We start from the raw sequence: 230,686 nt of genomic DNA, 5'->3' as shown, positions 1-230,686 counted from the left end.
GCCGACCTGCTGGCGGGCCCGATCACCTACGAGGAGGCGTTCACGGTGCAGCCGTTCGCCAACAACCTCGTCACGCTGGACCTCACCGGCGCCCAGCTCGACTGCGTGCTGGAGCAGCAGTACGCCCGCGCCGGCAACCCGGTCGTCCTGCAGCCGTCCTCGACCCTGCGTTACACCGTCTCCACCGGCGGGACCGCCGGCCCGGCCGCCGACCCGTGCTCCGGGCAGAAGGTGGGCGGGCTGACGATCGACGGCGTCGCCGTCGTCCCGACGCAGACCTACCGGATCACGGTGAACAACTTCCTGGCCGGGGGCGGTGACGGCTTCACCCAGCTCCGCACCGGGACGAACGCCGTGACCGGCTCGATCGACCTGGACGCCTTCACCGCGTACCTCGGCGCCAACCGCCCGGTCAGCGCCCCGGCGACCGACCGGATCACCACGGTCGCCTGACCCCGCACCACCCCGTCGCCGGCGGCGGTCCTCTCCGGAGGGCCGCCGCCGGCGCGCGTCCGGGGCCGTCCTACGTCCAGGGCCGTCCTACGTCCGGGTCCGGACCGGCACCGGGTCGGACCCGCCGTCGCCCGGTCCGCAGCGCCGCAGCCGCCGCACCGTGAGCAGCCCGCCGCGCAGCAGCCCGTGGGTGCGCAGCGCCTGCAGGCCGTAGGTGGAGCAGGTCGGGGTGAACCGGCAGCACGGCGGGCGGGCCGGGCTGACCCGCTCCCGGTAGGCGACGACGAGCCGCGCCGGCCAGCGCGCCGCCCACGGCGTGCCGGCCGGGGCCGGGGTGACCAGGGCCGCGGGCAGCGCCAGCCACAGCAGCGAGAACAGGCCGATGGCGTCGCAGCCGTTCTCGCACCCGTCGCACCCGTCGCATCCGTCGGACACGTTCTTCCTGCGTCGCGAGCGGCGGTTCCGGCGGCGGCACCCGGGGAGGCTGGTCACGGGGCGGCATCGTGCAGGGCGGCCGCCGTCCGCGGAAGGGCCGCGCGCGCGGGTCGGGACGGCAACGGTTCGTCACCGCCGCCCCACGGGTGCACCGCCGTCCCACCGGTGGTCGGGTGCCGCCTGCCGGCTGCCGACTCCTCTCCCACGACCCGAGGCCCGTGGGCCCGTCCGAGGGAGCACCCGATGTCGTCGTCGCCCCAGCCCAGCCGCCGGCTCACCGAGCTGCGCGCCGGCATGTCCGTGCTCACGAGCGCGGCCGCCGACCTGCAGGTGGGCGCCCAGCCCGAGGTGCGGGTGCTGTCCGACGGCCGGCTGTGGCTGGCCGAGCTCGGCGTCGCCGTCACCGCCGCCGACGTCTACCAGGCCGCCCGCGGGCTGGTCGCGGCGCAGCTGCACGCCATCGCGCAGGTCTCCGGCCAGCCGGTCGAGGACCACGCGCTCGCGTGGCTGGTGACCCTGCAGACCAACGAGGTGATGGTCGGCATCGCGGACGCCCCCGTCCTGGAGGACGACGCCGCCTGACCCCGGCCCCCGGGCGCGCGGCTCAGGCGCGCGGCTCGGGCGGGACGGCCTCGGCCGGCGTCCCCTGCCCGCCGTGCGGCGCGAGCTGGTCGGTCGCCGGGGAGGGCGTGCGGTGCAGCCGGTCGTCGTCGTGCCGCCCGTACTGGCCGGTCCGCACGAGCGGCGGCGAGTAGGCGTGGATGGTGACCGTCGGTCCGGCTCCGGGCTCGGCGCGCATCCGGTGGATGGCCGTCTCGTCGAAGGAGAAGCCCTCGCCGGCGGGCACCGCGGAGCCGACCGGACGGTCGCCCATCCGCAGGTGCTCGTGCCGGATGACGCCCTCGGCGACGTGCACCGCCCCGCGGGAGGCGTCGTGGTCGTGGAAGCCGGTGTCGTGGTCGTCGGCCATACAGGAGATCGCCCACACGCCGAGGTGCTCGGGGGTGTGGACCTCGCTGTAGGTGCGCCGGCGGCGGTCGCGGTCGAGGCCGTCGCGCCAGAGGTCGGGACGGCCTGCCACCGCGGCGGCGATGCGGGACAGGTCGGCGGGGCCGAGGGGGCCGCGCGGGAGCTCGAAGGGGAGGGGGTCGGGCACGACCCCGGGAGTTCCCCGGGAGTGCCGCCGTCACCCCCGGGACCGGCGTGTCACCCGGCCGCGGACACCGTCGGCCGCAGCACCCGCCCGAGGACGAGGGTGACGACGCCGGCCAGCACCACGCCGAGCAGGCCCACCCGCAGGCTCGTCGCGTCGGCCACCGCACCCACCAGCGGCGGCGAGGCGAGGAAGCCGATCCGCAGCAGCCAGTTGACCACCGTCAGGCCGACGCCGTGCCGCAGGCCGGGCAGTTCGTCGGCGGCGGCGTAGACGGCCGGCACGAGGGTGGCCACGCCGAGCCCGGCCAGCGCGAACCCGACGAGCGTCGTCGCCAACGACGGCAGCGCGAGGGCCAGGCCCATGCCGACGGCGATCAGCACGCCGCCGCCGCGGGCCACCCGGCGCTGGCCGAAGCGGTCCACGACGCGGTCGCCGGTCAGCCGGCCGACGGTCATGGCCACCGACAGCGCGACGAAGCCCAGCCCCGCCGTGGCGACCCCGGTGCCCACCTCGCCGCGCAGGTACAGCGCGGCCCACGACGAGCCGGCGTCCTCGACGAACGCCCCGCAGGTGGCCAGCACGCCGAGCGCCGCCATCGCGCCGAGGGACGCCCGCATCCCCGCCCGTCCGGCCGACGGGGCGCCGTCGTCGTCGACGGGCTCCTCGTGGTCGGGCCCGGGAAGCATGCGGCGGTACGCCACCAGGGCGACGACGGCGAACACCGCCGCCACCACGCCGAGGTGCACGGCCAGCGGCACCCGCAGGCCCGCCGCGGCCGAGCCGAGCAGCCCGCCGGCCACCGCGCCGACGCTCCAGAGCCCGTGGAAGGCGTTGAGGATCGACCGGTCGTAGGCCCGCTGTACCCGCAGCCCGTGCGCGTTCTGCGCGACGTCGACGACGGCGTCCAGCGCGCCGGCGACGAACAGCGCGGCGGCCAGCAGCCACCACGACGGCGACACCGCCGCGCCCCAGATGGCTCCCGCCAGCGCGACGAGCCCCCACGAGGCCACCCGCGCCGACCCGAAGCGGCGCATGAGTGCGGCCGAGGCCAGTGCGCTGACCAGGGCACCGAGGGGGAGTGCGGCGATCGCGGCACCGAGGGCGGCGTTGCTCAGGTCGAGGCGGTCCTTCACCTCGGGCAGCCGCGGCACGAGGTTGGCGTAGAGCACCGCGTTGACGAAGAAGCAGGTGGCGACGGCGGCGCGGGCGGCGCGCAGGTGCGCGGGGACCGCGAGGGTGTCCGACACGGGTGTCCTGTCCGGGAGGGTCAGCGCGCGAAGCGGGCGAAGGCCGCGCGGATCTGGTCGGGTGTCATGGGGTCGGTCGACAGGGCGCTGTGCAGCACCAGGCCCTCGACCATCGCGTCGATCTCCCGTGCGGTGACCGGGTCGAAGTGGAGCTCCAGGCTCCGGCGGCTGCGCTGCATCCAGTCCTGGGTGACCGCGCGCAGCGCCGGCCGCCGGGCGGCCGCGGCGTAGAGCTCGACCATCAGCACGAAGTCGCGGTGGGAGACGAGCAGGTCGTCGGTGAGGTGGGCGACCAGCACCTCGAGCGCGGCGCCCGCGCCGTCCGCCGCCCGCATGCGTTCCTCGAAGCGGGGTGCCACCTCGTCGACGTGCCGGGTGAAGGCCGCGGTGTGCAGCGCGTCGAGGGAGGCGAAGTGGTAGGTCAGCGACCCGAGTGGCACGTCGGCGGCGCGGGCGATGGCCCGGTGCGTGGCGCCGACGACGCCCACCTCGGCGATGACGTCGACGGTGGTGGCCACCAGCCGGTCGCGCCGTCCGGGATCGTGCCGCCGCGCTCGCCGCACGGGGGCCCGGGTCACGACCGCTCCAGCGTGCGGACCACCCGTGCGGGGTTGCCGACGGCGACCACCCCGGCCGGCAGGTCGCGGGTGACCACCGACCCCGCGCCGACGACGGTGTCCGCGCCGATCGTGACGCCGGGCAGCACGACGACGCCGCCGCCGAGCCAGACGTTGTCGCCGATGGTGATCGGCTCCGCGGCCTCCCACTTCTCCCGCCGCGGCCCCGGCTCCACCGGGTGGGTGGGGGTGAGCAGCTGGACGTTCGGCCCGATCTGGACGTCGTCGCCGATGGTGATGGCCGCGACGTCGAGGGCGACCAGCCCGAAGTTGGCGAAGCAGCGGGCGCCGACGCGGATCGAGGTGCCGTAGTCGACGTGCAGCGGCGGGCGGATCTCGGTGTCCTCGCCGACGGCGCCGAGCAGCTGCTCGAGCAGCCGGCGGCGCAGCGGGCGCTGCCGGGCGGTGGTGGCGTTGTAGGCCGCCGCGAGGTCCTGGGCCGCCGCGCTCGCCTCGGCCAGCTCGGGGTCGTCGGCGATGTAGAGCTCGCCGGCGAGCATGCGCTCGCGCATGGTCCGGGAGTCGTCGGGAGCGACCATGCGGACGACCGTACACATGCTAGGAACGTCCGTACACACCGCCGCGCCGGTCAGCCGAGCGCCCGCGCCACCGCCTCCTCGGCCCGGCGCCGCGCGGAGCCGTCGCCCTCGACCAGCGCCGAGACGGTCGACCCGTCGACCAGCGCCACGAGCGTGGCGACGTCGGCCCCGGTCCGGCCGCACCGGTCGAGGAGGTCGGCCAGTGCGGCGTCGATCGCCTGCCGCGCCGCGCGCAGGACCGGCCGCAGCGCGGGGTGCCGCCCGCACGCGAGGAACCGCGCGTAGAGGGCCAGCAGCTCGTCGTCGCGGGTGCGACCGGCCCCGTGGACGACGTCGACGACCAGGCGCGCGGTGGCCGCGGCCGAGCGGGCCCGGCGGGGCACCGCGGCGACCAGGTCCTCGGCCGCCGCCCGCTCCTGCGCGGTGAGCGCCTCCACCGCCGCGGCCCGCAGGTCGTCGATGCTCGCGAAGTAGTAGGTGGTGGCGGCCAGCGGGACGCCCGACGCCGCGACGACGGCCCGGTGGGTGAGGGCGTCCGGCCCCGCCTCGGCCAGCAGGCGCGCGGCCGCCTCGACGATGGCCGCCCGGCGGGCCTCGCCCTTGCCGGTCAGGCGGGTCATCAGTGGGCAGCCGACGGCGCGAGCTGCAGCATCAGCACGCCGCCGAGGATCAGCAGGATCGCGACGATGCGCATCGTGGTGGCCGGGTCGCCCAGGACGGCCATGCCCACGATCGCCGTGCCGCCGGCACCGATCCCGGTCCAGACGGCGTAGGCGGTGCCGACCGGCAGCGTGCGCAGCGCGGACGACAGCAGCACGAAGCTCGCGGCGGCGCAGACGACGAACGCCACCGACCACCACAGGCGCGTGAAGTTCTCCGACTGCTTGAGCGAGACGGCGAAGGCGGTCTCGAACAGTCCGGCGGTGACGAGCAGGGCCCAGGCCACGATGCGCTCCCTAGAAGTGGTACGGCGGTACCAGTCAAACGGTACACGAGTACCGGACCGGGTCGAGATCGTGAGGTGCCGCACAGGCGGGATGGACCGGGCGCGCGGCGGCATTGACCTCCTCGTGCAGGACCTCTGGGGACTCACGCGCCGCCGCGCGCTCGACTACGGCCGGGTGACGACCGCCGCCTGTCGCCGCGGCGCCTGACACCGGTCCCGACGTCCTCCTCCCCTCGAAAGGCACACCTCCGTGCTCGCACGTCTCCGCCGCGTCCCCTTCGCGGCGCAGGTCCTCCTCGCGCTCGTCGTCGGCGTGGCCCTCGGCCTGGTCGCCCGCGAGATGGGCCCCGTCGCCGACGGGACCCCGAACTGGCTCACCAGCACCCTGCAGACCATCGGCGGCACCTTCGTCACGCTGCTCAAGGCGCTGGTCCCGCCGCTCATCGTCACCGCGGTGATCGTCAGCATCGCCAACCTCCGGCAGGTCTCCAACGCCGCCCGGCTCGCCGCGCAGACCCTGCTGTGGTTCGGCATCACCGCGCTGATCGCCGTCAGCATCGGCATCGGTCTGGGCCTGCTCACCGAGCCCGGCCGCAACAGCTCCGTCGACGCGGCCGCCGCCACCGACCCCGGGACCACCGGCGGCTGGTGGGACTTCCTCACCGGCCTGGTGCCCGGCAACATCCTGGGCCTGCAGGCCTCCGCGGGCGACGACGGCTCGATCGGCCTGTCCTTCAACGTCCTGCAGCTGATCGTCATCTCGGTCGCGGTCGGCGTCGCCGTCCTCAAGGTCGGCGAGCCCGCCGAGCCCTTCCTGCGGCTGGTCCGCTCCGCGCTGGCGATCGTCCAGAAGGTGCTGTGGTGGGTCATCCTGCTGGCCCCGATCGGCACCGTCGGCCTGATCGGCAACGCCGTCGCCAGCTACGGCTGGGACTCCCTCGGCAGCCTCGGCGTCTTCGCCGGATCCGTCTACGCCGGTCTCGCGCTGGTGCTGTTCGTCGTCTACCCGGTGCTGCTCCGGCTGCACGGCCTGTCGCCGCTGCGCTGGTTCGCCGGCGCCTGGCCGGCCATCCAGCTGGCCTTCGTCTCGCGCTCGTCGATCGGCACCCTGCCGGTGACCGAGCGGGTGACCGAGCAGAACCTGGGCGTCCCGCGGTCCTACGCCTCCTTCGCCGTGCCGCTGGGCGCGACGACGAAGATGGACGGCTGCGCGGCGATCTACCCGGCGCTCGCGGCGATCTTCGTGGCGCAGTTCTTCGGCGTGGACCTGTCGATCACCGACTACCTGCTGATCGCGCTGGTCTCCGTCGTCGGCTCGGCCGCCACGGCCGGCGTCACCGGCGCGGTGGTCATGCTGACCCTGACGCTGTCCACCCTGGGCCTGCCGCTCGCCGGCGTCGGCCTGCTGCTGGCGATCGACCCGATCCTCGACATGGGCCGCACCGCGGTGAACGTCGCCGGCCAGGCGCTCGTGCCGACCATCGTGGCCAAGCGCGAGGGCATTCTCGACGTCGAGCGGTTCCGCACCGGTGGCACCTTCAGCGAGGCCGCCCCGGCGGTCGAGCCGACCGGCGGGGTCGACGCCGACCTGCGCCAGCCCGCCACCGCCTGACCGGCACGGCCTGACGCGCACCGCCTGATACTGCACCGCCCGACGGGCCGGTGACCTCCCCGGAGGTCACCGGCCCGTCGTCGTCCCCGGGGACCCCTCAGCCGCCGTCGGGGGCCAGTGCCCGGATCCGCCACCGCGCCACGTGCCGGTCGCCCGGCTCGAGCGGGACGACGCCCTCGCCGCTGCGGAACGCGTCCGGCGGGCACGTCATGGGCTCGACCGCGAGCCCCGCCCGGTGCAGCCCGGGCTCCGGACGGTCGGCCGTGTGCAGCTGCACCCACGGCAGCGCCCGCGGGTCCCACTCGAGCGCGACCCCGCTGCCGTCGGCGGTCCGGACCTCCGCGCGCGCGGTCCCGTCGTCATCCGGCGCGACGGCCGTGACGGCGTGGTCGACGGCGACGCCCGCGAGGGGCGTGCGGCCGGCGCGGAAGTCGAGCGGGGTGCCGTCGACCGGCCGGCGGCCGGTCGGCAGGAGGCGCTCCGCGTCGATCTCGAGGTACTCGGCGGCACGCAGGCGCAGGGTCCAGTCGTCGACCCGCCCGGGGCCGGCCACGAGGTACGGGTGCACCGAGCAGCCGTAGGGCGCCGCGGTGGTGCCGGTGTTCTCGGCCTCCACCGCCCACGACAGCCCGTCCTCGTGCACCCGGTAGGTGACGACGACGTCGAGCTGGTGCGGGTAGCCGGGCTGCGGGACCACGCGGGCGCCCAGCGCCACGGCGTCCGGGGAGGCGTCGCGCACCTCCCACCGGGTCCAGCACAGCAGTCCGTGCAGCGCCGTCCGCCGGTCGGGCTCGGTCAGGGCGAGCTGCTCGTCCCGGCCGGCCCAGCGGTAGCGGCCGTCGCCCACGCGGTTGGGCCACGGCACCAGCACCGAGCCGCGGAAGACCGGCCGGGCGACGTCGGCGTCGAAGCCCGCGACCAGGTCGCGCCCGCCCGTCCGCAGCCGGCGCAGGCCGCCCCCGACCTCGGTCACCACGGCGCTGACCGGGCCCGCGCGCAGAGTGACCTGCCGCCCGGTCGGCGGAGTTGCCGAGACCATGACTGGGAACGTTAACAGACTGTGACCCGCGTCCCATGGGGCGCCCAGGACGGCCGTGGATACGGGGACAGATCGGCGGCGCGGACCCCTTGACGGCCGGATATGTTTGCGTTCGCAGTGTCCCGCATCACGCCCAGCAGCGTCGCCGGGCCCGCAGGACGAGCCGCCTGAGAGCGCGTCCCCGGGACCAGACAGCGGTGGTCGCTCCGGGGAGCACCACGGGACCGGACCCGACGGGCCGGCAGGAACTCACAGGAGGCAGACGTTGATCAGGAACAAGCTCCTCGCCGCCGTCACGGCGTCGGTCGCGGTCCTCGGGCTGGCCGCCTGCGGCGGCTCGGCGGAGGGCAGCGGCGGCGGTGGCGGTGGTGGCGGGGACGACACCATCACGATGGGCTTCGCCCAGGTCGGCGCCGAGAGCGGCTGGCGCACCGCCAACACCCAGTCCATCCAGGAGTCGGCCGAGGCCGCCGGCATCGAGCTGCAGTTCTCCGACGCGCAGGGCGAGCAGGAGAACCAGATCTCCGCGATCCGCTCCTTCATCCAGCAGCGGGTCGACGTCATCGCCTTCAGCCCGGTGGTGGAGACCGGCTGGGACGCGGTCCTCCTCGAGGCCAAGCGCGCCGACATCCCGGTGATCCTCACCGACCGCTCGGTCGAGACGGAGCAGGAGGACCTCTTCGTCACCTTCCTCGGCTCGGACTTCATCGAGGAGGGCCGCAAGGCCGGCGAGTGGGCCGTGGAGAACTGGGCCTCGACCGGGGCGCAGTGGAACATCGCCGAGCTGCAGGGCACCACCGGTGCCGCCCCGGCGATCGACCGCCAGGAGGGCTTCGCGGAGGCCATCGCCGACAGCCCGAACCTGACGATCGTGGCCTCCCAGTCGGGTGACTTCACCCGCACCGGCGGCCGCGAGGTCATGGAGGCGATGCTGAACTCCAACCCCGACATCAACGCCGTGTACGCGCACAACGACGACATGGCCCTCGGCGCCATCGAGGCCATCGAGGCGGCCGGCAAGGTCCCGGGCCAGGACATCCAGATCATCTCCGTCGACGCGGTCCGCGACGGCATGCAGGCGCTCGCCGACGGCAAGATCAACTTCATCGTCGAGTGCAACCCGCTGCTCGGTGAGCAGCTGATGGAGCTCGCCCAGCAGGTGCTCGACGGCGAGGAGGTCCCCGAGCGGGTCGTCACCGAGGAGACGACCTTCACCCAGGAGCAGGCCGCGGAGGTCCTCCCGGACCGGAAGTACTGATCCCGTCCGGGGAGCCGGTCCCGGCTCCCGCGCCCCCGCCCGCCCGGGCGTCCACCCCCGGGCGGGCGGCGGGTACCACCTCCCGAGAGGACTCCCGTGTCCCCAGCTCCCGCCGAGGTGCCGGCCGCCCCGGTCCCGCCCCCGCTCCCCGAGCCGGTCGTCGCGATGACCGGCATCACGATCCAGTTCCCGGGCGTCAAGGCCCTCGACGACGTCTCGCTGCGGCTGTTCCCCGGCGAGGTGCACGCCCTGATGGGCGAGAACGGCGCCGGCAAGTCCACGCTGATCAAGGCGCTCACCGGCGTCTACCCCTACGACGCCGGCACGGTGACCCTCGGCGGGGTGGAGCAGCGGTTCACGACCCCCGCCGACGCCCAGGCGGCCGGGATCAGCACCGTCTACCAGGAGGTCAACCTCTGCCCGAACCTCACGGTCACCGAGAACATCGTCCTCGGCCGTGAGCCCCGCCGCCGCGGGTCGATCGACAAGCGGGCGTCCCGCGAGCGGGCCCGTCGGGTGCTGCGCGAGCTGCACCTCGACATCGACCCGCGGTCGGTCCTCGGGTCGCACCCGATCGCCGTCCAGCAGCTCGTGGCGATCGCCCGCGCCGTCGACACCGACGCCCGGGTGCTCGTCCTCGACGAGCCGACGTCCAGCCTCGACGCCGGTGAGGTCGCCGAGCTGTTCCGGGTGGTGCGGTCGCTGCGCGAGCGCGGCGTGGCGATCCTGTTCGTCTCCCACTTCCTCGAGCAGGTCTACGAGATCAGCGACCGGATGACCGTCCTGCGCAACGGCCGGCTGGTGGGGGAGCACCGCACCGCCGACCTCCCGCGCACCGACCTGGTCCGGGCGATGATCGGCCGCGAGCTCGCGACCCTGGAGGACCTCGAGCACGCCGCGCCCCGGCCGGTCGAGGACGGCGCGGTGCCGCGGCTGGCGGCGACGGGCCTGGGGCGCCGGGGGGCGATCGAGCCCGCCGACGTGCGGGTGCACGCCGGGCGGGTCGTCGGGCTGGCCGGCCTGCTCGGGTCGGGCCGCACCGAGCTCACCCGGCTGCTGTTCGGCGCCGACCGGGCCAGCACCGGGCGGGTGGAGGTCGACGGCCGGCCGGTCCGCCTGCGGTCACCGCGCAGCGCCATCGCCCAGGGCATCGCCTTCCTCTCCGAGGACCGCAAGGGCGAGGGCGTCGTCGGGGACCTCACCGTCCGGGACAACCTCCTGCTCGCCCTGCAGGCCCGGCGCGGCTGGCTGCGGCCGATCCCGCGGCGGGCCGGCGACGAGATGGTGGCCCGCTACATCCGCGCCCTCGACGTCCGGCCGGCCGACCCGGAGGCGCTGCTGCGCAACCTCTCCGGCGGCAACCAGCAGAAGGTCCTGCTCGCCCGCTGGCTGCTCACCGAGCCGCGGCTGCTGCTGCTCGACGAGCCCACCCGCGGCATCGACATCGGCGCCAAGGCCCAGATCCAGGAGCTGGTCGCCCAGCTCGCCGCCGAGGGGATGTCCGTGGTCTTCGTGTCCGCGGAGCTCGAGGAGGTGCTGCGGATCTGCGACTCCGTCGTCGTCCTGCGCGACCGCCAGGTGGTCGCCGACCTCGACGCCTCCGACACCTCGCTCGACGGCGTCGTCGACCTCATCGCCCGGGGGAACGCCCGTGACTGACCGATCCGCCGCCGCGCCGGGCCGTCCCGTCGACGGCCTGCTCGCCCGCGCCCGCCGGTCCCCGGTCCTGTGGGCCGTCGCCGCGCTCGCGGTCCTGCTGCTGTTCAACCTCGTGGCCAACCCGGGCTTCTTCAGCCTGCGCATCCAGGACGGCCACCTCTTCGGCAACCTCGTCAACGTCGTCAAGAACGTCGCGCCGGTGCTGCTGATCGCCGTCGGGATGACGCTGGTCATCGCCACCCGGGGCATCGACCTGTCGGTGGGCGCGGTCCTGGCCATCTCCGGGTCGGTCGCCTTCACGGTCGTCGAGGGGGCCGCCGACCCCACCTCCGGCGGCACCGCCGCGCTGGCCATCGGGCTCGCGGTCGCCGCCGGGCTGGTCCTCGGGGCGTGGAACGGGTTCCTCGTCTCCGTGGTCGGTATCCAGCCGATCATCGCGACGCTGGTGCTCATGACCGCCGGCCGCGGCATCGCCATGCTGGTCACCGACGGCAACATCGTCACCGCGGAGAACCCCGTCTTCGACTGGCTCGGCGGCGGCTTCGTGCTCGGCCTGCCGGTCCAGGTGGTCATCACGGCGCTGGTCCTGCTGGCCGTCGGGCTGTTCACCCGGCGCACCGCGCTCGGCGTGCTCATCGAGGCCGTCGGGGTCAACCCGGCCGCCGCGCGCCTGGCCGGCGTCCGCGCGCGCAGCATCACCTTCACCGTCTACGTCTTCGTCGCCCTGGTCGCGGCCGTGGCCGGTCTCATGGTCACGGCCAACGTCAGCGCGGCCGACGCCAACCGGGCCGGGTTGTTCATCGAGCTCGACGCGATCCTCGCCGTCGTCATCGGCGGGACGTCGCTGGCCGGCGGGCGGTACTCCCTGACCGGCACGGTCGTGGGCGCGCTGATCCTGCAGACGCTGACGACCACGGTGCTCACCATGGGCCTGCCGGACGAGTACATCCGGCTGTTCAAGGCCGTCGTGATCATCATGGTGTTCCTGCTGCAGGCGCCCCCGGTGCGCGCGGCCCTCCGCCGCCGCCGGCGTCCCGCCGCCCCTGCCGGTGGTGCCGCGGGGACCCCCGCGGACGCCGGTCCCGTCCCGCCGGACCCCGTCCGGCCGTCCGTCCCGGAGCCGGCCGCCGGCACCGGGTCCGTCCCCGGCCGCCCGGCCGAGCAGGGGGTCCTCCGATGACCGTCTCCGACACGCGGCTCCCCGAGGCCCCCGGCTCCCCGCCGGCCCCGCCGGCCCGTCCGGGGTGGCAGGAGGCGGCGCGCCGCTGGCTGCGCAGCACCTCGACCGGGTCGAGCACCGTCTCGGTGCTCATGACCGCGGTCCTGCTGGTGGTGCTCTTCGGCGCGGGCTCGATCCGCTACGAGAACTTCGGCTACCCGCAGGTGGCGCTGAACCTGCTGGTCGACAACGCCTACCTGATCGTCCTCGCGGTCGGGATGACGTTCGTGATCCTGACCGGCGGCATCGACCTCTCCTCGGGGGCAGTGGTCGCGCTCGGCACGGTGATGGCCGCGAGCCTGCTGCAGGCCGGCTGGCCGGCGCCGCTGGTGATCGTCGCCGTGCTGGCCACCGGGTCGCTGCTCGGATGGCTGATGGGACTGGCCATCCACGGCCTGCAGCTGCAGCCGTTCATCGTGACCCTGGCCGGGATGTTCCTGGCCCGCGGCATCTGCTTCGCCATCAGCGGGCCCTCCATCCCGATCCAGGACGACCTGTTCACCGCCGTCGCGATCAACGTGGTCGAGCTGCCGGGCGGGACGTTCCTGTCCTACGGCGCGGTCCTCGCCCTGGTCGTGGTCGCGGTGGCGGCCTACGTGCTGCACCGGACCCGCTTCGGGCGGACCGTCTACGCCATCGGCGGCAGCGAGTCCTCCGCCGCGCTGATGGGGCTCGCCGTCGGCCGGACCAAGGTCGGCGTCTACGTGATCAGCGGCTTCTGCTCGGCGCTCGGCGGCCTGCTGTTCAGCGTCTACATCCTCTCCGGCTGGAGCCTGCACGGGATCGGCCTGGAGCTCGACGCGATCGCGGCGGTGGTCATCGGCGGGACGCTCCTGGTGGGCGGGCGCGGCCTGGTGGTCGGGTCGCTGCTGGGGGTCCTGGTCCTCGGCACGATCAAGGCGCTCATCGACTTCGACGGCGGCCTGAACTCCTGGTGGACGAAGATCACCATCGGGGTCCTGCTGCTGGTCTTCGTCGTCCTGCAGCGGCTGACCGCCCGGCGCGCCGGGTCGGCGTCGTGACCGCCCTGGGCAGCCCGGCCCGGGGCGGCGCCACGGGCCGCGGGACGCACCGCGGCCTGACAGGATCGACGGCGATGGGCGCGCGACCGAGGACCCAGGCGGCCGGCAGCCGTCCCGCGGTCATGACCGACGTCGCCCGGCTGGCCGGCGTCTCGGCGCAGACGGTGTCCCGCGTCCTCAACGACCACCCGCACGTGGCCGAGGAGACCCGCACCCGGGTGCTCGCGGCCATGGACAAGCTGGGCTACCGCCGCAACCTCACCGCCCGGGCCCTGGTGACCCGCCGCACCGACACCATCGGCGTCGTCGCCTTCGACACCGGCCTCTACGGCCCGGCGAGCACCCTGTTCAGTCTCGAGCAGGCGGCCCGCGAGCGCGGCTACCACGTGCACGTCGCCACGGTGCCCGACCTCTCGGAGGAGGGGTTCACCGAGGCGGTCGAGCGGCTGCGCGAGCACTCGGTGTCCGGCGTCGTCGTGCTCGCACCCCAGCGCGCGGCGGTCCGGGTGATGGCCGGGCTGCCGGCCGACCTCCCGGCGGTCGCCGTCGAGGGCGGGGCCGCCCCCGGCATCACGTCCGTGGTCATCGACCAGGCCGGCGGCGCGGTGCAGGCCACCCGGCACCTGGTCGACCTCGGGCACCGCCGGATCGGGCACGTCACCGGGCGCGAGGACTGGATCGAGTCCGCCGCCCGGCTGCACGGCTGGCAGCAGACGATGGCCGCCGCCGGCCTGCCCGCCGACGTCGTGCTCCCCGGCGACTGGGGTGCGCGGTCGGGCTACGAGGCCGGCCTCGCGCTGCTGGCGGCGGGCGTCCCGGTCACCGGGGTCTTCGTCGCGAACGACCACATGGCGCTGGGGATGATCCGGGCGCTGGCCGAGGGCGGCGTCCGGATCCCCGAGGACGTCAGCGTGGTCGGCTTCGACGACATCGCCGAGGCCGAGTACCTCCGGCCGCCGCTGACCACCGTCCGGCAGGACTTCGCCGAGGTGGGCCGGCGCTGCGTGGACCTGCTGCTGCAGCGGATCGAGGACCCGGGCTGGTCCTCGGCCGACGACGCCGTCGTCGTCCCCGCGGCCCTCGTCGTCCGCGCGTCGACCGCACCCCCGCCCGGCGCCTGAGACCCGCCGTTCTCCGCGCCCCTCACCGGGGCGCTCCTCCCGTCGCGTCCGCGACGGGCCCCAGCACACCCGTTGACCCCGGGCGCGGCCTCCGCGACCCCGTCCCGACGGCGGCCGACCGGCGGCCGCAGAGCAGGAGGACCGATGTCGGAGAACGCCGGCGCAGTGATCACCGGCGGTCGCACGGCCCTGGGCATCGAACTGGGGTCGACACGGATCAAGGCGGTGCTGATCGGGCCGGACCACGTCCCGCTCGGGGTCGGCTGCTCCGACTGGGAGAACCAGCTCGTCGACCGGCTGTGGACGTACTCACTGGACGACGTCTGGACCGGGGTGCAGCAGAGCTTCGCGGCCCTGGCCGAGGACGTGCGGCGGCGCCACGGGGTCGACCTGTCGACGGTCGGGGTCCTGGGCGTGTCGGCGATGATGCACGGCTACCTCGCGTTCGACGCCGCGGGTGACCTGCTCACCCCGTTCCGCACGTGGCGCAACACGAACACCGGACGGGCGGCGGAGCGCCTCAGCGCGGAGTTCGGCGTCAACGTCCCGCACCGGTGGAGCGTCGCGCACCTCTACCAGGCGATCCTGGACGGCGAGGAGCACGTCGGGCGCCTGGACTCCCTGACGACCCTGGCCGGCTACGTGCACTGGAGGCTCACCGGCGAGAGGGTCCTCGGCATCGGCGACGCCAGCGGCATGTTCCCGATCGACGACGGCACCCGCGGTTACGACGCCGGGATGCTGACCCGGTTCGACCAGCTGGCCGCCGAGGCCGGGGTCGACCTGACCCTCGCCGACCTGCTCCCCCGGATCGAGGTCGCGGGCCGCCGGGCCGGTGAGCTCACCGGGGCGGGCGCGGCACTGCTCGACCCGACCGGGCGGCTGCGCCCCGGCATCCCGCTGTGCCCTCCGGAGGGCGACGCCGGCACCGGGATGGTCGCCACCAACGCGGTCGCCCCGCGCACCGGCAACGTCTCCGCCGGCACCAGCGTCTTCGCCATGGTCGTGCTGGAGCACGAGCTCGCCGGGGTGCACCGCGAGCTGGACCTGGTCACCACCCCGGCCGGCGACCCGGTGGCGATGGTGCACTGCAACAACGGGGCCAGCGAGCTGGAGGCCTGGGTCGGGCTGTTCACCGAGTTCGCCCGGGCCCTGGGGGCCCCGGCGGACCCGTCGGCGGTCTTCGAGGTCCTGTTCACCGCGGCCCTCGACGGCGCCCGCGACGGCGGCGGGATGCTGGCCTACAACTATCTCGCCGGGGAGCCCATCACCGGGCTCGGGGAGGGCCGGCCGCTGTTCCTGCGGTCGCCGGACACCCGGCTCGACCTCGGCACCTTCGTCCGGACCCACCTCTACTCGTCCCTGGCCACCCTCCGGATCGGCATGGACGTCCTGCAACGGGCCGAGGGCGTCCGGCTCGACCGGATGTTCGCGCACGGCGGCCTGTTCAAGACCGAGGGGGTCGCCCAGCGCTTCCTGGCCGCCGCCATCGACACCCCGGTCTCCGTCGGCGACGTCGCCGGCGAGGGAGGCGCCTGGGGCATGGCCGTCCTGGCCGCCTTCGCCGGCAGCGGCCCTCCGGACCGGAGCCTGGCGGACCACCTGGAGACCACGGTCTTCCCCGGCGCGGACGTGCGGACGGCGCAGCCGGACCCGGCCGACGTCGCCGGGTTCGACGCCTTCGTGCAGCGCTACGTCGCCGCGCTCCCGGTCGAGCGCGCCGCCGTCGACCACGTCAGCCCCGCCCAGCGAGGAGAACCCCGATGACCGCCACCCTGACCGAGCGCGGCACCCACCGGGCGCAGCGCGACTCCGTGGCCCGCCTGCACGGCGAGCTCACCCGCAACGGCCTGGTCACCTGGACCTCGGGCAACGTGTCCGAGCGCGTGCCCGGCGAGGACCTCTTCGTCATCAAGGGCAGCGGCGTCCCCTACGACGGGCTGTCCTGGGAGGGCATCACCGTCTGCGACCTCGACGGCGGCGTGGTCGACGGCGTGCGCCGGCCCTCCAGCGACACCGACGCGCACGCCTACGTCTACCGGCACATGCCGGAGGTGCGCGGGCAGGTGCACACCCACAGCCCGTACGCCACCGCCTGGGCGGCGCGCGCGGAGGAGATCCCCTGCGTGCTGACGGCGATGGCCGACGAGTTCGGCGGTGCCATCCCGGTCGGCCCGTTCGCGCTCATCGGCGACGACTCGATCGGGCGGGGGATCGTCGCCACCCTGCGCGGGTCCCGCTCGCCGGCGGTGCTGATGCGCAACCACGGCGTCTTCACCGTCGGCGCCTCGGCGCGGGACGCGGTCAAGGCCGCCGTCATGACCGAGGACGTCGCCCGCACCGTGCACCTGTCCCGCCAGCTCGGTGAGCCGCTGCCGATCAGCCCGGGGCACGTCGACGCGCTGTACGCGCGCTACCAGAACGTCTACGGACAGTGAGGAGGAACGCCGCCGTGGTCGCAGACCCGTTCGCCGCGCACGAGGTGTGGTTCCTGACCGGCAGCCAGGGGCTGTACGGCGAGGACACGCTGCTGCAGGTCGCCGAGCAGTCGCAGCGGGTGGCCAAGGCACTCGACGAGACCGCCGAGGTGCCGGTGCGGGTCGTGTGGAAGCCGGTGCTCACCGACGCCGGCGCCATCCGCCGCACGATGGGGGAGGCCAACGAGGACCCCTCCTGCGTCGGCGTGGTCACCTGGATGCACACGTTCAGCCCGGCGAAGATGTGGATCTCCGGCCTCGACGCGCTGCGCAAGCCGCTGCTGCACCTGCACACCCAGGCCGACGCCGCCCTGCCGTGGGCGACGATCGACATGGACTTCATGAACCTCAACCAGGCCGCCCACGGCGACCGCGAGTACGGGTTCGTGCTCACCCGGCTGCGCATGCCGCGGACGACGGTCGCCGGTCACGTGGGGAACCCACGGGTGCGGGCGAGGGTCGGCTCGTGGGCCCGCGCGGCCGCCGCGGCCACGGCCGTGCGGTCGCTGAAGCTGGCCCGCTTCGGCGACAACATGCGTGACGTCGCCGTCACCGAGGGGGACAAGGTCGAGGCCGAGATCCGCTTCGGCGTCTCGGTGAACACCTGGGGCGTGAACGACCTCGTCGCCGTGGTCGAGGCGGTGGAGGAGAAGGCGGTCGACGACCTCGTCGGGGAGTACGGCGACCTCTACGCCTTCGCCGACGACTGCCGCCCGGGCGGCGACCGGCACGACGCCGTGCGCTACCAGGCCCGCGTCGAGGCGGCGCTGCGGACCTTCCTCGACGACGGCGGCTTCGGCGCCTTCACCACGAACTTCGAGGACCTCGGCGGCCTGCGCCAGCTCCCCGGGCTCGCCGTCCAGCGGCTCATGGCCGACGGCTACGGGTTCGGCGGGGAGGGGGACTGGAAGACCGCCGTCCTGCTCCGGACGCTCAAGGTCGCCGCGGCCGGGCTGCCCGGCGGGACGTCGTTCATGGAGGACTACACCTACGACCTCACCGGGACGCCGCGGATCCTGGGCGCGCACATGCTCGAGGTGTGCCCCACGATCGCCGGCGGCCGGCCGCGGGTGGAGGTGCACCCGCTGTCGATCGGCGGCCGCGAGGACCCGGCGCGGCTGGTGTTCACCGCCGCACCCGGCGAGGGCGTCGTCGTCGGGTGGTGCGACCTGGGCGACCGGTTCCGGTGGGTGGCCAACGAGATCGACGTCGTCGACCCCGGTGAGGCGCTGCCGAACCTGCCGGTGGCGCACGCCGTCTGGCGGCCGCGGCCGGACTTCGAGACGGCCACGGAGGGCTGGCTGACCGCAGGCGGGCCGCACCACACGGTGCTGTCGACGGCGCTGGGCGCCGACGAGCTCACCGACCTCGCCGAGGTCTTCGGCACCGAGCTGGTGCTCATCGACGACGCGACCACCCGCCGCTCGCTGGCCAAGGAGCTGCGCTGGAGCGCGGCCTACCACCGCCTCGCCGGGGGGCTCTGACCGCGGCCGGCCGGTGACCCCCGCGGGTCACCGGCCGGCGCGCTGCCCGGCGAAGTCGGCGGGCCGGAACTGGCCCTCCGACAGCTTGTGCTCGATCTGTTCCAGGCTGCGGCCGGTCAGCTCGGGCATGCGCAGGTAGAGGAAGACGAAGGCGGCCACGTTGAAGCCGGCGTAGAGCCAGAAGGTCTGGCCGGTGCCGATCGTGTCGATGATGGTCAGCAGCGTCAGCGTGATGAGCAGGTTGGTGCCCCACAGCGACGCCGACTGCGCCGCCGCGCCCGCCTCGCGGGTGGCCAGCGGGTAGATCTCGGAGCCGGTGAGCCAGCCCATGAGCTGGATGCCGCCCGCGGTGAAGGCCATGAAGGCGATCAGCGTGGCGATGATCCAGGGCACCTGCGCCTCGCCGTCGTTGCCGGTGACGAAGAAGGTGCCCAGGACGATGAGCGCCAGCGCCGCCCCGGGCAGCGTCAGCAGGGTGAGGCGTCGCCGGCCGACGCGGTCGATGATCGCCAGCCCGATCAGCTGGGTGACGAGGTAGGTGGCCCCGAGGGCGACGGAGACCCGCAGGGCGGCGGTGTCGGAGAAGCCGTTGTCGGTGAGGATCGTCGGGGAGTAGTAGACGATCATCTCGATGCCCGACAGCTGGGTGGCGATCGCGAGCCCGCAGCCCACCACGAGCGCCGGCCGCACCCAGGGCTCCCGCAGGCCGCGCCAGCCGCTGGTCCTCGCCGTCCGCTCGGCCTCCACCAGCTCGTCGATGTCCGACAGCTCGCCGGACACGTCGGTCCCCGCCGGGCGGACGCGCTCGAGCGCCTGCCGCGCGTCGTCGTCCCGCCCGTGCTTGACCAGCCAGCGCGGGCTGTCGGGCAGGCGCAGCATCAGGCCGAGCATGATCGCGCTGGGCACCACGGCCGCGCCGATCGCGATGCGCCCGTCGACGGCCTCCGTGGCACCCACGATCGTGGCGACGAGGATGCCGACGCCGATGGCGATCTGGAAGAACAGCACCAGCCGGCCGCGGTAGCGGCTGGGCGCCAGCTCGGCGACGTAGACCGGGGCGGTCTGGGTGGCGCCGCCGACGGCGAAGCCGAGCACCACCCGCGCGACCGACAGCGTGAGCGGGTCCGGCGCCAGCGAGGCACCGAGCGAGCCGAGGACGAAGACACCGGCGACGATGAGCAGGGTCCCGCGCCGGCCGCGCCGCTCGGACAGGCGGCTGCACACGAGCGCGCCGATGACGGCACCGGCGAGGATCGAGGCGGCGATCACCTGCTCCCAGCCGCTGCCGATGCCGAACTCGTCGCTGATCTGCAGCAGCGCGCCGGAGATGATGCCGGTGTCGTAGCCGTAGAGCAGGCCGGAGATCGCCGACACCAGCGCCACGACGACGACGGCGCCGGTGAGGCCCCCGCCGTCGTCCGCTCCTGGCCGGCTCCCGACGGTGCCGGATCCGGACGTGCGGGCGCCGTGGCCCTCGGACGTGGCCATGCGGTCCTCTCCCCTGGAAGGTGGAGCGCGGTGTCCCGTCCCTGAGGCATCGACCGGAACGCTACGGGGCCGTTGGCGACGCCGCCTGCCAGGCGGAGCTACGCGGTGCCCTGCTCGGCGATGAGGTCGGCGACCTCCTCGGGCCGCTCGGAGCAGTCGTCGTCGGAGGGCGGCTGGTCCTGGGCCAGGCCCTCGACGCCGGCGTCCTCGACCGGCCCGAAGCCCTGCGCCTCGATGTGCCGCGGCACCCGGTTCTGCGCGTTGATGACGTGCGAGCGCGACAGCCAGCCGAGGCCGTCCTCGACGTCGTAGTCCAGCCCGCCGCCGGGTGCCCGCTGCACGTGACCGGGGGAGGGGAGCAGCCCGACCAGCTGCACGGCCTGGTCGACGGTCAGCGTGGACGGCGGGGTGTCGAAGTAGTACCAGCTGGCCGAGCAGATGCCGTACAGCTGCGGGCCCAGCTGCGCGTAGTTGACGTAGAGCTCGAGCATCCGCCGGTCGTCGACGACCAGCGCCATCTCCGCCGAGAGCCCGGCCTCCAGCGCCTTCCGCCAGACGCTCATGCTCTGGTTGAGGAAGATGTTCTTGGCCACCTGCTGCGGGATGGTCGACCCCGAGGGGTCCTCCTCGCCGCGCAGCCGGGCCTCGGCGCGGCCGGAGAGCTCGTCCCAGGTGAAGGCGCCGTCGCGGTAGGGGAGCTGCTGGTCCTCGTGCGCGATGACGGCGGCGAGGAAGTTGCGCGACACGTGCTCGACCGGCACCGACTGCTGGATCGCGCCGAGGTCGTTGGCCGCCATGAACGCCGTCGTCGGCGGGTCCACCCAGCGCAGCGACACCATGACCAGCGCCTGTACGACGAAGACGACGCCGAGCACGAGCCCGATCCGGCGCAGGACGCGCCGGCGGCGCGGCCGGCGCGGCTGCGGTCCCTCGTCGCGGCGCCGGCCCCAACCCCGCCGCGGCGGCGGACCGGGCGGCGGGGGCGGGGGTGCCCCGCCGCCGGGCGGCCGCGCGCCGCGGCCCTGCGGCGTACCGGGCGCCGACGGGGGAGGAGGAGACCAGGGCTCGCCGTACGGCCCGGACCCGTCGTACGGGCCGGACCCCTCGTACGGCCCGGGGCCCTCGTACGGCCAGGGGTCGCCGTACGGGCCGGACCCGGCGGGCCCGGCGACCGGCCGCGGCGTCCGCCGGGTACGGACGCGGTCGGTCCGGCGCGGCTCGGGCGGGGGCTCGCCGGACGAGCGGCGGCGCGGCGCGAAGGGCATGCGGTGCTGTCCTCCCGTGGACCGACGGACCGGTCCTCCAGGGTACGGGCGGGGCCTGCGCGGCAAGCGCCGTCGCGGGCGGCGGGTCGCCCTCCCCGGCCCGCCCCGGCAGGGCCCCAGGGCTCTGTCCGGCGGCCGCTCGCCCGAGCACGCTGTGGCGCGTCCCCAGCCATCCGCGAACCCAGGGAGGCAGCCGTGTACTTCGGAGTCGTGCACACCATCCGCGACGGCGAGCGGTGGGAGCAGATGATGGCGAACGCGGACCTCGGCGCCCTGCCGCCGGGCGTCGAGCTGTTGTCCACCTGCACCGCAGCCGACGACAGCCGGGCCCTGTGCCTGTGGCGGGTGCAGGACCGGGAGACGCTCGACGGCGTCCTCGACCAGCTGGTCGGCGACAACGCCGTCAATGACGTGTTCGAGGTCAGCGAGCGCTCGGTGATCGTCGCCGGCCAGCCCGCCGCCGTCTGACGACCGGCGCCCGGCCCGTCCGAATGCGCTGCGGCCCCCGCCGGGAAGGCCGGCGGGGGCCGCGGACGCGTCAGGGGCGGGGCCGCCGCAGCACTTGCCGGGGGCGACGGTCGCCTCGTTGCGCCCGGATCAGGACGTCAGAGACCGACCTGGTCCGCGGCGTAGGTCGCCTGCTCGAGCGTGTACTGGTCGCCGTACGACGAGGAGAGCTGCTCGATCAATCCGGACCGGGAGAAGCCGGTCATCTCCAGGTAGGACTGCGCGGACTCGACGGCCTCGGCGTTCCAGTCGACCGTGACGTGGTCGACGGCGTAGGTCGCGTCCTCCACCGAGTAGCCGTCGCCGTACTGCGAGGACAGCTGGTCGATGAGGCCGGTCCGGGAGAAGCCGGTCAGGTCCAGGTAGGACTCGGCCGACCGGATGGCGCTCTGCTGCGCGACGGTGGCACTCGGCGCCTCCGGCGTCACGGGGGCCGGCGCGGGCGGAGGAGTGACCGGCTGAGGCGCAGGGGCGACCGCCTGCGACGTCGGCGCGCCGGCGCTGCTCGGCGTGTCCACCGCCTGCGAAGCGTCCGACGCCGCGGACGTCGACTTCGGCTCGGAGTCGCCGCCGCCGGCCGAGGTGGCGACGCCGATGGCAACGAGGACGCCGGCGGTGCCGAGAAGGACCTTCTTCTTGCTCATCTCACACTCCGTGGGATTCGGTTGGCCCGATGCGGGGCCGGACGCCTGACGCGTCGCCAGGCGAAGTGCTCACCCGAGCGGCGGTGCACTGAGGGTGTGCCTCGAGCGGCTCGGTCGCTGGTGCCCAACGCCGGCCATCGCCCGTTGAGCATCCGGTGACTCGGGCCACGAGCCGGGAGGCGCTGGGACGGAAACGAGCCGCCGGGGTATCGGTGACAAGTGAGGCGGTTTGTGACCGGCCTGCCATCGGCGGTCCGATCGCGATGGTCTCGTCGTGAACGACGTTGTCCCCGTTCCTCGGTCGTTGAGGGCACGTCTTTCCGCGCCTGCCTGCCGACCTCACACCTGTCTGTCGGATCAGTGCGATGACCGGCAGGTGACGCCGCTGGCCGCAGCCCATGCGACGCCCTACTCCCGCTCACTCAAACGGCGCGAGACTGCTGTCGATCGTGCGTCGCTGGTCTTGTCGTACTGCGACCTCACCGCCAGTTCGGTCCGCCGGCCCGACGATCGCCGTCAACTGACGGGGTGCAAGTGGACGTCCACGAGTGTGCGGGCGAAGCGTGGCGCAGGGAGCGGCACGGCTGCACGCAGTGGTGCGGACGATCCGAGTCTCACAAGGTGCGCGCGTGGCGCCTGTCAGATCACTCCGCGTTCTCGGCGCCGGACGCAGCGCGGCCCCCGCCAGGAATCCGGGGAACCTGGCGGGGGCCGTGCGAACCGGCAACGCAGGGGCGGGGGCGCCCCGGATGACTCAGATGTCGTAGTACATCGCGAACTCTCCAGCGTGACTTGTGGTCGATGGTCTTCGACGGAATACGCCGCTGACCTGCGCTTATAGTGTTGGAAGGGATTGGTCCATCGGGGGCTCGATTGGAAATCGTGCGGACTGTGTGCGGACTGGCGACGGCCTCCGTGCCTTCGATGCCAAGTGCGCCGTGCTCGATCGCCCTGGTGGACGCCGGCCGAGCCGCCCCAGCGGTAAGCGACGCAGGCGACCCGAGCCGGACCAGTTCGACGCCGAGCCGATCCTGGCGGTGCTCGAACGCCACGGCGTCGCCTATGTGAGCGTCGGCGGCTACGCCGCCGTATGCACAGGTCGGCGCGGCCCCACCCGCGATGTCGACGTCACCCCGGCCACAATCCGAGAGAACCTGGACCGGCTGGCCGCTGTGCTGCGGGAGGTCGACGCGCGCATCCACACCGATGCCGTCCCCGAGGGGCTGCCCCGCAAGACCTCGGGGGAGGCCCTGGTCGGGCACCGAATGCTCAACCTGCAGGAGGACAGGAGAAGCCGATCCAACGCGGTGCTGCAAGGGAGAAGCGTGCTTGCCAATCTCCGGTTTTCCTCCCGTACCGGCGATGCCGCCCCCGCAGCCGGCCGAGGATGCCGGCTTCGGCGGCCCGCCGGAAGGGCGCTGCGCGTCCCTGCGGGATGGGCCTGCGGCCCACCCTTCCCCCGGATCCGCCGCAGCCAGAAGAGGCCGGTTGCGCGGGAGCGGCCAGGAATGTGGGCGAACACCCTCAGCGCCTCATCGCCACCGGCTGACCGGGGAGTCGCGGTTGAGGCGGGGGGCGGCGCCGATCAGGGGCTCCGTCGGCCGCTTGGCGACCGAGCCGGTTATCCCTACACTGGAGTGGCCTGTTGCGCTGAGCTTCAGGAAGTGGGCCCGGCTCCTCTCCGGACGGTGAGCAGCCGGGCTCCGCGGTTTCTAGCGGCCGGTCACGTCCTGGGCAGTGGTGATCGAGGCGATGCGTTGTCGCCACGCGCCTCCGGCCGAGTGACTCCAGGCCACTGCATCGGCGACCCAGAGGAGCGGGTCGCCGCTCGGCGGCAGGTGGACATACTGCAGCACGGGGCCGCCCAAACGATGAAGCTCCTCGACCAGGATCTGCCGGTCACGCTGGTCACGGCCCTGCCGGGATTCGATGACCAGTCGGTGCACGCCACGGTCGACCAGTGCAGCGGCCATCCGGCGGAAGCTCTCGGCGCGTAGATCGTCCTCGCGACCCTTGCCGGAGAACGCCAACGCCGAGACCTGTCCGCTGTCGATCAACGCGTCGAGGATCTGCCGGCGGCGGCTGTCGCGTTCGGTGACGAAGTGCCACCGCCGCTGACCGGGCAGGCAGAAGGAACGGACGAGGCGGCGCAGCGCGTCGACGTCCCCGTCGAGAACAACCGCGACGCACACGTGGTACCGCGATCCGCGGGCGGACTCGTCGACGAAGGCCTGGGCGCTCAACTCGCGTCCGAGAGGTCCGCGCGGATTCGTCCTTCGCCCCGGTGCCAGGGGTATGACGCCACCGGCGCGGTCATCTGTCGCACGAGCAGCATCCTGAACGACCCCCTCATGAGGTGCGGTCTCGGGTGGGGCGCCGCCGCTCGCACGGTGGAGAACGAGGTGCCACACGAGCGGATCGGCAAGCAGGCCTTGGCGCTGACCGCGGACCCGCGGGGCGGGCGACGTTCGATGGTCTCCCGCAGGACGGCGCTGCTCGGAGACACAGGAGCAAGACGGCAGGAGCAACCGGAGGAGGACCGAGCTTCACGGGAGAAGTTCTGGAGAAGTTGGCTGTGAGCTGTCACCAAGGACCGTGAGATCGCGCCTTCTACGAGTGAACCCGTAAACGACCTGCCCCGCCTGGAGTCAGCCATGCCCGAGCACACCGTCGACCAGCAGCCCGACCTGCTCACGATCGGCGAGGCCGCCGCACTGCTGCGCGCTCCCGTCGCCACGCTGCGGTACTGGCGTCACCTCGGTACCGGACCGCGCAGCTTCCGCCTTGGCCGCCGGGTCCTCTACCGGCGGGAGGACCTCTACGCGTGGGTCGACGCTCGCCGCTAGACCTGGTGGCCGCCCGTCCGTAGCCACGTACCTCGGCGCCGTTCCTCCGTCGTCCTCCAGTTTCCAGGCGCCGGCGATGTCAGTTTCGCGCGACCGGAGCCGACCGGGGGAGGCTGCGCAGTCTTCGGCGACGGTCGCCGGGAACCGCCGCAGTGGAGTGCTGTCCATAGCCCTCTGCGGCGTCCCCAGATTCCGGCACGCGGCGTCTCGGCTGGGCGAGGTCGGTCGACGCTGACCGAGACGAGACCAGCACAACCAGCTTGCGGTGACGACGCGGTACGAGGCAGCAGGAGGAGCAGCGATGGGATGGATGGGCCCGGTCGTGGGCGACCAGCAGCACGAGGGTTGGGTGGTGCCGGTCTTCGCCGACGGCGCGCAAGGCGCTGGGAGCACCAGCGCCCGCGGCGTGCTGGTGGCCCGCCGACCCGACGACGGGCCGCGCAACGGCGACCGGGTGCGGCTGACGTACCGCGACGGCTGCACTGTCGAGGGCATCTGGCAAGACGGCGCGGTCATCGGCGGCGACGGGATCGTGCATCACACCGGCGGCCAGGTCCGTCGGGAGGTCATCGACGAAGCGGAGGAGTGGCGCCCGGATGCTGCGGTGGTCGGCTGGGTCGCCGGCTGCACCTGCGGCTGGCGCGGAACCCCCTGGACCCGGGTGCCCGCACCGGAGCTGGCCGACCCGGCATCGCGGCGGCTGGCGGTCACCGGCCCGTGGGTCGATCTGGCGGCCGCCGACGAGAAGCGGGTCATGCTGGAGTGGCGCCGCCACATCGAGCCCTGGCAGACCCTTGAAGACGTCGAGCAGGCCGCGGTCCGGCAGGCAGCCGCTGCCTGCGTCCTAGACGAGGCGGTGTACGCCGCGCGGGCGGCCGGGGCCTCGTGGACCGCCATCGGCCGGGCCACCGGTGTGACCGGCCGGTCGGCCATCGAGCGGTGGTCCGCCGGTGGCTGAGCGCGCAGCCGGTCAGCCGGCACCGGCCGGGGGAGCGGCGGCGGGGCAGCGGACTGTGCTGGTCGTCGACCTCGACGGTGAGCTGCTCGTGCCACTGCGCGCGGTGGAAGAGGTGCTGCTGTGCCTGGGTCTGTGGGAGTACGAGGAACGACAGGACCCGGCCGCCGACGCCGAGCCGCTGCGGCTGCCGGCACCACTGGCCGACCGGGTCGCCCTCGCCGCCGTGCAGCGCCTACTCACCGCCCTGGCGCCGACGCAGTCCCTCGGAGCTGGGCGGGGCCGATTGCTCGCTCCGGATGGCCGCTACGAGCACGCGCCGCTGACCGCGCTGACCCTGCCGGCCGTCGACATCGACCTGCTGTCGGCCACAGCGGCCGCCCTCGGCCATCCCGGTCTCGACGCTGACATCGCCGACGTGGTCGACGCCCACGCGGGGCAGCTCGGCGACACCTACCGCTGCCCCGGCCGCGCCAGCTTCGTCTCGCTGCTCGCCCGACTGGCCGGCCTGCTCGACCTCGCCCCGACAGACGACACCCGCATGCTGACCGCCCGAATGCGGGCCACCCCACCCGGAACGGACTGCACGCTGAGTGAGGCCGACGAAGCCGCCTACACCCGCACCGCCGACCGGATGAACCGCATGTGGGCCCTCGGCTCCGGCATCGACCGCTACCTCTATTGAAGGATCAGGCTGGCGGCCCATCACTGGCCCCTCCTGGTGTCCCACAGGGGGTCGCTGAGCGGTTCCGTCAGCGTTCTCCTGGATCGGACCGAGCCTGTCCGGGTCTCAGGTCACCGTCCGACCCACCCGGGCTGCGTCAGTGGCGCTGGAGCTCAGCGGGCGGCTCGAGCGCCAGGTCCAGGTCGTCGAGGTCGAACCACTGGCCGGATGGTGGTTGGTCAGCCATCGGGTCGGTCCAGCGCAGCCGGACACGGTCCGGGTGGACCTCCATCAGCCTGGCCTCCTGCCACTCGTGCTCGCCGAGGGGGCACACCCACCACGGTTCGGCCAGACAGGACAGGCCGAGTGCGCGCACGGTCTCCAGCGCCTCGTCGTGGCTGCTGACGTCGCCGAGAGGGGCACCGAAGGTGGTCACGGCCTGCCAGCCGCCGGAGGTGGGGACGACGCGACCGAGCAGCTCGCCGTCCTCGTCGCGGCGGACATCCTCGGGGGTGGGGATGCCGGGCCACGTCTCCTGGATGGCCTCGACGATCTTGGTGGTGGAGTCGCGGAGCCAGATGACCCCCTCCCGCTCGGCCGGGCTGCCCGCGTACGCCTCAGGTTCGACCTCACGCCCGAGGACCCACACCTGCCGCAGCCGTTGGGTGGCGGTGATGTCGGCGGTGGGATCGCCGTTGAGGAGGGCCAGGTCGGCCCGCGCCCCGGCGACGAGTCGACCGCGGTCGGCCAGGCCGAACACGTCGGCCGGGGCCGAGGTTGCCGCGGTCAGCGCGTCGGTCGGTCGCAGGCCGGCTCGGACCAGGTGCTGCAGTTCCCGGTGCAGGCTCGCGCCGTGCACCAGGCCGGGGTTGGGTGCATCGGTGCCGGCGAGCACGCGCACTCCCCACTCGAACAGGGCCAGGGTGTTCTCTCGCGCCGCGGTGCCGTCGGGCGCCTGCGGCGGCATCCACCGCCGGGACTGACCGTCCAGGACCCGGCGCCACCGCGGGGTCAGCCGGGAGGCCAGTTCCGGCTGGGTGAGCAGCGGCATCATCCCGTCCGGGCCGGGGAAGCCGTCGATGATGGACAGCGTCGCGATCAGCGCGACACCCGCGCGCGCGACGTCGCGGACCTCGGCGTCGGTCATCCGGTCGAACGGCGCGTGGGCGAGCACGTCGACTCCGCAGTGGGCGACGGTGACCGCGCCGCGGGCGGTCGAGACGTGTGCCACCACGGGCAGGCCGTGGCGGTGCGCCTCGGCGACCAGGGCCTCGATCGTGGCCGCCTCCAGGGAGGGGATGTCGAGCATGGCGCCGGAGCCGTCGTCGTAGATGACCTTCAGGTGGGTGGCGCCCTCGGCGAGCCGGTCCTCGACGAACGGCAGCGCGTCGGCGGGACCGGTGACGTAAGGGAGGGGCGAGTAGGCGATGGTGGGGTGACCGCCCGGGGCCGTGGCGCCGATGCTGGAGGTGCGCAGGTCCGCCCGCACGGGCCCCTGCCCGGCGTCGGCGGCGGCTACCGCGGCCCGTTCGGGGTCGATGACCTCGGGCTTGCTGAACTGGTCCACCACCGTTGTCACGCCGAACGTCGCCGCCAGCTGGGTGCACCCCGGGAGCAGGTGTACGTGGGCGTCGATCAGTCCCGGCAGCAGGGTCCCGCCGCCCCCGTCGATGACCGCGTCACCCGACGCGGCGATGGATGGTGTTCCAATCGCGTCGATGCGGCCGCCGACGACGCGCAGAGAGGTGGCCTCGAGCGGGTGCACCCCGTCGAAGATCCGGACATCGCGGATGGTGAAGGGCTGGTGAACGGGCATACGCGGACGCTAGAAGTTTACGTAGCGAGAAGGTCCAGCGTTTACCGTCGTGACCGTGGAGCACTCGATCAGTCAGGTCGCCCGGATGGCCGGGATCTCTGCCCGCACCTTGCGGCACTACGACGACATCGGACTGCTCACCCCGTCGCGGATCTCCGCCAACGGCTACCGCTGGTACGCACGCCGCGAGCTGCTGCGCCTGCAGCGCATCCTGCTCCTCAGGGAGCTCGGCGTTCCACTCTCGGGCATCCGCGAGGTCGTCGACGGCGAGGCCGACGAACTGACCGCACTGCGACAGCACCGCGAGCAGCTGATCGGTGAACGGAACCGGCTGGACCGCATCGTCGCCACCATCGACCGCACGATCGCCGACCTGACCGGGGACCGGACGATGAGCGACGAGGAGTTCTTCGCCGGCTTCGCCGCGGACAAGGAGCGCCTGCGTGAGGAGCTCGTCGGCCGCTACGGCGAAGCCGTGCGGGACCACTTCGACGCAGCCGAGCAGGTCACGGCCGACTGGAGCCGCGAGGACCACGAGCGCGCCGCCGCCGACGGGCGCCGCCTGCTGGCCCAGATGTCAGATGCCCGCACCCGCGGCGTCGCGCCGGACGACGATGAAGCGCTCGACCTCCTCGCCGAGCACCACCGAGGGGTGACCGCGTTGTGGCCGGCCGACGCGGCGGCGTACCACGGCCTCGGCGACCTCGTGATCGACGACCCCCAGCAGCGCGCCATGGTCGAGGTCGTGGACCCCCAGCTCCCGTCCTGGCTCTCCGCAGCGATCAAGGCATATGCCGTGCACCGACTTGAGCATGACCCGCGCTCGAGCTTTTCGCCTCCGGCGACCCGCTGACCGGTCCCGGAAGCCGAACCCCAACCGGGAACACCGCAGGACAGAGCAGGTGCCCCTCGTCCGCCGTCCCGTAAGACCCGCCCGGTGAACCTTCCCGCACGGGGAGGACAACCGGGACACCCTGCCGGACGGTCGCAGCCTCGTCGTCCGGCAGCCGCTCAACATCCACGCCGCCGTGTCGCAGGGGGCCGCGTGACGCGAGCCGGTACATCGCGGAGCCGATCGCCATCAGCACCTATAGCCGGGAAGAACGCGACCTGCTCTCAGTCGGCAATCGCCGTAAACGGCCAACGCCATGGCGCCCGCGACGACTCTACGCCCGCCACTCCAGCCTTTCCCGGGCAAGCTCAGGCCTTCGCCAAAGAACGGCACGAATGCTACCTTCGGTGAACGTTCGGGCCCCGCTTCGCGAGGCCTTTCGCCGTTTCTAGGGGTGACGTGTTGGCCATTGTCGGGCGGTGTTGACAATGCGCGGCGGGATCAAGGTGTATGCCGGCTCGCCGGCCGCGGCCCGCTGCTACCTGGATGCGGACCGGGGGCGGGCGGACGACTACTACCTGGCCGAGGGCATCGGGCTGGCCCGCCGCTACGCCACCGGCCCTGACAGCCGGGTGCAGGAGCTGGCGCCGCTGGCCGGGGGCGGCTACGAAGCCTGGGTGGCCGGCCAGGACCCGGACACCGGTGAGTCGCGTGGGTGGCTGCGCAGCGACGAACGGGCGGTCCGGTTCGTCGAGGTGGTGGTCAACGGGCCGAAGTCGTGGTCGTTGGCCTCGGCGCTGCACCCGGATGTCGCCGCCGCCTACGACGCGGCGCAGGACCGCGCCGCCGCTCAGCTCATCGGCTGGCTCGCCGAGCACGCCACCACCCGGGTCGGCCCGCGGGGCGGCCAGGTGCAGGTGCCGGTCGAGGTGCTGGAGGCGGTGACCGTGCGGCACTACACCTCCCGCGCCGGTGATCCGCACCGGCATCTGCATCTGCAGGTCAACGCGCGAGTGTTCGCAACGGAGAAATGGCGTGGGCTGCACACCGTCGCCGTGCGCGACTTTCTCGCGGCGATAAACGGGATCGGACACGCCGCGGTCGCCTGCGACCCGCAATTCCGCGGCGCGCTCGCCTCGCACGGATACACGTCGGACAGCGACGGTGAAATACGGCAGATGTCGGACGTCGTCGGGCCGTTCAGCGCCCGCGCGACACAGATCGCTCGGAATGTGGATCGCTACGAATCCAGATGGACCGCGGCGCACCCCGGCGAAACGCCGGGACCGGCGCTGCGCCGTGCCTGGGACGCCCGCGCCTGGGCCGACGGCCGCCCCGACAAGGTCACCCCTCAGCCCGGCGAGGACCTCACCGCCCGGTGGATGGGCGAGCTGACCGCCCTCGGGTATCGCGACCGCGACCGGCCGGTGGACCTGGCACCCACGCCGGTCGGCGCGCTGGACCGCGACGGGGCGGTCGGCCGGGTGCTGGCACGGCTAGCCGCCGGCCGCTCGGCGTGGAACGCCGCCGATGTCCGGGGCGAGGTCGAGCAGCTGATCGCTGCTGCCGGGGTAGTGGCAGAGTCGGCGGTGCGCATCGAGCTGGCCGAGGACCTCACCGCCCGCGCTCTGGTCCGGTGCGTTCCGCTGCTGGACCGCGACGGCGTGCCGGAGCACATCCGGGCGTTGACATGCCGGCAGGTGCTCGATGTCGAGGCCGAGCTGACTGTCCGGCTGGCCGACCGCGCCACCGGGCTTGGGGTCGACCTGACCGACGCCGACCTGTCACGGCTTCGGGACGAGCCCATCCCGCCCGGTAGGGGGCCGACCTCAGCTTCCGAGTCGTTGGCCCAGGTGCATCAGCTGGATGCCGGACAGGCCGCCGCGGTCGCGGCGCTGGCCGGCGACCGGCAGCTGGTGGTGGTCGAGGGCGCCGCCGGCGCCGGCAAGACCACCACCCTGACCGCCACCCGCACCCTCCTCGATGAGCAAGGGCAACGGCTCACGGTGGTGGCCCCGACGCTCAAGGCCGCCCAGGTCGTGCAGCAAGAGGTCGGCGCCGACGCAGGCTCGGTGGCATGGCTGGTGCACCAGCACGGCTGGCGCTGGACCGACGAGGGCGCCTGGACCCGCCTCGCCGCCGGCCAGACCGACCCAGTCACCGGCAGCGTCCACACCGGCCCCGAGGAGGAGGCGCGGCTGCGCGCCGGGGATCTGCTGGTGGTCGATGTGGCGGGGATGCTCGACCAGGACACCGCCCGCGCCCTGCTCACCGTCGCTGACGAGTGCCGAGTGCGGGTGGCGTTGCTGGGTGACCGGCGGCAGCTGACCGCGGTCGGCCGCGGCGGCGTACTGGAACTGGCCGTCCGTGCCGTCGACCCGACCGCGGTGCTCACCCTGGACCGGGTGCACCGCTTCATCCGCACCGACGGTGGGTTCACCGTCGCGGACACGGAGTACGCCGAGCTGACGCTGGCCATGCGCGCCGGCACCGACCCCGGAACGGTGTTCGACGCACTCGCCGCACGCGGCCAGGTCCGGCTGCATCCCGACGCGGCGGCGATGCGGGAGGAGCTGGCCGACACCGCGACTCGCTCCTCCGCGGAGGGTGAGCCGGTGGCGGTGGTGGTGGACACCCGGGAGCAGGCCGCCGCCCTCAACGCCGCCGTCCGCGAGCGGCTGGTCGCCGACCGCCGGGTCGAGGACACCCGGGTCGTCGTCACCGCGGCGGGTCAGCGGATCGGCGTCGGCGACCGGGTCGCCACCCGCCGCAACGACCGCGACCTGGGCGTGGCTAACCGCGACACCTGGACGGTCACGACCGTCGACGGCGGTGGCGGGCTGGTTGTCACCCCCGCCGCCCGCGCCGGGGGGAACGTCACCTCCGCCGGTGTCACCCCCGCCGGGTCGCGGCAGCGGACGTTGCCCGCCGACTACGTCACCGCCCATGTGGAGCTGGCCTACGCCAGCACCGCGCATGGCGTCCAGGGCGACACCGTTCCCGCCGCCCACCTGGTCATCGGCGAGTCCACCGGCGCCGCCGGCGCCTACGTGGGGATGACTCGCGGCCGGCAGGCCCACATCGCCCATCTCGTGGCCGCCGACGCCGACGAGGCGCGGGAGCAGTGGATCGCGGTGTTCGCCCGCGACCGGGCCGACCTGGGCCCCGCGCACGCCGCGGAGCAGGCTGCCGCCGAGGCAGCCTCCTACGCCAGCCCCCGTCCACTGGAGCAGGTGCTGGCCGAGCTGCACCAGGCGTGGTCGGTCGAGCAGCGCTGCGCCGACCAACTGGCCCTGCTGGAGCCGTGGCGCGACACCCTGCGCCAAGTCGTCGCACAAGAGGCCGGTCACGCCGGCGAGCTCACCCGACTCGACGCCGAGTGGCGGCAGACAGCGCTTGTCGCCGAGCGGGCGAAGCAGACGGCCCAGGCCAGTACGAGGGCGGTCGCCGCCAAGGCCGACCGCATCCGCGACAGCCTGCTCACCGCCTGGGACGGCGAACGCCCGGCCGCGCGCGTCGCGGCCCGGGTCGTGCTCGACGGGCCCGGCCGGCTGCAACTGCGCCGGGCCGCCGTCGCCCGCGCCAGCCAGCAGCTGACCGGCTGGGCCGACCGATGGCGCCCACATCGGCCCGACCTGCCCACCGACCCGACCCAGCTCGCCCAGGAGGCCGACGGATACGACGACCGCGCCGCGCTGTGGCAGGCGTTCGATACCGCCGCCCGCCGCCCGCCGCCCGCCGCACCGCCGAGCACCGCCATCCGGAGCAGGCGCAGCTGCATGCGGTTGCCGATACCGCCCGGCACACCGCCGAGGAGGCGCGGCGTGCCCTGGCCGAGGCCCGTCACCGGCGCGACGAGCGACTGACCCCGCTGGGACCGCTCGCTTTCGCCTCGGACCCCGTAGCGCTGCTGACGAACCTTGAGCGCGAGGTCGTCGACAGGTTCCAGCAGCTGACCAACGCCCGCACCCACATCACCGCGCTGACCGCCGAACCGGCCGTGCGCGCCCTGCCGCCCCACCGGCTTGCCCGCGAGCACGACACCTGGGGCGCCGGCCGCGACGCAGACCGCGCCGCCGCACGGAGGGCCGAGAGCCGCAACATCGTGTCGCCCGGGGCCGGGCATGTCACGCGATCCGAGGACGTGCCCTCCCTCTCTCGCCGGCGTGCCCCGGACCGGAGCGTTCCGCGATGAGCAGAACTTTCGAGTCACGGCGCAGACCGACCTGGCGGCACCTCGGCACCGGACCGCAAAGTTTCGGCGTCGGTCGCCGCATCTTCCACCGCATCGACGATCTGCACGACCGGATCGACGTCCAGCACGGCTACGGGCGCCGGTCGACTTTGGCAAAGGTGTTGTGTCGGCACCTGAGTGCACCGTCGCTCGGACACCCGCATCCGTCGTCGACGTCCAGCGGCGCCCGCAACAGCAGGAGGATTGAACGATGGCCGTAGTGATCGACCGCTGGCGCAGGATGGACCGCGCGACCGGGAAGCTCGTTCCCACTGCGCGCGACGGCAAGGGGTTGCGCTACCTGTCGCACTTCCGCGATAACTCTGGATGTGAGGTCACCGAGGCCTTCGCGCTGAAGCGAGACGCGCAGCGGTGGCTCGACGAGCAGACGGCCGAGATGGTCCGGGGCACGTACGTGCACCCCACCGCGGTCAAGACGACGGTCGGGGAGTGGTGCGAGACATGGCTGTCCGGCTACGCCAGCAGACGTCCCAGAACCGTCCGACAAGCGCGGGTGCACATCGCGCAGATCACGACCGCCTTCGGCAACCGTCCTCTGGCTGCGGTGCGCCCGTCGGATGTGAAGTCATGGACGGCCAGGCTCAAGGCTGACGGCCTTGCTGACAGCTACGTCTACGCGCTCCACAACCGGCTGTCGCAGCTGATGAGCGACGCCGTCCATGACGGCATCCTGGCGCGTAGCCCTTGTTCCCGGCGCACGACTCCGGGCGCCGGCAAGCCCCGCCCCTACGTCGCCACCACCGAGCAGGTGTGGGCTCTGCACGATGCCGTCGGCGAGCACCTGCGACCAGCGATCCTGCTCGGTGCCTTCGTCGGTCTGCGGACCGCCGAGGCCGTCGGCCTGCGGGTGGCCGACGTCGACTTCATGCGCGGCATCGTCAGGCCGGTGCAGCAGCGGGACGGCGAGCCGTTGAAGTCCGAAACCAGCCGGACGCCGCTGCCGATACCGTCCGAGCTGGCGCTCGAGCTTTCCGCTGCGGTGGCCAGGTGGGGCGGCGACTACGTCGTCACGGACGGCGCTGGGCGGCAGTCCTCGACCTGGGCCATCGAACGCGCGATGCGAGCGGCCCGGCCGAAGGTCGACGGGCTACCGGAGGAGTTCCGCTTCCACGACCTCCGGCATTACCTGGCTTCGCTGCTGATCGGCAGCGGCCTCGACGTCAAGGTCGTCCAACACCGGCTCCGACACGGCTCGGCCAAGACGACCTTGGACACCTACGGCCACCTGTGGCCGGACAGCGACGAGTCCGCACGAGCCGCCGTGGGAGCAGTGCTGGCGGCTCGTGCGGACTGTGTGCGGACTGGCGGTGCGTGACCCAGCAAAACCGCAGGTCAGCGCCTAGACAACATCAGATGTCGTAGTACATCGCGAACTCGTGCGGGTGCGGGCGGAGGCGGATCGGGTCGATCTCGTTCTCCCGCTTGTACTCGATCCACGTCTCGATCAGGTCGGGCGTGAAGACGCCGCCGTCGATCAGGTAGTCGTGGTCGACCTCGAGCCGGTCGAGGACGGCGTCCAGCGACGCGGGCACCTTCTCGATGCCCAGGGCCTCCTCGGGCGGCAGCTCGTAGAGGTCCTTGTCCACCGGCGCCGGCGGCTCGATCTTGTTCTTGATGCCGTCGAGGCCGGCCATGAGCATCGCCGAGAAGGCGAGGTAGGGGTTGGCCGACGGGTCGGGCACGCGGAACTCGATGCGCTTGGCCTTGGGGTTGTCGCCCGAGATCGGGATGCGGCAGCAGGCCGAGCGGTTGCGCGCGGAGTACACGAGGTTGATCGGGGCCTCGTAGCCGGGCACCAGGCGGTGGTAGCTGTTGACGGTCGGGTTGGTGAAGGCCAGCAGCGACGGCGCGTGGGCCAGCAGTCCGCCGATGTAGTGGCGGGCGGTGTCGGACAGGCCCGCGTAGCCGGTCTCGGCGTGGAAGAGCGGCTCGCCGTCCTTCCAGAGGCTCTGGTGGCAGTGCATGCCCGAGCCGTTGTCACCGAACAGCGGCTTGGGCATGAAGGTGACGGTCTTGCCCGCCTGCCAGGCCGTGTTCTTGATGACGTACTTGAACAGCATCAGGCTGTCGGCCGACCGCAGCAGCGTGTCGAACTTGTAGTTGATCTCCGCCTGGCCGGCGGTGCCCACCTCGTGGTGGCCGCGCTCGAGCTCGAGGCCCACGCCGGTCAGGTTGCGCATCATGTCGGCGCGCAGGTCGCTGTAGTGGTCGTAGGGCTCGACCGGGAAGTAGCCGCCCTTGGCGCGGGTCTTGTAGCCCAGGTTCGGGCCGACGCCGTTGACGCCGGTCGCCGAGCCCGAGTTCCACGAGCCCTCGACCGAGTCGATGTGGTAGTAGCCCTCGTTGATCCCGGTGTCGTGGCGGATCGAGTCGAAGATGTAGAACTCCGCCTCGGGGCCGAAGTAGGCGGTGTCGGCGATCCCGCTGCTGGCGAGGTAGGCCTCGGCCTTCTTCGCGACGTTGCGCGGGTCGCGGCTGTAGGCCTCGCGCGTGATCGGGTCGTGGATGAAGAAGTTCACGTTGAGCGTCTTGCTCTTGCGGAACGGGTCCACGTAGGCGCTGTTGGCGTCGGGCAGCAGCAGCATGTCCGACTCGTTGATGGCCTGGAAGCCGCGGATCGAGGACCCGTCGAAGCCGAGGCCGTCGGAGAAGGTGTCCTCGCCGAACGTCGATGCCGGGATGGTGAAGTGCTGCATGACGCCGGGCAGGTCGCAGAAACGCACGTCGACGAACTCGACGTCGTTGTCGCGGATGTAGCCGGCGACCTCGTCGGGACTGGTGAACATCGATCCTCCGGTATCGGGTGGACAGCCGTCCGCACGCTATGGCCGGGGAGTTGCCCGCCGGTGTCCCGTCTGTTTCGGGGCGGTAACAACGAGCCCGGCGTGTCGGGGAGGGCACTCCCCGCGGCGGGCGGGCCGACGGCTGTCGGGTCCTACGCTGGGAGCATGGTCAGGGACGCGCAGCCACCCTCTCAGGAGCGACGGCGGGGCGCCTCCCTGGGCCTCCCCGCCGAGGGGCCCGGGTCCCTGGCCGGCTTCGGCACCCGGGTGCTCGCCTTCCTCGTCGACGCGTTCCTCTCCGCCGTCGTCGCCGGGTTCTTCACCGCGCCGGACCTGCCGGGCAACTGGAGCCTGCTGTCCCTGGCCGTGGTGTACGTCGTCTTCCTCGTCGCGATCGGCCAGACGCCGGGCATGCGGCTGCTCGGGCTGCGCCTGGCCCACCCCCGGCCGGCGTCGCGGCTGGCCCCATGGCGGGCGGTCGTGCGCACCGGGCTGCTGTTCCTGCTCGTGCCGGCGCTCGTCGTCGACGCCGACGGCCGCGGCCTGCACGACCGGCTCACCGACACCGCCGTCGTCCGCGACAGGTGATCGTCCGCCGCGAGCGGCCGGCCGACTCCGAGGCCGTCGCGGCCGCGCACCGGGCGGCCTTCCCGACCGACGTCGAGGCGCGGCTCACCGACGAGCTGCGCGAGGACGTGGGCTCCCTGCCGCACCTGTCGCTGGTCGCGGTCGACGGCGACGACGTGGTGGGGCACGTGATCGCCACCCGCGGGTGGGTCGAGCCGCACGGCGCCCCGGCGCTCGGGCTCGGCCCGCTCGGCGTGCGGCCGGAGGCGCAGGGCCGCGGCGTCGGGACGGTGCTCGTGCACGCCCTGGTCGCGGTGGCCGAGGCGGCGGGGGAGCGCCTGGTCGCGCTGCTCGGCGACCCGGCCTACTACGCCCGGATGGGCTTCGTCCCCGCCGCGGACCTCGGGGTGGCGGCGCCGGACCCCGCGTGGGGCGCGCACTTCCAGGCACGCGCGCTCACCGACCCGTGGCCGCGCGGGACCTTCCGCTACGCCGCCCCCTTCGACCGCCTCTGACCTCCTCCACCGGACGCCGGCGGAGCGGTATCGGCGGCCCCGGCGGCGCTAGCGTCCCGCCATGGCGCAGGGGAGCGGCCGGGTCGGGCAGGCCGCGGCCGCCTTCGCCGCCAACGCGCGCAACCCCGCCCTGCGCCGGGCGCAGCTGAGCTTCCTCGGGGCCTGGACCGCCGAGTGGGCGTTCACCGTGGGGCTCGGGATCGTGGCCTACCGCGACGGCGGGGCGACGGCGGTCGGGCTGGTCGGCCTGCTGCGGATGGTGCCCTCCGCCGTCCTGACGCCGCTGCTCGCGCCGGTGGCCGACCGCGGCCGCCGGCAGCGGGTGCTGGTCCTGGTGTCGACGGTGCGCGGCGCGGCCACCGCGGGGGCCGCCGTCGTCGTCGGGACGGGCGGCCCGTCGGCGGTCGTCTACGCGCTGGCCGTGGTGTCCACGGTGGCGGCCACGCTGTACCGGCCGGCGCACTCGGCGCTGCTGCCGTCGCTGTGCCGCACCGGGCACGGAACTGGCCGGCGCGAACGTGGTGCGCGGCCTGCTCGACTCGCTGGCCACCCTGCTCGGCCCGCTGCTGGCCGCGGTGCTGCTCGGCTGGGCCGGGGTGACGGTCGTGTTCGCCGTCTCGGCCGCCGCCTCCGGCTGGGCGGCGCTCCTGCTGGTGCGGCTGCGCTACGAGGCCCCACCGCGACCGCCCGCCCCGGCCGGGGTGCACCTCGTCGGTGAGGCGCTCGCGGGGATCCGGGCCGTCGCCGGCAACGGCGACCTCGCGCTCGTCGTCGGGCTGGCGGCGGCGCAGACCCTCACCCGCGGCGCGCTGACCGTGCTCACCGTGGTGGTCGCCATCGACCTGCTCGGCACCGGGGAGCCCGGCGCCGGGGCGCTCACCGCCGCCATCGGCGCCGGGGCGGTGCTCGGCTCGCTCGCCGCGTCGCTGCTGGTCGGCACCCGCGCGCTGGGCGCCTGGTTCGCTCTCGGCGTCACCCTGTGGGGGCTGCCGGTGACGCTGATCGGCGTGGTCCCCGCGGAGACGACGGCGCTGCTGCTGCTCGCCTGCGTCGGGGTGGGCAACGCGCTCATCGACGTCGGCGGCTTCACCCTGCTCGGCCGGACCGCGCCGGACGACGTGCTGGCGCGGGTCTTCGGCGTCCTGGAGGGCCTGGTCGCGCTGGCCATGGGGACCGGCGCGATCGTCGCGGCGCTCGTCGCCGACCGGGCCGGGGTGCGCACCGCCCTGGTCACCATCGGCCTGGTCTGCCCGCTCGCGGCGGCGGCCGCGTGGCGCCGGCTGCGGCGGCTGGACCGCTCGATCGGCGTCCGCGACCGCGACATCGGCCTCCTGCGGTCCGTGGACCTGCTCGGCGTCCTGCCACTGCCCGCCGTCGAGCAGCTGGCCCGCCACCTGGAGCCGGTGGCCGTCCCCGCCGGCGAGGTCGTCGTCGCGGAGGGCGACGCGGGCGACCGGTACTACGTCATCGAGTCGGGGACGGCCGCGGTCACCGGGGACGGGCGCACCCTGGCGACGCTCGGCCCGGGGCAGGGCTTCGGCGAGATCGCGCTGCTGCACAGCACCCGGCGCACGGCCACCGTCCGCGCTCTCAGCGACCTGCGGCTGCAGACGCTGCGCCCGGAGCGCTTCGTCGCGGTCGTCCTCGGCTACCCGCCGAGCGCCCGGCAGGCGGGGACGGCGGTGGACTCGATGCTGCACCGGTACGCACCGTCGGACACGACCGGCCGCGGGCCGGTGCCGCCACGAGCGAGGCCGGGCGCGGACCCGTCCGGCCCGCCCGCGGGCCGCTAGCGTGCCGCATGGCCTCCACCCGGGCGCTGCTGCTGATCGCCGACATCGGTAGCTACACCGAGTACATGAGCACCCACCGGATGAGCCTCGCGCACGCCGAGGTCAACACCGCGCGGCTGCTGGACCGGGTGGTCGACGCCGCCCGGGGCTTCGACCTGGTCGAGATCGAGGGGGACGCCGCCTTCCTCTCGCGCCGCGCCGACGGCCCCGGCGGCGGCCCGCTGGACGCCACCACGCGCGCCGTCGTCGCCATGCACCGCGCGTTCCACGCGGAGCGACGCCACGTCGCGGCGGTGCTGTGCCCGTGCCGGGGGTGCGCCCAGGCGGAGGCGCTGACGCTGAAGTTCGTCGCGCACGTCGGGGAGGTGGCCACCCAGACGATCCGGCAGCGCCGCAAGCTCGTGGGCATCGACGTCATCCAGGTGCACCGGATGCTCAAGAACCCCGTCGACGTCCCGGAGTACGTGCTGCTGTCCGAGGAGCTCTACCGCAGCGGGGACGGCCTGCCGGACGACGCCCACGAGATCGCCCAGGACCTCGAGGGGATCGGCCCGGTGCGCTCGTGGTTCGTCGACGTCGGCGACCTCGCCGGCCCGCCGCCTGAGCTGCCGGCCCCGCCGCTGCGGGCGCGGCTGGGCCGGACGGCCGCCGTCGCGGGGGCCGGGCTGCCGTACATGCTGGGCCTCCGGCGGCGCCGTCCGGCCCTCGCCGCGTGACCATCGCGGTCTGACGGCCGCCGTCGGACGCGCCCCCGACACGACGGGAGCCCCGCACCGGGCGGTGCGGGGCTCCCTGTCGGACCGGGGGTCAGCGGCGGCGGACCTGCCGCTGGCTGACGGTCATCTGCCGGCCGCCGGGCAGCGGCCCGCCGGGCACCGGCATGCGCGCGCCGCCGAGGGCGGCCAGCCGCCGGCCGAGCGTGTTGACCTCACCGGCGGACAGGTTGCGCGGCAGCTTCATCACGTGGGTGGAGAGCTTGCGCAGCGGGACCTGGCCCTCCTCGTCGCCCACGGTGATGTCGTAGATCGGGGTGTCGCCGACGACGCGGGCGATCTTCTTCTTCTCCTGCGCGATGAGCCCGCGGACCCGGGTGGGGGAGCCCTCGCCGACGAGGATCACGCCGGGACGGCCGAGCACCCGGTGCACGGAGTCCAGCTGCGCGGTGCCGGCGACGCCGGAGGAGACCCGCCAGTCGCCGCGCATGCCCTCGAGCACCCACGCGGCCGCGCCGGGCTGGCCCTCCACCTGGCGGTAGGCCGAGCCCTGCGCCCGCCGGCCGAAGACGATCATCGCGGCGAGCAGGCCCAGGACGATCGCGATCGGCAGGAACAGGAACGGCGCGCCGAACAGGATCGCGACCAGCTCGATGAGGCCGGCCACCACCACGAAGGCGATGAGCATGAACCAGGGGAGCTTCGGGTCGTTCTTCGCCGTCAGCGAGTAGGCCTGCTTGATCATGCGGGCCTGGTTGCCGAACCGCTTGAGCCGGCCGACCTTGGGCTGCCCGTCCTTGCCGAGCTTCGGGGCCTTGGGCTTGCCGGCCTTGGGGGCCTTGCCGGTCCCGGCCGCGCCGACGGCGCCGGCCGCGGTGGCACCGCCCGTCGTCCGGCCGCGGGAGCCGGGACCGGTCGCGGCCTTGCCGCGCCCGGACGGCGCGGTGGAGTCTGTGGGCTTGCTGCGTGCCATGTCCCCAGGATAGGGGCGCGCACGCGCGTCCCTGGTCGGGCGCGGGCGGGGGACCGCGGGATTCAGCCCCGAGGGGTCAGACCGCGGGCCTCCACGGCCTGCTGGTAGAGCCGGCCGGCCCGGTAGGAGCTGCGCACGAGCGGCCCGGCGAGCACGCCCGGGAAGCCGATCTCCTCCGCCTGCTGCTGGAAGCCGACGAACTCGTCGGGCTTGACCCAGCGGACGACGGGGTGGTGCCGGGGCGAGGGGCGCAGGTACTGGGTGATGGTCAGCAGGTCGCAGCCGGCCTCGTGCAGCGCGCGCATGGTCTCGACGACCTCGTGCGGCTCCTCGCCCATGCCGAGGATGAGGTTGGACTTGGTGACCAGGCCGGCCTCGCGCGCGGCGGTGATCACGGCGAGCGAGCGCTCGAACCGGAAGCCGGGGCGGATGCGCTTGAAGATCCGCGGCACCGTCTCGACGTTGTGCGCGAGCACCTCCGGACGGGAGGAGAACACCTCGGCCAGCTGGGCGGGGTCGGCGTTGAAGTCGGGGATGAGCAGCTCGACGCCGCAGCCCGGGACCGCGGCGTGGATCTGCCGCACCGTCTCGGCGTAGAGCCACGCGCCGCCGTCGGGCAGGTCGTCGCGGGCGACGCCGGTGACGGTGGCGTAGCGGAGCTGCATGGCGGCGACGCTCTCGGCCACGCGGCGGGGCTCGTCGGCGTCGAAGTCGGCGGGCTTGCCGGTGTCGATCTGGCAGAAGTCGCAGCGCCGGGTGCACTGGTCGCCGCCGATGAGGAAGGTGGCCTCCCGGTCCTCCCAGCACTCGTAGATGTTGGGGCAGCCGGCCTCTTCGCAGACGGTGTGCAGGCCCTCGCGGCGGACCAGCGACTTGAGCTCGGTGTACTCCGGGCCGGTCTTGAGCCGGGTCTTGATCCACTCGGGCTTGCGCTCGATGGGCACCTGGCTGTTGCGCACCTCCAGGCGCAGCAGCTTGCGGCCGGCGGGACCGAGGGGGGACGAGTCGGGGGTGCTGGTCGTCGCCGTCTCGCTCATGATCCCCACGGTACCCCCGGACGCACACCGCCCCCGCGGCCTCGGAGGCGGCGGGGGCGGTGCGCGGAGCGGGTGCCGCGGCGGGTGCCGCGGCGGGTGCGGTCAGGCCATGCCCGGCCCGGCGGGACCGGCGGTCGGCCCCTCCTGCGCGTTGCCGCCGCCGGTGAACGGCTCGGGCGCCGTCTCGGTCGGGTCGGTGGCGCCGGCGTCGTCGTCGCCAGCCACGTTCTGGGCGTCGCGGATGCCCATGTCCGACTCGGGCGGGGCCGAGTCGCCCGCCTCCCACTGGGCGGAGGAGACGGTCTTGCCGGACTGGTCGTTGCTCGGTGCGCTGGGCACGGGGTCCTCTCGGTAGCTCGGCACGGGCCCGTCACCGGCCGGGGCCGGCGTCCACGGGTCCTGCTTCCTGCGGCGCAGGAAGGAGAACGTCGCCGCACCGACGGCGAGGGCCAGGAGCACCCACGGCCAGCGGCGCGACCCCCTGTCACTACCCGCGGATCGCTTCGCCTGCGCGACCTTCCTCGCGGACTTCTTCTTCGTCTTCCTCGCGGCCTTCGCCGTGCCGCCGACGAGCTCGGCGCGCCGCTGGTCGAGCTCGCCCAGCGCGGTGCCCACCCCGGCGACGACGGTGTCGCGGGCGCTGCCCAGCGCGGGGACGACGGTGTCGCGCGCGGCGGCCACGCGGGGCGCCACCTCGGCGGCCAGCGCGGTGCGGGTGGCGGACTGTGCGGCCTCGAGCCGGGGCCCGAGGTCGGCGGCGGCCTTCGCGGCGGCGGCGCCCGCGGCGGCCAGCGCCGAGGTGACCGCCGGGCCGGCCGACTCGCGGGCGGCCACGACGCGCGGGGTGAGCGCGTCGACGGCGGCGTCGACCCGCTCGCGCGCGAGCTCCAGAGCGGGGGTCGCCGCGTCGCGGGCGGCCTCCACGCGGGGGGTCAGCGCGTCGACGAGCGCGTCGACGGCGGGGGTGGCGGCGGCGACGGCCGCGGCCACCTTTGGGGCGACGGCCTCACGGGCGGCGTCGAGGACGGGGCCGGTGGCCTCGCGGGCGGCCTCCACGCGGGGGCCCAGCTGCTCCGCGGCGGCCCGGCCGGCCTCGGACACGGCGGCGCCGAGGTGGCTCAGGCTCTCCTGCAGCTCGGCCCCGATGACCTGGCCGTGGGACTGGGAGCGGAACACGGATCGCACCTCCGGGTTGATCGACTCCGGCCATCCTGCACGCTCGGCCGGATCGGCACACCCCGGGGCGGTGCCGCTCAGGGGGCCGCGGTGAGCGGCGCCCGGTCGGCGGCGAGCCAGACCAGCAGGTCCCCGACGGGCATCGGCCGGGCGACGGCGTAGCCCTGTGCGACGTCGCAGCCCAGCGCCGCCAGCCGCCGGGCGGTGGCGCCGTCCTCGACGCCCTCGGCGACCAGCGTCAGGCCGAGGTCGTGGGCCAGGGCGACGGTGTGCCGCACGATCGCCGCGGCGCGCTCGTCGACGTCGACGTCGGAGGTGAGGCTGCGGTCGAGCTTGAGTTCGTCGGCCGGCAGCCGGCGCAGGTAGGCCAGCGAGCTGTAGCCGGTGCCGTAGTCGTCGATCGAGGTGCGCACACCGAGGCGGCGCAGCTCGCCGAGCACGGTGCGGCCGCGCTCGGGGTCGGCCATGAGGGTGTCCTCGACCAGCTCGAGGGTGAGCGCGGTCGGCGGCAGCCCGCGGCGGGCCAGCTTGGCCGCGACCTTGCCGGGCAGGTCGAGGTCGGCGACGTTGGCCGCCGACAGGTTCACCGACACCGGCACGTGGTGCTCGCCCCACCAGCGGGCGACCGCGTCGAGGGAGCGCTCGAGCACGGTGTCGGTGAGCGGGCGCATGAGGCCCGCCTGCTCGGCGGCCGGCAGCACCACGCCGGGGCCGACCAGGCCGCGCTCGGGGTGGTGCCAGCGCAGCAGGGCCTCGACGCCGACCACCCGGCCGTCGTCCATGGCCACCTGTGGCTGCAGGTGGACGTCGAGCTGGTCCTCGACCAGCGCGGTGCGCAGCTCCTCCATCGTTCGCAGCCGCTCGCCGGAGCCGCTGTGCGGGTCGGGCACGTAGACGTGCACGCCGGTGCGCTCGGTCTTCGCCGCGTACATGGCGACGTCGGCGCAGCGCAGCAGCTCCTGGACGTCGTCGGCGGGCACGGGGGCGGTGGAGACGCCGACGCTGACGCCGACGTGCAGCCGGATCCCGTCGACGACGAACGGCTGGCGCAGCAGGTCGTGCACGATGCCGGCCCGCTCGGCGGCGCCGTCGAGGTCGGTGGCGGGCAGCAGGACGGCGAACTCGTCGCCGCCGAGGCGGGCGAGCACGTCGCCGGGGCGCAGGGCCGGGGTCAGCCGCGGGCCGACCTGGCAGAGCAGCTGGTCGCCGGCGCCGTGGCCGAGGCTGTCGTTGACCTCCTTGAAGCCGTCGAGGTCGAGCAGCAGCAGCGCGGCCGGGGAGGCGGTGGTGGCGCCGGCGACGACGGTGCGCGCGGTCTCCAGCAGCGCCCGGCGGTTGGGCAGGCCGGTCAGCTCGTCGGTGCGGGCCTCCTGGCGGGCGACGGCGAAGGAGCGGACCTCCCGGAAGGTGACCGCCGTCCGGCCGAGGACGGCGAGCACGCAGCCGACGGCCAGCCAGCCGGCGCTGGAGGGCAGGTGGTCGCCGTAGCCGGCGGCGAGCACGGTGAGGGCGGCCAGCGCCCCGGCCAGCGGCAGCGCGACCAGCCGCCAGGAGATCCGGACGCCGGCGCCCTCCTCGCGCGGCTCGGGGTCGCCGGTGGTGCGCTGGGCGGCGACGCCGGCGCAGAGCACGCCGGCCAGCCAGACCAGCTCGAGCGGCCCGCCGTCGGAGTAGCGGCCGGCGACGCTGAGCAGGAACAGCCCGACGTCGGCGACGCAGATGAGGGCGACGGACGCGCTGACCAGCAGCAGCGTGCGGTCCAGGTGCACGCCGAGGATGGCGCCGACCCCGGCGAGCAGGGCCAGCAGCAGCACGTCGGCGGCGGGCCAGGCCAGCTGCAGGTAGGAGACCGTGCCGGCGCCGGTGAGGTAGGGGCCGAGCAGGAAGCCGATGCCGACGGCGCCAGTGCCGAGGGCGCCGATGACGCCGTCGAGCCACATGCTCGGCAGGAACCGGCTCACGCGGGCGCGGATGAAGACGAACAGCGCCACGTAGAGGAAGGCGTAGGCCACCGTCACGCAGGTGTCGCCGACCACCGACGGCGTCGTCCCGGCCTGGCCGGTCTCGATGATGCGGGCGATGTTGCCGACGCTGGCCAGCAGCAGCGTGGTGCCGATGGCACGCCAGCCGAGGGCCTCACGGGGGGCGCGGGGGGCGGTCAGCCAGCAGGCGATGCCCGCGGCGACCCAGGCCACGTGGTAGAGCACGACGTCGTAGACGACGTCCCACACCGCTCCGCCCGGCCGCGGGCCGACGCCGGTGGAGAACGCGGTCACGCCGAGGGCCGCGACCACCAGCAGGAGGTCACGGGGATCGGTCCCGGCACGCCGGGGGGAGACCGCGTCAGGGCGCACGAGGACTCCATCGGCGGGTACCGCGCCGACATGCACCCGGACGCCGCCGGTCCGACCCCTCCGGGTGAGTCGCGGCGTCGCGCTAGGCTGGGGGAGTGACCGGCGGGCGCCTGCTTCTCCGGCCGTGCTGACCTGAAGCACCAGTCAGCACGGCGACCCCTCCTGCGTGAGGGGTTTTTTCATGTCCGCCGACGGATGACCCCGGGAGCACCGCGATGAGCCAGACGGCGAGCCAGCCCACCACCGAGCCTGCGGACGAGGGCGTCCCGCCGCACCGCTACACGCCCGCGCTGGCGCAGCGGATCGAGCTGGAGTGGCAGGACAGGTGGGAGCGCGAGGGCACCTTCCACACGCCCAACCCGACGGGCCGGCTGTCCGAGGGCTTCGACCGCGTCGCCGACCGGCCCAAGACCTTCATCATGGACATGTTCCCGTACCCCTCGGGCGCGGGCCTGCACGTCGGGCACCCCCTGGGCTACCTGGGCACCGACGTCACCAGCCGGTTCCGCCGCATGGACGGCGACAACGTGCTGCACCCGATGGGGTACGACGCCTTCGGCCTGCCCGCCGAGCAGTACGCCGTGCAGACCGGGCAGCACCCGCGGATCACCACCGAGGCCAACATCGCGGCGATCCGGGCGCAGCTGCGCCGGCTGGGCGTCGACCACGACGAGCGCCGCACCTTCGCGACGATCGACCCGGGCTACTACCGGTGGACGCAGTGGATCTTCCTGAAGATCTTCGGCGCCTGGTTCGACGAGGAGGCCGGCCGCGCCCGCCCGGTGGAGGAGCTGGTGGCCGAGCTGGACGCCGGCACCCGCTCGCCCGCCCCGGGCACCAACCCGTCGGGCCGGCCCTGGGCGGAGCTGTCCGACGTCGAGAAGCGGCAGGTCGTCGACGCGCACCGGCTGGCCTACCGGCACGAGGCGCCGGTGAACTGGTGCCCCGGCCTGGGCACGGTGCTGTCCAACGAGGAGGTCACGCCCGACGGGCGCTCCGAGCGCGGCAACTTCCCGGTGTTCCGGCGCCCGCTGACCCAGTGGATGATGCGGATCACCGCCTACGCCGAGCGGCTGCTGGCCGACCTGGACCGGCTGGACTGGTCGGACTCGGTCAAGCAGATGCAGCGCAACTGGATCGGCCGGTCGACCGGTGCGCGGATCCGCTTCGCCGTCGGGGCGGCGGGGCGGGCGGACGACCCAGCCGAGACGATCGAGGTGTTCACCACCCGTCCCGACACGCTGTTCGGGGCCACGTACATGGTGCTGGCGCCCGAGCACCCGCTGGTCGAGACGCTCACCGCGCAGGCGTGGCCCGACGGCACCGACCCGCGCTGGACCGGTGGCGCGGCCACCCCGGCCGAGGCGGTGCGGGAGTACCAGCGGCAGGCCTCGCGACGCTCGGAGCTGGACCGGCAGAACGAGAGCCGGGAGAAGACCGGCGTCTGGCTGGGCGTCACCGCCGTCAACCCGGTCACCGGCCGCGAGCTGCCCGTCTTCATCGCCGACTACGTCCTGACCGGCTACGGCACCGGTGCGATCATGGCCGTGCCGGGCGAGGACACCCGGGACTGGGAGTTCGCCGAGGCATTCGGCCTGCCCGTCGTCCGCACCGTGCAGCCGCCCGCCGACTTCGACGGCGGCGCGTACACCGGCAGCGGGCCGATGATCAACTCGTCGAACGAGCAGGTCTCGCTGGACGGGCTGACCGACAAGGCAGACGCCATCGCCCGGATGACCGCGTGGCTGGTGTCCGCCGGGCACGGCGAGGCGACGACCACCTACAAGCTGCGCGACTGGCTGTTCAGCCGGCAGCGCTACTGGGGCGAGCCGTTCCCGGTCGTCTACGACGCCGACGGCCTGCCGCGGGCGGTGCCGGAGTCGCTGCTGCCGGTGCTGCTGCCCGAGGTCGACGACTACTCGCCGAAGACCTTCGCCGACGACGACGCCGACTCCGCGCCCGAGCCCCCGCTGTCGCGGGTGGGCGAGTGGACGACCGTCGAGCTGGACCTGGGCGACGGCCTGAAGCCCTACCGCCGCGAGACCAACACGATGCCCAACTGGGCCGGCTCGTGCTGGTACTACCTGCGCTACATCGACCCGGGCGACGACACCCAGATGGTCGACCCGGAGCTGGAGCGCTACTGGATGGGCCCGCGGACGCCCGGCGACGTCGGCGGCGTGGACCTCTACGTCGGCGGCATGGAGCACGCGGTGCTGCACCTGCTGTACGCGCGGTTCTGGCACAAGGTGCTGCACGACCTGGGCTACGTCTCCAGCGAGGAGCCGTTCCGCCGGCTGGTCAACCAGGGCTACATCTCCGCCTACGCCTACACCGACGAGCGCGGCTTCTACGTGCCCGCCGCCGACGTCGTCGAGCAGGACGGGCGCTTCCTCTACGAGGGCAGGCCGGTCAACCGCGAGTACGGCAAGATCGGCAAGTCGCTGAAGAACATGGTCACGCCCGACGAGATGATCGGGGCCTACGGGGCCGACACCTTCCGGGTGTACGAGATGTCCACCGGCCCGCTGGAGCAGTCGCGTCCGTGGGACACCAAGGCCGTCGTCGGCTCGCAGCGGCTGCTGCAGCGGATCTGGCGGGTCGTCGTCGACGAGCAGACCGGCGCCGTCCGGGCCGCCGACACCACCCCCGGCGACGACGAGCTGCGGGCGCTGCACAGGGCGATCGCCGGCGTGCGCGACGGCATGGCCACGCTGCGGTTCAACGTCGCCATCGCCCGGGTCGCGGAGCTGACCAACGCGCTGACCGCGGCCTACGGCGCCGACTCGCCGGTGCCTCGGGAGGTGGCCGAGCCGCTGGTGCTGCTGGTGGCGCCGCTGGCCCCGCACCTGGCCGAGGAGCTGTGGGCCCGGCTGGGGCACGCCGACTCGGTCGCGTGGGCGCCGTTCCCGGTCGCCGACGAGCGCTGGCTGGCCGAGGACACCGTGCAGGTGGCCGTGCAGGTCAACGGCAAGGTGCGTGCGCAGGTCGACGTGCCGGCCGACGCCGACGCCGCGGCGCTCGAGGCGGCCGCGCGGGCCGACGAGCGGGTGGCCGCGCAGCTGGCGGACAAGACGGTGCGGCGCGTGATCGCCGTCCCGGGCCGGCTGGTCAACTTCGTCGTCGGCTGACCGCCCGTCCCGCCCGGGCTCCGGCCCGGGCGGGACGGGGCCGGCAGTCCCCGGCTCAGGCGGGGCGGACGCGGATCATCGCGTGCCGCTCGGTGCCGGGTCGGGTGACCCGCTGCCAGAGCTTCGAGCTGGCGTAGGAGACCCTCCACTGCCAGCCGTAGCGCCGGGCCAGGGCGGCCCGCGCCTGCCGCCACTCGTGCGGCTCGAGCAGGACGGCGGTGGCCTCGACGGGCTCGCCGGTGGTGCGGCCGCGGACGTCGCACGGCGCCACGGTGACCCGGGCGGTGTGCCGCAGCCGCTTGACCTTGCCGGAGTCGGCGCGGGTCCAGACGACGAGCCCGTCGCCGTCGGGCGCGGCCCACACCGGGGTGGGGACGGCCTCGCCGGTGCGGCGGAACGTGGTGAGGCTGACGTAGGTGCTGCTCTGCGGCAGGCCGGCCACGGCGGTCAGACGGCCGGGGCGAGGGTGAGCACGCGGCGCATCGCGTCCTCGACGGCGTCGACGACCTCGGCGACGGGGACGTCGCGGCCGAGCTCCGCGGTGAGCGACGTGACGCCGGCGTCGGCGATGCCGCACGGGACGATGGCGCCGAACGCGCCCAGGTCGGGGTCGCAGTTGAGCGCGAACCCGTGCATGGTCACGCCGCGCGCCACGCGCACGCCGATCGCGGCGATCTTGCGCTCGGGGCGGTGCCGGCTGTCCGGGCCGGGCTGGTCGGCGGCCATCCAGACGCCGCTGCGTCCCTCGACGCGCTGCGTGCTCACGCCGAGGCCGGCGCAGACCTCCATCAGCGCGTTCTCGAGGCGCCGCACGTGCGCGACGACGTCGACCGGGTCGGGCAGGGCGACGATCGGGTAGCCGACCAGCTGGCCGGGCCCGTGCCAGGTGATCTTGCCGCCGCGGTCGACGTCGACGACCGGGGTGCCGTCGAGCGGGCGCTCGTGCGGCTCGGTGCGCCGGCCGGCGGTGTAGACCGACGGGTGCTCGAGCAGCAGCAGCGTGTCGGGGCCCTCCCCGGCCACGCGCGCGGCGTGGATCTCGCGCTGGCGTGCCCACGCCTCCTCGTAGGGGACGGTGCCGGCCCGGACGACGCGCAGTTCGGTCACGCCACCCAGCCTATGCCCGCGCTCACCGCAGCCGGCGCGGCTCGACCCGGCTCTCGACGGCACCGCCGTCGGACCCCCGCTCCACCCGGTAGGCGGCCTTCCCCGGCCGGTCGGCCACCGCCTCCACCAGGTCGGTGCCCCGGTAGACCAGGCCGACGCCGTCGTCGGTGGCGTGCCCCGCCGGCAGCGTGCCGTCGGCGACCAGCCGGTGGTACAGCGGGCGGCGCTGCTCCTCGGAGTCGTGGTGGACGCCGTTGGAGGTGGGGATGAGCCCCAGCCCGTTCGTCACCGGGCGCAGGTCGGGGCCGAAGGAGTCGGTGGTGCCGCCGACGTGCCAGCACAGCGACCCCGCCGACACACCGCCCAGCACGACGCCCGCCTCCCACACCTCGCGGAACACCTGGTCGAGCCCGTGCACCCGCCACACCGCGAGCAGGTTCGCGACGCTGCCGCCGCCCACCCAGACGACGTCCTGAGCCAGCAGGTGCGCCCGCACGTCGGCGACCGTGGGCATCGGGAACAGACTCAGGTGGCTGACCTGCACCCGGCTGCCCGCGAAGGCGCCGTACACGCCGGCCAGCCGCGCCGGGTCGTCGCCGGTGGCGGTGCCGAGCCAGCACAGTCGCAGCCGCTCCGGCGCCCCGGCGAGCTCGGCGGCGAGGTCGAAGACGGGACCGGGCGCCCAGTCGGAGGGACCGCGGCCGCGGGAGTCGAAGCCGATGCTCGTGGCCAGGATCGTGGGCGCGGTGGCGGGCATCAGGCGGCTCCGGCGGTGCCCGGCCGCAGCGCGCGCAGGACAGCGGCGGCGGTGCGGCGGCCGCTGGCCATGGCGCCCTGGATGGACGGGGTGTCGCGGTGGTCGCCGCACACGTACAGCCCGCCGCCGAGGTCGACCGGGCGGAGGTGACGCAACGGTGGCAGGGCGGCGGGCTGGGCGCCGGTCACCGTCACGGTGGTCAGGTGCGCCAGGTCGGCGGCGGCGACGTCGTGCAGCCGGGCCACCTCGTCGCGCACGTGGGCCTCGCGGGTGGGGGCGAGGCTGCTGCTCGCGACGAGCGCGCGCCCGTCGGGGGAGTAGGCGGGCTGCGCGTCGCTGAGCACGACGCTGTTGACCAGCCGCCCGCCCGGGGTGCCCAGGACGATGAGCGGCTCCGTCCAGGGCGAGGACGGCAGCACGTGGTAGTGCGTGGTGACCTGCCGCGGCGCCGACGCCTCGACCGCGGGGACCAGCCCGGCGGCGGTGCCGGGGTCGGTGGCCACGACGACGGCGTCGGCCCGCACGGGACCGGCGTCGCTGGTGACGCCGTCCCCGGTGACCGCCGCCACCCGGACGCCGGTGTGCACCCGGCCGCTGCCGACCCGGCCGGCGAGCTGCTCACCGATCGCCTGGATGCCCGCGGCGGGCAGCCCGGTGGCGCCGCGGGCGAAGCTCCGCCACAGCAGGTCGAGGTAGCGGCTGGAGGTCTCCAGCCGGTCCTCGAGCAGCACACCGGCGAGGAACGGGCCGAAGAAGCGCTCGAGCGCCGCGGTGCCCACCCCGGCCTGCCGCAGGTGCTCGGCCGCCGAGGTCTCCCGGGCGCCGAGCAGCCGCCGGACCGGCCAGTACCCGGCCCGGGCGGAGAACGCGGCGACGGCCGCCTTCTGCGGCAGTGACCCGATCGGCGCGCGCAGGGTGTCGAGCGTCGCGCCCGGCCGGCGCCGCGGGTCGGCGACCCGGTGCGCCGCGCCGTCGACGCGGACCACCGCGCCGGGCACGAAGTACCCGAGGTCCAGGGCGAGCAGGTCGAGGTCGGCGGCCCGCGGGTAGCCGGTGTTGAACACCTGGAACCCGCGGTCGACCACGAACCCGTCGACCCGCTCGGTGGCCAGCCGCCCCCCGACGTGCGCGGCGGCCTCGAGCACGTGGACGTCGACCCCGGCGGCGGCCAGCCGGGTGGCCACCGACAGGCCGGCCAGGCCCGCGCCGACCACGACGACCTCGGCACGAGCAGGGAGCGGCATGGCCCGAACCTAGGCGCAGGACGGCCGCGGCACCCGTCGGCCCGGCGGGCTGTGGACGACATCCCGGCCTGTGGACGGCCGGAGCGGGCGGGGCGCCGCGGGACCTACCGTCCCGCCCGTGTCCGCGCCTCCCGATGACGAGTGCCCGCTGCCACCCGTCGTGCCCGGCTACCTGCTCGACCGCCTGCTCGGACGGGGCGGCTCGGGTGAGGTCTGGCGCGCCCGGCCGCGCGGCGGCGGCCCGCCGGTGGCGGTCAAGGTCCTCGTCGCGGGTGACGCCGCCCGGCAGGCGCGCGAGGCCGCCCTGCTCGGCGCGCTGGACCACCCGCATCTGGTCCGGCTGCACGAGGTGGTGCACCAGCCGCGGCGGGGCGGACCGGCCCGGGTGGCACTCGTCCTCGACCTGCTGGAGGGCGGCAGCCTGGCCGCGCTGCTCGCCCGCCGCGGGCGGTTGCGGCCCGGGGAGGTCGTCACCGCGCTGGCGCCGGTCGCCGCGGCGCTCGCCCGCGCGCACGAGGACGGGGTGGTGCACGGCGACCTCTCGCCGGGCAACGTCGTCTTCACCGCGGAGGGGCGGCCGGTGCTCACCGACCTCGGCGTGGCCCGGGTGCTCGGCGAGGAGGCGGCCGGGGAGGTCACGCCGGCCTACGTCGACCCTGCGGTCGCCCGCGGGGGTGCCCCCGGCCCGGCGTCCGACGTCTTCGGCGTGGCGGCGGCGGCCTTCCACGCCCTCACCGGGGTGCCGCCGTGGAACGCCGCCACACCGGCCGACACCCTCGACGTCGCGGCGGCGGGGGAGCTGCCCGACCTCGCCGCCCTGGCGCCCGGCTGCCCGCCCGCGCTCCTCGAGGTGGTCGCCCGCGGGCTGTCGGCCGACCCGCACGCCCGGGGCTCGGCCGCCGCGTTCGCCCTCGACCTGCGGCACGCCTGCCGGCCCGAGCCCGTCCGGCTGCCCGCGGCCGGCGTCCCGGACGCCGACCTCGCCGATGCCGGCACGGGGCCGCGCACGGAGCTCACCCACCAGGTGCCCGGCCGGCACCGGCGCCCTGCGCCACGGGAGGTGCCGCCGCCGGCGCGTGGTCGGCGCCGACCCTCGGCGGCGGTGCTCCGCCGCGCCGCGGCCGCCGTCGGCACGGCGCTGCTCGTCGGCGTCGCCGTCTGGGGCGGCCTGCTGTGGTCGCGGTCCGGACCGGGCGCGGCACCGCTCCCGGCGGAGGCGGCAGCGACCGCCACGGCCAGCGCACCGGCGACCGCGACGGCGACGGCGACGGCCGCCCCGGAGCCCGCACCGGACACGGGTCTCCCGACCCCCGCGCCGGTCTTCCCCGAGCCGGTCCTCCCGGACCCGGAGCCCACTCCGGAGCCCACCCCGGAGCCCTCCCCGGCGCCCGAGGCGACGGACTGGACGGCGGTGCTCGCCGCCCTGTACGACCGCCGCGCGGAGGCCTTCGCCACCGGCGACGCGGCCCTGCTCGACGGCGTCTACACCGCCGACAGCCCGCTCCTCGCCGCCGACCGCGCCTCCCTCGCCACGCTGGTCGCGGCCGGCGAGGCGCTGCGCGGCTTCGAGCCGGCCGTCACCGGCGTGGAGGTCACCGGGCCGCCTGCAGCGGACGGGACGGTGCGGGTGGGCCTCGTCGACTCCTGGCCGACCTACACCGTCGTGCCCGCGGCCGACCCCGGCGGTCCGGTCCTGCGCACCGAGCCGGGGCGGGCGCCGGTGGAGGTCGCGATGGTGCTGGTGCCCGGCCCGGAGGGCTGGCGGATCGGCTCGGCGGGGCGGCTGGCGTGAGCGCGTCAGCGCCGGGCGACCGCCTGCTGCAGGGCGGAGGACAGCGTGGCGTGCGTGAAGCGGTACCCGGCGGCCTGCAGCGCGGCCGGGACCGCCCGCTGGCCCGCGAGCACGCTCGAGCGGCCGAACTCGCCCAGGCCGGCGCGGATGGCGAACGCCGGCACCGGCAGGACGGCGGGCCGGTGCACGGCGGCCGCCAGTTCCCGGACGAACTCGGCGTTGGGCACCGGCTCGGGCCCGGTCAGGTTCACCGGCCCGCGGACGCCGTCGGCGGTGAGCAGGAACCGGACGGCGCCGATCTCGTCGGCGAGACCAACCCAGGGCCAGTACTGCCGGCCCGACCCCATCCGGCCGCCCAGGCCGAGGCGGAAGACGGTCCCGAGGATCCGCACGAGCATCGCGCCGCGGTCGATGACCAGGCCCGTCCGTAGGGTCACCACCCGCACGCCGGCGTCCGCGGCCGGGCGGGTGGCGGCCTCCCACTCGACGCAGACGCGGGCGAGGAAGTCGTCCCCGGGCGGCGCCTGCTCGTCGGTGACGCGGTCACCGGTGTCGCCGTAGTAGCCGACCGCCGACGCCGACAGCAGCACCCGCGGCCGCGAGGGGTCCGCGGCGGCCGCGGTGGCCAGCGCCTCGCTGATGGTGGTGGTGCTGTCGACCCGGCTGGCGAGCAGGTCCCGCTTGTAGGACGCGGTGAACGGGCGCGGCCGGATCGGGGTGCCGGCCAGGTTGACCACGGCGTCGACGTCGGCAAGGACCGCCGCGTCGATGCGCCGGTGCTGGGGGTCCCAGCGGTGCTCGTCGGCCGTGCGCGGGGTGCGCCGGACCAGCCGGATGACCTCGTGGCCGTCCTCGCGCAGGGCGGGGACCAGCGCCGAGCCGATGAGGCCCGAGGCCCCGGTGACAGCGATCTTCATGACGCTCCTCGTCCCCCCTGGCGCGGAAGCGGTCGGGCCCCGGCGCGTGCGCCGGGGCCCGACCGGGGGACATCAGGCGAGGCCGAGCTCGCCCTCGAACTGGCCGGCCTCCAGGCGCTCCTTGACGGTGCCCAGGAACCGGGCGGCGTCGGCGCCGTCGACGATCCGGTGGTCGTAGGTGAGGGCCAGGTAGACCATCGACCGGACCGCGATCACCTCGCCGAGGTCGGGGTCCTGGACGACGACCGGGCGCTTGACCACCGAGCCGGTGCCCAGGATCGCCACCTGCGGCTGGTTGATGATCGGGGTGTCGAACAGGGCGCCGCGGCTGCCGGTGTTGGTCAGCGTGAAGGTGCCGCCGCCGAGCTCGTCGGGCGTGACCTTGTTGATCCGGGTCCGCTCGGCCAGGTCGGCGATCTTACGGGCCAGGCCGCCGATGCTCAGGTCGCCGGCGCCGTGGATGACCGGCACCAGCAAACCGCGCTCGGTGTCCACCGCGACACCGAGGTTCTCGGTGTCGTGGTAGGTGACCGTGCCGGCCTCCATGTCCACCGAGGAGTTTACGGCCGGGTGGGCCTTGAGCGCCTCGACGGCCGCCTTGGCGAAGAACGGCAGGAACGAGAGCTTGGCGCCCTCGCGGGTCTCGAAGTCCCGCTTGGCACGGTCGCGCAGCTTGGCGATCCGGGTGACGTCGACCTCGACGACCGTGGTCAGCTGCGCGCTGATCGCGAGCGACTCGACCATCCGGCGGGCGATGACGCCGCGCAGGCGCGACATCTTCTCCGTGCGGCCGCGCAGCGCCGGGTCCGGCTGGGCGGCCGGGGACGGGGCGGCGGGACGACCGGCGGCGGCCGGGGCCGACGGCGCGGCGGGAGCGGCGGCCGGAGCCGGAGCCGCGGCCGCCTCCGCGGCGGCCAGGACGTCCTGCTTGCGGATGCGGCCACCGACGCCGGTGCCGGTCACCGAGGTCAGGTCCACGCCGTGCTCGGCGGCCAGGCGCCGGACCAGCGGGGTGACGTAGGTGCCGCTGCCGTCAGCCGGGGCCGACGCGGACGGCTGCGCCGGCGCCTGCTGCTGAGCCGAGGCCTGCGGCTGGGCCGGGGCCTGCTGCTGGGCCGGCGCGGGAGCGGGCTGGGTGGGCGGCGTCTGCTGCTGCTCGGCGACGGTCTCGGCCGCACCGGAGCCGTAGTCGGCGCCCGCGGGGACCGACGGCGGGGGGCCGGGGGGCGCCTCGGCGGGCGGCTCCTGACGAGGTGCCGCGGGCTGGGTGACCGGGGTGTCCTGCTGGGCCGGGGCCTGCTCCTGGGCCGGGGCCTGCTGGGCCGGCGCGGGGGCGCCACCGCCGGACGAGGCGCTGCCGATCACCGCGAGCTGCGCGCCGACGTCGACGGTCTCGTCCTCGTTGACGGTGATCTCCAGCAGCGTGCCGGAGACCGGAGCCGGGATCTCGGTGTCGACCTTGTCGGTGGAGACCTCGAGCAGCGGCTCGTCCGCGGTGACCTCGTCGCCGACGGCCTTGAGCCAGCGGGTGACGGTGCCCTCGGTGACGCTCTCGCCGAGCGCCGGCATGGTGACCGGCGTCCCCTCGCCACCACCCTGGCCGCCCTGGCTCCCGCCCTGGCCGGCGTCGGGGGCGGGCGCCTCGGCGGCCGGAGCCTCGGACGGGCCGGGGCCCGCGTCCTCGACCTGCTCGTCGGGGGTCTGCGGCGTCGAGTCGGCGTCCTCGGCCGACGCCGGCCCACCTGCGCCGCCGCCGTCGCCCTCCCCGCCGATGACGGCGAGTTCCGCGCCCACGTCCACGGTCTCGTCCTCCGCCACCAGGATCTTGGTGAGGACGCCCGCCGCGGGGGACGGGATCTCGGTGTCGACCTTGTCGGTGGAGACCTCGAGGAGGGGCTCGTCGACCTCGACCTGCTCACCCTCCTGCTTGAGCCAGCGGGTGACCGTGCCCTCGGTGACGCTCTCGCCCAGGGCGGGCATGGTGACGGAGGTCGGCATCGGGAGAGGGCTCCTTCGGGGTGGCGCGGGTGGGGGAGAGGTCGGGCGGCGGCGCTGGGTGCGGCGTCAGCTGTGGGCGTGCAGCGGCTTGCCGGCGAGGGCCAGGTGGGCCTCGCCGATGGCCTCGCTCTGCGTCGGGTGCGGGTGGATGAGGGAGGCGACCTCGTCGGGCAGGGCCTCCCAGTTGAAGATGAGCTGCGCCTCGGCGACCAGCTCGCCGACGCGGCTGCCGACCATGTGGACGCCCACGACCGGGCCGTCCTTCTGGCGGATCAGCTTGACGGCGCCCTGGGTCTTGAGGATCTGGCTGCGGCCGTTGCCGCCGAGGTCGTAGACGAGGGTCTCGACGTCGCCGTACTTCTCGCGCGCCTGCACCTCGGTGAGGCCGACGGAGGCGACCTCGGGGTCGGAGTAGGTGACCCGGGGGACTCCGGCGTAGTCGATCGGCACGACCGGGAGGCCGGCGAGGCGCTCGGCGACGAGGATGCCCTCGCCGAAGCCGACGTGCGCCAGCTGCAGGGTGGGGATCAGGTCGCCGACGGCGGAGATGGTCGGGACGTTGGTCTGGCAGTAGCCGTCGACGAGGACGTAGCCGCGCTCCATGGCGACGCCGGCCTCCTCGTAGCCGAGGCCCTGGCTGACCGGCCCGCGGCCGATGGCCACGAGGACGATCTCGGCCTCGAACTCCTTGCCGTTCTGCAGGCTGACCTTGACGCCGTTCTCGGTGGACTGCACCGAGGACACCATGTTGCCGAGCTCGAAGTTGATCTTCCGGCGGCGGAAGGCGCGCTCGAGCAGCTTCGAGGAGCTCTCGTCCTCGAGCGGGACGAGGTGCTTGAGGCCCTCGATGATCGTGACGTCGACGCCGAAGGACTTCCAGGCGCTGGCGAACTCGCAGCCGATGACGCCGCCGCCGAGGATGATCGCCGAGGTCGGGACGCGGTCGAGGCCGAGCGCCTGCTCGCTGTCGATGACGCGGACGCCGTCGAGCTCGACGCCGGGGATGGTGCGGGAGTAGGAGCCGGTGGCCAGCAGGACGTGGCGGCCCTCGTAGGTCTGCCCGTTCACCGACACCGCGGTGGGGGAGACCAGCCGGCCCTCGCCCTCGACGTAGGTGATCTTCCGGCTCTTGATCAGGCCCTGCAGACCCTTGTAGAGGCGGGAGACGACGCCGTCCTTGTAGGAGTTGACGCCGTCCATGTCGATGCCGGCCAGGGAGGTCTTGACGCCGAACTGCTCGCCCTCGCGGGCCAGGTCGGCGACCTCGCCGGCGTGCAGCAGCGCCTTGGTCGGGATGCAGCCGCGGTGCAGGCAGGTGCCGCCGACCTTGTCCTTCTCGATCAGGACGACCGACAGGCCCAGCTCCGCCGCCCGCAGCGCGGCGGCGTAGCCACCCGAGCCACCGCCGAGGATGACCAGGTCGGCAGGGGTGGTGGGTGCGCTCACGACGTGCTCCTCGAGGTTCTCGGGTTCCCCCGCTCGAGTGGGTGGGGGATGGTCCGGATCCATCCTGCCACTCCGTGCGGCGCCGCAGTCCGAGGGCGGGGCGGTCCCGGACGCGCCGTGGGGGCCGGCCGGGGACCCGGCCGGCCCGGGTCAGCCGGCGACGAGGTCCTCGATCGCGGCCAGGAGCGTGCGGACCGGGACGCCGGTGCCGCCCTTGGGCGTGTAGCCCCAGGGCGCGCCGGTGTTGTAGCTCGGCCCGGCGATGTCGATGTGCGCCCACGGCAGCCCGGCCGGGACGAACTCGGCGAGGAAGTGGGCGCCCACGAGCATGCCGCCCATGCGGTCGGCGTTGGCGTTGACGAAGTCGGCGACGGGGGAGTCGATGCCCCGGCGGAGCTCCTCCGGCATCGGCATCGGCCACATCGGCTCGCCGCTGCGCCGGCTGGCGGCCACGACGGCGTCGCGCAGGTCGTCGCTGCCCATCACGCCGGCCGTGCGGGACCCGAGCGCGACCAGCTGGGCGCCGGTGAGCGTGGAGGTCTCGAACAGCACGTCGGGGGAGTCCTCGGCGGCGCGGGCGATGGCGTCGGCGAGCACGACGCGGCCCTCGGCGTCGGTGTTGGTGATCTCGGCCTTCTTGCCGTTGCGGAAGGTCACGACGTCGGCCGGGCGGTAGGCGCTGCCGCCGGGCAGGTTCTCCGCGATCGGCACGGTGGCCGTGACGTCGACCGGGAGGCCCAGCTGCGCGACCAGGCAGACGGTGGCGATCACGGCGGCCGCGCCGGCCATGTCGCTGGTCATGTGGTGCATGTTGGCGGCGGGCTTGATCGACAGGCCGCCGCTGTCGAAGGTGATGCCCTTGCCGACCAGGGCGACCTTCTTGCGGGCCTTCTTGCCGGTGTAGGTCAGCCGCAGCAGGCGCGGGCCGCGGGCGGAGCCCCCGCCGACCGCCAGCACGCCGCCGTAGCCGCCGGCGGCCAGCTGCGCCTCGTCGAGCACCTCCACCGACAGGCCCGCGGCCTTGCCCGCGGCCGCGCCGCGGGCGGCGAGCTCGGCGGGGTAGAGGTCGTTGGGCGGGGTGTTCACCAGGTCACGGACCAGGGCGACCGCGTCGGCGACCGCCCGCACCCGCGCGAGCGGGGCCTTGGCCGCGCCGGCGTCGGGGACGACAACGGTGAACTCGCGCGGCGGCGCCGGCCGGTCGGCGGGGAGGTCGGAGCGGTAGGCGGTGAACTCGTAGGCGCCGAGCAGCGAGCCCTCGCCCACCGCGTGCAGGCGCTCGGCGTCCGGGGTGCCCCCGACGGCGGCGAGCAGCGTGACCACCGAGGATCGCCCGGTCAGCGCCCGGCTGGCGGCACCGGCCGCACGGCGCAGCGCCTCGGGCGACCAGCCACCGCCGGGCTGCGGGGCCCCGAGGCCCACGGCCGCCACGACGGGGAAGGGGCCCTGGCCGAGGCTCGCGACCTTCGTGACCTCGTCCTCGCCCCCGCGGGCGCCGAGGTCGGCCAGCGCGGGCAGCAGCCGGCCGCCCAGCAGCCGGTCGACGGCCTCCGCGCCGGGTGTGGGCAGCAGCCCCGAGCTGCCCTTCCCGACGCCGACGACGACGGCGTCGGCGGGCGTCTTCTCGAGCGGGCGGTCGGTGGCGGTGATCGTCGGCGGCACCCGACGATCGTAGGGCCCGCCCGCGCCGCGGTCCTGAGGACTGCGAAGGAGCGGCCGGGCCGGCGTCGCTACGGTTCCGGGCGTGAGCCCCCGGACCTCGCCCCTGCACGACCGGCACGTCGCGGCCGGCGCCAAGCTGGCCGACTTCGGCGGCTGGTCGATGCCCATCGAGTACGCCGGCGGCGGCGTCCTCGCCGAGCACGCGGCGGTGCGCGAGGCGGCCGGGCTCTTCGACGTCTCCCACCTGGGCACCGGCACGGTCCGCGGGCCGGGCGCCGCCGCACTCGTTGACGCCTGCCTGACCAACGACCTCTCCCGCATCGGGCCGGGCCAGGCCCAGTACACGCTGTGCTGCGTCCCCGACGGCGAGGCCGACGCCGGCGGCGTGGTCGACGACCTGATCGTCTACCTGCACGGCGCGGACGACGTGCTGCTGGTCCCCAACGCCGCCAACGCACAGGAGGTGCTGGCGCGGCTCGCCGACGCCGCCCCCTCCGGGGTGACCGTCACCGACCGGCACGAGGAGGTCGCCGTCCTCGCCGTCCAGGGGCCGCGCTCTCCGGCCGTCCTGGCCGCCGCGGGGCTGGCCGCGGACCTCTCCTACATGGCGTTCGCCGGCGGCGAGGGGCAGGAGGTCACGGTCTGCCGGACCGGCTACACCGGCGAGCACGGCTACGAGCTGTTGGTGGCCGCCGAGCGGGCCGGGGAGCTGTGGGACCGGCTGCTGGAGGCCGGCGCCGCCCAGGGCATCCGCCCCTGCGGGCTGGGCGCGCGCGACACCCTGCGCACCGAGATGGGCTACCCGCTGCACGGTCACGAGCTGTCGCGGTCGATCACCCCCGTGCAGGCGCGCAGCGGCTGGGCCGTGGGCTGGCGCAAGCCCGCGTTCTGGGGCCGCGAGGCGCTGCTGGCCGAGCGGGAGGCCGGTCCCGCCCGCCTGCTGTGGGGCCTGCGGGCCCCGGGCCGCGGCATCCCGCGCCCGGGCATGGCGGTCCTCGACACCGACGGCGCGCGGGTCGGCGAGGTCACCAGCGGGACCTTCTCACCGAGCCTGCGCACCGGCATCGCCCTCGCCCTGCTCGACACCGCGGCCTCCCCGGTCGAGGGCGCCGCGCTCGCCGTCGACGTGCGCGGGCGCCCCCAGCCGGTCGAGGTCGTCAGGCCGCCGTTCGTGCCCTCGCACGTCCGGTAGTCGCGACCGCCCCGGGTCGAGCCGGGTCGGCGCTCAGGCCTTCTGCTTCGACTCCTTGGTCGGCTCCGGCGGGTCGGGCAGCTCGTCGGCCATCGTGGCGTTGCGCTCGCCCATCGGCACCGGCGGGCCCTGCGTGGTGTCCTCCGCCGTCTGGTGCTCGGCCTCGGAGTTGATCTCCGCGCCGAGCAGCACCAGGTAGCAGGTGAGGTACAGCCACAGCATCAGGACGATGACGCCGGCGATCGTGCCGTAGGTCTTGTCGTAGGACCCGAAGTTGTTGACGTAGAAGCTGAAGCCCAGGCTCACCAGCGCCCAGATGACCGTCACGACGATCGCGCCGAGGCTCACCCACTTCAGCTGCGGGGCGTCGCGGTCGGGCGCGACGCGGTACAGCACCGCGAGCGAGCCCGCGAAGACGCCGAGCAGCAGCACCCACCGCAGCACCTGCGCCAGCACCGTCCCGACCACGCCGAGCGGCAGCGCGTCGAGCACGGCCGGGACGACGGCGACCAGCGTGAAGGTGACCAGCACGAACACGATCGCACCGAGCGTGAGCCCGAGGGCCAGCGCCTTGCGCTTGACGAAGGAGCGGGTCTCGACCTCGTCGTAGGCGATGTTGACCGCCGAGACGACGTTGCCGGTACCGCCCGACGCCGACCACAGCGCGCCGAGCACGGAGATCGCCAGCCCGATCGACAGCGCGCCGCCGCTGTTCTGCGTGATGGACGTGAGCTGGTCGCCGATCAGGCTGGCCGCGCTGTCCGGGAGCTGCGCGGAGAGGTCCTCGACCTGGCGCGCGACGGTCTCGGGGGAGGCGACGAGCCCGTAGATCGAGATCGTCGCGATCAGCGCCGGGAAGATCGCCAGGAAGGCGAAGAACGCGACACCGCCGGCGATGATCGGCATGTTGTCGGCGTTGTGCTCGGCCCAGGCCCGCTTGACGACCTGCTTCCAGCCGCGCGCCGGGATCTGCGTGGGCGAGTCGGCGTGGACGCCGGGCAGCCGCTCGGCGGAGGGGCCGCCCGGCGGGACGGCGCCGGGGTCCCCCTTCTGCTCGCCGCGGGCGGCGCGCTCCTCCGCCGCGCGTGCGGCCGCCCGCCGGGCCGCCTTCTCCTCGACCCGCTCCCGGATCCGGTCGACGGCGCTGTCGCGCTGCCTGGTCCCGGCCATCTCGCCGCCCCCTCTGCTCGGTGGTGCCTGCGTCAGTCGCCCGGCCAGTTGCCGGTCAGCTTGGTGAAGCCGCGCGCGCCCGCGCGGTCGATCGCGGCCTTGGTGGCGGCGAACAGCGCGCCCTGGATGGCGGCGGCGAGGACCACCTCCCGCATCCGGTACTCGCTCTGCAGGGCACTGGGCGCGTCCTCCTCGCCGGACACCCGCTTCCACACCTGCTTGAAGATGGTGCCGCTGATGAGGCCGGCCAGCACACCGCCGGCCAGGCCCACGGGGCGGTAGACCAGCTTCGCGCCCTTGCTGCTCACGTCCGTGCCCTCCTCGCCGTCCTCCGCGCCGTGCGCTTGGTCCGCTTCGTGCTCCGTGCGATCGCCTTGCGGGCCCGCGCGGCCTCGCGGTCGGCCCGCCGGCGTGCCCGGCGGGTCTCGGCGCGGGCCTCGGCGAGCGCGGCGGAGGTGCCGGTCGAGGCGGCCGCGGCCCGGCGCCGCTTGCGCCGGCGGCGCCACACGACCAGCCCGACGAGACCGGCGAGCGCCGCACCGGCGCCTGCCACGGCCGGCGGGCTCTCCCGGTAGGTCTCGACGGCGGTGTCGCGGGCGCGGGCGGCGCCCTCCTTGGCGCGGGCCGGCACGTCGAGCCGGTGGCTGAGCTCGTCGACCGTGCGGCCGAGCTGCTCGCGGGTGGCCTCGATCTCGGCCTTGATGGCGTCGGGGTCGGACGGGCCGGACGCGGCGGGGTCGGACCCGCCGGCACCGGACCCGCCGGCACCGGACCTGCTGGCATCGCTGGGGGTGCTCATCGCCGCGCGTTCTCCTTCACGGTCGCGATGTCGGCCTTGGTGCTGGCGATCGCCTCGGTCGGCACCGGCGGGGTGCCCTGCTGCACGTCCTTCTTGCCGATCAGCGCCAGCACGCCGGCCACGGCGAACAGGACGACGGCGACGATCAGCGCGGCCAGCCACGCGGGCAGCACGACGTCGAGGGCCAGGACGGCCGTGGCGACGAGCACGCACAGCCCGAGGAAGCCGAAGAGCCCGGCGCCGCCGAACAGTCCGGCGCCGACGCCGAGCCGCTTGGCCTTCTGCGTCATCTCGGCCTGGGCGAGCCGTGCTTCGTCGCGCACGAGGCGCGAAACCTGCTCGGTCAGCTGGCTGATCAGCTGGCCGGTCGAGGCGTCCTCGGTCGGAGGGGGCGGTGGGGTGGCGCGCGAGGCGCCCCCCGCGGTCGGGGCGGTCATCGGTCCTCCGTGGGACGGGATCGGTCCTCGCCCCCATGCCCCCGCCGTCGGGCGCGTAACCCGCGCACCGGTCACACCCCGGACACGACCGGCGTGCCGTCACTAGCCTGGCCGCATGAGCTGGACCTGGCGGCTGGAGGGCCGCGACGGCGCGACGCTGGACCCGGCCGCGCTCGGCGTCGAGGTGCCCCCGTCGGACAACCAGGGCGACGCCGAGTCGTGGCTGGGGGAGAACTGGCGCGACCTGCTCGGCCGGGGCGTCGTCGCGGTGAGCCTGTTCGACGGCGACACCCGGGCCTACGGACCGATGGGCCTCGAGCCGGCCTGAACGGGGGAGGCCGGGCCTGGACCTCGACCTGAGGTCGAGGTCCAGGCCTGCCGGTCAGCCGCGGGCGGTCTTGGCCGGGTCGCGCTCGACGACATCGCCGAGCACCTCGTCGATGCGCGCCAGGACGTCGGCCTCGAGCCGCACGCCGGCCGCCTCCACGTTGTCGTGCACCTGCTCCGGGCGGGTGGCGCCGATGATCGCGGCGGCGACGTTCTCGTTCTGCAGCACCCACGCCACCGCGAGCTGGGCCATGGACAGGCCGAGGTCGTCGGCGACCGGGCGCAGGCCCTGCACCCGGGTGAGCACCTCGTCGGTCATGAACTGCTTGAGGAAGCGCCCGGCCTCGGGGTCGGTCGCGCGGCTGCCGGCCGGCGGCTCCTCGCCGGGCCGGTACTTGCCGGTGAGCACGCCCTGCGCCAGCGGCGACCAGACGATCTGCGAGACGCCCTCGCGCTGCGACGTCGGTACGACCTCGTCCTCGATGACCCGCCACAGCATCGAGTACTGCGGCTGGCTGCTGATGAGCTGGACGCCGAGGTCGCGGGCGAGGGCGGCGCCGGCGGCGATCTCCTCGGCCCGCCACTCCGAGACGCCGAGGTAGAGGACCTTGCCCGCCCGCACCAGGTCGGCGAAGGCGGTCATCGTCTCCTCGAGCGGGACCGTCGCGTCGTAGCGGTGGGCCTGGTAGAGGTCGATGTGGTCGGTCTGCAGGCGCCGCAGCGACGCCTCGCAGCTCTCGGTGATGTGCTTGCGGCCCAGCCCGCGGTCGTTCGGGCCGGGGCCGGTCGGCCAGTAGACCTTGGTGAAGATCTCCAGGCCCTCGCGCCGCTGGCCGGCGAGGGCCCGGCCGAGGACCGCCTCGGCGCGGGTGCCGGCGTAGACGTCGGCGGTGTCGAAGGTCGTGATGCCGGCGTCGAGGGCCGCGTGCACGCAGGCCTGCGCGGCGTCCTCCTCGACCTGGCCACCGTGGGTGAGCCAGTTGCCGTAGGCGATCTCGGAGATGGTCAGGCCGGAACGGCCGAGGCGTCGGTACTCCACGTGCCCCGACGCTAGGCCGCGCCGGCCGACCTCACACCTCGGCGCCGACCGCGACCTCCGGCTTGGGGAACCGCCAGCGGCGGACCATCGTGGCGCGGCTGACGCCGTACCAGACCAGCCCCTTCATCCGCTGCGGCTGCCCGGGGAAGCGGGCCGCCACCGTCTTCTTGATCTTCCGGCCGAGGAACACCGAGTCGACGATGATCACCAGGAAGAACAGGAACCAGACGAAGACGGTGTAGTTCTGCACCGCCGGGTTCGGGATGAAGTAGCCCACCAGGACCAGCGCGGCGACCGGCAGGAAGAAGCTCCCGGCGTTGCGGCGGGAGTCGACGAGGTCGCGCACCAGCCGCCGGACCGGGCCGCGGTCGCGCGCGGGCAGGTAGTCGTCGTCGCCGCGGGCCATGCCGGCGCGGGTCTCCGCCCGGCGCTGCGCCTGCTGCTGGCGCGTGCGGGCGTAGGCCTCCTTGCGGGTGGTCGGAGGCGGCGGCGGGGGACCGGGACGGCGGCCCTGCGCCTCGTGGCGCTTGGGCGTGGGGCGGCCCTTGCCGCCGGCCTTGACCAGCTGCCCGGTCAGGTCGGCGGAGGTGTCCGGGGCGGTCTCGGCGGCGCGGTCCCGGCGCCCGGGCAGGCGGAGCTTCACGGCAGACGAGTCTACGTGCGTCCGCTCACGGCACTGGTCCTCGCGGCCGCGCGCCGTACAGTGGGAAGACGACCCGCCACGGCGGTGTTGGTCCGCTGCAGGGAGTGCCGCAACGGACGCCCTCGGATGTGGGAGGACAGAACATGACGGTGCAGGACACCGAGACCGCCGGCAGCACCGGCGTGCTGCTCAGCGACCCGGCCGCCTCGAAGGTCAAGGCGCTGCTGGACCAGGAGGGCCGCGACGACCTGCGTCTGCGCATCGCCGTCCAGCCCGGCGGCTGCTCCGGCCTGCGCTACCAGCTCTTCTTCGACGAGCGGTTCCTCGACGGCGACCAGACGTACGAGTTCGGCGGCGTCGAGGTCATCGTCGACCGGATGAGCGGCCCGTACCTGGGCGGCGCGGTGATCGACTTCGTCGACACCATCGAGAAGCAGGGCTTCACGATCGACAACCCCAACGCGCAGGGCTCCTGCGCGTGCGGTGACTCCTTCTCCTGAGCACCCACGCTTGAACACGACAGCGGCGCCCGTCCCCGGCTGGGGACGGGCGCCGCTGTCGTTCCTCAGAGCTTGACGGGGTAGACCGTCTCCGGGACGTCGACGACGATCCGCTCCTCGACGAAGATCCCGTGCCACACCATGAAGACCAGCACCGACCACAGCTGGCGGGCGACCCGCTTGCTCGGCACCTCCTCGACGCGAAGCCGGTCGAGCAGGCCGAGGACGACGTCGCGGTCGAGCCACTGCTGGGTCTGGCTGCTCGTCACGACGTCACGGGCCCAGTCGTGCAGCGGGCCGGCGAGGAACTCCGCCGTCGGGACGGGGAAGCCGAGCTTGCGCCGGTTCATGATCCGCGGCGGCACGATCTGCCGCATCGCCTGGCGCAGCGCGTACTTGGTGGCGTCCCCGCGCCGGGGCACCCGCTGCTCGACCGGGATGGAGCTCGCCACGGCGAACACCTCGGGGTCGAGGAAGGGCACCCGCAGCTCCAGCGAGTTGGCCATCGTCATCTTGTCGGCCTTGACCAGGATGTCGCCGCGCAGCCAGGTGAACAGGTCGACGTACTGCATCGCCGTCACGTCGTCGTAGCCGGCCTCGCGGGTGCGCCGGTAGAGGTCCTCGGTGACCGCGACGTGCGACAGGTCGGGGTCACGCCCGGGCAGCAGGGCGGCGAGCTCGTCGTCGCGCATGTTGCGGGCGTTGCCGTAGTACCGCTGCTCCAGCGGCGTGGCGGCGCGGCGCAGCAGGTCCTGGCCGCGCACGCCCTCGGGCAGCAGGCCGGCGATGCGGGCCATGGCGCGGCGGGCGGCCGGCGGCAGCCCCGACGCCCAGGCCAGGCTGATCGGCTCGCGGTAGATGGTGTAGCCGCCGAACAGCTCGTCGGCGCCCTCACCGGACAGCACGACCTTGACGTGCTTGCGGGCCTCGCGGGCCACGAAGTACAGCGGCACGAGCGCGGGGTCGGCCACCGGGTCGTCGAGGTACCAGACCACCTCGGGGATGGCGTCGGCGAACTGCTGGGCGCTCACCTCGACCGGCACGTGCTTCACGCCGAGGATCGACGCCGACTCCGCGGCGATCTCGATCTCCGACTGCGCCTGCCGCTGGAAGCCGACCGTGAAGGTCAGCAAGTCGGGGTTGTAGCGGTGGGCGAGCGCGGCGATGGCCGTGGAGTCGATGCCGCTGGAGAGGAACGACCCGACGGTGACGTCGGCGCGCATGTGCTTGGCCACCGACTCGTCGAGGACGTCGGCGATGCGGTCGTAGAGGTCCTGCTCACGGCCGGCGGGCACCGGCTGCGGCGTCCACGCCGGGTGGAAGTAACGCGCGGTGGCCAGCTCGCCGTCCACGACGGTGAAGCTGGTGCCGCTCTCGATGCGGCGGATCCCGCGGTGCAGCGTCGCGGGCTCGGGCACGTACTGCAGCGTCAGGTAGTGCTGCAGCGACGCCAGGTCGACGCCGCCGGCCGCCGCGCTGCCGCCGAGCAGCTGGAGCAGCGCCTTCTTCTCGGAGCTGAAGACCAGCCCGCCGTCGGCCAGGCGCGCGGTGAACAGCGGCTTGATGCCGAACGGGTCGCGGGCGCCGAAGGCGGTGCGGGTCTGGGTGTCCCAGATGACGAAGGAGAACATCCCGCGCAGCCGCCGGACGACGTCCTGGCCCCACAGGTGGTAGCCCGCGACGATCGTCTCGGTGTCGCCGTGGGTGGCCAGCTGCGCGCCGGCCGCCTGCAGCTCCTCGCGCAGCTCGACGTAGTTGTAGATCTCGCCGTTGAACAGGATCCGGTAGCGGTCCGCGGCGTAGGGGAGGGGCTGGGGGCTGCCCTCGACGTCGATGATCGACAGCCGGTTGAAGCCGAGGACCACGTTCTGGTCGGACCAGACGGCGGTGTCGTCGGGGCCGCGGTGGTGCAGGCAGTGCAGCGCCTCGCGGACGTCGTCGACGTGGGTCTCGGCGACCCGGGGGGCATCGGTGGACAGGTAGGCCAGCAGGCCGCACATGAGGCGCAGGTCTCCGGGGTCGGCTCGAGCCCGGCCAGAGGGGGCCGGGACGGGGTCAGACGCGCTCGCCGGCGCGGGTCTTGCGGGTCGCGATCCGCTCGGCCACGAAGGACAGCACGGGCACGGTGCCCGCGAGCAGGACCAGGACGGTGCCCTTGAGCGTCCAGCGGGCGCGCAGGGCGAGGTCGCAGGCGGTCACGAAGAAGATGGCGTACAGCCAGCCGTGAGCGGTGCCGATGACGGCGACCGGCTCGTCGATCCCGGCCAGGTACTTGACCGGCACGGCGACCAGGATCAGCGCGACGAGCAGGACGCCGACGATCCAGGCCATGACCCGGTAGCGCAGCAGCGCGGCGGGGACGCCCTGCCCGACGCGGCGGGCGAGCGCCCGGGGCAGCCGGTCGGGGGCGACGGTGGGCTCAGCGGCCACGGGAGCTCTCCTGGCCCAGGGCGCGCTCGTTGAGCTCGGCCAGGTAGGCGTTGTAGGCCGCGAGCTCCGGGTCGCCGGTGGTGTCGATCCGCGGCCGCTGGTAGAGCACCAGCGAGTTGCCGGGAGCGTCCTCGTCGGGGTCGCGGCGCAGCTCCTCGCGCACCATGCGCACGTAGAACCACAGGCCCATGAAGCCGTAGAGCGGCCACTGCAGCGCGTAACTCCAGTTGACCGCGCCGCCCCCGTTCTCGGCCTTGGTCAGCTGCCAGTAGCCGAGGAAGAAGGTGGCCACGAACAGGACGGCGACCAGCAGGTGCAGCAGCACCCACCGGGGGGTCAGCAGCCGCGTCCACACGCATCCGACTCTAACCGCCACCGCGCGCGGGGCGGCGGCGCGGGCGGGCTCCCGGGCGCGACCCTGGTCACCGCCGTCCCGGACGTCCCGGGCGACCCGCCGGTACCCGCTCTCCGGTCGTCGGCCGCCTCGCGCGGTCGGCTAGTCTCGGCCCAGACTGGGGTCTGGCGCACCGGCCTCGGCGGGAACCGTCCGAGGCCGCGCCGACAGAGCCGTCCGGTTCCACGGACGGAGGACGAGGAGGCAGCGAGCAGTGGCTCGACGCAGCAGGCTCGCGCGGGTCGCCGCGCTCGGTCTCCTGGGGGTGCTGACCCTCACCGGGTGCGACCTGAACAACGAGTTCTGGCGCTTCGGTTTCCCCGAGGGGGTGACCGAGGAGGCCACCGTGGTCCGCGAGCTGTGGACCGGCTCGGTGATCGCGGCGCTCATCATCGGGTTCCTCGTGTGGGGCCTGATCATCTGGTCGGTGATCGTCCACCGGAAGAAGGGCGACGAGCTGCCGCGGCAGACGGCCTACAACCTGCCGCTGGAGATCGCGTACTCGATCGTCCCGTTCCTCATCATCGCCGGCCTCTTCTTCTTCACGGTCGTCGTGCAGAACGACGTCCAGGAGCGCAGCGACGACCCCGACACCACGATCGCGGTCAACGCGTTCAAGTGGAACTGGCAGTTCGTCTACCCGGAGACCACCGGTGCCGACGGCGAGCCGGTGAACACCGTCGGTTCCACCGACGAGATCCCGATCCTCGTGATGCCGGTCGACCAGGACGTGCGCTTCGAGGTCGCCTCCGCCGACGTCATCCACTCGTTCTGGGTGCCGGAGTTCCTCTTCAAGCTCGACGTCATCCCGGGTAACGAGAACGGCCGGGACAACGTCTTCGAGGTGCACGCCAACGAGACCGGCTCCTACGTCGGCCGGTGCGCCGAGCTGTGCGGCAGCTACCACGCGTACATGAACTTCGAGGTCCGCGTCGTCAGCGCCGAGGACTACGAGGCGTACCTCGCCGCGCGCGAGGAGGGCCAGACCACCTACGAGGCGCTGGAGACCATCGGCCAGGAGGGCGAGGCCACCACGACCCGCCCGTTCCGGGTGGGCGACGGCTACTACCAGCAGGCCAATGACTGACCCGGCCGCCGGCCGCACCCACGTCGCGCAGGGAGGACGACCGTGAAGGTCGAAGCGCTCATCTTCAACCTCATCGCGGTCTTCTGCGTCGTCGCGGCCGCCGTGTACGGCTTCTGGTCGCGGGAGCCGATCGGCACCACCGCGCTGGTGCTGTCGGCAGGCCTGACCGGCCTGATCGGCGGGTTCTTCTGGTTCGTCTCGCGCCGCATCGACGCCCGTCCCGAGGACCGCAAAGACGCCGAGATCGCCGAGGGCGCCGGTGAGCTGGGCTTCTTCAGCCCGGCGAGCTACTGGCCCTTCGCCATCGCGGTCGGTGCCGCGCTCACCGGCCTGGGCCTGGCGTTCTGGTACTTCTGGCTCATCGCCATCGGCGGGATCGCCATCCTGATCACCGTCGGCGGCCTGCTGTTCGAGTACTACGTGGGGCAGAACGCGTAGTCCAGCTGAGCGTCCGCCTCGCCGAGGGCCCCCTCCCGCACCGCGGGAGGGGGCCCTCGTGCGTTCCCGGGTGCCTGCCGGGTCCCCGGACGGCGGGGAGGTCCTGACGCGGTCCCGGGCGGGCTGACGGCGATCCGGTACGGCCTCCGCGATGCGGTGCCGTGGAGGCCGAGCGCGGAGGACGGCGGCCGTCGACCGGTGCGCGGGCTGCCGCCTGTGTCCGAGCCGGGAGCGGCCGTGCCGGCGCCGCCGGTCGCGGTCCCGCCACCGCGCTGACGGCCCGGGCATCGGCGGGCAGGCGCGCCGCGGTGCCGGGCCACCACCGGGCCCGCGCACGGTCTGTGGGCCCTTCGGCGGGCTCGTTGCGCTGGTCCCGGCGCGGTGCCGTCAGGCGGGCGCTGGGGCCGTGGGCGGCCGCCCTCCCGCCCACGCCCGCGCTCCGTCCCGGGCTCGTCGCACCTGGGACTCCGCGCGGGAGCCGCCACGGCGGCGCAGCCCCCGGCGCGGTCGCGCGGGGAGTCCCGACGTGGGCGGCCCGAGCCTCCGGTCGCCAGGTGCCGGGTGCCGGGTGCCGGGTGCCGGGTGCCGGGTGCCGGGTGCCGGGTGCCGGGTGCCGGGTGCCGGGTGGAGCGTCGACCGGCCGGTGAGTGCGGGAGCGGGCGCGCCGGCGGTGGGGGAGGGCTTCCCGGGCACCGTTCGCCGGCCGCGTGCCCCCGCTCCTGGCGTCCCTGGTCCCGGCGTCCTGCCCCCGACATGCAGCAGGGCCCCGGTGGAGATCCACCGGGGCCCTGCTGTTCGTGCTGGTGCGACTAGTCGCGCGGCTCCTGCGGCCGGCCACCCTCGGACGGGCGACCGCCCTCGGAGGGGCGGCCACCCTCGGAGGGGCGACCGCTGGAGGTCAGCTCGCGGTGCGGGTCGGCGGGAGCGAGGCCCCGCTCCTCACCGCGCTGCTCGAGCTCGACCGCGCGCGGCTCCTCGATCGGCGAGAAGAACCCGCGGATGGCGCGGCGGGCGCCACCGACCTGGTTCATCTTCTTGGGCACCGGAGCGCCGCCGTAGGCCAGCTGGCCGTGGCCGTGCTCGTCGACCGGGCCGAGCGGCTGGTGCACCTCGATGAACTCACCGTGGGGCAGCCGGCGGATGACACCGGTCTCGATGCCGTGCTCGAGGACCTCGCGGTCGTGCTGCTGCAGACCGAGGCAGATCCGGTAGGTCAGCACGTACGCGATGGGCGGCAGGATGATCAGGCCGATGCGGCCGATCCAGGTCATCGCGTTCAGGCTGATGTCGAACTTGTCGGCGATGACGTCGTTGGCACCCGAGAGCAGCAGCACCACGTAGAAGGTGATGGCCATCAGGCCCAGCGAGGTGCGCACGGGCACGTCGCGGGGACGCTGCAGCAGGTGGTGCGACGCGGTGTCGCCGGTCAGCTTCCGCTCGAGCATGGGGTAGGCCAGCAGGAGCGTGAAGATGATGCCGGGCAGCACCACGGTCGGCCAGAACAGTGCCGGGATGTTGTAGTTCCCCGGGAGGTAGATGTCCCAGGCGGGGAACAGACGCGTCGAGCCGTCGAGGAACATCACGTACCAGTCGGGCTGGGACGCCGAGGACACCTGGGCCGGGTTGTACGGGCCCCACAGCCACAGCGGGTTGATCTGCACCAGACCGCCGAGGCCGGCGCAGACGCCGAAGACGACGAGCAGCAGGCCGGTGGCCTTCCCGGCGAAGGTCGGGAAGAGGCGGTTGCCGACCACGTTGTGCTCGGTGCGGCCCGGGCCGGGGAACTGCGTGTGCTTCTGCTTGACCAGGATCAGCAGGTGCACCGCGATCAGGCCCAGGATGATCGCCGGGATGATCAGCACGTGGGCGATGTAGAGCCGCCCGACGATCAGGTCGCCGACGTAGTCGCCGCCGAAGACCGCCCAGTGGGCCCAGGTCCCGATGACGGGGATCGACAGGATGATCGCCGACATGATCCGCAGGCCGGTGCCCGAGAGCAGGTCGTCGGGCATCGAGTAGCCGGCGAAGCCCTCGAAGATGCCGAGGATCAGCAGCGCGACACCGATGAGCCAGTTGGTCTCGCGCGGCCGGCGGAAGGCGCCGGTGAAGAAGATCCGCAGCATGTGGCAGACGATCGACGCCATGAACAGCAGCGCTGCCCAGTGGTGGATCTGCCGGATGAGCAGACCACCGCGGACGTCGAAGGAGATGTCGAGCGTCGACGCGTAGGCGATCGACATCTCGACACCGCGCAGGGGCGCGTACGAGCCGTCGTAGACGACCTCGGTCATCGAGGCCTGGAAGAAGAACGTCAGGTACGTGCCGGTCAGCAGCAGGATGATGAACGAGTAGAGCGCGATCTCCCCGAGCAGGAACGACCAGTGGTCGGGGAAGACCTTGTTCAGCGTCCTGCGCAGCGGACCGGCGACGATGAGCCGGTCGTCGACCTCGAGAGCGGCCCTGCCCGCGAGCGTCTTGGGCGCTCCCGGTGCGGTGGCGGTGCGAGCCATCAGATGCGCTCCCGGTTCCAGTAAGTGGGACCCACGGCCTCAATGTAGTCGCTGCGCGCCACGAAGAAGCCCTCGTCGTCGACAGCGATGGGCAGCTGCGGCAGCGACCGGGTGGCGGGCCCGAACACGGGCTTCGCGCCCTGCGTGACGTCGAACTGCGACTGGTGGCAGGGGCACAGGATCCGGCTGGTCTCCTGCTCGTAGAGCGAGACCGGGCAGCCGGCGTGCGTGCAGATCTTCGAGTAGGCGACGTAGTCGCCGTAGCCGAAGTCCTCCTGGCCGGCGCGGAAGCTGGCATCGGCCTGCTGCGACGGGCGGAGGCGGATGAGCATGGTCGCCGCGTCGGTCTGCCGGTTGCCGCCGGGGACGGCCGGGAAGACGGTCTCCAGCGAGCCGGGCTCCTGGTCGCCGGGGCGGATCGGGGTGCCGTCGTCGCGGACCAGGCGCACGCCCTCGGCCCACGACGTCGTCCCCAGGGGGTTGCCGCGGTTCGGGTTCTTGATGAGACCGCCGAGCGGGGCCAGCAGCATCAGGCCGAGGCCACCGCCCATGAAGACGAGGCTGCGGGTGATCAGCTTGCGCCGCTTGAGGCCCGAGTTGTGCAGGCCGCCCACCAGCGTGGCGCCGGTGGTCACGCGGTCGAAGTGCGAGCCGTCGTGCTTGTCCTGCACCGCGGTCTCGTGCGGCAGCAGCTTCTTCGTGTAGAGCACCAGGCCCACGCCGAAGAAGGTGAAGGCCAGCGCCATCGTCAGGCCCAGGAGCGGGGTGTAGAGCACGCTCCAGGTGCTGCTGCCGAGCTGCCACTCCCAGTTGGGGAGGAACCAGCCGGCGCCGGCGTAGACGACGACGAAGGCGAACGCCGAGAGGCCGGCCAGGGCGAACATGGTGCCGACCTGGCGGACGGCGCGCTTCTCCAGAGCCGAGCCCGGCTCGGGGCCGGGCTCGACGTGCAGGATCTCGACGCCGTCGTAGCGCGCGCCGAGGCGGTCGAGCTCCTCGCGGGGGAGCGCGGCGAGCTGCTCCGGGGTGTAGTCGTCGTCCGGGCCGCCGTGCAGCGGGCCGGGGACGTCCGCGCCGCCCGTGGTGCCGGGGCGGGTGTTGCTGGCGGTCACGCCTTGCTCCCCATCCAGAAGATCCCGAACAGCAGGGCCGCGACGCCGACGACCCAGATGACCAGGCCCTCGCTGACCGGGCCGATGCGGCCGATGCCCGCGCCACCCGGGTCCGGCATGTCGGTGATCGTCTGCACGTAGTTGATGATCGAGCGCTTCTCCTCGGGGGTGAGCTGGTTGTCCCCGAAGACCGGCATGTTCTCCGGCCCGCTCAGCATCGCGGTGTAGATCTCGAGGTCGTTGGCGTCCTCGAGGCTCGGCGCGTACTTGCCCGAGGACAGCGCGCCGCCCTCACCGACGAAGTTGTGGCACTGGGCGCAGTTGAGGCGGAACAGCTCGCCACCGGCGGCCAGGTCGCCGTCGCGCAGGTCGCCCGACGGGAGGGTCGGGCCGCCGCCGTTGGCCTGGACGTAGGCCATCAGCTGGTCGATCTCCTCGTCGGAGAAGATCGCCGGCTTGTCGGGGGCCTGGGCCTCCTGGCGGATCAGCGGCATGCGGCCGGTGTGCACCTGGAAGTAGACGGCGGCCTCGCCGACACCGATGAGCGAGGGCCCGCGGTTGGGCACGCCCTCGAGGTTCTCACCGTGGCAGCTGATGCAGCTGCGCTCGTACAGCTCGCGGCCGGCGGCCTCGGCGCTGGACTCGCTGCCCTCGTCGGCCGCCTGGGCGCCGGGGGCGAGGGTCGAGTAGACGGCGCCGGTGAGGACCAGCGCGGCCATCAGGCCCGCGACGTTGGCCAGCCGGCGGCGCTGCTTGGAGCGGCGCCGGGCGCGGGCGGCCGCGGCCGGGGTGCCCTCGGCGGGGCGCCGGCGCGACCAGCGGGACCGCGGCGCGACCTCGTCGGCCTGGGTCTCGGACTGGGGGTTCGTGGTGGACACCGGTTCCCTAGCGGATCAGGTAGATCGTGGCGAAGAGCCCGACCCACACGACGTCGACGAAGTGCCAGTAGTAGGAGACCACGATCGCCGAGGTCGCCTGTGCCGGCGTGAACCGGCCCATGGTGGACCGGATGAGCACGTACACGAAGGCCACGAGGCCACCGATGACGTGCAGCGCGTGGAAGCCGGTCGTCAGGTAGAAGACCGACCCGTAGGTGGAGCTGGAGATCGTCGTGCCGTGCTCGGTGACGAGCACGCGGTACTCGTTGGCCTGGGCGAGGACGAAGACCAGGCCCATGACGAAGGTGATCGTGAACCACCGGCGCAGGCCGTAGACGTTGCCGCTCTCCGCCGCGAACACGCCGATCTGGCAGGTGACCGAGGAGGCCACCAGGATCAGGGTGAAGAACAGCGCGTACGGGAGGTTCAGCTCCGTCGGCTCCGGGGGCCAGCCGTCGGTCGCGCGCGCCCGCGCGGTGAAGTACATGGCGAACAGCCCGGCGAAGAACATCAGCTCGCTGGAGAGCCAGATGATCGTGCCGACGCTGACCATGTTCGGTCGGGTCAGGGAGTGCACCCGCGAGGTGTCGAAGGTGCTGCTCGCCACGGGGGCCGTTGTCACGCTGCCCATCATGGCATCGGCCGGCGACACGGGCCGACCGTGGGTGGCACGGCGTGCCCGGGCCGTGACCGGTCCGAGACCGTCCCCCGGACGGGGTCGCGTCCCCCCGGGCGGGACGGCCGTGGGCACTAGGCTGCCGGGTGTGAGCGATGGCATCAGCGCTGGGCCGGCGACCGTCCTGGTCTACAGCTCGCGGCCGGAGGTCCGCGAGGCCGTCCGCACCGCCGTCGGGCGCCGCCCGGCACCCGACGTCGGGCCGCTGACCTGGATCGAGTGCGCCACCGGCGAGGACGTCGTCGAGACCGTCGACGGCGGCGGGGTGGACCTCTGCGTCCTCGACGGGGAGGCGCAGCCGACCGGCGGCCTGGCGCTGTCGCGGCAGCTGACCGTCGAGGTCGCCGACCGTCCCGCGCTGTGCGTGCTCATCGCCCGCCAGCCCGACCGCTGGCTGGCGCACTGGTCGCGCGCCGACGCGACGCTGGCCCTGCCGGTGGACCCGCTGACCGCGCCGCAGGTCGTCGCCGGGCTGCTGCGCGAGCGGGCGGCCCGGCCGCCGCTGCGCCGTCCCGCCCGCCGGTGAGCGCCCGCACCGCTGCCGGACCCACGTGGCCCGGCCTGCTGACGCGCCTGCTGGCCGGTGAGGACCTCGGCGCCGACGACACCGCCTGGGCGATGCGCGAGGTCATGACCGGGGAGGCGACGGCCGCCCAGATCGCGGGCTTCGCCGTGGCGCTGCGGGCCAAGGGCGAGGCGCCGGCCGAGGTCGCGGGGCTCGCCGCCACGATGCTGGAGCGGGCGACGCCGGTGGACCTGCCGGTGGCCACCGTCGACATCGTCGGCACCGGCGGCGACGGGGCGCACACCGTCAACATCTCGACGATGGCCGCCGTGGTCACCGCCGCCGCCGGGGTGCCGGTGGCCAAGCACGGCAACCGGGCGGCGTCGTCGTCGTCCGGGGCGGCCGACGTGCTCGAGGCGCTCGGCGTCGTCATCGACCTGCCGGCCCCCGCGGTGGCCCGCTGCGTGCGGGAGGCCGGCATCGGTTTCTTCTTCGCGCCGGTCTTCCACCCCGGCTACCGGCACACCGCCGCGCCGCGCCGGGAGATGGGCATCGGCACGGTCTTCAACTTCCTCGGCCCGCTGACCAACCCGGCCCGGCCGGTGGCCGCGGCGATCGGCTGCGCCGACGCCCGGATGGCCCCGGTGCTGGCGCAGGTGGTGGCCGACCGGGGTGCCCGCGCGCTGGTCTTCCGCGGCGACGACGGCCTCGACGAGCTCACCACCGCGACGACGTCGCGGGTCTGGGTGGCCCGCGACGGCGCGGTGACGGCGGGGACGGTCGACCCGGCCGCCCTCGGCATCGCGCCGGCCGGCCCGGACGCGCTGCGCGGCGGGGACCCGGCGCACAACGCCGACGTGTTCCGCCGGGTGCTCGACGGCGAGCGGGGGCCGGTGCGCGACGCGGTGCTGCTCAACGCGGCCGCGGCGCTGGCCGCCTTCGACGAGCGCGGCGGAGAGCTGCCCGACGTGCTGGCGGCCGGCCTCGAGCGGGCCGCGGCCGCCGTCGACGACGGCCGGGCGGCGGCGCTGCTGGCGCGCTGGGTGGACGTGAGCCGGGCGGCCGCCGGCGCCTGACGCCGGCTCAGTCGGCGTTCTCGAGCCCCACGGAGAACGCGGCCTCCAGGTCGTGCCGGGAGTAGGCGCGGAAGGCGATGTGCGTCTCGGTCTCGAGGACGCCGGGGACCTTGTTGATCCGCCCGGCGATCACCTCGGCGACCTGTTCGAACTCGCGGACCCGCACGATCGCGATCAGGTCGACCTCGCCGGCGGTCGAGTAGACCTCGCTGACGCCGTCGAGGTCGGCGATCGCGGCCGCCACCTCGGGGATCGCGTCGGTGGCGGCGTCGACCATCACGATGGCGGTGATCACGCTGCCGGACTCTAGCCGCGGGGGCGCCGCCCCGCGGGCGCTCAGGCGACGACGACGCGGTCGGGCCGGGACCGGGTGCCGAGCTGGCGGCCGTCGGCGAACGGGTCGCGCAGCGCCCGCCCGGCCTCGACGCGGGCCAGGAAGCCGCTGAAGCCGCCCGTGCCCGGTGCCGCGCACGCCAGTGTGCCGTCGACCTCGACCAGGCGGGTGCCCGGCTTCTCCATCCAGCGCAGCACCAGCTCGGTCTCGTCGACGGAGGCGGCCAGCTCGCCGTCCGGGCCCGGCACGGTCTCCGCGGTGGCCCGCAGCAGCGCCAGCGCGTCGCGCACCGACGTCGCCCGCGGTGCGCCGCCGGCCGCGACCAGCCGGCCGCGGCGCACCACCGTCAGGTGCCAGCCGCCGGCGCCGTCGGAACGGGCCAGCACGAACTCCGGGACGGCGGCCAGCGTCTCCAGCCGCTGCCGGCGGCGGACGGCGCGCACCAGCACGGCGACCCGGTCGCGCAGCACGGCGGCGTCCTCGTAGCGCTCCTCGTCGGCCAGCCGGTCGACCCGCTCGAGCAGCGGCCCGACGAGCGCCCCCGGGTCACCGGCGACGGCGGCGCGCAGCACCTCGGCGACGAGGGCGTACTCCGCGACCGACTGCGCGCCCGTGCACGGCCCGCCGCAGCGGCCCATCCCGAACAGCGCGCAGGCGCTGGTGGTCACCCGGGGCGAGAGCCGGGAGGTGCACTGCCGCAGCGGCAGCGCCTCGTGAACGGCGGCCATGGCCATGTCGGCGGCGCGCCGGTCGGCGAACGGGCCGAGGAAGACCCCGGCGCCCGGCCGCGTCCGGCGGACGGCCGACAGCCGGGGGAAGGGCTCCTCGGTGAGCCGCAGCCACAGCGCCCGCTCGGGGAAGCGGGACCGGCGGTTGTAGCGCGGCTTGTGCTCGGCGATCAGCCGCAGCTCGCGGACGGCGGCCTCCAGGTCGTGCGCGCACGGGACGGCGTCGACGCGGGTGGCGAGGGCGACCATCTCGGTCATCCGGCTGCGTTGCTCGCTGGAGTTGAAGTAGCTGCGCACGCGGGTGCGCAGGTCGTTGCTCGTGCCGACGTAGAGCGGCTCGTCGCGCGGGCCGCGGAAGACGTAGACGCCGGGGCCGTGCGGGACGGTCTCGGCGAGGTGGCGCTTGCGGCGGCGCGCCGGGTCGACCTGCCGGGTCAGCCCGGTCAGCTCCTCCAGCGACGTCACCCCGAGCGGGCCGAGTCGTTCGAACAGGCCGTGGAGGACGTCGACGGTCGCGCGGGCGTCGTCGAGCGCCCGGTGGCACGGCGAGGTGGTGGCGGAGAAGAACGGCGCGAGGGTGACCAGCTTGCAGTTGGGCACCTCGTCGCGGCTGAGCAGCCGGCGCGCCAGGACGGCGGTGTCGACCGAGGCGGCCGCGGGCCAGGCGGTGCCGGTCTGCTCGCAGGCGGCCCTGAGGAAACCGAGGTCGAAGGGGGCGTTGTGCGCGACGAGGACGGCGCCGCGGGCGAACTCGAGGAAGGCCGGCAGGACCGCGTCGATGCGCGGCGCGGTGGCCACCATCGCCGTCGTGATCCCGGTGAGCACGCTGATGTAGGGCGGCACCTCGCAGCCCGGGTCGACCAGCGTCTGGAACTCCCCGAGCACCTGCCCGCCGCGCACCTTCACCGCGCCGATCTCGGTGATCGCGCAGTCCTTCGGGGACCCGCCGGTGGTCTCGAGGTCGACCACCACGAAGGTGACGCCGGCCAGCGGCGTCCCGAGCTCGTCGATCGTCGCCTGCACGTAGGGCAGCGGCTCGTGCGGGACCGGCCGGGTGCGGGGGAGCGGGCGGTCGCCGTGGGCGGGTGCCTGCTCGTGTCGCGGCGGCCGGGAACCGGCCCCGCTGGCGGGGAAGAGCACGGCGGGACGGTAGGCCGGGGGTCGGACAGTCCCGGGGAGGCGGCCCCGGTGGTGCTGCCGGAGGCGGTCCCCGAGGCGGTCCCGGAGCGGCTCCCGGGAGGGGGTCCTGACGGGCTCCCCGACGCGGCGCCCGGCGTGTCCTCGCCCGGGCGGGGGAGGCGCGCCCGCACCGGTTGCGGCACGGACGCGGCCCGGACGACGATCGCCCGGCGGGCCAGGGGGGTCCGGTCCAGTGAGGGTGGTCCGATGCGTGCGCGGTCCCGGCGCGGCGCGACGTCGCTCGGCGTCGCCGCCCTCGCCGCGGTCCTGGCGGTCGCGCTCGCCGGCCCCGCCGCCGCGGCGCCCAGCGACCAGCCCGGCGGCACCAGCGGCACCCTCGACAGCGCGGCACTGGACCGGCTGCAGCAGCGCGCCGCCGAGGTGCAGGCCGACCTGCGGCAGCGGCAGGCCGAGGTGACCGCGGCGCAGCAGGCGCTGGCCGCCGCGCAGGCCGACGCCGACACCGCCCGTGCCGACGTCACCGCCGCGGAGGGCGAGCTGGCGCGGTACCAGGCCGTCGTCGCCCGCTACGCCTCGGCGGCCTACCGGGACGGCGGTGCGCTGACGCCGCTGTCGGTCCTGCTCAGCGGTGCCGACCCGGGCGACGTCGTCGCCGCCCTCGGCTACCTCGAGGCCGTCGACGACCACACCGCCGCCACCGTGACCGCCGCCGAGCAGCAGCGCCGGGCGGCGGTGACCGACCGGACGGCGGCCGAGGCCGCGCTGGCCGAGGCGCAGCAGCGGGCCGACCGGCTGTCCGGCCAGGTGGCCGAGCTGCAGGCGAGCGCGGAGGCGGTCACCGACGAGCTCGACGTGGCCCTCGGCGACGTCGACCGGCAGCTGTCGGACCTGCAGCGCCAGCAGGCCGACGTCAACCGCCAGACGGCCGCCAACTGGCGTGCGTACCTCGACCAGCTCGCGGCGGCCGGGGTCGCGGCCCCGCCGGCGTCGGTGCTGCTCGACCCCGCGGCCGGGCTGCCCGGCGGGCTGCTGCCGGTCGGCGCCGCGGCCGGCGGCGCCCAGCGCGGGGCGGCGCAGTCCCCCCGGGAGCCCACGTCGCTGCTGGTGCTCCCGGCCGAGACGCTGGCCGCCGTCACCGCCGCGATGGACGCCCTCGGCCGGCCGTACGCGCCCGGGACGGCGGGGCCCGACTCCTGGGACTGCGGGTCGCTGGTGTCGACGGTCTACCGCGACGCCGGGATCGACCTGCCCGGCGACCAGGCGGGGCTGTTCGCGGTGACGACCCCGGTCGACCTCGCCGACGTGCTGCCGGGCGACCTGGTGTTCCTCGGCACGCCGGAGTCGGGACTCGGGCACGTGGGCATCGCCCTCGACGGGCAGACGATGCTGGCCGCCGACGGGCGGGCCGGCGCGGTCGTCGTCCGCCGGCTGCCGGCCGACCAGGTGCTGCACGTCGGCCGGCCGAGCCTCGGCCGGCGCGCGGAGGTGGCCCCGCCGGGCCCGACCGGCGGCGCGCTGCGCGTGGAGTGCGGCAACACGGTCTACCCGCCGAGCTCCGTCGAGGGGCGCTCGTGGGGCGGTTACCCCAACGGCCTGATCCCGCCCAGCGCGCTGTGCCCGATCGGCGTCGGGTCGCACGCGCTGCGCTGCGACGCCGCGGCGGCCTGGCGGGCGATGAGCGCCGCCTACGCGACGGCGTTCGGCGGGCCGGTCTGCATCACCGACTCCTACCGCACCTACGCCTCGCAGGTGCGGCTCTACGGGGAGAAGCCGGCGCTCGCGGCGGTGCCCGGCACCAGCAACCACGGCTGGGGCCTGGCCGTGGACCTGTGCGGTGGCATCGACACCTTCGGCACCCCGCAGTACGCGTGGATGGTCGCCAACGCCGGCCGCTTCGGCTGGCTGCACCCCACGTGGGCCGACCCGGGCAACGGCCGCGAGGAGCCCTGGCACTGGGAGTACGCGGGCAGCTGAGCCGGGACTGTCGGTGGCCGTCCCTAGCGTGCCGGCCAACCGACAGGGAGACCCGTCCCGTCCGCCGCCCGGTCTCCCGGGCGCGCGGCGGGGCACCGGAGGGACACCGCCATGCTCATCGACTGCGACTCGTGCACCGTGCGCGGCACCGGCTGCGCCGACTGCGTCGTCACCGTGCTGCTCGGCGCGCCGCCGGCGGAGCTGGGCACCGAGCCCGTGCTGCTGCCGGTGCCGCCGGTCCCGGCCGCCACCGCCCGCGCCACGGACGACGCCGCCGCGCCCCTCGCGGGCGTGGTGGTCGACCTCGACGACGTGGAGCGCCGCGCCGTGCGCGCCCTGGCCGACGGCGGCCTGGTGCCTCCGCTGCGTCACCGGCCGGCGGGGGAGGCCCGTCCGGGTGGGCGCCGCCGCACCGGCTGAGACGCAGGTGACGGCCCGGGCAGGCGCGCACCGGAGTGGCGCGACTGCTCACCGTGTGTGTTCTCACAGTTCCCGGGGTCCGCGTTTGTCACATCTGCATCACGTCCGTACTGTGGCCGCGTCCGGCCGGGTGGTCGTCACCCACTGCGAGGTGACCTCGGCCGGTCACCGCCGAGTCACCGGACGCCGCCCCCGGGTGTGCGCCAGGTGAGCCGGGGACCCACCGCAGCACTGGGGTGAGTTCTCACGGGCACCGGTCCGCCGGGGTCCAGAGATAGGGCACGTCTTCCCAGCCCGAACCCGTCAGCTAACTCGGTAGGCGGTAGCTGAGGAAGAACGGAGAGCCGCCGCCCGTGGCGACCCCCCGCCCCTCCCTGGGGCATGCCCGTGAACAGTCCGCGTCCCGCAGCACCGCCCGTGTCGCGGGGGCGCACCGCCCCTCCCGCCGCCGTCTCCTCGGCCGCGTCGCGCTGGTCGGCACCACCGCCGCGCTGACCGTGACGCTCCTGCCCGGCACCGCCGTGGCCGACCCGGAGCGGGCCACCACGCCGGAGCAGGCCGCCGAGCTCGCCGCCGACGCCGGCCGCCGCCTGGAGGCCGTCTCCGAGCAGGTGAACGAGGCCCGCGAGACCGTCCTGCAGCAGCAGGCCGCCGCCGCGGCCGCCGACCAGGCGCTCGCCGACGCGCAGGCCCAGCTGCAGGCCCTCGACGGGCAGATCCGCGAGGTCGCCCGCACCGCGTGGACCGGCGGCAACGACACCTTCGCCGGCCTCGAGCTGCTGATGACCAGCGACTCCGCCGACGACTTCGTCAACTCGCTGGCCACCCTCGACCAGATCGCCGGGCACACCACCGACGTGCTCGCCGAGGTCGGTGAGGCTGCCGCGGCCGCCCAGCAGGCGCAGTCCGACGCCGACGCCGCCGAGGCCGACGCGCAGCGCACCCTCGACGACCTCAGCGCCCAGGAGGCGCGGCTCGAGGAGGACATCGCCGACTACCAGGCGCAGTTCGCCGCGCTGACCGCCGCCCAGCAGGCGGCCGCCCTGGCCGCCCAGCAGGCCGGCGAGGCCGAGGAGGCCGCGGCCCCCGCGGCGGCCGGCGGCAGCACCGGCGAGAGCGCCCCGGTCGCGCAGGCCGCCGGTCAGGCCGCGGCGGCCCAGCCCGCCCCGGTGGCGGCGGCCGGTGGCGGCAGCGGCGCCGCGCAGGCCGCCGTGCAGACCGCGCTGGCGCAGGTCGGCGACCCCTACGTGTGGGGCGCCGGCGGGCCGAACGCCTTCGACTGCTCGGGCCTGACCCAGTACGCCTACGCGGCGGCCGGGATCAGCCTCCCGCACTCGAGCCGCATGCAGTCGCAGATGGGCACCGCGGTCACGCGGTCGCAGCTGCAGCCGGGCGACCTGATCTTCTACTACAGCCCGGTCAGCCACGTCTCGATGTACATCGGCAACGGCCAGATGGTGCACGCCTCCACCTCCGGTGTGCCGGTGAAGGTCGTGTCCGTGGACTCGATGGGCGGCATCACCGCGATGCGCCGCATCGCCTGACGAAGGACCCCTTCCTCCCCACGCCTCGCGAGCTCGGCGCGGGACCCGGGAGGGGGCCGTTCCAGCACCTCACCGGTGAGGGCCGGGGACCCAGCACGGGTCCCCGGCCCTCGCCGCGTCCGGGGCACGGGCCGTCCGTCCCGGCGCCCGCCTAGGATCGGCCGGGTGGGCTGGGCGGCGGCGTGAGCAGGGCCCGCCAGGAGGACCGCACCGGCCCCGCGCCGGCCCGCACCTGGACCGCCCGCCGCGCCGCCCTCGTCGTCGCCGCGGTGCTCGGGGCGGCGTTCGTCGTCGTGGTGGCCGTCCGGACGCCGTGGACCGTGCTGCCTCCCCCGCCCGGCGGGGCCGCACCGGTCAGCGACGACGCCGGGCTGCCCGCCGAGGTGGTGCGCCGCGCCGAGGCACTGGCCGGCGACCTGCGTCCCGCCTCGCTGGCCAACCTCCTGCTCGGCCTGGCCGTCTCCGCCCTGTTCGGCCTGACCCGCCTCGGCAGCCGGCTGGTCGGCGCGCTCGGCCGGGCCGACGGCCGCCGGTGGCCGCTGACCGTCCTGGCCGCCACGGTGGTCCTGCTGCTCGCCGGGCGGCTGGCCACGCTGCCGATCAGCGCGTACGGCGAGGTGGTCCGGCACCGCTACGGCCTGTCCACCCGGTCGTGGGGGCTGTGGCTGCGCGACGTGGCCGTGAACACCGCCATCGACGCCGGCCTCACCGCGCTCGGGCTGCTCGCCCTCGTGGCCCTGGCCCGGCGGGCGCCGCGCACCTGGTGGGCGTGGGCGTCGGCGGGCGCCGCCGCGCTCGTGGTCACCGGCTCCTTCCTCTACCCGGTGGTGATCGAGCCGGCGTTCAACAGCTTCGCGTCGCTCCCGGCCGGGCAGCTGCGCACCCACGTCCTGGAGCTCGCCGAGGAGAGCGGCACGCCGGTCGAGGACGTCCTCGTGGCCGACGCCTCCCGCCGGACGACGTCGCTCAACGCGTACGTGTCCGGGTTCGGCTCCACGCGCCGCGTCGTCCTCTACGACACGCTGCTCGCCGACGTGCCCGACGACGAGATCGAGTCGATCGTGGCCCACGAGCTCGGACACGTGGCCACCGACGACGTCCTCACCGGCACGCTGATGGGCGCCCTCGGCGCGGCGGGAGCGGTGGCGCTGCTCGGCTGGCTGCTGTCGTGGCCGCCCCTGCTCCGGCGGGCGGGCGCGGGGTCGGCCGGCGACCCGCGGGTCGTGCCGCTGGTGCTGCTGCTCAGCGCCGTCGGCACGCTGGCGGCCACCCCGGTGCAGAACCTCGTCTCGCGGCACGTGGAGGCCCGCGCCGACCTGCACGCCCTCGACCTCACCGGCGACGCCGCGGCGTTCGTGGCGATGCAGCAGCGGCTGGGGGAGACCAACCTCTCCGACCCCAGCCCGCCCGCGGCCTGGCAGTGGTTCTTCGGCTCGCACCCGACGACGGCCCAGCGGGTGGCGATGGCGGAGGACTGGCTCGGACCGGGCGGCCGGTGAGCCGCACGCTCGTCGTCACCAACGACTTCCCGCCGCGGCAGGGCGGCATCCAGACCTTCGTCGCCGCGCTGCTCGAGCGCCGCCCGCCGGGGTCGCTGGTGGTGCTCGCCTCGCGCTCGCCCGGCTGGGAGGCGTACGACGCGCAGCTGCCCTACCCGGTCGTCCGGCAGCGGACGTCGATGCTCCTCCCCACCCCGGCCACCGCCCGGGCCGCGGCGGCGCTCGTCCGCGAGCACGGCTGCGACACCGTCCTGTTCGGGGCGGCCGCCCCGCTCGGGCTGCTCGCCCCGGGCCTGCGCGCCGCCGGGGCGCGGCGCCTGGTGGGCGTCACGCACGGGCACGAGACCGGCTGGGTCGCCCTGCCCGTCGCCCGGCAGCTGGTGCAGCGGATCGCCGGGGGCCTCGACGTCGTCACCTACATCAGTGGGTACACCCGCGGCCGCCTGGCTCCGGCGCTCGAGGGGCGGACGCGGCTCGCGCAGCTGTCGCCCGGTGTCGACGTCGACCGGTTCACCCCGGCCGCCGACGGGACGGCGGTCCGCCGCCGGTACGGGCTGGGGGACGCGCCGGTGGTCGTGTGCGTCTCCCGCCTGGTGCCGCGCAAGGGCCAGGACGTGCTGGTGGCCGCCTGGCCGCGGGTGCTCGCCCGTCACCCCGGCGCCCGGCTGCTGCTGGTCGGCGGCGGTCCCGACGAGGCCCGGCTGCGGCGCGCGGCCCGCGGGCTCGGGGACGCGGTGGTGCTGACCGGCGCGGTGCCGCCCGCGCAGCTGCCCGAGCACTACGCCGCGGGCGACGTGTTCGCCATGCCCTGCCGCACCCGCCGCGGCGGCCTCGACGTCGAGGGCCTGGGGATGGTGTACCTGGAGGCCGCCGCGTGCGGCCTGCCGGTGGTGGCCGGCACGTCCGGCGGGGCGCCGGAGGCGGTGCTCGACGGCGAGTCGGGCACCGTGGTGCGCGCCCCGCGGTCCCCGGAGGCGGTGGCCGCCGCGGTGACCGCGCTGCTCGACGACCCGGCGCGGGCCCGGGCGATGGGCGCCGCCGGGCGCGCGTGGGTGGAGCGGCGCTGGTCGTGGACGACGATCGCCGCCGACCTCGCCGCCCTGCTCGAGCCCTGACCGGCACCGCTCCGGAACGGCACGGGCCCCGAAGAGCCCGGGGCCTGGAACGGCGCGAGCCCCCTCCCGCGGTGCGGGAGGGGGCTCGCGGCGGGCGGGGTCAGCGGCTGTAGAGCGCCTCGACCTCGGCGTCGAACTCCTTGACCACCACGGAGCGCTTCAGCTTGAGGCTCGGGGTGAGCATCCCGTTCTCCTCGGTGAAGTCGGTGGCCAGCACCCGGTACCTCTTGATCGCCTCCGCCTGGGAGACGGCCCGGTTGGCGTCGGCGACGGCGGCGTCGAGCTCGGCCTTGACGTCGGGGTCGTCGGCCAGCGCCGCGACCGGGGTGTCGGCGGGCTTGCCCTTCGACTCCAGCCACAGCGGCAGCGCCTCGGCGTCGAGGGTGACCAGCGCGGCGATGAACGGCCGCTGGTCGCCGACGACGATGCACTGGCTGACCAGACGGTGCGCGCGCAGCCGGTCCTCGAGGACGGCGGGGGCGACGTTCTTGCCGCCCGCGGTCACCAGGATCTCCTTCTTGCGCCCGGTGATCTTCGTGAACCCGTCGGCGTCGATCTCGCCGATGTCGCCGGTGTGGAACCAGCCCTCGGCGTCCATGGCCTCGGCGGTGGCCTGCTCGTTCTTCCAGTAGCCGCGCATGACGACGCCGCCGCGGATGAGGATCTCGCCGTCCTCCGCGATCCGGAACGAGACGCCGGGCAGCGGCCGGCCGACCGTGCCGATGCGCAGCGCCTTCTCGTGGTTGACCGACGCGGCGGCGGTGGTCTCGGTGAGGCCGTAGCCCTCGAAGACGGTGACGCCGATGCCGCGGAAGAAGTGGCCCAGCCGCTCGCCGAGCGGGGCGCCGCCGGAGATGGCGCCCAGGCACCGGCCGCCGAGCGCGGCGCGCAGCTTGCCGTAGACCAGCCGGTCGAACAGCGCGTGCTGCAGCCGCAGGCCGAGGCCCGCGCCGCCGGTGTCCTGCGCCCGCGACCAGGCGATGGCGACGGCGGCGGCGCGGTCGAAGATCTTCCCCTTGCCGTCGGCCTCCGCCTTGGCCTTCGCGGAGTTGAAGACCTTCTCGAACACGCGCGGCACCGCGAGGACGAACGACGGCTTGAAGGCGCCGAGGTCCTCGAGCAGGTTCTTCACGTCCGGCGTGTGGCCGGTGATCGTGCGGGTCTTCACCGCGCCGACCTGCAGGACGCGGGCCAGCACGTGCGCGAGGGGGATGAACAGCAGCAGCGACTCGTCCTCGCCGAGGAACCGGTCCAGCAGCGTGATGCCGTTGTCGATCTCGAACAGGAAGTTGCCGTGGGTGAGCTCGCAGCCCTTCGGCCGGCCCGTGGTGCCCGAGGTGTAGATGAGCGTGGCCAGGCTGTCCGCGTTCAGCGTGGCGCGGCGGGCGGCCAGCTCGCTGTCGGGCACGTCGGCGCCGGCGGCGGTGAGGGTGGCGACGGCGTCGTCGTCGATGACGTACAGCGGCCCGAGGTCGGGCGCCTGGTCCCGCACGGAGTCGACGGCCGAGGCGTGCTCGGCGCGCTCGACGACGGCGGCGACGGCGCCGGAGTCGGCGAGGATCCAGGCCACCTGGTCGGGGCTGGAGGTCTCGTAGACCGGCACCGTGACCGCGCCCGCCGTCCAGATGGCGAAGTCGAACAGCGGCCACTCGTAGCGGGTCTTGGCCTGCAGGGCGACCCGGTCGCCGGGCTGCACGCCGGCGGCGATCAGGCCCTTGGCCACGCCGGTCACCTGCTCGCCGAACTGGCGCCAGGTGACGTCCTCCCACCGCCCGCCGCGCTGGATGCGGAGGCCGACCTCGTCGCCGTGCTTCTCGACGTTCTCGGTCAGCATGTCGGTCAGGGCCGCGTCCGGGCCCACCTCGCTCGTCGCGGGGACGCTGTACTCGCGCACGCTCGGTCCTCTCTCCCCGCTCGGCCGGGGCGCCGGTGCCCGCGGTCCCGCGGCGGGACACGTCCCGACGAATCTACCGGCTGCGCCTACCGGTGAGTAGCCGCAGCCGGGCGGCCCGGCCCGCGGGCGGGAGCGGAGCGGCTAGCCTCAGGCCATGGCCGAGCAGTCGACCCAGTCGATCGTCGTCGCCGCCCCGGCGGCCGACGTGATGGCGGTGATCGCCGACTTCCCGGCCTATCCGCAGTGGGTGAAGGCGGCCCGCACCGTCGAGGTGCAGGAGACGGGGCCCGACGGCCGCGCCCGCCGGGTGCGCTTCGTCATCGACGCCACCGTCCTCACCGACGAGTACGTCCTCGACTACACCTGGGACGGCGACCGGCAGGTCTCCTGGACCCTCGTGCAGAGCAAGATCATGAAGCGGCAGGACGGCTCCTACACGCTCCGCGAGACCGGCGGCGGCACCGAGGTCACCTACCGGCTCACCGTCGACATGGCGGTGCCGATGATCGGGATGCTCAAGCGCCGCGCCGAGAAGGTCATCCTCGACACCGCGCTCAAGGAGCTCAAGAAGCGCGTCGAGGGCTGAGCCGCCCGTGCGCACCCTGCTGTTCACCGGTCCCGGCGGGGCCGGCACGACCACCGTCGCGGCGGCCGCCGCGGTCCGCGCCGCGGGCGCCGGGCGGCGGGTGGCGCTCGTGACCGCGCAGGAGCCGCCGGCCGGCGTCGCGGACTCGGGCGTCGAGGTCGTCCGCGCCGATCCGCGCGCGGGGCTCGAGCGGCTGTGGGAGCGGTGGGGCGCCGAGCTGACGGCCGCCGTCCCCGACCTGGCGCTGCCGCCCGCCACGTCGGTGGTCCCGCTGCCCGGGGCGCGGGAGGTGACGCTGCTGGCTGCGCTCGCGCGCGCCGGCGACGCCGACCTGGTCGTCCTCGACGCCGGCCCGCTGGAGACGGCGGCCGGGCTCGTCGCGCTGCCCGGGGCGCTGCGCTGGTGGCTGGAGCAGGCGCTGCCCACGCGGCTGCGGATGCTGGGGGCGGTCCGCACCGCCGCCGTCCGCGCGGGCACGGTCCGCCGCGGCGCGGTCGACGTCGCGCTCGCCGCCGTCCCGGAGCTGGAGTCCTGGCTGGGCGCCCAGGCCCTCACCGACCCGTCGGCCACCGCCGTCCGGCTGGTCGCCGTGCCCAGGCCGGGCGCGGCCGCCGCCCTGCGCCACGCCACCACGGCGCTGGCCGTGCACGGCCAGACCCCGACCGGGGTGCTCGCCCGGGTGCTGCCCGACGCGGCCGCCGGCGGCTGGTGGGCCGCGCGCCGCGCGGAGCAGGAGGAGTCGCTGGCCGCGCTGGCCGAGGTGGCGGAGGTCGTGCAGGTGCCGGAGTCCGCGGCCGCGCCGCGGGGCGCCGCCGCGCTGGCCGCGCTGCTGCCCGACCTGCCCGGGCCCGCCGGGGAGCCGGCCCCGGCGCCCGCGCCCGAGCGGGTCGACGGCGGCTGGCGGCTGGTGCTGCCGCTGCCCTTCGCCGAGCGGGCCGACGTCGGCCTGACCCGCTGGGAGGACGACCTCGTGCTCACCGCCGCGGGCACCCGCCGGTCGCTGCGGCTGGACGCGCTGCTGCGGCGGTGCGTGGTCACCTCGGGCAGCCTGGCCGACGCCGGCACCGCCCGCGCGCGGCTGCAGGTCGGGTTCGCGGCGGACCCGCAGCAGTGGCCGGCCGACCTGCTGGCCGCCCAGCAGCCGGAGCCGGGCCGGGACGAGGGGGGAACGCGGTGAGCGAGGCGACCGACTGGGTCGAGCAGGCCCGCCGGCTGGTCGCGGGCCTGGGCCTGCAGGGACTCGACCTCCAGGGGCTGGGTCTCCAGGGGCCGGGCCTGCAGGGACCCGGCCTCCAGGGCCGGCCGGACGGGGACGGGCACGTGCCCGGCGGGGACTGCCGCTGGTGCCCGGTGTGCCAGGTCGCCGCCGTCGTGCGCCGCCCGGAGGTGAGCGAGGCGCTGGCCGACGCGCTCACCAGCGCCGCGACCGCCCTGCGCGCGATGGCCGCCGCGGCCGCCGCTGCCGAGGAGGAGCGGCGGGCCGCGCCGGAGCAGCCCGAGCAGCCCGCGCCCGCACCACCCCCGCCGGCGCCGCCGGTGCAGCACATCGAGATCGCCTAGTGGACGCGGCCGCGCTGCCGGCGCTGGGCGTCGACGTCGGCGGCACCAAGGTCGCCGGCGGCGTCGTCGCCCCCGACGGCACGGTCCTGGCCACCGCCCGCCGGTCCACGCCCACCGCGACGGTGGGTGAGACCGAGACGGCGATCGCCGCGGTGGTCGAGGAGCTCGCCGCCGCGCACGGGGGAGAGCTCGCCGCGGTCGGCGTCGGCGCGGCCGGGTGGTTCGACCGCACCGGCGACGTCGTGCTGTTCAGCCCGCACCTCGCCTGGCGGCACAGTTCGCTGCGCCGTGACCTGGCCGCCCGGCTGCGGCGGCCGCTGTGGGTGGGCAACGACGCCGACGCCGCCGCCTGGGCCGAGTACCGCTTCGGCGCCGCCCGGGGCGCCGACCTCGCGCTGTGCGTCACGCTCGGCACCGGCATCGGCGGCGGGATCGTCGCCGGCGGCCGGCTGCAGCGCGGCGCGCACGGCGTCGCGGGGGAGTGGGGCCACATGCGCGTGGTACCCGACGGCCGGCTGTGCCCGTGCGGCAACCGCGGCTGCTGGGAGCAGTACGCCAGCGGGAGCGCACTGGCCACCACCGCCCGCGAGGTGGCCACCCGCTCACCGGCGGCGGCCGCCCGGCTGCTCGACCGCGTCGACGGCGACCCCACGCGGCTCACCGGCGAGGACGTCGCGCGCGCCGCGGCCGACGGCGACCCGGTGGCGCTGGCGCTGGTCACCGACGTCGGCGAGTGGCTCGGCCAGGGCATCGCCGACCTCGCCGCGGTGCTCGACCCCGACGTCGTCGTCATCGGCGGCGGGGTCAGCGTGCTCGGCGAGATGGTGCTGCGGCCGGCCCGCGAGCGGCTGGACCGGGTGCTGCCCGGCCGCGGGTTCCGGCCCGGGCCGGAGGTCGTCGCCGCCACGCTGGGCGCGCAGGCCGGCCTGGTGGGTGCCGCCGACCTCGCGCGGGCCACCGTCTGCGCGCAGGAGACCGGCGGCTGACCCGTCAGACGACGGCGCCGTCGTCGCCGTCGTCGGTGGAGCGCTCGCGCATCCGGGACAGGAACAGCCCGGCGCTGCCGACCAGCGCCGCGACCCCCAGCACCAGGCCGGTGTCGGTGGTCAGGCCCAGCACCCGCGGGGCGCCGACCAGCACGACGCCGGCCGCGGCCAGCAGCACGGCGTAGAGCGTCGACGGCGAGGGCACGGGCACCGGCGGGGCGGGCGGCGGCTCGTAGTGCTCCTCGTCCGCGTCGTCGTCGGCGTCCCCGGCGGTGTCCCGGACGGTGTCCCGGGCGGTGTGCCGCGTCGTGTCCTCGGCCGGGGCGGGGGCCGGCGGAGGGGCGGGCCGCGACTCCTCGACGACGGTCCGCCCGTGCTCGGCCTCGTAGGCGGCCACGATGCGCCGCCACTCGGCGTCCTCGTCGAGGTCGGGGCGGGTGGAGCGGCGCTCGGCGGCGGGGCCCGCGGCCGGGACGTGGTCGTCGGCGTGCCGCTCGACCAGCGAGCGGCCCTCGCGCAGCCGCGCCCGGTCGACGAAGAGCCGGTCGGCCGGCGGGCTCGGGAGGAACACGGTGCGGGTGTAGGGGCCGACGTCGGCGGCGGGCTCGAGGTAGGCCGCGATCCCGGCCTCGCGCAGCACGTCGAGGAGGTGCTCGCCGACCCGCGGGTCGACGTCGCGCAGCGGGGCCCACAGGGGCGCGTCGAGACCGTTGTCCCGGCGGCCGCGGCCGCGTCGCGGGGTCGTCACGACGGCGACCCCTGCGCGGGCGGGGACGGCGCTGCAGCCACGGGGTCCTCCTCGGCGGACGGCGGTCGGGCCGGTGCGGACGCGCGCGACCGGGGGGTCGATTGTCGCCGGGACGCCCGGCTCCCTAGTCTGGCAGTTCCACAGGGAGGCGTGTTGTTCTACTGGTTCCTCAAGTTCGTCGCGATCGGCCCCGCCGTGAGGCTGGTCTTCCGGCCGCGGGCCGAGGGGCGGGAGCACGTCCCCGCCGACGGCGCGGCGATCCTCGCGAGCAACCACCTGTCGGCCGCCGACTGGATCTTCATGCCGCTGTCGCTGCGGCGGCGGGTCACCTTCCTGGCCAAGGCCGAGTACTTCACCGGCCGCGGCGTGAAGGGGCGCCTGCAGCGGGCGTTCTTCTCCGGCGCGGGCCAGGTGCCGATCGACCGGTCGAGCGCCACCGCCGCCGAGGGCGCGATCCGCACCGGCATCGGCATCCTCGAGCAGGGCAAGCTGCTCGGCATCTACCCCGAGGGCACCCGCTCGCCCGACGGCCGGCTCTACCGCGGCAAGACCGGCGTCGCCCGCATGACGCTGGAGACCGGCGCCCCCGTCGTCCCGGTGGCCATGACCTACACGCCGCGGCGGATGCCGTTCGGGTCGCGGCTGCCGCGGGTCTGCGTGCGCTTCGGCGAGCCGCTCGACTTCTCCCGCTACGAGGGCCTGGCCGGTGACCGCTTCGTCGAGCGGTCGATCACCGACGAGATCATGTACGAGGTCATGACGCTGTCGGGCCAGGAGTACGTCGACGTCTACGGCGCCTCGGTGAAGAAGGCGCAGGCCGCCGGCGGGCGGCCCGGCGTGCTGCCGCCCCCGGCCGGCGAGGCCGGCGACCGCGCGCCCGACACCCTCGCCGGCTAGCGGTCCAGCAGGCGTCCCAGGACGTCGGTGAGCAGCGCGAGCAGGTCCTCGCGGCTGGTCGCGGGCTCGCGCACCCACTGGTGCACCAGGTCCTCGGTGAAGGCGAACCAGGAGCGCACCAGCTGCCGGCGCAGCGGGTCCTCGGGGCCGCCGAGCGCGTCCATGCCGAGCGCCCCCATGCCGAGGTCGACCAGCGCCTCGCGCGTCTCCTCGTAGACCTCGGCCACCCACGGGTCGCCACCGGTCGCGCCGCGGACGAACGCCAGGTGGGTCTCGCGGTAGGTCTCCACCCAGCCGACGTAGCGGTCGAGCATCCACGCGGGACGCTCCGCCGCCGGGACGCCGTCCGGCGGGGTGAGGTGGGTGCGCAGCAGGTCGGCCGCCGCCCGGGTCACCGCCCGGTAGTAGTCCCGCTTGGACGGGAAGTAGTGGAACAGCAGGCTGCGGCTGATGCCCGCCCGCCGGGCCACCTCGTCGATGGTCAGCTCCTGCACCGGCGTGGTGGGCAGCAGCTGCAGGCCGATGCCGACCAGCTGCTCCCGCCGGTCGGCGGCCGACCGGCGGGAGCGCGGGGGAGGGACAGGGGCGGTCACGGCCGGCTCAGGCGGCGGCCCGGGCGGCCGCGGCCTCGGTGAGCAGCCGGGCGATCGAGGCGGCGACCAGGGAGGGCCGCTCGTCGGGGAGCATGTGTCCGGTGCGCGGCACCACCTGCAGCCGCGCGTCGGGCAGCGCCTGCGCCAGCTGCCGGCTGTGCCGCACCGGGGTCAGCCTGTCGCCGTCGCCGACGAGCACCTCCACCGGCACCCGGGTGAGCGCGGCGAGCTCGGTGCGCACGTCGTGGGCGCCCAGCGCCGGCAGGAACGCCGTGAACGCCCGCACCGTGGTGGCGTGCATGATCTCGGCGCCCGCCCGCACCATGGCGTCGGTCGCGTCGTCGCCGTAGAGCAGGTCGCGCACGACCGCCCGGTGCCGCGGGTGCTCCGGCGGCACGAGGCGGCGCAGCCGCTCGACCACGCGCGCGCCGGCCACTGCCAGCGTGAGCGCGCCGGGGGTGAGCCGCTGCCGGACCCGCTCGGCGCGGGTGCGCGGGGCGGGCTGCAGGTCACCGGCCGACGTCGAGACGAGCGCGACGCCGCGGACGCGGTCGCCGAACAGCTCGGGACGGGCGGCGGCCAGGCACATGATCGTCATGCCGCCCATCGAGTGGCCGCCGAGCACGACCGGCCCGGTGGGGACGAGCGCGTCGAGGACGGTGCCGAGGTCGGCGCCGAGCCGGTCGATGGAGACGTCGGCGGTGCCCCAGCTCGAGCGGCCGTGGCCGCGCTGGTCGTAGCGCACCAGCCGCAGCCGGCCGTCGGCGACCTGGCCGCCCAGCAGCGCGGCGACGTCGTCCCAGGCGGCCTGCGACAGGGTCCAGCCGTGCGCGAGGACGAGGGTGACGGGGGCGTCGTCGCGGCCGTCGACGGTGGCGTGCAGCAGGGCGCCGTCGTCGGTGGCGACGGCGGCCGTGCGGCGCAGGCGGAGGGGCGGTGGCGTGCTCACGCGGCGGCCTCCGGGGTGCCGACGTAGTTCTCCCGGTCCAGCCGCCGGGTCAGCCTGCGGAACCGGAAGGTGAAGTCCGGCCAGAGCGTGGTGTTGTGGCCGTGCCGGTCGAGGTACCAGCTGGCGCAGCCGCCGGCGAGCCACACCGTGCCGCGGGAGCGGCGGGCGACGAGCTCGCGGTAGGCCTCCTGCGCCTCCGGCGTCGTCTCCAGGACCGCCAGGCCCTCGGCGGCCATGGTCCGCAGCGCGTCGTCGACGTAGGCCACCTGCGACTCGATCATGTAGACCATCGACGTGTGGCCGACGCCGACGTTCGGCCCGACCAGCAGGAACAGGTTGGGGAAGCCGGCCACGGTGCTGCCGCGGTTGGTGACCATGCCCTCGGACCACACGTCGGCGAGGGTGCGGCCGTCGCGGCCGGTGATCCGCCGCGCGATCGGCAGGTCGGTGACGGCGAACCCGGTGGCCAGCACGATCGTGTCGGTGGGCCGCTCGACGCCGTCGACGGTCACCACCGAGTGCGGGCGGACCTCGGCGATGCCCGCGGTGACCAGCTCCGCGTTGGGCGCCGAGACCGCCGGGTAGTAGTCGTTGCTGATCAGGATGCGCTTGCAGCCGATCGTGTAGTCCGGCGTCAGCGCCCGCCGCAGCCGCGGGTCGCGCACCTGCCGCTGCAGGTGGGCCCGCGCCACCCGGCCCACGGGCCGCAGGAACCGGCGGTCCTTCGCCAGGCCGACGACGAGGAACTCGCGCACGAGGTAGAGGACCGCGCGCACCAGCCGCTGCAGGCCGGGCACCCAGCGGTAGAGCCGCTGCACCCGCGGGGACACCGGGTGGTCGGTGCGCGGCACGATCCACGGCGCCGTCCGCTGGTAGACGGCGAGGCTGCCCACCCGCGGCCGGATCGCCGGGACGATCTGGACGGCCGAGGCGCCGGTGCCGACGACGGCGACGCGCTCGCCGGTGAGGTCGTGGCCCTCGTCCCAGCGCGCGGAGTGCATGACGGTGCCGGCGAAGGACGCGAGCCCCGGGATGTCGGGGTACACCGGGTCGGCCAGCGCGCCGGCGGCCGAGACGAGCGCCCGGGCGCGGAACCGGCCGGCCGTCGTCTCGATCTCCCAGCGCCGCGCGGCGTCGTCCCAGCGGGCGGCGGTGACCTCGGCGCCGAAGACGCAGTGCCGCCGGACGTCGAAGCGGTCGGCGGTGGCCTGCAGGTAGGCCTGGATCTCCGGCTGCTCGGAGTAGGAGCGCGGCCAGTCCGGGTTGGGCGCGAAGGAGAAGGAGTACAGGTTGGACTGCACGTCGCAGGCGGCCCCCGGGTAGGCGTTGTCGCGCCACGTGCCGCCGACGTCGCGCGCCCGCTCGAGCAGCACCAGGTCGGTCTCGCCGCGCCGCCGGAGGGCGATGGCCATCCCGAGGCCGGCGAACCCCGACCCGATGATCGCGACGCCCACCTCGCGGGTGCGCTCCGCGCCCGGGGCGGGCCTGTCCAGCGTGCTCGTCACCAGGGAGCTCCTTCGGTCGACCGGCTTGCTGAGCAACGGTCAGCAGGCTACAACGGCTCTTGAGCAGTGCTCAACGAGGAGCGCGCCGACCGAGGGAGTCGCCATGGCGCCGTGGTCCCGCAGGAGCCGCACCCCGCTCTCCGGGAAGGTCGTGCTGGTCACCGGCGCGGCCCGGGGGATCGGCGCGGAGCCGGCCCGGCGGGCCGCGCGCCGCGGCGCCCGCGTGGCGCTGGCCGGCCTGGAGCCCGAGCTGCTCGCGCAGGTGGCGGCCGAGCTCGGTCCCGAGCACCTGTGGGTGGAGTGCGACGTCACCGACGCCGAGGCGCTGCGCACCGCCGTCGCGCGGACCGTGGACACCTTCGGCGGCCTCGACGTCGTCGTCGCCAACGCCGGCATCGCGCCGCTGACCACGGTGATGACCGGCTCGGCGCACGCGCTGTCGCGGACGATCGAGGTCAACCTGACCGGGGCGGTGCTCACCGCGCACGCCGCGCTGCCGGCCATCGCGGAGCGGCGCGGGCACGTGCTGCTGGTGAGCTCCGCGGCGGCCTTCACCGTGCTGCCGGGGATGAGCGCCTACTGCGCGGCCAAGGCGGGCCTGGAGCGCTTCGGTGACGCGCTGCGGCTGGAGGTGGCGCACCGCGGCGTGACCGTGGCCAGCGCGCACCCGACGTGGATCGACACCGACATGGTGCGCGACACCGAGGAGGCGCTGCCCACCTTCGCCGAGACCCGGCGGTCGCTGCCGGGGCCCCTGGGCGCCTACACGTCGGTGGAGGACTGCGCCGAGGCGCTGGTGGAGAACCTGGAGACCCGCGGGCGGCGGGTGTTCGTGCCCCGCTCGGTCGGCGTCGTCTCGGCGCTGCGCCAGGCGGTCACCGGCGCCGTGGCGGAGAGGTTCGTGCTGAGGCTGTCGGCCGCCCGGGTGCCGCAGCTCGAGCGCGACATCGCGGCGCTGCAGGGCCGCGAGTTCGGCCGCTCCTCCCTGGGCGGGCGCCGGGCGGGCTGACGCCGGGTGGGCCCGCCTACGGTGGGCGGCGTGCGGCGGTACTTCTACGACACCGAGTTCATCGAGGACGGGACGACGATCGACCTCGTCTCCATCGGCGTCGTCGACGAGACCGGGCGCGAGTTCTACGCGGTGAGCACCGAGTTCGACGAGCGCCGCGCCATCCCGTGGGTGCGCCGCAACGTGCTCGACCAGCTGCCGCCGCCGTCGGACCGCGCCTGGCGCGACCGCCGGCGCATCCGCGACGACCTGCTCGCCTTCCTCACCGGACCGGGGGAGGAGGTGGAGCTGTGGGCGTGGTTCGCCGCCTACGACCACGTGGCGCTCGCCCAGCTGTGGGGCCCGATGACGGCGCTGCCGCGCGCGGTCCCGCGGTTCACCCGCGAGCTGCGGCAGCGCTGGGACGACGCCGGGCAGCCCGCGCTCCCGCCGAAGCCGGCCGGCACGCACGACGCGCTCGTCGACGCCCGCTACAACCTCGCCCGCTGGAACGCGATCGAGGCCGCCCGGGCCCGCTGAGCGGCGGGCCGGACGGCCTCGATCGGGACGCCTCCGGGGGAGGCGCGCGGTCAGACGGTGAAGACGGCGAGCAGGCGGGTGAGCTCCTGCGACAGGCCGTCGAGCTCGACCGCCGCGGCGTGCGCCCGGTCGACGTCGACCGCGCTGTCGCGGGCGTCGGTGCTCACCACGGTGAGGGTCGAGGACACCGAGCCCGCGCCGTCGGCCGCCGCGGCGACGCTGCGGGTCAGCTCGCGGGTGGTCGCCGACTGCTCCTCCACCGCGCTGGCGATCGTGAGCTGGTGGTCGTTCATGGCGTGCACGACCTCGGCGATGCGGGTGATCGAGCCGACCGCGGTGCCGGTGTCGGCCTGGATGGCCTCCACCCGGCGGGCGATGTCGTCGCTGGCGCGGGCCGCCTCCTGGGCGAGCTCCTTGACCTCGTTGGCCACCACGGCGAAGCCCTTGCCGGCCTCGCCGGCGCGCGCGGCCTCGATGGTCGCGTTGAGCGCGAGCAGGTTGGTCTGCTCGGCGACAGCGGCGATGACCCGCACGACCTCGCCGATCTCGGCCGAGCTGGTGCCGAGCGCGGCGATGGCGCCCTCGGTCTGGCGGGCCAGCTCGGCGGCCTGCCGGCCCACCTCGGCGGCCTCGCCGGCGCTGCGGGCGATGTCGGAGATCGACAGCCCCATCTCCTCCGCGCCCGCGGCCGCCGCCGACACCCCGGCGCTGATGTCGCTGGCCGCGGTCTGCGCCGCCTGCGCCTGGTCGCGGCTGCGCGCGGCCCGGCCGGCCAGCCCGTCGGCCACGGAGGCGACCCCGGAGGCCGACGCGGCCACCTGGCGGGCGCACCCGCCGATGTCGCGGATGGTGCCGGCGACCTTGTCGACGAAGCGGTTGAACGCCGCGGACAGCTGGCCGACCTCGTCGTCGCCGGTGACCGGCATCCGCTGGGTCAGGTCGCCCTCGCCGTCGGCGATCTCGGCCATCCGGGCGCGCAGCTGCTCCAGCGGCGCGGTGAGGCGGCGGCCGAGCTGCCAGGCCACGACCCCGCCGAGCAGGGCGACGAGGACGGCGGCCAGCACCAGGGCGGTGACCATCGCGCTGCGGCCGTCGTCGAGCCGGTCGACCGGGCCGGTGAAGTCGGCGTCGCGGGCGATCGTGACGAGCACCCAGTCCCACGGCGCGTAGTAGGTGACGGTGGCGGTGCTCGGGCCGGCCTCGGGGTCGGTGAAGGCCACGGTCGCCTGCGCGCCGTCCTCCAGCGCCACGGCGGCGTCGACGATCTCGCGCACCCACGGGCGGCCGTCGGCGTCGGTGGCGTCGATGAGCTGCTCGCCGTCGCGCTCGCCGCCGGGGCTGACCAGTACGGTGCCCGCCCGGTCGCCGGTGCCGCCCCAGACCTCGACGTGCCCGTTGTCGCCGACGCCGGTGGCCTCGAGGCTCTCGCGCAGCGCCGGGATCGACTGCTGCTTCTCGCCCACGTAGAGCATGCCGACCAGCTGGCCGGCCCGGTCGAGCAGCGGCGTGTAGGCCGAGACGTACCAGGAGTCGACGACGAAGGCGTTGCCCCGGTAGGTCTGCCCGGCGGTGACGGCCGAGACGACCGGGTTCGGTGCACCGTCGGGGTTGGTGGCGGGGATGTAGGTGCCGATCGCGCGGGTGCCGGTCGCCGAGACGACGTTGGTCGCCACGCGCAGCATGTCGCCCGACGGCGTCCGCTGGAAGACCGTGGCGGTGCCGCCGACCAGCGCCTTGATCTGGTCGACGACGGCGGTGGGCACGGCGGGGTCGGCGTTCTGGCCGAGCCACGCGCCGCCGACGGCCACCCGCGGCAGGTCCATCGGGGTGACCTCGCCGGAGAGCTGGTTCTTGGCCTCCCAGCGCACGGGTCCGCCGGGGCCGCCCACGGTCAGGCCGCCGGAGCGGGCGAGCACGTCGAGGGCGACGGCGAGCTGGCTGTCGACCACCGCGGCGGTCGACTGGCCCTGGGTGGCGACGACGTCGTGCACGCCGGCCGCGGTCCGGGCGACGCTGTCGTCGACCAGCTCGGTGACCGAGTCGTGGGTCGTGTCGGCGAAGCGCGCGCTCTGCCAGGCGCTCACCCCCGCCATGGCGCCGCCGGTGACGGCCACGCTCACGACCGCGAGCGCCACCACCTTCGTCCTGATGCCCCACTGGCCGATCCCCGGCACACGCATCTCGTCCCCCTGTTCCCGGGCCGGGGGTCCTCCCGGCACCGCCGGTCGGTTCGGCAGGCAGCGGCTGCGGATGTACCGGAACGGGCGCGTCTGTGACGGGTGGGGCAGACGGTGAGGACCGCGACCGGCGTGCGATCAGGCGGGGCCGAGGACCGCCTGGGTCTGCGTGACGGAGGCGACCGGCCGGCCGTCGTCGTCGGTCACCTCGGTGAGGACGACGATCGTCGAGCGGCCGACGTGCAGCGGGCGGGCGGTGGCGTGCGCGGCGCCGCCCCGGACGGCGCGCAGCAGCGAGGTGGCCGAGGCGAGCGTCGACGTCGTCGCCCCCGGCGGCAGGTTGAGGAAGGCGCAGACGGCGCCGACGGTGTCGGCCAGCGTCATGAGCGCGCCGCCGTGCAGCACCCCGCCCGCGGTGCAGCGCTCCGGCGCCCACGGCAGCCGGCCGGTGACCTCGGCGGGGGAGGCGGAGACGAGCTCCACCCCGGCGGTGACGGCGAAGGGCATCCGGGCGAGCAGCGCGGCGGGGTCCACGCGCCGATCCTGCCCGGTCCGACCCCTCCTCGGCGGGCCCGATCTGCGGCAGGATCGCGCCCGGACCTGCGGTTGCACCCCGGGAGCACGCATGCGCATCGGCATCCTGACCGGCGGCGGCGACTGCCCCGGCCTCAACGCGGTCATCCGCGCCGTCGTCCGGAAGGCGACGGCGGCCGGCGACGAGGTGGTCGGCTTCCGCGACGGCTGGCGCGGCCTGCTGGACGACGACGCCGTGCCGCTCGACGTGGCCGCCGTCCGGGGGCTGCTGCCGCGCGGGGGCACCGTGCTCGGCACCTCGCGCACCAACCCCTACGGCTCGCCCGACGGGCCGGCGCGGGTGCTCGCCACGCTGCAGCGGCACCGTGTCGACGCGCTGGTGCCGGTGGGCGGGGAGGACACCCTCGGGGTGGCGGCGAAGCTGGCCGCCGAGGGCGTGCGGGTGGTCGGCGTGCCCAAGACGATCGACAACGACCTCGACGGCACCGACTACACGTTCGGCTTCGACACCGCGGTCGGCGTGGCCATGGAGGCCATCGACCGGCTGCACACCACCGGCGACAGCCACCACCGCACGCTCGTCGTCGAGGTGATGGGCCGGCACGCGGGCTGGATCGCGCTGCACGCGGGGATGGCCGGGGGCGCCACCGTGGTGCTGGTGCCCGAGCGGCCCTTCGACGTCGACGCGGTGGTGGCGCACTGCCTGCACCGCTTCGACTCCGGCTTCTCGCCGATCGTCGTCGTCTCGGAGGGCGCGCGGCCGGCCGACGGCGACCTGGTCACCTCCACGGGGCAGACCGACGCCTTCGGCCACGTGCGCCTCGGGGGGATCGGCGCCGCGCTGGCCGCCGTCCTGGAGGAGCGGACCGGGCGGGAGTCGCGGGCGGTGGTGCTCGGGCACGTGCAGCGCGGGGGCACCCCGTCGGCGTTCGACCGGGTGCTCGCCACCCGGTTCGGGCTGGCCGCCGTCGACGCGCTCGCCGCCGGCCTGTCCGGGGTGATGGTGGCGCTGCGCGGCACCGACGTCGTGCCGGTGCCGATCGCCGAGGCCACCGCGCGGCTCAAGGTCGTGCCGCTGGAGCGCTACGCCGAGGCGGAGGTGTTCTTCGGCTGACCTGCGGGGCCGCCGTACCCTCGCAGGCGTGAACCTGCCGCAGTCCGCGACCGCCGCCGACCGGTGGCGGGAGCTGCCCGCCGCCCAGCAGCCGACCTGGCCCGACCGCGCGGCCCTGGACTCCGTCCTGACGACGCTGTCGACCGTGCCGCCGATCGTGGCGCCCAGCGAGGTCGACGAGCTGCGCGGCCGCCTGGCCGAGGTGGCGCAGGGCCGCGCCTTCCTGCTGCAGGGCGGGGACTGCGCGGAGACCTTCGACCTCAACACCGACGCGCACCTGCAGAGCACCACCCGCACGCTGCTGCAGATGGCCGTCGTCCTCACCTACGGCGCGAGCGTGCCGGTGGTGAAGGTCGGGCGCGTGGCCGGCCAGTACGCCAAGCCGCGCTCCTCCGAGCTCGACGCCCTCGGCCTGCCGTCCTACCGCGGGGACATGATCAACTCGCTGGAGCCGGTGGCCGAGAAGCGGGTGCACGACCCGAACCGGCTGGTGCGCGCCTACGCCAACTCCGCCGCGGCGATGAACATGATCCGCGCCTACGCCCGCGGCGGCCTGGCCGACCTGCACGCCGTGCACGACTGGAACAAGGACTTCGTCGCGAGCTCGCCGGCCGGCGTCCGCTACGAGGTCATCGCCCGCGAGATCGACCGGGCCCTGGCCTTCATGAAGGCCTGCGGCGTCGACGACACCGCGCTGCGCGGCGTGGAGCTCTACAGCAGCCACGAGGCGCTGGTGCTCGACTACGAGGCCGCGCTCCTGCGGCACCACGAGGGCCGGCCCTTCGCGGCGTCGGCGCACTTCGTGTGGATCGGCGAGCGCACCCGCCAGCTCGACGGCGCGCACGTGGAGTTCATGTCGCGGATCGCCAACCCGATCGGCGTCAAGATCGGCCCGACGACGACCCCGGAGCAGGCCACCGAGCTCGTCGAGCGCCTGGACCCCGACGGCGTCCCCGGCCGGCTCACGCTGATCAGCCGGATGGGCAACGGCAAGATCCGCGACGTCCTCCCGGCGATCGTGGAGAAGGTCACCGCCAGCGGCCACCAGGTCGTCTGGCAGTGCGACCCGATGCACGGCAACACCCACGAGTCCTCGACCGGCTACAAGACCCGGCACTTCGACCGGGTCGTCGACGAGGTGCTCGGCTTCTTCGACGTGCACCGGGCGCTCGGCACCTGGCCCGGCGGCATCCACGTCGAGCTCACCGGCGAGGACGTCACCGAGTGCCTCGGCGGCGCCATGGAGATCAGCGACGAGGACCTCAACAGCCGGTACGAGACGGCCTGCGACCCGCGGCTGAACACCGGGCAGTCCCTGGAGCTGGCCTTCCTCGTGGCGGAGATGCTGCGTGGCTGAGGCCGTGTCCCCCGGGCTGATCGACCTCCGCTCCGACACCGTCACCCGGCCCACCCCGGCGATGCGCCGGGTGATGGCCGAGGCCGAGGTGGGCGACGACGTCTACGGCGAGGACCCGGCCATCCGGGCGCTCGAGGAGCGGGTCGCGGACCTGTTCGGCCACGAGGCCGCGCTCTTCGTGCCCTCCGGGACGATGGGCAACCAGATCGGCATGCGGCTGGTCTGCGAGCCCGGCCAGGAGGTGCTCTGCGACGCCGACGCGCACGTGGTCACCTACGAGATGGGTGCCGCGGCCGCGGTGTTCGGCATCTCCACCCGCACGGTCGTCTCCGCCGGCGGGCTGCTCGACGCGGACGCGCTGATCGACCAGGTGCGCCCGCGCGGCGACTGGCACCTGACCGCCACCGCCGCCGTCGCCGTGGAGAACACGCACAACCGCGGCGGTGGGCGGGTGCAGCCGCTGGCGGAGCTGCAGCGGCTGTGGGACTGGTCCCGCGGCGCCGGCGTCGCCGTGCACCTCGACGGCGCCCGGATCTGGAACGCCTCCGTCGCCGCCGGCGTCGAGCTCGCCACCTACGGCCGGCTGGCCGACACCGCGTCGGTGTGCCTGTCCAAGGGGCTGGGCGCGCCGGTCGGGTCGGTGCTGGTGGCCTCCGCCGAGCGGATCGCCGTCGGCCGGCTGTGGCGCAAGCGCCTCGGTGGCGGCATGCGGCAGGCCGGGGTGCTCGCCGCGGCCGGGTCGTACGCCCTGAACCACCACTTCGCCCGGCTGGCCGAGGACCACGAGCACGCGCGGCTGCTGGCCAAGCGCCTGGGCGTCGACCCGGCGACGGTCGAGACGAACATGGTCGTCGTCGACGACGTGCCCGCGCCCGTGGTGGCCGAGGCGGCCAAGGCGCAGGGCGTCCTGGTGTCGCAGGTGAGCCCGCGCCGCGTCCGGCTGGTCACGCACCTCGACGTCGACCGGACCGCCGTCGAGCGCGCCGGCGACGTGCTCGCCGCCCTCCTCGACCGGTAGGCCCTCGCCCCGTGCGCTCAGGCGGCGGAGGTCTCCAGCGGGCGGCCGTCGCGGAGGGCGCAGAGCAGGGCGATGTCGCGGGCGTGGCCGCGGTCGGCACTGGGCGTCTCCACCACCACCGGGACGCCGGACATCGACGGGTGGGCCAGCAGCTCGCCGAACGCCGCGGCGCCGATCGAGCCCTCGCCGATGGTGGTGTGCCGGTCGCGCTTCGAGCCGCGCTCGTCGAGGGAGTCGTTGGCGTGCACCAGCCCGAGCCGCCCGGGGCCGACGGCGGCCTCCAGCGCGTCGAGCGTCGCCGTCGCCCCGCCCGGGGTGGCCAGGTCGTGCCCGGCCGCCCACGCGTGGCAGGTGTCCAGGCAGACCCCCACCTTCGGGTGCATGTCGAGTGCCGCGAGGTAGGGGCCGAGGTCCTCGACGGTGGCCGCGAGCGAGCGCCCGCCGCCGGCCGTGGGCTCGACCAGCAGCCGCGGGCCGTCGTCGGGCAGCGCGTCGAGCACCGGCAGCAGCCGCTCGCGCAACTGGCGCAGCGCGGCCTCGTAGCGGTCCTCGTCGACGGCGGAGCCCGCGTGCACCACGACGCCGCGGACGCCGAGCTGCACGCCGCGGGCGAGGTCGGCGGCGATGGTCTCGACGGAGCGGTCGACGGTGGCCGCGGTGGGGGAGCCGACGTTGACCAGGAACGGCGTGTGCACGAACGACGGGATGCCGCGCTCGGCGAGGCCCTCGACAAAGGCGGCGTCCTGCGCGGGGTCGCCGGCGCTGCGCTTCCAGCCCCGCGGGTTGCCCACGAACACCTGCACGGCCCGGGCGCCGACGTCGTCGGTGTAGCGCAGTCCTCCGGTGGCCAGGCCGCCGGCGACCTGGATGTGCGCCCCGATCGGGGGCGGGGTCACCCGAAGCTGAGCAGCAGGCTGACCTCGCTGCCCTGGTCGACGACGGTGCCCGGGGCGGGGCTCTGCCGGTAGACGCGGTCGCCGGTGATGAACGTCGACGTCGTCACCCGCAGGCCCGCGGCCTCCAGGGCGGCGACGGCGTCGGCGGCGCGCTCCCCGCCGACGTCGGGGACGGTCACCTGCGGCACGCCCAGCGACACCTGGATGGTGATCGTGCTGCCGTAGGGCGCCTCGGTGCCCGGGCCCGGGTCGACGGCCATGACGGCGCCGGTGGAGACGTCAGCGCTGCGGCCCTCGGTGCGCGTGACGGTGAAGCCCAGCGACTCGAGGTTCTCCTCGGCGGCGTCGGCGCTCTGCCCGATGACGTTGGGGACGTCGACCGGCGCCCGGCCCTGGCTGACGAAGACGGTGACCGGCTGGTTGCGGGTGAGCTGCGTGCCGGCCTCGGGCTCGAAGCGGGTGACCGAGCCGGCCGGGACGTCGTCGCTGTAGTCCGGCTGCTCGGTGAGGGCGATCGGCGTCTCGCGCAGCTGGTCGCGCACCGCCTCGATCGGGTCCCCGACGAGATCGGTGGGCACCACGAAGCGCTCCGGGCCCTTGGACACGACCAGCTCGACGTCGCTGTTGCGGATCGCCTCGCCGCCCTCGGGGTCGGCGGAGATGACGATGCCCTCGGGCACGGTCTCGCTGAACTCGTCCTCGGCGAACACCGGGTCGAGGTCCGCGCCCTGCAGCAGGTCGACGGCGGCCGCGCGGTCGCTGCCGACGACGGCCGGCACCTGCGTCCAGCGCCCCGAGCCCATCCACCAACCGACGGCGCCGATGGTGACCGCCAGCAGCAGCACGACGGCGACGGCGAGGCGCATCCGCCGCTTGCGCACGTGCGGCGAGAGCCCCGGCCGGGTCGCGGGGGCCGGGCGGCGGCCGCCGACGTCGGTGGTGGGGCCCGCGCCCATGCCCGGCAGCATCGAGGTGCGGCCGCCGCGCGAGGAGCGCCCGGCGCCGAGCACCTCGGTGCCGGGCTCCGAGTCGCGTCCGGGCTCCCGGCCGTCGCGGCCGGGCTCGGACGGGTGCCGGCGCGAGGGCCGGTTGGTCGGGCGGATGGTGCCGGGGCCGGCCGAGCTGCGCCCGGTGGGCACCGGCACGCGGGCCAGGCCCAGGTCGGTGCGCACGTCCTCGAGGTCGGCGAGGAACGCGCCCGCGTCCAGCGGCCGGACGGCCGGGTCGCGGCGGGTGGTGCGCTTGACCAGCTCGTCGACCTGCCACGGGACGCCGGGCACCTCGGAGGAGGGCTCGGGCACGTCGTGGTGCACGTGCTGGTAGGCGACGGCGAGCGGGGTGTCGCCGCCGTAGGGCGGGTGGCCGGTGAGCATCTCGAACAGCACGAGGCCGGCGGCGTACACGTCGCTGCGGGCGTCGGCGCGGCCGCGCTCGAGCTGCTCGGGGGAGAGGTAGGCGACGGTGCCGATGAGCACGCCGCCGGTGTGGCTGGTCTGCCCGGTGCCGGTGAGCGCGCGGGCCAGCCCGAAGTCGGCGACCTTGACCGTCCCGTCGACGCCGATGAGCACGTTCTCCGGCTTGACGTCGCGGTGCACGATCCCGGCGCGGTGCGCGGCGGTGAGGCCGGCGAGCACCGGCTCGAGGACGGCGAACGCCTCGCCGACGGTGAGCCGGCCGCGGGCCTGCAGCAGGTCGCGCAGCGTGCGGCCGCGGACGAGCTCCATGACCAGGAACACCAGGCCCTGGTCGCTGCCCTGGTCGCTGACGCCGACGACGTTCGGGTGGCTGAGCATCGCCGCGGCGCGCGCCTCGCGGATGAACCGGTCGACGAACGTCGCGTCGTGGGCGAGGTGCTCGGCCATCACCTTGACCGCGACCGTGCGGTGCAGCCGCAGGTCGGTGGCGGCGTAGACCGTGGACATGCCGCCGCGCGCCACCCGCTCCTCGAGGCGGTAGCGCCCCTCGAGGACGAGGCCGACCACGGGGTCGGTCACGGCGGTGTCCACGCGACGAGTCTAGGAGCGCCCGGCGCGGGAACGGCGGACACACGCGCAGGCGGCGGACCGGCGCACCCTCCCGTCACACCGGTCACGGGAGGGTGCGCCGGACCGGCTACAGCTCCAGGCCGGGGTAGAGCGGGTGGGCGGCGACGAGCTCGGCGGCCGCGGCGCGGGTCTTGTCGGCCAGGCCGCCGTCGACGGCGTACTTCGCCTTGGACGGCGACCCGTCCCGCGTGGTGGTCGGCGTCGTGTTGCGGAGGACGTCGACGATGAGCTCGGCGGTGCGGTCGAACTCGGCGGCGCCGAACCCGCGGGTGGTCAGCGCCGGGGTGCCCAGCCGGACGCCGGAGGTGTACCAGGCGCCGTTGGGGTCGGCCGGCACGGAGTTGCGGTTGGTGACGATGCCGGCGTCGAGGAGCGCGGACTCCGCCTGGCGGCCGGTCAGGCCGAAGCCGGAGACGTCGAGCAGCACGATGTGGTTCTCGGTGCCGCCGGTGACGAGCGTCGCGCCGCGGCGGGACAGGCCCTCGGCGAGGGCGACGGCGTTGTCGACGACGGTCTGCGCGTAGGTGGCGAACTGCGGGCGACGCGCCTCGGCGAAGGCGACGGCCTTGGCGGCCATGACGTGCGGCAGCGGCCCGCCGAGCACCATCGGGCAGCCGCGGTCGACGGCGTCGGCGTACTCGGGCTGGGCGAGCACGAACCCGCCGCGCGGGCCGCGCAGCGACTTGTGGCTGGTGCTGGTGACGACGTGCGCGTGGGGCACCGGGTCGAAGTCGCCGGTGAACACCTTCCCGGCGACCAGGCCGGCGAAGTGGCTCATGTCGACGATCAGCGTGGCGCCGACCTCGTCGGCGATCTCGCGCATCCTCGCGAAGTCGACCTTGCGCGGGTAGGCGGAGTAGCCGGCCATCAGGATCAGCGGGCGGAACTCGCGGGCGCGGGCGCGGACGGCGTCGTAGTCCAGCAGCCCGGTCTCCGGGTCGGTGCCGTAGGAGGACTGGGCGAACATCTTGCCGCTGATGTTCGGGCGGAAGCCGTGGGTGAGGTGGCCGCCGGCGTCGAGGCTCATGCCGAGCATCCGCTGGTCGCCGAGGGCGTGCCGGAGCGTGGCCCAGTCCTCGTCGGTGAGGTCGTTGACGTGCCGGACGCCGGCCCGCTCGAGCGCGGGGGACTCGATGCGCTGGGCGAGCACGGCCCAGAAGGCGACGAGGTTGGCGTCGATCCCGGAGTGCGGCTGGACGTAGGCGTGCGGGGCGCCGAACAGCTCGCGGGCGTGCTCGGCGGCCAGCGCCTCGACGGTGTCGACGTTCTGGCAGCCGGCGTAGAAGCGGTGCCCGACCGTGCCCTCGGCGTACTTGTCGCTGAACCAGTTGCCCATGGTCAGCAGCACGGCGGGGGAGGCGTAGTTCTCGCTCGCGATGAGCTTGAGCGAGCCGCGCTGGTCGGCGAGCTCGGCGCCGATCGCGTCGGCCACGCGCGGCTCGACCTCGGCGATGACCGACAGCGCGCTGCGGTAGGCCGTGGACGCGGCGGCGTCGTCGAAGGAGGGGGTCACGTCGCTCATGGGGGCTCCTGGCGGGTGTCGTCGTCAGCGGTGCCCAGGCGCCCGGCGGGGAGGTGCAGGCCGCTCCCCGGTGGTGCCCCACCTCGATGCGCCAGTCACGGCCCGCCGCCGATGGTAGCCGGGTCCGGGGCCCGTCCTAGGCTCGGACCGTGCAGTCCGACGAGATGCAGACCCTCACGCCGGCCGAGGTCGCCGCCGCGCTCGGGGTCTCGCCGAACAAGGTCCGGCAGCTGGTCCGCGAGGGCAAGCTCATGGCCGTCCCGGGCAGCGGGAACAGCCGCATCCCGGCCGACTTCCTCCAGGACGGCGCGGTGCTGCGCCACCTCCCGGGGCTGATCACCGTCCTCCGCGACGGCGGCTTCTCCGACACCGAGGTGTTCGAGTGGCTGTTCCGCGAGGACGAGTCGCTGCCGGGCACGCCGGTGGCGGCGCTGCGCGGCGACCGGCACACCGAGGTGACGCGGCGGGCGCAGGCCCTCGCGTTCTGACGAGGGGGAGGCATAGGAACCAATCCCCACGTGTCGGGCTCCGATACGTGGGGATTGCTTCCTATGCCCTACGGGTGCGGGACCGCAGGCGGACGGCCTGGGCGCTCGCGAGGCGGCGGGCGAAGATGCCGAGCCGCCGCGGCTTCGACACCGTCACCCGGCGGTCGAGCACGCGGAAGTCGGCGCGCTCGATCTCGGTGAGGATGCCGCCGTAGAGCGCCGTCGCGGCCCGCACGCAGTCGCGGGACTCCGGCGCGAGCATCGGCGTCCCGGGGGCGGCGTCGTCGTAGCGGCGGCGGACGATCGCCACCATCTCCTGCATCAGGGCGCGGAACCGGGCGTCGTACCGCTTGGCCTCGAGCTGCTCGCGGGTCACGCCGTGGGCGGCCATGACGTCGGCCGGCAGGTAGACCCGGCCCCGGTCGGCGTCCTCGGCCACGTCGCGCAGGAAGTTGGTGAGCTGGAACGCCTCGCCGAGCGCGATGGCGTGCGGCGCGGCCTCCTCGCGGGTGACGCCGGGCGCGGTCCCGAGCACCGGCAGCACCTGCAGGCCGATGACCGATGCCGAGCCCCACATGTACCGGTCGAGCGCGGCGATGTCGGCGTAGCCGGTGACGGTGAGGTCGCTGGTCATCGCGGCGAGGAAGTCGACGAGGTGCTCGACCGGGATCCGGTACCGCCGGTAGGTGTGCACCGTCGCCAGGCGCACCGGGTCGTCGGACCACCCGGCCTCGAGCTCGTCGAGCAGCGCCCGCGACCAGTCGGCGAGGTCGCGCTCGGGGTCGGCGCCCGGGTGATCGACGAGGTCGTCGGCGGTGCGCGCGGCGGCGTAGAGCGCGTGGACGGCCGGTCGGCGGTCGGCGGTGAGCAGCCGGGTGGCCAGGTGGTAGCTCTTGCCGTGCTCGGCGTTGACCGCCGCGCAGTACCGGTAGGCGGCGTCGAGGCGCTCCTGCCGCTCGGCCGTGGTCAGCGGCCGCTCGGTCGCCGTCATCGGACCGGCCCGGTGATGCGCTCGGCGGCCAGCCGGCCGGAGATGACCACCATCGGCACCCCGACGCCGGGCTGCACCGAGGAGCCGGCCAGCACCACGTTCTCGGGGCCGCGGCGGGGCAGCGTCGGCGTCCGGAACGGGCCGGTCTGGCCGAAGGTGTGCGCCAGGGCGAACGGCGTGCCGGCCGCCATGCCCTGCCGTGCCCAGGTCAGCGGGGTGTCCACGTGCTCCACCTCGATCGCGTCGGTGATCCCGGTCCAGCCGCGGGCCTCCAGCGTGGCCAGCACCTCCTCGCGGTAGCGCGGGGTGAGGGCGTCCCAGTCGATGCCGGGGTTCCCGCCGGAGCGCGGGTCGAGGTTCGGCGCGGGCGCCACGACGCTCAGCACCTGCCCGCCGTCGGGGGCCAGCGACCGGTCGGTGCGCGAGGGCATGCTCACCAGCAGGCTCGGGTCGCTCATCGGCCGCCCGTCGCGGGTCAGCTCGTCGAACACCTGCTGCCAGGCGGCGCCGAAGCTGATCGTGTGGTGCGCCTGCCCGGGCAGCTCGCTGCGCACGCCGAGGTGCAGGGTCACGCAGGACGGCGAGTGGGTGGGCCGCCGCAGGCGGGAGAAGCCGGGCACCAGCCGCTCGGGGACGTCGGTGGTGACGACGACGGCGTCGGCGGGCAGCCGCTCGCCGCCCTCGAGGCAGACGCCGGTGACCCGCCGGCCGCGCAGGTCGAGCCGCTCGACGGTCGCGCCGTACCGGAAGACCACGCCGGCGTCGGCCGCGGCGGCGGCCATCGCCCGCGGCACCGCGCCGATCCCGCCGACCGGGTGCCAGACGCCGGCGCCGATGTCGAGCTGGGCGATGACGGCGTAGGCGGCGATCGCGCGGAACGGCGACACCCCGGCGTAGAGCGCCTGGAAGCTGAACAGCCGCCGCAGCCGGTCGTCGTCGAAGAACCGGGCCACGTGCGAGGACAGCCGGCCGAAGCCGCCGCGCCGGACCAGCGCCCACAGCTCGGGGCCGAGCAGGTCCAGCGGGGTGTCGAGGTTGCGGTCGATGAAGGTGTCCAGCTGCAGCCGGTAGAGCTCGGCGAGGTCGGCGAGGTAGCGGCGCAGGGCGGCGGCCTCGGCCGGTCCGGCCAGGGCCTCGACCTCGGCGGCGAACCGGTCGACGTCGGCGTGCACGTCGAGGTGCGAGCCGTCGGCGAACTGCGCGCGGTAGGTGGTCTCCAGCGGGACCAGCTCCAGGCGGTCCTCCAGCTTCTCGCCGACCGCGGCGAGGGTGTCGGCGACCAGCTCCGGCGCGGTGAACACCGACGGGCCGGTGTCGAGGACGTAGCCGTCGCGCCGCACCACGCCGGCCCGGCCGCCCGGGCCGTCGCCGCGCTCGACGACGGTCACCTCGCGGCCCGCGCCGCGCAGCCGCAGGGCGGTGGCCAGGCCCGCGAGACCCGCGCCGACGACGACCACCCGGTCGGTGGCCCCGGGGACGGTGCGCACGCTCACGCGGTCCGGGTGGTGGCGGCGACGGCGAGCGCGTCGAGGGCGGCGCGGGCCTCCGCGGCGATCGGCGCGTCGGCGATCGCGGCGCGTGCGGTGGCGGTGCGCTCGGCGATCCGCTCCTCGACCCGGGCCCGGGCGCCGGTGCCCTCGATGAGCGCCCGCAGGGCGGCGAACTGCTCCTCGCCGGCGTCGGGATCGCCCAGGGACTCGCGCAGCAGCCGGCGGCCCGCGTCGTCGGCCGCCTCCTCGGCGAGGGCCACCAGCAGCGTCTGCTTGCCCTCGCGCAGGTCGTCGTCCGCGGACTTGCCGGTGACCGCCGGGTCGCCGAACACGCCGAGGACGTCGTCGCGCAGCTGGAACGCCTCGCCGAGCGGCAGGCCGATGGAGGTGTAGACGTCGGCGGCGCGCGGTCCGGCGCCGGCGATCGCGGCGCCGAGCTGCAGCGGGCGCTGCACGGTGTAGCCGGCGCTCTTGTACCGGGCGACGGTCAGCGCGCCCTGGGCGCCGGGCAGGCCGCCGGCGGCGCGCAGCAGGTCGAGGTACTGCCCGGCGGTCACCTCGGTGCGCATCGTGTCCCACACCGAGCGGGCGCGGGCGAGGGCCGGCGCCGAGATGCCGGAGCGGCGCAGCAGCTCGTCGGACCACACGAGGGCGAGGTCGCCGACGAGGATCGCCGCGCCGACGCCGAAGGCCGTGCCGTCGCCGGACAGGCCGTCGTCGCCGTGCCGGGAGGCGAAGCCGACGTGGGTGGCCGGGCGGCCGCGGCGGGTCAGCGCGCCGTCCATGACGTCGTCGTGGACGAGGGCGCTGGCGTGCACGAACTCCAGGGCGGCGACGGCGCGCAGCACCGCGGCGTCGTCCTCGGCGGGGCCGCTCACGTCCTCGGTGACCCCGCGCCAGCCCCAGTAGGCGAACAGCGGGCGCAGCCGCTTGCCGCCGTCGGCCAGCGCGCAGACCTCGTCGACGAGGGGAGTCAGCGACGGGTCCATCGCCGACAGCGTGGCCCGCTGCTCCTCCAGGAAACCGGTCAGCGCGGCCGACACGGCGCCGCGGATGCGGGTCAGGTCGGCAGCGGTCAGGGGCGTCGGCAGCGCCCGGACGACGGATCCGTGCTGCTCAGCCGCGCCGGTGATCACCCGGCCAGTATCGCCCCATGTAGTCGTGCGCGTCCCGTCCAGGGGCCGATGGGCCTTGCTCACGGGGCTCTCCTCGCCGTCGCGCCGTCGCCGTCGGGGGTCCTTCTGCCCGGACCGGGCGGGCGGATGCACGGCCGCCGACCGTCCCGCACGTACCCTCGGATCCCGTGAGCGCAAGCGTCCGAGAGCTGCTGGCCTCCTCGCGGCCGACCTGGTCGTTCGAGTTCTTCCCCGCGAAGACGCCCGAGGGCGAGGCCCAGCTGTGGACCGCCCTGCGGCAGCTGGAGCGGCTGCAGCCGTCGTTCGTCTCGGTCACCTACGGCGCGGGTGGCTCCACCCGCGAGGGCACCGTCGCGGTCACCGAGCGGATCGCCGCCGAGACGACGATGACGCCGCTGGCGCACCTGACCGCCGTCGACCACTCCGTCGCCGAGCTCCGGCACGTCGTCAGCCGGCTGGCCGCCGCGGGCGTGCGCAACGTGCTGGCGCTGCGCGGCGACCCGCCGGGCGCCGACCCGCAGGCCCACTGGGTCAAGCACCCCGAGGGCCTCGAGTACGCCGCCGAGCTCGTCGAGCTCATCCGCTCCATGGGCGACTTCTCCGTCGGCGTCGCGGCCTTCCCCGAGCGGCACCCGCGCTCGCCGGACCTGGACACCGACGTCGAGATGTTCGTCCGCAAGTGCCGGGCGGGTGCCGACTTCGCCATCACGCAGATGTTCTTCCGCGTCGAGGACTACCTGCGGCTGCGCGACCGGGTGGCGGCCGAGGGCTGCGACGTCCCGGTGATCGCGGGCGTCATGCCGGTGACCAACGCCCGGCAGATCACCCGGATCGTCCAGCTGTCGGGGCAGGCCTTCCCCGAGGAGCTGGCCGCCCGCTTCGCCGAGCTCGACGGCGACTCGCCGCGGCACAAGGCGGCGGTGCGCGCCTACGGCGTCGAGGTGGCGACGGCGATGTGCCGGCGGCTGCTGGACGAGGGCGTGCCCGGCATCCACTTCATCACCATGAACCGGTCGACGGCGACGCGTGAGGTCTTCCTCAACCTCACCGACCCGGCCACCGGCACCTCGGTGCCCTCGACGCTGGCCGGCGTCTCCTGAGCTGCTGGACCGGCAGCCGCTAGACCGTCACGGGGCGCGCGGGGCCGAGCAGGTCGGCGGTCATCCGCGCCGCCTTGCGCAGGGCCTCGCGTTCCGCGGCGTACCCGCCGAGGACGCCGACGACGGGCAGGTTGGCCAGCGCCCGCGCGCCCAGCCGCCCCTTCGGGCGGGCGTCGAGCGCCTCGTCGATGCGGCCGAGCAGCCGGGCGGCCCGCCAGACGGTGCGCGCCGCCCCGGACAGGCCCACGCGCTCCTCCCGCGCGCCGAACGCGGTCTCGGTGTAGGCGCCGCGCACCCGCTCGAGCAGCGGGCGCACCCGGTCGGCCGACAGGTCGCGCGCGAGCAGCACCCGCGAGAGCAGCGACACCCGCTCGGCCGGGTCGGTGACGCCGTGCTCGCCGGCGACCCCGAGGACCACCAGCGACTGCACGGCGGTGCCCACGGTGTTCTGCAGCGGCAGGACGTCGGCGAGCCGCCCGGCCAACCGCGGCAGGCCGCTCGCGGCGGCGGCCACCCGCGAGGCCCGGTCGGCCCACCAGTCGTCGCGCTCGGCGGCCGGCAGCTGCGGCGGGCGACCCAGCCGGGTGACCAGCGGCGCGGTGAGCCGGTCGAGGCGGCGCAGGACGTCGACGACGACGGCATCGCTGAGGGGAGGGGCCATGACGGGCGCATACCCGCCGGTGCGCCGCGCTCACGTCCGCGCTGCGCGACGGTCCGGGCGGCCGGGTTGCGGGCCGCTCGTAGCGTGGCGCGCATGTCGGGGCACGGCCGGGGCCGCCGGTGGGCGGTGGTCGCCGCGCTCGTCGCCGTCCTGTGCGCGCTGCCGGCGGTCGTGGCGGCGCTGCCGGCCGACGGCGCCGACGTCGCGGCGGCCGACCTCCGCGACGCCGTGCTGGCCAGCGCCGGCGTCGGGTTCTCCGGCTACGCGGTCTCGGCCGGCGGGCTGACCCTGCCGGTGAGCGACCAGCTGCCCGCCGTCGCCGATCTGCTCAGCGACCGCGTGCAGCTGCGTGTCTGGTGGCGCGGCGAGGACGAGCACCGGGTCGACGTCGTGGGCGCGGCGGGGGAGACCGGCGTGCACACCGACCCGGCGGGCACCTGGACCTGGGAGTACGAGTCGGCCACCGCCGAGCGCACCGGCCCCGCGCCGCTCACCCTGCCCGCGCCGCCGGACCTGGTCCCCGCGAGCCTGGGCCGGCGGCTGCTGTCGGAGGCCGGCGACGACGAGCTGGCGCGGATCGGCGCCCGCCGGGTGGCCGGCCGCGACGCCCTCGGCCTGCGCCTGGTCCCGGCCGCGGCGGCGTCGTCGGTGGCCCGGGTGGACGTCTGGGCCGACGCCGCCACCGGGCTCCCGCTGGCCGTGGAGGTCCTCGCCGAGGGCGCGACGACGCCGGCGCTGGACACCCGCTTCCTCGACCTCGACCTCGCGGTGCCCCCGGCCGGCGTCGTCGCCTTCGACCCGCCACCGGGCGCCCGCGTCCGGCAGGGCGCGGACCCCGGCGGGCTGCTCCGGGAGGCCGCCGACCGGGCGCTGTCCCCGGGCCGGCTGCCCGCCGAGCTGGCCGGGCTGCCGCGGCGCACGCTCGAGGGGGCGCCGGAGGCGGTGGGCCTCTACGGCCGGGGCGTCACCCTGCTGGCCGTCGCGCCGGTGCCGGGCCGGCTGGCCGCGGGCGTGCGCTCCGCGCTGGCCGCCGCGCCCGACGCCGTCCGCGACGAGCGCGGCACCCGGATCGCCGCCGGCCCGCTCGGGCTGATGCTCGTCGACGCCCCGGGCGCGGGCACCTTCCTGCTCACCGGCACCGTCGACCTCGACGCCCTCGCCGACGCCGCCGCCGCGCTCACCGGGGCGCCGTCGTGAGCTCGGTCGTCGTCACCCGCGGGCTGGTCAAGCAGTACGGCCGGGTCCGCGCCGTCGACGGGATCGACCTCGACGTGCGCGCCGGCGACGTCTACGGCTTCCTGGGCGCCAACGGCTCGGGCAAGACGACGACGGTGCGCATGCTGCTGGGCCTGGTGCTGCCCACCCGCGGGGAGGTGGACCTGCTCGGCGAGCGGATGCCGCGGGCCGGACGGCGGGTGCTGCCGCGGGTCGGTGCGCTCATCGAGGGCCCGGCGCACCACCGGCACCTGTCCGGCGCGGCCAACCTGGCGCTGCTCGACGCCGCCGGGCCGGGCGGGTCCCGCCGCACGCGGAGGCGGCGGGTCGCCGAGGTGCTCGACCAGGTCGGCCTCGGCGGGGTGGGGCGCCGGAAGGTCGGTGCCTACTCGCTCGGCATGCGCCAGCGGCTCGGCCTCGCCGGCGCGCTGCTGCGCCGTCCCGAGCTGCTGGTCCTCGACGAGCCCACCAACGGCCTGGACCCGCAGGGCATCTCCGAGGTCCGCGAGCTGCTGCTGGACCTGCACCGCGGCGGGACGACGGTGTTCCTGTCCAGCCACCTGCTCGCCGAGGTGGAGCAGCTGTGCAGCCGGGTCGGCGTGCTCGACCGCGGCCGGCTGGTGCTCCAGGACGAGATGGCGCACCTCACCGCGCCGACCGGCGCCACCGTCGTCGACACCCCGGCGCCCGAGCGGGTGCGCGCGGTGCTCGACGGCCGGGTGCTGTCCGCCGACGGCGGGCGGGTGGTCGTGCGCGGCGCCGACCCGGCGGAGGTCAACGCGCTGCTCGTGGGCGCGGGTGTGCCGGTGCGCGGGCTGGCCCTGCAGCGGCCCACGCTCGAGGAGGTGGTGCTCGCCGCCGCGGGCACCAGCGCCGACCGGGTGGAGCGGGCGTGATCGGCGTCGAGCTGCGCAAGACCTTCGGGCGGCCGCGGACGTGGGTGACCATCGCCGTCCTCAACGCCCTGCCGGTGCTCGTCGCGGTGCTGCTGCGGGTCACCGACCTGGCGCCGCGGCCGGGGGAGGGCCCGCCGTTCCTGTCGGCCGTGCTCACCAACGGCCAGCTCTACCCGCTGGCCGCGCTGGCGATCGTGCTGCCGCTGTTCCTGCCGATCGCCGTCGCGGTGGTCAGCGGGGACGCCGTCGCGGGGGAGGCGCAGGCCGGGACGCTGCGCTACCTGCTCGCCCGCCCCGCCGGGCGCACCCGGCTGCTGGTGGCCAAGCTGGTGGCGGTGCTGGCGTTCGTCGTCGTCACGGTCGTGGTGGTCGCCGCCGTCGGCTACCTGGTGGGCACGCTGCTGTTCGACGCGCGGCCGGTCGCCGGCGGCACGTCGGTGTCGGGCACCTCGCTGACGCCGGAGGAGCTGGCGGTGCGGACGCTGATGGCGATCGGCTACGTGGCGGTGTCGATGCTCGGCGTCGCCGCGTTCGGGCTGTTCTTCTCCACGCTCACCGACTCGCCGCTGGCCGCGGCGCTCGGGGCGCTGGCGGTGCTGGTGACCTCGTCGCTGCTGTTCACCCTCGACGCCGCCTCGCCGATCGCGCCGTACCTGCCCACGCGGTACTGGCTGGCGTTCGTCGACCTGTTCCGCGACCCCGTCCTGTGGCGCGACGTGGTGCGCGGGCTCGCGCTGCAGGGCGTCTACGTCGGCGTGCTGCTCGCCGCGGCGTGGGCCAACTTCACGACCAAGGACGTCACCTCGTAGGAGCCGGCATCTCCCACGGCGCCGCGGGCAGCACCTCGCCGGTCTCCAGCAGCGACTTGAGGTTGGCGAGCACCGCGGGCCACCCCTGCGAGACGTCGCGCAGCCCCTGCTCGTCGGGCAGGTCCTCGTGGGTGACGGTGAGCCGGACGATGCCCTCGCCCTGCTCGACGAGGAACGTGACGCGCGAGTCGCTCGGCGCCTCCTCGGGCCCGCCGAAGGTCATCACCAGCCGGTGCGGGGGATCGGTCTCCAGCACGCGGCCGCCGGCGTCGGCGACCCCCGAGCCGTCGGTGCGGCGGTGCTCCCAGCGGCTGCCCGGCTGCCAGTCCGACACGTTGGCGTGCCCCCAGTAGCGGGCGGTGAGGTCGGCGTCGGTGAGCGCCTGCCAGACCTGCTCGGCGGTGGCGCGGACGTAGGTCACGTAGACGTAGGTGGGGACCGCTGCGGACATGGCGAGCTCCTCTGCTCGGGACCGGATGGCGGAGAGGGCCTCGAGGCGAGGCCGGTCGAAGGCGGAGATCCAGCGCTCCGCGATGTCGTACAGGGGCACCGCGTTGAGGAAGTGCAGGCGCTCGCGGCCGCGGCGGACGACGGTGACCAGGCCGGCGCGGACGAGGACGTCGAGGTGCTGGGTGGCCGACTGCCGGGCCATGCCGAGCCGTGCGCACAGCTCGCCGAGGGTCTGCCCGTCCTGCTCGCGCAGCCGGTCGAGGAACGACCGCCGGGTGGGGTCGGCGAGGGCCCGGAAGACCGCGTCGACGTCCCGTCCGTCGTCCACGCCCGAATCATGCAGGTATCTGCCTGCATGAGTCAACGCCGCCTCGTCCTCCCCCAGCGCAGCGCCTCCTCCCTCGCGGTGGGACACGAGGGAGGAGGCGCTCCGATCAGGTCACCTGCTCCCCGCCGCGCCGGCTCAGCCGCCCAGGCGGGCGCAGTCGCCGGGGCCCAGGGGGACCGGGGCGCCGGCCGCGAGCTCGGCCAGCACCATCGCCTGCACGAGCGGGTCGCGGGGGAGCTGCCCGTGGCCCACCTGCGCCTGCGCGCACACCGACTGCACCTCGAGCTCCAGCGCGCCCTCGAGGCGGGCGGACTCCGGCGGCGTCACCGTCTGGTCCTGCGCCGTCCAGATCGACACCCAGGTGGGGCCCGCCGGCGTCTCGTCGTCCTCGTTCAGTCCGGCCAGCAGGTCGCTGCCGGTGGCCAGCTGGCGGCACGCCTCCGGGCACTGCTCCGGCGCGACGGAGAGGGCCAGGTCGGCCAGCCGCGTGCCGTGGTGCGGCGACCCGAGCGTCACGATCCGCCGCGCCCGTTCCGCGCCGCCGTCGGCCGCCCACAGCCGCGCCACCACCCCGCCGGCGGAGTAGCCGACGACGTCGACGCTGCGGGCGCCGGTCCGCGCCAGGGCGTCCTCGACGGCGGCGTCGAGCGCGTCGGCCGCGGCGGCCAGGTCGCCGGTGCCCCCGTCCGGCAGCGCGACGACGGTGGCGTCGCGGCCCTCGGCGGTCAGCCGTCCGGCCAGCGACGCCAGCGAGCCGGTGGACCCGCCGTAGCCGGGGACCAGCAGCACCGGGCCGGGCTCGTCCTGGGACACCGGCTCGGCGGGCGCGGCGTCGTCGTCCCGCCCGGTCAGCAGCACCGCGGCGACGGCGACCACCGCCACGACGACGAGCGCGAGCAGGGCCAGCAGCAGGCGGCGGCGGGCGGGGGCGAGGCCGGCGAGCACCGCTCCACTGTCCCCGGTCCCGGCCGGACGGTGGCCGGGCCGGGGCGGGCCGCGGTCCCTCCCCGCGCCGCTGCGGGAGACTGCGCCCGTGCTGAGCCGCGACGAGTACCTCGCCGAGTGGTCGCGGTGGCACGGCGGCACCGACCCGGCCGCCAGCCGCCTGGTGCACGGCTGGCTGTCGCTGGCCTACGCGCTGGCCCGGGCCCTGTCCTGGCTGCCGCCGCTCGCCGCGACGGCGCTCGGCCTGCTCGTCGCGCTGGCCGCGGTCGGGCCGGCGGTGGCCGGCGGCGCGTGGCTGATCGCCGGCGGGCTGCTGGTCGGGCTGTCGGGCCTGCTCGACTCCCTCGACGGGGCGCTGGCGCTCGCGGGCGGGCGGGCCTCGCGCCGCGGCTACGTCCTGGACTCCGCCGTCGACCGGCTCACCGAGGCCGCCTACGCGCTGGCGCTGTGGGCCGCGGGGGCGCCGGGCTGGCTGGCCGCCGTCTTCGGGGCGCTGTGCTGGCTGCCGGACTACCTGCGCGCCCGCGCCGGGCAGGCCGGGGTGGCCGAGACCGGGTCGATCTCGGTCTGGGAGCGGCCCACCCGGGTGGCGATGACCGGCTTCACCGTGGGCGGGGCGGGCATCGTGGCCGCGACCGGGCTGGACGCGGCGGCCGGGGTCGAGGGCGGCCCGGCGCTCGTGGTCACCGCCGGGGCCGCCGTCGGCGCCCTGCTCGGCCTGGTCGGCACCGCGCAGCTCGGCGTCTCGCTGCGCCGGGCGCTGGGCGACTAGTCGTTCTCCTCCGCGTGCTCGGTCAGCCGCTCCAGGGCCGAGTCGCGGTCGGGCTCGGCGTCGCTGCGCCAGCCGCAGGCGCAGACCGCGACGTGGTCGCCGGGGCCGCCCCCGCCGCGCGCGGGGTCCAGCTCCTCCATCGTGGCGAGCGTGTGGTCGGTCATGGCACGGGCCTACCCGTCCCGCCCGCACCCCACGCCGCGCGGCGGTCCCCCGGGAGCGCCTCTTAGGGTGGGCGGGTTCCGCCGTCCCGTCCCGAGGAGCCCCCGTGCCCGTCGTCGTCACCGGCTCCATCGCCACCGACCACCTGATGACCTTCCCCGGCCGCTTCACCGAGCAGTTCGTGGAGGGGCAGATGGAGAACGTCTCCCTGTCGTTCCTGGTCGACGACCTCATCCAGCACCGCGGCGGCGCCGGTGCCAACATGGCCTACGGCATGGCCCTGCTCGGCCTCGCGCCCGTGCTGGTCGGCTCGGTGGGCAACGACTTCGCCGACTACGACGCCTGGCTGACCCGCCACGGCGTGGACACCCGCGACGTCCGCTGGTCCGAGCTCAAGCACACGGCGCGCTTCGTGTGCACCACCGACGCGGTGAACAACCAGATCGCCTCCTTCTACTCGGGCGCGATGAGCGAGGCCGGGCAGATCGAGCTGGCCCCGGTGTGCGACCGCGTCGGCGCGCCCGACCTCGTCGTCATCGGCCCCAACGACCCGACGGCCATGGCCCGGCACACCCAGGAGTGCCGCGACCGCGGCTACCCCTTCGCCGCCGACCCCAGCCAGCAGCTGGCCTGGGCCGACGGCGACCTGATCCGTGACCTCGTCGACGGCGCCGACCTGCTGTTCACCAACGAGTACGAGTCGGCGCTGCTCATGCAGAAGACCGGCTGGGACGCCGCCGAGATCCTCGGCCGCGTGAGCACCTGGGTGACCACCCGCGCCGCCCAGGGCGTGCTCGTCCGGCAGCGCGACGCCGACCCGATCGAGGTCATCGCCGTCCCGGAGACCAAGCCGGTCGAGCCCACCGGCGGCGGCGACGCCCTGCGCGCCGGCTTCATCGCCGGCCGCACCTGGGGACTGTCGCTGGAGCGGGCCACCCAGCTCGGCTCCGCCGTGGCCACCGAGGCCGTCGAGGTGGTCGGCACCCAGGAGTACGAGCTGCGCCGGGAGCCGTTCCTCGAGCGGTTCGCCGACGCGTTCGGCGCCGACGCCGCCGCCGAGGTGGCCGCGCACCTGCCGTGACACGGCATTGGAGGCTTTTCCCACGTCCTGCGGCGCAGAACGTGGGAAAAGCCTCCAATGCCTCAGCCGCCGCGGACCTGCTCGCCGATCGAGGGGTCCTCGGCCCACGTCGCGTAGGGGATCCGCGGGATCGTGCGGATGTCGCCGACGGTGCACCACTCGTTGCCGCCCAGGCGCGCCAGGGGCCGCAGCTCCTCGATGCGGGGCCGGCCGTCGCGGACGGCGTCGCTCACCACGGTCACCCACTCCACGCGGCCGAAGACGACGGTGCTGTCGCCCAGCCGCAGCGTGGAGTGCAGCGTGCACTCGATGCTCACCGGCGACTGCGCCACCCGCAGCGCGCCCACCTTCTCGCTCGGCTCGAGCCGGATGCCGGCGGCCTCGGCCTCGCTCTGGTCGGGCGGGAAGTCGGTGCCGGTGGCGTTGGCCTGCTCGAACAGCTCCTCGGGCACCAGGTTCACGGTGAACTCGCCGGTGGCCTCGATGTTGGTCAGCGAGTCCTTGCGGCCCACCGAGGTGAACTGCACGACCGGCGGCTGCACGCACGCCACCGTGTAGAAGGAGTGCGGCGCCAGGTTGTGCACGCCGTCGGCCGAACGGGACAGCACCCACGCGATCGGCCGCGGCACGACGATGGAGTTCATCACCCGGTAGAAGTCCGACGGGCGCATCTGCCCCGGGTCGAAGGGCGTGCGGGGGCGGCTGGTCGCGGGTGGGTCCACGGGCGAGGTCACGCCCCATCCTCACCCCGGGTCAGCGCAGCGCGCGCCCGCGCCAGGTGAGCGTGCCCCGGCGCCGCCCCGCCAGCGACCCCGCCAGCAGCACGTCGAGCGCCAGCAGCGAGACCGGGTGCGCCAGCGCGTCGGGCCACACCCGCCCGCCGGTGACCGCCGCGGCCACCGCCCGTCCGGCCACCCCGGCCGCCCAGCCGAGCAGCCCGGCCCGTGAGCCGCGCAGCGCCGCCAGCGGGGGGACGAGGCCGACGGCGGTGAGCACCGCGGCCGCCGCCACCGACGCCGCCGGCGAGCCGCCGACCGACGCCCACAGCGACTTGCCGTAGCCCTCGCGCATCGCCGCCCAGCCGTCGTACATCCGGCACTCGGCCAGTGCCGCGCCGCTCGCCGGGACCGCGCGTCCGCCCGAGCGCTTGACCGCCCGGGCCAGCGCGACGTCCTCCACCACCTCGTCGCGCACCGCCGCGTGCCCGCGGGCGCGCAGGTACCCGCGCCGGGTGAGCGCGAGGAACTGGCCGTTGGCGGCGGTCAGCGACGGCCGCGGCGAGCGCTCGGCGGCCCGCAGCGGCAGCGTCGTCATCCACAGCCACGGCGACAGCGGCTGCACCAGGCGCTCGGCGAGCGTGCCGGCCACCGGCCGCGGCCACGGCGAGACCAGGTCGAGGTCGTGCGCGTCGAGCAGCGCCACGGCGGCGGCGACGGCGTCGGGGGCGAGTCGCACGTCGGCGTCGACGAAGACGAGGTAGCCGTCCTCGCGCATCGTCTGCGCGCCCACCCAGCAGGCGTGCGGCTTGCCCAGCCACCCGGCGGGGAGGTCGCCCGCCGGCACGAGCTCGACCCGGGGGTCGCCGACCTCGCGCACCCGGGCGGCCGTGCCGTCGGTGGAGCCGTCGTCGACCACCACCACCCGCAGGCCGGGCACCCCGCGCGAGGCCAGCACCGCGGCCAGGCAGGCGCCGACCTGCGCCTCCTCGTCGCGCACCGGCACGACGACGGTGACCGGCCGGGTCACCTCCGGCGGGCGGGCCGGCGCGCGCCGCAGCAGGACGGCGTTCACGGCCGCGTGCGCGGCGCCGGCGACGGCCAGGCCGGACAGCGCCCGGACGGCCGCGCCGCTCACCGCCGGCGGGCCTGCACGGCGAGGACGGCGGCGACGACCGCCGTCAGCCCCGCGCCCCAGGCCGCCGACCCGGGCAGGTCCAGCCACAGCGCGTGGGCGAGCGCCCCGCCGGCGACCATCCAGCCGATCACCAGCAGCGGGGCGGCGTCCGCGCGCGCCCCGCCGGGGGCCGCGGTGCGCGCGACCACCAGCTCCAGCACGGCCATGAGCACCAGCCCTGCGAGCAGCCAGCCGCCGAGGTTGGTCAGCGGCACCGTGTCGATGCCGGGCAGCCCGGGGGTGGGCTCCGCCCAGGTCCAGTAGCCGGCCTGCACCAGCTGCGGGTCGAGCACCACGTCCCACCCGGCGAACACCGCCGCTGCGACGGCGACCCGCGCGGCCCGCCGCCGGCCCGGGCGCACCCGGCGGGTGAGCAGCTCGGCGAGCACCCGGCTCGGCCAGGCCATCATCAGCCAGGCCAGCGGCACGAGGAACGGGACGCCGAGCAGCGTCGGGCCCAGGACGTCGCTGTAGGTGTAGGGCCCGTAGGGGTACCCGGTTGCCAGCCCGACGGCCTCGAAGGCGACCGAGGTGAGCGCGACCAGGACGAGGACCGCGGCCCCGGTGCGGGCGCCGTGCGCGACGGCGGCTGCGGTGACCGAGACGCCCGAGCCGAGCAGCACGATCGTCCAGGACACCGCGTCGCGGGCGGTGCCGTCGGTGAGCGGGTAGGCGATCGCGGCCAGCACCAGCAGGACGGCGAGGACCAGCGGCACCCGCGCCGGGGCGCCGGCCCGCCGCACGGCCGCCGTCGCGGCGCTCACCGCACCGCCCGCAGCAGCCGGCCGGCCGCTCCCTGCACGCGGGCGCGGGTGCGGGTGAGGAGGCCGCGGTCGGCGAGCACCGCGCGCGCCGCCGTCCGGCCGGAGTTGCCCGACACCCCGCCGCCGGGGTGCGTGGAGGCGCCGGCCAGGTAGAGGCCGGCCAGGCCGGGGACGCGGTAGCCCGACAGCGCCGGCGTCGGCCGGAAGGCGAACATGCTGGCCAGGCCCATCTCCACGTGCATGACGTTGCCCCGCAGCAGGGACAGCTCGCGCTCCAGCAACAGCGGCGTCTGCACGTACACGTCCTGCACGGAGGCGGCGAAGCCGGGCGCGAACCGGTCGACGGCGTCGACCAGCCGCTGTGCCTCTCCCGCGGCGAGGGCGTCCCAGTCGCCGCCGTCGGCGAGGTCGTAGGGGTACCACTGCCCCCAGATCGTGACGACGTGCCGCCCGGGCGGGGCGAGGGTCCCGTCGCTCGCGGAGAACGACATCGCCAGCGGCACCGGCTCGCGCGGCAGCCGGCCGGCCAGCCAGTCGCCGTGCGCGGCGGCGAGCTGCGCGCGGTCGGTGCACAGCAGCTGCAGGCCCTGCGCGGACACCGCCGGGTCGACGCCGGGGTAGTGCGGGACCGCGTCGGTGAGACAGCGCAGCACCAGACCGAAGCCGTTGCCCACCGGCGGGGCGGCGTCGGCCAGCGCCGGAGGTGCGGAGTCCCCGGCGAGGTCGCGGGTGGCCAGCACGTGGCAGGCGGCGACGACGACCGGCGCCTCGATCCGCCGCCCGGACACCGTCTCGACGCCGGTCACCCGGTCGCCGTCGACCAGCAGCCGCGCGGCGCCGTCGCCGAGGGTGACCCGCCCGCCGTCGGACTCCAGCCGGGCGCGCAGCGCCGCCGTCAGCCCGCCCGAGCCGCCCACCGGGTGGCCCGGCGGGGTGTCGTGCAGCAGCGCCACCCAGGCGACCATCGCCGCGGTGCCGGGCTCGCTCATCGGCGGGCCGGACTGCGCGCCGAACCAGGCCAGCGCCGCCTTGAGCCGTTCGCTGCCGAACCAGCGGTCGAGCAGGGCGTCGCCGGAGCCGAGGAAGTCGACGGCGAGGTCGCCGCCGGGGGTGCGCGGGTTGCCGCCGGTGGGCGCCCCGAGCGGCCAGAACGCGCGGGCCAGGCCCAGCGGGGTGGGACGGCGGCCGAAGGAGTCGACGACGGCGCGGCTGCGCGGCCCCCACACCCCGACGAAGCGGCGGTAGGCGTCGGCGTCGGCCTGCCCGCAGGCGGCGGCGATCGAGGCGCAGGTGGCGTCGAGGTCGACGGAGAACACGAGCGGCCGGCCGTCGGGGCCCGGGTCGCCGGGGGAGGGCGCGGGCGCGAAGCCCCACGGGTCGCAGTCGACGTAGGTCAGCCCGTGGGCGGCGAGGTCGAGCTCCTCGACGACCCCGCTGTGCCGGACGATCACGTGCGCGCTGGAGCCGCGGTCGACCCGCACCCCCGGCCAGCGCTCGACGGTGGACACCGCGCCGCCGAGGACGTCGTCGCGCTCGACGACCTCGACGGTCAGCCCCTCGCGGGCCAGGTAGCAGGCGGCGACGAGCCCGTTGTGGCCCGCGCCGACGACGACGGCGTCGACCCCGCGGCCGGCGGCCCGGCCGGCGGCCCGGTCGGGTCCCGGCACGCTCAGCGGCGCGCCGGCTGCAGCGGCAGCCGGGCGCCGAGGATGGCGAAGGGCCGCGCGTCGCCGGGGAAGTGGTGGCCGCGGGCGAGGTCGACGAAGCCGTCGGCGTGGTACAGCCGGAAGGCCTTGGTGTCGGCGTCGGGCGTGGACAGCAGCGCGGCCGGCGCGTCGACGCCCTCGACCAGCGCGTGCAGCAGCCGCCGGCCCAGGCCCCGGCTCTGCGTCTCGGGGTGCACGTGCAGCTCGCAGACCTCGAAGGCGCCCGGCAGCCAGCGCTTGGCGGTGCGCCGGTCGAGCGCCGCGCGCACCTGGTCGTGCCACCACTGGCCCGGGGCGACGAGGTAGCCGTAGCCGAAGCCGACGAGCTGCTCGCCGTCGGGCGTGGGCGCGAACCCGCCGACGGCGCGGAAGCCCGGGCGCTCGGTGTGCTGGACGGCGTACCCGTAGCGGCCGGCCACCACCGAGGCGTCGTAGCCCATGGCCGCGCCGTAGATGGCCAGCGCCTCGTGCATGTGGTCGCGCAGCCAGCCGGCGGGCAGCTCGGTCACCCGGGCGGCGGGCGTCGTGCCGGTCACGGTCTCTCCTCGCTCACTGACCCACCGCGCCCGCGGGGGTCTGCAGGGTCTCCTGCGGGCCGTCGCCGACCTCGGCGGCGGTGCCGCCCGTCAGGCGCAGCAGCTCGTCGTAGGTGGTGGGGAAGACCGCCGACGGGTGTCCCGCGGCGGCCCAGACGCGCTCGTGCCGGGCCAGCTCGACGTCGACGAGCGTGCCGATCGGCTCGGGGTGGCCGATCGGGGCGACCCCGCCGATGGGCTGGCCGGTGTGCGCGCGGACGAAGTCGGCCGACGCGCGCTCGACGCGGGGCACGCCGAGCAGGGTGGCCACCTTCGCCGTGTCGACCCGGTGGGCGCCGCTGGTGAGCACGAGCAGCGGCAGGCCGCCGACGTCGAACACGAGGCTGCTGGCGATCGCCCCGACCGGCACGCCCAGCCCGGCGGCGGCGTCGGCCGCGGTGCGCGCCCCGGCGGGGACCTCGCGCACCTCCCCGGCGGCGCCGGCCGCGGCGAGCAGCCCGGCGATCGCTGCCACCCGGGGGTGGGCGGCGGGTCGGGTCATGGCGGCGATCCTGCCACCGCTGTCACACCCCCGCCGTACCGTCCGGCGCGCGGACGGGGAGTCCCCCGGCCGGGCGCGTCCGGCTTGACGCGACCGGCGGGGTCGGGTCTACTCGAACTGTTCGAACAGACGTTCGAACGGGTCGAGCACCGCCCCGGGACTTCCCCGCCCGGGCGGGAGGCAGGCCGTCAGCGGCGCGGGGTGGGGAGTCGTCATGAGCCGGGTGCTGGGTGACGTCGGCGAGCAGGTCGGCGAGGAGGTGCGGGTCGAGCGCGGGCCGCTCGGGCCGGCGCAGTTCTGGCGCGGGCAGGGCCGCTACGTCGTCGGCGAGCTGCTCGACTCGTGGGTGGAGACCGCGCCCTGGTGGCAGCGGACCGCCGCCGGCGGCGCCTCGGCCGACCTCGTCGCCCCGCGCGAGGTGTACCGGGTCGAGGCGGTGCGGGCCGGGCGCTCGCGGATGAGCTTCGCCGGCGTCTACGACCTGTGCTGGGACGCGGCGGACAACCGCTGGTCGCTCGTGCGGGTGCACGACTGATGGGCGCCGCGCACGCCATGACCTACGACGGGACCGGCCAGCTGCCCCTCCCGCCGCCGCTGCCCGCGGCGACGGCGCAGCTGCTCGACCAGGCCACCCGGGCCCTGGCGGAGGCCTCCCGCGCCGCCGACGCGCGGGACCGCTACGCCACCGCCCACCTCGCCGCGCTGCGCGCCGCCGCCGCGGTGCTCTCGGCCCGCACCCGGCCCGAGAGCGGCCGCCGCCGGCCGCGCAGCGCCTGGGTGCTGCTCGAGCAGGTCGCCCCCGAGCTGGGGGAGTGGGCCACCTTCTTCGCCGCCGGCGCGGCCAAGCGGGCCGCGGCCGAGGCCGGGCTGTCCCGCGCGGTCACCGAGCGCGAGGCCGACGACCTGGTCCGCGACTCCGGCGCCTTCCTCGCCGTGGTCGAGGAGGTGCTGGCCCGCACGCCGGAGCCGGCGCCCCGGCCCCGGCTGGTCGGCGGCACCGCCCACCGTCCCGCGCGCGGGCGGTGAGCGGCGACCCCTTCGTCCACCTGCACGTCGCCTCCGGGTACTCCCTGCGCCACGGGGCCAACCACCCCGCCGACCTCGTGGCCCGCGCCGCCGAGCACGGCATGGGTGCGCTGGCCCTGACCGACCGCGACGGCCTCTACGGGGCGGTCAAGTTCGCGCAGGCCTGCCGGTCGGCGGGGGTGCGCCCGCTGTTCGGGGTCGACCTCGCGGTCGCCCCGGCGGTGGACACCACGGTGCCGCCGGCGCTGGCGCGCGTGCTGGGTGAGGACGACGAGCTGGCGGCCCGGCGCGCGGGTGGACGTGGTGCGGGCGCGGGTGGGCGCGGTACGGGTGGGGTGGCGCCGGTGCGGCGCAGCCCGGTGCGCGGCGGGGCGAGCGTCGACCCGCGGCTGCCGCGGGTCACCTTCCTCGCCCGCGACGGCGCGGGCTGGCGGTCGCTGTGCCGGCTGACCAGCGCCACGCACCTGCGCGGCACCCGCGGCGAGCCGGTCGCCTCGCTGGCGCTGGCCGCCGAGCACGCGCCCGGCCTGGTCGCGGTGCTCGGTCCCGACTCGCCGGTGGGCCGCGCGCTGGCGGCCGGGCGGGCCGACGTCGCCTCCGCGCGGCTGGACGCCTGGCGGTCGGTGTTCGGCCCCGGGTCGCTGGTGGTCGAGCTGGTGCACCACCGCGGCCGCGGCGACCGGCTGCGCGCCCAGCGGCTGATGCGCTTCGCCGCCGAGGAGGGCGTGCCGGTGGTGCTGAGCAACGCCGTCCGCTACGTCGACGCCATCGACGCGCCCACCGCCGACGTCCTCGACGCCTCCCGGCGGCTGGTCGCGCTCGACGCCCGGCACGTCGACCGGCGCACCGCCGAGGGCTACCTCAAGTCGGGCAAGGAGATGGCCGAGGTCGCCGAGGAGATCGCCGGACCCGACCGCGACGCGGCGCTGCGGCTGCTCGAGCGCACCGCCCGGCTGGCCGAGCAGTGCGCCGTCGACGTCCGCGAGGACCTCGGCATCGGCACCGTGCGCTACCCCGAGCTCGACGTCGTCACGTCCCCCGCGGAGCGGGGGATGGGCCCCTCGCAGGTGCTGCGGGCCCGCTGCGAGGCGGGGCTGGGCCGGCGCGGGATGGCGCGCAGCGAGAAGGTGCTGGTGCGGCTGGAGGAGGAGCTCGCCGTCATCGACGCCCTGGGCTACCCCTCCTACTTCCTCACCGTCGCCGACGTGGTCGACCTCATCAAGGGCCTGCGGGTCCGGGCGGCGGCGCGGGGGTCGGGCGCGGGCAGCCTGGTCACCTACCTGCTCGGCATCTCCGACGTCGACCCGATCCGCTACGGCCTGCTCATGGAGCGGTTCCTCTCCCCGCTGCGCCACCAGCTGCCCGACATCGACATCGACGTGGAGTCCGCCCGGCGGATGGAGGTCTACGACGCGGTCCTCGCCCGCTTCGGCGCCCACCGGGTCAGCTGCATCTCGATGATGGACACCTACCGGGTGCGGCACGCCATCCGCGACGTGGGCGCCGCGCTCGGCCTGCCGCCGGGCGAGGTCGACGCCGTCGCCAAGGCCTTCCCGCACATCCGGGCCAACCAGGTGCACGCGGCGCTGCGCGACCTGCCCGAGCTGCGGGCCAGCCGGCTGGGCTCCCAGCGCGGCGGCGGCACCGGCGACCTCGACCTGCTGTTCGACCTCGTCGCCCGGCTCGACGGCCTGCCCCGGCACATCGCGCTGCACCCGTGCGGGGTGCTGCTGTCCGACGCCACGCTGCTCGACCGCACGCCGGTGGAGAGCAGCTACCTCGGCTACCCGATGAGCCAGTTCGACAAGGACGACGTCGAGGAGCTCGGGCTGCTCAAGCTCGACCTGCTCGGCATCCGGATGCAGTCGGCGATCGCGCACGCCATCGACGAGGTGGCCCGGGTCGACGGGGAGACCGTCGACATCGACGCCGTCCCGCGCGACGACCCGACCACCTTCGAGCTGATCCGCTCGACCCGGACCCTCGGCATGTTCCAGATCGAGTCGCCGGGGCAGCGCGAGCTGGTCGGCAAGTTCGGGCCGGAGACGTTCGAGGACATCGTCATCGACATCTCGCTGTTCCGGCCCGGGCCGGTGAAGAGCGACATGGTGACGCCGTTCCTGCTGGCCCGGAACGGCTGGCGCGACCCGGTCTACCCGCACCCCGACCTCGCGCCGTACCTGCGGGAGACCGCCGGCGTCGTCGTCTTCCACGAGCAGGTGCTGCAGATCGTGGCGCAGATGACCGGCTGCGACCTCGCCCAGGCCGACGAGGCCCGCCGCGCGCTCGGCGACAAGGAGCTGCACCCGGAGGTGCGGGCCTGGTTCATGCCGGAGGCGCTGCAGCGCTACCCGGTCGAGGTCGTGGAGAAGGTGTGGGAGGTGCTGGTCGCCTTCGGCTCCTTCGGGTTCTGCAAGGCCCACGCGGCGGCGTTCGCGCTGCCCACCTACCAGTCGGCGTGGCTCAAGACCCACCACCCGGCGGCCTTCCTCGCCGGGGTGCTCACCCACGACCCGGGCATGTACCCGAAGCGGCTGATCCTCGACGACGCCCGCAACTTCGGCATCCGGGTGCTCGGCCTCGACGTCAACGCCTCGGACGCCGCGTACCGGGTGGAGCGGACGGCCGTCCCCGAGGACGGGGAGGACCGCCCGGAGGAGCCGCCGCGCCGGCCGGAGTGGATGCCCGCGGCGATGGCCGACCCGTCGACCCACGGCATCCGGCTGTCCCTCGCCGACGTCAAGGGCATCTCCGACGACGAGGTGGCCCGGATCGTCGCCGGGCAGCCCTACCGCTCGCTGCCCGACTTCTGGAACCGGGCGTCGGTGTCGCGGCCGGTGGTGGAGCGGCTGGTGCTCGCCGGCGGGTTCGACTCGCTCTACGGGTTCGGCGTGCGCGACCGCGAGGCCGGCCGGCCCACCCGCTCCCGGCAGTCGGTGACCCGCCGCGACCTGCTGCTGCAGATCAGCGAGCTCGACCGGTGGAGCCGCAGCGGGAAGCGGGCCGGCTCGGTGGGGCAGCTCAGCCTCGACCTGCTCGGGCTCGACACCGGGGACGACGCCGGGGAGGGGATGCAGGAGTCGGGCGGCGCCGGGTGGGCCGGGTCGGAGGCGGCGGGCTCCGGACTGCCGGAGTTCACCGACGCCGAGCTGGTGCGCGCCGAGCTCGAGGTGCTGGGCCTGGACGCCAGCCGGCACGTCGTCGACTTCTACCGGCCGTTCCTGTCCGCGGTCGGCGCGGTGCCGGCCGGCGAGCTGCTCGGCTGCCGCAGCGGCGCGGAGGTGCTGGTGGCCGGGGTCAAGGTGGCCACCCAGACGCCGCCGATCCGGTCGGGCCGGCGGGTGGTGTTCGTGACCCTCGACGACGGCACCGGCTGCACCGACTCCACCTTCTTCGAGGACGTGCAGGGCCCCTACGCGGCCACGGTGTTCCACTCCTGGCTGCTGGTCATCCGCGGGGTGCTGCGCCGCACCGGCCCGCGCGGGGTGTCGATCCGGGCCACCGGGGCCTGGGAGCTGCCGGCGCTGTACGAGGCGTGGGAAACCGGCGGCCTGGCCGGGGTGTCGGAGCTGATGGCCGCGCCGGGGGAGTACACCGAGCAGGCCATCGCCGGGGCGGCGGCCTCGCACGGGTCGCGGCCGGTGGTGGTCAAGCCGGTGCTGGTGCACCCGACCGGCTTCCGGATGTCGCCCTACGCCGACATCAAGCCCGCCGGCGACGACGCCGGGACCGCGGTGCGCAAGGCCGCGGCGCAGCGGAGCGCGGCCCCGCGCAAGCTCTGGCACTCCAGCCCCGGCAGCTCCGGTCACTGAGCCGTCCCGCCACGGTGGTGCGCACCCGGGCGCGCGTCCCGGGCCGGGACCGCGCCCCGGGTGCGCGTCGCCTCCGCGCGGCCGCCGACGGCGTCCCCGTCCGGACCGCCCGGTGGCGGGGCAGCGGCGGCACTAGGGTCGGTCGGGTGCCGCCGACTGCCCCCGACCCGTCCTCCGGCGAGCAGCTGCCCGTCCGGACCGCCGCGGTGTGGGCCGCGCTCGACCCCCTGGTCGGCGCCGGCGGCGCGCTGCGGGTGCTCGACGTCGGCGGCGGCAGCGGCGGCTTCGCCGTCCCCCTGGCCCGCCTCGGCCACGAGGTCACCGTCGTCGACCCCAGCGCCGACGCGCTCGCCACCCTCGAGCGCCGCGCCCAGAACGCCGGCGTCGGGGCGCGCGTCCGCGGGCTGCAGGGCGACGGCGACCAGCTGCACGAGCTGCCCCTGGGCGGCACCGGCGACGGCGGCGGCTACGACCTGGCGCTGTGCCACGCCGTCCTCGAGGTGGTCGACGACCCGGCCACCACGCTGCGCGAGATCACCCGCGCGCTGCGGCCGGGCGGGCAGGTCAGCGTGGCGACGGCGAACCGCGCCGGCGCCGTCCTCGCCCGCGCGCTGTCCGGGCACCCCAAGGAGGCGCTCGCGCTCCTGGAGGACCGCGACCCCGCGCCCGGCCGCACCCGCCCCGCCCGCCGCCGGTTCGGCCCCGCCGACCTGCTCGCGCTGGTCGAGGGCGCCGGGCTGACGCCGGGGGAGTGGCGCGGCGTCGCCGTCGTCGCCGACCTGCTCGACGCGAGCTCCGGCGCCGACCCGGCCGCCGTCCGCCGGCTCGAGCTGGCCCTGGCCGCCGCCTCGCCCTACCGCGACGTCGCCACCGGCCTGCACGTGCTGGCCACCCGCCCGTGACCGTGCTCCCCGACGGGTTGGTCCGCCCCGCCTACGGCGACCGCACCCTCGCCGACGTGCTGCCCGGCGTCGCCACCGCCCTCGGGGTCGCCGTCGACCGCGCCGGCCTGCCGCCGGACCCGCTCGGCCTCACCACCGCGCTCGGCGGGGCCCGCCGCGTCGCCGTCCTGCTCGTCGACGGCCTCGGCGCGCAGCTGCTGCGCGACCACGCGCACCTCGCGCCCACCCTCGCCGCGCTCACCGGCCCGGCCGGCGACCTCGACGCGCCCTGCCCCAGCACCACCCCGGTCAGCCTCACCACCCTCGGCACCGGCGTCCCCCCGGGCGGGCACGGCGTCCTCGGCTTCGTCACCGCCGTCCCCGGCGAGGACCGGCTGCTCAACCACGTCGCCTGGACCGACGACCCCGACCCGCGCGACTGGCAGCCCCGCCCCACCGTCTTCGAGCAGGCCGCCGCGGCCGGGCTGCCGGTCACCGCGGTCGCGCCGTACGCCTACAACGGCTCGGGGCTGTCCACCGCCGCCTACCGCGGGGCCACCTACTCGGGCACCGTCAGCGCCGGCGACCTCTCCGCCGTGCTGCTGCAGTCCCTCGCGCTCGCGCCCGCCGGTCTCGTCTACGGCTACACGCCGGAGCTCGACCTCACCGGCCACGTCCGCGGGGTCGACTCCGACAGCTGGCGCATGCAGCTCGCCCTCGTCGACCGGGTGGTCGAGCAGGTCGTCGACGGCCTCCCCGACGACGCCGCGCTGCTGGTCACCGCCGACCACGGCATGCTCGACGTCCCGGTGCACACCCGCGTCGACGTCGACGACGAGCCGGCCCTGCTCGACGGCGTCGCCCTGCTGGCCGGCGAGCCGCGGGCCCGATACGTGCACGCGGTACCCGGCGCGGCGGCCGACGTCCTCGACGCCTGGCGCGGGGTCCTCGGCGACCGGGCCTGGGTGGCCGGCCGCGGCGAGGCGGTGGCCAGCGGGGTCTTCGGCGACGTCGACGCCGCCCTCGCCGGCCGGATCGGCGACGTCGTCGCGCTGGCCCGCGGGCCCTGGGCGATCACCGCGTCGGGCGCCGAGCCCGGCCCCAGCCGGCTGGCGGCCTACCACGGGTCGCTCACCCCGGCCGAGGTGGCGATCCCGCTGCTGCTGGCCCGGGGGCGCGCGCTCTAGGAGAACGCCAGCGCCGTCCACTCCCGCGGGTGGGCGGCGTGCAGCGCCTTGCAGGTCAGCGGGGCGGCCTCCGCGGCCGGCCGGCTCTCCACCCGCACGGCGACCTCGCCGTCGGGGCCGCCGAGGACGACGTCGAACAGCTCCACCCCGTCGCCGTCCGGGTCGGGCAGCCGGCGGGTGCGCAGCGGCGGCAGGTCGTCGACGCCGAGCAGGCCCAGCCGCTCGCGGGCGAAGTGCTGCGCGGCCTGCACCGGCAGCGGCATGCCCGCCCGCCCGCGCAGGAACGGCAGCGCCACCTCGCCGCGGGCGTGCGCACCCACGACGTCCGCGCCGTCGCCGGGCACCTGGGCGTAGGCGAACCCGTGCGGCAGCACGAGCACGTTGGTGGCAAACCGGCAGCCGCCGAGGTGGCTGCACTCCCAGACGTCGAGGGCGTCGGGCACCGGCATCGACCGGGCCAGCGGCCGGCCGCGCAGCGCGCAGCAGGCGTCGTGCTGGCCGTGCGTGCACACCAGGTACAGCGGCCGGTCGGCGCGCTCGCCGGCCGAGCCGTCCCACGGCGCCTCGAGCAGGTCGGCGTCGGCCTCCCGCTCGGACCACCACAACCCCTCGTGCCCGGGGCGGCCGTCGGCGTAGGCCCACCGGCGCCCAGGTCCGGCCGCGCGCTCGCCCGGCCGGCGCACCAGCAGCACCCGCACGCCCTCGGCGCGGGCGCGGCGGGCCAGCAGCGGGGCGACGGCGGCGTCGAACCGGGACGCGGTGAGCGCGTCGCGGCCCCACGGGCCCGGCTGCTCGACCAGCAGCCAGCGCTGCGCCGGCCCGGCCGTGGCGACGGGGGAGTCGCCGCGGGCCAGGGCGGTCACCGAGCAGCGGGTCGGGTCCAGCCGTCCGGTCCGGACCGCGGCGCTCACCCGGGGGAGCGCCGCGGGCTCACGACCCGGTCCCGAGGGCGTCGGCACGCTCCCCATCGTCCCCGCCGGCGTCGGGCGCGGGCGCACCCGGCCCGGTCGGCCCCGGCTCGGGGGCGGTGGCGGGCACGCCGTCGGCGGGACCGAGGTGCGCGTCGGCGACCACCGCGACCGACTCGGTCACCAGCCGGCGGGCCAGCGTGAGCTGGTCGGCGGGCTCCAGGCCGGCCAGGTCGGCGACCTTGAGCTCGCCGCTGGCCAGCAGCGCCTCCAGCGCCGGGCGGGTGGCGGCGGGGAACTCGTGCGACCGGCGGCCGCCGAGCAGGGTGACCCGGTCGCCGCCGGCCGCGTCGGCGGGAGCGGTGCGCAGGGCGGTGCGCAGCCGGGGTCGCAGCCGCAGCACGCTGTCGGGCGACAGCGCGGCGGCGGCGGTGGCCTGCGCCAGCGGGGCGACGGGCTCGGGCCGGACCTGCGCCCAGGCGCGGCCGCGCACCCGGTCGGCGACCTGGCCGGCGTCGACCCGGCCCAGCCACTGCTGCAGCGCGCCGACCACGGTGGCGACGTCGTCGCGCAGCGCGCCGGGCTCGGCGAGGTCGACGCCCAGCGGCAGCGCGCGGCGCAGCTCGCGGTCGTCGGCGGCCAGCGTGCGCACCAGGTCGAGCACCGACTCCACCGCCGACCAGCGGGTGACCGAGTGCACGCCGATGGTCAGGTGGGCGCTGGTCTGCCCGAGCGCGACGGCCGAGTGCAGGTAGCCGCGGGGCAGGTAGAGCGCGTCGCCGGGGCGCAGGACGGCGTCGATCACCGGCTCGCGCCGCGCGGCGGCGGCCACCTCGGCGGCCCGGTCGTTCCACGGCTGGGAGCGCAGCGGCTCCTCGAGCACGGGCTCGTGGATCGTCCAGTGCTTCTCGCCGGCGACCTGTAGCACGAAGACGTCGTGCACGTCGTAGTGCGGGCTGAACCCGCGCGAGGACGGCGGGGTCACGTAGGCGTTGACCTGCGTGGGGTGTCCCAGGTCGGCGGCCAGCTGGTCGGCGAACTCGATCAGCGGCGGCCAGAGCCGGTGCAGGCCCTGCAGGACCACGGTGCTGCCGTCGGCGAACAGGCGCAGCACGGCGTCGGAGGAGACCTGGTCGGTCACCTCGGCGCCGGCGCCGCCGGAGGTGGTGAACCGCTTCGCGTCGACGACGGCGCCGTCCTTGGCGATGCGGATGAAAGGCGTGCGCAGCCCGCGGCGGGAGAGCAGCTCGTCGACGTCGGCCAGCGTGAGCAGGTCGGCGAAGGACTCCCCGGTGTCCTCGGCGCGGGTCAGCAGGGGGCGGCGGGACCAGTGCTGCTCGGCGAAGACGGCGGGGTCGAGGTGGGTGCACCGGCGCAGGGCCGGGCGGAGGTCAGCTCCGCCCGGCCCCGCGACGGCCGGGTCCTGGTTCAGGCCGAACCGTCCGCGCCGCCGTCGGCACCACCGTCGGCACCGCCGTCCGAGCCGCCACCGACCGCGCCGCCGTCGGCCGGGCCGTGGCCGGCACCGCCGTCGGCGCCACCGTCCGCGCCGCCGTCCGCGCCACCGTCGGCACCGCCGTCCGCGCCGCCGTCGGAGCCGCCGCCCGCCGCGCCACCGTCGGCCGGGCCGTGGCCCGCGCCACCGTCGGCACCGCCGTCGGCACCGCCGTCCTGGTGGCCGGGCGTGCCCTCGCCGGCGCCGCTGTCGGCCGGACCCTCCACGCTGGTCATGTCGTCGTCGTCGAGCGCCATCGAGTTCCTCCGGTCACTGTCGCAGCCGTCCGCCGGACGGCGGTCGGTCGCGTCCCCCCTAACCCGATCGGCAGCGCGCCACACATGCCCTCACCAGCCGTTTCCCGACACGCACGGACACCCCCGCGGACGGCGCGCCGGGGACCGCGGCGGGCGGCTAGTCTCCTCCGGTCGGTCCGAACACGTGTTCGAGAGGCGGGGCGGGATGGCAGCGGGGCGTGCGGAGGGGTGCAGCGTGCTGCACGTCGACATGGACGCCTTCTTCGCCAGCGTCGAGGTGCGCCGGCACCCCGAGCTGGCCGGCACGCCGGTGATCGTCGGCGGCGCGGGCAACCGCGGGGTGGTCACCTCGGCCACCTACGAGGCGCGCGCGTACGGCGTGCACGCCGCGATGCCCACCGCCCGCGCGCTGCGGCTGTGCCCGACCGCCACCGTGCTGCCAGGGGACATGGCGCTCTACGCGGAGGTCTCCCGCTCGGTCATGGCGCTGTTCCGGTCGGTCACGCCGCTGGTCGAGCCGCTGAGCCTGGACGAGGCGTTCCTCGACGTCTCCGGGGCCGGCCGCCGGCTCGGCGACGCGGCGGAGATCGGCGAGTACCTGCGCGCCCGGGTCTTCGACGAGCAGGGCATCACCTGCTCGGTCGGGGTGGCCGGCACGAAGTTCGTGGCCAAGCTCGCCTCCACCCGGGCCAAGCCCGACGGCCTGCTCGTCGTCCGCCCGGCCGAGGTCATCGACTTCCTGCACCCGCTGCCGGTGGGCGCGCTGTGGGGAGTGGGCGCCAAGACCGAGGAGGTGCTCCTGCGGCTGGGGCTGCGCACCGTCGGCGACCTCGCGCACGTCCCGGCGCGCACCCTGCAGCGGGCGGTCGGCCCGGCGGCCGGCGGCTCGCTGCACGAGCTGGCCTGGGGCCGCGACCCCCGGCGCGTGGTCCCCGACGAGCCGGAGCGCTCGATCGGGCACGAGGAGACCTTCGGCACCGACGTCGACGACCCCGCCGTCATCCACCGGGAGCTGCTGCGGCTGGCCGAGCGGACGGCGGGCCGGCTGCGGGCGGGGAGCTGGCTGGCGCGCACGGTGAGCATCAAGGTCCGCTTCGCCGACTTGACCACGATCACCCGCAGCCGCACCCTCGACGTCCCCACCGACGTCGGGCAGGACCTCTACGACACCGCCCGCGCCCTCTTCGACGCCCTGGGCCTGGACCGGGCCCGTCTGCGGCTGGTGGGCGTGCGGGCCGAGCGGCTGGTGCAGGCCGGGTCGACGCCGCGCCAGCTCGAGCTCGGCGAGCGCGAGCACGGCCGCCGCGACGCCGAGCTGGCCGCCGACCGGGCCGCCCGGAGGTTCGGCGCGGGGGCCGTCCGGCCGGCCACGCTGCTGCACCGCGACCGCGACCGGCGGGTCCGCGACCGCCCGCGGGGGTGATCCGGGTCCACCGTGGGCGGGTCGCCGCGCGCTCGCCTTTCGCACCCCGTGAACGGCTCGTATCCTCGTGGGTACCGCCGGGGGGGACCCGGCGGATCAGGCCTTGGCCCACCTGGAGGCATCCGTGCCGCTCTCCGAGCACGAGCAGCGACTGCTGGAGCAGATCGAGCGCGCCCTCGTCGACGACGATCCGAAGTTCGCCTCCTCCGTCCGCACGGGTGACCGCAGGCTCAGGGCCCGGCGGAAGCTGCAACTGGGTGCGCTGCTCGTGGTGGTGGGCCTGGCGGTCCTCGTCGGTGGCGCCGTCGCCCCCTCGGTCCCGCTCGGCGTCCTCGGCTTCCTCGTCATGTTCGGCGGTGCCGCGCTCGGCGTGCTGAACTACCGCTCCGCCACCGGCGCGGTCGAGGCCGGCCCGGCCGGGCCCGCCGGAGCCCGCGGCGGCAGCACCGCCCGCGGCCGCGGCGGCAAGCCCCGCAAGCAGCCGCTGAAGAACCGCCTCGAGGAGCGCTTCCGCCGCCGCTACGACCAGTAGCCCGCAGCCTCCCCCGACGGCCGCCGTCCCGCACCGGGACGGCGGCCGTCGGCGTTCCCGGAGCCGTCCGGGTGTGCGGCCTGCGCCGGTCCGTGCCCGACCTCGCCCCGCGCCCGACCTCGCGTCGCGGTGCCCGACCTCGCGCCGCAGCGCGAGGCCGGGCACCACACGGCGAGGGTGGGCGAACCGGTGCCGTGGGGGAGCGGGAGGACCGGGCCGGTGACGGCGGCCGGTCAGGCCGCGGGACGGCGGCGGGGCAGCCGGGCCCGGAGCCGGTCGGCGAGCCCGCCGCCCAGCGCGTCGGCGAGCGAGGCCGGCCACAGCAGCGCCCGCACACGCACCCGCGCCGGCACCGCGGCTGCCAGCCCCCTGCGCGCGGCCCGGAGCGCCGCGACGGCGGACGGGTCGCCGGGCGCCGCGCCGGGGCGGCCGTAGCTGGCCGTCTCCTCCGCGCGGGCCAGCCGCTCGACCGCCTCGGCCGCCTCCGGCGAGCCCGCCCGGTGGGCCCCGGCGGTGGTCTCCAGTGTCCGGGCGAGGCCGGCCGCCTGCTGGCGCGGCGTGCGCGCCGGGTCCCACGGCAGGCCGAGGTCGCGGGCGGTGGCGGCGAGCTCGTCCCACAGCGCCGCCGGGCCGCCGTCGTCGAGGCGCCGGCGCCGTTGCAGCGCGCGCACCCCGGCCGGGGCGCCCAGCAGCGCGGCCAGGCCGAGCAGCACGCCGGCGGCGACCAGCACCGGCCGCGCCGACCCGGCATCGCGGGACCCCGGCATGCCCGTCGTGGTCCCGGCGCCGTCGACGCGGTCCACCTGCGGCGCGGGGGTCACCGGCGCCGGGGCCGGCACCGCCGGGGTGCCGTCCGGCGTCGAGGCGTCCTCCTGCGGCGTCGGCCGCGGCGCCCAGGGCAGCTCGACGGCGCGGTCGGGGTCGATCGGGGTGGGGTCGAACGGGATCCAGCCGAGGTCGTCGAAGTAGACCTCCACCCACGCGTGCGCGTCGGAGCTGGTGATCAGCCGCTCGCCGCCCGGCTGGATGCGGCCGGGGGTGTAGCCCAGCGCCACCCGGGCGGGGATGCCCGCCTCGCGGACCATCGCGGCCATCGCCCCGGCGTACTGCTCGCAGTAGCCCTGCTTGAGCCGCAGGAAGTCGGCGAGGTCGTCGCCGGTGGTGCCCGGTGCGGTGGCGAGGCTGTAGACGAAGCCGTTCTCCCGGGAGAACCACCCGTGGATCGACCGGACGGCGTCGTAGGGGGTGGCGGCGCCCGCGGTCAGCTGGGCGACCAGGTCGGTGACCTCGGGGGCCAGTGGCGGGATGGCGGTGTCGCGCTCGCGCACCGGGTCGTCCGCGCGCAGCGGCGCGGCGGCGCGCAGCTCGTCCTCGCTCGGCCGCGGCTCCACCGCGGTGACCCGGTAGCCGGCCGAGGCGGTGGTCGTGTCGCGCCCGAAGACCGTGCCGGTGACCGGGTCGAACCGCCAGGCGTCGGGGTCGGCGATGTCCACGGTCAGCGGGGAGGTGAGCACGGGCAGGAACCGGTCGTCGTGGCCGACCGCGGTGATCGTGGCCTCCACCGGCCGGCCGTCGCGGCGCCCGGGCAGCGGCGCCAGCGGGTCGGGCTGGGCCACCGACGCCTCGCCGTCGAGGTTGCCCGTCGTCCACCCCTCCTCGGCGGTGTACCGGTCGAGCGTCACGACGCGCAGGTAGCCGGGGTCGTCGACCGAGACGTCCACGCGGAGCAGGTCGATCGGCTCGGGGAGGGTGAGCTGGCCCTGCAGCGCGGCGGCCGGGTCCAGCGCCGTCCCGGTGGCGCCGCCGCCCCCGCCCGGGCCGAAGCCCGAGGCCAGCCGGCCCTCGGGGAGGGTGGGGACGACGCTGCCGGCCACCAGCGCCACCGCCAGCGCCGCGAGCGCGGTGCCCGCCGCGGCCGCGGACCCGGCGCCGTGGCCGCCCGCCCGGCCGGTGCGCGCGGCCAGCCGCCGGGACTGGTCGGCCCACATCAGCAGCGCCAGGCCCGCCGCCGGGGCGGCCAGCGCCCCCAGCCCGACGTCGCCGGTGACGGTGCTGACCGGCACGCAGAAGAGCACCAGCAGGCCGAGCCCGGCCAGCGCCGGCTGCCGTCCGCCGACGGCGACCAGGTCGACGGTGACCGCGACCATCCCCACGAGCAGGACGGTCAGCGCCAGCAGCCCGGTCAGCGGCAGCGCGGGGGTGGCCTGCTCGCGGATCTCCGCCGACCCCGCGGTCAGGACGGCGCCGAGCGACCCGAGGCTGCGCGGGGTCGGCAGCCACCCGCCGACCGCCCGCGCCGGGGCGAACAGCGCCGTCATGAGGCAGGTGAGGGCGGCGAGCTGGCCCAGCGGCACCAGGGGCACGCCGAGGGCCGCGGCGCGCGCGGGCAGCGCCCGCCCGCCCGAGGCCCAGGCCCACAGCGCGGGACCCGCCGCGCGCAGCGCCAGGCCGGTGAGCGCGACGACGGCGATCGCGGCGAGGGCCGGCGCCAGCCAGTCGGGCCGGGTGAAGACGGGGAACAGCGCGCACGCGCCGAGCGCGGTGGCGACGGCGGCGGCGGCGGTCGTGCCGCCCTCGCGGCGCAGCGTCCCGGGCGGCCGGGGCGGGGGAGGGCGGCGCGCGACCGGCGTCCGCGGCGGCGGTGCGGGCGCCGGGGGAGCGGCCGGCGGCGGCGCGAGCGCGGTCATGCCGGCACCCCGATCCCGCCGGCCCGCAGGCCCGCGCCGCGCTGGGCGGCGAGGTCGGCCCAGACCGCCTCGACGCCGCGGCCGGCCCCGGCGACGGCGACCTGCCAGCCCGCGCCGCGCAGCAGCGACGCCGACTCCGCCACCTGTGCGGCCAGGTGCGCCCGCGACGTCGCCGACAGCGAGCGGCGGCTGCGCCCGCCCGGGTCGGCCCAGCTCGCGACGTCGAGCAGGACCGCGACGTCGGTGTGCGGGCCGGAGCGGGCGGTGACCAGCTCGGCGAGGTCGTCGGGGCCGACCGCGCCCAGCAGCGCCACGACCGGGCCGTCGCCGGCCACCCGGTGCAGCAGGTCGGCGGCGGGCGCGAGCGAGGAGCCGCGCGCCGGGCCGAGCACGGCCAGCCGGTCGAGCAGCTCGGTGGGGCCGAGGCCCGCCGACCCCTCACCGGGCGCGAGCTCGCCCTCGGCGGTGACCACCCGGAGCACGGCGCCACGGCGGGCCAGCGAGCTGCCGATGCTGGCCGCGGCCTCGACGAGCCACTCGAGGCTGTCCGGCGGCGGGGACGGGTCGCCGGGCGGGCCGGGGACGGACGTGGCGGCGGGCCCGGGGCCGGCCGCCCGGGTGAGCAGGTGGGCACGCACCCGGGTGTCGAGCAGCAGCGCCGCCTGCGCCCGCCAGGGCCGCTCCTCCATCCGCACCATGAGCTCGCCGGTGCGCGCGGTGGCCCGCCAGTGCACCTTGCGGAGGTCGTCCCCGTGCCGGTAGGCGCGGGTGCTGACGTCGTCCTCGCCGTGCACCGCGATCGAGCGGCGGGCGCCGTCCCCGCCGCCGCCGTGGCCGCCGGCCGGGCCGCCGGGCCCGAGCGGGCGCACCCGCGGGACGACGAGCAGCGGGGCGCCGTCGGTGCCGCTGGTGGTGCGCTGCACCAGGCCGAACGGGTCGACCAGCCGCAACCGCAGCGGGCCCAGCCGGAACCGGCCGCGCCGCCCGCCGTGCACCCGGTAGGGCAGGGCCGCGGTGCGCCCGGCGGGCAGCCGTTCGACGACGAAGCCGGGGGAGCGGCCGGCGTCCTCGGGCAGCTGCTCGGACAGCAGCCACAGCCGGCCGGTGCGCCGGTCGGTGTTGGTGACCTCCAGCAGCACGTCGGCGTCCTCCCCGCGCGGCACGCGGGCCGGGGTCACCGTGCGCCGCACCGCCACGCGGAAGCGCTGCCGGGCCACCAGCACCGCCGAGAGCAGCGGCAGCGCCAGCAGGAACACCGCGATCTGCACCAGCGGCCGCTCTCCGAGCAGCGCGCCGAGGCCGAGCAGCGTCAGGCCGGCGGCGACCAGGCAGCGCCCGCGCAGGGTGAGCGAGGTCAGCGCGCTCCGGAGCTGGCCGGCCACCGGTCAGCGCCCGCGCAGCACGGGCACCGAGCCGAGCAGCCCGGTGACGACCTGTTCGGCCGTGCGCCGCGCGGCCGCGGCGTCGGCGGTGAGCAGCAGGCGGTGGGAGAGCACGGGCAGTGCCATGGCCTGGACGTCGTCGGGGAGTACGTGGTCGCGGCCGGCGAGAGCCGCGGCGGCGCGGGCGGTGCGCAGCAGCTGCAGGCCGGCCCGCGGGGAGGCGCCCAGCCGCAGGTCGGGGGAGCGGCGGGTGGCCTCGACCAGGGCGACGACGTAGCGGCGGACGGCGTCGGAGACGTGCAGGGTGCCGACGGCGGCCACCAGGGCGCGGACGGACGCGGCGTCGGCGACCGGCGTCAGTTCGGCCAGCGGGTCGCCGGTGCCGCGGTCGTCGAGCATGGCGACCTCGGCCTCGCGGTCGGGGTAGCCCATGGAGACCCGCGCGGTGAACCGGTCGCGCTGGGCCTCGGGGAGGGGATAGGTGCCCTCCATCTCCACCGGGTTCTGCGTGGCCATCACCAGGAACGGCCGGGCCAGCTCGTAGCTGACGCCGTCGACGGTGACCTGCCGCTCCTCCATGCACTCCAGCAGCGCCGACTGCGTCTTCGGCGAGGCCCGGTTGATCTCGTCGGCGACGACGACGTTGGCGAACACCGCGCCCGGGCGGAACTCGAAGGCCCGCGTCTCCTGGTCGTAGATCGCCACGCCGGTGACGTCGCTCGGCAGAAGGTCGGGGGTGAACTGGATGCGGCGCACGCTCGCGTCGATCGAGGCGGCGAGCGCCTTGGCCAGCGTCGTCTTGCCGACCCCGGGCACGTCCTCGACGAGCAGGTGCCCCTCGGCGAGCAGCACCACCAGCGCCAGGCGGACGACGTCGGGCTTGCCCTGGACGACCCGGGAGACGTTGGCGGCGATCCGCGCGCCCTCCGCGGCGACGTCGACCGGCAGCCCCGCCGTCCCGTCCGCCGCACGCATGGTGTCGGTCACCCGGCCCACGGTACGTGTCCTCGGCGCGTCGGGAGCCCGTCGCGGACCGCCCCGTCCGGCTCCCCACCCGGGCGCGTCGCCGGCTCCCTCCGCAGGCCCGCGGGTCGCTCCCGGCCCCCACCGCTCCCCACCGGGCGCCCCACCGCGCCCCACCGGTCGCCCCGCCCGCCCCGACCGGCCGCTGACCTGCGCGGGGAGGCGTGGGGAGAAGCGGTCACGACATGGTGTCGAGTGGTGTCCGGTGGGGCGTAGTGGGTTAGTGTGTGGCGCGGTGGGGAGCCAGGGCCCGTCCCGGGTCCGCGGTGGACACGAGGAGGGCCACATGGGGGAGGTGATCCGGTGTTCGTCGGCAACTACTCGTTGCGGCTCGACGAGAAGGGCCGGCTCGCACTCCCCGTCCGGTTCCGCGAGCAGGTGGCCGACGGCATGGTGATCAAGAAGGGCCAGGAGCGCTGCGTCTACGGCCTCACCATGGCCCGGGTCGCCGAGCAGAGCCGCGCCGCCGCCAGCATGGCCCCCGCCGACACCGCCGAGGCCCGCATGCGCGCCCGCCTGAGCTTCGGCTCGATGGTCGAGGTCGAGCCCGACAAGGCCGGCCGCATCACCATCCCCGCGAGCCTGCGCCAGTACGCCGGCCTCGACCGCGACGTCGTGGTCGTCGGCGTCGACACCCGCTTCGAGATCTGGGACCAGGCCGCGTGGGACGCCTACGAGGCAGAGCAGGAGGCGGTCTTCGCCGCCATGGAGAGCGAGGGGATGCCCACGCTCTCCTGACCCCGTGCCGCCGGTCGCCCGGCAGCCGCGCACCGTCGCGAGCCGTCTTCCCCGCGGCTCGACCGGATGCGGCCCGAACCGCCTTCCCCGCGGCTCGGTCCGCCGCAGCGGCACCGCGACCGGCACCCGGCCCCACCCCCCGCGGGGTCCTCCTGACGCACTTCCCCGGCGCCAGGCGGCCCTCGCGGGGGGTGGGGACCCTTCTCCACCGGCCCCGCGCCGCCACCCCGCGGTCGCCGTCCCGCGCGACCTCCTCCGCTCAGCACCCCCTCCGCTCAGGCACCCCCTCCCCGCGGCCCGCGCCCGTCCCCGGCGCCCACCGGTCGCGCGGCACGCCCGCCGAGCTCCCCCAGCCGACCCGCTGTCCGCGCCACCATGTGCAGCACGTGCGTCCCGGTGGCGCCCGTCCCCGCGCGGGGAGCCCGACCCGAGGAGACCGACGATGAGCACGCCCGAGCCCCCGCGGCCCGCGCCGCAGGACTCGGCGGCAGTGGTAGGGCAGGACTCGGCGGCAGCGCAGGACCCGGCGGCGCCTCCGGTGCACGTGCCCGTCCTCCTCGACCGCGTCACCGGCCTGCTCGGCCCGGCCTGCGCTCCCGAGGGCGCCGTGCTGGTCGACGCCACCCTCGGCCTCGCCGGCCACGCGCTGGCCCTCCTCGACGCCCACCCCGGCCTGCGGCTGGTCGGCCTCGACCGCGACCCGCACGCCCGCGCCGAGGCCGCCGCCCGCATCGCGGCCGCCGGCCACGCCGACCGCGCCACCCTCGTGCCGGCCGTCTTCGACGAGCTGCCCGACGTCCTGGACCGCCTCGGCCTCGACGAGGTGCACGCGGTGCTGTTCGACCTCGGCGTCAGCTCCCTGCAGCTCGACCGCGCCGACCGCGGCTTCAGCTACGCCGCCGACGGCCCGCTGGACATGCGCATGGACCCCGGCGCGGCGCGCACCGCCGCCGACGTCGTCAACACCTACTCCGCCGCCGAGCTCGCCCGCGTCCTGCGCGTCTACGGCGAGGAGCGGTTCGCCTCGCGGATCGCCGGCGCGATCGTCCGCGAGCGCGCCCGGGAGCCGTTCACCGGCACCGAGCGGCTCGCCCACCTGGTGCGCGACTCGATCCCCGCCGCCACCCGCCGCACGGGCGGCAACCCGGCCAAGCGGACGTTCCAGGCGCTGCGGATCGAGGTCAACGACGAGCTCGGCGTCCTCCGGCGGGCGCTGCCGGCGGCGCTGGACGCGCTGGCGGTGGGCGGCCGGGTCGCCGTCATCACCTTCCACTCCCTCGAGGACCGGATCGTCAAGCAGGCCCTCGCCGAGCTCGCCACCGACCGGACGCCGCCGGAGCTGCCCGTCCGGCTGCCCGAGTACGGGCCGGTGCTGAGGCTGCTCACCCGCGGCGGCGAGGTCGCCTCGGAGGCCGAGGTGGCCGCCAACCCCCGGGCCGCGTCGGCCCGCGTCCGCGCCGCCGAGCGCATCCGGCGGGCCGCGTGAGCGCCGCGGCCCGCGCGCCCCGCGAGGGCGCCGCCCGCGCCGTCCCGCCGTCCGCGAGCCCGGGCGCGCCGGCGTCCCGGACGGCGAAGGCGGCGAAGACGACGACGGCGAGGACGACGACGGCGAGGACGACGGCGGCCAAGACGACGGCGACGGGGACCCCGGCCAGGGCCGCCGCGGCGCCGGCCAGGACGCCCACGGCGACCACCGGCTCCGGGCACGCCGCCCGGCCGCTGCGCGCCCTGCCCTCCCGCCCCGTCCGCACGCTGCCCTCCCGGCCGGTGCGCGCCGGGGCGACCCGCGCCACCGGGCCCGCGCCGCGCGTGCCGTCGGTGCCGGACCTGCGGCTGCTCACCGGCGGGGCGGGCCTCGCGCGGGCCACCGGCGCCCGCCGCGCCCCGTTCGTGCTGCTGGTCGTCGTGCTGCTGGTGGCCACCACCATCGCGCTGCTCGTGCTCAACACCGCCATCGCCGTGAACTCACTGCAGGCGGGGGAGCTGCGCACCGAGAACGCCGAGAAGGCGGAGGAGGTGCAGGAGCTCGAGCGGCAGGTCGTCCAGGGCGGCGCGCCCGCGCAGCTCGCCGCCGCGGCCGTGGCCGCCGGGCTGGTCCCCGCCGGCACCGCCGCCTACCTGGTGATCGGCCCCGACGGCACCGCCACCCTGCGCGGCACCCCCGAGCCGGCGCCCGCGCCGGAGACCGCACCGCCCGCCGCGAACGGAGGCTGACCGTGGGCCCGAGCGACCCCCCGCGCGACCGCCGTCGCGATCTGCCGCGCGAGCGGCCCCGCGACCTGCCGCGCGAGCGGCCCCGCGACCTGCCGCGCGAGCGGCCCCGCGACCTCGGCCGCGACGGCGCGCCGTCCCCGCGCGGCGCCCGCGTCCCGCGGGCCGGCGCCCCCCGGGACGGCTCCCGCGGCCGCCCGGCCTCCGTCCCCCGCCCCGTGCCCTCCCGCGACGGCGCCCCGCGCGCCGGCGGCCCGCGCGGCGGCGGGGCGACCCGCTCCGGCGCGTTCGAGCCGCGGCGCCCCGCCGGCCGCCGGCACAGCGGCCGCGCGCTGACCGTCGGGCCCGCCCGCCTGTGGTGGGGCCTGGTGCTCGTCGTCGTCCCGCTGCTGGTGGTCACCACCCGGCTGGTGTGGCTGCAGGGCGTCGACGGGTCCGACCTCGCCTACCGCGCCGAGCAGAGCCGGCTGGCCGAGTACCCGCTGTCGGCGCTGCGCGGGGCGATCCTCGACCGTGACGGCAACCCGTTCGCCTACACCGTCGACGCCTCCCGCGTGACCGCCGACCCGCAGGCCGTCGAGGACCCGGAGCGCACCGCGCTGGCCCTCACCGCGCTGCTCGACGTGCCCGTCGACGAGCTCACCGAGCAGCTCACCGGCGACGGCCGCTACGTGGTGCTGGCCCGCCAGGTGCCGCCGGAGACCGTCGACGCCATCCAGGACCTGGGCCTGGCCGGCGTGCTGTTCGAGGACGACCCGGTGCGGCTCTACCCGACCGGCACGGTCGGCGGCCAGGTGGTCGGGTTCACCGGCCGCGACGGCACCGGCCTCGGCGGCGTCGAACTGCGCTTCGAGGACACCCTCGCCGGCACCGACGGCGACCGGCGGGTGGAGGTCGGCAGCGGCAACAACCCGATCCCCGCCGGCATCGACGAGTCGACGCCCGCCGTCGACGGCAGCACCGTCGAGCTGACCCTCGACCAGGACGTGCAGTTCGTCATGGAGCAGCGCCTCGCGCAGGCCTGCGCCGACGGGGCCACGACCCGGGCCTCCGCCGTCGTCCTCGACGTGCACACCGGCGAGGTCGTGGCCATGGGCTCCTGCCCGGGCTACGACCCCGCGCAGGCCGGCCGCACCGACCCCGAGCTGCTCGGCAACCCCGTCGTCTCCGACGTCTTCGAGCCCGGCTCGGTCATGAAGGCGGTGACGCTGGCCGCCGCGCTCGAGGAGGGCGTGGCCGAGCCGGACACCGTGCTGAACGTGAACGGCCACATCCAGGCCGGCGACGTCGTCGTCACCGACGCCCACGACCACGCCCCGGTGGACTGGACGGTCACCGGGATCCTCGCCAAGTCCAGCAACGTCGGCACGATCATGCTCGCCCGCGAGGTGGGCGACGAGCGGCTCGAGGAGTACCTGCGGGCCTTCGGCGTCGGGGCGGAGACCGGCGTCGAGCTGCCCGGCGAGAGCGCCGGCATCCTGCAGGACTCCGCGGAGTGGACCGAGAGCCGCGCGGCCAACGTGCCGATCGGGCAGGGCGTCTCGGTGACCACGCTGCAGATGGCCTCGGTCTACCAGGCCATCGCCAACGACGGCGTGCGCATCCCGCCGCGGGTGGTCTCCTCGGTGACCGCGCCCGACGGCACGGTGACCACCCCGGACGCGCCCGAGCCCGTCCGCGTGGTCAGCGAGCAGACCGCCGACGACCTCGCCTACATGCTCGAGGCCGTCGTCGGCCCGGGCGGCACCGCGCCGCTCGCGCAGGTCGAGGGCTACCGGGTCGCCGGCAAGACCGGCACCGCGCAGCGGGCCAACCCGGAGTGCAACTGCTACGACGGCGGCGGCTACGTGACGACGTTCGTCGGGTTCGCCCCGGCCGACGACCCGCAGTACGTCGTGGCCGTCGACCTCGAGCGGCCCAGCAGCTCCGCCGAGGGCGGGCAGGTGGCCGCCCCGGTGTTCGCCGACGTCATGCGCCACGTGCTCACCGACGGCGGCGTCGTGCCGTCGGGCACCGCCCGCCCCGAGTTCGCGATCACCCGCGAGGACCTCACCGGGGCGGCGGCGGGCGGACCGCCCGGCGGGCCCGCCGGCGACTGACGCCGGGCCACGCGGGTGCGGGCGGTGCCCGGCGCGCGGGGCGCGGGTGCGCGGGGCCGGACCGGTCCGCCGGTAGATTGGCCCGACGTGACCCCGACCGGAACCGGGTCGGTGCCCCGGCCCCGGGGGACCCGCCCGCAGCCCCTCGCCGCGCTCGCCGACCTCGTCGGCGACCCCGTCCAGGGTGACCCCGCCACCGAGGTCGGCGGCGTCACCCTCGCCTCCACCGAGGTGCGGCCCGGCGACCTCTACGCCGCCCTCCCCGGCGCCCGCACGCACGGCGCCCGCTTCGCCGCCGACGCCGCCGGCCGCGGCGCCGTCGCCGTCCTCACCGACCCGGCCGGCCGCGAGCAGGCCGCCGCCACCGGGCTGCCGGTGTGCGTCGTCGACGACCCCCGCGGCCGCCTCGGCGACGTCGCCGCCCGGGTCTACGGCGAGCCGGCCCGCCGGCTGCCGGTCGTCGGCATCACCGGCACCAACGGCAAGACGACGACGAGCTACCTGGTCGAGGCCGGCCTCGCCGCCGCCGGGCGCGGCACCGGGCTGATCGGCACGGTGCAGTCGCGCACCCGCGCCGGCGGCACGGAGACGGCGTTCCCCAGCGTGCGCACCACCCCCGAGGCGCCGGTGCTGCACGCGCTGCTGGCCACGATGGCCGAGTCCGGCGTGGACGCCGTCGTCATGGAGGTCTCCAGCCACGCGCTGGTGCAGGGCCGCGTCGGCGGGGTGCCCTTCGCCGCGGCCGGGTTCACCAACCTCAGCCAGGACCACCTCGACTTCCACCGCGACCTCGAGGACTACTTCCAGGCCAAGGCGCTGCTGTTCGACGGCCGCGCCGCGCGCGAGGTGGTCGTCGTCGACGACGACGCCGGCCGGCGGCTGGCCGGGATGCTGGGGGAGCGGGCGGTCACCGTCTCCGTCGACGGCGCCCCCGCGCACTGGACCGCCACCGACGTCGCGCCCGCCCCCGACGGCGGCTCCACCTTCACCGTCAGCGGCCCCGGCGGGTCGTGGCCGGCGAGCGTGCGGCTGCCCGGCCGGTTCAACGTCACCAACGCCGTCCTCGCCGTCGCGCTGCTCGACGCGGTCGGCGTGCCGGTCGCCGAGGCGCTGGCCGGCATCGCCGCCGCCGTCGTCCCCGGCCGCATGGAGCCCGTCGACGCCGGCCAGCCGTTCACCGCCGTCGTCGACTACGCGCACACCCCCGACGCCGTCGCCACCGCGCTCGCCGCGCTGCGCGCCGCCACCCGGGGGAGGCTGATCACCGTGCTCGGCTGTGGAGGAGACCGCGACCAGGGGAAGCGACCGGCGATGGGCGCGGCGGCCGCGGCCGGCAGCGACATCGTGGTGGTCACCGACGACAACCCGCGCTCGGAGGACCCGGCCGCGATCCGCGCCGCCGTGCTCGCCGGCGTGCCGGCCGGGCGCCGCGACGCGGTCGAGGAGGTCGGCGACCGCCGCGCCGCGATCGCCCGCGCGGTGGCGCTCGCCCGCCCCGGCGACACGGTGCTGGTGGCCGGCAAGGGGCACGAGTCGGGGCAGGAGGTCGCCGGCACGGTGACGCCCTTCGACGACCGCGCCGTGCTGCGCGAGGTGCTCGCCGCGACGACCGCCGGGGCGGCCCGCCGGTGATCGCCCTGTCCCTCGCCGAGGTCGCGCAGGCCGTCGGCGCCCCGCTGCCGGACGGTGCCCTCCGGCCCGACGACGCCACCGTCACCGCCGTCACCCTCGACTCCCGCGCCGTCGCCCCGGGCGCGTTGTTCGTCGCCGTCGCCGGCGAGCGCGTCGACGGGCACGACTACCTCGACGCCGCCGCGCGGGCGGGCGCCGTCGCCGCGCTCACCACCCGGCCCGGCGGCCCGCTGCCGGCGCTCGTCGTCGACGACACCGTCGCCGCGCTCGGCCGGCTCGCCGCCGAGGTGCACCGCCGGCTCGCCGTGGCGGGCCTGCGGACCGTCGGCCTCACCGGTTCCTCGGGCAAGACCTCCACGAAGGACCTGCTCGGCCAGGTGCTCGCCGCCGCCGGGCCCACGGTGAGCCCGCCCGGCTCGTACAACAACGACATCGGCCTCCCGCTGACCGTCCTCGACGCCGACGAGTCCACCCGCTTCCTCGTCCTCGAGATGGGCGCCCGGGGCGTCGGGCACATCGCCCGGCTGTGCGCCGTCGCCCGGCCCGACCTCGGCGTCGTCCTCAACGTCGGCTCCGCGCACCTCGGCGAGTTCGGCTCGGCCGACGTCATCGCGCAGGCCAAGGGCGAGCTCGTGGAGGCGCTGCCCGCGACCGGCACCGCCGTGCTCAACGCCGACGACCCGCGGGTGGCCGGGATGGCGCCGCGCACCCGCGCCCGGGTGGTCACCACCGGCCGCTCCGCGGGCGCCGACGTGCGCGCCACCGGCGTCACCCTCGACGACGCCGCCCGCGCCCGGTTCACCCTCGTCGCCGGCGGCGAGGAGCACCCGGTCGCGCTGCAGGTCGTCGGCGAGCACCAGGTGGCCAACGCGCTGTCCGCCGCCGCCGCCGCGCTGGCCCTCGGCATGACGCCCGCCGCCGTCGCCGCGGCCCTGTCGCAGGCCACGCCGCGCAGCCGCTGGCGCATGGAGGTCACCCGCCGGGCCGACGGCGTCACCGTCGTCAACGACGCCTACAACGCCAACCCCGAGTCGATGCGCGCCGCCCTCGCCGCGCTGGCCGGGCTGCCGGCCGGCCGGCGGGTCGCCGTCCTCGGCGGGATGGCCGAGCTCGGTCCGGACGCCGCCGCCGAGCACGAGCGGCTCGGCCGCGACGCGGTCGCCGCCGGGGCCGACCTGGTCGTCGCCGTCGGACCCGATGCGGTAGGAGTAGTGACGGGTGCCACGGCCGCCGGTGCCCGCCACGGGGAGGCCGGCGGGGCGGACGCCGGGACCTCTCCGGGCAGCACCGCCGTCGCGGTGCCCGACCGGGCGGCCGCTCTCGTCTTCCTCTCGGAGGTGCTGGTGCCCGGTGACGTCGTGCTGGTGAAGGCCAGCCGGTCCCACGGGCTGGAGGTCCTCGCCGCGGACCTGCTGGACGCCGGGGCAGGCGCGTGAAGTCCGTCCTCATCGCCGCGGCGTTCGGGCTGGTCCTCTCCATCCTCGCCACGCCGCTGGCCGTCCGGGCGTTCAGGCGCCGCGGCTTCGGCCAGGAGATCCGCGACGACGGCCCCGAGTCGCACCTGTCGAAGAAGGGCACGCCCACCATGGGCGGCACCGTCATCGTCGGGGCGACCGTGGCCGGCTACCTGCTCGCCCACCTGTTCCTCATCGGCCAGCCCGGGCGCGGGGTCACCGCCACCGGCCTGCTGCTGCTGTTCCTCATGGTGGGCCTGGGCACCGTCGGCTTCCTCGACGACTACCTCAAGATCCGGCACCGCCGGAGCCTCGGCCTCAACAAGACGGCGAAGCTCGTCGGGCAGCTGGTGGTCGGGCTGACCTTCGCGATCCTGGCGCTCAACTTCCCCGACGAGGCGGGGGTGACGCCGGCGTCGGAGTTCGTCTCCTACGTCCGCGACATCGAGCCGCTGTTCGTCAGCGCCATCGGCTTCGTCGTCCTGGCCTACCTGTTCATCGCCGGGTTCTCCAACGCGGTCAACCTCACCGACGGCCTCGACGGGCTCGCCGCCGGGTGCTCGGCGATGGTGTTCGGCGCCTACGTCGTCATGAGCTTCTGGCAGTTCACCCACGACTGCGCCGCGGCCGCCGTCGACGGCTGCTACCAGGTGCGCGACCCGCTCGACGTCACGCTCGTGGCCGCCGCGGCGATGGGCGCCTGCCTCGGGTTCCTGTGGTGGAACACCAGCCCGGCGCGGATCTTCATGGGCGACACCGGCTCGCTGGCCCTCGGCGGGCTGATGGCCGGCATCGCCATCGTCACCCGCACCGAGCTGCTGCTCATCGTCCTCGGCGGGCTCTTCGTCGCGGTCACGCTGTCGGTGGTCATCCAGGTGGCCTTCTTCCGCGCCACCCGGCGGCGGGTGTTCCGCATGGCCCCGCTGCACCACCACTTCGAGCTCGCCGGGTGGGCGGAGAACACCGTCATCGTGCGGTTCTGGCTGGTCACCGGCATGGCCGTCGCCTTCGGGCTCGGCCTGTTCTACGCCGACTGGCTGTCCATCACCGGACTGTGAGCGCGTCGGCCCGTACCCGGCAGGCGAGCAGGGGACCGGCGCGACACGCGGGTGCGCTGACCGTCCGGCGCGCCGTCAGCGGCGACGATGGCGGGATGGACGGCCGCACCGAGTCCACCCGCACGCGCCGCACGCGCCGCAGCGGCGTCCCGGTGGCGTCCGCGGGTCCCGCCGCGCGGGTGCGCGGGCCCGCCTGGCTCGACGGGCCGATGACCAGCTGCCACCTCGTCATCGGGGCGGCCGGTCTGCTGCTGGCCATCGGGCTGGTCATGGTCTTCTCCGCCTCGGCCATCGAGGCGGCGCTGGACGACCAGCCGGCCTGGCGCCCCGGCGTCGACCAGCTCGTCTTCGCCGGCCTGGGCCTGGTCGCCCTGCTCGTCGCCGTGCGCCTGCCCGCCGGGCTGATGCGCCGCTGGTCGGGGATGGCGCTCGTCGCCGTCCTCGTGCTGCTCGTCGCCGTCCTCGTGCCGGGGGTCGGCGTCGAGTACAACGGCTCCCGCGCCTGGATCGACCTCGGCATCACCGACTTCCAGCCCTCCGAGCTCACCAAGCTCGTCGTCGCCCTCTGGGGCGCGCACGTCCTCGCCACCCGCGGCCGCAGCCTGACGCTCAGGACGCTGCTCGTGCCGCTGCTGCCGGTCTTCGTGGTCATCAGCGCGCTGCTCATGCTCGAGCCCGACTTCGGCGCCGTCGTCAGCCTGCTGCTCGTCGTCTCCGGGCTGTTGTGGGCCGGCGGCCTGCCCGGCCGGCTCTGGGGCCTCGGCATCGCGACCGCGGGCACGCTGGGCTACCTGCTGGTGAGCAGCTCGGAGTACCGCTGGGAGCGGGTGACCGCCTTCCTGCACCCCTTCGACGACCCCACCGACACCGGCTTCCAGGCCATCCGCGGCTTCTACGCGCTGGCCAACGGCGGCCTGTGGGGTGTGGGCCTCGGCAACAGCGCCATGAAGTGGAACCTGCTGCCCGAGGCCGAGTCGGACTACATCTTCGCCATCATCGGCGAGGAGCTCGGCTTGCTGGGCTGCCTCGTCGTGGTCACGCTCTACGCGGTGCTGGCCTTCGCCGGCTTCCGGATCGCCAACCGCTCGGCCGACCGCTTCGTGCAGCTGGCCAGCGTGGCGATCACCGTCTGGCTCGTCGGCCAGGCGGCCATGAACATGGGCTACGTGGTGGGGGTCCTCCCGGTCACCGGGGTCACCCTGCCGCTGGTCTCCGCCGGTGGCACCTCGCTGGTGCTCACCCTCTTCGTCGTGGGGATCCTCATCCGCTTCGCCCGATCCGAGCCCGAGGCCATCGAGCACGCCCGCAGCCGCGACCGCGGCCGGCTGGCGCGCTGGCTGCTGCCCGTGCCCGCACACGCCGTCGACCCGGTCCGCCCGGGCCGCACCCGTCCCACCACCCGGGGGGAGGACCCCGCCGACGGGCGCCCCCGCGGCCGCTCCGGTGAGCGCCCGCCGGTCCGCCGGCCCGTCGAGCCGCGCCCGGTGCGGCGGCCCGCCGAGGCCCGCGGCGCCGAGCGCCGGGTGCCGCCACCGGCCGCGCGCCGGCCCGAGCGGGTGCCCGCCCGGCCCGCCGACCGCCCGGGGCGGTCCCGGTGAGCGCGCCGACCGGCCGTCCACTGAGCGTCGTCCTGGCCGGCGGCGGCACCGGCGGCCACATCGAGCCGATGCTCGCGCTGGCCGACGCGCTGCGCCGCCGCGACCCCGCCCCGCGGGTCACCTGTCTCGGCACCGCCCGCGGCATGGAGACCCGGCTGGTGCCCGCGCGCGGCTACGACCTGCGGCTCATCCCGCCCGTCCCGCTGCCGCGCAAGCCGACGCCGGACCTGCTGCGGGTGCCCGGGCGGGTGCGCCGCGCCGTCGCCGACACCCGCGCGCTGCTGGCCGAGCTGCAGGCCGACGTCGTCGTCGGGTTCGGCGGCTACGTGGCGCTGCCGGCCTATCTGGCCGCCCGCCGCGCGGGCGTGCCGGTGGTGGTGCACGAGCAGAACGCGCTGCCGGGCCTCGCCAACCGCATCGGCGCGCGGATCGCCGCCCGGGTCGCCGTCACGGTGCCCGGCACGCCGCTGCACCGCGGCGAGCACGTCGGCATGCCGCTGCGCACCGCGATCAGCGGCCTGGACCGCGCCGGGCGCCGCGCCGAGGCCCGCGCCGCCTTCGGGCTGGACGCCGACCGGCCCACGCTGCTGGTCTTCGGCGGCTCGCAGGGCGCGGCCTCGCTCAACCGCGCCGCCGTCGCCGCGGCCGACGCGCTCACCGCCGCCGGTGTCCAGGTGCTGCACGCCCGCGGCCCCAAGAACACCGACGTCGAGGTGCCGGCGCGCCCGGCCGGCGCGGCGCCCTACGTCGTCGTCGACTACCTGGAGCGGATGGACCTCGCCTACGCCGCCGCCGACCTCGCGCTGTGCCGGTCGGGTGCGGTGACCGTGGCGGAGCTGTCCGCGGTCGGGCTGCCCGCGGCGTTCGTGCCGCTGCCCATCGGCAACGGCGAGCAGCGGCGCAACGCGCTGCCGGTCGTCGAGGCCGGCGGCGGGCTGATCGTCGACGACGCCGACCTGTCCCCGCGGTGGATCGAGGCCACCCTGCTGCCGCTGCTCACCGATCCCGCCGCGCTCGCCGGGTACGCCGCCCACGCCGCCGCGGCCGGGGTGCCCGACGCCGACGACCGGCTGGCCGACATCGTCCTGGAGGTGGCCGCCGGTGACCGCTGACGCGACCGCCGCCTGGACCGCGCCCGTCCCCGCCCTCGCCGACCTCGGCGCCGTGCACTTCGTCGGCATCGGCGGCGCCGGGATGAGCGGCATCGCCCGCATCCTGCTGGCCCGCGGCGTGCGCGTGTCGGGCAGCGACCGGCGCGACACCCCGACCCTGCTCGCCCTGCGCGCGCTCGGCGCCCGGGTGGAGGTGGGCCACGCCGCGGAGCACCTCGGCGACGCCGACTCCGTCGTCGTCTCCTCGGCGATCCGGGAGGACAACCCCGAGCTCGCCGCGGCCCGCGCCCGCGGTCTGACCGTGCTGCCGCGCGCGGTCGCCCTCGCCGCGGTGATGGCCGGAAGGCGCAGCGTCGCCGTCGCCGGCACCCACGGCAAGACGTCGACCACCTCGATGCTCACCGTCGCCGTGCAGGCGTGCGGCGTCGACGCGTCCTTCGCCATCGGCGGCAACCTCAACGAGTCGGGCAGCAACGCGCACGCCGGCGAGGGCGACGTCTTCGTCGCCGAGGCCGACGAGAGCGACCGCTCGTTCCTGCTGCTCGCGCCGCACGGGGCGATCGTCACCAACGTCGAGGCCGACCACCTCGACAACTACGGCGACCTCGCCGCCGTCGAGGCCGCCTTCGACCGATTCCTCGGCACCGTCTCGCCCGACGGGTTCGTCGTCGTCTGCGCCGACGACCCGGGCTCCGCCCGGCTGCGCGGCGTGCCCACCCCGGCGCGGCTGCGCACCTACGGCACCGCCGAGGACGCCGACCTGCGCCTGGTCGACCTCGACGTGGGCCCCGAGACCACCGCCTGGACCGCCGTGCTCGACGGCGCCGTCGTCGGGCGGGTGCGCATCCGGGTGCCCGGCGAGCACATGGCCCGCAACAGCGCGGCCGCGCTGCTGGCCGGCCTCGAGCTCGGCCTGCCCGCCGACGGGCTGATGGCGGGGCTCGAGCGCTTCGGCGGCGTGCACCGCCGGTTCGAGCTCAAGGGCACCGCGGCCGGCGTGCGCGTCTACGACGACTACGCCCACCACCCGACCGAGGTGACCGCGCAGCTGCGCGCCGCCCGGGCGGTGGCGGGGGAGGGCCGCGTGGTCGTGGCCTTCCAGCCGCACCTCTACAGCCGGACCCGCGAGTTCGCGACGGCGTTCGGCGAGGCGCTGGGCCTGGCCGACGAGGTCGTGGTGATGGACGTCTACGGCGCCCGGGAGGACCCGGTGCCCGGCGTCACCGGCGCGCTGGTCGCCGACGCCGTCCCGCTGCCGGCCGGTCAGGTGCACTTCGAGCCGTCCTGGTCCGCCGCCGCGCCGGCGCTGGCCGCCCGCGCCCGCCCCGGCGACCTGGTCATCACCATGGGCGCGGGCAACGTGTCGATGGTCGGCCCCGAGGTGCTCGCCGTGCTGTCCGGGGAGGCCGTGCCCGCCGCGGGGCCCGTGCCCGGCGGGGACTCCGGCCGGTGAGCCGCTCCGGCCGGACGACGGCCGACCGGGAGCGCGCCGCGCCGGTCGAGGTCGCCCGGCCGGCCCGCCGCCGGCGCCGCGACAGCCCGCGCGACCGGCGGCGCCGGCGCCTGCTCGCCGCCGCCGCGGCGCTGGCCGTCCTGGCGCTGGCCGGGTGGGCGCTGTGGGCGAGCCCGCTGCTGTCGGTGCGCGACGTCCGCGTCGACGGCGCGACCACGCTGACCGCCGACCAGGTGGTCACCGCGGCGGGGGTCGCCGAGGGCACGCCGCTGCTGCGGGTCGACGTCGACGCCGCCGAGGCGCGGGTGGCCCGGCTGCCCCAGGTGGCCTCGGTGCAGGTGGCCCGCGGCTGGCCGGGCAGCGTCGTCGTCACGGTGGTCGAGCGGCGGCCGGTCGCCGTCGTCGAGGAGGCCGGCACGCGCTCGCTGGTCGACGCCACCGGTGTGCTCTTCGACACCGTCACGGGCGAGCCGCCGGCCGGTGTCGTGCCCCTCGACGTCCGCTCGCCCGGGCCCGACGACCCCGCGACCCGGGCCGCGCTGGGCGCGCTCGTGGCGCTGCCCGGCGACGTCCGCGACCGGGTCACCGGCGCCGTGGCCCGCACCGCCGACGAGGTCACGCTGACCCTCGACGACGGCACCGTCGTCGTCTGGGGCGGCGGCGAGGAGGCCGAGGACAAGGCCGCGGTGCTCGCCGCGCTGCTGGCCGAGGTCGAGTCCGGTGAGCTGGAGCCGGCGGCGACCGTCGACGTCAGCGCGCCGGACGCCGTCGTCCTCCGCTGACGAGGTCTCCCGCCCAGCACGGGCGTCGCGCTGCGTGCGTGCCCGCCTCCGCACCGCTGACCGACCGGCGCGCCGCCGACACGCCCACGGCCGCGACACGCCCGACACGGCAGATCGGTACGGATCCGTCCACGGACGTCGCCGGCCGCGGGTCTCGACCTCGGATCGAGGGATCCGGCAGGCGGGTCGTCACCGGCTGTGGTGCAGATGTGACCAGCGGGTCGTGGGAGATCGGTGAGTTCCGGGACTCGCGACACGCCGGTGCGGGGAGGGTGCTTGATGGTCCCGACGCGCCCCACCTAACTTCGTCCGCGTCGACCCAGTTGACATAACACTAAGTCTCCACTTGAGGATGAGGGTCGAGGTCGGGAGCCCCACATGACACCTCCGCACAACTACCTCGCGGTCATCAAGGTCGTCGGCATCGGCGGCGGCGGTGTGAACGCGGTCAACCGGATGATCGAGGTCGGTCTGAAGGGGGTGGAGTTCATCGCCATCAACACCGACGCCCAGGCGCTGCTGATGAGCGACGCCGACGTCAAGCTCGACGTCGGCCGCGAGCTCACCCGCGGCCTCGGCGCCGGCGCGCAGCCCGACGTCGGCCGCCAGGCCGCCGAGGACCACCGCGAGGAGATCGAGGAGGTGCTCAAGGGCGCCGACATGGTCTTCGTGACCGCCGGCGAGGGCGGCGGCACCGGCACCGGCGGCGCGCCCGTCGTGGCCTCGATCGCCCGCAAGCTCGGCGCGCTCACCATCGGTGTGGTCACCCGCCCGTTCTCCTTCGAGGGCAAGCGGCGCGCGGTCCAGGCCGAGTCCGGGATCGAGGAGCTGCGCAACGAGTGCGACACGCTCATCGTCATCCCCAACGACCGGCTGCTCCAGCTCGGCGACCGCAACGTCAGCGTGATGGACGCCTTCCGCACCGCCGACCAGGTGCTGCTCTCCGGTGTCCAGGGCATCACCGACCTGATCACCACCCCCGGCTTGATCAACCTGGACTTCGCCGACGTCAAGTCGGTCATGTCCGGCGCGGGCTCGGCGCTCATGGGCATCGGCAGCGCGCGCGGCGACAACCGGGCGCTGCTGGCCGCCGAGCAGGCGATCGCCAGCCCGCTGCTGGAGGCCTCGATGGAGGGCGCCCACGGCGTCCTGCTGTCGATCTCCGGCGGCTCGGACCTCGGCCTGTTCGAGATCAACGAGGCCGCCTCGCTGGTGTCGGACGCCGCGCACGCCGACGCCAACATCATCTTCGGTGCGGTCATCGACGACGCCCTCGGCGACGAGGTACGCGTGACCGTCATCGCCGCGGGCTTCGACGGCGGCCGGCCCTCGGCCCGCAAGGACGCGGCGGCCACCCCGGCGCTGCCCACCCCGCCGGCCACCGGCCCGAGCCGGCTGCCCACCCCGCCGGTGGCGCCCGCGCCGTCGGCCGGCCTGCCGCGGGCCACCGGCGAGCGGCTGGTCGGCACCCCGCCGCCCGCGCCCGCCGCCCCGGCCCCCGCGCCGGTGCGCTCGGCCGGCATCACGGTGCCCCCGCTGCCGCCGGTGCAGAACGGCGGCCCGGCCGCCCAGGGTCGCCGCCCGCTGGGCAACGAGGACTTCGAGGAGGAGCTCGACATCCCGGAGTTCCTCCGTCAGTAGAAGGACCCCCGTGCCCCCCACCCCTCGCTCCGCTCGGGGCGGGCCCCTGCACGGGGGCCGTTCCAGCACCTCACCCGCCCCGCCGGCGGTGCGCCCCCGACGGGTGGTCACCGACCGGCGGGGCGGCCGCTCGCGTCCGCCCTACGACGCGTTCAACCTCGGTGTGCACGTCGGCGACGACCCGGCCGACGTCGCCGCCAACCGCGAGCGCCTGGCCCGCGAGCTCGGCGCGCCCGGCGACCGGCTGGTGTGGATGGACCAGGTCCACGGCACCGGGGTCGCCGTCGTCGACGGCCCGGTCGAGGGCCCGCTGCCGGCCACCGACGCCCTCGTCACCCGCACGCCCGGCCTGGTGCTGTGCGTGCTGGTCGCCGACTGCGTGCCGGTGCTGCTCGCCGACCCGGTCGCCGGCGTCGTCGCGGCGGTGCACGCCGGGCGCGAGGGCGTCCGGCAGGGCGTCGTCCCGGCCGCCCTCGCCGCCATGGGCCGCCTGGGCAGCCGGCCGGGCGACACCACGGCGCTGCTCGGCCCGGCCGTGTGCGGCGCCGACTACGAGGTGCCGCGCGCGATGCAGGCCGAGGTGGCCCGCGTGGCGCCCGCGGCCGCCGTCCGCACGCGGACGGGCACCCCCGGCCTCGACCTCCGCGCCGGCCTCGCCGAGCTCCTGACCCGCGCCGGCGTCGCCCAGGTCGTCCACGACCCGCGCTGCACCGTCGAGGACCGCCGGCTGTTCAGCCACCGCCGCGACGGCGTCACCGGGCGCCAGGCGGGCGTCACCTGGCTCGGCTGAGCCGGCGGGCAGGATCGGGGGCATGAGCACCCCGGCCCAGCGCCTGGCCGCCGTCCGGCAGCGGATCGCCGACGCCGCCCGCGCCGCCGGCCGCGACCCGGCCGGCGTCGCGCTCCTGGCGGTCAGCAAGACGTGGCCCGCCGACGACGTCCGGGCGCTGGCCGCCCTCGGGCAGACGGCGTTCGGGGAGAATCGCGCCCAGGAGCTCACCGCCAAGGCCGCGGAGCTCGCCGACCTGCCGCTGGAGTGGCACTTCGTCGGCCAGCTGCAGCGCAACAAGGCGGCGGCGGTGGCCCGCACCGGCGCCGTCGTGCACTCCCTCGACCGGGCGCCGCTGGCCCGCGCGCTGTCGCGTGCGGGGGAGGAGCGCGGCACGCCGGTCGGCGTCTTCGTGCAGGTCGACCTCGGCGGCGCGGCGGGGGAGCTCGCCGAGCGCGGCGGGGTGGACCCCGGGGACGTCGCCGCGCTCGCCGACGAGGTCGCCGGGCTGCCGGGCCTGCGGCTGCGCGGGCTCATGGCCGTCGCGCCCCGCGGCGAGGAGCCCGGCCCCGCCTTCGCCCGCCTCGCGGAGCTCGCGGCGCGGCTGCGCGCCGACCACCCGGGTGCGGACGAGCTGTCGGCCGGCATGAGCGGCGACCTCGAGGAGGCGATCGCGGCCGGCGCCACGCTGGTGCGTGTCGGAACCGCGCTCTTCGGCTCCCGGCCCCTAACCTCCCCCCGAGTCACACCAGTCACAGGGGCCCCACCCGGGGCGCCGGAGGAGGTCGTCTGATGGCCGGGGCCATGAAGAAGATGGGCATCTACCTCGGGCTCGTCGAGGACGACGACGCGCGCGCCTACGGGCGCTACGACGCCCGCCAGTCCGACCACCACGACCGGTACGACGACGGCTACGACGGGCGGTACGACGACGGCCGCTACGACGACGCGCGCTACGACGACCGCCGCCCCGCCCGCGCCGAGGGCCGGTACGAGGGCCGCTACGACGACCGCTACGCCGGCGGCACCGGCTACTACGACTCGCTGACCGGCGACCCCGGGTACGACGAGCGCCACGCCGACCGCCACCACGACGACCGGCACGACGACCGGCGTGACGACCGGCACCGCGACGAGCGCCCGGAGCCGGCCCTCGCCCCGGAGCCCGCCGTGCTGCGCCGCGGCGGGGCGACCCGCCTGGGCCTGGCCACCCCGCCGCCGGCGGGTGTCGCCTCCGGCCCCGTGCCGGCCGCGGCCGAGGTGCGCACGGCCTCCCCGGCCGGCGCCCGCCTGGGCACGGTCGGCGGCGCGGGCACCGTCGGCGGCGGCCAGGCCGGCGCCTCCGCCGGCCTGGCCGCGCGCGAGGCGGTCGCGGTCGCCGAGCCCGCGCCCGAGCCGGTCAAGCAGCCCTACCGGATCACCACGCTGTGCCCCAAGACCTACAACGAGGCGCGGGCCATCGGCGAGGCGTTCCGCGAGGGCAGCCCGGTGATCATGAACCTCACCGACCTCGACCACGCCGACGCGCGGCGGCTCGTCGACTTCGCCGCGGGACTGATCTTCGGGCTGCGCGGTAGCATCGAGCCCGTCACGGCCAAGGTGTTCCTGCTCAGCCCGCGGGACGTCGACGTGACGGCCGAGGACAAGGCGCGGATCCGCGAGGGCGGGTTCTCTCCCGAGTCCTGAGCCGTCGGCCGGGGCGCTGCAGCGTAGGCACTCACGGCACCGCAGGTGCCCCGGGACGAGCGAGGACAGTGGCTCTCTTCTGGCAGATCGTCTCGTCGATCCTGCTCGTCTTCCTCATCCTCCTGTTCGCGCGCTTCGTCGTGGACTGGGTGATGGTGCTGGCGCGCAGCTGGCGCCCGTCCGGCTTCGTCGCCGCGGGGCTGGAGGTCGTGTACGCGACCACCGACCCGCCGCTCAAGGCGATCCGGAAGGTCATCCCGCCGCTGAACCTGGGGTCCATCCGTCTCGACCTCGCCTTTATGGTGTTGTTGATCGCCGTCTACATCCTGCGGAGCATCACGTCCGGGCTCGCCCTCACCGCGTGACCGACGCGCGCCGCGGCGTGACCCGACAGACCCCGTATCCGCCGTCCGACCCGAGGTGAGCCCCTTGCCACTCACGCCAGCCGACGTGCACAACGTCGTCTTCAAGAAGCCGCCGATCGGGAAGCGTGGCTACGACGAGGACGAGGTCGACGCATTCCTCGACGTGGTGGAGGCCGAGCTCGCCCGCCTCATCGAGGAGAACAACGAGCTGCGCGCCGGCTCGGGCACCGGCCGCGTGGCCGCGCAGCCCGTCGCCCCGGAGCCGGTGGCCGCGCCGGCCCCGCCGCCGCAGCAGCCCGCCCCGCGCGAGGACGACACCACCCGCGCCTCCCGCATGCTGGCGCTGGCGTCGGAGACCGCCGACCGCTACGTCAACGAGGCCAAGGCGCAGGCCGACCAGATGGTCGCCGCCGCCAAGACCACCAGCGACCGCACCGTGGCCGACGCCCGCGCCAAGAGCGAGCAGATGGTCAACGAGGCGAAGATGCGCGCCGACTCGATGATCGGCGACGCCCGCACCCGCGCCGACACGATGGAGCGGGAGGCCCGCGCCAAGGCCGCCGCACTCGAGCAGGACGCCGAGCGCCGGCACCGCGAGGTCATGGGCCCGCTGGAGGAGAAGCGCACCAACCTCGAGCGCAAGATCGAGGAGCTGCGCACCTTCGAGCGCGAGTACCGCACGCGGTTCCGCTCCTACCTCGAGTCGCACCTGCGCGACCTCGACAGCCGCGGCTCGGCCGAGCCGTCGTCGACCAGCCGCCAGACGCAGCACGTCTCCGCCTGATCCGGCCTGACAGGGCCCCCCGGACACCCGTCCGGGGGGCCTGTCGCGTTCCCGTCCGTCCGCGCCGACGCGGAACGTGCCCGCCGTTACAGTCGCGCCGTGGTCCTCGTCGCCGCTTCGCTCGTCCTCGCGGGCCTCGCCCTGTTCGTCCTCGGCGTGATGACCGCCGTGACCGCCTGGTACTGGGCCTGCGTCGCCGCCTGCGGCCTGGCCGCCGTGCTGCTGGTCGTCGCCCGGTTGCGCGCGCCGGCGGGCACGCGGGTGCCCGCACCCCGGGAGCCGGAGGCGGCCCGCGCCCCGGCCGGGAGGACGGCGGAGCGGCCGCCCGCGGAGCGGGGGCCGGCCGCGGCGGAGGAGCGCCCCGCGGGCGACGCGGCCGCGGCGGAGCACCCCCCGTCGACGCCGGCCGCCGCCGCCCCCGCCGCCGCACCGGCCGGGGAGACCCCGGCGCGGACGCCTGCCGCCCCCGTGGCCGCCGCCGACGCCGGCGACCCGGCCGAGGAGGACGTCGAGGTCACCGATCTCCTGATGGTCGTCGACCTGCGCGACGAGGTGCTCGTGGTCGACGAGCACCCGCGCTACCACCTGGCCGACTGCCCCTGGCTGGCCGGGCGGGAGACCATCCCGCTGCCGGTGGACGAGGCGCGCACCGACGGGTTCACCCCGTGCGCGCGCTGCGGCCCCGATCGCTTCCTGGCCGACGCCGAGCGCGCCCGCCGCGCCGCCCGGCGGGACTGAGCCCGCACCCGTCCGAGCTCACCGCGACGCGTCCGAGCTCACCGCGGCGCGTCCTGGCTCACCGTCGGCCGTGAGCCAGGACGCGGCACGATCAGGCGGCCTGATCGTGCCGCGTCCCGGCGTCAGGCGCGGGCGAGCCAGAAGCGGGAGCCGTCGGGCCCCTCGACGCCGGGGCCCTCGCCGGCCGCGCCGGCGTGCACCGCGGTGGCCAGCACCTCGCCGGCCAGCGCCTCGCCCTGCTCGGTGAGCGCCTCGGCCATCGGGCCCTCGGCGGTCCACCACAGCGCGATCCGGTCGCTGACGGCCAGCCCGGCGTTCTTGCGGGCCTCCTGCACCAGCCGCACGGCCTCGCGCACCAGCCCGGCGCGCTCCAGCTCGGGGGTGAGCGTCAGGTCCAGCGCCACGGTGAGCCCGCCGGCGCTGGCCACGGTCCACCCCTCGCGCGGCGTCTCGGTGACCACGAGGTCGCCGTCCTGCAGCGGCACCGCCTCGCCGTCGACGTCGACGGTCGCGGTGCCGGCCCGGTAGGCGGCCACCAGCGCGGGGGCGTCGGCCGCGGCGACGGCCTTCGCCACCGCCTGCACCTGCTTGCCGAGGCGCCGGCCGACGGCGCGGAAGTCGACCTTCACGCTCACGTCGACGAGGTCCCCGCCGACGGCGCCCAGCTCGGCGAGCTCGGCCACGTTGAGCTCGTCGGCCACCTCGGCCACCAGGTCCCGGGCCAGCGCCGACCAGCCGGGGGCGGCCACCAGCGCGCGGGCCAGCGGCTGGCGGGTGCGCACCTTCGCCGAGGTGCGGGCCGCGCGGCCCAGCTCGACCAGCCGGCGCACCAGGTCCACCTGGGCCACGAGCTCGGGGTCGCGGGCGTCGGCGTCGACGGCCGGCCAGGACGCGAGGTGCACCGAGTCGGGGGCGTCGTCCCCCTGCCCGGCGACGAGGCCGGGGCGGACCACCCGCGTCCACACCTCGTCGGTGACGAACGGGCAGAACGGGGCCATGAGCCGGGTCAGCCCGTCGAGCACCTCGTGCAGCGTGGCCAGCGCCGCCGGGTCGCCGTCCCAGAAGCGGCGGCGCGAGCGGCGGACGTACCAGTTGGACAGGTCGTCGACGAACGAGGCGAGCAACCGGCCCGCGCCCTGGGTGTCGAAGGCCTCCAGCGCCGCGGTGACGCCCTCGGTGACGGCGGCCAGCTCCGCCAGCGCCCAGCGGTCCAGCAGCGAGCGCTCCGCCCGCGCGGGGGCGGGGGACGCGGCCGGGTCCCACCCGTTGGTCTCGGCGTACAGGGTGAAGAAGCTGGCGGTGTTCCAGTAGGTCAGCAGGACCTTGCGGACCACCTCGGACAGCGTCTCGTGCCCGACCCGCCGCGCCGACCACGGCGAGCCGCCGGCCAGCATGAACCAGCGGACGGCGTCGGCGCCGTGCCGGTCCATGAGCGGGATCGGCTCGAGGATGTTGCCCAGGTGCTTGCTCATCTTCCGGCCGTCCTCGGCCAGGATGTGGCCCAGGCACAGCACGTCCTCGTAGGAGTTCTTCCCGAACACGAGCGTGCCGACGGCCATGAGCGAGTAGAACCAGCCGCGGGTCTGGTCGATCGCCTCGCAGATGAACTGGGCCGGGTAGGCGGCCTCGAACTGCTCGTTGTTGCGGTGCGGGGCGCCCCACTGGGCGAACGGCATGGACCCGGAGTCGTACCAGGCGTCGATGACCTGCGGCACGCGCCGGTAGGTGCCCTCCTCGCCGTCGAGGGTGAAGGTCACCTCGTCGATGAACGGGCGGTGCGGGTCGAGGTCGGCGAGGTCGCGGCCGGCCAGCTCCGAGAGCTCGGCCAGCGAGCCGACGACGACCATCCGCGACGGGTCGGCGTCGTTGCGCCAGATCGGCAGCGGCGTGCCCCAGTAGCGGTCGCGGGACAGCGCCCAGTCGACGTTGTTGTTCAGCCAGTCGCCGTAGCGGCCCCACTGGATGGTCTCGGGGTGCCAGGACGTCTTCTCGTTCTCGGCGAGCAGCTGGTCCTTGACCGCGCTGGTGCGGATGTACCAGGACGGCTGCGCGTAGTACATGAGCGGCGTGTGGCAGCGCCAGCAGTGCGGGTAGCTGTGCTCGTAGCGCTGCTCGCGCCACAGCACCCCGCGGGACTGCAGGTCGACGACGAGCTCGTCGTCGGCGGCCTTGAAGAACCGGCCGCCCACCAGCGGCACCTCGGGCAGGAAGTGGCCCGAGGCGTCGATCGGGTTGACCACGGGCAGGCCGTAGGCGCGGCAGACGGCGAGGTCGTCGGCGCCGAACGCGGGGGACTGGTGCACCAGCCCGGTGCCGTCGTCGGTGGTGACGTAGTCGGCCAGGACGACGTAGTGGGTGTCCTGTGGTCGACCGTCGGGGCCCTCGGGGAAGTCGACCAGCTCGAACGGGCGCCGGTAGTGCGTGCGCTCCCACTCGCGGCCGGTCGTGCGGGCGAGCACCTCGACGTCGTCGAGGTCGCCGAAGACGGCGCCGAGCAGCGGCTCGGCGACGACGAGGGTGTCCTCGCCTCGCCGGGCGACGACGTAGGTCACGTCGGGGTTGACGGCGACGGCGGTGTTCGACGGCAGCGTCCACGGCGTCGTCGTCCAGACCAGCAGGTCGGCCCGGCCGGCCCACTCGCCGTCGGTGACCGGCAGCCGGACGTACACCGACGGGTCGGTGATCGACTCGTACCCCTGGGCGACCTCGTGGTCGGACAGCCCCGTGCCGCAGCGCGGGCAGTAGGGCGCCACGCGGTGGTCCTCGACGAGCAGGCCCTTGTCGAAGACCTGCTTGAGCGACCACCAGACGCTCTCGATGTAGGAGGGGTCCATCGTCCAGTAGGCGGTGGACATGTCCACCCAGTAGCCCATGCGGCGGGTCAGCTGGGAGAAGTCGCCGACGTGACGCTCGACGGACTCCCGGCAGCGGGCGTTGAACTCCGCGATGCCGTAGCGCTCGATGTCGGGCTTGCCGGCGAAGCCGAGCTCCTGCTCGACGGCGATCTCGACCGGCAGGCCGTGGCAGTCCCAGCCGGCGCGGCGGGGCACGTGCCAGCCCTGCATCGTCTTGAAGCGCGGGAAGACGTCCTTGAACGCGCGGGCCTCGATGTGGTGGGTGCCCGGGCGGCCGTTGGCGGTGGGCGGGCCCTCGTAGAACACCCACTGCGGCCGGCCCTCGGTGGCGGCCAGCGAGCGGGCGAAGACGTCGGCGTCCTCCCAGCGGCGCAGCACGTCCTGCTCCAGCGCGGGCAGGTCGACCTGGGGTGGCAGCGCACGGAAGACAGAACTCACACGCCCATTGTCCCCGAGCCGTCGAGCGCGATCCGGCGGGGCAACGGCCGCGACACCTGGGTACGGGACACTGCCCCCGTGATCGGGGGCGGGCGGTGAACACCACGGTCACCGCCGCCCTCGCCGTCGGCGCGCTGGTGGTGCTGGTGGCCGCCGTCGCCCTGCGCGTGGCCGACCGCCTCGGGCTGCCCAGCCTGCTGCTCTACCTGGCGCTCGGGGTGGCGCTGGGGGAGAGCGGGCTGGGCATCCAGTTCGAGGACGTCGCCCTCACCCAGACCCTCGGCGTCGCCGCGCTCGTCGTCATCCTCGCCGAGGGCGGGCTGACCACCCGCTGGGCCGACGTCCGGCGGGCGGTGGGCCCGGGGCTGGCGCTGTCCACGGTCGGCGTCGTGGTGAGCGTGGCGGCGACGGCGGCGGTCGCCGTCGTGCTGCTCGGGTTCGACTGGCCGTTCGCGCTGCTGCTCGGCGCCGTCGTCAGCTCCACCGACGCCGCCGCGGTGTTCGCCACCCTGCGCCGGCTGCCGCTGCCCCGGCGGATGGTCGCGGCGCTGGAGGTCGAGTCCGGGCTCAACGACGCCCCGGTGATCCTCCTGGTCGCCGCCCTGTCGGAGACGCTCACCGGCGGGGAGTCCGAGGCGTGGTGGGTGACCGCGGTGGTGGTGGTCGCCGAGCTCGCGGGCGGCGCGGTGATCGGGCTGGCGCTCGGCGCGGGCGGCGCGTGGCTGCTGCGCCGGTCGGCGCTGCCGCTGTCGGGCTTCTACCCGCTGGCCACCCTGGCGCTGTGCGTGCTGGCGTACGCCTCGGCGGCGCTGCTGCACACCTCGGGGTTCGTGGCCGTCTACCTGTGCGGGCTGGTGCTCGGCAACGCCGCGCTGCCGCACCGCTCGGTGACGATCGGGTTCGCCGAGGGCATGGCGTCGCTCGCCCAGATCGGGCTGTTCGTCCTGCTGGGCCTGCTCGTCTCGCCCGGGCGGCTGCCCGACGCGATCGGCCCGGCGCTGCTGGTCGGCGGCGCGCTGCTGCTGGTCGCCCGGCCGCTGTCGGTGGCGGCCAGCCTCGTGTGGTTCCGCATGCCGTGGGCGCAGCAGGTGTTCGTCGCCTGGGCGGGCCTGCGCGGCGCGGTGCCCATCGTGCTGGCCACGATCCCGCTCACCGCCCAGGTGCCCGGCGCCACCCGGATCTTCGACACCGTCTTCGTGCTGGTCGTCGTCTTCACGGTGGTGCAGGGCTCGTCGCTGCCGTGGGTGGCCCGCCGGCTGGGCATCGCCGCGCCGCTGACCCCGCGCGAGATCGAGGTGGAGTCCGCGCCGCTGGAGGAGCTCGACGCCGAGCTCATGCAGCTGCGGGTGCCCGCGGGCTCGCGGCTGCACGGCGTCTACCTGCCGGAGCTGCGGCTGCCCGAGGACGCCGCCGTCGTGCTGATCGTGCGCGACGGGCGGTCGTTCGTGCCCGACGAGACCACGCGCCTCATGCGCGGCGACCAGGCGCTGCTGGTGTCCGCCCGGGCCTCCCGTGCCGAGGCCGAGCGGCGGCTGCGCGCGGTCAGCCGGGCGGGCCGGCTGGCGAGCTGGCGCGGCGAGCAGGGCGCCGCCGGCGAGGCCGACTGACGGGTCCGTGCACGTCCGCGGAGATGCACGGGGCATCTCCGCGGAAGTGCACGGACGAGCCGCCGCGGGAACGGGACCTGTGGACAACCCGGTCCGGAGGTGGCCGCGCCAGCACGATCGCCGCGTGCTGCTGCGACCGAACCGACAAGAGGGCGTCTTCATCGGCGCACACGCCGTCTCCGAGGGGCGACTCACCCGGCGCCAGTTGGCCGACGGGCCGTACGTCCGAGTGCTGCACGGCGTCTACGCCGACGTGTCCGTCGCGCGGGACCACCTCCTGCGGTGCCGAGCCGCCGCCTTGCTGATGCCGCCGGCGGCCGTGATCGGCGGCAGGTCGGCGGCGGCCCTGCTCGGAGCACCGGCGCCGGAGTGGCGTGACCCCGTGACGGTGGTCCTGCCCGAGCCGCACAAGTGGCGGGGACCGGAGGGCGTACGCGTGCACCGTGGTCACCTGTCCCCGGGCGAGGTCCGCGGCGACGGCTACGGGCTGCGCTGGACGGCGCCGCTGAGGACGGCCTGGGACGTCGCGGTCCTCGAGACGACGGCGACGGCGGTCGGTGTGGTCGACGCGATGCTCCGGGCCGAACTGATCGGCGTCCCGGAGATGGACGACCTGCTCCGCGGCCGGGTCGGGCGGCGGGGCTCTCGCCGATTCCGGCGGGTGGTGGAGCTGGCGGACGGGCGCAGCGAGTCGCTCCCGGAGTCGACGGTCCGGGTCGCGTGCCACCTGGGCGGCCTGCCGGCTCCCGTGCCGCAGTACGAGGTGGTCGAGCGGGACCGCTGGCTGGCACGGGTCGACCTCGCCTGGCCGGACCTGAAGGTCGCGGTGGAGTACGACGGTGAGCACCACTTCGAGGACGGCCGGATCCCGAAGGACGATGCCCGGCTGGCGCGGCTCACCGCAGCGGGCTGGCTGGTGATCCGCCTGGCCGCGCCGGACCTACGCCGGCTGGACGACGTCGTCGACCGGATCCGTGTGGCGCTCAGCGAGCGATCCGCTCGCACCTGACCGTGCACTTCCGCGGATGTGCCCGGTGTACATCCGCGGAAGTGCACGGAGAGGCGGGTCAGCCGTTGAGCTCGAGGGTCTGCATCGTGTCCGCGCGGACGGCGGCGAGCAGGCCGGGGTCGGCGGACAGGTCGCGCCCGTAGGACGGGATCGCCTCCTCCAGCGCCGCCCGGTTCGCCGCGACCCGCTCGGGGAAGGCGCGCTGGACCAGCGTGAGCATCGCCGAGACCGCCGTCGAGGCACCCGGGGAGGCGCCCAGCAGGCCGGCGATCGTGCCGTCGCCGCCCACGATGAGCTCGGTGCCGAACTGCAGCACGCCCTTGCCGCTCGTCGGGTCGCGCTTGATGACCTGCACCCGCTGCCCGGCGGTGATCATCTCCCAGTCGGCCTGCTCGGCCAGCGGGACGAACTCCAGCAGCGTGCGGTGCCGGGCGGAGCGCGACTGCAGCAGCTCGGTGACCAGGTACTTCGTCAGCGCCATCTCGGTGCGGGCGACGCCGAGCATCGAGGAGAGGTTGTTCGGCTTGACCGACAGCGGCAGGTCGAACATCGAGCCGGCCTTGAGGAACTTCGGCGAGAAGCCGGCGTACGGGCCGAACAGCAGCGAGTACTCGCCGTCGACCAGGCGCAGGTCCAGGTGCGGCACCGACATCGGCGGCGCGCCGACGGCGGCCTGGCCGTAGACCTTGGCCTGGTGCCGGGTGACCAGCTCGGGGGAGCGCGTGCGCAGGAACAGGCCGCTGACCGGGAAGCCGCCGAAGCCGCGGATCTCGGGGATGGCGGCCCGCTGCAGCAGCGGCAGGGCCCCGCCGCCGGCGCCGACGAAGACGAACCGGGTGCGCACCGAGCGCTCCTCGCCGGACCGCTTGTCGGTGACGGTGACCTTCCACCGGCCGTCGTCGAGCTTCTCCAGGCCCGAGACCCGCTGGCCGGTGTGCACCTGCACGCCGCGGCCCTCGGCCTGGGTGAGCAGCAGCCGGGTGAGCTCGCCGAAGTTGACGTCGGTGCCGGCGACCGAGCGGGTCGCGGCGACCACCTGCGCCGGGTCGCGGCCGTCCATCACCAGCGGCACCCAGTCGCGCAGCTCGGCGTGACCGTCGGCGTACTCGAGGCCCGCGAACAGCGGCTCGGCCGACAGCGCCTGGTGGCGGGCGCGCATGTAGCGGCGGCCGTCCTCGCCGGTCACGAAGCTGACGTGCGGGACCGGGGAGATGAAGTCCTTGGGCGAGCCGGTCAGGCCCGTGCGCACCAGGTGCGACCAGAACTGCCGCGACACCATGAACTGCTCGTTGATGGTGCGGGCCTTGGTCGTGTCGACCCGGCCGTCGGCCCCGGCGGGCGTGTAGTTGAGCTCGCACAGCGCCGCGTGGCCGGTGCCGGCGTTGTTCCAGGCGTCCGAGCTCTCGCCGGCGACCGCGTCCGCGGACTCGAAGACGGTGATGCTCCACTCCGGCGCGACGACGCCGAGCAGCGACGCGAGGGTCGCGCTCATGATGCCGCCGCCGACGAGGACTACGTCAGGGTCGGTTGCTGAACCGAGGTCGGGGGACACGACTGCCTTCCTGCCGGGGGACGTGCGCCACCTCCGACGATCGGCCGATCGGCGCGCGGAGACGTCATCGGCGGGGTGTGAGATTCGTCTACCCCAGCATGAGCTCCGTCACCCGGGGGGACCGGTACCGGCCCGGAGCGCATCCCCGGGGGCCGCGCGGCGGCCCGGGGAGCGGGGCCCCGCCGACTATCGTCGGGCCCGTCGGGCGGCCCGCGCCCGGCCCGACCGAGGAGCCCCGCTGAGCGAGCAGCCCGAGGACGCCGCCCGAGCGACGCCGGCCCGCCGGCCGCGCACGCGGCTGCTGCTGGCCCTCGCGGCGCTGCTGTTCCTCGTCGACCTCGCCACCAAGCTGCTCGTCGTCGCGACCATCGACCGCGGGGAGAACATCCGGCTGCTCGGCGGGCTGGTCTACCTCACCCACGCCCGCAACACCGGCGCCGCCTTCTCCTTCGCCGAGGGCTTCACCGTCGTCTTCACGCTCATCGCCGCCGTGGTGGCCGTGGTCATCGTCCGGGCGGCGCGGCGGCTGTTCTCCACAGCCTGGGCCGTGGCGCTGGGCCTGGTGCTCGGCGGGGCGCTGGGCAACCTCGTGGACCGCGTCTTCCGCGACCCCGGCTTCCTGCGCGGCGGCGTCGTCGACTTCGTGTCGGTGTTCGCGCCGAACGGGGAGGTCTACCCGATCTTCAACGTCGCCGACTCGGGCATCGTCGTCGGCGGCCTGCTCGGGGCCTACCTGGCGCTGCGCGGCGTCGAGTTCGACGGCACCCGCAGCCGCGACCGCGGCGACGGCGCGGTCACGTCCTCCTGAGCGGCCCGCTCCCGGGCACCGCCCCGAGCCCGCGAGGGGGAGGGAGGAGGGGGTCCTCCCTCTGTCACGATGGACCGGTGAGCGCTCCCGGGCTGCACCGCGCCCTGCCGGTGCCCGACGGACTCGAGGGCCAGCGCGTCGACCAGGGGCTGGCCCGGCTGTTCGGCCTGTCCCGCGCCGCCGCCGCCGACCTCGCCGACGCCGAGCGGGTGTGGGTCGACGGCCGCGTCCGCGGCAAGGGCGACCGGCTCACCGGCGGCAGCTGGCTGGAGGTCGAGCTGCCCCCGCCCCCGGGTGAGGCGCCGCCGCCGGAGCCCGTCCCCGGCCTGACCGTCGTCCACGACGACGACGACGTCGTGGTCGTCGACAAGCCGGTCGGCGTCGCCGCGCACCCGAGCCCCGGCTGGGACGGGCCGACCGTCTCCGGCGGCCTGGCCGCCGCCGGCTACCGGATCTCCACCTCCGGCGCGGCCGAGCGGCAGGGGATCGTGCACCGCCTGGACGCCGCGACGACGGGGCTGATGGTCGTCGCCAAGAGCGAGCGGGCCTACACGCTGCTCAAGGCGGCGTTCAAGGAGCGCACGGTCGACAAGGGCTACCACGCGCTGGTGCAGGGCCACCCCGACCCGTCGCGCGGCACGATCGACGCCCCGATCGACCGGCACCCCCGCGCGGACTGGAAGTTCGCCGTGGTGAGCGGCGGGCGCCCCTCGGTCACCCATTACGAGGTCATCGAGGCGTTCGCGGCGGCCAGCCTGGTCGACATCCACCTGGAGACCGGCCGCACGCACCAGATCCGCGTGCACTTCTCCGCGCTGCGCCACCCCTGCGTCGGCGACACCACCTACGGCGCCGACCCGACGCTGGCCGCCCGGCTGGGCGTCTCGCGGCAGTGGCTGCACGCCGTCCGGCTCGGCTTCGCCCACCCCGCCGACGGCTCCTGGGTCGAGTTCACCAGCGACTACCCGGCCGACCTCGCCGGCGCCCTGGCGATCCTGCGCGCCGAGTCCTGAGGGCCGCCCGCCCGCCGTGACCCTGCACCCGTGACCCTGCAACCGTGACCGCGCACCCGTGACCGACCTGCCCGCCTCCCTCGCCGACTTCGGCCCGGCCGCGCTGTCGGCCGTCGTCGTCGCCGGCTACCTGGTGGCGGGCGAGCCGGTGGTCGGGCACGTGCTGCACCGCCGGTTCGAGGGGCGGCTGCGCACCGATCCGGCGGCGCGGCGGTCGTTCTACCTGCGCCTGCTGGTCCTCGAGTGGGGGCTGGCGCTGCTCGCCCTGGTCCTGTGGCTGTCCTCCCCGGGGGTCGACGCCGCCGCCGTCGGGCTGGCCTGGCCCACCGGGCTGCCCGGCCCGGTGACGGGGGCGGCCACCCTGCTGGTCCTGCTGCTCTCGCTGGCCTCGGTGCGGGCGCTGCGCTCCGGCGCGCTCGCCCGGGCCGCGGAGCCCCGGCCGGGCACCTCCCCGCCCACCCGGGGGCGGCACGCCGAGCCCGCCGGGCACGCCACGCTCGCGCTGCTGCCGCGCTCGCCCGCCGAGCGCCGGCTGTTCTCCGTCGTCGGCGTGACGGCGGGGATCTGCGAGGAGTGGCTCTACCGCGGCTTCTTCCTCGCGGTGGTGGCCGCGGTCGCGGGCGACGTGCCGCAGGTCGTGCTCGTGGCGGTCGGGGCATTGGCGTTCGGGCTGGCGCACGCCTACCAGGGCCTGCCCGGCGTGGTGCTCACCGGCGTCCTCGGGGCGGTGTTCGCCGGCCTCTACCTGGAGACCGGGTCGCTGCTGCTGCCGGTGCTGCTGCACGCCGCCGTCGACCTGCGCTTCCTGCTGGTCCCCGAGTCGGCGCTGCCCGGCGGCACGCCGCTGCCCGGCATGCGCCGCGGCCGGCCGGCCGGGGGAGCGCCCGCGTGAGCCGGCCGACCGCGGCGGTGGCGACGGCGGCCGACCGGCCCGAGGTGGTCGCCCTGCGCACCCGGGTCTTCGTCGAGGAGCAGGGCGTGCCGCCGGAGATCGAGCAGGACGCCGCCGACGCGACCGCGGTGCACGCCGTCGCCCGGGACGGCGCGGGGCGGGTGGTGGCCACCGGCCGGCTGCTCGAGCGCGACGGGCGGGCGGTGATCGGCCGGATGGCGGTCGACGCCGGCGCGCGGGGCGGCGGCTACGGCGCCGCGGTGCTCGGCGTGCTGCACCGCGAGGCGCGGGCACGGGGCCTGACCGAGGTGGAGCTGCACGCGCAGGTGACCGCCCGCGGCTTCTACGAGCGGGCCGGCTACACCGCGGTGGGCGGCGAGTACGAGGAGGCCGGGATCGTGCACGTGACGATGCGGCGCGCGCTGGAGGAGCTCCTGTGACGGGGGCGACGTGCCCGGCCGAGACACGTCCTGTCAGACCCTCGGCGTAGAACGGACCCGGTGCGAGGATCGGGGGACCGGCCCGGGCACGCGCCGGTCCCCCGGCCGGCACCGTCCGCGCCCGCACCGCACCGCCCGGTCTTCCCCGCCGGTCGCCCGCCGGAGCACCCGACGGCCGGGCCAGCACGACCCGTGAGGAGCACCGCACCCCCGTGAGCAGCACAGCCGCCCAGGGCAACGACTCGTTCGTGCACCTGCACGTCCACACCGAGTACTCGATGCTCGACGGGGCGGCGAAGCTGCCCGAGGTGACGAAGGCCGCCGCCGAGCAGGGCATGCCGGCGCTGGCGATGACCGACCACGGCAACGTGTTCGGCGCCTACGACTTCTACAAGCAGGCCAACGCCGCCGGCGTGAAGCCGATCATCGGCATGGAGGGCTACTACACGCCCGGCTCGCGTTTCGACCGCGCGCCCTACGACTTCGGCGACAAGCTGATCGACGAGGAGGGCGACGGCGGGTCCAACCGCGGCAAGGCGGCCTACACCCACATGACGCTGCTGGCCCGCACCACCGAGGGGATGCACAACCTCTTCCGCATCTCCTCGCTGGCCAGCCTCGAGGGCCAGTACCGCAAGCCGCGCTTCGACCGTGACCTGCTCGAGCGCTACGGCACGGGCCTCATCGCCACGACCGGCTGCCCCTCGGGCGAGGTCAACATGTGGCTGCGCGCGGGCAAGCACGACCGCGCCCGTCAGGCGGCGGCCGACTTCCAGGACATCTTCGGGAAGGAGAACTTCTACGCGGAGCTGATGGACCACGGTCTGTCGATCGAGCAGAAGACCCGCCCGGCGCTGCTGGAGATCGCGAAGGACCTCGACATCCCGCTGCTGGCCACCAACGACCTCCACTACACGCACAAGGAGGACGCCGAGGCCCACGACGCGCTCCTGTGCATCCAGACCGGCTCGCGGCTCAACGAGCCCAACCGCTTCAAGTTCAACGGCGACGGCTACTACCTGAAGAGCGCCGCCGAGATGCGCGCGCTGTTCCCCGGTGACCTGAGGTCGGCCTGCGACAACACGCTGCTGATCGCCGAGCAGTGCGAGGTGACCTTCACCGAGGGCGCCGACCTCATGCCGCGCTTCCCGCTGCCGCCGGGGGAGGACGAGACCTCCTGGTTCGTCAAGGAGGTCGAGCGCGGGCTGCACAAGCGCTGGCCGAACGGCATCCCCGACCACGTGCGCAAGCAGGCCGACTACGAGGTCGGGATCATCACGCAGATGGGCTTCCCGGGGTACTTCCTCGTGGTCGCCGACTTCATCAACTGGGCCAAGGACAACGGCATCCGCGTCGGTCCCGGCCGTGGCTCGGCCGCGGGCTCGCTGGCCGCCTACGTCATGGGGATCACCGACCTCGACCCGCTGGCGCACGGGCTGATCTTCGAGCGGTTCCTCAACCCCGAGCGCGTCTCGATGCCCGACGTCGACATCGACTTCGACGACCGCCGCCGCGGCGAGGTCATCCAGTACGTCTCGCAGAAGTACGGCGAGGAGCGGGTCAGCCAGATCGTCACCTACGGCACCATCAAGGCCAAGGCCGCGATCAAGGACGCCGCCCGGGTGCTCGACCGGCCCTACTCGGTGGGCGACGAGCTGACCAAGCTCATGCCGCCGGACGTCATGGGCAAGGGCATCCCGCTGTCGGGCGTCTTCGACCCGGCGCACCCGCGCTACAAGGAGGCCGCGGAGTTCCGCGCCCGCTACGAGTCCGACCCGGGCGCGGCCGAGGTGGTCGACCAGGCCCGCAAGCTCGAGGGCCTGAAGCGCCAGTGGGGCGTGCACGCGGCCGGCGTCATCATCGGCCGCTACCCGCTGATCGACTCGATCCCGATCATGCGCCGGGAGGCCGACGGCGCGATCATCACGCAGTTCGACTACCCGACCTGCGAGACGCTCGGCCTGCTCAAGATGGACTTCCTGGGCCTGCGCAACCTCACGGTCATCGACGACGCGCTGCGCAACATCGTCGCGAACGGCAAGGAGCCGATCGACCTCGACGAGATCAGCAAGGACCTCACCGACAAGGCCACCTACGAGCTGCTGGCCCGCGGCGACACCCTCGGCGTCTTCCAGTTCGACGGCGGCCCGATGCGCTCGCTGCTGCGGCTGATGCGGCCGGACAACTTCGAGGACATCTCCGCCGTCGGCGCGCTCTACCGCCCGGGCCCGATGGGTGCGAACTCGCACACCAACTACGCGCTGCGCAAGAACGGCCAGCAGGAGATCACGCCGATCCACCCCGAGCTGGCCGAGCCGCTCGAGGAGATCCTGGGCGGCACGTACGGCCTGATCGTGTACCAGGAGCAGGTCATGGCCATCGCGCAGAAGGTCGCCGGGTACTCGCTCGGCAAGGCCGACCTGCTGCGCCGCGCGATGGGCAAGAAGAAGAAGTCGGTCCTCGACGCGGAGTTCGTCGGCTTCGAGGCCGGCATGGTGGCCAACGGGTTCTCCCCGGCGGCGGTCAAGACGCTGTGGGACATCCTCGTCCCGTTCGCCGACTACGCGTTCAACAAGGCCCACTCGGCCGCCTACGGCCTGGTCAGCTACTGGACGGCGTTCCTCAAGGCGAACTACCCGGCCGAGTACATGGCCGGCCTGCTCACCAGCGTCGGCGACGACAAGGACCGCCGGCCCATCTACCTGGCCGAGTGCCGGCGCATGGGCATCAAGGTGCTCCCGCCCGACGTCAACGAGTCCTCGTGGGACTTCACCGCCGTCGGCACCGACATCCGCTTCGGCCTGGCGTCGGTGCGCAACGTGGGCACCAACGTCGTCGACTCCATCGTGCGCGCGCGCGAGGAGAAGGGCGCGTTCAAGGACTTCGCCGACTTCATGCGCAAGATCGACACGGTCGCCTGCAACAAGAAGGTCATCGAGTCCCTCGCCAAGGCCGGCGCCTTCGACTCCCTCGGTCACTCGCGCCAGGGGATCGCCGCGATCCACGCCCAGGCCGTCGACGCCGCCATGTCGCTCAAGCGCAAGGAGGCCGAGGGCCAGTTCGACCTGTTCGGCAGCTTCGGCGACGAGGGGGGCGCCGACGACCCGTTCGGTGGGGCCCTCGACATCGCCGTCCCGACGGCGGACTGGTCGAAGTCCGAGCGGCTGGTGTTCGAGCGCGACATGCTCGGCCTCTACGTCTCCGACCACCCGCTGCACGGCGTCGAGCACGTGCTCGCGGCCAACGCCGACACCCCGATCGCGGAGATCAACGCCGGCGGGGTCGAGGACGGCGCCAACGTGACGATCGCCGGCATCCTCACCGGGGTCTCGCCGCGGACGAACAAGCAGGGCGCGCCCTGGGCGATCGCCACGCTGGAGGACCTCGAGTCCGGCATCGAGGTGCTGTTCTTCCCCAAGACGTGGGCCGAGGTGTCGGAGAAGGTCGTCCGCGACCAGATCGTCGTGGTCAAGGGCCGGATCAGCCGGCGCGACGACCAGCCCTCGCTGTTCGGCTCCGAGGTGACCATCCCCGAGCTCACCGAGGGCCCGCGCGGCCCGGTGATGGTGCAGATGGCCGCGGCCCGCTGCACCCCGCCGGTGGTCGAGCGGCTGCGCGAGGTGCTCGGCAGCCACCCGGGCACCACCGAGGTGCACCTGAAGCTGGTCAACGGCGGCCGGGAGACGGTGCTGCGGCTGGACCAGGGGCTGCGCGTGCGCCCCAGCACGGCCCTGATGGGCGACATCAAGGCGCTGCTCGGGCCCACCAGCGTCGCCCTGCTGTGAGCCGCGGGTGAGCCCGGCGGGCCCGCCCCCGGCGGCGGGCCCGCCGGGGAGCGGGGTTCACTGGGTGCCGTGACCAGCCCCGCGCCGCTCCCCGACGGCCCGTACCCCGGTCCGGTGCCCGCGGCCGCTGTGGGCCCCCTGTCCGGGCACGCCGGACACGGTGGGCACGCCGGAGGCACGGCCGGGCACGCCGCCGCGTCGCTCGCGGAGGCGCCGGCCGCCGCGCGCCCGGCCGCGGGGCGGTGGCTGGCCGAGGCCCGCGCCGACCTGCGCGGCGCGATCGCCTGGGGCTGCGCGCTGGCGCTGTGCGGCCTGCCGGCCGGGCTGCTGTGGGTGTGGCTGGCCCCGCGCGCGGAGTTCGACGTGGTCGAGGGCGGCGCCGTGCCGGTGGGCCGGCCCTCGCCCGAGCTGCTGGTGGCCGACGACGGCGTGCTGGTCCTCGTGCTCGCGGGCCTGGGCCTGCTCGCCGGCACCCTCGCGTGGGCGTGGCGCCGGCGCCGCGGCGTCGCCACCGTGGTGGCCACCGCGGCCGGCACCGCCGTCGCCGGGCTGCTCGCCTGGCAGCTGGGGGAGCTCGTGGCTCCCGGCCCGACGGCCGAGCAGCTGGCCGACGTCGGCGCCCGGGTGACCACCGGCCTGCAGCTGTCCTCGCTGCCCGGGCTCGCGGTGGGCCCGTTCGCCGCGCTGCTCGTCTACGTCGTGGCGGCGCTGTTCGCCGGCCGGGACGACCTGGGCCGGGACGACCTGGGCCGGGACGACCTGGGCCGGGACGACCTCGGCCGGGACTAGTTCAGGCTGGTCTCGCCGGCGAACTGGTGCAGCGCCGCGGGCACCGCGCCCACGGTCTCCAGCAGCGTCAGCTCGCGGCGCAGCATCCGGCTCTCGGTGGCCAGCCGCCGCCGGGTGGCCGACTCCGCCAGCAGCGCCTGCCGGTCCTCGGTGGTGAGCAGCGCCGCCGAGGCCACCAGGTAGGACAGCGCCCGCGGGTCGCCGGCCACCGCCTCCAGCAGCGCCGCGGCACCCGTCGGGTCCTCCCCGGCGCCGGCCAGCTCCGCCGCCCGGCCCACCTCCTCGCCGTCGAGGCCGGCCTGCAGCCCGGCGACGGCGGTCACGTAGCGGGTGAACAGGTCGCCCACGCCGCGCTCGAGCAGCCCCAGCGACCCGCGCGCCGCGGCGGCCACCAGCCCCTCGTCGAGCTGGTCGGGTGCCGGGGCGCCGCTGTCGGCCGGCTCGTCGAGGACCTCCTCGCGGTCGCCCGCGGCCTCCTCGGCGGCCTCCTCGTCGGCCAGCCACTCGACCTCGGCCTGCAGGTAGGGCGGGTCCTCCCCGACGACGACGTCCAGCAGCCGGAACCGCTCACCGCCGACCGCGACGATCCGGAACCCGCCGTCGGGCTGCGGGCGCACCGCCTGCAGCAGCGCGGTGCAGCCGACGTCGTAGAGCGCCTCGGCGGGCGCCACCCGCTCGACCTCCCAGCCCTGGCGGATGGCCACCACGCCGAACCGCCGCTCGCCGCCCTCGGGCAGCGCCAGCAGGTCGCGCACCAGGGCCCGGTAGCGCGGCTCGAAGACGTGCAGCGGCAGCACGATCCCCGGGAACAGCGGCGTCCCGAGCGGGAACAGCGGGACGAGGTCACCCACGGGCCGGAGCCTACGGGCGGCCGGGCGGCCCGGGCGCGACGGCGAGGCCCCCGGCCGCCCCGACTACCCTGGGAGGTCGTCCCCTCCCCGTCCCGCCCTCCCGGAGGCCCGCCCGTGCTCGCCCGCATCGACCTGCGCGGATCCGCGCTGCCGGGGGTCCGCGACCTGGCCGGCCTGCTGCCGCGCGCGGCCACCGACATCGACTCGGTCCTGGCCACCGTCCGGCCGCTGTGCGAGGACGTGCGCCTCCGCGGCGCCCGGGCGGTCCGCGAGATCACCGCCCGCCTCGACGGCGTCGACGCCGAGGACTTCACCGTCCCGCCGGCGGCGATCCAGGCGGCGCTCGACGGCCTGGCCCCCGAGGTCCGCGCCGCGCTGGAGGAGTCGATCGCCCGGGTGCGGAAGGTGCACGCCGACCAGGCCCGCACGGACGTGACCACCCAGGTCGTGCGCGGCGGCACGGTCACCGAGCGCTGGGTGCCGGTGCGCCGCGTCGGCCTCTACGTGCCCGGCGGGCTCGCCCCGCTGCTGTCCAGCGTGGTCATGAACGTCGTCCCGGCGCAGATCGCCGGCGTCGAGTCGATCGCCGTCGCCAGCCCGCCGCAGCGCGACCACGGCGGGCTGCCCGACCCCGGCGTGCTCGCCGCGTGCGCCCTGCTCGGCGTCACCGAGGTGCACGCCGTCGGCGGCGCCCAGGCCATCGCCGTCTTCGGCTACGGCGCGGGCTCCTGCGAGCCGGTCGACATGGTCACCGGCCCCGGCAACGTCTACGTCACCGCCGCCAAGCGGCTGCTGCGCGGCCTCATCGGCATCGACTCCGAGGCCGGCCCCACCGAGGTCGCGATCCTCGCCGACGACACCGCCGACCCGGTGCACGTCGCCGCCGACCTGATCAGCCAGGCCGAGCACGACCCGCTGGCCGGCGCGGTCCTGGTCACTCCCAGCGAGGAGCTGGCCGACGCCGTCCTCGACCTCGTGCCCGCCCAGGTGGCGGCCACCAAGCACTCCGAGCGCATCCTCACCGCGCTCGACGGCAGCCAGTCGGGGATCGTGCTGGTCGACGACGTCGACGCCGGCCTCGCGGTGGTCGACGCCTACGCCGCCGAGCACCTGGAGATCCAGACCCGGGACGCCCGCGAGGTGGCGCTGCGGGTGCGCAACGCCGGCGCGGTCTTCGTCGGCGCCTGGTCCCCGGTGTCACTCGGCGACTACATCGCCGGCTCCAACCACGTGCTGCCCACCGGCGGCTGCGCCCGGCACTCCAGCGGCCTGTCGGTGCAGTCGTTCCTGCGCGGCATCCACGTCGTCGAGTACGACGAGCAGGCCCTCGCCGAGGTGGCCGGCCACGTCGACGCGCTCGCCCACGCCGAGGACCTGCCCGCGCACGCGGCCGCCGTCCGGGTGCGGCAGGAGCGGTGACGTCCCTCGACGAGCTCCCGCTGCGGCCGGAGCTGCGCGGCCGGACGCCCTACGGCGCCCCGCAACTGCAGGTCACCCACCGGCTCAACACCAACGAGAACCCGCACCCGCTGCCCGCGGAGCTGCTCGCGAGCCTCGGCGAGGCGCTCGGGCACGCCGCGCTGGAGCTCAACCGCTATCCCGACCGCGACGCCGTCGCGCTGCGCACCGACCTCGCCGCCTACCTGTCCCGCGGCGGGGAGCGCGTCGAGCCGGCGCAGGTGTGGGCGGCCAACGGCTCCAACGAGGTGCTGCAGCAGCTGCTGCAGGCCTTCGGTGGCGCCGGGCGCACCGCGCTGGGCTTCACGCCGTCGTACTCGATGCACCCGATCATCTCCGCCGGCACCGGCACGGGGTGGATCGACGGGCACCGCCGCGCGGACTTCACCATCGACGCCGAGGCCGCGGTCGCGCAGGTGCGCGAGGTGCGCCCCGACGTCGTCTTCGTGACCAGCCCGAACAACCCCACGGGCACGGCGGTCGCGCTGCAGACGATCGAGCGGCTGTACGACGCCACCGAGGGCGTGGTCGTCGTCGACGAGGCCTACGCGGAGTTCGCCCGCACCGGCACGCCGTCGGCCCTGGCCCTCCTGCCCGGCCGCCCGCGGCTGGTGGTCAGCCGCACCATGAGCAAGGCGTTCGGGATGGCCGGCCTGCGGCTGGGCTACCTCGCCGCCGACCCCGCCGTCGTCGACGCGGTGCAGCTGGTCCGGCTGCCCTACCACCTGTCCTCGCTCACCCAGGCCGCCGCGCGCGCCGCGCTGGCGCACACCGACGCGCTGCTGGCCACCGTCGCCGCGGTCAAGGAGCAGCGAGACCGGATCCTCGCCGCGCTGCCCTCCCTCGGCCTGACCAGCGTGCCGAGCGACGCCAACTTCGTCCTCTTCGGCCGGTTCGCCGACGCGTCCGCCGCCTGGAAGGCGTTGCTGGCGCACGACGTCCTCGTCCGCGACGTCGGCATCCCCGGCTGGCTGCGGGTCACCGCCGGCACGCCCGCCGAGACCGACGCCTTCCTCACCGCCCTGGGTGAGGTGGCCCCCGAGCACCGCCTGGGAGACTGAGCGCCATGAGCCGTACCGCCCGCGTGGAGCGCGCCACCAGCGAGACCAAGCTCGTCGTGGAGCTGGACCTCGACGGCACCGGGAAGAGCTCGGTCAGCACCGGGGTCGGCTTCTACGACCACATGCTGACGGCGCTGTCCAAGCACAGCGGCATCGACCTCACCGTGCGGGCCGACGGCGACCTGCACATCGACGCCCACCACACGGTGGAGGACGTCGCCATCGCCCTGGGACAGGCGTTCGCCGAGGCGCTGGGCGACAAGAGGGGCATCACCCGCTACGGCGACGCCACGATCCCGATGGACGAGGTGCTCGTGCAGGCCGCCGTCGACCTCTCCGGCCGGCCGTACTTCGTGCACGCCGAGCCCGAGACCATGACGCCGATGATCGGCCCGGACTACCCGACGTCGCTCACCAAGCACGTGCTGGAGTCCTTCGCGTTCAACGCGCGGATCACCCTGCACGTGCGCGTGCTCTACGCCGGCCGCGACGCCCACCACATCGTCGAGGGCCAGTTCAAGGCCCTGGCCCGGGCGCTGCGCACCGCCGTCGCGCTCGACCCCCGCATCACCGGCGTGCCCTCCACCAAGGGCGCGCTCTAGGTGAACTTCGGCGTCGTCCTCGTCGTCCTCGGCGGGTTCCTGCTCGGCGGGGCGTGGAGCATCTGGCGGGCCGACCACGACACCCGGGGCCGCACCGGCCCGCAGGTGTTCTTCGCCCTCGTCCTGCTGGTGGCCGCGCTGCTGGCCACCGCCTCGGGGATCCTGAGGCTCGTCTGAGCGACGCCGACCGGTTCCTCGGCCTGGTGCTCGGCGACCCGACGGTCGCCGCGGTGCTCGAGCGGGCGCCCGCGCTCGGCGCGGGGGAGTGGTGGCTGACCGCCGGGCTGCTGTTCCAGACGGCGTGGAACGGGCTCACCGGCCGCCCGCCGGGCACCGGCATCCGCGACGCCGACCTCTCCTACTGGGACGACGACCCGTCCTGGGACGCCGAGGACGCGGTCATCCGGCGCGGCGCGGAGCTGTTCGCCGACCTGGCCGTGCCGGTCGAGATCCGCAACCAGGCGCGGGTGCACCTCTGGTACGCCGGCCGCTTCGGCACCGCGCCGCCGGCGCCGTTCCGCTCGTGCACCGACGCCGTCGACGTGTTCGCCGCGCCGTGCTGCGCGGTCGCCGTGACGGTCGAGGACGGCCGGCCGCGGCTGTACGCGCCGTTCGGCCTCGGCGACCTGCTCGGCCTCGTCGTCCGCCCCAACCCGGCCAGCCCCGCGCCGCGGGCGGTCTACGAGGCCAAGGCCGCCCGCTGGCGGTCGGTGTGGCCGGAGCTCACCGTGCTGCCCTGGGCGCCCGGGAATCCCGGCGGGCGCCCGGCACCTTCCACGTACCGTGGCTGACGTGAAGAAGGTGGTCGTCCTCGACTACGGCTCGGGCAACCTGCGGTCCGCGGAGCGGGCGCTGACCCGCGTCGGCGCCGACGTCACCGTCACCGCCGACCGGCAGGCCGCGCTGGACGCCGACGGCCTCGTCGTGCCCGGCGTCGGGGCGTTCGCGCACTGCATGCAGGAGCTGCGCGCCGTCGACGGACCGCGCACCATCGGCCGTCGGCTGGCCGGCGGGCGCCCGGTGCTCGGCATCTGCGTGGGCATGCAGGTGCTCTTCGAGCACGGCGTCGAGCACGGGCGCGACGCCGAGGGCTGCGGCGAGTGGCCCGGCACGGTGGAGGCGCTGCAGGCGCCGGTGCTGCCGCACATGGGCTGGAACACCGTCTCCGCACCCGAGGACACCGTGCTGTTCGACGGGATCGCCGACGAGCGCTTCTACTTCGTGCACTCCTACGGCGTGCGGGAGTTCCCCCTCGGCCAGGACGGCCGCCCCGGCCCGCTCGCGCCGCCGAAGGTCACGTGGGCCGAGCACGGCGACCGGTTCGTCGCCGGGGTGGAGAACGGCGCGCTGTCGGCCACCCAGTTCCACCCGGAGAAGAGCGGCGACGCCGGCGCCCAGCTGCTGACGAACTGGCTGGCGACTCTCTAGCTACTGGAGCGGCACGGGCGGCTGCAGCCACCACGGCGCGTCGACCACCTCCACCCGCGCCACCCACTTGACCCACCAGTAGCCGCGCCGGCCCGGCGCCACCAGCCGCACCGGCGCGCCGTGGCCCGCCGACAGCCGCTCCCCGGCGCAGTGCGTGGCCAGCAGCAGCGACCCGGCGTCGGCCAGCGGCAGCCGCCGGCGGTACCCGGTGACGCTGACGACGTCGACGCTGCCGCCGGCGGGCAGGCCGGTGCCGGCCAGGAGCCGGTCCAGCCGCACGCCGCGCCACTCCTGGTCGGCGTACCAGCCGCCGGTGCAGTCGAGGACGGCGGTGACCGTGTCGCCGCGGTCGAGGGCGGCGACCCGCAGCGCGCTGGTGCGCCCGCCGGCGACCAGGTCGAGCGTGCGCCCGGGCTCGTCGGGCACGACGTCGGTGAACCACTGGGTCACCGGCATGGCCGCCGGGTCGCCGCTGCCGCGCTCGTGCGAGCCCGTGGCCCGCCGCCGGGCGCCCGGCGCGCCGGTCAGCCGCAGGACGCCCTCCAGCCCCGCCCACAGCGCGAGCGACCCGGCCGCGAGGCCGCCGGTCCGCAGCAGCGCCCGCCGGGACGCGTCGGTGCGCCGCGGCCGCTGCCGGCTGCCCACGGCGTGCAGCACCACGAGCAACCCGGTGGCCACGCCGGCGGCGACGTGCACCTGCAGCACCCCGACGCCGCCGACGGTGGTGCCGGCGACGCCGTGCAGCACCCCGGTGGCGACGGTGAGCCCGGTGAGCCCGGCCAGCGCCCAGGCGACCGCCGGGTCGCGCCGCCCGCGGGTGCGGGCCCGGGACCGGCGCACGACGACGGCCTTCCACGGCACGAGCAGCAGCAGGCCCAGGCCCGCGGCGCCGTGCGCGACGGCGACCACGCGGGAGGGCAGCGGCGTGCCCACGCCGAAGGCGAGCACCCCGGTGACGCCGGCGAGCGCGAGCAGGACCAGCAGGCCCAGGTTGGTGCGGCGCCCGGCTCGGCGGGTCCACGCTGCGGCCGGCATCCCCGGAGTCTCCCCCCGCCGCCCCTAGGGTTGCCCGGTCCCGCACCCGGCACAGGAGGCCCGTTGCCCGCGTCGCGCCCGTCCGCCCCGGTCCCGGAGCGCCGCGGCCGGCTGCTCGGGTCGCTCGCCGTCCTCCTGCTGCTGGCGGGCCTCGCGGCGTGGAGCGTGCTCGCGCTGCAGCCGCCGGCCCCCGCGCCGGCCGACGCCCCCGCGACCGCCTTCAGCGCCGCCCGCGCCGGCGTCACCGTCGAGGAGATCGCCGGCGAGGTGCACCTGACCGGCAGCGACGCGCACGCCCGCGTCGTCGACGGGCTGGTGGCGCAGCTGACCGCGCTCGGGCTCGACACCCGGGTGCAGAACGCCGTCGGCACCGGGCAGGCCGGGCCGGGGGAGACCGAGATGGCCCGGCTGCGCAACGTCGTCGCGGTCCTGCCGGGCACGGCGAGCACCGGCCGGCTGTTCCTCGTGGCGCACACCGACTCGGTGGAGACCGGCCCCGGGGCCGCCGACGACGCCGCGGGCGTGGCCGCGCTGCTGGAGACGGTGCGGGCGCTGACGGCGGGCGAGCCGCTGCGCAACGACGTCGTGGTGGTCCTCACCGACGCCGAGGAGGCCTGCCTGTGCGGCGCCGAGGCGTTCGCCGCGAGCCACCCGCTGGCCGCGCAGGGCGGGGTGGTGCTCAACCTCGAGGCGCGCGGCACGTCGGGCCCGCCGATCGCGTTCGAGACCTCGCGCGGCAACGCCGCGCTGGCCGAGCGCTACGCCGCCGCCGTGCCGCACCCGGTGGCCAGCAGCTTCGCCGTCGAGGTCTACCGGACGCTGCCCAACGACACCGACCTCAGCGTGCTGCTCGCCGACGGCGGCTTCACCGGCGTCAACACGGCCTTCATCGACGGCAGCGCGGCGTACCACACCCCGCAGGACACGCCGTCGCGGCTGGACCGCCGGACGCTGCAGGCGCTCGGCGACAACACCCTGGCCCTGACCCGGGAACTGGGCGGCGCCGACCTCGCCGCCCTGGCCCGCCCGGCCCCCGACGACGCCACCTACTTCCCGCTGCCGACGGGGCTGGCGCGCTACCCCGGGTCGCTGATCTGGCCGCTGGCCGCCGCGGCGGTGCTCGGCGTCGTGCTGCTGGCGGCCGTCGACCGGCGGCGCGGGTCGTCGCTGCCCCGGACGCTGCTCGGCACGGCCGCCGCGCTGGTGCCGCTCGTCCTGGCGCCGTTGGCGGTCGGCGGGCTGTGGCGGCTGCTGGCGCTGGTGCGGCCCGGCTACGCGGGGATGACCGACCCCTGGCGGCCCGGCTGGTTCCGGCTGGCGGCGGTCGCCCTGGTCGCCGTCGTCGTGCTGGCCTGGTACGCGCTCCTGCGCCGCCGGCTCGGCGAGGCGGCGCTGCGCACCGGGGCGCTCGCGGTGCTCGCCGTCCTCGCGGCCGTCCTCGCCGGGCTGGCGCCGGGCGGGTCCTACCTGGCCGCGCTCCCGGTGCTGGCCGGGGTGCTCGCGGGGCTGCTGCCGGCGCGGGTGGCCCTCCTCGGCGGCGCGGTCGCCGGCGCGGTCGCCGTCGTCGTGCTCGCTCCCACCGTCGCGCTGTTCTTCCCGGCCCTCGGGCTGGCCGGCGCGGCCGCGCCCGCGGCGGTCGTGGCCCTGCTGCTGCTCGCCCTGCTGCCGGTGCTGGAGGGCCTGTTCCCCGCCGGCCCGGCGCCGTGGCGGACCCTGGCCGTGCCCGCGGCCGCCGCCGGCCTGGCGCTGCTGCTGACGGCGGCGGGGCTCGCGGTGGACCGCTTCGACCAGCAGCACCCGGTGCCGAGCCGGCTGGCGTACGCGCTGGAGGCCGACACCGGCGAGGCGTGGTGGTTCAGCACCGAGGCGCGGCCGGGCGAGGAGGCGGCGCGCTACGTCGGCACCCCGCGCACGCTGCCGCACGACTACCCGTACGTGCGCGGCGTCCCGGTCGCGGCGGGACCCGCCGAGGACGCCGGGCTGACCCCGTCGACGGTCGAGGTGCTCGAGGACCGGAGGACCGGCGACGAGCGGACGGTGACCGTGCGGGTGACGCCGCAGCGGGCGGTCGGCTTCGTCGTGCTCGACCTGGACACCGGCGGCGGCCGGGTCGTGGCGGCGCGCGCGGAGGCCCGCGACGTGCCGGCCGGGGCGGTGGGGGAGGACCGGCTGTGGCTGACCTTCCACGCCCCGCCGGAGCAGGGCCTCGAGGCGACGGTGACCGTGGCGGGCGGCGGGCCGCTGCGGCTGCGGGTCGTCGACGGCAGCACCGGGCTCGACGGGCTGCCCGGCTTCGAGCCGCGCCCGCCCACGGTGGACACGGCCGGGTCGCACACCGCCGACCTCGTCGTCGTGGGGGCCACCACCGACCTCGGCTGAGCAGGAGATGGCGGCGGCCCCGGTGGATGAGAGTGCTCTCACCGCCGTCTCACCGGCCGGCCACCGCGGCGGGCGAGGCTCGGCGCCGTGCGCTCCCGCCTCCTGCTCGCCGTCCTGGCCGGCCTCGCCGTCGTCCTGCTGGCCGGCGGCACCGCGTGGGCGCTGCTCGGCCCGGCCGGCGGGGGCCCGCCGGCGGTGCCCGCCCGCATCGACGTGCCGGCCCGCGAGCCGTCCGGCCCGTCGCCGTTCCCGGACCCCGGCCCCTCGGCGGAACCGGCGCAGGAGCCCGTGCCGACGTCCGCGCCGACGCCCGCACCGCAGCCCGCCCCCGCCCCGCAGCCCGCGCCGCCGGCCACTGACGTCGTCCCGCCGCCGCCGCTGCCCGACGACGGCCCGGGGGACGACGGTGACGACGACGGCGGGGACGACGACGGCGGCGACGACGTTGACGACGACGGTGACGACGACGGGAACGACTGACCGATGAGCGAGGAGCCGGCCCCGGCGGCCGGGTGGCGCGCGGCCGCCCGGCGTCGGCTGACGCCCCGCGCCGCCCGCGTGCGCATCATCGGCTGGGCGCTGCTGCTGGTCCTGCTGGCGCTGGCCCTGGTGACGCTGGTGACCTGGCGGCTGCTGGTGCGCGCCACCGACGAGCGGATGGACGTGGCGCTCGCCGCGGAGGTCGAGGAGTTCGACCGGATCACCGCCTCGGGCATCGACCCCGACACCGGGGAGCCCTTCGCCTCGGTCGCCGACGTGCTCCAGACGGTCATCACCTACAACCTCGCCCGGCCGAACGAGAAGTTCCTCGGCTACGTCGACGGCGCCTACCGCTTCCAGAGCCGCATCGAGGCGCCGGTGCTGCTGAGCGAGGACGCCGCGTTCGCCCGCCTCGCCGGTGACGTCCGCGAGCCCACGTCCGGCCGGTACGCCAGCGGCGCCGGCGAGGTCCGCTACCTCGCCGTGCCGGTGACGCTGGAGGGCGACCCGGCGCGCGGGGTCGCCGTCGTCGCCTACTTCGCCGACCAGGAGCGGCAGGCCGCCGACGACACCGCGCAGCTGATGCTCGCCGTCGGCGCGGTCACCGTGCTGCTCGCCGCCGCCGGCGCCTGGGTGGTGGCCGGGCGCGTGCTCGCCCCGGTGCGGGAGGTCGCGGCCACCGCCCAGGGCATCACCGAGACCGACCTGTCCGGCCGGATCCCCGTCGAGGGCCGCCCCGACGACGAGCTCACCGGCCTCGCCCGCGCCGTGAACGCGATGCTCGACCGGGTCGAGGGCGGGGTCGCCGCGCAGCGCCGGTTCCTCGACGACGCCGGACACGAGCTGCGCACGCCGATCACCATCGTCCGCGGCCACCTCGACGTCCTCGACCCCGCCGACCCCGACGACGTCCGGGCCACCGTCGCCCTCGTCGACGACGAGCTCGAGCGGATGAACCGCATGGTCTCCGAGCTGCTGCTGCTCGCCCGCGCCGAGCAGCCGGAGTTCGTCCGCCCGCAGCCGGTCGACGTCGCCGAGCTGACCGCCGAGGTGTTCGGCAAGGTGCGCCGGCTCGGGGACCGCGACTGGCGGCTCGGCGCCGTCGCGCGCGCCGACCTGCTGCTCGACCCGCAGCGGCTCACCCAGGCCGTGGTGGCGCTCGCGGACAACGCCGTCCGCTACACCGGGCCCGGCGACCGGGTGGTGCTCGGCAGCCGGCTCAGCGGCGCCGACCTGTTGGTGTGGGTGGACGACGCGGGCCCCGGCATCGCCGCCGCCGACCAGGAGCGGGTCTTCGAGCGGTTCGCCCGTGGCAGCGCCGGTGCCCGCCGCAGCGACGGCGCGGGGCTCGGCCTGTCGATCGTGCGGGCGATCGCCGCCGCGCACGGCGGCCGCGTCGAGCTGCACAGCCGCCCGGGGGAGGGCGCCACCTTCACGCTGGTGCTCCCCGCGCGCGTCGCCCCGCCCGAGCCGGACGACCAGGGTGACGACCCGCTGGACACCGTGGACGACGACCTGGCGACCCCGGCGCTGTCCGACCGGGTGCCCGACCCCGTACCGACCGAGGGAGGTCCCCGGTGAGCCGGGTGCTGATCGCCGAGGACGAGCCGCGGATCGCCGCGTTCGTCGAGAAGGGCCTGCGGGCCAACGGGTTCGCCACCACGGTGGTCGGCGACGGACTGTCCGCGCTCGACCACGCCCGCGGCGGGGAGTTCGACCTCGTCGTGCTCGACATCGGCCTGCCCGTCCTCGACGGGTTCGCGGTGCTGCGCGCGCTGCGGGCCGAGCGCAACGCGGTCCCGGTGGTCGTGCTGACCGCCCGCGACAGCGTGCAGGACACCGTCGCCGGGCTCGAGGGCGGCGCCGACGACTACATGGCCAAGCCGTTCCGGTTCGAGGAGCTGCTGGCGCGGGTGCGGCTGCGGCTGGCCGGCGCGCGGCAGGGCGAGGTCAGGGTGCTCACCGCCGGCGACCTGTCGCTGGACCTGCGCACCCGCCGGGCCAGCGTGGGCGACCGCACCGTCGACCTCTCGGCGCGCGAGTTCGCCCTCGCGGAGACCTTCCTGCGCCACCCGGGGCAGGTCCTCGCCCGGGAGCAGCTGCTCAGCCACGTCTGGGGCTACGACTTCGACCCGGGCTCCAACGTCGTCGACGTGTACGTGCGGTACCTGCGCCGCAAGCTCGGCGCCGACCGCATCGAGACGGTGCGCGGGATGGGCTACCGCCTCGCGGCCTGAGACGCGCCGCGGCCCCGGCCCCCGCGAGGGGACCGGGGCCGCGGGGTGCCGGGGGTCAGTCGAGCGGGGTGTCGTCCGCGTCGGGGGTGACGTCGTCGGGGGTCGCGTCGTCGGGGGTGGTGTCCGGGGTGTCGACGGCGCTCTCCGCGGGGGAGTCGGCGGTCTCGGGCGAGGCGTCTGCCGCGGGGGCGGCGGGCACGGCGTCGGGAGCGGCGTCGGGGGTGTCGTCGGCCGTGTCGACGGCGGCGGCGACGGCCGCGGTCGGCTGCGCGGAGCCGTCGTCCGCGGCGGCGGCGACACCGATCCCGGCCAGGCCGAGGCCGGTGAGCGCGGTGCCGAGGGTGACGACCTTCCAGGTGGCGGGGCGGCGGGTCACGGGGTCCTCCAGGGTCTCGTCTCGCTGTCGGGGTCCACGGTCCCCACCCGGGGTGAGGGGACCGGGAGAGGCGGATGAGCGGTTCCTCATCCGCGGGCCGCGCCGGCGGGGGCCGGCGCGGCCCTCCGGTCAGTCGTCGGTGTCGGGGGTGTCGGTGTCGGGGGTGTGGACGTCCGGCGTGTGGACGTCGGGCGTCTGCACGTCCGGGCTGTCGACGTCGGCGACCGGCGGGGCGGGGACGACGTCCGGGCTGTCCACGGCGCTCTCGGCGGGGGAGTCGGCGGTCTCGGGTGAGGCGTCGGCGGCCGGGGCGACCGGGGCGGCGTCGGGGCTGTCGACGGCGCTCTCGGCGGGGGAGTCGGCGGTCTCGGGCGAGGCGTCGGCGGCCGGGGCGGGAGCGGCCGCGGCGTCGGGGGTGTCGTCGGCGCCGTCGTGCGCGGCGACCGACACGGCGGCCGGCTGCGGGGCGGGCCGGTCGTCGTCGGCCGCGGCGGCGCCGGCGCCGGCGATGCCGAGGCCGGCGAGCGCGGTGCCGAAGGTGACGACCTTCCAGGTGGCGGGGCGAGTGGTCACGGGGTCCTCCTCAGGGGTCGAACTGCTGACACCTCCCACGGTGTCCGCCGCCGGTGAGGCCCCCGGGAGACCGCGGTGAGCGCCCGCTCATCGGGATGAGGACGTCCTCATGACCTCCTCGGCCAGCGCCACCCGGGCCTCGGTCGCCTCCGCCCACCCCGCCTGCTGCACCCGGAACGGGCCGGTGGCCAGGCCCACCAGCACGCCGGCCACCCGCGCGGCCAGGTCCGCCCCGCCGCCGGCCACCGCCTCCACCCGCGCCCGGTAGGCCGCGACCGGCGCCGGGTCGGCGGCCAGCCGCTCGAGCAGCAGCAGGTGGCCGAGCAGCGTGGCCCGGTCGTCGGCCCGCGCGCCCGGCCCGGCGGTGTCGACGTCGAGCAGCCCCACGACCGCGCCGCCGTCGACCAGCAGCTGGGCCTCGTAGAAGTCGCCGTGCACCGGCACCACCGGCCGGCGCTCCACGGCGGCCGCCACCACGGCGGTCAGCCGCTCCAGCCGGGGCGCCAGCCCCGGGCACACCATCCCGAGCACCGCAGCGTGCCCGCGCAGCCGGGGCAGCGGGTCGGTGGGGTCGCGGCGCCCGGGCGGGGCGAGCGCCGGCAGGCCGAGCGGGGGCAGAGCGTCGAGCAGCTCCTCCAGCGCGGCCGGGGGCGGCAGGACGGCGGGGTCGCCGCCGAGCGCCTCGCGCATCGGCGTCCCGGCCAGCGCGGGCAGCACGAGCACGCCGTCGTCGGTGGCGGCGAGCACCGGGGGCACCGGCACCGCCGGGACGAGCGCGGCGTGCCGGGCGGCGAGGCCGGCGGCCGCGGACGGGCGGACCACCTTGAGGAACCAGCGCCCGGCCGGCGAGGTCACCTCCACCACGGCCCGCCGGACCGGCCGGTAGGCGCGCAGCCGCAGCCGCGGCGCCCCGGCGTCGACGCCCAGCTCCGCCAGCCGCCGCGCCACCCCGGCCGCCGAGGCCGCCCAGGCCAGCCCGGGCAGCGCCGGGTCCAGCGGCCAGCGCCACAGGCCCACGGTCACCGTCTCCCCGCCGACGTCGCCGGCCAGCACGGCCGCCCCCGCGGGGACCTCCGCGCCGGTGGTCGCGGCGAGGGACTCCCGCGTCGCGCGCCCGTCGGCCCAGTCGACGACGGCGCTCCAGCGCACCGTGGCCGCGGCGTCGGGCCGCAGCGTGACCGTGACCGGCGCGAGGGTGCGCAGCCGCCCGCCGAGCGGGCCGAGGACGGCGGACCACAGCTCCGGCGCCTCCTCACCGAGCAGGACCTGCAGCGACGGCGGCCACGACGGCGGCACGGGGGCGGGGGCGAGCACGGCGGAGTCCACGCCGCCACGCTCCGGGGCCGCGGTGACGGCGGGGTGAGACGGCGATGAGGCCGCTCTCACCCGCGGTTGCGCTCGACCAGCTCCGCCCCGATCGCGGCCAGCTCCGCGCGCACCGCGGCCGGCTCCGACACCTCGACCGCGCCGCCGAACCCGGCCAGCTGCTCCGCGACCGACCGGGCGGTGTGCGCGGCCACCCGCAGCACCGCCCGGCCGTCGCCGTCCAGGTCGTCGTCCGGGCCCGCCGCCTCGCAGTGCCGGCCGAAGCGGTCCCGCAGCACGGGCGCGAGCCGGGCGGGCACGCGCACGCGGGCGCCCACGAGCGAGCGGCGGCGCTCCAGCTCGCCGACCACCTCCTCCCACACCCCCGGCAGGTCGAGGCCGTCCGGTCGCTCGAAGACCTCGCCGGTGGGCGCTACCGCGCCCATCCGGTCGACGCGGAAGGTGCGCCGGCCCCGGGCCGTGCCGGCGACGAGGTACCAGGTGCCGTCCTTGTCCACGAGGCCCCACGGCTGCGCGCGCCGCCGGGCCGGGGGACCGCCGCGGCCGGCGTAGTCGAACGCCACCTCCCGCCGCCCGACGACCGCGTCGAGCAGCGGCGCGAGCTCCGGCCGGTCGCGGGCGCGCTCGCCCCACCCGGCCGGGTCGACGACGACCGCCTCCGCGGCGGCCGCGGCCTCGGCGCGGAAGGTGCCGGGCAGCGCCCGCAGCAGCTTGCGCAGTGCCGCCCGGGAGTCCGGCGCCGCCGGGGCGGACCCGGACGCCGGGCCGAGCAGCAGGAACAGCGCGCGGGCCTCCGGCGCGGTGAGCCCGGTGAGGTCGGTGCGGGCGCCGCCGAGCAGCTGCCACCCGCCGCCGCGGCCGGCCTGCGGGTAGACGGGGAGGCCCGCCGCCGACAGCGCCTCGAGGTCGCGGCGCGCGGTGGCCACCGACACCTCGAGCTCCGCGGCCAGCGACGCGGCGGTCACCCGGCCGCGGGCCTGCAGCACCAGCAGGGCGGCGACGAGGCGGTCGGCTCGCATGGTGGTGAGGATGCCGTGGAAAGTGCTCAGGAGGTGAGCACGTTGCGCGGCAGTGTGGTCGGCGAGCGGGACGCACCGGGCGGCCCGCCGGACGGAGGGACCCTCCCGTGCTCCGAGGCCTGGCCACCGTGACCCTGACCGCCGACGACGTGCCCGCCGCCGTGCGGTGGTACGCCGACCTGCTCGGCGTGCAGCCCTACTTCGCGCGGCCGGTGGAGGGGCCGCCGGCCTACGTCGAGTTCCGCCTCGGCGACGACGAGGACGAGCTCGGCGTCATGGACGCCCGCTACGCCGCCTGGCCGGTCGGCCGGCCCGCCGGCGTCGTCGTCCACTGGCACGTCGACGACCTGCCCGCCGCCGTCGACCGGTTCGAGGCGCACGGCGGCACCGTGGTGCAGCCGCCCACCGTGCGCGGCGAGGGGTGGGCGACCGCCGTCGTCGCCGACCCGTTCGGCAACCTGCTCGGCCTGATCACCAGCCCGCACTGGGCCGGGGCGCACGCCGGGTGAGGCTCAGCTGCGCAGGTAGGAGGCGCCGTTGACGTCGACGATCGTGCCGGTGCTGAAGCGGGCCTCCGGCGAGGCGAGCCACAGCACCGCCGCGGCCACCTCCTCGGGGCGGGCCACCCGGCCGAACGGCGACTGCGCCCGCACGGCGTCGCCGCCGGGGCCGTCGAGCACCTCGCGGGCCATCTCGGTCTGCACGAAGCCCGGCGCCACGGCGGTGACCGAGATGCCCAGCGGCGCCAGTGCCAGCGCCATCGACTGCGCGAAGGCGTTCATCCCGGCCTTCGACGCCCCGTAGGCGGGGTTCTGCGGCTCGCCGCGGAAGGCGCCGCGGCTGGACACGTTCACCACGGCGCCCCCGCCGGCGGCCCGCAGGTGCGGCACGGCGCGGAAGGTGGCGTGCGCGGCGCCGAGCAGGTTGACCGCGAGCGTCCGCTCCCACACCTGCCGCCAGTGCTCGAACGAGGACTCCAGCGGCGGGGAGGCCACGAAGACGCCGGCGTTGTTGACCAGCACGTCGAGGCCGCCGAGCGCCCCGGCGGCCTCGTCGACCATGGCGCCCACCGCGGCGGCGTCGGCCATGTCGGCCTGCACCAGGACGTGGCCGTCCCCGGGCAGCTCCGCGAGCACCGCCTCGGCGCGCTCGCGGGAGCTGCCGAAGTGGACGGCGACCCGGTCCCCCCGCCCGGCGAAGGCCCGGGCGATCGACCGGCCGATGCCGCGGGAGCCACCGGTGACGAGGACGGCGCGCGAGGAGGTCACGGCGGGGGAGTCAACCAGCCGCGCCCCAGCGGCCCCGGTGCACGACCTCCTCGACGCCCCGCCGGCCGCGCTTGAGCGACGGCGAGCGCCGGTCGCCGTCGCCGGGGTAGCCGACCGAGACGACGCCCACCGGGCGGTGGGTGGCGGGGACGCCGAAGGCGTCGCGGAAGGGGTCCACCCGCTCGGCGGGGATCCCGAACAGGCAGGCGCCGAGCCCCTCGTCGACGGCGGTCAGCAGCACCATCAGCGCGGCCATCCCGGCGTCGACGTCCCAGTAGGGCACCGGCCAGCGCGCCTCGTCGCGGTCGGTCCAGCCCTTGTCCGGCTCGGCGTAGCGGTCGAGGTAGGCGTCCTTCGACGACAGCGGCACCACCAGCAGCGGCGCGCGGCGCATCCGGGTGAGCCACGCGTCGGGGGCGCCGTCGGAGGCGGTCACCGACCAGAACAGGTCCCGCTCCTCGGGCGACTCGAGCACCAGGAACGCCCAGCCCTGGGTGAACCCGGCCGACGGCGCCCGGATGGCGTGCGCGAGCAGCCGCTCGCGGACCTCCGGGGGCACCGGCCGGTCGGGGTCGTAGTCGCGCACCATGCGGCGCCTGCGGACGACGTCGGCGAACTCCACCGCCGCAGCCTGCCGGAGGCGAGGCAGGTCACCCTCGCCCGGTCCCTACGCTGGTCGCCGTGCCGACCCTGCAGCTGCTCCCCGCCGTCGACGTCGCCGACGGCCAGGCCGTCCGTCTCGTGCAGGGGGAGGCCGGCAGCGAGACCTCCTACGGCGACCCCCTCGACGCCGCCCTGCAGTGGCAGCGCGACGGCGCCGAGTGGGTGCACCTGGTCGACCTCGACGCCGCCTTCGGCCGCGGCACCAACCGCGAGCTGCTGGCCCGCGTCGTCGGCGAGCTCGACGTCGACGTGGAGCTCTCCGGCGGCATCCGCGACGACGAGTCGCTGGCCGCGGCCCTGGCCACCGGCTGCCGCCGGGTGAACCTCGGCACCGCGGCGCTGGAGTCGCCCGAGTGGTGCGCCCGCGCCATCGCCGAGCACGGCGACCGGATCGCCGTCGGCCTCGACGTGCGCGGCACCCGGCTGGCCGCCCGCGGCTGGACCCGCGAGGGCGGCGAGCTCTACGAGACCCTCGCCCGCCTCGACGCCGAGGGCTGCGCCCGCTACGTGGTCACCGACATCACCAAGGACGGCACGCTGCGCGGCCCGAACCTCGAGCTGCTGCGCGAGGTCTGCGCCGCCACCCCGAAGCCGGTGGTCGCCTCCGGCGGCGTCAGCTCGCTCGACGACATCCGGGCGCTGGCGGGCCTGACCGCCGTCGGCGTCGAGGGCGCGATCGTCGGCAAGGCGCTCTACGCCGGCGCCTTCACGCTGCCCGAGGCCCTCGCCGTCACCCGCGAGGCGTCGTCGTGACCGTGCGGCGGATCGGCTCCGGCGGGCCGTGGGAGGACGTCGTCGGCTACAGCCGCGTCGTCGTCGCCGGGGACTCCGCCTGGGTGAGCGGCTGCACCGCCACCGTCGACGGCGAGGTCGTGCACCCCGGCGACATGGCCGCGCAGGCCCGGGTCGCGTTCGGCGTGCTGGTCGACGCGCTGGAGTCGGCGGGCCTGTCCGCCGCCGACGTCGTCCGCACCCGCATGTACGTCACCGACACCGGCCGCTGGGAGGAGGTCGGGCGCGTGCACGGCGAGGTGTTCGGCGCGGTCCGGCCGGCCACCGCGATGATCGGCGTCGCCTCCCTCCTGCACCCCGACATGCTCGTCGAGGTCGAGGCCGACGCGGTCCGGGGGGCCGGGTCGTGAGCCTCGCCGTCCGCGTGATCCCGTGCCTCGACGTCGACGCCGGCCGGGTGGTGAAGGGCGTCAACTTCGTCGACCTGCGCGACGCCGGCGACCCGGTGGAGATGGCGCGCGTCTACGACGCCGAGGGCGCCGACGAGCTGACCTTCCTCGACATCACCGCCAGCTCCGGCGACCGCGAGACCACCTACGACGTCGTCCGGCGCACCGCCGAGAGCGTCTTCATCCCGCTCACCGTCGGCGGCGGCGTGCGCAGCCCCGACGACGTCGACCGGCTGCTGCGGGCGGGTGCGGACAAGGTCGCGGTCAACACCGCCGCCGTGGCCCGGCCCGAGCTGATCAGCGAGATCGCCGACCGCTTCGGCAACCAGGTGCTGGTGCTCTCCCTCGACGCCCGCCGGGCGCGCGACGGCGCGGTCACCGACTCCGGCTTCGAGATCACCACGCACGGCGGGCGCCGCGGCACCGGCCGCGACGCCGTCGAGTGGGTCGTGCAGGCCGCGGAGCTCGGCGTGGGCGAGGTGCTGCTCAACTCGATGGACGCCGACGGTACCCGCGCCGGGTTCGACACCGAGCTGATCCGCGCGGTCCGCCGCGAGGTGAGCGTGCCGGTGATCGCCAGCGGCGGCGCGGGCGCGGTCGAGCACTTCCCGCCCGCGGTGGAGGCCGGCGCGGACGCGGTGCTCGCGGCCAGCGTCTTCCACTTCGGCACGCTCCGGATCGGCGACGTGAAGGCCGCCCTGGCCGGCGCCGGCGTCCCCGTCCGGCACGAGAGGGACACCCCGCTCACCTGACGGCGTCCCCTGCACCCCCGCGGACCTGCACGGGACTCACTCCGCGGGGGCGCCCCCGCGGACCGCGACCCGGGCGACCTCGCGCCGGCCGGTCGCCCACAGCAGGACCTCGAGCGGCTCGCCCTCGACGGTCGTGACGTCGGAGCCCGCGCGGATCCGCTTGCCGGGACCGGGGACGTCGCTGCGCTGCAGCACCAGCCCGCCGGGGTACCGCGGCGCCATCGAGCGGGCGAACAGCTGCGCCGCGCCCCACAGCCGGTCGGCGTCGCGCAGCGGCAGCGCCCGCGGCTCCCAGTCCGGCTGCGCCCGGCGCACGTCCTCGTGGTGGATGGCGAACTCCGGCCCGTCCACCAGCGACGCCGTCGCCCAGGAGCCCGGCATCCACACCGGCGCGCCCGCCCGCACGCGGGACACCAGCTCCGGGTAGGGCGTCGTCGCCCGCAGCCGCTCCTCCAGCCGGGTGGCGTGCGCGTGCAGCCGGTCGCCCACCGGGGTGCGCTCCAGCGCGTAGCCCGGCAGCGCGTCGGGCCGCCGGTCGCGGGTCACCAGGTGGGCGGCCAGGTGGGCCGTCGTCCAGCCCGAGCAGCAGGTCGGGGCGTCGGGCCCGAGCTCGTCGAGGAGGTCGGCGAGCCCGGCGCGCTCCCGGGCGGCGAGGGGGCGGGAAGCATCGGTCACCGCGCGGGGTTACCGATCCCGTCGAGCCGGAAAACCCGCAGGCCCCTGTCGGCGGTACCGGTTAGCCTGACTAACGACCGCGGACCTCCGCGGTCGGACCCCGAGGAGAACCGTGCCCCGCGCCAGAGACGCCGTCGTCCGGCGGGGTCTGCGCCACGTCGGCCTGGCCATCCGCGAGCAGCGGACGATGTTCACGCTCGCCGTCCTCGCCAGCAGCCTCTACGCCGGCATGACCGTGCTGTCGGCGTTCGTCATCGGCGGGATCACCGACCGCGTGGTGCTCCCGGCCTTCGCCGACGGCGACACCACCGCCGGCGCGCTCACCCTCGCCGTCGCCGTGCTCATGGGCGTCGCGCTGCTCAAGATCCTCGGCATCCTCGGCCGCCGCCTGTTCGCCGGGATCATGGCCTACCGGCTGCAGGCCGACTACCGCCGCCGCGTCACCGCGCAGTACCTGCGGCTGCCGCTGTCCTGGCACCAGGGCCACCCCACCGGGCAGCTGCTGTCCAACGCCAACTCCGACGTCGAGTCGGCCTGGTACTTCGTCTCCCCGCTGCCCTTCGCCTGCGGCACGCTGGTGATGATCGCGATCACCGTCGTCGCGCTCGTGCTCACCGACCCGCTGCTGGCCCTGGTCGGCCTCGTCGTCTTCCCGCTGGTGTTCGTGCTCAACGCCGTCTACTCGCAGGTGATGAGCCCGCGCATGCAGCGCGCGCAGCAGCTGCGCGCCGAGGTCAGCGAGATCGCCCACGAGAGCTTCGACGCCGGCCTCGTGGTGAAGACCCTCGGCCGCGAGGACGTCGAGAGCGCCCGGTTCACCGAGCGCGCCGAGGAGCTGCGCGACGGCCTGGTCGCGGTCGGCCGGGTGCGCGGCCTGTTCGACCCGCTCATGGAGGCGCTGCCCAACCTGGGCACCCTCGCGGTGCTGGTGGTCGGCGCCGGCCGGGTCGCCTCGGGCGCCACCGACGCCGGCGACCTGGTGAGCATCGCCTACCTGTTCACCCTCCTCGCGCTGCCCATCCGCGCGATCGGCTGGGTGCTCGCCGACCTGCCCCGCGCGCTCGCCGGCTTCGACCGGGTCACCCCCGTCCTCGACGCCACCGGGGAGACCCCGCACGGCCCGGAGGCCGCGGCCCCCGGCGACGGCGGCGCGCGCCTGGGCCTGCGCGCGGTCGACCACGTCTTCGACGGCGCGAGCCGGCCGGTGCTCTCCGGGGTCACGTTCGAGGTGGCCGCCGGCTCCACGGTCGCCGTCGTCGGGCCCACGGGCTCCGGCAAGTCCACGCTGGCCGGCCTGCTCGTCCGGCTGGTCGACCCGGCGAGCGGCGAGGTGCTGCTCGACGGCGTCGACGTCCGGCGGCTGCGCGAGGGCGAGGTCAGCGGCCAGGCGGCGTTCGTGCCGCAGGGCACCTTCCTGTTCGACGACACCGTCCGCGGCAACGTCACCCTCGGCGCCGGGTACGACGACGACGAGGTCCGCGCCGCGCTGCGGGTGGCCGCCGCCGACGACTTCGTCGACCGGCTCCCCGAGGGCCTCGACACCCGGGTCGGCGAGCGCGGCGCCACGCTCTCCGGCGGCCAGCGGCAGCGCCTGGCGCTCGCCCGCGCCGTCGTCCGCCGGCCCCGCCTGCTGGTCCTCGACGACGCCACCAGCGCCGTCGACCCCGCCGTGGAGGCCCGCATCCTCGACGCGCTGCGCTCCGCCGACCGCCCCTCCACCGTGGTCGTGGTCGCCTACCGGCAGGCCACGATCGCGCTGGCCGACAAGGTGGTGTGGCTGGAGAACGGGCGGGTCACCGCCCGCGGCAGCCACGAGGAGCTGCTGGCCACGGTGCCCGGCTACGCCGCCCTGGTCCGCGCCTACGCGCAGGCGGAGGTGGCGGCGTGAGCGCGGTGAGCGCGACCGGCGAGCGGCGCGAGGGCGCCTTCGCCACGCTGCGGCGCGGGCTGCGGATGCTGCCGGAGTTCCGCCGCGGCCTGCCCGCCACCTTCGCGCTCGCGCTCGTCGCCACCGCCGGCCGCGTGGTCGTGCCGATCGCCGTCCAGCAGGTCATCGACCGCGGCCTGCTCGCCCCGGGCGGCCCCGACCTCGGACTGGTCCGCACGCTGGTCCTCGTCTGCGCCGTCGTCGTGCTGGTCACCGGCGTCGCGGTCTACCGGATGAACGTGCGGCTCTTCCGCACCACCGAGACCGCGCTGGCCGGGCTGCGCGCGCGGGCCTTCCGGCACGTGCACGACCTGTCGGTGCTGCACCAGCAGGGCGAGCGCCGCGGCTCGCTGGTCTCCCGCGTCACGAGCGACGTCGACCAGCTGTCGACCTTCATGCAGTGGGGCGGCGTCATCGGCGTGGTGAGCCTCGGCCAGCTGGTCGTCGCCACCGTCGTCATGTCGATCTACTCGTGGCAGCTGACCCTGCTGGTCGTCGTCTGCTTCGTGCCGCTGGCGATCGCGGTGCGCTGGTTCGCCCGCCGCCTGCAGGTGGCCTACGGCATCGTCCGCGAGCGGGTCGGCGACGTGCTGGCCGCGGTCTCGGAGTCCGTCGTCGGCGCCTCCACGGTCCGCGCCTACGGCATCCGCGAGCGGACGGCGGCCCGCCTCGACCGCTCCATCGGCCGGCACTACCGCGCCCAGGTCGACGCGCAGAAGGTGACCGCCGCGGTGTTCGTCAGCGGCGAGCTCGTGGCCGCCGTCGCCAACGCCGCCGTCATCGTCGTCGGCGTCCTGCTCGGCCTCGCCGGGCAGGTCAGCGCCGGAACCCTCGTGGCCTTCCTGTTCCTCGTCACGCTGTTCGTCGCCCCCGTGCAGACCGCCACCGAGGTGCTCAACGAGGGCCAGAACGCGATCGCCGGGTTCCGCCGCGTGCTCGACGTCCTCGACACCGAGCCCGACGTCCGCGACCCCGCCGCCACCGGCGCCGCCCGCGAGCTGCCCGCCGGGCCGCTCGGCGTCGCGCTGGAGCACGTCACCTTCCGCTACGCCCCGGGCGCCCGCGCGGCGCTCGACGACGTCGACCTCGTCCTCCCGCCGCAGCGCCGCTACGCCGTCGTCGGCGAGACCGGCTCGGGCAAGACGACGTTCGCCAAGCTCGTCACCCGGCTCATGGACCCCACCGCGGGCCGCGTGCTGCTCGGCTCCGACGCCGGCGGCTGGGTGCCGCTGACCGAGGTCGCGTTCGCCTCCCTGCGCCGCCGGGTGGGCATGGTGCCGCAGGACGGGTTCCTCTTCGACGCCACCGTCGCCGACAACGTCCGCTACGGCCGGCCGGGCCTCACCGACGCCGAGGTGACGGCGGCCTTCGAGGAGCTGGGCCTGGGCGACTGGCTCTCCGGCCTGCCCGACGGCGTCGCGACGGCGGTCGGCCAGCGCGGCGAGTCGCTGTCGGCGGGGGAGCGGCAGTTGGTCGCCATCGCCCGCGCCCACGTCGCCGCGCCCGACCTGCTGGTCCTCGACGAGGCCACCAGCGCCGTCGACCCGGCCACCGAGCGGCGGCTCACCCTGGCGCTGGACCGGCTCACCGAGGGCCGCACCACGCTGACGATCGCCCACCGGCTGTCCACCGCCGAGCGCGCCGACGAGGTGCTCGTCGTCGACGGGGGCCGGGTGGTCCAGCGCGGCACGCACGCCGACCTGGTCGACGCCGTCGGCCCCTACGCGCGGCTGCACGCCTCGTGGCGGCGCTCCTCGGCCGCGGCGCCCGAGCGCGTCGGTTGACGCGCCCCGTCTCAGGCTCAGGGGACAGTCGAACCGGCCGCTGACCTGCCCTTTCGCCTTGTGTGGCCGCTCCCGATCGGCTAGTCTCGAACACACGTTCGATGCGATGCCGGGAGGTGGTCGGGGTGGGTGAGCTGGCCTCCGCGCTCGACGCCCTGTCCGCGGTCGACCTGGACGAGGTGGGCGACGCCGAGCTGCTCGACCGGGCCCGTGAGCTCGTCGCCGCCGCCCACCGGGTGCACGCCGAGCTGACCCGGGTGGTTCGCCGCAGCGACGTGCGCGGCGCGAGCGAGCACGACGGCGCGCGGACCGTCCGCGGCTGGCTGCGCGGCGTCCCGCGGATCTCCGGCGCCTGGGCCGGTGACCTGGTCCGGCACGGCCGCGCCCTGGAGCTGCTGCCGGCGACCGCCCGCGCCTACGCGCAGGGATGCATCGGCGCCGACCAGGTCGACGTCATCGCCGTGATCGTCACCCCCGCCCACCTCGATCTGGCCCGCGCGCAGGGCATCGACGTCAGCGCCGTGGAGGCGGCACTCGTGCAGCTGGCCTGCACCGGCACCCACCGGCAGCTGCAGCAGGCGGTCGGGGACTACCTGGCCAAGCTCGACCCCGACGGCACCGAGCCCGACCCGGCGACCGAGCGGGCGGTCACCCTCGTGCAGCACCCCGACGGCACCTGAACCATCGGCGGGCACCTCGACGCCGTCGGCGGGCAGAAGGTCGCCACCGCCCTGGAATCGGTGCAGGCCGCCTCCCGCTGCGCCGGCGACGACCGCTCCCGTCCCCAGCGCACCGGCGACGCGCTGGTGCAGCTGGCCGACAACCAGCTCGCCACCGGCGACCTGCCGGTCCTGCGGGGCAGCAAGCCGCAGGTGGTGGTCACCGTGCCGCTGGCCGACCTCACCGGCAGCGCCACCGCACCCGGCGCGGCGCGCACCGCCACCGGCGCCACCCTGTCGGCCGCCCGCGCCCGCTGGATCGCCTGCGACGCGGGCCTCACCCGCGTCGTGCTCGACCCCGACGGGCTGCCGCTGGACGTCGGCCGCACCCAGCGGATCGTGCCGCCGCACATCCGCCGCGCCGCCGAGCTGCGCGACGCCGGCTGCGTGTTCGCCGGCTGCCAGGCCCCGACCTGGTTCTGCGACGTCCACCACCTCCTGCACTGGGCACATGGCGGCGAGACGAGCCTCGGCAACTCCGCCCTGCTCTGCGAGCGCCACCACACCAAGGTCCACTCCGGGTACCGGGTGCAACGCGTCGGCGACCGGTGGCGCACCTGGCGGCCCGACGGCACCGAGATCCTCATCGCCACCACCCGGCTGCGCACCTGACTCCACGACCCGTCGCGCCGCCGCCCGCCCCGGGACGGCGGCTCGCAGGCATGCCCGGCGGACGGGGAGCGGTCCACGAGGCGACCGGCGTGATCACCGGTCTCCTAGGCTGCGCCGCATGAGCGCGCCCTCGCGGATCCCCGGACCGGCCCTGGCCGCGGCCATCGTCGCCGCGCTCGGCGTGCTGCCGCTCGTCGTGGTGGCGTTCCTGGTCATCGCGCTCGGCGGGCTCGAGGCCGACGCGGGGCGCAACTGGCTCGAGACCGGCCTGCTGCTGCTCCTGCCGCTGCTGCAGCTGTTCGCCCTGGGCTGGTTCCTGCTGCGGCGCGGCCGCGTCCCGCTGGTGGTCGCCGCGCTCGCCACCGTCGCCGGGGCCGTGCTGATCGCCGTGATCTCCGCGTCGGTCGGGCAGTCGGTGGGTGCCGGGCCGTTCGTGCTGGCCCTGTGCCCGGTCGTCGCCGCAGCGCTGGCGATGACGCCGGCGGTGGGCCGCTGGTCGGCCGAGGCCCGGGCGGCGCGCCGCGGCCGCCGGGCCTGAGGACACGGGCCTGACACGGGCCTGACAGGGACCGTCCAGGCGGCGCTCCTACGCTGCGCGGCATGCCGTCGTCCTCCTCCCGCCGGACGACGACCCGGACGACGACCCGCCGCTCGCCCCGTGCGGCGGCCGCGCCGTCGTCGGCGGTCCGGCGGACCGGTCCGCCGCCGCTCCCGCCGGGCCGCCCGCTCACCGCGCCGTTCGCCGCCGTGTTCGGCCTGCTCGTCGCCGCCGAGGACCTCTACCTCGGCTGGCTGCTGTGGGAGCCCGACCCGGGCCTGCACTGGTACGTCGTCGTCTCCGCCGCGCTGGCGCTGCTGGCCCTCGCCGGGGCCGCCCTCGTGCTGCGCGGCCGGGGCCGCGGCTGGCTGGTGCTGGCGATGGCCGCCGTGCTGCCGATGCTCCTGCTGCTCGCCTCCGCGCTGCTGTTCGGCGCCATCGGCGACGGCAGCGGGGTGGGGTGGTCGCTGCTCCTGCTCGCCGGCCCGCTCGGCTGCCTGGTGCTCGCCGTGCGCCGCCCGATCCGGGAGTGGACGCGGCCCGGCCGGGGGAACCCGGCCCCCGCCCCGGCTCGTCCCGGCCGCACCGGGAGCCGCGGCCGCTAGCGTGCCGCCCGTGGCTGACACAGACGTCGTCGTGGTGGGGTCCGGGCTGGCCGGGCTGGTGGCGACCGCCGAGCTGGCCGACGCCGGCACGCGGGTGGTGCTCGTCGAGCAGGAGCCGGAGGCCTCCTTCGGCGGCCAGGCCTGGTGGTCCTTCGGCGGGCTGTTCCTGGTCGACTCCCCCGAGCAGCGCCGGCTGCGGGTGCGCGACTCCCTGGAGCTCGCCCGCCAGGACTGGTTCGGCACCGCCGGCTTCGACCGCGCCGAGGACCACTGGCCGCGGCAGTGGGCCGAGGCCTACCTGCAGTTCGCGGCCGGTGAGAAGCGCGCGTGGCTGCGCGAGCAGGGCATCGGGTTCTTCCCGATCGTCGGCTGGGCCGAGCGCGGCGGCTACACCGCCACCGGCCACGGCAACTCGGTCCCGCGGTTCCACATCGTGTGGGGCACCGGCCCCGGCATCGTCGAGCCCTTCGCCCGGCGGGTGCGCGCCGCCGTCGACCGCGGCCTGGTGGAGCTGCGCTTCCGCCACCGGGTCACCGGCCTGGTCGTCACCGACGGCGCTGTCACCGGCGTGCGCGGCGAGGTGCTCGAGCCCAGCGACGCCGCCCGCGGGGAGGCCAGCTCGCGCACCGCGGCGGGCGAGTTCGAGATCGGCGCGCAGGCCGTCGTCGTCACCTCCGGCGGCATCGGCGGCAACCACGACCTGGTGCGCCGCAACTGGCCGGCCCGCCTCGGGCCGGCGCCGCAGCGGCTGCTGTCGGGCGTGCCCGCGCACGTCGACGGGCTGATGCTCGAGGCCACCCAGGCCGCGGGCGCCAACGTCGTCAACGCCGACCGCATGTGGCACTACACCGAGGGCATCGCCAACCACTCGCCGGTGTGGGCGCGCCACGGCATCCGGATCCTGCCCGGGCCCTCGTCGCTGTGGCTCGACGCGACCGGCAACCGCCTGCCGGTGCCGCTGTTCCCCGGCTTCGACACCCTCGGCACGCTCGCCCACATCGGGCAGACCGGCCACGAGCACACCTGGTTCGTCGCGACGAAGAAGATCGTCGAGAAGGAGTTCGCGCTGTCGGGCTCCGAGCAGAACCCGGACCTGACCGGCAAGGACGTCCGCCTCCTGCTGAACCGGGTCAAGGCGGGCGTGTCCGCGCCGGTGCAGGCGTTCCTCGACCGCGGCGAGGACTTCGTCACCGCCACCTCGCTGCCCGAGCTCGTCGCCGGGATGAACCGGGTCACCGGCGGCAGCCCGGCCATCGACCTCGCGACCGTCGAGCGCGAGGTGCTCGCCCGCGACCGCGCGGTGGACCACGCCTTCACCAAGGACCTGCAGCTGACCGCCGTCCGCGGCGCGCGCAACTACCTCGGCGACAAGCTCATCCGCGTCGCCCCGCCGCACCGGCTGCTCGACCCCGAGGCCGGCCCGCTCATCGCCGTCCGGCTCAACCTGCTCACCCGCAAGTCCCTCGGCGGGCTGGAGACCGACCTGTCCGGCCGCGTGCTGCGGCCCGGTGGCGAGGTGTTCCCCGGCCTGTACGCGGCGGGCGAGGTCGCCGGGTTCGGCGGCGGTGGCGTGCACGGCTACCGCTCGCTCGAGGGCACCTTCCTCGGCGGCTGCCTCTTCTCCGGGCGGGTGGCCGGCCGCGCGCTGGCGGCCGCCCTGTGACGCACCCGGGCAGCCCCTGGTCGGACCCGGCCACGGAGACCGAGCCGGTCGCCTACGCCGGGCCGCCGGTCTCCGCCCCGCCGCCGCAGCCGTACGGCGGCTGGGCCCCGCCCGGATACGGCTGGCCGCCACAGCAGTGGCCGACCTACGGGCCCCCCGCACCGGCCCGCCCGCGCCGGCCCGGGCAGGTCGTGGCGGCCGCGGTGCTGTCGTTCGTGCAGGCGGCCGCGGTGGCCCTCTCCTCGGCCTACCTGCTCCTCCTGGCCAGCACGTTCGGGTTCCTGGCCACCGAGTTCGGCGGCGACGCGCAGGCCGACGCGCTCGTCACCGAGGCGACCGTCGTGACCGTCGTGCAGCTGCTGTCGGCCGTCGCGCTGGTGGTCGGTGGCGTCCTCGTGCTCAACCGCCGCGGCCGGGGGAGCTGGGCGACGCTGGTCGCCGCGCTCGGCGTCCAGCTCGCGCTCTCCCTGTACTGGGTGGTCCGGCTCAGCACGCTCGACGGCTTCTCGGACGACGTCGTCGGCCCGGTCGCGGTGCTCGTCGTCGGGGTGCTGTTCTTCACCGCCGCGCCCGCCGTCGCCCTCGGCCTGCTGCTCGTCGGCCCGGTCCGGCGGTGGGCCGCCGGCACCGACGAGGCCGTCCGGCGATGACCGGCCGGATCCCGCTGCCGCCGCGGCCCGGGTCGGTCCACCAGGCCGGCTGGACGGCGGTCGTGCTGGCGCTGGCCGCGCTGCCGGGCGGGTTCCTCGCCCTCCTGGTCGGGCTGTCGGTGCCGTGGCGGGAGCTCGACGGGCTCGCCGCCGTCCTCTTCGACGTCCTCGTGCCGGTCCTCGGCGTCACCCTGGTCGCCGGGCTGCTGTTCCTGGGCGGTGCGCTGCTGCTGCTCACCGGCGCCGGGCGGGGCCTGCTGTACGTCGCCGTCGCGGTGCAGGTCGCGGTGACCCTCTACTGGCTGCTGGCACTGGCCGCCGGGATGCTGTCCGGCGAGGACGGCGACGGGCTCGTCCTCGCCGGGCTCCTGGCTGCCCTGCCCGGCGTGGGAGCGGTCTGGGTCGCCTCGCGCGCCCGGGCGGCGTCCACGACCGCGTGGCTGGCCGCCCGCGCGTCCGCCGGGGGACTCCCGCAGGCCCGCTGAGCGGCACCGCCCCCGCCCGGTGGGACGATCGGGCGCATGTCCGCCGTCCCCACCGCCTCCGGGCTGGACCCGGAGGTGGCCGCGCTCCTGACCCGCGACCCCGCCGGGCTCGTCGCCGCCGTCGTCCAGCAGCACGACACCGGTGAGGTCCTCATGGTCGCCTGGATGGACGACGAGGCCCTGCACCGCACTCTGACCACCGGCCGGGCCACCTACTGGTCGCGCAGCCGGCAGGAGTACTGGGTCAAGGGCGAGACCTCCGGGCACCGCCAGTGGGTGCGCGACGTGCGCCTGGACTGCGACGGCGACGCGCTGCTGGTGCTCGTCGACCAGGAGGGCCCGGCCTGCCACACCGGCGAGCGCAGCTGCTTCCACCGCGACCTGGGGGCCGGCCGTGCGGCTCGGTGAGACCACGCCCTCGCGGGAGGAGTTCGCCGCCGCGCAGCAGACGGTCGTGCCGGTCACCCGGCGGCTGCTGGCCGACGGCGAGACCGCCGTCGGCGTGTACCGCAAGCTCGCCGGCAACCGCCCGGGCACCGTGCTGCTGGAGTCCGCCGAGCAGGGCAAGCGGTGGTCGCGCTACAGCTTCGTCGGCGTGCGCAGCGCCGGCGTGCTGACCGAGCGCGACGGCCGCACCCTGTGGCTCGGCGACCCGCTGCCCGGCCTCACCGACGACCTGCCCGACGACCCGCTGGCCGCCGTCCGCACGCTCGCCCGCCGGCTGCGCTCGCCGCGCACCCCGGGCCTGCCGCGGCTCACCGGCGGACTGGTCGGGTACCTCGGCTACGACGTCGTCCGGCGGCTGGAGCGGCTGCCCGCCACGGCCACCGACGACCTGGGCATGCCCGAGCTGGCGCTCAGCCTGGTCACCGACCTCGCCGTCCTCGACCACACCGACGGCACGGTGCTGCTCATCGCCAACGCGCTGCCGGGCGCCGGCGACCGCCATGCCGCCAGGGACGCCGCCCGGGAGGCCGCCGGGGAGGCCGCCCGGGAGGCCGCCTGGGACGACGCCGTCGCCCGCCTCGACGCGATGGCCGCCGACCTCACCAAGGCCGTCCCGCCGGGCGTCGCCACCTTCACCCCGGCCGACCCGCCGCCGGTGCGCAGCACCATGGCGCCGGGGGAGTACGAGGCCGGCGTCGAGACCGTGCGCGAGCACATCCGCGCCGGCGACGCCTTCCAGGTCGTGCTCGCGCAGCGGTTCGAGACCGACACCGGCGTCGACGCGCTCGACCTGTACCGGGTGCTGCGCGCCACCAACCCCTCGCCGTACATGTACCTGCTGCGCTTCGCGGGGCGGGAGTCGCCGTTCGACGTCGTCGGGTCCTCCCCGGAGGCGCTGGTCACCGTGACCGGCAGCTCCGCCGTCGTCCACCCGCCGGCCGGCACCCGCCCGCGCGGGGCCACCGAGGAGGAGGACATCCGCCTCGCCGAGGGACTGCTGGCCGACCCCAAGGAGCGCGCCGAGCACGTCATGCTCGTCGACCTGGCGCGCAACGACCTCGGCCGGGTGTGCGTGCCGGGCACGGTCGAGGTGCCCGACTTCATGCGGGTCGAGTACTACAGCCACGTCATGCACCTGGTCTCGACCGTCTCCGGCGAGGTCGAGCCCGGCCGCGATGCCCTCGACGTCTTCGACGCGACGTTCCCGGCGGGCACCGTCTCCGGCGCCCCCAAGCCGCGGGCCATGGAGATCATCGAGTCGCTGGAGCCCACGCGGCGGGCGCTGTACGCGGGCACCGTCGGCTACGTCGACGCCAGCGGCGACATGGACATGGCCATCGCCATCCGCACCGCCGTGCTGCACCAGGGTCGCGCCTACGTGCAGGCCGGCGCCGGCGTCGTCGCCGACAGCGACCCCGCCACCGAGGAGGCCGAGACCCGGCACAAGGCGCGCGCGGTGCTGTCGGCGATCGCGACGGCGGAGGGCATGCGGGAGGTCCGGTGAGCACCGCCCGGCGGGAGACGGGGACGGCGCTCGCCGGCTGCGCGCTGGCCGGCGCGCTGGCGCTGTCGGCCGGCGGGCAGACCTGGTCGACGGTGACCGTCACCCGGCGCCCGCCGCTGCCCCCGGTCACCGAGACGCTCACCGGGTCCTCGCTCGCGCCGCTGGTCCCGGCCGCCGGCCTGCTGCTGCTCGCCGCCGCCGTCGCGGTGCTCGCCGTGCGCGGCGCCGGGCGGGTCGCCGTCGGGGTGCTCGTGGTGCTGGCCGGCGGGGCGCTGGCCTGGTCGGGGCTGCGGGTGCTCACCGGCGGCGCCGACCCCGGAACGGCCGGAGCGGGGGAGGAGCGGTCCGCCGAGGTGGCCGCGGCCTGGCCGGTGCTGGTCCTGGTGGCCGCCGCCGTCGCGGTCGCGGCCGGGGTGCTGGTCGTGCTGCGCGGGCGGCGCTGGCCCGGCATGGGCCGCCGCTACGAGCGCGCCGGCGCGCCGGCACCCGCCCGTGCGCGCACCGACGAGGACCGGGCGCTCGACGCCTGGCGCGCCCTCGACCGCGGCGACGACCCGACCGACGACCCGACCGACGGGGACCGGCCGGGGGACGGCGCCGGGGGGACCGCCGGTGACCCGGCGGCCGGGGCCCCGGGCCGCCGTCGCTAGGCTGGGTCCACCGTCCGACCGGCACCGGGACCGGCCGACCCCCAGCAGCGAGGAGGCGGTGTGACCGTCCTCGACGACATCGTCGCCGGCGTCCGCGAGGACGTCGCGGCGCGCGAGGCGGCCACCCCGCTGGCCGAGGTGCGGGCCGCCGCCCGCGACGCCTGCCCCGCCCGCGACGCGCTCGCCGCCCTGCGTGCCCCCGGCGTCGGCGTCATCGCCGAGGTCAAGCGCCGCAGCCCCAGCAAGGGCGCGCTGGCCGACATCCCCGACCCGGCGGTGCTCGCCCGCCAGTACGCCGGCGGCGGCGCCCGGGTCATCAGCGTGCTCACCGAGCGGCGCCGGTTCGGCGGCTCGCACGCCGACCTCGCGGCCGTCCGCGCCGCGGTCGACGTGCCGGTGCTGTGCAAGGACTTCGTCGTCAGCAGCTACCAGGTGCACGAGGCACGCGCCCACGGTGCCGACGTCGTCCTGCTCATCGTCGCCGCGCTCGAGCAGAACGCCCTGCTGGGCCTGCTCGAGCGGGTCGAGTCCCTCGGCATGACCGCGCTGGTCGAGGTGCACACCGAGGCCGAGGCCGACCGGGCGCTGGACGCCGGGGCCTCGGTGATCGGGGTCAACGCCCGCGACCTCACCACCCTCGCCGTCGACCTCGGCACCTTCGAGCGGATCGCCCCCGGCCTGCCCTCGGGGATCGTCAAGGTCGCCGAGTCCGGCGTCCGCGGCCCGCGCGAGCTCATCGCCTACGCCGCCGCCGGCGCCGACGCGGTGCTGGTCGGCGAGGGCCTGGTCACCGCCGGCGACGCCCGGCAGGCCGTGGCCGACCTGGTCACCGCCGGGTCGCACCCCGCCGTGCCGCGCACGACCCGCTGACCCCCTCCACCACCAGCGCCGCCGGGCGCGGGACACTGGGCGCATGACCAGCAGCGCCGTGCACCCGACCCAGGAACGACCCGCCCCGCCGGCGCGGCCGTCCTGGCCGGATGCCACGGGCCACTTCGGCGTCTTCGGCGGCCGCTTCGTGCCCGAGGCCCTGATCGCCGCGCTCGACGAGCTCACCGAGGCCTACGAGGCCATGCGCGTCGACCCGGCGTTCCTCGCCGAGTTCGCCGCCCTCCAGCGCGACTACACCGGCCGCCCCAGCCCGGTCACCGAGGTGCCCCGCTTCGCCGAGCACTGCGGCGGCGCGCGGGTGCTGCTCAAGCGCGAGGACCTCAACCACACCGGCTCGCACAAGATCAACAACGTGCTGGGCCAGGCGCTGCTCACCAGGCGGATCGGCAAGCAGCGCGTCATCGCCGAGACCGGCGCCGGCCAGCACGGCGTCGCCACCGCCACCGCCGCGGCCCTCATGGGGCTGTCCTGCACCGTCTACATGGGCGAGGAAGACACCCGCCGGCAGGCGCTCAACGTCGCCCGCATGCGGCTGCTCGGCGCCGAGGTGGTGCCGGTGACCACCGGCTCACGCACCCTCAAGGACGCCATCAACGAGGCGTTCCGCGACTGGGTGACCAACGTCGAGACGACGAACTACGTCTTCGGCACCGTCGCCGGGCCCCACCCGTTCCCGGCGATGGTCCGCGACTTCCAGCGGGTCATCGGCGACGAGGCGCGCGCCCAGGTGCTCGAGCGCGAGGGCCGGCTGCCCGACGCCGTCCTCGCCTGCGTCGGCGGCGGCTCGAACGCGATCGGCATCTTCACCGCCTTCGTGCCCGACGACGGCGTGCGGCTGATCGGGCTGGAGGCCGGCGGCGACGGCGTCGACACCGGCCGGCACGCCGCCACCATCACCGGCGGCGCCCCGGGCGTGCTGCACGGCGCCCGCTCGTACCTGCTGCAGGACGACAACGGCCAGACCGTCGAGTCGCACTCGATCAGCGCGGGCCTGGACTACCCGGGCGTCGGTCCCGAGCACAGCCACCTGCACGACATCGGCCGCGCCGAGTACCGCCCCGTCACCGACGCCGAGGCCATGGAGGCCTTCGCGCTGCTGTGCCGGACCGAGGGGATCATCCCGGCGATCGAGTCGGCGCACGCCCTGGCCGGCACGATGCGGCTGGGCCGGGAACTGGGCCCGGACGCGCTGCTGCTGGTGAACCTCTCCGGCCGGGGGGACAAGGACGTCGAGACCGCGTCGCGCTGGTTCGGCCTCGGCGACCGCACGGAGGTCGACCCCGGCCCCGGGATGGACACCGACCAGCACGCGACCGAGGGCGCCGTCGCCTCCGGCGACGCGGTGCCCGGGCAGGACGCGGGGGGAGTGGCGTGAGCCGCCTGGAGGAGCGCATCCGCGCCGCGCGCGCCGAGGGCCGGGCCGCGCTGGTGGCCTACCTGCCGGTGGGCTACCCCGACGTCGAGGCGTCGATCGCCGGCATGGTCGCGGCCGTGGAGGGCGGGGCCGACGTCGTCGAGATCGGCGTCCCCTACTCCGACCCCGGCATGGACGGCCCGGTCATCCAGCAGGCCGTGGAGCCCGCGGTGCGCGCCGGCGTCGGCATCCGCGACGTGCTGCGCGCCGTCGGGGCCGTGGACGCCGCCGGCGCCGTGCCGGTGGTCATGAGCTACTGGAACCCCATCGAGCGCTACGGCGTCGAGCGGTTCGCCGCCGACCTCGCCGCCGCCGGGGGAGCGGGCGCCATCACCCCCGACCTCATCCCCGACGAGGCGGGAGCCTGGCTCGCGGCGTCGGAGGAGCGGGGCCTGGACCGGGTGTTCCTCGTCGCGCCGTCGTCCACCGACGCCCGGCTGCGCTCCACCACCGCGGCCTGCCGCGGCTTCGTCTACGCCGCCTCCACCATGGGCGTCACCGGCACCCGCGCCACCGTCGGCGACGCGGCCGAGACGCTGGTGACGCGCACCCGGGCGGTCACCGACGTGCCGGTCTGCGTCGGCCTCGGCGTCTCCAACGGCGACCAGGCCGCCGAGGTGGCCGGCTTCGCCGACGGCGTCATCGTCGGGTCGGCCTACGTGCGCGAGATGCTCGAGGGCCGCGGCGCCGACGGCGTCCGGCGGCTGTCGCAGGAGCTGGCCGAGGGCGTGCGCCGCCAGGCGGTGCGCCCGTGAGCGTCCTCGCCGCCATCCCGAGCCCGTCGCAGGGCGTCTGGCACCTCGGGCCGTTCCCGCTGCGCGCCTACGCGTTCTGCATCATCGCCGGCATCGTCGCCGCCTGCTGGATCGCCGAGAAGCGCTGGGTGGCCCGCGGCGGGCGGCCCGGTGAGGTGCTCGACATCGCCATCTGGGCGGTGCCCTTCGGCATCCTCGGCGGCCGGCTCTACCACGTCATCACCACCCCGCAGCCCTACTTCGGCGAGGGTGGCGACCCGGTGCGGGCGCTCTACATCTGGGAGGGCGGCCTCGGGATCTGGGGCGCCATCGCCCTCGGCGGCGTCGGCGCCTGGATCGCGTGCCGCCGCCGCGGCATCCCGCTGCCGGCCTTCGGCGACGCGATCGCCCCCGGCCTGCTCGTGGCCCAGGCCATCGGCCGGCTCGGCAACTGGTTCAACCAGGAGCTCTTCGGCCGGCCCACCACGCTGCCCTGGGCGCTGGAGATCGACCCCGAGCACCGCCAGCGGGGCTACGAGCAGTTCGCCACGTTCCACCCGACGTTCCTCTACGAGCTGCTGTGGAACCTCGCCGCGGCCGCCGTCGTCGTGTGGGCCGACCGCCGCTTCCGGCTCTCCCACGGCCGCGCCTTCGCGCTCTACGTCGCTCTGTACTGCGCCGGCCGGGTGTGGATCGAGGCGCTGCGCATCGACGACGCCAACCGGCTGCTCGGCGTCCGGCTCAACGTGGTCACCTGCGTCGTGGTCGGACTGCTCGCCGTGGCCTATCTCGTCTGGCAGCGCGGCCGTCCCGGTGAGGTGCTCGACCGGGACGGAGACGGGATCGGCGACGACGCCGGTCGCACGGCCGGTCTCGCCGCCGGTGGCACCTCGGACCGTGATGCGGACGACACCGCCGCCGTGGTCCGGGGGGACGCCGACGGGGCCTCCACCAGCACCGATGCCGGCCGCCGGTCGCGCGGGAGTGACCGGTCTCACGACACGCCGGGGACGCCCTGACGGGACGCGCCGACGAACCGGTTTACGCCGGTGAGCGGGGTGTTACGGCTGTGTACCCTTCCGTTCAGATCCCCCAGTGATCCTGGGTGGTCACCGCGTCGGAACCGGGCCAGCGCTGCCCCGCGGGACGACGACCCCGCGGCACCACCCGCGGGGCCGCCGGTCCCCGACCGGCCCGGGCCACCGTGTCCCGGCCGGCGGTCGGCTCCTCGCTGTCCTCGCCTGCTCCTGTGCACCGCATCTGACGCACCGCACCCTCTGACCACCGGCCGGGCCGAGAGCCCCACGCCGTCCCCTGGACGGCGTCCGCGCCGACGACGGGAGTGATCATGTCCGGGTCCACCACCCCCGCGCCCCGCACCACCGGTACCGCCGTGCCGTTCTCGGCCACCCCGCCGGCCGCCGGCCTCTACGACCCGGCGAACGACTCGGACGCCTGCGGCGTCGCCTTCGTGGCCGACGCCCGGGGCCGCCGCTCGCGCGCGATCGTGGCCGCGGGCCTCACCGCGCTGCACAACCTCGACCACCGGGGTGCCGCCGGCTCCGAGCCCAACTCCGGCGACGGCGCCGGCATCCTCACCCAGGTGCCCGACGCGCTGCTGCGCGGCAGCGTCGACTTCGACCTGCCGCCGCTGGGCGAGTACTCCGTGGGCATCGCCTTCCTCCCCACCGACGAGGCCGAGCGGGCCGCCCGCTACGCCGACGTCGCGCGGATCGCCGCCGAGGAGGGCCTGACCGTCCTCGGCTGGCGCGACGTGCCGGTCGACCCCGACGGCGCCGACCTCGGCCCGACCGCCCGCGCCGTCATGCCGCACTTCGGCCAGCTGTTCGTCGCCGAGACGATGGGCGCCCGCGCCGACGCCGCGGCGTTCGGCGGCCCGCGCGCGGTCAACGGCGTCACCCGGCTCGAGCGGCGCTCGTTCGTGCTGCGCAAGCGCGCCGAGCGGGAGGCCCGCGAGGCCGGCAGCTCGCTCTACGTCGTCTCGCTGTCCAGCCGCACCATCACCTACAAGGGCATGCTGACCACCGACCAGCTGCCCGCGTTCTTCCCCGACCTGCGCGACGAGCGCTACGAGTCGGCGATCGCGCTGGTGCACAGCCGGTTCTCCACCAACACCTTCCCGAGCTGGCCGCTGGCCCACCCGTTCCGGTTCATCGCCCACAACGGCGAGATCAACACGATCAAGGGCAATCGCAACCGGATGCGCGCCCGCGAGGCCAAGCTCGAGACCGAGCTGTTCGACGGCCCCGCCGGCCCCGCCACCGAGCTCGGCCTGGAGCGGATCTTCCCGGTCACCGCCAGCGACTTCAGCGACTCGGCGACCTTCGACGAGGTGCTCGAGCTCCTGCACCTGTCGGGCCGCTCGCTGCCGCACGCGGTGCTGATGATGATCCCGGAGGCGTGGGAGAACCACGACGAGATGGACCCGGCCCGCCGGGCCTTCTACCGGTTCCACTCCTCGATCATGGAGCCCTGGGACGGGCCGGCCTGCGTCGCGTTCACCGACGGCACGCTCATCGGCGCCGTCCTCGACCGCAACGGCCTGCGCCCGGGCCGCTGGTGGCGCACCCGCGACGACCTCGTCGTGCTGGCCAGCGAGGCCGGAGTGCTCGACATCCCGGCGAGCGACGTCGTCGCCAAGGGCCGGCTGCAGCCGGGCCGGATGTTCCTCGTCGACACCGCCTCCGGGCGCATCGTCTCCGACGAGGACGTCAAGGGCGCCCTGGCCGCCGAGCACCCCTACGAGGACTGGCTGCACGCCGGCCTCGTGCACCTGCCCTCGCTGCCCGAGCGGCGGCGCGCGCGGCCCAGCCACGAGTCGGTCGTCCGCCGGCAGCTGCTGTTCGGCTACACCGAGGAGGACCTCCGCGTCCTGCTCACCCCGATGGCGTCCTCGGGCGCCGAGCCGATCGGCTCCATGGGCACCGACACCCCGATCGCGGCGCTGTCGGACCGCTCCCGGCAGCTCTACGACTACTTCGGGCAGCTGTTCGCCCAGGTGACCAACCCCCCGCTGGACGCCATCCGCGAGGAGCTGGTGACCAGCCTGGGCCGCACCTTCGGCCCGGAGCAGAACCTGCTCACGGCCACCCCGGCGTCGTGCCGGCAGGTGTACCTGCCCTACCCGGTCATCGACAACGACGAGCTGGCCAAGATCCTGCACATCGACGACGACGGCGACCTGCCCGGCTTCGCCGCCGTCCGGATCACCGGCCACTTCGACGTCACCGGCGGCGGCCCCGCGCTGGTGCAGGCGATCGAGGACCTGCGCACCAAGGTCAGCAAGGCCATCTCGGCCGGCGCCCGGGTGATCGTGCTCTCCGACCGCGACTGCGACGAGAAGCGCGCCCCCATCCCGTCGCTGCTCATGACGGCCGCCGTCCACCACCACCTGGTGCGCGAGCGGACCCGCATGGAGGTCGGCCTGGTCGTCGAGTCCGGCGACTGCCGCGAGGTGCACCACGTCGCGCTACTGCTCGGCTACGGCGCGGCCGCGGTCAACCCCTACCTCGCGTTCGAGTCCATCGAGGACCTCATCCGCGACGGCGTCCTCACCGGCGTGCAGCCGGCGCAGGCCGTACGCAACGTGGTCAAGGCGCTCGGCAAGGGCGTCCTCAAGGTCATGAGCAAGATGGGCATCAGCACCGTCGGCTCGTACACGATGGCGCAGATCTTCGAGGCCGTCGGCCTGTCGCAGGACGTCGTCGACGAGTACTTCACCGGCACCTCGTGTCCCCTCGGCGGCGTCGGTGTCGACGTCCTCGCGGAGGAGGTCGCGATGCGGCACCGCCGCGCCTACCCGGAGAACCCGACCGAGCGGGCGCACCGCCGGCTGGAGACCGGCGGCGAGTACCAGTGGCGCCGCGAGGGCGAGGTGCACCTGTTCAACCCCGAGACGGTGTTCCTGCTCCAGCACGCCACCCGCTCGCGGCAGTTCGAGGTGTTCCAGCGCTACACCGAGACCGTCGACCAGCTGTCGGAGGACGCCGGCACGCTGCGCGGCCTGTTCTCGATCAGGACGGGCGAGCGCCCGCCGGTGCCGATCGAGGAGGTCGAGCCGGTCAGCGAGATCGTCAAGCGCTTCCAGACCGGCGCGATGAGCTACGGCTCCATCTCGCAGGAGGCGCACGAGACGCTCGCGATCGCCATGAACCGGCTGGGCGCCAAGTCCAACACCGGTGAGGGCGGCGAGGACCCCGACCGCTTCGTGCCCGACCCGAACGGCGACCTGCGCCGCTCGGCGATCAAGCAGGTGGCCAGCGGCCGGTTCGGCGTCACCAGCGAGTACCTGGTCAACGCCGACGACATCCAGATCAAGATGGCGCAGGGCGCCAAGCCCGGTGAGGGCGGCCAGCTGCCCGGCGGCAAGGTCTACCCGTGGGTGGCCCGCACCCGGCACTCGACGCCGGGCGTCGGCCTGATCAGCCCGCCGCCGCACCACGACATCTACTCGATCGAGGACCTCAAGCAGCTCATCCACGACCTCAAGAACGCGAACGACGGGGCGCGGATCAACGTCAAGCTCGTCGCCGAGGTCGGCGTCGGGACGGTCGCGGCCGGCGTCAGCAAGGCGCACGCCGACGTCGTGCTCATCTCCGGGCACGACGGCGGCACCGGCGCCGCCCCGCTGACCTCGCTGAAGCACGCGGGCTCGCCGTGGGAGCTCGGTCTCGCCGAGACGCAGCAGACGCTGCTGGCCAACGGGCTGCGCGACCGGATCGTGGTGCAGGCCGACGGGCAGATGAAGACCGGCCGCGACGTCGTCATCGCGATGCTGCTCGGCGCCGAGGAGTACGGCTTCGCCACCGCCCCGCTGGTCGTCTCCGGCTGCGTGATGATGCGGGTCTGCCACCTCGACACCTGCCCGGTCGGCGTGGCCACGCAGAACCCGGAGCTGCGCAAGCGGTTCACCGGGCGGCCGGAGTTCGTCGTCACGTTCTTCGAGTTCCTCGCCGAGCAGGTCCGGCAGCACCTCGCCGAGCTGGGCTTCCGCTCGGTCGACGAGGCGGTAGGCCACAGCGAGCTGCTCGACACCCGGCGCGCGGTCGACCACTGGAAGGCCAGCGGCCTGGACCTCTCGCCGATGCTCGCCCGGCCGGCGCTGCCCGAGGGCGCGGCCCTGCGGGCGGTCCGCACCCAGGACCACGGCCTCGACGTCGCGCTGGACCAGACGCTGATCCAGCTGTGCGAGGGCGCCCTGCTCGACGCGCGGCCGGTGCGCCTGGAGCTGCCGGTGCGCAACGTCAACCGCACCGTCGGCACCATGCTCGGCTCGATGGTCACCCGCCGCTTCGGCGGCGAGGGTCTCCCCGACGGCACCATCGACCTGACCTTCACCGGGTCGGCCGGCCAGTCCTTCGGCGCCTTCGTCCCGCGCGGCATCACCATGCGGCTGCTCGGCGACGGCAACGACTACGTCGGCAAGGGCCTGTCCGGCGGGCGGATCGTCGTCCGCCCGGCGCCGGAGGCGACCTTCGCCGCCGAGGACAACGTCATCGCCGGCAACGTGATCGGCTACGGCGCCACCGGCGGGGAGATCTTCCTGCGCGGGCGGGTCGGCGAGCGGTTCTGCGTGCGCAACTCCGGCGCGCTGGCCGTCGTCGAGGGCGTCGGCGACCACGCGCTGGAGTACATGACCGGCGGCCGCGCGGTGATCCTCGGGCCGACCGGGCGCAACGTGGCGGCCGGCATGTCCGGCGGCGTCGGCTACGTCCTCGACCTCGCCCGGCACCGGGTGAACACCGAGATGGTCGACGTCGAGCCGCTGGACGGGGAGTCCTCGCAGTGGCTGCGCGAGGTCCTGGTGCGCTACCAGGCCGAGACCGAGTCGCCGGTGGCCGGCGCCCTGCTGGCCGACTGGGGCCGCTGGTCCGAGCAGTTCAGCGTGATCATGCCGCGCGACTACCGTCGCGCCCTCGAGGCCCGGCGCGCCGCCGAGGCCGCCGGTACCGACGTCGATCGAGCAGTGATGGAGGCCGCACGTGGCTGACTCCACGGGGTTCCTGAAGTACGAGCGGGCGCTGCCGCCCCGGCGGCCGGTCGACGTCCGCATCCTGGACTGGAAGGACGTCTACCTCTCCCGCCAGAACGGTGAGGACGGCGTCTACCCGGTCGCGGCGCTGCGCCAGCAGGCCGCGCGGTGCATGGACTGCGGCATCCCGTTCTGCCACCACGGCTGCCCGCTGGGCAACCTGATCCCGGAGTGGAACGACCTCGCCCGCCGTGACGACTGGCGCGACGCCATCGAGCGGCTGCACGCGACGAACAACTTCCCGGAGTTCACCGGGAAGCTGTGTCCCGCGCCCTGCGAGGGCTCCTGCGTGCTGAACCTGCAGGACTCGCCGGTCACGATCAAGCAGATCGAGTGGGAGATCATCGACCAGGCCTTCGAGCGCGGCCACGTCGAGCCCCAGGCCCCGGCCGAGCGCACCGGCAAGAGGGTCGCCGTCGTCGGCTCCGGGCCGGCGGGCCTCGCCGCCGCCCAGCAGCTCACCCGCGCCGGGCACGACGTCACCGTGTACGAGCGGGCCGACAAGGTGGGCGGCCTGCTCCGCTACGGCATCCCCGAGTTCAAGATGGAGAAGGCCGTCCTGGACCGGCGCCTGGACCAGATGCGCGCCGAGGGCACCCGCTTCGTCACCGGCGTCGAGGTCGGCGGCTCGGGGGAGCAGGACCTGTCGGCCGAGCAGCTGCGCGGCGAGTACGACGCCGTCGTCGTGGCCGCGGGCTCGACCATCGGCCGCGACCTGCCCGCGCCGGGCCGGGAGCTCGACGGCATCCACCTGGCCATGGAGTTCCTGCCCTTCGGCAACCGCCAGGCGCTCGGCGAGCTCGACGACCCGCCGATCTCCGCGAAGGGCCTCGACGTCGTGATCATCGGCGGCGGCGACACCGGCGCGGACTGCCTGGGCACCTCGCACCGGCAGGGCGCGCGCTCGGTCACCCAGCTGGAGATCATGCCGGCGCCGCCGGACCAGCGGTCCGAGGGCAACCCCTGGCCCACCTACCCGATGATCATGCGCGTCTCCTCCGCGCACGAGGAGGGCGGCGAGCGGCTGTACTCGGTCAACACCGAGCGGTTCCTCGGCGACGAGCAGGGCCGCGTGCGCGCCCTGGTCATCCACGAGGTCGAGCGGGTCGACGGCCGGTTCCAGAAGGTCGAGGGCACCGAGCGCGAGCTCCCCGCCCAGCTCGTCCTGCTGGCGATGGGCTTCACCGGCGTGCAGCGCGAGGGCCTGGTCGAGGCGCTCGGGCTCGAGGTCGACGGGCGCGGCAACGTCGCCCGCGACGGCGAGTTCATGACCACCGTGCCGGGCGTCTTCGTCGCCGGGGACGCGGGCCGCGGACAGTCGCTCATCGTGTGGGCGATCGCCGAGGGCCGCGCCGCCGCCGGCGCCGTCGACTCCTGGCTGACCGGCAGCTCCATGCTGCCCCGGCCGGTCACCCCGACGGCGGTCGCGCTGCGCTGAACCGTCGTCCTCCGGACGACACCGGCCAGGGCCGGGCCCCGCGACACCGCGGGGCGCGGCCCTGCCCGTTCTCCTTCCGGAAATCTCCGCCGACTAGCGTTCCCCCCATGAGCCGCCGCGCGAAGATCGTCTGCACCCTGGGTCCGGCCACGAGCTCCCTGGAGCAGATCACCGCCCTCGTCGAGTCGGGGATGGACGTCGCCCGGCTCAACTTCAGCCACGGGTCGCACGCCGACCACGAGGCCGCCTACCTCCGCGTGCGGCAGGCCTCCGACGCCACGGGCCACGCCGTCGCCGTCCTCGCCGACCTGCAGGGCCCCAAGATCCGCCTCGGCACGTTCGCGAACGGCCCGGTCACCTGGGTCACCGGCAGCCGGGTCTGCATCACCGTCGAGGACGTCGAGGGCACCGCCGAGCGCGTCTCCACCACCTACAAGGGCCTGGCCAACGACGCCCGCGTGGGCGACCGCCTGCTCGTCGACGACGGCAAGCTCGCCCTCTCCGTCGTCGGCATCGACGGCCCCGACGTCTGGTGCCTGGTCGTCGAGGGCGGCGAGGTCTCCAACAACAAGGGCCTGTCGCTGCCCGGCGTCGCCGTCAGCGTGCCCGCGCTGTCGGAGAAGGACGAGGAGGACCTCCGCTTCGCCCTGCACCTGTCGGTCGACTTCATCGCGCTGTCGTTCGTCCGCTCGCCGGCCGACGTCGAGCTGGTGCGCGACATCATGCGCCAGGAGGACGTCAACGTCCCCGTCATCGCCAAGCTGGAGAAGCCGGAGGCGGTGGCCAACCTGGAGGCCATCGTCGAGGCGTTCGACGGGATCATGGTGGCCCGCGGCGACCTGGGCGTGGAGCTCGCGCTCGAGCAGGTGCCGCTGGTGCAGAAGCGCGCCGTACAGGCCGCCCGTGAGCGCAACAAGCCGGTCATCGTGGCCACCCAGATGCTCGAGTCGATGATCGTCAACTCGCGGCCCACCCGCGCCGAGGCCTCCGACGTCGCCAACGCCGTCCTCGACGGCGCCGACGCCGTGATGCTGTCGGGCGAGACCTCGGTCGGCCGCTACCCGGTCGGGGCGGTCCGCACGATGGACCGCATCATCAGCGCCGTCGAGAGCGACGACCGCTGGGTGCCCGAGCTGGTGCGCCGCTCCCGGTCACGGTCGGGCGCCATCGTGCGCGCGGCCCGCGACATCGGCGAGTCCCTCGACGTCAAGGCGCTGGCCACCTTCACCCAGACCGGCGAGACCGCCCGCCGCCTGGCCGCCCTGCACCCCCGCCAGCCGCTGCTGGCCTTCACCGTCGACGCCCGGGTGCGCAGCCAGCTGGCGCTGTCCTGGGGCGTGGAGACCTTCCTCGTGCCCGCCGTCGAGCACACCGACGACATGGTCGAGCAGGTGGACTTCTCGCTGCTGTCGATCGGGCGGCTGCGGGTCGGCGACCGCGTCGTCGTCGTGGCCGGCAGCCCGCCGAACACCGTCGGCTCGACCAACCTGATCCGGGTGCACGAAGTCGGCACGGACTCGTGACCGGCGGCGGGACCCAGGCCGCCGCCCTCATGACCGTCCTCGACCTCGAGGAGCGGGAGCCCGGCGTCTTCGTCGGGCAGACGCCGACGACGACGCTGCAGCGCATCTTCGGCGGGCAGGTCGCCGGTCAGGCGCTGATGGCCGCCGTCCGCACCGTGCCGGCGGGGAGGGGCGTGCACTCGCTGCACTCCTACTTCCTGCGGCCCGGTGACCCGCACGAGGAGCTGCGCTACACCGTCGAGCGGATCCGCGACGGCCGCTCCTTCTCCACGCGGCGGGTGATCGCCCACCAGCGCCGCCGCGGCGAGGAGGTCGCCGTCTTCGCGCTGACTGCCGACTTCCACGCCGGGGAGACCGCCGTCGTCGCCCACGCCAGGCCCATGCCCGGCGTGCCCGGTCCCGACGGCCTGGCCTCGCTCGCCGAGCACGCCGCCGGGCACGGCGCGGTGGCCGCCCCGGCGCTGGAGATCAGCCGGGCGGTCGAGCAGCGGCCGCTGGCCGACCCGTTCGCGCCGGAGCCCAAGTCGCCGCCGGACACCCGGTCGCACGCCTGGTTCCGGGTGGCCGGGCGGCTGCCGGAGGACCCCGGGGTGCACGCGGCCGCGCTGACCTTCGTCAGCGACCTGACGTTGCTGTCCGCGGGGCTGGCGCGCGAGGGCGGGGGCTGGGGCGGCCGCTACGTCGGGGCGAGCCTCGACCACGCCGTCTGGTTCCACGCGCCGGTGCAGGCCGACGAGTGGTTCCTCTACGAGACCGACAGCCCCGCGGCCTCGGCCGGCCGCGCGCTGTGCTTCGGCAGCATCTGGGCGGCCGACGGCACGCACGTGGCCACCGTGGCCCAGGAGGGGCTCATCCGGTCACTGGGGGAGTAGCCGCCGGCTCGGCGTCCTCCCGGGGCTCCCGGTCCGCGGGCTCCCGGTCCGCGGGCTCCTGGTCCGCGGGCTCCGCGGCCGGCTCCTCCCGACCCGGCTGCTGCGCGGCCCGCTCGGCGGCCTCCCGTTCGGCGGCCTCGCGCTCGGCGGCCTCCCGTTCGGCGGCCTCCTGCTCGGCGGCGTGCCGGCGGGCCGCCTCCTCCTCGGCGGCCCGGCGCTCGGCCTCCTTGCGCTCGGCCTCGGCCCGCGCGCGCTCGGCGGCCTGCTCGGCGAAGTCGGCGGCCAGCCAGTCGTGGCCCTCGCACAGCAGTGCCCACGCCCGCTCGACGTGCGCCCGCGTCGTCGTCGGGGCACCGATCGCCACCCGCAGCACCACCTGCCCGCGGACGGTGGTGTGGGTCAGGAACACCTCGCCGCCGTCGTTGAGCCGCTCGAGCAGCGTCATGGTGGCCACGTCGGCGTCGACGTCGGCCGGCCAGCGCGGCTTGAGGCACACCAGCGACAGCGGGTGCGGCGTCGCGACGTCGAAGCGGTCGTCGTCGCGGGCCCACCCGGCCAGCTCCTGCGCCAGCGCGACGCCGGACCGCACGTGCGCCCGCAGCCCCTCGGCGCCGTACCAGCGCACCACCGACCACAGCTTCAGCGCCCGGAACCGGCGGCCGAGCTCGATCTGCCAGTCGCGGTAGTCGACGACGGCGCCGGCCTCGGTCGCGGCGTTCCGCAGGTACTCGGGGAGGATCGCCAGCGCGCCGGTGAGGGCGGCCCGGTCGGCGACCCAGAAGAGGGTGGCGTCGAACCCGGTGAGCAGCCACTTGTGCGCGTCGGTGGTGTAGCTGTCGGCCTCCTCGACGCCGGCCTGCAGGTGCCGCAGCTCCGGCGCGACGGCGCTCACGCCCCCGTAGGCGGCGTCGACGTGCAGCCACGCGCCGTACCGCCGGCAGACCTCCCCGATCGCGGCGAGCGGGTCGACGGCGGTGGTCGACGTCGTGCCCACCGTCGCGCACACCAGCACCGGCCGGTACCCGCGGGCGGTGTCGCGCTCCAGCCGCGCCGCTAGGGCCGCCGGGCGCATCGCGAGGTCGCCGTCGACCTCGACGATCCGGATGGCGTCGGTGCCGAGGCCGGCGATCCGGACGGCCTTCTCCATCGACGAGTGCGTCTCGGACGAGACGTACACCGTGTACTCCTCCGGCAGCACGCCGTGCCGGACGGTGGCGCCGCCGCTGGCCCGGTGCAGCGCGGCGAGCAGCGCCACGAGGTTCGCCCCGGAGCTGGAGTCCTGGACGACGCCGCCGCCGGTGCCGGTGCTCCGGAACGACGCGGGCAGCGCGAGGAGCTCGGCGAACCAGTCCAGGACGTGCTGCTCGAGCTCGGTGGCCGCGGGGCTGGTCACCCACGACATCCCCTGCACGCCGAGGCCCGCCGACAGCAGGTCGCCGAGGACCGAGGGCCCGGAGGTGTTGGCCGGGAAGTAGGCGAGGAAGCCGGGGTGCTGCCAGTGCGTGACCCCGGGCAGGACGACACGGTCGAGGTCGGCGAGGACGGCGGAGAACGGCTCGCCCTGCTCGGGGGCCGACGGCGGGAGCGCGGCGCGCACGTCGCCGGGTGCCACCCGCGAGCGGACGGGGAAGGACTCCAGCCGGGACCAGTAGTCGGCGATCCAGTCGACCACCTCGTGACCGTGCTGCCGGAACTGCTCGGGGGTCATGTGGGGGACGGGCTCGCTCACTCCGTCACCGTATTGGGTGGTCCGGACGGGGCGGCGCAGCCGCCCTGGCACGGTGCCCCCGGTGCGACTCGAACGCACACTGCGCGGGTTTTGAATCCGCTCCCTCTGCCGATTGGGGTACGGGGGCCGCCCGCCGCGACCGAGGTCACGGCGCGGCCAGCCTAACCGGCAGGCCACTCCCGGCCGTCGTGACTAGGCTCTCCGCCCGTGAGCAGCGAGCCGACCCGGGTCCTCATCGCCGAGGACGAGGCCCTCATCCGCCTCGACCTCAAGGAGATGCTGGAGGAGGAGGGGTACGTCGTCGTCGGCGAGGCGGGGGACGGCCAGACGGCCGTCGACCGCGCCCGCGAACTGACGCCGGACCTCGTCATCCTCGACATCCAGATGCCGGTCCTCGACGGCCTGGCCGCCGCCGAGCAGATCGCCTCCGACCGCATCGCCCCCGTCATCGTGCTCACCGCCTTCAGCCAGCGGGAGCTGGTCGAGCGGGCCCGCGACGCCGGCGCGATGGCCTACCTGGTCAAGCCGTTCTCCAAGAACGACCTGGTGCCGGCGATCGAGGTCGCCCGCGCCCGGTTCACCGAGATCTCCGCCCTCGACGACGAGGTCCGCACGCTCGAGGAGCGCCTGGAGGCCCGCAAGGTCGTGGAGAAGGCCAAGGGCCGGCTCATGGCCGAGCAGGGGATGACCGAGGCCGAGGCCTTCCGGTGGATCCAGCGCACCGCCATGAACGAGCGCACCTCGATGAAGGCACTGGCCGAGCGCGTCCTCGCCACCGACGCGGCGGCTGCGGAGGGTGCACCCTCCTGAGGGACGCCGTAACCCGCCCGGAACAGGGGAGGTCACGACCTAATCACGGTCCACTGGCCTCCCCTTCCGCTCCCTATGACAGCGGTTACGTTCTGCGGACTGACGGGGCCTGGGCGCTCGCGCCCGGCCCGCCGGACCGACGTACGACAACTGGGAGTTGCTGGATGCGCACGCGTACCTACGCCCGCAGCATCGCCGTCACGTCTGCCGCTCTCGTCGCCCTCACCGCCTGTGGCGGCGGGAGCGACGACAGCGGTGGCGGCTCGGGCGGAGACGCCTCGGGTGACGCCGAGAAGCAGGTCAACATCTACGGGACCGACGGCAACATGGGCAACGCGCTCGGTGAGGACTTCACCGAGCAGGGTTCCCTGGCCGGCATGAAGGGCACGACGCCCCTCACCGAGCTCGGTTCCGACTTCACCGACCGGCTCCTCGAGGTCGACCCCGCCCTGCAGGACTACAACTACGCGGGCGAGACCTACGACGCGGTGATCGTCACCGCCCTGGCCGCCCAGGCCGCGGGCACCAACGACGCCAACGTCTTCAAGGCCTACGTCAACGGCATCACCGCCGGTGGCGAGAAGTGCGACAGCTTCCAGGCCTGCCTCGACATCATCAACGCCGGCGGGAACGTCGACTACGACGGCATCTCCGGCCCGCTGGCCTTCACCGACGCCGGTGAGCCGGCCGCGGCGAGCTTCGGCCTGCTGCAGTTCGGCGACGACAACGCGCTGGACAACGACGCCACCGAGTTCGTCATCGCCGGTGACGAGGCCAACGCCACCAGCGACGAGGGCCCGGCCTACGCGCCGGCCGGCGCCACGGGCGGCCCGCTGGTGATCGGCACCCTGCTGCCGCTCACCGGCAACCTGGCCTTCCTCGGCCCGCCGGAGGTCGCCGGCGCCAAGCTGGCGGTCAACGACATCAACGCCGCGGGCGGCGCCCTGGGCGCGCCGGTGCAGCTCGTCGAGGGTGACTCCGGTGACGCCTCGACCGACACCGCCACCCAGACCGTCGACCGGCTGCTGCAGTCCGGCGTCAACGCGATCATCGGTGCGGCGTCCTCGGGCGTGAGCCTCACGGTCATCGACGCCATCACCGGCGCCGGTGTCCTGCAGTTCTCGCCGGCCAACACGTCGGACCAGTTCACGACGTACAACGACAACGGGCTGTACTTCCGCACCGCCCCGCCGGACACGCTGCAGGCCCGCGCCCTCGCCGACCTGATCATCGCGGACGGCAACAACACCGTGGGGATCCTCGCGCTCAACGACCCCTACGGCACCGGCCTCGCCGAGAACACGCTGAACAACCTGGTCAGCGCCGGTCTCTCCGAGGACGACATCGTCAGCGTCACCTACGACCCGCAGGCGGCGAACTTCGACGCCGAGGTCCAGCAGATGGTCGACTTCAACCCCGACGCGATCGTCGTCATCGGGTTCGAGGAGTCCTCGCGGATCCTGCAGGGCCTCAACGACCAGGGCATCGGCCCGCAGCGTTGATCCTGCCGCGGGGCAACCCGCAGCGGTGACCTGAACACCAGGCAGCAGCCCGGTACCCCTCACGGGGTGCCGGGCCGCTGTCGTGTCCGGACGGGTGGCGGGCCCGTCGGGAAGCTGCTCGGCCGGCTCCCGCACGCGCCCGACCCCGTTCGACCTCGCGCTGCGGTGCCCGGCCTCGCCCCGCAGCACGAGGCCGGGCACGACGGCGCGAGGACGGCGGCCCTCCGGCGCCCTGAGCTGCCTCGAGCGCCCCGCGGGCCGTCGTCAGCGCTGCAGGTGCTGCCCCTCGGGCGCCCAGTCGGCCGGGCGGCCGCGGTGGTTGGAGAACTCGACCGCCCAGCGCCACCAGCTGCGGTCGGGCGCGTGCTCCCAGCGCAGCAGCACCCCGACCTCGCCGCCGGGGAGCAGCACCGGCAGCCCCAGGTGGCTCTCGTCGGGCCAGACCTCGCTGCGCCGCACGCCGCCGTCGGCGAGCTCGAGCAGCGTCACGGGGGAGTAGTCGCCCTCCCGGTCGGCGTCGCCCCGGACGACGACGGTGTCGTCGTCGGCCGTCACGCGGACGCCCAGCCGCGCGGGCGCGGCGTGCACCAGCACGCCGGAGAAGCCGCCGGCGGTCAGCGCGCGGCAGAAGTCGAGGCCGTTCATGCCGCCGTCGCGGCTGCGCAGGTCCCAGGTCCAGTTCACGGCCCGTGCCTACCCCGCGGGCTCCCCGGACGCCCACGGACGCCCACGGACGCCCACGGACGCACAGAGGCCGGCGCCCCCGGAGGGGACGCCGGCCTCTGCCGGTGCTCAGGAGGTCACTGCGCCTTGGCGAGCGTCCCCAGGTAGAGCTCGATGACCTTCGGGTCGGTCATCAGCGACTTGCCCGTGTCGGTGTAGGCGTTGCGGCCCTGGTCCAGCACGTAGCCGCGGTCGCAGATCTGCAGGCAGCGCCGGGCGTTCTGCTCGACCATGATGATCGAGACCCCGGTGGCGTTGATCCGCCGGCAGCGGATGAACACCTCGTCCTGGTAGGCCGGCGACAGACCGGCCGACGGCTCGTCGAGCAGCAGCACCGACGGGTCCATCATCAGCGCCCGGCCCATGGCGACCATCTGCCGCTCACCGCCGGACAGGGCGCCCGCCTTGCCCTTGCGCCGCTCGCCGAGCAGCGGGAAGAGGTCGATGACGTAGTCGAAGCGCTCCTTGAACGTCTTCGGCCGCAGGTAGACGCCCATCTGCATGTTCTCCTCGATGGTGAGCGAGGGGAACACGTTGTTGTTCTGCGGCACGTAGCCCACGCCCATCGAGACCAGCCGGTGCGCGGGCGCCGAGGTGATCTCCTCGCCGCGCAGCGTCACCGACCCCGAACGCACGGGGATGAGCCCGAACAGCGTCTTCAGCAGCGTCGACTTGCCGGCGCCGTTGGGGCCGATGATCCCGACGAGCTCGCCGTCCTGCAGGTAGAAGTCGGCGCCGCGCAGGATGTTGACGCCCGGGACGTAGCCGGCGACGAGGTCGTCGGCGCGCACCAGGGCGCCCTCGGCGAGGCGCAGGTGCTCCTCGCGGGTGGCGGCCTTCTCCGCGGGGGAGAGCTCGGTGGTGCCGGCCGCGGCCTCGTCGGCGCGGGTGACGTCCTCGCCGGACTCGTCGACCTGGAACAGCGGGTCGCTCATCGACCGGTCTCCTTGTGCACGTCGGACCCCAGGACCTCGCCGCCGCCGTGCTCCTCGGCGGCGATCTGCGCCTCGGCCTCGGCGAGGACCTGGTCCTCCTCCTCGACGGTCAGCGGGGCGTCGTGGTGGGCGCCGAGGTAGGCGTCGACCACGGCCTGGTTCTGGCTGATGGACTCGGGCGGGCCCTCGGCGATCACCCGGCCGGCGGCCATGACGACCACCCAGTCGCTGATGTCGCGGACGACGTCCATGTCGTGCTCGACGAAGATGACCGTCATGCCCTCCTCGCGGAGGTCCTTGACGTGGCCGAGCAGGCTCTGCGTCAGGGCGGGGTTCACCCCGGCCATCGGCTCGTCGAGCATGACGACCTTCGGGTCGCTCATGAGCGCCCGCGCCATCTCGAGCAGTTTGCGCTGACCGCCGGAGAGGGTGCCGGCGAACTCGTCCTTCTTGGCGTCGAGCTTGAACCGCCGCAGCAGGTCCATCGCCTTGTCGGTGTTCGCCTTCTCCTGGCTCTTCCAGGTCCCGGGCACCAGGGCGCGCAGGAAGCTCTCGCCGCGCTGGCCCTGGGCGCCGAGCAGCATGTTCTGCAGCACGGTGAGCCGGGACAGCGCCTTGGTGAGCTGGAAGGTGCGGACGACGCCGAGCCGGGCGACCTGGTGCGGCGCCAGCTTGCCCAGCGGGCGCCCGTCGAAGCTCCAGGTGCCGGTGTTGGGCTGGTCGAAGCCGGTCAGCAGGTTGAACAGCGTCGTCTTGCCGGCGCCGTTCGGCCCGATCAGGCCGGTGATCCCGCCGCGCTGCACCTCGAGGTGGTCGACGGCGACCGCGGTGAGGCCGCCGAAGGTGCGCGTGACGCCGTCGACGACGATCGCCGGGTCCGGCTTGGCGACGCCGACCTCCCACGGGACGTCGCGCAGCGCGGCCTGGGCCAGTCGCTGCGGCGCCGCGCGGTGGACGCCGCCCTTGTCCAGCGACGCCGCGTGGGCGCCGGCCGGGGTGTTCTCAGCGGGCATCGAGCATCACCTCTCGTCGGTCCCCGAAGATGCCCTGCGGGCGGAAGACCAGCAGCAGCATCAACCCGACACCCACGAGCACGAAGCGGATCTGCGCGACGTCGGTGGAGGACAGCAGGCCCTCGGGGATGATGCCGTTGTCGATGAGCAGCCGCAGACCGGTGTCGGCGAACTGCAGGATGAACAGCAGGATGATCGACCCGACCACCGGACCCAGCACGCGCGCGGCGCCACCGAGGATCAGGGCGGCGTAGGCGAGGAACGTGTTGGCGTTCTGGTACTGGTCGGGGACGGCCGATCCGGTGCCCACGGCGTACACCATCCCACCGAGCGCGCCGAGGATGCCGCCGAGGACCAGCGCCTGCATCTTGTAGACGTAGACGTTCTTGCCCAGGGCGCGGACGGCGTCCTCGTCCTCGCGGATCGACTTGAGCACGCGGCCCCAGGGGCTGCGCATGAGCGCCCAGACGAGCAGGCAGGCCAGGATGACCAGCACCCAGCCGACGACGGCGACCCAGAGCTCGCCGCCGGACCAGCTGGTGCCGAGGATGCGGTAGCGCTCGTTGGTCGCCCACGGGGCGAGGGAGATGAAGTCGCCGTTGAACGACGACAGGCCCCGGGTGCCGTTGGTGACCGGCGTGGCCGACACCGACCGGAACAGCAGCCGCAGGCCCTCCGCCGTCGCGATGGTCGCGATGGCCAGGTAGTCCGCGCGCAGCCGCAGGGTCGGCAGGCCGAGCAGGAGGGCGAGGACGACCGCGGCCGCGAGGCCCACGACGACGCCGACCCAGAAGGGCAGGCCCCACTGGCTCACCGAGATCGCGATGCCGAAGCCGCCCAGCAGGGCGAACGCGATCTGACCGAAGTTCAGCAGGCCGGCGTAGCCGAACTGCACGTTGATGCCGATGGCCAGCAGGGCGAAGAAGATCGCCTGGAAGCCGAGGCCGGCCTTGAGGGCGACGGCCAGGGCGTCGATGAGGTCACCCATGGCTCAGCCGATCCGGACCCGGCTGCCCAGGATGCCCTGGGGCCGGATGACGAGGATGACGATCAAGAGCAGCAGCCCTCCGACGTACTTCACGTCATTCGGGATGACGAGGGTCGACATCTGCACGAACACGCCCACGATGAGGCTGCCCACGAGGGCGCCGTAGGCGGTGCCGAGGCCACCGAGGGTGACGCCGGCGAACATCAGCAGCAGCAGGCGGAAGCCCATGTCCCACTGCACCTGGTCGGACAGGCCCAGCAGCACGCCGCCGAGCGCGGCCAGCGCGCCACCCATCATCCAGACGACGAGGATGACGCGGTTGACGTCGATGCCCGAGGACGCGGCCAGGTCGCGGTTGTCGGCGACCGCGCGCATGGCCTTGCCGATCTTGGTGCGCTGCAGCATCACGGCCACCAGCACCAGGACGACGAGCGACACGACGATCGACACGAGCGCACGGTTGGTCAGCGTGAACAGGCCGTAGTCGACGGCCCGCCCGGTGGCGACCTGGTACGGGCTCGACCGCCCGCCGTAGACGATCTGGATCAGGTAGCGCAGCAGCAGCGACAGGCCGATCGAGACGACGAGCGCGGCGATCAGGCCGGTGCCGCGGCGGCGCAGCGGGCGCCACAGCGCGAGTTCGTTGAGGGCGCCGACGGCTGCGCCGGCGACCATCGCGATCAGCGTCGCGGCGATGAGCGGGACGCCGCCGGAGACGTTGACGTACCAGGCGACGACGGCGCCGATCGTGACCAGCTCGCCGTGCGCGAAGTTGGTCAGGCCGGTGGTGCCGAAGATCAGCGACAGGCCGACGGCGGCCATGGCGATCAGCAGGCCGAACCGGATGCCGTCGACGAGCAGCTGGACAGCGCGGACCGTGCCGCCCCCGCCGCCGCGGCTGCCGTCCTCGAGCCCGATGATGACCGCCTGGCGGCGACCCTCGTCGACGGTGACGGTGCGGTTGTCCGCTCCGGCCAGCTCCACGCCCTCGGGCAGGTCGTCGGCGTCGATGGTGACGGTGTAGTCCCCGGGGCCGGGGAGGTCGACCGACCAGCGGCCCTCCTCGTCGGTCTCGACGCTGTCGATCTCCTGGCCGCCGGCTTGGGTGACGGTGACCTCGACGCCCTCGATGGGGCCGGACCGGCTGGTCTGCAACGTGCCCAGCACCTGCTCACCCTCGGCGCTCGCGATCCCGGGGGCCAGGAAGGCCATCCCGGTGGCGGCGACGAGGACGAGCAGGAGCCGCAGCAGCACGCCTCGGGCGACGGCGCCGGGGCCCGGGCGGATCGCGCTCCGGTGCGGCCCGGGTCGCCCCGAGGTGGCTGACGGGTGCCTCACACAACCTCCCTGGTCGTGGCAGTGCTCAGGCGCAGTGTCGAAGGACACTGCGCGGGCAGGAGGCGTGACGGTAACCCAGGCCTGTTGCGTCGCCGTTCCCTCGAGTCCCACCTGTGACCCGAGCGAGATCTCCGGCGGGCCGCGGTGATCACTCCTGTCCCACCCCGGCGCGTCGCCGCGGGCGAGCCGCGGGACCGGGTGGAGGATCTCGCCACCGTCCAGGGGAGGACTCCCGTGTCAGGAACCGGTCAGCGGTCTGGCGTCACGACGCGCGTGGCGCGTCCCGAGGACCTGCCCGCGGTGCTGTCGCTCGTACGGCAGCACCGCGCCGAGGCCCACGCCGAGGGGGTGCTCACCGGCCAGACGCCGGGCGCCGCCGCGGCGGTCGGGTTCCGCCGGCTGCTCGCCGACCCCGGTCACCGGGTCGTGCTCGCCGTGCTCCCGGGCGACGCCGCGCCGGGTCCGGACTCGGCCGGCGAGGTCGCCGTCGGCCT

210 protein-coding genes, 1 tRNA gene, 1 pseudogene and 2 riboswitches (2 of these 214 running past the window's edge) are annotated in these 230,686 nt (G+C 75.7%); of the genes and pseudogenes, 124 read left to right on the top strand and 88 right to left on the bottom strand.

Annotated features, from left to right (window positions below; translation table 11 throughout):
* On the top strand, window positions 1–453 hold the 3' portion of the coding sequence (locus tag WA616_RS11650) for a bifunctional metallophosphatase/5'-nucleotidase (RefSeq protein ID WP_336029935.1). It extends 1,290 nt beyond the left edge of the window; only the last 453 of its 1,743 coding nucleotides appear in the window; its start codon lies off the left edge, out of view; its stop codon occupies window positions 451–453.
* A gap of 87 nt (window positions 454–540) precedes the next feature.
* On the opposite strand, the gene yidD is transcribed toward WA616_RS11650, so the two are convergent.
* Window positions 541–888: a membrane protein insertion efficiency factor YidD gene (gene yidD, locus WA616_RS11645; RefSeq protein ID WP_336029932.1), complete on the bottom strand. Its 348-nt coding sequence runs from the start codon at window positions 886–888 to the stop codon at window positions 541–543.
* Between the two features lie 243 nt (window positions 889–1,131).
* On the opposite strand from yidD, the gene WA616_RS11640 reads away from it, so the two are divergent.
* Complete coding sequence (locus tag WA616_RS11640; protein ID WP_336029930.1) at window positions 1,132–1,470, top strand: hypothetical protein; 339 nt, start codon at window positions 1,132–1,134, stop codon at window positions 1,468–1,470.
* Between the two features lie 22 nt (window positions 1,471–1,492).
* Here WA616_RS11640 and WA616_RS11635 read toward each other — a convergent pair whose 3' ends face one another.
* Genes WA616_RS11635 through WA616_RS11610 form a run of 6 tightly spaced genes read right to left on the bottom strand, consistent with a single transcriptional unit; the run spans window position 1,493 to window position 5,393 of the window.
* Window positions 1,493–2,044, bottom strand: a complete 552-nt coding sequence (locus tag WA616_RS11635; RefSeq protein ID WP_336029929.1) for a hypothetical protein — start codon at window positions 2,042–2,044, stop codon at window positions 1,493–1,495.
* Between the two features lie 50 nt (window positions 2,045–2,094).
* Complete coding sequence (locus WA616_RS11630) at window positions 2,095–3,291, bottom strand: MFS transporter (RefSeq protein ID WP_336029926.1); 1,197 nt, start codon at window positions 3,289–3,291, stop codon at window positions 2,095–2,097.
* 20 nt (window positions 3,292–3,311) lie between these two features.
* The gene (locus WA616_RS11625) at window positions 3,312–3,869 is read right to left on the bottom strand and encodes a TetR/AcrR family transcriptional regulator (protein ID WP_336029925.1); all 558 of its coding nucleotides are present in this window, start codon (window positions 3,867–3,869) and stop codon (window positions 3,312–3,314) included.
* Window positions 3,866–4,447: a sugar O-acetyltransferase gene (locus WA616_RS11620; protein WP_336029923.1), complete on the bottom strand. Its 582-nt coding sequence runs from the start codon at window positions 4,445–4,447 to the stop codon at window positions 3,866–3,868. The genes WA616_RS11625 and WA616_RS11620 overlap by 4 nt, the downstream gene beginning before the upstream one ends.
* 50 nt (window positions 4,448–4,497) lie before the next feature.
* On the bottom strand, window positions 4,498–5,067 hold the full coding sequence (locus WA616_RS11615) for a TetR/AcrR family transcriptional regulator (RefSeq protein WP_336029921.1): 570 nt from the start codon (window positions 5,065–5,067) through the stop codon (window positions 4,498–4,500).
* A complete protein-coding gene (locus WA616_RS11610) occupies window positions 5,067–5,393 on the bottom strand; it encodes a DMT family transporter (RefSeq protein ID WP_336029918.1) in 327 nt (108 codons plus the stop codon). The genes WA616_RS11615 and WA616_RS11610 overlap by 1 nt, the downstream gene beginning before the upstream one ends.
* Before the next feature lie 250 nt (window positions 5,394–5,643).
* Here WA616_RS11610 and WA616_RS11605 point away from each other — a divergent pair, with 250 nt between their 5' ends.
* Entirely contained in the window at window positions 5,644–7,005 is a 1,362-nt protein-coding gene (locus tag WA616_RS11605) for a dicarboxylate/amino acid:cation symporter (protein ID WP_336029916.1), read from the top strand.
* 97 nt (window positions 7,006–7,102) lie between these two features.
* Here WA616_RS11605 and WA616_RS11600 read toward each other — a convergent pair whose 3' ends face one another.
* The gene (locus WA616_RS11600; protein WP_336029914.1) at window positions 7,103–8,044 is read right to left on the bottom strand and encodes an aldose 1-epimerase family protein; all 942 of its coding nucleotides are present in this window, start codon (window positions 8,042–8,044) and stop codon (window positions 7,103–7,105) included.
* A gap of 265 nt (window positions 8,045–8,309) precedes the next feature.
* Between WA616_RS11600 and WA616_RS11595 the strand changes: the two genes are divergently transcribed.
* The 8 genes from WA616_RS11595 (at window position 8,310) to araA (ending at window position 18,284) form a co-directional block, all read left to right on the top strand.
* On the top strand, window positions 8,310–9,302 hold the full coding sequence (locus tag WA616_RS11595; RefSeq protein ID WP_336029912.1) for an ABC transporter substrate-binding protein: 993 nt from the start codon (window positions 8,310–8,312) through the stop codon (window positions 9,300–9,302).
* 96 nt (window positions 9,303–9,398) lie between these two features.
* Window positions 9,399–10,961 (top strand): sugar ABC transporter ATP-binding protein, encoded by a 1,563-nt coding sequence (locus tag WA616_RS11590; RefSeq protein WP_336029911.1) that lies wholly within the window; start codon window positions 9,399–9,401, stop codon window positions 10,959–10,961.
* Window positions 10,954–12,141: an ABC transporter permease gene (locus tag WA616_RS11585; RefSeq protein ID WP_336029909.1), complete on the top strand. Its 1,188-nt coding sequence runs from the start codon at window positions 10,954–10,956 to the stop codon at window positions 12,139–12,141. Before WA616_RS11590 ends, WA616_RS11585 begins: the two co-directional genes overlap by 8 nt.
* The gene (gene yjfF / locus WA616_RS11580; protein WP_336029908.1) at window positions 12,138–13,202 is read left to right on the top strand and encodes a galactofuranose ABC transporter, permease protein YjfF; all 1,065 of its coding nucleotides are present in this window, start codon (window positions 12,138–12,140) and stop codon (window positions 13,200–13,202) included. The genes WA616_RS11585 and yjfF overlap by 4 nt, the downstream gene beginning before the upstream one ends.
* A gap of 74 nt (window positions 13,203–13,276) precedes the next feature.
* Window positions 13,277–14,323 (top strand): LacI family DNA-binding transcriptional regulator, encoded by a 1,047-nt coding sequence (locus tag WA616_RS11575; protein WP_217651340.1) that lies wholly within the window; start codon window positions 13,277–13,279, stop codon window positions 14,321–14,323.
* A gap of 144 nt (window positions 14,324–14,467) precedes the next feature.
* Window positions 14,468–16,090: a xylulokinase gene (locus WA616_RS11570; RefSeq protein WP_336029905.1), complete on the top strand. Its 1,623-nt coding sequence runs from the start codon at window positions 14,468–14,470 to the stop codon at window positions 16,088–16,090.
* Window positions 16,087–16,761, top strand: a complete 675-nt coding sequence (locus WA616_RS11565) for an L-ribulose-5-phosphate 4-epimerase (protein WP_336029903.1) — start codon at window positions 16,087–16,089, stop codon at window positions 16,759–16,761. The genes WA616_RS11570 and WA616_RS11565 overlap by 4 nt, the downstream gene beginning before the upstream one ends.
* Before the next feature lie 14 nt (window positions 16,762–16,775).
* Window positions 16,776–18,284 carry an L-arabinose isomerase gene (araA, locus tag WA616_RS11560; RefSeq protein ID WP_336029901.1) on the top strand — a complete coding sequence of 503 codons (1,509 nt, stop codon included), beginning with the start codon at window positions 16,776–16,778 and terminating at the stop codon, window positions 18,282–18,284.
* Between the two features lie 27 nt (window positions 18,285–18,311).
* Here araA and WA616_RS11555 read toward each other — a convergent pair whose 3' ends face one another.
* Window positions 18,312–19,772, bottom strand: coding sequence for a sugar porter family MFS transporter (locus WA616_RS11555; RefSeq protein ID WP_336029899.1), 1,461 nt, complete (start codon window positions 19,770–19,772; stop codon window positions 18,312–18,314).
* 98 nt (window positions 19,773–19,870) lie between these two features.
* The gene (locus WA616_RS11550; RefSeq protein WP_336029896.1) at window positions 19,871–21,037 is read right to left on the bottom strand and encodes a transglycosylase domain-containing protein; all 1,167 of its coding nucleotides are present in this window, start codon (window positions 21,035–21,037) and stop codon (window positions 19,871–19,873) included.
* Between the two features lie 195 nt (window positions 21,038–21,232).
* Here WA616_RS11550 and WA616_RS11545 point away from each other — a divergent pair, with 195 nt between their 5' ends.
* Window positions 21,233–21,505 carry a hypothetical protein gene (locus WA616_RS11545; protein ID WP_336029895.1) on the top strand — a complete coding sequence of 91 codons (273 nt, stop codon included), beginning with the start codon at window positions 21,233–21,235 and terminating at the stop codon, window positions 21,503–21,505.
* A gap of 137 nt (window positions 21,506–21,642) precedes the next feature.
* Here the strand turns inward: WA616_RS11545 and WA616_RS11540 are convergent, their stop codons facing one another.
* A complete protein-coding gene (locus tag WA616_RS11540) occupies window positions 21,643–22,188 on the bottom strand; it encodes an Ltp family lipoprotein (protein ID WP_336029893.1) in 546 nt (181 codons plus the stop codon).
* Between the two features lie 1,712 nt (window positions 22,189–23,900).
* Window positions 23,901–24,431, bottom strand: a complete 531-nt coding sequence (locus tag WA616_RS11535; protein WP_236833210.1) for a hypothetical protein — start codon at window positions 24,429–24,431, stop codon at window positions 23,901–23,903.
* Window positions 24,432–24,842: 411 nt separating this feature from the next.
* Here WA616_RS11535 and WA616_RS11530 point away from each other — a divergent pair, with 411 nt between their 5' ends.
* The 3 genes from WA616_RS11530 to WA616_RS11520 all read left to right on the top strand — a co-directional run bounded on the left by WA616_RS11530 (window position 24,843) and on the right by WA616_RS11520 (window position 26,674).
* On the top strand, window positions 24,843–25,034 hold the full coding sequence (locus tag WA616_RS11530) for a helix-turn-helix transcriptional regulator (protein WP_236833211.1): 192 nt from the start codon (window positions 24,843–24,845) through the stop codon (window positions 25,032–25,034).
* A gap of 301 nt (window positions 25,035–25,335) precedes the next feature.
* Window positions 25,336–25,992 carry a hypothetical protein gene (locus WA616_RS11525; protein WP_236833212.1) on the top strand — a complete coding sequence of 219 codons (657 nt, stop codon included), beginning with the start codon at window positions 25,336–25,338 and terminating at the stop codon, window positions 25,990–25,992.
* The gene (locus WA616_RS11520) at window positions 25,985–26,674 is read left to right on the top strand and encodes a LuxR family transcriptional regulator (RefSeq protein ID WP_336029887.1); all 690 of its coding nucleotides are present in this window, start codon (window positions 25,985–25,987) and stop codon (window positions 26,672–26,674) included. Before WA616_RS11525 ends, WA616_RS11520 begins: the two co-directional genes overlap by 8 nt.
* Window positions 26,675–26,810: 136 nt before the next feature.
* Here WA616_RS11520 and WA616_RS11515 read toward each other — a convergent pair whose 3' ends face one another.
* The gene (locus WA616_RS11515; RefSeq protein ID WP_336029885.1) at window positions 26,811–28,469 is read right to left on the bottom strand and encodes an amidohydrolase family protein; all 1,659 of its coding nucleotides are present in this window, start codon (window positions 28,467–28,469) and stop codon (window positions 26,811–26,813) included.
* Between the two features lie 55 nt (window positions 28,470–28,524).
* Here WA616_RS11515 and WA616_RS11510 point away from each other — a divergent pair, with 55 nt between their 5' ends.
* The 3 genes from WA616_RS11510 (at window position 28,525) to WA616_RS11500 (ending at window position 34,871) form a co-directional block, all read left to right on the top strand.
* On the top strand, window positions 28,525–29,322 hold the full coding sequence (locus WA616_RS11510) for a MerR family transcriptional regulator (protein ID WP_336029884.1): 798 nt from the start codon (window positions 28,525–28,527) through the stop codon (window positions 29,320–29,322).
* Between the two features lie 467 nt (window positions 29,323–29,789).
* The gene (gene mobF, locus WA616_RS11505; RefSeq protein ID WP_442901998.1) at window positions 29,790–33,167 is read left to right on the top strand and encodes a MobF family relaxase; all 3,378 of its coding nucleotides are present in this window, start codon (window positions 29,790–29,792) and stop codon (window positions 33,165–33,167) included.
* 579 nt (window positions 33,168–33,746) lie between these two features.
* Complete coding sequence (locus WA616_RS11500; protein ID WP_336029883.1) at window positions 33,747–34,871, top strand: site-specific integrase; 1,125 nt, start codon at window positions 33,747–33,749, stop codon at window positions 34,869–34,871.
* A 34-nt stretch (window positions 34,872–34,905) separates the two neighbouring features.
* On the opposite strand, the gene glnA is transcribed toward WA616_RS11500, so the two are convergent.
* Window positions 34,906–36,342: a type I glutamate--ammonia ligase gene (gene glnA / locus WA616_RS11495; protein ID WP_073422327.1), complete on the bottom strand. Its 1,437-nt coding sequence runs from the start codon at window positions 36,340–36,342 to the stop codon at window positions 34,906–34,908.
* A gap of 162 nt (window positions 36,343–36,504) precedes the next feature.
* Between glnA and WA616_RS11490 the strand changes: the two genes are divergently transcribed.
* The 5 genes from WA616_RS11490 (at window position 36,505) to WA616_RS11470 (ending at window position 39,930) form a co-directional block, all read left to right on the top strand.
* Window positions 36,505–36,927, top strand: a complete 423-nt coding sequence (locus tag WA616_RS11490; RefSeq protein ID WP_336029882.1) for an RDD family protein — start codon at window positions 36,505–36,507, stop codon at window positions 36,925–36,927.
* Window positions 36,924–37,421: a GNAT family N-acetyltransferase gene (locus WA616_RS11485; RefSeq protein WP_336029880.1), complete on the top strand. Its 498-nt coding sequence runs from the start codon at window positions 36,924–36,926 to the stop codon at window positions 37,419–37,421. The genes WA616_RS11490 and WA616_RS11485 overlap by 4 nt, the downstream gene beginning before the upstream one ends.
* Window positions 37,422–37,482: 61 nt before the next feature.
* Window positions 37,483–38,139 carry a hypothetical protein gene (locus tag WA616_RS11480; protein ID WP_336029878.1) on the top strand — a complete coding sequence of 219 codons (657 nt, stop codon included), beginning with the start codon at window positions 37,483–37,485 and terminating at the stop codon, window positions 38,137–38,139.
* 448 nt (window positions 38,140–38,587) lie between these two features.
* The gene (locus WA616_RS11475) at window positions 38,588–39,214 is read left to right on the top strand and encodes a cyclic nucleotide-binding domain-containing protein (protein WP_336029954.1); all 627 of its coding nucleotides are present in this window, start codon (window positions 38,588–38,590) and stop codon (window positions 39,212–39,214) included.
* 8 nt (window positions 39,215–39,222) lie between these two features.
* Window positions 39,223–39,930, top strand: coding sequence for a DUF2652 domain-containing protein (locus tag WA616_RS11470; protein WP_336029876.1), 708 nt, complete (start codon window positions 39,223–39,225; stop codon window positions 39,928–39,930).
* A gap of 91 nt (window positions 39,931–40,021) precedes the next feature.
* On the opposite strand, the gene WA616_RS11465 is transcribed toward WA616_RS11470, so the two are convergent.
* From WA616_RS11465 to WA616_RS11450, 4 genes are all read right to left on the bottom strand, one after another.
* A complete protein-coding gene (locus WA616_RS11465) occupies window positions 40,022–40,900 on the bottom strand; it encodes a DUF4191 domain-containing protein (protein WP_336029874.1) in 879 nt (292 codons plus the stop codon).
* A 62-nt stretch (window positions 40,901–40,962) separates the two neighbouring features.
* Window positions 40,963–41,937, bottom strand: coding sequence for a lipoyl synthase (lipA, locus tag WA616_RS11460; RefSeq protein WP_336029871.1), 975 nt, complete (start codon window positions 41,935–41,937; stop codon window positions 40,963–40,965).
* Between the two features lie 102 nt (window positions 41,938–42,039).
* On the bottom strand, window positions 42,040–43,113 hold the full coding sequence (locus tag WA616_RS11455) for a hypothetical protein (protein ID WP_336029869.1): 1,074 nt from the start codon (window positions 43,111–43,113) through the stop codon (window positions 42,040–42,042).
* A 77-nt stretch (window positions 43,114–43,190) separates the two neighbouring features.
* Window positions 43,191–45,467 carry a putative bifunctional diguanylate cyclase/phosphodiesterase gene (locus WA616_RS11450; protein WP_336029867.1) on the bottom strand — a complete coding sequence of 759 codons (2,277 nt, stop codon included), beginning with the start codon at window positions 45,465–45,467 and terminating at the stop codon, window positions 43,191–43,193.
* Window positions 45,468–45,682: 215 nt separating this feature from the next.
* Between WA616_RS11450 and leuS the strand changes: the two genes are divergently transcribed.
* Window positions 45,683–48,598, top strand: coding sequence for a leucine--tRNA ligase (gene leuS / locus WA616_RS11445; protein WP_336029865.1), 2,916 nt, complete (start codon window positions 45,683–45,685; stop codon window positions 48,596–48,598).
* 55 nt (window positions 48,599–48,653) lie between these two features.
* Here leuS and WA616_RS11440 read toward each other — a convergent pair whose 3' ends face one another.
* Genes WA616_RS11440 through WA616_RS11425 form a run of 4 tightly spaced genes read right to left on the bottom strand, consistent with a single transcriptional unit; the run spans window position 48,654 to window position 51,706 of the window.
* A complete protein-coding gene (locus tag WA616_RS11440; protein WP_336029863.1) occupies window positions 48,654–49,040 on the bottom strand; it encodes a PPOX class F420-dependent oxidoreductase in 387 nt (128 codons plus the stop codon).
* A gap of 5 nt (window positions 49,041–49,045) precedes the next feature.
* Window positions 49,046–49,705 carry a lipoyl(octanoyl) transferase LipB gene (gene lipB / locus WA616_RS11435; RefSeq protein ID WP_336029861.1) on the bottom strand — a complete coding sequence of 220 codons (660 nt, stop codon included), beginning with the start codon at window positions 49,703–49,705 and terminating at the stop codon, window positions 49,046–49,048.
* Between the two features lie 22 nt (window positions 49,706–49,727).
* On the bottom strand, window positions 49,728–50,462 hold the full coding sequence (locus WA616_RS11430) for a peptidase E (RefSeq protein ID WP_336029859.1): 735 nt from the start codon (window positions 50,460–50,462) through the stop codon (window positions 49,728–49,730).
* Entirely contained in the window at window positions 50,462–51,706 is a 1,245-nt protein-coding gene (locus tag WA616_RS11425) for an NAD(P)/FAD-dependent oxidoreductase (RefSeq protein ID WP_336029857.1), read from the bottom strand. The genes WA616_RS11430 and WA616_RS11425 overlap by 1 nt, the downstream gene beginning before the upstream one ends.
* A gap of 118 nt (window positions 51,707–51,824) precedes the next feature.
* Between WA616_RS11425 and WA616_RS11420 the strand changes: the two genes are divergently transcribed.
* A complete protein-coding gene (locus WA616_RS11420) occupies window positions 51,825–53,498 on the top strand; it encodes a serine/threonine-protein kinase (protein ID WP_336029855.1) in 1,674 nt (557 codons plus the stop codon).
* A 5-nt stretch (window positions 53,499–53,503) separates the two neighbouring features.
* Here WA616_RS11420 and WA616_RS11415 read toward each other — a convergent pair whose 3' ends face one another.
* The 4 genes from WA616_RS11415 to WA616_RS11400 all read right to left on the bottom strand — a co-directional run bounded on the left by WA616_RS11415 (window position 53,504) and on the right by WA616_RS11400 (window position 59,521).
* Entirely contained in the window at window positions 53,504–54,415 is a 912-nt protein-coding gene (locus WA616_RS11415) for a TIGR01777 family oxidoreductase (RefSeq protein ID WP_336029853.1), read from the bottom strand.
* Window positions 54,416–54,487: 72 nt separating this feature from the next.
* Window positions 54,488–56,413: a 2-oxoglutarate dehydrogenase, E2 component, dihydrolipoamide succinyltransferase gene (gene sucB / locus WA616_RS11410; protein WP_336029850.1), complete on the bottom strand. Its 1,926-nt coding sequence runs from the start codon at window positions 56,411–56,413 to the stop codon at window positions 54,488–54,490.
* Between the two features lie 66 nt (window positions 56,414–56,479).
* Window positions 56,480–57,859: a dihydrolipoyl dehydrogenase gene (lpdA, locus tag WA616_RS11405; RefSeq protein WP_217651341.1), complete on the bottom strand. Its 1,380-nt coding sequence runs from the start codon at window positions 57,857–57,859 to the stop codon at window positions 56,480–56,482.
* 150 nt (window positions 57,860–58,009) lie between these two features.
* Window positions 58,010–59,521 (bottom strand): leucyl aminopeptidase, encoded by a 1,512-nt coding sequence (locus tag WA616_RS11400; protein ID WP_336029847.1) that lies wholly within the window; start codon window positions 59,519–59,521, stop codon window positions 58,010–58,012.
* A gap of 82 nt (window positions 59,522–59,603) precedes the next feature.
* Here WA616_RS11400 and gcvT point away from each other — a divergent pair, with 82 nt between their 5' ends.
* Complete coding sequence (gene gcvT / locus WA616_RS11395; protein ID WP_336029845.1) at window positions 59,604–60,713, top strand: glycine cleavage system aminomethyltransferase GcvT; 1,110 nt, start codon at window positions 59,604–59,606, stop codon at window positions 60,711–60,713.
* 33 nt (window positions 60,714–60,746) lie between these two features.
* On the opposite strand, the gene WA616_RS11390 is transcribed toward gcvT, so the two are convergent.
* From WA616_RS11390 to WA616_RS11375, 4 genes are read right to left on the bottom strand one after another with little or no spacing between them, the layout of a single operon-like run.
* Entirely contained in the window at window positions 60,747–61,883 is a 1,137-nt protein-coding gene (locus WA616_RS11390) for a YihY/virulence factor BrkB family protein (protein WP_336029843.1), read from the bottom strand.
* A gap of 32 nt (window positions 61,884–61,915) precedes the next feature.
* Window positions 61,916–62,191 (bottom strand): DUF4235 domain-containing protein, encoded by a 276-nt coding sequence (locus tag WA616_RS11385; protein WP_073422347.1) that lies wholly within the window; start codon window positions 62,189–62,191, stop codon window positions 61,916–61,918.
* Window positions 62,188–62,682 carry a DUF3618 domain-containing protein gene (locus WA616_RS11380; protein WP_336029840.1) on the bottom strand — a complete coding sequence of 165 codons (495 nt, stop codon included), beginning with the start codon at window positions 62,680–62,682 and terminating at the stop codon, window positions 62,188–62,190. The genes WA616_RS11385 and WA616_RS11380 overlap by 4 nt, the downstream gene beginning before the upstream one ends.
* Window positions 62,679–63,119: a phage holin family protein gene (locus tag WA616_RS11375; protein ID WP_336029838.1), complete on the bottom strand. Its 441-nt coding sequence runs from the start codon at window positions 63,117–63,119 to the stop codon at window positions 62,679–62,681. Before WA616_RS11375 ends, WA616_RS11380 begins: the two co-directional genes overlap by 4 nt.
* 115 nt (window positions 63,120–63,234) lie before the next feature.
* Between WA616_RS11375 and WA616_RS11370 the strand changes: the two genes are divergently transcribed.
* Window positions 63,235–63,447: a hypothetical protein gene (locus WA616_RS11370; protein WP_073422350.1), complete on the top strand. Its 213-nt coding sequence runs from the start codon at window positions 63,235–63,237 to the stop codon at window positions 63,445–63,447.
* A gap of 54 nt (window positions 63,448–63,501) precedes the next feature.
* Here the strand turns inward: WA616_RS11370 and WA616_RS11365 are convergent, their stop codons facing one another.
* Entirely contained in the window at window positions 63,502–64,485 is a 984-nt protein-coding gene (locus WA616_RS11365) for an aldo/keto reductase family protein (protein WP_336029834.1), read from the bottom strand.
* Between the two features lie 31 nt (window positions 64,486–64,516).
* Window positions 64,517–65,128: a DUF3043 domain-containing protein gene (locus WA616_RS11360; RefSeq protein ID WP_336029832.1), complete on the bottom strand. Its 612-nt coding sequence runs from the start codon at window positions 65,126–65,128 to the stop codon at window positions 64,517–64,519.
* A gap of 143 nt (window positions 65,129–65,271) precedes the next feature.
* Here WA616_RS11360 and WA616_RS11355 point away from each other — a divergent pair, with 143 nt between their 5' ends.
* Complete coding sequence (locus WA616_RS11355) at window positions 65,272–65,628, top strand: HesB/IscA family protein (protein ID WP_073422353.1); 357 nt, start codon at window positions 65,272–65,274, stop codon at window positions 65,626–65,628.
* Window positions 65,629–65,693: 65 nt separating this feature from the next.
* On the opposite strand, the gene asnB is transcribed toward WA616_RS11355, so the two are convergent.
* The 3 genes from asnB to WA616_RS11340 are packed head-to-tail and all read right to left on the bottom strand — an operon-like array spanning window position 65,694 to window position 68,413.
* Complete coding sequence (asnB, locus tag WA616_RS11350) at window positions 65,694–67,628, bottom strand: asparagine synthase (glutamine-hydrolyzing) (RefSeq protein WP_336029829.1); 1,935 nt, start codon at window positions 67,626–67,628, stop codon at window positions 65,694–65,696.
* Between the two features lie 55 nt (window positions 67,629–67,683).
* A complete protein-coding gene (locus WA616_RS11345; RefSeq protein WP_336029826.1) occupies window positions 67,684–68,058 on the bottom strand; it encodes a DUF3817 domain-containing protein in 375 nt (124 codons plus the stop codon).
* Window positions 68,048–68,413 carry a metalloprotease gene (locus tag WA616_RS11340; RefSeq protein WP_073422355.1) on the bottom strand — a complete coding sequence of 122 codons (366 nt, stop codon included), beginning with the start codon at window positions 68,411–68,413 and terminating at the stop codon, window positions 68,048–68,050. Before WA616_RS11340 ends, WA616_RS11345 begins: the two co-directional genes overlap by 11 nt.
* Window positions 68,414–68,666: 253 nt before the next feature.
* On the opposite strand from WA616_RS11340, the gene ctaC reads away from it, so the two are divergent.
* Together ctaC and WA616_RS11330 are read left to right on the top strand one after the other, a co-directional pair.
* Entirely contained in the window at window positions 68,667–69,539 is an 873-nt protein-coding gene (gene ctaC, locus WA616_RS11335) for an aa3-type cytochrome oxidase subunit II (RefSeq protein WP_336029823.1), read from the top strand.
* 42 nt (window positions 69,540–69,581) lie between these two features.
* Window positions 69,582–69,977, top strand: coding sequence for a cytochrome c oxidase subunit 4 (locus WA616_RS11330; protein ID WP_336029821.1), 396 nt, complete (start codon window positions 69,582–69,584; stop codon window positions 69,975–69,977).
* Between the two features lie 809 nt (window positions 69,978–70,786).
* On the opposite strand, the gene qcrB is transcribed toward WA616_RS11330, so the two are convergent.
* The 4 genes from qcrB to ctaE are packed head-to-tail and all read right to left on the bottom strand — an operon-like array spanning window position 70,787 to window position 75,108.
* On the bottom strand, window positions 70,787–72,487 hold the full coding sequence (gene qcrB, locus WA616_RS11325; protein WP_073422358.1) for a cytochrome bc1 complex cytochrome b subunit: 1,701 nt from the start codon (window positions 72,485–72,487) through the stop codon (window positions 70,787–70,789).
* Complete coding sequence (gene qcrA / locus WA616_RS11320; RefSeq protein WP_336029819.1) at window positions 72,487–73,599, bottom strand: cytochrome bc1 complex Rieske iron-sulfur subunit; 1,113 nt, start codon at window positions 73,597–73,599, stop codon at window positions 72,487–72,489. The genes qcrB and qcrA overlap by 1 nt, the downstream gene beginning before the upstream one ends.
* Window positions 73,596–74,477, bottom strand: coding sequence for a cytochrome bc1 complex diheme cytochrome c subunit (gene qcrC, locus WA616_RS11315; RefSeq protein ID WP_073422359.1), 882 nt, complete (start codon window positions 74,475–74,477; stop codon window positions 73,596–73,598). The genes qcrA and qcrC overlap by 4 nt, the downstream gene beginning before the upstream one ends.
* Window positions 74,478–74,484: 7 nt before the next feature.
* Window positions 74,485–75,108, bottom strand: a complete 624-nt coding sequence (gene ctaE, locus WA616_RS11310) for an aa3-type cytochrome oxidase subunit III (protein ID WP_336029952.1) — start codon at window positions 75,106–75,108, stop codon at window positions 74,485–74,487.
* Window positions 75,109–75,241: 133 nt separating this feature from the next.
* Between ctaE and WA616_RS11305 the strand changes: the two genes are divergently transcribed.
* On the top strand, window positions 75,242–75,679 hold the full coding sequence (locus WA616_RS11305; protein WP_336029817.1) for a hypothetical protein: 438 nt from the start codon (window positions 75,242–75,244) through the stop codon (window positions 75,677–75,679).
* Entirely contained in the window at window positions 75,676–76,734 is a 1,059-nt protein-coding gene (gene trpD / locus WA616_RS11300) for an anthranilate phosphoribosyltransferase (RefSeq protein WP_336029816.1), read from the top strand. The genes WA616_RS11305 and trpD overlap by 4 nt, the downstream gene beginning before the upstream one ends.
* A gap of 7 nt (window positions 76,735–76,741) precedes the next feature.
* On the opposite strand, the gene WA616_RS11295 is transcribed toward trpD, so the two are convergent.
* On the bottom strand, window positions 76,742–77,029 hold the full coding sequence (locus WA616_RS11295; protein ID WP_073422361.1) for an Lrp/AsnC family transcriptional regulator: 288 nt from the start codon (window positions 77,027–77,029) through the stop codon (window positions 76,742–76,744).
* Between the two features lie 41 nt (window positions 77,030–77,070).
* A complete protein-coding gene (locus WA616_RS11290) occupies window positions 77,071–78,936 on the bottom strand; it encodes a DEDD exonuclease domain-containing protein (protein ID WP_336029814.1) in 1,866 nt (621 codons plus the stop codon).
* Between the two features lie 246 nt (window positions 78,937–79,182).
* On the opposite strand from WA616_RS11290, the gene WA616_RS11285 reads away from it, so the two are divergent.
* The 5 genes from WA616_RS11285 (at window position 79,183) to WA616_RS11265 (ending at window position 85,488) form a co-directional block, all read left to right on the top strand.
* Window positions 79,183–80,910, top strand: coding sequence for an NlpC/P60 family protein (locus tag WA616_RS11285; RefSeq protein WP_336029812.1), 1,728 nt, complete (start codon window positions 79,183–79,185; stop codon window positions 80,908–80,910).
* A 111-nt stretch (window positions 80,911–81,021) separates the two neighbouring features.
* Entirely contained in the window at window positions 81,022–81,330 is a 309-nt protein-coding gene (locus WA616_RS11280; RefSeq protein ID WP_336029810.1) for a hypothetical protein, read from the top strand.
* Between the two features lie 159 nt (window positions 81,331–81,489).
* Window positions 81,490–81,667, top strand: a riboswitch (cyclic di-AMP (ydaO/yuaA leader).
* Window positions 81,668–81,683: 16 nt separating this feature from the next.
* On the top strand, window positions 81,684–82,874 hold the full coding sequence (locus tag WA616_RS11275) for a C40 family peptidase (protein WP_336029808.1): 1,191 nt from the start codon (window positions 81,684–81,686) through the stop codon (window positions 82,872–82,874).
* A gap of 182 nt (window positions 82,875–83,056) precedes the next feature.
* Window positions 83,057–84,373, top strand: a complete 1,317-nt coding sequence (locus tag WA616_RS11270) for a M48 family metallopeptidase (RefSeq protein ID WP_336029807.1) — start codon at window positions 83,057–83,059, stop codon at window positions 84,371–84,373.
* Entirely contained in the window at window positions 84,370–85,488 is a 1,119-nt protein-coding gene (locus tag WA616_RS11265; protein ID WP_336029805.1) for a glycosyltransferase family 4 protein, read from the top strand. The genes WA616_RS11270 and WA616_RS11265 overlap by 4 nt, the downstream gene beginning before the upstream one ends.
* A gap of 100 nt (window positions 85,489–85,588) precedes the next feature.
* Here the strand turns inward: WA616_RS11265 and WA616_RS11260 are convergent, their stop codons facing one another.
* Window positions 85,589–87,382: an AMP-dependent synthetase/ligase gene (locus WA616_RS11260; RefSeq protein WP_336029803.1), complete on the bottom strand. Its 1,794-nt coding sequence runs from the start codon at window positions 87,380–87,382 to the stop codon at window positions 85,589–85,591.
* 154 nt (window positions 87,383–87,536) lie between these two features.
* Between WA616_RS11260 and WA616_RS11255 the strand changes: the two genes are divergently transcribed.
* From WA616_RS11255 to WA616_RS11240, 4 genes are read left to right on the top strand one after another with little or no spacing between them, the layout of a single operon-like run.
* Window positions 87,537–87,968 carry an SRPBCC family protein gene (locus WA616_RS11255; RefSeq protein WP_336029801.1) on the top strand — a complete coding sequence of 144 codons (432 nt, stop codon included), beginning with the start codon at window positions 87,537–87,539 and terminating at the stop codon, window positions 87,966–87,968.
* Between the two features lie 7 nt (window positions 87,969–87,975).
* A complete protein-coding gene (locus WA616_RS11250; RefSeq protein ID WP_336029800.1) occupies window positions 87,976–89,145 on the top strand; it encodes an ArsA family ATPase in 1,170 nt (389 codons plus the stop codon).
* Window positions 89,142–89,528, top strand: a complete 387-nt coding sequence (locus WA616_RS11245) for a hypothetical protein (protein ID WP_336029797.1) — start codon at window positions 89,142–89,144, stop codon at window positions 89,526–89,528. Before WA616_RS11250 ends, WA616_RS11245 begins: the two co-directional genes overlap by 4 nt.
* The gene (locus WA616_RS11240; RefSeq protein ID WP_336029795.1) at window positions 89,528–90,514 is read left to right on the top strand and encodes an ROK family glucokinase; all 987 of its coding nucleotides are present in this window, start codon (window positions 89,528–89,530) and stop codon (window positions 90,512–90,514) included. Before WA616_RS11245 ends, WA616_RS11240 begins: the two co-directional genes overlap by 1 nt.
* Window positions 90,515–90,518: 4 nt before the next feature.
* Here WA616_RS11240 and WA616_RS11235 read toward each other — a convergent pair whose 3' ends face one another.
* Window positions 90,519–91,262 (bottom strand): hypothetical protein, encoded by a 744-nt coding sequence (locus WA616_RS11235; RefSeq protein ID WP_336029793.1) that lies wholly within the window; start codon window positions 91,260–91,262, stop codon window positions 90,519–90,521.
* 150 nt (window positions 91,263–91,412) lie between these two features.
* On the opposite strand from WA616_RS11235, the gene WA616_RS11230 reads away from it, so the two are divergent.
* Window positions 91,413–92,159, top strand: a complete 747-nt coding sequence (locus WA616_RS11230; RefSeq protein WP_336029791.1) for a lysophospholipid acyltransferase family protein — start codon at window positions 91,413–91,415, stop codon at window positions 92,157–92,159.
* Here the strand turns inward: WA616_RS11230 and WA616_RS11225 are convergent.
* From WA616_RS11225 to WA616_RS11215, 3 genes are read right to left on the bottom strand one after another with little or no spacing between them, the layout of a single operon-like run.
* Entirely contained in the window at window positions 92,156–92,752 is a 597-nt protein-coding gene (locus tag WA616_RS11225; RefSeq protein WP_336029789.1) for a TetR/AcrR family transcriptional regulator, read from the bottom strand. The two genes, WA616_RS11230 and WA616_RS11225, sit on opposite strands and share 4 nt — an antisense overlap.
* Before the next feature lie 7 nt (window positions 92,753–92,759).
* Window positions 92,760–93,701 (bottom strand): alpha/beta fold hydrolase, encoded by a 942-nt coding sequence (locus WA616_RS11220; RefSeq protein ID WP_336029787.1) that lies wholly within the window; start codon window positions 93,699–93,701, stop codon window positions 92,760–92,762.
* Window positions 93,698–95,206, bottom strand: a complete 1,509-nt coding sequence (locus WA616_RS11215) for a flavin-containing monooxygenase (protein WP_336029785.1) — start codon at window positions 95,204–95,206, stop codon at window positions 93,698–93,700. Before WA616_RS11215 ends, WA616_RS11220 begins: the two co-directional genes overlap by 4 nt.
* 103 nt (window positions 95,207–95,309) lie before the next feature.
* On the opposite strand from WA616_RS11215, the gene WA616_RS11210 reads away from it, so the two are divergent.
* Window positions 95,310–96,215 carry a short-chain dehydrogenase/reductase gene (locus WA616_RS11210; RefSeq protein WP_336029782.1) on the top strand — a complete coding sequence of 302 codons (906 nt, stop codon included), beginning with the start codon at window positions 95,310–95,312 and terminating at the stop codon, window positions 96,213–96,215.
* A gap of 30 nt (window positions 96,216–96,245) precedes the next feature.
* A complete protein-coding gene (locus tag WA616_RS11205) occupies window positions 96,246–96,734 on the top strand; it encodes a polyadenylate-specific 3'-exoribonuclease AS (RefSeq protein ID WP_073422376.1) in 489 nt (162 codons plus the stop codon).
* Between the two features lie 50 nt (window positions 96,735–96,784).
* On the opposite strand, the gene WA616_RS11200 is transcribed toward WA616_RS11205, so the two are convergent.
* Both WA616_RS11200 and WA616_RS11195 read right to left on the bottom strand, forming a co-directional pair.
* Window positions 96,785–98,914 carry a methyl-accepting chemotaxis protein gene (locus tag WA616_RS11200; protein WP_336029778.1) on the bottom strand — a complete coding sequence of 710 codons (2,130 nt, stop codon included), beginning with the start codon at window positions 98,912–98,914 and terminating at the stop codon, window positions 96,785–96,787.
* A 135-nt stretch (window positions 98,915–99,049) separates the two neighbouring features.
* On the bottom strand, window positions 99,050–99,445 hold the full coding sequence (locus WA616_RS11195) for a PaaI family thioesterase (RefSeq protein ID WP_336029776.1): 396 nt from the start codon (window positions 99,443–99,445) through the stop codon (window positions 99,050–99,052).
* A 91-nt stretch (window positions 99,446–99,536) separates the two neighbouring features.
* Here WA616_RS11195 and WA616_RS11190 point away from each other — a divergent pair, with 91 nt between their 5' ends.
* The 3 genes from WA616_RS11190 to WA616_RS11180 are packed head-to-tail and all read left to right on the top strand — an operon-like array spanning window position 99,537 to window position 102,934.
* Complete coding sequence (locus WA616_RS11190) at window positions 99,537–100,559, top strand: ATP-dependent 6-phosphofructokinase (RefSeq protein WP_336029773.1); 1,023 nt, start codon at window positions 99,537–99,539, stop codon at window positions 100,557–100,559.
* Between the two features lie 28 nt (window positions 100,560–100,587).
* On the top strand, window positions 100,588–101,916 hold the full coding sequence (locus WA616_RS11185) for a class II 3-deoxy-7-phosphoheptulonate synthase (RefSeq protein WP_336029772.1): 1,329 nt from the start codon (window positions 100,588–100,590) through the stop codon (window positions 101,914–101,916).
* A complete protein-coding gene (locus WA616_RS11180; RefSeq protein WP_336029769.1) occupies window positions 101,909–102,934 on the top strand; it encodes a threonine aldolase family protein in 1,026 nt (341 codons plus the stop codon). Before WA616_RS11185 ends, WA616_RS11180 begins: the two co-directional genes overlap by 8 nt.
* A gap of 17 nt (window positions 102,935–102,951) precedes the next feature.
* Here WA616_RS11180 and WA616_RS11175 read toward each other — a convergent pair whose 3' ends face one another.
* The 3 genes from WA616_RS11175 to WA616_RS11165 form a co-directional block, all read right to left on the bottom strand.
* Window positions 102,952–103,830: a deoxyribonuclease IV gene (locus WA616_RS11175; protein WP_336029768.1), complete on the bottom strand. Its 879-nt coding sequence runs from the start codon at window positions 103,828–103,830 to the stop codon at window positions 102,952–102,954.
* A complete protein-coding gene (gene pknB / locus WA616_RS11170) occupies window positions 103,827–105,836 on the bottom strand; it encodes a Stk1 family PASTA domain-containing Ser/Thr kinase (RefSeq protein WP_336029767.1) in 2,010 nt (669 codons plus the stop codon). Before pknB ends, WA616_RS11175 begins: the two co-directional genes overlap by 4 nt.
* A gap of 106 nt (window positions 105,837–105,942) precedes the next feature.
* On the bottom strand, window positions 105,943–107,397 hold the full coding sequence (locus WA616_RS11165; protein ID WP_336029764.1) for a glycine hydroxymethyltransferase: 1,455 nt from the start codon (window positions 107,395–107,397) through the stop codon (window positions 105,943–105,945).
* 25 nt (window positions 107,398–107,422) lie between these two features.
* A riboswitch (ZMP/ZTP riboswitch) is annotated at window positions 107,423–107,506 on the bottom strand.
* A gap of 40 nt (window positions 107,507–107,546) precedes the next feature.
* Here WA616_RS11165 and WA616_RS11160 point away from each other — a divergent pair.
* Window positions 107,547–107,885: an Rv2175c family DNA-binding protein gene (locus WA616_RS11160; protein ID WP_245794824.1), complete on the top strand. Its 339-nt coding sequence runs from the start codon at window positions 107,547–107,549 to the stop codon at window positions 107,883–107,885.
* A gap of 61 nt (window positions 107,886–107,946) precedes the next feature.
* On the opposite strand, the gene WA616_RS11155 is transcribed toward WA616_RS11160, so the two are convergent.
* The 3 genes from WA616_RS11155 to WA616_RS11145 are packed head-to-tail and all read right to left on the bottom strand — an operon-like array spanning window position 107,947 to window position 111,502.
* Window positions 107,947–108,876 carry a phytoene/squalene synthase family protein gene (locus WA616_RS11155; RefSeq protein WP_336029760.1) on the bottom strand — a complete coding sequence of 310 codons (930 nt, stop codon included), beginning with the start codon at window positions 108,874–108,876 and terminating at the stop codon, window positions 107,947–107,949.
* Window positions 108,873–110,369, bottom strand: coding sequence for a phytoene desaturase family protein (crtI, locus tag WA616_RS11150; protein ID WP_336029758.1), 1,497 nt, complete (start codon window positions 110,367–110,369; stop codon window positions 108,873–108,875). The genes WA616_RS11155 and crtI overlap by 4 nt, the downstream gene beginning before the upstream one ends.
* The gene (locus tag WA616_RS11145) at window positions 110,366–111,502 is read right to left on the bottom strand and encodes a polyprenyl synthetase family protein (RefSeq protein ID WP_336029756.1); all 1,137 of its coding nucleotides are present in this window, start codon (window positions 111,500–111,502) and stop codon (window positions 110,366–110,368) included. The genes crtI and WA616_RS11145 overlap by 4 nt, the downstream gene beginning before the upstream one ends.
* A 167-nt stretch (window positions 111,503–111,669) precedes the next feature.
* On the opposite strand from WA616_RS11145, the gene metF reads away from it, so the two are divergent.
* Window positions 111,670–112,602 (top strand): methylenetetrahydrofolate reductase [NAD(P)H], encoded by a 933-nt coding sequence (gene metF / locus WA616_RS11140; protein WP_073422387.1) that lies wholly within the window; start codon window positions 111,670–111,672, stop codon window positions 112,600–112,602.
* 19 nt (window positions 112,603–112,621) lie between these two features.
* Here the strand turns inward: metF and WA616_RS11135 are convergent, their stop codons facing one another.
* Window positions 112,622–113,263, bottom strand: coding sequence for a hypothetical protein (locus WA616_RS11135; protein WP_336029755.1), 642 nt, complete (start codon window positions 113,261–113,263; stop codon window positions 112,622–112,624).
* A 93-nt stretch (window positions 113,264–113,356) separates the two neighbouring features.
* On the opposite strand from WA616_RS11135, the gene WA616_RS11130 reads away from it, so the two are divergent.
* The 3 genes from WA616_RS11130 to WA616_RS11120 are packed head-to-tail and all read left to right on the top strand — an operon-like array spanning window position 113,357 to window position 116,183.
* Window positions 113,357–114,460, top strand: a complete 1,104-nt coding sequence (locus WA616_RS11130; protein ID WP_336029754.1) for a transcriptional regulator — start codon at window positions 113,357–113,359, stop codon at window positions 114,458–114,460.
* Window positions 114,457–115,374, top strand: a complete 918-nt coding sequence (locus tag WA616_RS11125) for an ABC transporter ATP-binding protein (RefSeq protein WP_336029752.1) — start codon at window positions 114,457–114,459, stop codon at window positions 115,372–115,374. The genes WA616_RS11130 and WA616_RS11125 overlap by 4 nt, the downstream gene beginning before the upstream one ends.
* Window positions 115,371–116,183 (top strand): ABC transporter permease, encoded by an 813-nt coding sequence (locus WA616_RS11120; protein ID WP_336029750.1) that lies wholly within the window; start codon window positions 115,371–115,373, stop codon window positions 116,181–116,183. The genes WA616_RS11125 and WA616_RS11120 overlap by 4 nt, the downstream gene beginning before the upstream one ends.
* Here WA616_RS11120 and WA616_RS11115 read toward each other — a convergent pair.
* Together WA616_RS11115 and WA616_RS11110 are read right to left on the bottom strand one after the other, a co-directional pair.
* Complete coding sequence (locus tag WA616_RS11115; protein WP_336029749.1) at window positions 116,173–116,961, bottom strand: ArsR/SmtB family transcription factor; 789 nt, start codon at window positions 116,959–116,961, stop codon at window positions 116,173–116,175. The two genes, WA616_RS11120 and WA616_RS11115, sit on opposite strands and share 11 nt — an antisense overlap.
* A gap of 135 nt (window positions 116,962–117,096) precedes the next feature.
* Window positions 117,097–117,906, bottom strand: coding sequence for a lipase family alpha/beta hydrolase (locus tag WA616_RS11110; RefSeq protein ID WP_336029747.1), 810 nt, complete (start codon window positions 117,904–117,906; stop codon window positions 117,097–117,099).
* Window positions 117,907–117,994: 88 nt separating this feature from the next.
* On the opposite strand from WA616_RS11110, the gene WA616_RS11105 reads away from it, so the two are divergent.
* Entirely contained in the window at window positions 117,995–118,678 is a 684-nt protein-coding gene (locus WA616_RS11105; protein ID WP_336029746.1) for a CDP-alcohol phosphatidyltransferase family protein, read from the top strand.
* Here WA616_RS11105 and WA616_RS11100 read toward each other — a convergent pair.
* Entirely contained in the window at window positions 118,675–118,842 is a 168-nt protein-coding gene (locus WA616_RS11100; RefSeq protein ID WP_175562952.1) for a hypothetical protein, read from the bottom strand. The genes WA616_RS11105 and WA616_RS11100 overlap by 4 nt on opposite strands.
* A 104-nt stretch (window positions 118,843–118,946) precedes the next feature.
* Here WA616_RS11100 and WA616_RS11095 point away from each other — a divergent pair, with 104 nt between their 5' ends.
* On the top strand, window positions 118,947–119,921 hold the full coding sequence (locus WA616_RS11095; protein ID WP_073422399.1) for a carbohydrate kinase family protein: 975 nt from the start codon (window positions 118,947–118,949) through the stop codon (window positions 119,919–119,921).
* Window positions 119,922–119,983: 62 nt separating this feature from the next.
* Here WA616_RS11095 and WA616_RS11090 read toward each other — a convergent pair whose 3' ends face one another.
* Genes WA616_RS11090 through WA616_RS11065 form a run of 6 tightly spaced genes read right to left on the bottom strand, consistent with a single transcriptional unit; the run spans window position 119,984 to window position 125,361 of the window.
* Complete coding sequence (locus WA616_RS11090) at window positions 119,984–120,655, bottom strand: flavin reductase family protein (protein ID WP_336029743.1); 672 nt, start codon at window positions 120,653–120,655, stop codon at window positions 119,984–119,986.
* Window positions 120,656–120,674: 19 nt separating this feature from the next.
* The gene (locus WA616_RS11085; RefSeq protein ID WP_336029741.1) at window positions 120,675–121,775 is read right to left on the bottom strand and encodes a glycosyltransferase; all 1,101 of its coding nucleotides are present in this window, start codon (window positions 121,773–121,775) and stop codon (window positions 120,675–120,677) included.
* Complete coding sequence (locus WA616_RS11080) at window positions 121,772–122,578, bottom strand: carotenoid biosynthesis protein (protein ID WP_336029739.1); 807 nt, start codon at window positions 122,576–122,578, stop codon at window positions 121,772–121,774. The genes WA616_RS11085 and WA616_RS11080 overlap by 4 nt, the downstream gene beginning before the upstream one ends.
* Window positions 122,575–124,245: a phytoene desaturase family protein gene (locus tag WA616_RS11075; RefSeq protein ID WP_336029738.1), complete on the bottom strand. Its 1,671-nt coding sequence runs from the start codon at window positions 124,243–124,245 to the stop codon at window positions 122,575–122,577. Before WA616_RS11075 ends, WA616_RS11080 begins: the two co-directional genes overlap by 4 nt.
* Before the next feature lie 2 nt (window positions 124,246–124,247).
* Window positions 124,248–124,820, bottom strand: a complete 573-nt coding sequence (locus tag WA616_RS11070; RefSeq protein ID WP_336029736.1) for a GNAT family N-acetyltransferase — start codon at window positions 124,818–124,820, stop codon at window positions 124,248–124,250.
* A 13-nt stretch (window positions 124,821–124,833) separates the two neighbouring features.
* A complete protein-coding gene (locus tag WA616_RS11065; protein WP_073422402.1) occupies window positions 124,834–125,361 on the bottom strand; it encodes a YbaK/EbsC family protein in 528 nt (175 codons plus the stop codon).
* Window positions 125,362–125,575: 214 nt separating this feature from the next.
* Here WA616_RS11065 and WA616_RS11060 point away from each other — a divergent pair, with 214 nt between their 5' ends.
* From WA616_RS11060 to WA616_RS11040, 5 genes are all read left to right on the top strand, one after another.
* A complete protein-coding gene (locus tag WA616_RS11060; RefSeq protein ID WP_336029732.1) occupies window positions 125,576–125,896 on the top strand; it encodes a DUF6504 family protein in 321 nt (106 codons plus the stop codon).
* Window positions 125,896–126,387, top strand: a complete 492-nt coding sequence (locus tag WA616_RS11055; RefSeq protein WP_336029731.1) for an SAV_6107 family HEPN domain-containing protein — start codon at window positions 125,896–125,898, stop codon at window positions 126,385–126,387. The genes WA616_RS11060 and WA616_RS11055 overlap by 1 nt, the downstream gene beginning before the upstream one ends.
* Window positions 126,384–130,199, top strand: coding sequence for a DNA polymerase III subunit alpha (locus WA616_RS11050; RefSeq protein WP_336029730.1), 3,816 nt, complete (start codon window positions 126,384–126,386; stop codon window positions 130,197–130,199). The genes WA616_RS11055 and WA616_RS11050 overlap by 4 nt, the downstream gene beginning before the upstream one ends.
* A gap of 146 nt (window positions 130,200–130,345) precedes the next feature.
* A complete protein-coding gene (locus WA616_RS11045; RefSeq protein ID WP_336029728.1) occupies window positions 130,346–131,101 on the top strand; it encodes a class I SAM-dependent methyltransferase in 756 nt (251 codons plus the stop codon).
* Complete coding sequence (locus WA616_RS11040; RefSeq protein WP_336029727.1) at window positions 131,098–132,267, top strand: alkaline phosphatase family protein; 1,170 nt, start codon at window positions 131,098–131,100, stop codon at window positions 132,265–132,267. The genes WA616_RS11045 and WA616_RS11040 overlap by 4 nt, the downstream gene beginning before the upstream one ends.
* Here WA616_RS11040 and WA616_RS11035 read toward each other — a convergent pair.
* The 3 genes from WA616_RS11035 to WA616_RS11025 all read right to left on the bottom strand — a co-directional run bounded on the left by WA616_RS11035 (window position 132,264) and on the right by WA616_RS11025 (window position 134,927).
* On the bottom strand, window positions 132,264–133,178 hold the full coding sequence (locus WA616_RS11035; RefSeq protein ID WP_336029726.1) for a sucrase ferredoxin: 915 nt from the start codon (window positions 133,176–133,178) through the stop codon (window positions 132,264–132,266). The genes WA616_RS11040 and WA616_RS11035 overlap by 4 nt on opposite strands.
* 19 nt (window positions 133,179–133,197) lie before the next feature.
* Window positions 133,198–134,316: a cupin domain-containing protein gene (locus tag WA616_RS11030; protein ID WP_336029724.1), complete on the bottom strand. Its 1,119-nt coding sequence runs from the start codon at window positions 134,314–134,316 to the stop codon at window positions 133,198–133,200.
* A 287-nt stretch (window positions 134,317–134,603) separates the two neighbouring features.
* Window positions 134,604–134,927: a hypothetical protein gene (locus WA616_RS11025; RefSeq protein WP_336029721.1), complete on the bottom strand. Its 324-nt coding sequence runs from the start codon at window positions 134,925–134,927 to the stop codon at window positions 134,604–134,606.
* A gap of 235 nt (window positions 134,928–135,162) precedes the next feature.
* On the opposite strand from WA616_RS11025, the gene dinB reads away from it, so the two are divergent.
* Both dinB and WA616_RS11015 read left to right on the top strand, forming a co-directional pair.
* The gene (gene dinB, locus WA616_RS11020; protein WP_336029719.1) at window positions 135,163–136,350 is read left to right on the top strand and encodes a DNA polymerase IV; all 1,188 of its coding nucleotides are present in this window, start codon (window positions 135,163–135,165) and stop codon (window positions 136,348–136,350) included.
* Between the two features lie 124 nt (window positions 136,351–136,474).
* A complete protein-coding gene (locus WA616_RS11015; RefSeq protein WP_073422409.1) occupies window positions 136,475–136,882 on the top strand; it encodes a DUF3040 domain-containing protein in 408 nt (135 codons plus the stop codon).
* 233 nt (window positions 136,883–137,115) lie between these two features.
* Here WA616_RS11015 and WA616_RS11010 read toward each other — a convergent pair whose 3' ends face one another.
* Genes WA616_RS11010 through WA616_RS11000 form a run of 3 tightly spaced genes read right to left on the bottom strand, consistent with a single transcriptional unit; the run spans window position 137,116 to window position 141,938 of the window.
* Window positions 137,116–139,569, bottom strand: coding sequence for a transglutaminase family protein (locus WA616_RS11010; protein WP_336029714.1), 2,454 nt, complete (start codon window positions 139,567–139,569; stop codon window positions 137,116–137,118).
* Window positions 139,566–140,951 (bottom strand): DUF58 domain-containing protein, encoded by a 1,386-nt coding sequence (locus tag WA616_RS11005; RefSeq protein ID WP_336029712.1) that lies wholly within the window; start codon window positions 140,949–140,951, stop codon window positions 139,566–139,568. The genes WA616_RS11010 and WA616_RS11005 overlap by 4 nt, the downstream gene beginning before the upstream one ends.
* 3 nt (window positions 140,952–140,954) lie before the next feature.
* Window positions 140,955–141,938: an AAA family ATPase gene (locus tag WA616_RS11000; RefSeq protein WP_336029710.1), complete on the bottom strand. Its 984-nt coding sequence runs from the start codon at window positions 141,936–141,938 to the stop codon at window positions 140,955–140,957.
* Between the two features lie 339 nt (window positions 141,939–142,277).
* On the opposite strand from WA616_RS11000, the gene mraZ reads away from it, so the two are divergent.
* From mraZ to WA616_RS10910, 18 genes are all read left to right on the top strand, one after another.
* Window positions 142,278–142,712 (top strand): division/cell wall cluster transcriptional repressor MraZ, encoded by a 435-nt coding sequence (mraZ, locus tag WA616_RS10995; protein WP_073422411.1) that lies wholly within the window; start codon window positions 142,278–142,280, stop codon window positions 142,710–142,712.
* Between the two features lie 442 nt (window positions 142,713–143,154).
* Window positions 143,155–144,198, top strand: coding sequence for a 16S rRNA (cytosine(1402)-N(4))-methyltransferase RsmH (gene rsmH / locus WA616_RS10990; protein WP_336029706.1), 1,044 nt, complete (start codon window positions 143,155–143,157; stop codon window positions 144,196–144,198).
* The gene (locus WA616_RS10985; RefSeq protein WP_336029703.1) at window positions 144,195–144,926 is read left to right on the top strand and encodes a hypothetical protein; all 732 of its coding nucleotides are present in this window, start codon (window positions 144,195–144,197) and stop codon (window positions 144,924–144,926) included. Before rsmH ends, WA616_RS10985 begins: the two co-directional genes overlap by 4 nt.
* A gap of 2 nt (window positions 144,927–144,928) precedes the next feature.
* Entirely contained in the window at window positions 144,929–147,022 is a 2,094-nt protein-coding gene (locus WA616_RS10980; protein WP_336029701.1) for a peptidoglycan D,D-transpeptidase FtsI family protein, read from the top strand.
* A gap of 87 nt (window positions 147,023–147,109) precedes the next feature.
* Window positions 147,110–148,654, top strand: a complete 1,545-nt coding sequence (locus tag WA616_RS10975; RefSeq protein ID WP_336029700.1) for a UDP-N-acetylmuramoyl-L-alanyl-D-glutamate--2,6-diaminopimelate ligase — start codon at window positions 147,110–147,112, stop codon at window positions 148,652–148,654.
* The gene (locus WA616_RS10970) at window positions 148,651–150,090 is read left to right on the top strand and encodes a UDP-N-acetylmuramoyl-tripeptide--D-alanyl-D-alanine ligase (protein ID WP_336029697.1); all 1,440 of its coding nucleotides are present in this window, start codon (window positions 148,651–148,653) and stop codon (window positions 150,088–150,090) included. Before WA616_RS10975 ends, WA616_RS10970 begins: the two co-directional genes overlap by 4 nt.
* Entirely contained in the window at window positions 150,087–151,166 is a 1,080-nt protein-coding gene (gene mraY / locus WA616_RS10965) for a phospho-N-acetylmuramoyl-pentapeptide-transferase (RefSeq protein ID WP_336029695.1), read from the top strand. Before WA616_RS10970 ends, mraY begins: the two co-directional genes overlap by 4 nt.
* Before the next feature lie 95 nt (window positions 151,167–151,261).
* Window positions 151,262–152,764 carry a putative lipid II flippase FtsW gene (ftsW, locus tag WA616_RS10960; protein WP_336029691.1) on the top strand — a complete coding sequence of 501 codons (1,503 nt, stop codon included), beginning with the start codon at window positions 151,262–151,264 and terminating at the stop codon, window positions 152,762–152,764.
* Window positions 152,761–153,876, top strand: a complete 1,116-nt coding sequence (gene murG, locus WA616_RS10955; protein ID WP_442901997.1) for an undecaprenyldiphospho-muramoylpentapeptide beta-N-acetylglucosaminyltransferase — start codon at window positions 152,761–152,763, stop codon at window positions 153,874–153,876. Before ftsW ends, murG begins: the two co-directional genes overlap by 4 nt.
* Window positions 153,866–155,329: a UDP-N-acetylmuramate--L-alanine ligase gene (gene murC / locus WA616_RS10950; RefSeq protein WP_336029690.1), complete on the top strand. Its 1,464-nt coding sequence runs from the start codon at window positions 153,866–153,868 to the stop codon at window positions 155,327–155,329. Before murG ends, murC begins: the two co-directional genes overlap by 11 nt.
* Window positions 155,326–156,111, top strand: a complete 786-nt coding sequence (locus WA616_RS10945) for a cell division protein FtsQ/DivIB (RefSeq protein WP_336029689.1) — start codon at window positions 155,326–155,328, stop codon at window positions 156,109–156,111. Before murC ends, WA616_RS10945 begins: the two co-directional genes overlap by 4 nt.
* Window positions 156,112–156,489: 378 nt before the next feature.
* Window positions 156,490–157,752: a cell division protein FtsZ gene (gene ftsZ / locus WA616_RS10940; RefSeq protein ID WP_073422419.1), complete on the top strand. Its 1,263-nt coding sequence runs from the start codon at window positions 156,490–156,492 to the stop codon at window positions 157,750–157,752.
* Window positions 157,753–157,840: 88 nt separating this feature from the next.
* A complete protein-coding gene (gene pgeF / locus WA616_RS10935) occupies window positions 157,841–158,542 on the top strand; it encodes a peptidoglycan editing factor PgeF (protein ID WP_336029686.1) in 702 nt (233 codons plus the stop codon).
* A 22-nt stretch (window positions 158,543–158,564) separates the two neighbouring features.
* Window positions 158,565–159,314, top strand: a complete 750-nt coding sequence (locus WA616_RS10930; RefSeq protein WP_336029685.1) for a YggS family pyridoxal phosphate-dependent enzyme — start codon at window positions 158,565–158,567, stop codon at window positions 159,312–159,314.
* Window positions 159,314–160,207, top strand: a complete 894-nt coding sequence (locus WA616_RS24495) for a cell division protein SepF (RefSeq protein WP_442901996.1) — start codon at window positions 159,314–159,316, stop codon at window positions 160,205–160,207. Before WA616_RS10930 ends, WA616_RS24495 begins: the two co-directional genes overlap by 1 nt.
* A gap of 68 nt (window positions 160,208–160,275) precedes the next feature.
* On the top strand, window positions 160,276–160,572 hold the full coding sequence (locus WA616_RS10920) for a YggT family protein (protein ID WP_073422422.1): 297 nt from the start codon (window positions 160,276–160,278) through the stop codon (window positions 160,570–160,572).
* Window positions 160,573–160,636: 64 nt separating this feature from the next.
* Window positions 160,637–161,356 (top strand): DivIVA domain-containing protein, encoded by a 720-nt coding sequence (locus WA616_RS10915; protein WP_073422423.1) that lies wholly within the window; start codon window positions 160,637–160,639, stop codon window positions 161,354–161,356.
* Window positions 161,357–161,455: 99 nt separating this feature from the next.
* Window positions 161,456–162,094, top strand: coding sequence for a hypothetical protein (locus WA616_RS10910; RefSeq protein WP_336029683.1), 639 nt, complete (start codon window positions 161,456–161,458; stop codon window positions 162,092–162,094).
* 122 nt (window positions 162,095–162,216) lie between these two features.
* Here the strand turns inward: WA616_RS10910 and ileS are convergent, their stop codons facing one another.
* Window positions 162,217–165,387: an isoleucine--tRNA ligase gene (gene ileS, locus WA616_RS10905; RefSeq protein WP_336029681.1), complete on the bottom strand. Its 3,171-nt coding sequence runs from the start codon at window positions 165,385–165,387 to the stop codon at window positions 162,217–162,219.
* A 95-nt stretch (window positions 165,388–165,482) separates the two neighbouring features.
* On the opposite strand from ileS, the gene WA616_RS10900 reads away from it, so the two are divergent.
* Both WA616_RS10900 and WA616_RS10895 read left to right on the top strand, forming a co-directional pair.
* Complete coding sequence (locus tag WA616_RS10900; RefSeq protein WP_336029679.1) at window positions 165,483–166,994, top strand: potassium/proton antiporter; 1,512 nt, start codon at window positions 165,483–165,485, stop codon at window positions 166,992–166,994.
* A gap of 124 nt (window positions 166,995–167,118) precedes the next feature.
* Complete coding sequence (locus WA616_RS10895) at window positions 167,119–168,003, top strand: endonuclease domain-containing protein (RefSeq protein WP_336029678.1); 885 nt, start codon at window positions 167,119–167,121, stop codon at window positions 168,001–168,003.
* Window positions 168,004–168,061: 58 nt separating this feature from the next.
* Here WA616_RS10895 and mqo read toward each other — a convergent pair whose 3' ends face one another.
* Complete coding sequence (gene mqo, locus WA616_RS10890) at window positions 168,062–169,555, bottom strand: malate dehydrogenase (quinone) (RefSeq protein WP_336029676.1); 1,494 nt, start codon at window positions 169,553–169,555, stop codon at window positions 168,062–168,064.
* Between the two features lie 22 nt (window positions 169,556–169,577).
* Here mqo and lspA point away from each other — a divergent pair, with 22 nt between their 5' ends.
* The 6 genes from lspA to WA616_RS10860 all read left to right on the top strand — a co-directional run bounded on the left by lspA (window position 169,578) and on the right by WA616_RS10860 (window position 177,282).
* The gene (lspA, locus tag WA616_RS10885; RefSeq protein ID WP_336029674.1) at window positions 169,578–170,363 is read left to right on the top strand and encodes a signal peptidase II; all 786 of its coding nucleotides are present in this window, start codon (window positions 169,578–169,580) and stop codon (window positions 170,361–170,363) included.
* A gap of 77 nt (window positions 170,364–170,440) precedes the next feature.
* A complete protein-coding gene (locus WA616_RS10880) occupies window positions 170,441–171,376 on the top strand; it encodes an RluA family pseudouridine synthase (RefSeq protein ID WP_336029672.1) in 936 nt (311 codons plus the stop codon).
* 58 nt (window positions 171,377–171,434) lie between these two features.
* Window positions 171,435–172,268, top strand: coding sequence for a CPBP family intramembrane glutamic endopeptidase (locus tag WA616_RS10875; RefSeq protein WP_336029671.1), 834 nt, complete (start codon window positions 171,435–171,437; stop codon window positions 172,266–172,268).
* Window positions 172,265–172,708: a GNAT family N-acetyltransferase gene (locus WA616_RS10870; protein ID WP_336029670.1), complete on the top strand. Its 444-nt coding sequence runs from the start codon at window positions 172,265–172,267 to the stop codon at window positions 172,706–172,708. Before WA616_RS10875 ends, WA616_RS10870 begins: the two co-directional genes overlap by 4 nt.
* Before the next feature lie 212 nt (window positions 172,709–172,920).
* Window positions 172,921–176,493, top strand: coding sequence for a DNA polymerase III subunit alpha (gene dnaE, locus WA616_RS10865; RefSeq protein WP_336029668.1), 3,573 nt, complete (start codon window positions 172,921–172,923; stop codon window positions 176,491–176,493).
* 69 nt (window positions 176,494–176,562) lie between these two features.
* Window positions 176,563–177,282, top strand: coding sequence for a DUF2567 domain-containing protein (locus WA616_RS10860; RefSeq protein WP_336029666.1), 720 nt, complete (start codon window positions 176,563–176,565; stop codon window positions 177,280–177,282).
* Here WA616_RS10860 and WA616_RS10855 read toward each other — a convergent pair.
* On the bottom strand, window positions 177,279–178,133 hold the full coding sequence (locus WA616_RS10855) for an LON peptidase substrate-binding domain-containing protein (protein WP_336029664.1): 855 nt from the start codon (window positions 178,131–178,133) through the stop codon (window positions 177,279–177,281). The genes WA616_RS10860 and WA616_RS10855 overlap by 4 nt on opposite strands.
* 114 nt (window positions 178,134–178,247) lie before the next feature.
* Between WA616_RS10855 and hisD the strand changes: the two genes are divergently transcribed.
* Genes hisD through hisH form a run of 6 tightly spaced genes read left to right on the top strand, consistent with a single transcriptional unit; the run spans window position 178,248 to window position 182,682 of the window.
* Complete coding sequence (gene hisD / locus WA616_RS10850) at window positions 178,248–179,552, top strand: histidinol dehydrogenase (RefSeq protein ID WP_336029663.1); 1,305 nt, start codon at window positions 178,248–178,250, stop codon at window positions 179,550–179,552.
* Window positions 179,549–180,652 carry a histidinol-phosphate transaminase gene (locus WA616_RS10845; protein ID WP_336029661.1) on the top strand — a complete coding sequence of 368 codons (1,104 nt, stop codon included), beginning with the start codon at window positions 179,549–179,551 and terminating at the stop codon, window positions 180,650–180,652. The genes hisD and WA616_RS10845 overlap by 4 nt, the downstream gene beginning before the upstream one ends.
* 5 nt (window positions 180,653–180,657) lie before the next feature.
* Window positions 180,658–181,254, top strand: coding sequence for an imidazoleglycerol-phosphate dehydratase HisB (gene hisB / locus WA616_RS10840; RefSeq protein WP_336029660.1), 597 nt, complete (start codon window positions 180,658–180,660; stop codon window positions 181,252–181,254).
* Complete coding sequence (locus WA616_RS10835) at window positions 181,255–181,431, top strand: hypothetical protein (protein ID WP_175562954.1); 177 nt, start codon at window positions 181,255–181,257, stop codon at window positions 181,429–181,431. It abuts the gene before it with no gap.
* A gap of 26 nt (window positions 181,432–181,457) precedes the next feature.
* Complete coding sequence (locus tag WA616_RS10830; protein ID WP_336029658.1) at window positions 181,458–182,045, top strand: nucleotidyltransferase family protein; 588 nt, start codon at window positions 181,458–181,460, stop codon at window positions 182,043–182,045.
* 1 nt (window position 182,046) lies between these two features.
* Window positions 182,047–182,682, top strand: coding sequence for an imidazole glycerol phosphate synthase subunit HisH (gene hisH / locus WA616_RS10825; protein WP_336029656.1), 636 nt, complete (start codon window positions 182,047–182,049; stop codon window positions 182,680–182,682).
* Here the strand turns inward: hisH and WA616_RS10820 are convergent, their stop codons facing one another.
* Window positions 182,683–183,717, bottom strand: a complete 1,035-nt coding sequence (locus WA616_RS10820) for a molybdopterin-dependent oxidoreductase (protein ID WP_336029654.1) — start codon at window positions 183,715–183,717, stop codon at window positions 182,683–182,685.
* A 63-nt stretch (window positions 183,718–183,780) separates the two neighbouring features.
* On the opposite strand from WA616_RS10820, the gene WA616_RS10815 reads away from it, so the two are divergent.
* The 4 genes from WA616_RS10815 to WA616_RS10800 all read left to right on the top strand — a co-directional run bounded on the left by WA616_RS10815 (window position 183,781) and on the right by WA616_RS10800 (window position 188,813).
* Entirely contained in the window at window positions 183,781–186,096 is a 2,316-nt protein-coding gene (locus WA616_RS10815; RefSeq protein WP_336029652.1) for a M20/M25/M40 family metallo-hydrolase, read from the top strand.
* Between the two features lie 87 nt (window positions 186,097–186,183).
* Complete coding sequence (locus tag WA616_RS10810; RefSeq protein WP_336029650.1) at window positions 186,184–186,576, top strand: hypothetical protein; 393 nt, start codon at window positions 186,184–186,186, stop codon at window positions 186,574–186,576.
* Between the two features lie 3 nt (window positions 186,577–186,579).
* Window positions 186,580–188,157 (top strand): sensor histidine kinase, encoded by a 1,578-nt coding sequence (locus WA616_RS10805; RefSeq protein WP_336029649.1) that lies wholly within the window; start codon window positions 186,580–186,582, stop codon window positions 188,155–188,157.
* Window positions 188,154–188,813 (top strand): response regulator transcription factor, encoded by a 660-nt coding sequence (locus tag WA616_RS10800; protein ID WP_336029648.1) that lies wholly within the window; start codon window positions 188,154–188,156, stop codon window positions 188,811–188,813. Before WA616_RS10805 ends, WA616_RS10800 begins: the two co-directional genes overlap by 4 nt.
* A gap of 55 nt (window positions 188,814–188,868) precedes the next feature.
* Here WA616_RS10800 and WA616_RS10795 read toward each other — a convergent pair whose 3' ends face one another.
* The 4 genes from WA616_RS10795 to WA616_RS10780 form a co-directional block, all read right to left on the bottom strand.
* Window positions 188,869–189,189, bottom strand: a complete 321-nt coding sequence (locus tag WA616_RS10795; RefSeq protein ID WP_336029646.1) for a hypothetical protein — start codon at window positions 189,187–189,189, stop codon at window positions 188,869–188,871.
* Window positions 189,190–189,318: 129 nt separating this feature from the next.
* Window positions 189,319–189,762 (bottom strand): hypothetical protein, encoded by a 444-nt coding sequence (locus tag WA616_RS10790; protein WP_336029644.1) that lies wholly within the window; start codon window positions 189,760–189,762, stop codon window positions 189,319–189,321.
* A gap of 87 nt (window positions 189,763–189,849) precedes the next feature.
* Window positions 189,850–191,088 carry a hypothetical protein gene (locus WA616_RS10785; protein ID WP_336029642.1) on the bottom strand — a complete coding sequence of 413 codons (1,239 nt, stop codon included), beginning with the start codon at window positions 191,086–191,088 and terminating at the stop codon, window positions 189,850–189,852.
* Between the two features lie 56 nt (window positions 191,089–191,144).
* The gene (locus tag WA616_RS10780; protein WP_336029641.1) at window positions 191,145–192,107 is read right to left on the bottom strand and encodes a helix-turn-helix transcriptional regulator; all 963 of its coding nucleotides are present in this window, start codon (window positions 192,105–192,107) and stop codon (window positions 191,145–191,147) included.
* A gap of 107 nt (window positions 192,108–192,214) precedes the next feature.
* Between WA616_RS10780 and WA616_RS10775 the strand changes: the two genes are divergently transcribed.
* A complete protein-coding gene (locus tag WA616_RS10775; protein ID WP_073422445.1) occupies window positions 192,215–192,616 on the top strand; it encodes a VOC family protein in 402 nt (133 codons plus the stop codon).
* 3 nt (window positions 192,617–192,619) lie between these two features.
* Here the strand turns inward: WA616_RS10775 and WA616_RS10770 are convergent, their stop codons facing one another.
* Both WA616_RS10770 and WA616_RS10765 read right to left on the bottom strand, forming a co-directional pair.
* Complete coding sequence (locus WA616_RS10770; protein ID WP_073422446.1) at window positions 192,620–193,375, bottom strand: SDR family NAD(P)-dependent oxidoreductase; 756 nt, start codon at window positions 193,373–193,375, stop codon at window positions 192,620–192,622.
* Between the two features lie 10 nt (window positions 193,376–193,385).
* Window positions 193,386–193,997, bottom strand: a complete 612-nt coding sequence (locus WA616_RS10765) for a nitroreductase family protein (RefSeq protein ID WP_336029639.1) — start codon at window positions 193,995–193,997, stop codon at window positions 193,386–193,388.
* 59 nt (window positions 193,998–194,056) lie between these two features.
* Here WA616_RS10765 and priA point away from each other — a divergent pair, with 59 nt between their 5' ends.
* Genes priA through hisF form a run of 3 tightly spaced genes read left to right on the top strand, consistent with a single transcriptional unit; the run spans window position 194,057 to window position 195,971 of the window.
* Window positions 194,057–194,791 carry a bifunctional 1-(5-phosphoribosyl)-5-((5-phosphoribosylamino)methylideneamino)imidazole-4-carboxamide isomerase/phosphoribosylanthranilate isomerase PriA gene (gene priA, locus WA616_RS10760; protein ID WP_336029638.1) on the top strand — a complete coding sequence of 245 codons (735 nt, stop codon included), beginning with the start codon at window positions 194,057–194,059 and terminating at the stop codon, window positions 194,789–194,791.
* Complete coding sequence (locus tag WA616_RS10755) at window positions 194,788–195,180, top strand: RidA family protein (protein WP_336029636.1); 393 nt, start codon at window positions 194,788–194,790, stop codon at window positions 195,178–195,180. The genes priA and WA616_RS10755 overlap by 4 nt, the downstream gene beginning before the upstream one ends.
* Window positions 195,177–195,971, top strand: a complete 795-nt coding sequence (gene hisF, locus WA616_RS10750) for an imidazole glycerol phosphate synthase subunit HisF (RefSeq protein ID WP_073422450.1) — start codon at window positions 195,177–195,179, stop codon at window positions 195,969–195,971. The genes WA616_RS10755 and hisF overlap by 4 nt, the downstream gene beginning before the upstream one ends.
* Window positions 195,972–196,007: 36 nt before the next feature.
* Here the strand turns inward: hisF and WA616_RS10745 are convergent, their stop codons facing one another.
* Window positions 196,008–196,646 (bottom strand): TIGR03085 family metal-binding protein, encoded by a 639-nt coding sequence (locus tag WA616_RS10745; protein WP_336029633.1) that lies wholly within the window; start codon window positions 196,644–196,646, stop codon window positions 196,008–196,010.
* A 112-nt stretch (window positions 196,647–196,758) separates the two neighbouring features.
* Here WA616_RS10745 and WA616_RS10740 point away from each other — a divergent pair, with 112 nt between their 5' ends.
* The 20 genes and pseudogenes from WA616_RS10740 (at window position 196,759) to WA616_RS10645 (ending at window position 221,154) form a co-directional block, all read left to right on the top strand.
* On the top strand, window positions 196,759–198,534 hold the full coding sequence (locus WA616_RS10740; protein ID WP_336029632.1) for an ABC transporter ATP-binding protein: 1,776 nt from the start codon (window positions 196,759–196,761) through the stop codon (window positions 198,532–198,534).
* Window positions 198,531–200,357, top strand: coding sequence for an ABC transporter ATP-binding protein (locus WA616_RS10735; protein WP_336029631.1), 1,827 nt, complete (start codon window positions 198,531–198,533; stop codon window positions 200,355–200,357). The genes WA616_RS10740 and WA616_RS10735 overlap by 4 nt, the downstream gene beginning before the upstream one ends.
* 101 nt (window positions 200,358–200,458) lie before the next feature.
* Window positions 200,459–201,442, top strand: a pseudogene (locus WA616_RS10730) (DUF222 domain-containing protein); the annotation flags it as partial.
* Entirely contained in the window at window positions 201,416–201,688 is a 273-nt protein-coding gene (locus tag WA616_RS10725; protein ID WP_336029947.1) for an HNH endonuclease signature motif containing protein, read from the top strand. The pseudogene WA616_RS10730 and the gene WA616_RS10725, both read left to right, overlap by 27 nt.
* Window positions 201,689–201,806: 118 nt before the next feature.
* Entirely contained in the window at window positions 201,807–202,226 is a 420-nt protein-coding gene (locus tag WA616_RS10720) for a hypothetical protein (RefSeq protein WP_336029630.1), read from the top strand.
* A 62-nt stretch (window positions 202,227–202,288) separates the two neighbouring features.
* The gene (locus WA616_RS10715; protein WP_336029629.1) at window positions 202,289–202,831 is read left to right on the top strand and encodes a hypothetical protein; all 543 of its coding nucleotides are present in this window, start codon (window positions 202,289–202,291) and stop codon (window positions 202,829–202,831) included.
* Window positions 202,832–202,841: 10 nt separating this feature from the next.
* The gene (locus WA616_RS10710) at window positions 202,842–204,494 is read left to right on the top strand and encodes an FAD-binding dehydrogenase (RefSeq protein WP_336029628.1); all 1,653 of its coding nucleotides are present in this window, start codon (window positions 202,842–202,844) and stop codon (window positions 204,492–204,494) included.
* Window positions 204,491–205,144 carry a hypothetical protein gene (locus tag WA616_RS10705; RefSeq protein WP_336029627.1) on the top strand — a complete coding sequence of 218 codons (654 nt, stop codon included), beginning with the start codon at window positions 204,491–204,493 and terminating at the stop codon, window positions 205,142–205,144. The genes WA616_RS10710 and WA616_RS10705 overlap by 4 nt, the downstream gene beginning before the upstream one ends.
* Window positions 205,141–205,629 carry a hypothetical protein gene (locus tag WA616_RS10700; protein WP_336029625.1) on the top strand — a complete coding sequence of 163 codons (489 nt, stop codon included), beginning with the start codon at window positions 205,141–205,143 and terminating at the stop codon, window positions 205,627–205,629. Before WA616_RS10705 ends, WA616_RS10700 begins: the two co-directional genes overlap by 4 nt.
* A gap of 36 nt (window positions 205,630–205,665) precedes the next feature.
* Complete coding sequence (gene hisI, locus WA616_RS10695; RefSeq protein WP_073422616.1) at window positions 205,666–206,037, top strand: phosphoribosyl-AMP cyclohydrolase; 372 nt, start codon at window positions 205,666–205,668, stop codon at window positions 206,035–206,037.
* Complete coding sequence (locus tag WA616_RS10690; protein WP_336029622.1) at window positions 206,024–207,580, top strand: anthranilate synthase component I; 1,557 nt, start codon at window positions 206,024–206,026, stop codon at window positions 207,578–207,580. The genes hisI and WA616_RS10690 overlap by 14 nt, the downstream gene beginning before the upstream one ends.
* The gene (locus WA616_RS10685; protein ID WP_336029621.1) at window positions 207,577–208,230 is read left to right on the top strand and encodes a Trp biosynthesis-associated membrane protein; all 654 of its coding nucleotides are present in this window, start codon (window positions 207,577–207,579) and stop codon (window positions 208,228–208,230) included. Before WA616_RS10690 ends, WA616_RS10685 begins: the two co-directional genes overlap by 4 nt.
* Window positions 208,231–208,290: 60 nt before the next feature.
* Window positions 208,291–209,100: an indole-3-glycerol phosphate synthase TrpC gene (gene trpC / locus WA616_RS10680; protein WP_336029619.1), complete on the top strand. Its 810-nt coding sequence runs from the start codon at window positions 208,291–208,293 to the stop codon at window positions 209,098–209,100.
* 43 nt (window positions 209,101–209,143) lie between these two features.
* Window positions 209,144–210,496: a tryptophan synthase subunit beta gene (gene trpB / locus WA616_RS10675; RefSeq protein ID WP_336029617.1), complete on the top strand. Its 1,353-nt coding sequence runs from the start codon at window positions 209,144–209,146 to the stop codon at window positions 210,494–210,496.
* Complete coding sequence (gene trpA, locus WA616_RS10670; protein WP_336029616.1) at window positions 210,493–211,290, top strand: tryptophan synthase subunit alpha; 798 nt, start codon at window positions 210,493–210,495, stop codon at window positions 211,288–211,290. Before trpB ends, trpA begins: the two co-directional genes overlap by 4 nt.
* Window positions 211,287–212,288: a prolipoprotein diacylglyceryl transferase gene (gene lgt / locus WA616_RS10665; RefSeq protein ID WP_336029615.1), complete on the top strand. Its 1,002-nt coding sequence runs from the start codon at window positions 211,287–211,289 to the stop codon at window positions 212,286–212,288. The genes trpA and lgt overlap by 4 nt, the downstream gene beginning before the upstream one ends.
* A 329-nt stretch (window positions 212,289–212,617) precedes the next feature.
* Window positions 212,618–217,279, top strand: coding sequence for a glutamate synthase large subunit (gltB, locus tag WA616_RS10660; protein ID WP_336029614.1), 4,662 nt, complete (start codon window positions 212,618–212,620; stop codon window positions 217,277–217,279).
* Window positions 217,272–218,759: a glutamate synthase subunit beta gene (locus WA616_RS10655; RefSeq protein WP_336029612.1), complete on the top strand. Its 1,488-nt coding sequence runs from the start codon at window positions 217,272–217,274 to the stop codon at window positions 218,757–218,759. The genes gltB and WA616_RS10655 overlap by 8 nt, the downstream gene beginning before the upstream one ends.
* A gap of 107 nt (window positions 218,760–218,866) precedes the next feature.
* On the top strand, window positions 218,867–220,282 hold the full coding sequence (gene pyk, locus WA616_RS10650) for a pyruvate kinase (protein WP_336029611.1): 1,416 nt from the start codon (window positions 218,867–218,869) through the stop codon (window positions 220,280–220,282).
* Window positions 220,279–221,154 (top strand): acyl-CoA thioesterase, encoded by an 876-nt coding sequence (locus tag WA616_RS10645; RefSeq protein WP_336029610.1) that lies wholly within the window; start codon window positions 220,279–220,281, stop codon window positions 221,152–221,154. The genes pyk and WA616_RS10645 overlap by 4 nt, the downstream gene beginning before the upstream one ends.
* Here WA616_RS10645 and WA616_RS10640 read toward each other — a convergent pair.
* Both WA616_RS10640 and WA616_RS10635 read right to left on the bottom strand, forming a co-directional pair.
* Window positions 221,132–222,883 carry an aminotransferase class V-fold PLP-dependent enzyme gene (locus tag WA616_RS10640; protein ID WP_336029609.1) on the bottom strand — a complete coding sequence of 584 codons (1,752 nt, stop codon included), beginning with the start codon at window positions 222,881–222,883 and terminating at the stop codon, window positions 221,132–221,134. The two genes, WA616_RS10645 and WA616_RS10640, sit on opposite strands and share 23 nt — an antisense overlap.
* 53 nt (window positions 222,884–222,936) lie before the next feature.
* A tRNA-Leu gene (locus tag WA616_RS10635) sits at window positions 222,937–223,010 on the bottom strand.
* An 80-nt stretch (window positions 223,011–223,090) separates the two neighbouring features.
* Here WA616_RS10635 and WA616_RS10630 point away from each other — a divergent pair.
* A complete protein-coding gene (locus WA616_RS10630) occupies window positions 223,091–223,693 on the top strand; it encodes an ANTAR domain-containing response regulator (RefSeq protein WP_073422605.1) in 603 nt (200 codons plus the stop codon).
* A 164-nt stretch (window positions 223,694–223,857) separates the two neighbouring features.
* A complete protein-coding gene (locus WA616_RS10625; RefSeq protein WP_073422604.1) occupies window positions 223,858–225,195 on the top strand; it encodes an ABC transporter substrate-binding protein in 1,338 nt (445 codons plus the stop codon).
* 264 nt (window positions 225,196–225,459) lie between these two features.
* Here WA616_RS10625 and WA616_RS10620 read toward each other — a convergent pair whose 3' ends face one another.
* The 5 genes from WA616_RS10620 to WA616_RS10600 all read right to left on the bottom strand — a co-directional run bounded on the left by WA616_RS10620 (window position 225,460) and on the right by WA616_RS10600 (window position 230,108).
* Window positions 225,460–225,879, bottom strand: a complete 420-nt coding sequence (locus tag WA616_RS10620; RefSeq protein WP_336029605.1) for a DUF7712 family protein — start codon at window positions 225,877–225,879, stop codon at window positions 225,460–225,462.
* 116 nt (window positions 225,880–225,995) lie between these two features.
* Window positions 225,996–226,853, bottom strand: a complete 858-nt coding sequence (locus tag WA616_RS10615; RefSeq protein WP_217651352.1) for an ABC transporter ATP-binding protein — start codon at window positions 226,851–226,853, stop codon at window positions 225,996–225,998.
* Entirely contained in the window at window positions 226,850–227,866 is a 1,017-nt protein-coding gene (locus WA616_RS10610; protein ID WP_336029603.1) for an ABC transporter ATP-binding protein, read from the bottom strand. The genes WA616_RS10615 and WA616_RS10610 overlap by 4 nt, the downstream gene beginning before the upstream one ends.
* Complete coding sequence (locus WA616_RS10605; protein ID WP_073422602.1) at window positions 227,856–228,854, bottom strand: branched-chain amino acid ABC transporter permease; 999 nt, start codon at window positions 228,852–228,854, stop codon at window positions 227,856–227,858. Before WA616_RS10605 ends, WA616_RS10610 begins: the two co-directional genes overlap by 11 nt.
* Before the next feature lie 3 nt (window positions 228,855–228,857).
* Window positions 228,858–230,108: a branched-chain amino acid ABC transporter permease gene (locus WA616_RS10600; protein ID WP_245794876.1), complete on the bottom strand. Its 1,251-nt coding sequence runs from the start codon at window positions 230,106–230,108 to the stop codon at window positions 228,858–228,860.
* Between the two features lie 357 nt (window positions 230,109–230,465).
* Here WA616_RS10600 and WA616_RS10595 point away from each other — a divergent pair, with 357 nt between their 5' ends.
* On the top strand, window positions 230,466–230,686 hold the start of the coding sequence (locus WA616_RS10595; protein ID WP_336029600.1) for a GNAT family N-acetyltransferase. It continues 406 nt past the right edge of the window; the window shows 221 of its 627 coding nt (coding positions 1–221); it begins with the start codon at window positions 230,466–230,468; its stop codon lies beyond the right edge, outside the window.

The sequence above is a fragment of the Geodermatophilus sp. FMUSA9-8 genome (assembly GCF_037034165.1).
Taxonomy (GTDB): domain Bacteria; phylum Actinomycetota; class Actinomycetes; order Mycobacteriales; family Geodermatophilaceae; genus Geodermatophilus; species Geodermatophilus nigrescens.
This window is presented reverse-complemented; position numbering and strand designations above follow the sequence as displayed.

What these genes read in the sequence shown, in the direction of transcription:
- WA616_RS11640 (WP_336029930.1), top strand. Translation starts at nt 1,132, where the DNA reads ATGTCGTCGTCGCCCCAGCCCAGCCGCCGGCTCACCGAGCTGCGCGCC.
- WA616_RS11620 (WP_336029923.1), bottom strand. Translation starts at nt 4,447, where the DNA reads ATGGTCGCTCCCGACGACTCCCGGACCATGCGCGAGCGCATGCTCGCC.
- WA616_RS11615 (WP_336029921.1), bottom strand. Translation starts at nt 5,067, where the DNA reads ATGACCCGCCTGACCGGCAAGGGCGAGGCCCGCCGGGCGGCCATCGTC.
- WA616_RS11600 (WP_336029914.1), bottom strand. Translation starts at nt 8,044, where the DNA reads ATGGTCTCGGCAACTCCGCCGACCGGGCGGCAGGTCACTCTGCGCGCG.
- yjfF (WP_336029908.1), top strand. Translation starts at nt 12,138, where the DNA reads ATGACCGTCTCCGACACGCGGCTCCCCGAGGCCCCCGGCTCCCCGCCG.
- WA616_RS11575 (WP_217651340.1), top strand. Translation starts at nt 13,277, where the DNA reads ATGGGCGCGCGACCGAGGACCCAGGCGGCCGGCAGCCGTCCCGCGGTC.
- WA616_RS11570 (WP_336029905.1), top strand. Translation starts at nt 14,468, where the DNA reads ATGTCGGAGAACGCCGGCGCAGTGATCACCGGCGGTCGCACGGCCCTG.
- WA616_RS11565 (WP_336029903.1), top strand. Translation starts at nt 16,087, where the DNA reads ATGACCGCCACCCTGACCGAGCGCGGCACCCACCGGGCGCAGCGCGAC.
- WA616_RS11555 (WP_336029899.1), bottom strand. Translation starts at nt 19,772, where the DNA reads ATGGCCACGTCCGAGGGCCACGGCGCCCGCACGTCCGGATCCGGCACC.
- WA616_RS11550 (WP_336029896.1), bottom strand. Translation starts at nt 21,037, where the DNA reads ATGCCCTTCGCGCCGCGCCGCCGCTCGTCCGGCGAGCCCCCGCCCGAG.
- WA616_RS11540 (WP_336029893.1), bottom strand. Translation starts at nt 22,188, where the DNA reads ATGAGCAAGAAGAAGGTCCTTCTCGGCACCGCCGGCGTCCTCGTTGCC.
- WA616_RS11530 (WP_236833211.1), top strand. Translation starts at nt 24,843, where the DNA reads ATGCCCGAGCACACCGTCGACCAGCAGCCCGACCTGCTCACGATCGGC.
- WA616_RS11525 (WP_236833212.1), top strand. Translation starts at nt 25,336, where the DNA reads ATGGGATGGATGGGCCCGGTCGTGGGCGACCAGCAGCACGAGGGTTGG.
- WA616_RS11515 (WP_336029885.1), bottom strand. Translation starts at nt 28,469, where the DNA reads ATGCCCGTTCACCAGCCCTTCACCATCCGCGATGTCCGGATCTTCGAC.
- mobF (WP_442901998.1), top strand. Translation starts at nt 29,790, where the DNA reads ATGCGCGGCGGGATCAAGGTGTATGCCGGCTCGCCGGCCGCGGCCCGC.
- WA616_RS11500 (WP_336029883.1), top strand. Translation starts at nt 33,747, where the DNA reads ATGGCCGTAGTGATCGACCGCTGGCGCAGGATGGACCGCGCGACCGGG.
- glnA (WP_073422327.1), bottom strand. Translation starts at nt 36,342, where the DNA reads ATGTTCACCAGTCCCGACGAGGTCGCCGGCTACATCCGCGACAACGAC.
- WA616_RS11490 (WP_336029882.1), top strand. Translation starts at nt 36,505, where the DNA reads ATGGTCAGGGACGCGCAGCCACCCTCTCAGGAGCGACGGCGGGGCGCC.
- WA616_RS11480 (WP_336029878.1), top strand. Translation starts at nt 37,483, where the DNA reads ATGGCGCAGGGGAGCGGCCGGGTCGGGCAGGCCGCGGCCGCCTTCGCC.
- WA616_RS11475 (WP_336029954.1), top strand. Translation starts at nt 38,588, where the DNA reads ATGGGGACCGGCGCGATCGTCGCGGCGCTCGTCGCCGACCGGGCCGGG.
- WA616_RS11470 (WP_336029876.1), top strand. Translation starts at nt 39,223, where the DNA reads ATGGCCTCCACCCGGGCGCTGCTGCTGATCGCCGACATCGGTAGCTAC.
- WA616_RS11465 (WP_336029874.1), bottom strand. Translation starts at nt 40,900, where the DNA reads ATGGCACGCAGCAAGCCCACAGACTCCACCGCGCCGTCCGGGCGCGGC.
- lipA (WP_336029871.1), bottom strand. Translation starts at nt 41,937, where the DNA reads ATGAGCGAGACGGCGACGACCAGCACCCCCGACTCGTCCCCCCTCGGT.
- leuS (WP_336029865.1), top strand. Translation starts at nt 45,683, where the DNA reads ATGAGCCAGACGGCGAGCCAGCCCACCACCGAGCCTGCGGACGAGGGC.
- WA616_RS11430 (WP_336029859.1), bottom strand. Translation starts at nt 50,462, where the DNA reads ATGCCCGCCACCGCGCCCACGATCCTGGCCACGAGCATCGGCTTCGAC.
- WA616_RS11425 (WP_336029857.1), bottom strand. Translation starts at nt 51,706, where the DNA reads ATGCCGCTCCCTGCTCGTGCCGAGGTCGTCGTGGTCGGCGCGGGCCTG.
- WA616_RS11415 (WP_336029853.1), bottom strand. Translation starts at nt 54,415, where the DNA reads ATGAAGATCGCTGTCACCGGGGCCTCGGGCCTCATCGGCTCGGCGCTG.
- sucB (WP_336029850.1), bottom strand. Translation starts at nt 56,413, where the DNA reads ATGCCGACCTCCGTCACCATGCCCGCCCTGGGCGAGAGCGTCACCGAG.
- WA616_RS11390 (WP_336029843.1), bottom strand. Translation starts at nt 61,883, where the DNA reads ATGGCCGGGACCAGGCAGCGCGACAGCGCCGTCGACCGGATCCGGGAG.
- WA616_RS11380 (WP_336029840.1), bottom strand. Translation starts at nt 62,682, where the DNA reads ATGAGCACCCCCAGCGATGCCAGCAGGTCCGGTGCCGGCGGGTCCGGT.
- WA616_RS11375 (WP_336029838.1), bottom strand. Translation starts at nt 63,119, where the DNA reads ATGACCGCCCCGACCGCGGGGGGCGCCTCGCGCGCCACCCCACCGCCC.
- WA616_RS11370 (WP_073422350.1), top strand. Translation starts at nt 63,235, where the DNA reads ATGAGCTGGACCTGGCGGCTGGAGGGCCGCGACGGCGCGACGCTGGAC.
- WA616_RS11355 (WP_073422353.1), top strand. Translation starts at nt 65,272, where the DNA reads ATGACGGTGCAGGACACCGAGACCGCCGGCAGCACCGGCGTGCTGCTC.
- asnB (WP_336029829.1), bottom strand. Translation starts at nt 67,628, where the DNA reads ATGTGCGGCCTGCTGGCCTACCTGTCCACCGATGCCCCCCGGGTCGCC.
- qcrB (WP_073422358.1), bottom strand. Translation starts at nt 72,487, where the DNA reads ATGGCTCGCACCGCCACCGCACCGGGAGCGCCCAAGACGCTCGCGGGC.
- ctaE (WP_336029952.1), bottom strand. Translation starts at nt 75,108, where the DNA reads ATGGGCAGCGTGACAACGGCCCCCGTGGCGAGCAGCACCTTCGACACC.
- WA616_RS11285 (WP_336029812.1), top strand. Translation starts at nt 79,183, where the DNA reads ATGCGTGCGCGGTCCCGGCGCGGCGCGACGTCGCTCGGCGTCGCCGCC.
- WA616_RS11280 (WP_336029810.1), top strand. Translation starts at nt 81,022, where the DNA reads ATGCTCATCGACTGCGACTCGTGCACCGTGCGCGGCACCGGCTGCGCC.
- WA616_RS11255 (WP_336029801.1), top strand. Translation starts at nt 87,537, where the DNA reads ATGGCCGAGCAGTCGACCCAGTCGATCGTCGTCGCCGCCCCGGCGGCC.
- WA616_RS11210 (WP_336029782.1), top strand. Translation starts at nt 95,310, where the DNA reads ATGGCGCCGTGGTCCCGCAGGAGCCGCACCCCGCTCTCCGGGAAGGTC.
- WA616_RS11200 (WP_336029778.1), bottom strand. Translation starts at nt 98,914, where the DNA reads ATGCGTGTGCCGGGGATCGGCCAGTGGGGCATCAGGACGAAGGTGGTG.
- WA616_RS11190 (WP_336029773.1), top strand. Translation starts at nt 99,537, where the DNA reads ATGCGCATCGGCATCCTGACCGGCGGCGGCGACTGCCCCGGCCTCAAC.
- WA616_RS11165 (WP_336029764.1), bottom strand. Translation starts at nt 107,397, where the DNA reads ATGAGCGACGTGACCCCCTCCTTCGACGACGCCGCCGCGTCCACGGCC.
- WA616_RS11155 (WP_336029760.1), bottom strand. Translation starts at nt 108,876, where the DNA reads ATGACGGCGACCGAGCGGCCGCTGACCACGGCCGAGCGGCAGGAGCGC.
- WA616_RS11135 (WP_336029755.1), bottom strand. Translation starts at nt 113,263, where the DNA reads ATGGCCCCTCCCCTCAGCGATGCCGTCGTCGTCGACGTCCTGCGCCGC.
- WA616_RS11130 (WP_336029754.1), top strand. Translation starts at nt 113,357, where the DNA reads ATGTCGGGGCACGGCCGGGGCCGCCGGTGGGCGGTGGTCGCCGCGCTC.
- WA616_RS11100 (WP_175562952.1), bottom strand. Translation starts at nt 118,842, where the DNA reads ATGACCGACCACACGCTCGCCACGATGGAGGAGCTGGACCCCGCGCGC.
- WA616_RS11065 (WP_073422402.1), bottom strand. Translation starts at nt 125,361, where the DNA reads ATGACCCGACCCGCCGCCCACCCCCGGGTGGCAGCGATCGCCGGGCTG.
- WA616_RS11060 (WP_336029732.1), top strand. Translation starts at nt 125,576, where the DNA reads ATGAGCCGGGTGCTGGGTGACGTCGGCGAGCAGGTCGGCGAGGAGGTG.
- WA616_RS11055 (WP_336029731.1), top strand. Translation starts at nt 125,896, where the DNA reads ATGGGCGCCGCGCACGCCATGACCTACGACGGGACCGGCCAGCTGCCC.
- WA616_RS11025 (WP_336029721.1), bottom strand. Translation starts at nt 134,927, where the DNA reads ATGGCGCTCGACGACGACGACATGACCAGCGTGGAGGGTCCGGCCGAC.
- WA616_RS11010 (WP_336029714.1), bottom strand. Translation starts at nt 139,569, where the DNA reads ATGACCGCGCTCGCGCCGCCGCCGGCCGCTCCCCCGGCGCCCGCACCG.
- rsmH (WP_336029706.1), top strand. Translation starts at nt 143,155, where the DNA reads ATGAGCACGCCCGAGCCCCCGCGGCCCGCGCCGCAGGACTCGGCGGCA.
- ftsW (WP_336029691.1), top strand. Translation starts at nt 151,262, where the DNA reads ATGGACGGCCGCACCGAGTCCACCCGCACGCGCCGCACGCGCCGCAGC.
- ftsZ (WP_073422419.1), top strand. Translation starts at nt 156,490, where the DNA reads ATGACACCTCCGCACAACTACCTCGCGGTCATCAAGGTCGTCGGCATC.
- WA616_RS10930 (WP_336029685.1), top strand. Translation starts at nt 158,565, where the DNA reads ATGAGCACCCCGGCCCAGCGCCTGGCCGCCGTCCGGCAGCGGATCGCC.
- WA616_RS24495 (WP_442901996.1), top strand. Translation starts at nt 159,314, where the DNA reads ATGGCCGGGGCCATGAAGAAGATGGGCATCTACCTCGGGCTCGTCGAG.
- hisB (WP_336029660.1), top strand. Translation starts at nt 180,658, where the DNA reads ATGAGCCGTACCGCCCGCGTGGAGCGCGCCACCAGCGAGACCAAGCTC.
- WA616_RS10820 (WP_336029654.1), bottom strand. Translation starts at nt 183,717, where the DNA reads ATGCCGGCCGCAGCGTGGACCCGCCGAGCCGGGCGCCGCACCAACCTG.
- WA616_RS10805 (WP_336029649.1), top strand. Translation starts at nt 186,580, where the DNA reads ATGAGCGAGGAGCCGGCCCCGGCGGCCGGGTGGCGCGCGGCCGCCCGG.
- WA616_RS10780 (WP_336029641.1), bottom strand. Translation starts at nt 192,107, where the DNA reads ATGCGAGCCGACCGCCTCGTCGCCGCCCTGCTGGTGCTGCAGGCCCGC.
- WA616_RS10720 (WP_336029630.1), top strand. Translation starts at nt 201,807, where the DNA reads ATGAGCGCGCCCTCGCGGATCCCCGGACCGGCCCTGGCCGCGGCCATC.
- WA616_RS10715 (WP_336029629.1), top strand. Translation starts at nt 202,289, where the DNA reads ATGCCGTCGTCCTCCTCCCGCCGGACGACGACCCGGACGACGACCCGC.
- WA616_RS10700 (WP_336029625.1), top strand. Translation starts at nt 205,141, where the DNA reads ATGACCGGCCGGATCCCGCTGCCGCCGCGGCCCGGGTCGGTCCACCAG.
- hisI (WP_073422616.1), top strand. Translation starts at nt 205,666, where the DNA reads ATGTCCGCCGTCCCCACCGCCTCCGGGCTGGACCCGGAGGTGGCCGCG.
- trpB (WP_336029617.1), top strand. Translation starts at nt 209,144, where the DNA reads ATGACCAGCAGCGCCGTGCACCCGACCCAGGAACGACCCGCCCCGCCG.
- gltB (WP_336029614.1), top strand. Translation starts at nt 212,618, where the DNA reads ATGTCCGGGTCCACCACCCCCGCGCCCCGCACCACCGGTACCGCCGTG.
- pyk (WP_336029611.1), top strand. Translation starts at nt 218,867, where the DNA reads ATGAGCCGCCGCGCGAAGATCGTCTGCACCCTGGGTCCGGCCACGAGC.
- WA616_RS10625 (WP_073422604.1), top strand. Translation starts at nt 223,858, where the DNA reads ATGCGCACGCGTACCTACGCCCGCAGCATCGCCGTCACGTCTGCCGCT.
- WA616_RS10615 (WP_217651352.1), bottom strand. Translation starts at nt 226,853, where the DNA reads ATGAGCGACCCGCTGTTCCAGGTCGACGAGTCCGGCGAGGACGTCACC.
- WA616_RS10610 (WP_336029603.1), bottom strand. Translation starts at nt 227,866, where the DNA reads ATGCCCGCTGAGAACACCCCGGCCGGCGCCCACGCGGCGTCGCTGGAC.
- WA616_RS10605 (WP_073422602.1), bottom strand. Translation starts at nt 228,854, where the DNA reads ATGGGTGACCTCATCGACGCCCTGGCCGTCGCCCTCAAGGCCGGCCTC.